This window comes from Luteimonas yindakuii (assembly GCF_004803715.2).
Classification (GTDB): domain Bacteria; phylum Pseudomonadota; class Gammaproteobacteria; order Xanthomonadales; family Xanthomonadaceae; genus Luteimonas; species Luteimonas yindakuii.
Genome location: NZ_CP039383.2, coordinates 683,443 through 910,879 on the forward strand (window position 1 = coordinate 683,443; position 227,437 = coordinate 910,879).

A 227,437-nucleotide genomic window follows, 5' to 3' on the forward strand; every position below is an offset into this window, starting at 1 on the left:
AACGGCGAGGTGGACCGCATGCTCGACCGCTGGGGCGATGCTCTACTTGCCGACCCCTGTTACAACCCGAACCTGACCGTCGCCGGGATACCGTTCGATCTCGCATTTCCGCCGCGCGACCCTGTTCCCGGACGGATGGTGCCGGGAAGGACAGGGCAGTGGTCGACGAAGGAAGCTCGGACAGCCGAACGCCTGTTGCTCAATGACCCGGGAGAGAACCAATGAAAACGAATCTGTTTGCCTGTCGCGCCCTCGCGGTGATCGTGCTGTTGGCCTCGGTCGGCTGTGGTCAGGAGCAGGGAGCAGACGAAGCACGTCCTGCTCCCCCAAGAGCTGACGCTGCTACCGCAGATGCACCGGCCAGCGGTGAGCTGGCTCAGCTGGCTGTGCTCGACAGTGATCTCGCCGATATTCCGGTCGGTGGCCACTGCAGCCTGGATGCGATCAATGGCCATCCCGCGCCTGAGGCCGCGTTGACGGTGGGAGACGAAGTGGTCTTCAGCGGCTGGGTCGGCGATGCGCAGGGGCAGGTGCCCGACTCGGTCCATTTCGTACTGGTCAGCCAGGGCCTGTCCTACGACGCGATGTTGGACGTCGGCGTCGATCGCCTCGACGTGGCGCAGGCGCTGGGCCAGCCTGGCCTCGCGCGGTCCGGGTTCGGTCTGTCCACGGTGCTTGCGATCGAGCCCGGTACCTACACACTGGCGGCGCTGATGGGTTCGCCGGCCGGTTCGAAATGCCTCTTCAATGTTGATCTCGTCGTTGCGGCACGTTGATGCATGGTGCCGGGGCAGCCGCAGCGCGTTGCCCGTGCTGAGGAACGACTGGTCTACGCCAACAGAACAGGCGGGCAGTGATGGTGCCTGAGAGCACACGGGCAGGATGGCGTTCCCGGTTCGAAGCCGACCTGATCGCGCAATGGCCTGCGGCGCTTGCACTGCTGGCAGCGTGCCTGTGCCTGCTGCTTGCGGCATTCATCGCGCGGCCGGTCCCGCTTGTGCTCGAACTCGACGCGGAGATTGCGACTTCGGCCGACGGCCAGCTCTTCCATTCACGCGAAGGTGGCTATAGCGAAGATCGCTCCCAGCGGTTTGCGATCGATGTGGACGCACGCCGTGTCTACCGGATCGAGCTGGACGACCTGCGGCCGACATCGTTGCGGCTGGATCCGGGTAGCGCGCCAGGAAGAATCGTCCTGCATGAGGTGCGGTTCCAACGTGGAGGCCGGGAGGTCCGCCTGGGACCGGCCGAGCTCGCCTCGGCGGTGAAGCCGATCGGCGGCATGCAGATCGGCACTGCCGGCGACGGTCTCCCGGTCGTCGCAGTGAACGCCGATCCGCACTTCGAGTTGGAGGTGCCGGAGGACCTCCGGAATCCTGCCCGTGGCAGCAAGTCTCTCGTGGTCTTCCTGCTTGCGGCCGCGCTAGGCCTGGCGTGGTGGTCCCGCGGTGTCGCGCGCGTGGCGGCAACATGGATTTATTCGCGCCATCGTGTGCTCGTCGGTTTGCTCGTCGGGGTGGCGGGCACTCTGGTGCTGCTGCGGCTGACGGGGATCGGCATGGTTGGAGATCGTCCGCTGCAGTCGCTGATCGCTGGCACTGCGCTGATGTTCGCGGTAGTGGCATTCTCGGTCGTCGGGCAGGTCGCGCTGCGGGCGATGCCGGGTTGGAGTTCTGCGGCGGGCTTCCCCGTCCAAGCCATTGTCGGACAGGCGCTGCTGTTCTGCTATGTGTACGTGCGATCCCTGCCTGGCGCCTTCGGGCTGCCACTGCCGGTCACGCGTTACGAAATCGTCGCGCTCGTCGTCGTCGCTGCCGTCGTTCTGTTCCGCAACAGGTCGTCGGCTCCGGCGCTCACGGCGGAGCGGGAGCTCGGCACCTTCCACCTCGCGATCATCTATCTGTTGTGCGTGGTCGTTGCCGACCGCGAGCTCCCCAGGCTCGTCATGTTGTCGAGCGATCCGGATGTCCACGCGTTTCTCGGCAACCAGGTGGTCCGCTTCGGCGGCGTCCCATGGCAGCAGGGCAACTGGGGCGAGGAGAGCTTCAACTATCCCGCCGGTACGGGCGTGCTGATCGCGCTGTGGGCCTGGATATCACAGCTCGATGTACGCAACGCGGTGAGCGCCCTATCGTTCATCACCTACCCGTTGGGCATGTTGGCATTGGCCTCCTGCGCAAGCCAACGCGAGCATATTGGGTTGCGGATGGCAGCGGCCTTCCTCGCGCTTGCCCTTCTGTTTTCTGCATACATGCTTCCGCTGTACGGCAACTATGTGCACATGGAAGGACTCGGGCGCATCGTGGGGTTCGCATTCCTCGCGGCCCTCGCTGCGATGGTCGTCGGGGTGTGCCGAAGGGGGCACGCAGCGCTTGCGGCGAGCGCAATATGCGCAGCGCTGGTGTTTGCACTGGTCTGCCTGAACCCCGTGAATTTCGCCGGGGCCGGCCTGCTGGTCGGCCTCGGCGTCGTGTGGTTGCTGGCGGGAGGCCGATGGAAGGCGGCGGCGACGCTGGGTGCTTCGTTGTCCGCGATCTTGCTGGTCTTCGTGGATCCGTACTTCTTCGGCATGCTCACTGGCGGAGCGGCGTCGGAGAAGGTCGCCCTGGAAGGCTTCAGTCAGGTAGAGCTAGGCGATGGCGTGCGACAGGGGCTGCATGAGTTGCTCGCACGCCCGTTGTTCCACCTGGGCTCGGCCGTGGAGATCATGCCGGGCGCGCCGCGGCCGGCATCGGTGCTGCTCGTCGGAGTCCCCGTCGTGGCATGGGCGTGCATCCTCGATCGTCGCGATCTGTGGCGCCTTGCCGCTTGCAGCTTTGCGTTCGTTGGCGTCTCCGCCGCTGCGCTCGCGGTTGCGCATCAATTCGCGGCCGACCAGCGGTTCTTCCTGCTTGCACCTTATCTGCAGGTTTCGCTGGCACAGCTCAAAATCATCATCGTCGTCGCGCTATCGGTGGTGATGGTCATGCGGGTGGCGCGCAGCGGCCGGGTCGCGGCTTCGATCGCACTTGCAATGGTCATGATTTTCGCGTCGGCGTCCGTGGTCGGATCGGGCGCGAACTTCTTCCTGACGCCGAAGAAGGACTATTGCGGTGGCGTGGAGTGTCCCGCGGCGGATGATATCGCGGTGCTGCAGATGCTTCGCGAACACCTCGACGGCAGCGGAACGGACCCTCAAGAGCGGCAGGACAGGCTGCTCATTGCCAACAGGATCGTCCGCCTTGGCGGGGAGACATGGTTGTTTCCGTCCGGGGCGGGACGTCTGGCGCCCTACGCCGGCGTGGGGCCCGTCGCGTTCTTCTACTATCAGGGCGATCCCGACTACACCACGCGCAACTACGTAGCCCATGTCTGCGAACGGTTCGATCTTGCATGGCTGCGTGAGCAGCACGTGCGCTATGTGTTGATTCCGGCAACACCCGGAGACTGGTGCATCCATGACCATGAGGGGATCGCGTCACGGTGGGAGACCGTGGTGTCCTCAGGTAATGCCAAGGTGATCGATATCACCCGGAGTACGGAATGATCCGCGAAATCCTCATGATTCTGTTTGTCACCTGCTCGACACTGGGCAGCCAGCTGCTGGTGAAGCGCGCGGTGACCCTGATCGCCCAGCGGGACCCGGTGCCGCAGGGCATCCAGTGGTTGCTTGCCGCGTGCTTCTCGCCGGAGGTCATTGCCGCCGTGGCCATCCAGGGTGTCGGCTTCATCGTCTGGGTCGTGGTCGTGAGCCGGATAAAGCTCGGCTTGGCCTTCGCGGTGTCCGGCTCCTTCTTCTACATCCTCATCGCGCTCTCGAGTTGGCTGCTTTACGACGAACGCCTCGGACCCCTGCAGTGGCTCGGACTGCTGCTGGTCTCGTCCGGAGTGTTGTTGATGTCGCTCTCGGGCAAGCCTGCCTGATCTTCCCTCACGCCGACGGACGAGCGGGCGTGGCTCCCCAATACGAGACCTATCGCTACATGAAGATCCTCTGGTGCCACGAAGTCAGCTATCTGGACAAGCCCGTCTACGAATACCAGGACTTTCCCGAGCGGCTAGCCGGTCGCGGCCATGATGTGGAGGTCATCGATTTCACGGAGGCGAAGGAGACGGCCCCGACAAGTGCGCAGGTCAGCAGGACGGGCGAAGGCGAAGTCACGCTGACGCCGATTCCCCACGGGAACGTGCCCGGCTACAAGTTCATTGAAGGGCGCCGGAACTTCCACCGGATGCTGTCTCAACGCCTGCGTGCAGGTGACGTGGATGCAGTGTTCGTCTATTCCGTCTTCATCAATGGCACCCAGGCCGTGCGCCTTGCGAAGCGGCATGCCATCCCGGTGGTCTACCGGGTACTCGACGCCTACCACCAGCTGCGGCCCGGCATGGTCGCGCGTGGCATCCTGCGCGCCGGCGAGCGATACATCTACCGCAACGCCGACCATGTCCTGGTCACCAACGAGAAGATGGCGGACTACGTGCACACGCTTGCCGGGGCAGAGCGCGCGGCCCCGACAAGCGTGCTGGACCATGGGGTGGACTGCGCGCACTTTTCGCCACGAGCGCCGGATGCGGAGCTGGTCGCGAAGCACGCGATCAGGGATAGCGACGAGGTAGTGGTGTTCCTCGGCACCACATACGCCTTCAGCGGCCTGCTCGAACTGGTGACGCGCATGCCGGCCATCCTGCGCGAGCGGCCCAGTACCCGGTTGTTGATCGTGGGAGGGGGCGAGATGGACGCCGCGCTCGCAGCGGCCGTTCGTGAGCTCGGGCTGGAGGAACGGGTCGTGCTGACCGGCATGGTCTCCTACCAGGACGTACCGCGTTATCTGTCGCTGGGGCGCGTTGCGATCAATCCTTTCGAGATCAACGACATCACGCGCGACATCATTCCGATCAAGATCCTCCAGTACCAGGCTTGCGGCTTGCCGGTGCTGTCGACGCCGTTGCCTGATCTCCTGCGCAAGCATGGCGAACGGTCCGGTGTGAGCTACAGCAGGTCCGATGCCCCGGACGTGTTCGTGCAGCGATTGTTGCAGATGCTGGCGGATCCGGAGGCCACTGCGGCGCAGGGCCGCCGTGGCCGTGCGTTGATGGAAACGACATTCTCGGTGGAAGTCGCTATCGATCGCCTGGAAGAGACCTTCGGCAAGCTCGCCGCGGCACGAGGCCGCGGCTGAGGCCGGGTCAAACAGCCTTGTGCCACACCTTGCGGTTGATGTAGCTGGTATAGCTCAACAGGATCCGCAGCACCTTGTCGGCGACGTTGGTCGCGCTGTAGTCGCCAACCATGCGGGTCATCCGCCCGCCGGCATCGCGTGCGGCCGCCGCTTTCTCGACGACGTCCAATGCATTGCGGACGGTGGCCAGATCGAGGCCGGTCATGATGACCGCGCCTTCCTCGAACCCTTCCGGACGTTCATGGGCGTCGCGGATGTTGAGCGCCGGGAAGTCGAGAATCGACGATTCTTCGGTGATCGTGCCACTGTCGGAAAGCACGGCACGCGCATGCATCTGCAGGTGGACGTAGTCGAGGAAGCCGAATGGCTTGTGGAAGCGCACCCGGGCAGGTGCCGACAGGCCCATGCTTTCGATGCGCTTGCGGGTGCGGGGGTGGGTGGAGACGACCACATCGGCGTCGCGGTCCTGGGCCAGGTACGCAAGGACGTCGAACAGCTGCATCAGCTTGTCATCGGAGTCCACGTTCTCTTCGCGATGGGCACTGACGACGTAGTAGCGGCCACGCTCCAGGCCGAGCCGTGCGAGGACGGTAGACTGTTCGATACCGGGTCGGTAATGCTCGATGACTTCGCGCATCGGGCTTCCAGTGCAGATGACCTGGTCAGGAGGCAGGCCCTCCCGCAGCAAGTACTCCCTGGCGATCTGGCTGTAGGTCATGTTGATGTCGGCCAGGTGGTCGACGATCCGGCGATTGATCTCCTCCGGGACCCGGAAATCGAAGCACCTGTTGCCCGCCTCCATGTGGAAGATGGGGATCTTCCTGCGCTTGGCGGCCAGCGCGGCGAGGCATGAGTTGGTATCGCCAAGCACGAGCACGGCATCCGGTTCGATCTGTGCGAGCGCAGCGTCGGCTTTCGCGATGATCTGGCCAATGGTTTCGGCCACCGTGCTGCCGGCGGCCTCCAGGAAGACGTCGGGGCTGCGGATGCCCAGTTCCTCGAAAAAGATCCCGTTGAGCTCGTAATCGTAATTCTGTCCGGTGTGGATCAGCGAATGCGCGCAGTGTTCGTCGAGCACGCTCATCACCCGCGACAGGCGGATGATCTCAGGCCGCGTGCCAACGATGGTTGCAACCTTAAGCACGCATGTTCTCCAGTGCGCCGAGCTTGCCCACGACATCTTTCACGCCCTGGATATCCAGGCGGTGGGTGTTGTGGGACGTGTAGTCGTCCAGAGCCGAAATCTCAGTTTCGCCCTCCGCGGTGTACTGCGCATAGTTCAGGTCGCGCGCGTCCGCGGGTATCCGGTAGTAGCGACCCAGATCGACCGCACGTGCCATCTCCTCCCGCGAGACCAGCGTTTCAAACAGCTTCTCACCATGCCTGGTCCCGATGATCCGGATCGGCGCATCCCTTTCGAGCATCTCCTTGAGCGCCTGCGCCAGGACCTGGATGGTCGAGGCCGGTGACTTCTGCACGAAGATGTCGCCGGGCTTTGCGTGATGGAAGGCATGCAGCACCAGCTCAACCGACTCGTCCAGCGACATCAGGAAGCGGGTCATTCCGGGGTCGGTGATCGTGATGGGCTGCCCCGACATCAGCTGATTCACGAAGAGCGGGATAACGGAACCTCGGGATGCCATGACATTGCCATAGCGGGTGGCACACAGGATCGGTCCAGTCCCCTGGCAGGCCCGCGACTTCGCCACCATGACCTTTTCGGACAACGCCTTGGACATACCCATCGCATTGATCGGGTATACGGCCTTGTCGGTACTCAGTACAACCACTCGAGATACTGCATTCTCGATCGCAGCATTCAGGACGTTTTCCGTGCCCAGGATGTTTGTCTGCACAGCCTGCATTGGATGAAACTCACACGACGGCACTTGCTTGAGTGCGGCAGCGTGGAATACGAAGTCGACGCCCTTGAGTGCGTCCTTGACGCTCTGGGCATCCCTGACATCGCCGAGATAGAACTTCACGCGGTCACTCGCGATCAACGACCGCATGTCGTCCTGCTTCTTCTCGTCACGACTGAAGATGCGGATCTCACCGATGTCGGATTGCAGGAAGCGCCGCAGTACGGCGTTGCCGAAAGAGCCGGTGCCGCCCGTGATCAGCAGGCTCTTGCCCGAAAAACTGTCGAGATTTGTCATTGGAAGGTCTTTCAGAGAGGGTGGGCAAAAGTGTCCGGACGGTCGCGATCGAATGCCTCATTGGCCCAGAGCATGACGATCATTTCCTCATTGCCGACATTGGTGATGTCGTGCGCCCATCCAGGTATGGTCTTAACCACCAGCGGCTGCTGGTCGCTGGTCGCAAGCTCGTAGGTTTCGCCCGTTGCGATCTGCTTGAACCGGAACAGCGCGGAGCCGCGAACAACGAGGAACTTCTCGTTCTTCGTGTGGTGGTAGTGCCCGCCCCGGGTCACCCCGGGTTTCGCGGTAAAGAAAGAGAACTGGCCTGAATCCGCTGTCCTCAACATCTCCGAGAATGCACCACGCGGGTCCACATGTAGGGTCAGGGGGAAGGCGAAGTCGCTGGGATCCAGGTGGGTGAGGTAGGTCGCGTACAGTGCACGCGTCAGACCGGAACCAGTGCGTGGGATGTCCTTGCTTGAGTGGATATCCGCGAATCCCTCTATCTCGGCTGCAAGCGCGCCGACAGTCGTGGGATACACGGGTGCGACGTCCAGTCGCGGTGAACCACCGGCAAGGACAGTACGCACGTCCTGTATGAGGTGATCGACGAGGTCGTCGATATACAACAAGTGCAGGGGTGCAGAGGCGTCGCGGATGGTGATCGGCTGGTGGCGGGCGACCCGGTCGCAAAACGTTGCCACGGCCGAGTTGTAGTCCGGCCTGCACCACTTTCCGAAGACATTGGGCAGCCGGTAAGCGGCGGTGGTGGCGCCGGTCCTCTGCGAGTACTCCGCCAGCAGCACCTCGGCCTCAAGCTTGCTGCGGCCGTAGGGGTTGTCCTGCGCCGCCTGGATGGAGGATGAGAACAGCACGGGACGTGCCCCGTGTGTCTCCAGCAGGTCGAGGAGGTGCGTGGTGAAGTCGACGTTGCCGGTGGCGAATTCGCGCTCGTTGTCCGGGCGGTTTATTCCCGCCAGATGGACGACGATGTCGCATCTGCGAACCATGCCTTCCAGTTCTTCTCCAGTCGTATTCCGGGTCACTCCGTGCGTGACGAACTCACCCTGCGCTTCGCCTAGGCGGACCGTCAGGTTCTTCGCAATGAATCCACCGGCGCCGGTCACGAGTACGTTGATGGGGGTGGTCATGCGCGATCTCCTGCATCGACGTCGAGCGAGTCCGGATCCGGTGGGAGCCGGCTCCCAATGGGTAGCCGGGGTACCGACTGCATGTCCCACATGAGAAACGCCAGCAGCATCTGCAAACCCAGGATGATCGGAAGGGCAGCCAGCATGACGGTGCCTGCGGTGGCTGGGGCGCCGTCCTGGATCAACCACTTGAAGGCGCCGTACCCAACCCCCCCTGCGACAAGCAAAAGACCGAACAGGAGCTGCATCGACGCTGCCGACATGTCGCGCAGGAAGTAGTTGTAGAACAGCCGCTTGCCGAAGTTGCGCAGATGCCCGAAGAGGAAATCGCCAAGGATCCGCGAGATCCGCAGGTTGCTGACCTCGTCGCGGTAGCGGGCGACCATGGGAATATCGATCACCACCGCACGCAGGGTGTTGAGGCGGAACAGCAGGTCGGACTCGAAAAAGTAGCGTTCGCTGATCCGCCCATACGGCAGGTGGGCCGCGACCCGGGCGTGGATGGCGGTGTATCCGTTTGTCGGGTCGAAAATATCCCAGTAGCCGCTTGACGCTTTCGACATGAAGGACAAGCCGGCATTGCCGAGCAGGCGGATCTTCGGCATCGAACGGACCATCGACAGATCGTAGAAGCGGTTGCCCTTGGTGTAGTCCGCTTGGCCGTCGAGGATCGGACGAATGAATCGCCCGAGCAACTCCGGCGGCATCTGGCCGTCACCGTCGATTTTCACCAGGATCTCAGCGCCCTCCGCCAGGGCTGCGCGATACCCGGTCATCACGGCGCCGCCAACGCCGAGGTTCTTCGGGTTACGCACGACGCGCACTCGCGGATCCTTGCAATGGTTAAGAACGTACTGACCGGAACCATCGGGACAGGCGTCATCGACCACGAAGATCAACTGGCACTCTTTGCCGATACGCGCGATCACGTCGAGAACGTGCCGTGTGACGCGGTAGCTCGGGATCACCACGGCAACACGGGGATCGGCGTGCATGCGATTCGGCGCGGAGTGCATCACCCCAGCGCCGCCTCCAGCTCCGGCAGCACCTGGAACAGGTCACCCACCAGCCCGATATCTGCGATCTCGAAGATCGCCGCGTCCGCATCCTTGTTGATCGCGACGATCGTACCGGCGTCCTTGATGCCGGTCAGGTGCTGGATCGCGCCGCTGATGCCGATGGCAACGTAGAGCTCCGGCGCGATGATCTTGCCGGTCTGGCCGACCTGGAGTTCATTGGGGACGTAGCCGGCATCCACTGCTGCGCGCGAGGCGCCGACAGCGGCGCCGAGCTTGTCGGCGAGGTCGAACACGATCTTGAAATTCTCTTCCGAGCCGACGCCACGGCCGCCAGCCACCACCCGCTTGGCGCTCTGCAGGTCGGGGCGGTCGCTGCGCCCGGCGGCAAGTTCCACAAAACGGGTATGGGTCGGGAGGTCCGCGTCCACGGCTGTCGCTTCCACCGTGGCACTTCCACCGCCGGTGGCTTCCTTCCACGAGGCACTGCGCACGGTGGCGACGACGGGGCGCTCCTTCGGCGCCTCCACCGTCACGATCGCGTTGCCGGCGTAGATCGGGCGCGTGAAGGTGTGGCTGCCTTCCACCGCCATCACATCGGACACCTGGGCGGTGCCGAGCAGCGCGGCCACGACCGGCATCAGGTCCTTGCCGAAGGTGGTCGAGGGGCCGAACACATGGCTGTAGCCGCCGGCGAGCTTCGCGATCTGCGGGCCCTGCACCTGCGCGATCGCGGTGGCGTTGGCCGGGTTGCTGACCGCCAATACCTTGCGCACGCCCGCCATCTGCGCGGCTTCCGCAGCCACGGTCGACGCGTCATCGGCGAGGACGATGATGTCGATGGCCTCGGCTTGCAGGGCAAGGGCGGCCGACACGCACTTGGCGGTGGCGCCATTGAGTTTGCCGTTGAGATGCTCGGCGACGATCAGAACGTTGGACATGCGATGTGCTCCTGGATCCGCCGTTCCCGCGGCCGCGGGAACCCAGTCCTTGACTGCGGGGGCGACGAAAGTCGCTGGATCCCCGCCTTCGCGGGGATGACGAACGTTTACAGCAGGCCTTTCTCGCGAAGGGCGGCGACGAGTTCGGCTGCATCCTTGACCATCACGCCCTTGCTGCGCTTCGCGGGCGCCACGTGCTGCGTGGTCAGGAGGAAATCGCCGGCTTCCACGCCGAGATCGGCGAACTGCAGCGTCTCCAGCGGCTTGCTCTTGGCCTTCATGATGTCGGGCAGCTTGATGAAGCGCGGCTCGTTCAGGCGCAGGTCGGTGGTCACCACCGCCGGCAGGTCGACCTCGATGGTTTCCAGGCCGGCGTCGACCTCGCGGGTCACAGTCGCCTTGCCGCCGTCGACCACCAGCTTGCTCGCGAACGTCGCCTGCGGGCGGCCCCACAGCGTGGCCAGCATCTGACCGGTCTGGTTGGCGTCATCGTCGATGGCCTGCTTGCCGAGGATCACCAGGTCCGGCTGTTCCTTTTCGACCAGCTTGAGCAGGGTGCGAGCGGCGGTCAGCGGCTGGATGGGCTGGTCGCAGACCACGTGGATGGCGCGGTTGGCGCCCATGGCCAGGCCGTTGCGCAGATGCGGCTGGGCGTCGGCGGGGGCGATCGTCGCGACGATGACCTCGGTCGCCTTGCCGGCGTCGCGCAGGCGCAGCGCTTCTTCAAGCGCGATCTCGTCGAACGGATTCGGGGACAGCTTCACGCCGTCGGTGACGACGCCGGAGCCGTCGGGTTTCACCTGGATGCGGACGTTGTAGTCCACCACGCGCTTGTAGGCGACGAGGATCTTCATCGGAGGTCTGGTTCCTTGGGACGGGGGGAAGCCCGGCCGACCGGGCGTTGCAGCCTCGGGATTCTACCGGGGTCGCCGGGCTCCGGCGACCGTCCAGGGTGGCCACGGCGGTGAAACAGCCGACCGGGGCCGGTATCCTGTGCGACCCCGCCGAGACGGCGGACTCCAGCCCCCCACCAGGAGAGTGTTCGTGGCCACATGGCTCGTGACCGGCGGCGCCGGCTTTATCGGCGGCAACTTCGTCCTCGAGGCGGTTCGCCTTGGACATCGCGTGATCAACCTTGACGCGCTGACCTATGCCGGCAACCTGCAGACCCTGGCGTCGATCGAGAACGATCCGAACCACGTGTTCGTGCATGGTGACATCGGTGATCGCGAGCTCGTCGACCGCCTGTTGGTCGAGCACCAGCCTGATGCGGTACTGAACTTCGCCGCCGAGAGCCATGTCGACCGGTCGATCGACGGGCCGGGCGCCTTCGTCCAGACCAACGTGGTCGGCACCCTCGCACTGCTCGAAGCAGCCCGTGATTACTGGAAGGCATTGCCCGACGCGCGTCGTGATGCCTTCCGCTTCCTGCACGTCTCGACCGACGAGGTCTACGGCACGCTCGGGGAAACCGGCAAGTTCACCGAGACCACCCCGTACGCGCCCAACTCGCCGTACTCGGCGTCGAAGGCCGCGTCCGACCACCTGGTGCGCGCGTTCCACCACACCTACGGCCTCCCGGTGCTGACCACCAACTGCTCCAACAACTATGGTCCGTACCATTTCCCCGAGAAGCTCATTCCGCTGGTGATCGCCAAGGCCCTGGCCGGCGAGCCGCTGCCGGTATACGGGGATGGCCAGCAGGTGCGCGACTGGCTGTTCGTGACCGATCACTGCGAGGCGATCCGCACCGTGCTGGAGAAGGGGCGCGTGGGTGAGACCTACAACGTCGGTGGCGACGCGGAGAAGCGCAATCTGGAAGTCGTCGAGACCATCTGCCGGCTGCTCGACGAGCGTCGCCCGCGGCAAGATGGCCAACCGCGCAGCCGCCAGATCACCTTCGTCGCCGACCGCCCGGGCCATGATCGCCGCTATGCGATCGACGCGTCCAAGTTGCAGGGCGAGCTTGGTTGGCGCCCGCGCCACACGTTCGAGGACGGCATCGCCACCACGGTCGACTGGTACCTCGCCAACCAGGACTGGGTGCAGCACATCCTCGACGGCAGCTACCGGCTGGAGCGCATGGGAGCCGAGGCATGACTGCACGCAAGGGCATCATCCTCGCCGGTGGTTCCGGTACGCGTCTGTATCCGATCACCAAGGGCGTCAGCAAGCAGCTGCTGCCGGTGTACGACAAGCCGATGATCTACTACCCGCTCAGCGTGTTGATGCTGGCGGGCATCCGCGAGGTACTGATCATCAACACCCCGCACGAACAGGTGCTATTCCAGCAGTTGCTGGGCGATGGTTCGCAGTGGGGCATGGAGATCCAGTACGCCGTACAGCCGAGTCCCGATGGCCTGGCGCAGGCGTACCTGATTGGCCGTGACTTCGTCGGCGGCAAGCCAAGCTGCCTGGTGCTGGGCGACAACATTTTCCACGGGCATGGGCTCACTGACACCCTCAAGCGTGCGGACGCGCGCACCGATGGCGCGACCGTGTTCGGCTACTGGGTGAACGATCCGGAGCGTTATGGCGTTGCCGAATTCGATGAGGCGGGCAGGGTGGTCGACATCGCCGAAAAGCCCGAGCAGCCGCGATCGCATTACGCGGTGACCGGCCTGTACTTCTACGATGGCAGGGCAGCCGAGTACGCCTCCGAGCTGACGCCGTCGCCGCGTGGCGAGCTGGAGATCACCGATCTCAACCGTCGCTATCTTGACGAAGGCGCCCTGTATCTAGAACAGCTGGGGCGTGGGTATGCCTGGCTCGACACCGGTACCCACCAGTCATTGCACGAGGCTTCCAACTTCATCCAGACGATGCAGGACCGGCAGGGGTTGCAGGTGTGCTGCCCGGAAGAGATCGCGCTGGCGAACGAGTGGATTGATGACGCCCAGCTCGAGGCGCTTGCGAAGCCTCTGGCCAAGAACGGCTACGGCCAATACCTGCTGTCGCTTATCAATCGTGGAGTCGTACGTTGAAGATCATCGAGACCCCGCTTCCCGGTTGCCTGATCATCGAGCCTGCGGTATTTGGCGACGAACGTGGGTGTTTCTACGAAACGTGGAATGCCGAGCGTTACCGGCAGCATGGCCTGCCATCCAGCTTCGTGCAGAGCAACGCTTCATCCTCCGTGCGTGGCGTGCTTCGCGGGCTGCATTACCAGTGGCCACATCCCCAGGGAAAACTGGTGAGCGTGATGTCAGGCGAGGTGTTCGACGTCGCAGTGGATATCCGGAAGGGTTCACCGACGTTCGGGCAGTGGACGTCCGTGCTGCTGAGTGCGGAAAACAAGCGGCAGTTCTGGATTCCGGAAGGATTCGCACACGGCTTCATGGCGACCTCGGAGCACGCGGTGTTCACCTATCTGTGCACCGATCTCTACAACAGCGCCACCGATTCGAATATCGCCTGGGATGATCCGGAGATCGGTATCGAATGGCCGGACATCGCACCGTCGTTGTCCGCGAAAGATGCCAGGGCACCCCGGCTCCGAGACGTCTCGGATACCCAGCTGCCGGTATTTTCCGCATGACGGTCATGGTGTTTGGTGCGAATGGCCAGGTCGGCACGGAGCTGCTTCGCGCATTGTCCGGCGCGGGCCCGGTGCTGGCCACGACACGCCATGGTGAGCTTCCAAGCGGCAGGACGTGCCTCCAGGCCGATTTCGCCGACCCCGAATCGACTATCGCACTATTGGACAACCACCGCCCCCACGCCGTGGTCAACGCCGCCGCCTACACCGCAGTCGATCGCGCCGAGACTGAGCCTGATGCGGCCCATGCCGCCAATGCCGCGACGCCGGGCGCCATCGCCGACTGGTGCGCCACGCACGACGTGCCACTGGTGCATTACTCGACGGACTATGTGTTCGATGGCAGAGGCACGCGGCCGTACCTTCCCGACGACGCCACCGCGCCGCTCGGCGTATACGGCGCCAGCAAGCTCGCCGGAGAAGAGGCGATCCGCGCCGCCGGTGGGCGCCATATGATCTTCCGCACGGCATGGGTGTACGCCGCCCACGGGCAGAACTTCCTGCGCACGATGCTGCATGTGGGTGCGGAGCGTGACGTGTTGCGGGTGGTCGCCGACCAGGTTGGCACGCCGACACCGGCGGCGCTGATCGCCGATATCACCGCCCATGCGCTCAGGCATCCCGATGCCAGCGGCACCTGGCATCTGACCGCGGAGGGCGAGACAAGCTGGCATGGGTTCGCCGAGGCGATCTTCGCCGGTGCGGTTGAGCGTGGCCTATTGCCGCGGGCGCCGCGCGTCGAGGCCATCACCACGGCCGACTATCCGACGCCGGCGAAGCGGCCGGCGTATTCGCGTCTGGATACCTCGACCCTGCAGCGCGATTTCGACGTCGAGCTGCCGCATTGGACGCAAGGGCTGTCCCGTGTGCTCGACCAGCTGGCTGCGCAGCGCCAGGATTGACCGAAGGTCCAAGGCCGTCGCGCGGACGCCCGGCTAGAATGGGCGCCTCGATCCCGCGTGAGTACGCCCGATGATTGAAGCGATTTCCACCGAGCGCCCGGCCCGCGCCGGCAAACTCTGGCCCGACGCGCAGGCCGCGCTGGCCGACATCGTCGCCGACAACCAGACGTTCGCCGTCGGTGGTTTCGGCCTGTGCGGCATCCCCGAGGCGCTGATCACCGCGTTGCGCGATTCAGGGGTCAAGGGCCTGACCGCGATCTCCAACAACGCCGGCGTCGATGGCTTCGGCCTGGGCCTGCTGCTGGAAACCCGCCAGATCCGCAAGATGATTTCGTCTTATGTCGGCGAGAACAAGGAATTCGAGCGCCAGTTCCTGTCCGGCGAGCTCGAGCTCGAGTTCAACCCGCAGGGCACGCTTGCCGAGCGTCTGCGTGCCGGCGGCGCAGGTATCCCGGCGTTCTTCACCGCCACCGGCTACGGGACGGTCGTCGCCGAGGGCAAGGAAACCCGCGAGTTCGACGGAAAACACTACGTGCTGGAGACCGCGCTGACCGCGGACGTCGCGCTGGTCAAGGCATGGAAGGCCGACACCGCCGGCAACCTCGTGTTCCGCAGGACCGCGCGCAACTTCAATCCCGCCTGCGCAATGGCCGGCCGAGTCTGCATTGCAGAGGTGGAAGAGATTGTGGAAGTGGGCGCGATCGATCCGGACCAGGTGCACCTGCCCGGCATTTATGTCGACCGCATCGTCCACAACCCGACGCCCGAGAAGCGCATCGAGCAGCGCACCGTCCGCAGCAAGGAGTCGAACTGATGTCCTGGACCCGTGACCAGATGGCGCAGCGCGCCGCGCGCGAACTGACCGACGGCGCCTACGTCAACCTCGGCATCGGCCTGCCCACGCTGGTCGCCAACCACATTCCCGATGGCGTCGATGTCTGGCTGCAGTCGGAGAACGGCCTGCTCGGCATCGGCCCATTCCCGACCGAGGACGAGGTGGATGCCGACCTCATCAACGCGGGCAAGCAGACCGTCACCGCCCGCCAGGGCGCGAGCTATTTCGGGAGCCACGATTCATTCGCGATGATCCGCGGCGGCCACATCGACCTCGCCATCCTCGGTGCGATGCAGGTCACTGCCGGCGGCGACCTCGCCAACTGGATGGTGCCGGGCAAGATGGTCAAGGGCATGGGCGGCGCGATGGACCTGGTGGCCGGTGTCAAGCGCGTGGTGGTGCTGATGGAGCACGTGGCGAAGGATGGCAGCCACAAGATCCTGCCCGAGTGCACGCTGCCGCTGACCGGCGTGGGTGTGGTGAGCCGCATCATCACCGACCTTGCGGTGTTCGATGTGACCCCTGACGGGCTGGTGCTGGTCGAGGCCGCGGACGGCGTGGGCATCGACGAGCTGCGCACGAAGACCGGCGTGCCGTTCGCCTGACTGACACATCCGTCGGCTACTGTCAGGCCTCCCACCGATGCGTGCGCGACGGATGAGAGTGACGATGTTCGGGACCGGCTACGTCGGCCTCGTGACCGGGGCGTGCCTTGCCGAGATCGGGCATGAGGTGACCTGCGTTGACGTGGACGCCGGGCGGATTACCCGGCTGCAGGCTGGCGAGATCCCGATCTACGAACCCGGCCTGGCGCCACTGGTGCGCAGCAATGCCGCCGCCGGACGCCTGCATTTCACCGTCGATCCGGTGACCGCGCTCGAAGGCGCGGAGATCGTCTTCATCGCGGTCGGGACGCCGCCGAACGCAGAAGGCGGCGCGGACCTGTCGCAGGTTCTCGCCGTCGCGGAGACGATCGGCGCGCATCTTTCCGCTGCCGCGATCGTGGTCAACAAGTCCACCGTGCCGGTGGGCACCGCGCAGCGCGTGCACGACACCATCAACGCGGTGCTCGCGCGACGTGATGTGCAGCTGGACGTGGACGTCGCGTCGAACCCGGAGTTCCTCAAGGAAGGCGCCGCCGTCAAGGACTGCATGCACCCGGACCGGATCGTGCTGGGCGCCAGCCGGCGCACGACCTTCGATCGCCTGCGCAGGCTCTACGCGCCGTTCGTGCGCAACCACGACCGTTTCGTCGAGATGGACGTGCGCTCCGCGGAGCTGACCAAGTACGCCGCGAACGCCTTGCTGGCGACTAAGATCAGTTTCATGAACGAGATGTCGCGCATCGCGGAACAGGTGGGCGCCGACATCGAGCAGGTGCGGCTCGGCATCGGCCCGGATCCGCGCATCGGCTGGCATTTCATCTATGCAGGCGCGGGCTACGGTGGCGTCTGCTTTCCCAAGGACGTGCAGGCGCTGGCACGGGCCGCGCGCGACTCGGGTGCGCCGGCTGCCCTCTTGGAGGCGGTGCACGCGGTCAACGACCGTCAGAAGCGCCACCTCTACACCCTGATCGAGCGCCATTACGGCGGACCACCCACAGGCAAGACCTTTGCGCTGTGGGGCGCAGCGTTCAAGCCGAACACCGACGACGTGCGCGGCGCGCCGAGCCTGACCCTGCTGCAACAGTTGTGGGACGCAGGGGCCACGGTCCGGGTCTACGATCCGAAGGCATTGGACGAACTGCGCCGTACGCTCGGGGATCGCGAAGACCTTGTTCTGTGCGACACGCCGGCCATGGCGCTGGACGGTTGCGATGCCCTGGTCGTGGTCACCGAATGGCGCGAGTTCCGCAGCCCCGACCTGGAGCTCATGCGCGAACGGATCGGTGATCGCGTCGTCTTCGACGGGCGCAACATCTACGACCCGGTCGAGCTCGAAGAACACGGGATCGCGTATTACGGCATCGGCCGCGGGCGTTCGCTGTCGTTCTAGCCGGTCCGGCTGCGACGGGCGAACCGGTACGCCGCGTCGTCTGAATGCGGTGGGAGGCCGACGCACTCGGCCGCAGTGGCGACCCGGAAGCCCGCAGCCTTCGTGACCAGCACGAAGATGCGTTCAATCGCGTGTGCAAGCGTTCCATCCAGCTGGCCGGTCTCGTCCTCGAACTCGTCGACGTGCAGATGGGCATCGAACAGTGGGCGAAGGCTGGCCAGGCGGAACCACGCCATGCTGCCTGCGATGAACTGGTCGGCATCGGTTGCCGGCGCCGAGATCCCGGTCCGTCGGCAGAGATACAGGCAACGGCTCTCGTTGGCACTCCAGTAGTAATGGAGCGGTTGCATATGTCCCTCCGGCCCCACGGCGCCAAGTACGGGGTCCTCGTCAAAGGCTTTCAGTACAGGGCGGAGCCGGTCAGGGGCGGCAAGGCGTTCCAGCAGTTGGCGTCGCCATGCATCGCCGTCGTCCCGATGGGTCGAGCGCTTGGTGTGCAGCTTCAGGACGACCTCGACGCCTTCGTCCAGAAGGCGGCCCGCGACCTGCAGGAACGGCAGGATGTCACGCCCGCGGTTCTCGACCTCGACGATCTCCGCGCGCGTCGCCCGGTGTCGCAACACCGTTTCCACTGCCGGGCGCCGTTCTGGGGAGACGGTGATGACAAGCCGGTGCACGTGCACCGCGTCGCCCAGGATCTCCAGGATCTCCGGCAGGACGTCGGGATACCACGCATGCACCACGATCGCGGTCTGCTCCGACGGCGCGCGACGCAGGGTCAGCGCGGATGGGTTTGCGCTCGCGACCAGCGCCTCCCGGGTCGCTTCGAGCCACGCATGCCCCAGGCGCAGGTCGGGCTCCAGCACCGCACCTTCGGCCCATTCGTTCCACGCGTTGATGAAGACGAGATCAGCGTCGCCGCTCTGTGGCAGTCGATCGCGAATCGTGGCCTGCAGCCACTCGCGATAGCCTCGCGGCGACGCGTGCAGATAGGTCCGCCCGCGACCCGGCCGGCGGGGCTCGTTGTCCCAGCCGCAGTTCACTGCGGGGTGCAGTGGGTAGGGCGGAACGCCGCGTCCAGCCCACTCCCGCGCGAGCTCGCGCCAGTCCACCACTTCGCCCTGGTAGTCCGGATTCAACAGGCACTGGTCGGCTGTCAGTGAGGACGGCGAGGACAGATTGGGTGGGAACTCGACCGCGGCATCGAAGCCGATCGATCGTGGATCGTCTCGTTCGAAGGAGTGCACGCAAGTGAGGTGGATTTCGCCGACTCCGTGTTCCCGACACCATCCGCGCCAGCGTTCTGAAGTTGCTCGAGGGTCAGGCAGCAAACCCGTGCGATAGACCAGCAGCACGGGCTTGCCGTCGACACGGAGGTAGCGCGGATCGCGCAGGTACTCCGCAACGTGCGCAATGAACGCGAGATCGTCCTCCGGACTGTGGGACTGTCCGACGAGGATGTCCTGCTCGCGGCCGTCCCAGCGGCGTGACCAGTTCTCGTTCGCCCAGCACAGGCAGATCTGGAAATCGATCGTGCGGTCATCGAGCCACTGGCGCAGCGGGGTTTCCAGCAACGTCTTGCCACCAAACCAGTAGAAGTAGCTGCAGAAGGCGGAGATGCCGTACGCCCGTGCCAGCTCCGTCTGCGCGCGCAACGTGTCGGGCAGGCGCAGGTCGTAGAAGGCGAGATCGCCAGGCAGGCGCGGCTGCAGATGGCCTTCGAACTGCGGCAGGGCGCGGGTGACGTTGCGCCACTCGGTGAAACCCGCGCCCCACCAGGCATCGTTCTCGGCAATCGGATGGAACTGCGGCAGGTAGAACGCCACCAGGCGCGCAGGGAGTGGATCAGGCAACGGCGCGTCCGTACGTGCCCGGTATCCGATCGCGCGGCTGCCCGCGTGGATCCGCGGACGTTGCGGGGAATCGTCGCCCCGCCATTGCCCCGATGCGGGTGGGGGTATCAGTGCCGGTGCGGAGGACAGTACGCGTTGCCGGACCCGGTCACGCATCGCCTCCGGCATTGGCATCGCACGGAAGACCCAGCGCAACACCGCAAACGCGCCTCGATGGGCGCGCACGCGCATGGTCGAGGCGCCCTTGCTCACAGGTTCTGGTAATTCGGCCCCGAGCCGCCTTCCGGCGTGACCCAGGTGATGATCTCGTACGGGTCCTTGATGTCGCAGGTCTTGCAGTGCACGCAGTTGGCGGCGTTGATCTGCAGGCGCTTGCCGTGTTCGGCCTGGGCGTCCTCGACGATCTCGTAGACGGCGGCCGGGCAGAAGCGGGTGCAGGGGTTGTTGTATTCCTCGACGCAGCGGGTCACGCAGATCGAGGTGTCGTGCACGTGCAGGTGCACGGGCTGGTCCTCGTCGTGCTCGGTGGCGGCGAAGTACACGCCGGCGAGGCGGTCGCGCGGTGCGAGGTCGCGTTGCACGTAGTCGCGCTTCGGCTGCTCGTGGTCCTTGACCCGGCCTTCGTCGAGTTTGTCCAGCGAGCTCCAGTCGGCGTTGACCTTCAGTGTCCACGGCGAATGCCCGCCGGTGACGGTTTCCCAGGCACCGTTGGCGAGTCCGAACCACAGGCCCTTCTTGAAGCCCGGCTTGATGTTGCGCACCTTGCGCAGCTCGGCAACGGCGTCGGAGGCACGCAACTTGGCATCGAAGCCCTCGGGCGCGAGTGCACTGGCGACGAGATGCTCGGCGGCCAGCATGCCGCTGCGGATCGCCTGGTGGGTGCCCTTGATCTTGGGCACGTTGAGCAGGCCGGCGGTGTCGCCGATCAGCAGCGCGCCGGGCATCTCCACCTTCGGGAGAGACTGCCAGCCGCCGGTGACGATCGCCCGCGCACCGGCCGACAGGATGTTCCCGCCGTCCAGCAGCGGCCGGATCATCGGGTGGTGCTTCCATTGCTGGAACGCCTCGTAGGGCGCGTAGTTCGGGTCCTGGTAATCCAACCCGCTGACATAGCCGATCGCGACCTGGTCGTTGTCCAGGTGGTAGAGGAAGCTGCCGCCGTAGGTGCTGGTGTCGGCCGGCCAGCCCAGCGTGTGCACGATCTTCCCGGGCGTGCCGCGCCCGGCGGGCAGCTGCCACAGCTCCTTGATGCCAATCGAATACGCCTGCGGATCGCTGTCGGCGTCGAGGTTGAAGCGGCGCACCAGGCGCTTGGTGAGGTGTCCGCGTGCACCTTCGGCGAGCACCGTCACCTTTGCGCGGATGTCGATGCCCGGCGTGTAGCCCGGCTTGTGCGAACCGTCCTTGGCGATGCCCATGTCGCCGATGCGCACGCCAAGCACGGTGCCGTCCTCGGCATGCAGGGTCTCGGCGGCGGCGAAGCCCGGATAGATCTCGACGCCGAGCGCCTCGGCCTGCGGCGCCAGCCATGCGCACATCGCGCCGAGGCTGACGATGAAATTGCCGTGGTTGCGCATGCCGGGCGGCACGATCGGCGCCTTGCGCCCGCCGTCCTTGGTCAGCAGCCAGAACTCGTCGTCGGTGGCGGGGACGCAGACCGGTGGCGGGTTGTCGCGCCAGCCGGGCAGCAGCGCATCCAGCGGGCCGGGCTCGATCACCGCACCCGACAGGATGTGCGCGCCGATGGTGCTGGACTTCTCGATCACGCAGACCGAGATCTCGGGATTGAGCTGCTTCAGGCGGATCGCGAACGACAGGCCCGCCGGGCCGGCGCCCACGGTGACGACGTCGTATTCCATCACGTCGCGTTCGATGGCGTCGGCTGGCTGGTTCATGCTCGCTCGTACTCCCGGTTCACAGGACGCGATTGTCGCGTTTTCACGGTGAACGCGGCAAATTGATGCCTCACGTCCTCTGTCGTCCCCAGCCGATGCTGCAACCGCTCGACCTTCCGGGTGCCGACGTCGGCTTCGATGCAGAGTGGCTGTCAGCGGCCGAGGCGGACGCCTTGTTCGATTCCCTGCATGGCGGGCTCAGCTGGGAGACCCACCGGATCCGGGTGTTCGGGCGCGAGGTCGACAGCCCGCGGCGCAGCGTGTGGATCGGCGACACGGAGGCGGTCTATCGTTATTCGGGAGCCCGGTTCGTGCCGAGGCCGTGGACGCCGGAACTGCGCGCACTCGCCTCCCGGCTCGAGATGGTCACCGGTGCGCGTTTCAACAGCGTGCTGGCGAACCTCTACCGCGATGGCCGTGATGGCATGGGCTGGCACAGCGACGACGAGTCGGAGCTGGGGCCACGGCCGGTGATCGCCTCGCTGAGCCTGGGTGCACCGCGACGTTTCGTGTTCAAAGCGCGGGCCGGGGACGCCCGGCTCGCACTGACCTTGCCGCACGGCAGCCTGCTGCTGATGGCCGGCGACACCCAGCGGCTGTACCGGCACGCGCTGCCGAAGACCGCGCGGACGGTGGCGCCGCGGATCAACCTGACCTTCCGTCGCGTGCTGCCGCGTGGGTGACGGTGCGGGCGCGGCGTGTTGCGCTTGCCCTTATCCGCCCTGCGGGCACCTTCTCCCGCAGGCGGGAGAAGGGAAGACGGAAAAGGGATAGCGGCAATTGGGAAGGCTGGAACGGGCGACGGCGGGAAAGCCGGGAAGCGGTGAGGCGAGAGAGCACGAAGCGGGTGTCGGTGAAACGTGGATGGAATCCTTCTCCCGCCCGCGGGAGAAGGTGGCGCGCGAAGCGCCGGATGAGGGCGCCTTGCGCGCCGGAACTACAGCCGGTCCAGCCAGCCGTACCGATCAGGCGTCGTACCCTCGAACAGGCCGAAATACAGCTGCTGCAGTTGGCGGGTGACCGGCCCGACCTTGCCGTCACCGACACTGCGCCCGTCGACCGAACGGATCGGGGTGATCTCGGCCGCCGTGCCGCACATGAAGAGCTCGTCGCACAGGTACAGGTACTCACGCGGCAGGTCGCGCTCGACGATCTCGAGCCCGGCATCGCGTGCCAGCGTGATCAGGCTGTGGCGCGTAATGCCGTTGAGCAACGCCGCACTGACCGGCGGCGTATGCAGCACGCCGTCGAACACCAGAAACAGGTTTTCGCCCGCGCCTTCCGACAACAGCCCGGTCGACGCCAGCGCGATGCCCTCGCCGAAGCCCAGCCGGCGCGCCTCGCGCGCGACCAGCTGCCCGGAGAGATAGTTGCCACCGGCCTTGGCGCCGGCGGGAATCGTGTTGGGTGCGAAGCGCTGCCAACTCGACACGCAGGCATCGATGCCGGTCTCCAGAACGCCCTCGCCAAGGTAGGTGCCCCACGGCCAGGCACTGATGGCCACGTCCACGGGTGTTTCCGCAGACAGCCCGAACCCGCCCAGGCCGCGGAACGCCACCGGGCGGATATACGCACTGTCGAGTTTGTTCCGTTGCAGCACCTCGCGGGTCGCCGCGTTGAGCTCGTCGAGCCCGTAGGGGATCTCGATCTCGTGGATCTTCGCCGAGGCGTACAACCGCCGGTTGTGGTCGGAGAGGCGGAAGATCGCCGGACCGTCGGGCGTGCGGTAGGCGCGGAGACCCTCGAACACCGACGAACCATAGTGGAGCGCGTGCGCCATCACGTGGGTGGTGGCCTCGGCCCACGGCTTGATTGTGCCGTTGTGCCAGATCCATTCGGGATATTGCATGGGCGCGACCTGGGCGGATGGAAGGACGATTCTGGCAGAGCGGCACGGCTGGCGTGGGGCGGCAGCGACTACAGGCTTACCCACCAGCAGCCCATGTGGCGGCGCAGGCCAAGCACCGTGCTGCGGGGCGTGATGCGATCGCCGACGGTCTGCTCCAGCCGCAACGCCACCGGCCGACGGCGTGCCGAAGCGGCGGTGGCGAGCGGAGGAAAGGTGGACGCACTGTAGCCGGCGGCCTGCACCGGTGCAGGTGTCTCGGCCTGCACCGGCACGATGCCGACCAGTGGCCGCTGCACGATCGTGTCGAGCCGGTCCATGACGTGGTGTCCACTGCGGCTGCTCATGCCGGCGAAGTGGTAGACACCCGCCAACCGGTTGACGTCGCGGCCGTCGATGGCCGCGCTGACCTCGTGCACCAGGTCCTGCACGTTGCGCGCGCAGCCACGGTAGGCACGCGGCGCGGCCGCCGCTGTGCCGGCGCGCTGCGGCCGGGTCACGGCGCCGATGTCGCTGCAACGGCGGTCGGTGTAGATCGTGGTGCCGTCGGCGCCGGTGCAACGGTTGATCGATTGCGCGTGGCCTGGGCCCGCGGGCAACGCCCCGGCCAGCGCGGCGTGGAGGGCAAGGGCGAGGGCGGCTGGGCGGCGCATCGGTCGCAAGCGTAGCGCGGGGCCGGATGGGGAGCCATGAACCGGGCCGGCCGGATCCGATACCTGTTCCTCCGTTGACTCGGCCCGGACCGCTTCGCGTCAACCGGACAGGCGCTTGATCGGTACGAGCGGCCTCAAGCGGGCGGGGGCAAGGACGGCCGGTCCTCTGCCAGTTCCAACCGCGCCAGCACGGCCTGTGACGGGCGGGCCAGGTTCAGGGCATAGAAATGCAGTCCCGGGGCGCCGCCCTCGATGAGACGGCGGCACAGGCGCGCGACCAGGTCGGCACCGAACTCGCGGATGGCATCGGCGTCATCACCGTAGCCCTGCATGCGGCGGGCGATCCAGCGCGGGATCTCGGCCCCGCAGGCTTCGGAGAAGCGCCGCAGCTGGGAGAAATTTGCGATCGGCATGATGCCCGGCACGATCGGCACGTCCACGCCGAGCCGGTGCGCATCGTCGACGAACTGGAAGTAGGCGTCGGCGTTGTAGAAGTACTGGGTGATGGCGCCATTGGCGCCGGCGTCGACCTTGGCCTTGAAGTGGCGCAGGTCGACGTGCGCGTCGTCGGCCTGCGGGTGCGTCTCCGGGTAGCACGCCACTTCGATATGGAAGTGGTCGCCGGTCTCGGCGCGGATAAAGGCCACCAGGTCGGCGGCATGGCGCAACTCACCGGCATGGCCCATGCCCGAAGGCATATCGCCGCGCAGCGCGACCAGCCGGCGGCAGCCGATCGCGCGGTACAGCTTCAGGAGCTCGCGGATCTCCTCGCGCGTACCGCCCACGCAGGACAGGTGCGGCGCGGCCTCGAAACCATGCTCCTGCCGCAGCCGGCGCACGGTTTCCGGGGTGTAGCTGAGGGTCGAGCCGCCGGCGCCGAAGGTACAGGACACGTATTCGGGGGCGTGCGCCTTGAGCCTGCGCGCGGTGCGGTCGAGCTGCTCGCGCTGTTCGTCGGTCTTGGGCGGATAGAACTCGAAGCTGAGCGGGATCATCGTGCGGCGGGCATGGGGCGTCGCCGGAGTCTATCTCTTTATCGCGATGGAAGTGGCAAGCAGCTCAGCCGGCATTGCCGGTGTCGTGCCGGCTGCCGCCGCGGCAATTCGGCGAATCCGGCACCGCGCCTGCGCGGGCGTCCCATTCGTCCGGCGTCCACGCATGCAGTGCGAGTGCGTGGATCTCCTGCATCAGGCCTCCGAGGACGGCGTACACCTTCTGGTGGCGCTGCACCGCCCGCAGGCCGACGAACGCGTCGCTGACGATGACCGCCTTGTAATGGGTCTGCGTGCCACGACTGTGCATGTGGCTCTCGTCGAACAGCTCGACGTGGCGGGGTTCCAGCGCCTGCAGCGCAGTGCGCAGGCGGTCGATGGTCGGAGTCATGGCGGTGCCGTGGTGCGGGGCATCCGATGATGCCACGTCGGTCGCGGCATCCCGGGCGTAGGGGCTACCCTCGGCGGTTTCAGTGGAGCATCCGCATGTCCATCGTCCTCACGCCGTTCGCGCGGGCCCGGCTGTTCCCGTCCCCCGTGCGCGCCAACACCATCCAGGACTGCAGCCCGGAGGATTTCGAGCGCCGCCTCAACAGCGAGGCCCCGGAGCGCGTGCTGCCCGGCTACGCGCCGTTCTGCCGACTGCACGTGCATCGCAACTGGACCTCGACGCGCACCCTCACCGTGCCGGTGACCGACGACAACCGGCACCTGCTGCGGTCCGCCTACGAGGCGCGCACCCGCGAGGAACTGCCGGTGCTGGTGCGCTGGTTCGAAGGCGTGGACGCACCGGTGGCGCGCCACCTCGTTCCCATCCTCTACAGCCGCGAGCAGCTCGCCAGGGAAGGGTCCCCGATCGACGCCGACTGGGGCGTGGTCGGCTGCCTGTACACGATGGAGCCGGAAGAAATCCCGATGGCGCCGATCACGATGATGCGCAACGCACTCGGGGTCGGCGAGGGCGGCTCCGGCGTGGCGCTGGATCGCGATGCGTACCGGCGTGCGGTGGATTTCTGGGAGCGCAACGCGAACTGGCGTCCCTGAACGCGCGGCCTCCACGCGACCACGACGTGCTCCACGCGCTGCGTTCACGGCGTCGGCGCGAAGGTCGTGGGCCGCGCCGGACACTCCGGCGTTTCCGACCCCCACCGGAGACCTGTCCATGCTGGCCACCACCTACCGGCGTCCGCGCACGATGCGCATCGCCCATGTCGCCGAGCCCGAGATCGAGCATCCCAACGACGCCATCATCCGCGTCACCCGCAGCTGCATCTGCGGCTCCGACATCCACATCTACAACGGCCTGGTGCCCGACACCCGGGTCGGCCAGATCATCGGCCACGAGTTCACCGGCGTAGTGGAAGAGGTCGGCCCATCGGTGCAGAACCTCAAGGTCGGTGACCGCGTGCTGGTGCCGTTCAACATCTTCTGCGGCAGCTGCTACTTCTGCCAGAAGGAGCTCTACGGCAACTGCCACAACGTCAATTCGCAGGCGAGTGCGATGGGTGGTTTCTACGGCTACACCCACACCGCAGGTGGCTACGACGGGGGCCAGGCCGAGTACGTGCGCGTGCCGTTCGCCGATGTCGGCCCGACGGTGATTCCCGATGACATCCATATCGAGGATGCGGTGATGCTGACCGACGCCTTCCCGACCGGCTACCAGGCCGCGGAGATGGGCAGCATCCGCGAGGGCGACACGGTGGTCGTGTTCGGTGCCGGCCCGGTGGGCCTATTCGCGGCCAAGAGCGCGTGGTTCTTCGGCGCCGGCCGCGTCATCGTGGTCGACTGCGAGGACTACCGGCTGGAGTTCGCCAGCAAGTTCGCGCACGCCGAGACGGTCAACTTCAGGGAAGTGGACGACATGGCCACGCACCTGAAGAAGATGACCGACTGGCTGGGCGCCGACGTGTGTATCGATGCGGTTGGTTGCGATGCGAGCGGCAGCGCATTCCACACGTTCACCGGCAAGATCATGATGATGCAGGCCGGCTCGCCGATTGCGCTGCACTGGGCGATCAACAGCGCGCGCAAGGGCGGACGCATCTCGATCGTCGGCGTGTACGGTCCGACCTTCAACATGATTCCCATCGGCAACGCGGTCAACAAGGGGCTGACGCTGCGCATGAACCAGGCCAGCGTGAAGCGCCACCTGCCGCGCTTGATCGAGCACATCCGCGCCGGTCACATCTCGCCGCGCGAGGTCATCAGCCATCGCATCCCGCTGGAAGACGTGGCGGATGCCTATGACATCTTCGTCAACAAGCGCGACAACTGCATCAAGCCGGTGCTGATTCCGCCGCGCGCGCGCGAGGCTGCGTGATGGCCGGCAACGAACGGGAGACGACCATGGATAACGCAAGCAAGTTCGCCCATATCCCCGGCTGGGGTGCAGACCTCGAGCGCGAGAATCGACCGGCCGTGCCGATGGAGCGCACGCCGCCGCGGCTCGACGTGCCGTGGAGCGATCCGCCACCGCAGCAGCCGATGACCGTGGAAGTCCTGAAGTCGGTGGAACGCCCCGAGCACTCACGCACGTTCGGCACGCGGCTGCCGCCGAAGGGCCTGAGCGGCGTGATCCGGCGTGCGGCGTTCAAGCGCAGTGAGAACGACATCGCTCACTGGCTGATGCTGATCGCCGCCGACCGCGTCAACGTGGTCGAAGGCCTTTGCGAGGACGTGCGCGACAACCCCGGCAAGGCGCTGGCGGTGGGCGCGGGCGCCGCGCTGGTGGCGTGGTGGCTGCTGCGCGACGACTGAGGCTGCCCACGCGATGCGGCCCTGCGCCGTCACTCCCGCGAAGGCGGGAGTCCATGGACGTAGACGGGACAGGAAGGGAGCATCGTCCTGCGCTCACCCGGATGACCGAAGCAGGAGCGGCTGGTTCGACCACAACGAAAACGGGCGCCGCAAGGCGCCCGTTCCTGTTTTCACAGCCCGCAATGTCGATCAGTAGCGGTAATGATCCGGCTTGAACGGGCCTTCCACCGGCACGCCGATGTAGTCGGCCTGCTCCTTCGTGAGCCTGGTCAGCTTCACGCCGATCTTTTCCAGGTGCAGGCGCGCCACTTCCTCGTCGAGGTGCTTGGGCAGCAGGTAGACCTTCTTCGCGTACGTGTCCCTGTTGGCCCACAGGTCGATCTGCGCCAGCGTCTGGTTGGCGAACGAGTTCGACATCACGAAGCTAGGGTGGCCGGTGGCGCAACCGAGGTTCACCAGGCGGCCTTCGGCCAGCAGGAAGATGCTGTTGCCATTGGCGAAGGTGTACTTGTCCACCTGCGGCTTGATGTTGGTATGCGCCACGCCGTTCATCGACTGCAGCTTCTCGACCTGGATCTCGTTGTCGAAGTGGCCGATGTTGCAGACGATCGCCTGGTCCTTCATCGCCTGCATGTGGGCGACGGTGATGATGTCCTTGTTGCCGGTGGTGGTGACGTAGATGTCGCCGCGGCCGAGGGTGTCCTCGATCGTGGTGACCTCGTAGCCTTCCATCGCCGCCTGCAAGGCGCAGATCGGGTCGATCTCGGTCACCACGACCCGGGCGCCGTAGGCGCGCAGCGATGCCGCCGAGCCCTTGCCGACATCGCCATAGCCGCAGACGACGGCGACCTTGCCGGCCAGCATCACGTCCATCGCGCGCTTGAGCCCGTCGGCCAGCGATTCGCGACAGCCATAGAGGTTGTCGAACTTCGACTTGGTGACCGAGTCGTTGACGTTGATCGCCGGGATCAGCAGCTTCTGCTCCTGCGCCAGCTGGTACAGGCGGTGCACGCCGGTGGTGGTCTCTTCCGAGACGCCCTTCCAGTCGCGGACCACGGTGGTCCAGAAGCCGCGGCGCTCGCCATGCACGCGCTTGAGCAGGTTCTTGATCACCTGTTCCTCGTGGCTGCCGGCGGGCGCGTTGACCCAGCTTTCGTCGCCCTGTTCGAGCTCGTAGCCCTTGTGGATCAGCAGGGTCACGTCGCCGCCGTCGTCAACGACGAGTTCCGGGCCGAGGAAGCCGCCCTTGCCGTCGGGGAAGGAGAGCGCGTCGAGCGTGCAGTCCCAGTACTCCTCCAGGGTCTCGCCCTTCCAGGCGAACACGGGGGTGCCGGTCGCCGCGATCGCGGCGGCGGCGTGGTCCTGGGTCGAGAAGATGTTGCAGGAGGCCCAGCGCACGTCGGCGCCGATGTCCTTCAGGGTCTCGATCAGCACCGCGGTCTGGATGGTCATGTGCAGCGAGCCGGTGACGCGCACGCCCTTGAGCGGCGCCCCGGCGGCATGCTTGCGGCGGATGGACATCAGGCCCGGCATCTCGTGCTCGGCGATGTCGATCTCCTTGCGGCCCCAGTCGGCCAGGGAGATGTCGGCGACCTTGTAGTCGCCCTCGGTGGAGAACCGGCGCGCGTCCGGCTTGGTCTGTGCGTTCATGTGTGGCTCCGTCGGTAGGCATCGCGGGCGATGCGCAATCGTCGGGCGCGGTTGTCAGGAAGCATGTGGCGAGCCTGGCCGGATGCACCGCATCGGTTGATGCGGCCTCGCGGCACAACCCGCGGATCCGGTCGCAGCGCCCCTCGCCACGGCCCGGGCATTGTAAACGCAGGGCACCGCCGCGGTCGTCGCGCGCCAGGTGCCGTACGGCCTGCGGTCATGGAAAGCATGGGTCGTCAGCTGTTCGGACAATGCAGTCCCCTCAACTTCGCAGCGGCCGCACCTGATGCGCTGCGCGGGTTATCGCCCAGACAGACAGGGGGGCACTTCAGTAAGCGGCACGTATGGGTGCAGCGCGACAGGCTCTTCTGCCGGTTCGCGATGATTTCCGATGGGGCGATGCGGCGTTCCGCAGCGGGACTGTCGGCGCCATGGATGGCGCCGACAAGCCTCCATGGACGGATTCACGGCGTGTCCCGGTGTGGAATGCCGCGTCGCCCACCCGTGGCCGCCGCATTCCACGTCACCCTGCATTTTGACTCCGTAGGTGCCGCCCCGACCGGACCGCGCCACATCCAGCCATGGAAGCTCTGGGTTATTGCAGTCGTTCCTGCGAAGGCGGCGCTCTCGACAGCCGAATACCTGGTCCTTTCGGACCTGAGCGCTTGAACATCAATGTCCATGGATCCCCGCCTTCGCGGGGATGACGAGCAAAGTCGATTTGTTCAAGCCTTCCCTGTGCGCGTCATCACCTACCGTCTTCCGCGGCACAGAAGTTCCGCGACATCGCATGACCAACCTCACAGGCCAGCGCATATGCGTGGCGGCTATCCTCGACGGTCGCCATTCCGGGACCCGACATGACCTCACGCCTGCATCGCTACGCCGGCCCCCTGCTCCTGATCGCGCTGCTCGCGGCGCCGCCGCTGACGCAGGCGCGTGCGCCGGCCACCGACGCTGCGACTGCGGCGGACACCAGTGGCTATCGCCTGCCGCCGCCCGAACTGCAGGTGCTGGTCGATGCGCCGCGCGCGCCGCGGCTGTCGCTGTCGCCGCGTCGCGACCTTGCCGCCTACCTGCGCAGCCCCGCGCTGCCCGGCATCGACGTGGTCGCGCAGCCGGAGCTCAAGCTCGGCGGCCTGCGCATCCATCCGCGCACGTATTCCGCCAGCCGCTTCTCGTTCGTCGACGACCTGTGGCTGCAGGCCATCGGGGGTGGCGAGGAACGCCGCATCGCCGGGCTGCCGCAACCGCTGGCGATGGACGCGATGAGCTGGTCGCCCGACCAGCGCCATATCGCATTCACCCAGGTCGATGCGAACGCAGGACGCGTCGAGCTGTGGGTGGTGGACGTCGCTGCCGCGCGCGCGCGGCGGCTCATCGGGCAGCCGCTCAACACGGTGGTCGGCACCGGGTTCGAGTGGCTGCCCGACAGCCAGGGCCTGCTGGTGCAGCTGCGCCCGCAGGGGCAGGGCGAGCCGCCCGCCGATGCCGGCATCCCCACCGGCCCCAACATCCAGGAAACCGCCGGTGGCGGCGTGGTGCAGAGCCTGCGCACCTTCCAGGACCTGCTGCGCAATCCGCACGACGAGGCGGTGTTCGCGCATTTCCTCACCACCCAGATCGCGCGGGTCGACCTGCGCGGCCGGGTGACGCCGGTCGGCACGCCCGATCTGCACGTCGGCATGGCGATCTCGCCGGATGGCCGGCACATCCTGCGCCAGCGCCTCGAGCGGCCGTTCTCGTACCTGGTGCCGTATGCGCGATTCCCGCGTCGCATCGACGTGGTCGCACTCGACGGACGCGTCGTCCATACCGTGGCCACGCTGCCGCTGGTGGAAGGCCTGCCGACCGGCAACGATGCCGTGCCGACCGGCGTGCGCCGCGTGGCGTGGCGCACCGATGCCCCGGCCACGCTGGTGTGGGCGGAAGCACAGGATGGCGGTGATCCGTCGGTCGAGGCCGCCGTCCGTGATCGCGTGTACATGCATGCGGCGCCGTTCCGCGGGTCGCCGACGGTGCTGGCCGAACTGTCGATGCGCTATGCCGGGACCGCGTGGGGCAATGGCGAACTCGCGCTGCTCAACGAGTACTGGTGGCGGACGCGGCAGATCCGCGAATGGCGGCTTGCGCCGGACGGCGACCGTGCGCCGCAGCTGCTGCGCGAAGGCTCCTACGAGGACCGCTACGCCGACCCGGGCTCGCCGGTGACGGTGCCCGATGCCAACGGGTTCTCGCGCCTGCTGGTGGGTGCCGACGGCAACAGCATCTACCGCATCGGCGAGGGCGCATCGCCGGAGGGCGATCGCCCGTTCCTCGACCGCCAGAGCCTCGCCGATGGCCGCAGCAAGCGCCTGTTCCATTCGCAGGCGCCGTGGTACGAAATGCCGCGCGCGCTGCTCGACGACGACGCCACGCGCATCCTCACCACCCGCGAATCGCCCATCGAACCGGCCAACTTCTTCGTCCGCACCCTCGCTGGCACCGCCGTGGATCCGGTCGCGCTGACCGCGTTCGAACACCCCACGCCGCAGCTGCGGGATGTGACCAAGGAGCAGATCCGCTACCGCCGCAACGACGGCGTCGAACTCACCGGCACCCTGTACCTGCCGCCCGGTTACGATCCGCAGCGTGACGGCCCGCGGCCGCTGCTGATGTGGGCCTATCCGCAGGAGTTCAAATCCGCCGACGCCGCCAGCCAGGTCACCGACTCCCCGTACCGCTTCAACACGGTCAGCTACTGGGGGCCATTGGCCTATCTCGCCATGGGCTATGTGGTCCTCGACGACCCGGCGATGCCGATCGTGGGTGAGGGCGATGCCGAGCCCAACGACACCTACATCGAGCAGCTGGTCGCCAGCGCGCAGGCGGCGGTGGACGAGGTGGTACGCCGCGGTGTCACCGAGCGCGACCGCATCGCCATCGGCGGCCATTCGTACGGCGCCTTCATGACCGCCAACCTGCTGGCGCATTCGGACCTGTTCCGCGCCGGCATCGCGCGCAGTGGCGCCTACAACCGCTCGCTGACGCCGTTCGGCTTCCAGGCCGAGGAGCGCAATTACTGGCAGGCGCAGGACACCTACCAGCAGATGTCGCCGTTCAACCACGCCGGAAAGATCCGCGAGCCGATCCTGCTGATCCATGGCGAAGAGGACAACAACTCCGGCACGTTCCCGCTGCAGAGCGAGCGCATGTACGCGGCGATCAAGGGCCTCGGCGGCACCACGCGGCTGGTGATGCTGCCGCGCGAATCGCACGGCTACCGCGCGCGCGAGTCGATCCTGCACATGCTGCACGAGACCCATCAGTGGCTGGAGACGCACGTGCGCAACGCGCCGCCACGCGGGCAGGAAGCCGCTGCACGTTGAGGCGCCGGGCGCGCAGGCGAGGCCTCGCCGCAACTTGTCTATGCACGCCGGAAAGATGCCGCGACGACTGTCATCGCGGCCCGATCAACCCTTCTCCCGCCTGCGGGAGAAGGTGGCGCGCAGCGCCGGGTGAGGGCAGCAGGCTCGCCCAGGCAGGGCACCGCCCCGGCTCCCTAGGGTCATCCCCAGCTGCCTCGCCGGGACCGGCATCGGACACTTGCAACCATCCATTCCGATCGCCGGAGTTCCAAGATGGTGCACATGATCCATGACGGTGGCCGCGCCTATATCCCGACGCCGCCCCCGCCACCGCCCGCGGAACGCACGCAGCCGGTGCAGCACCGTGCCACCGGCAGCGACACCCTGCAGTCGCTGGCCGAGCAGTACGCGGTGAGCCCGCAGGCGATCCGCGCTGCCAATCCGCAGCTCGGGCTCGGCGGCAATATCGCCCGCGGCGACGTGCTCGAGATCCCCCCGCCGCCGCAGAGCGTGAGCGGCGACATCGACGCCGGCAGTGCCACGCACTCGACCACCGACGTCAAGGTCACCCTCAAGAACGACGATGGCTCCATCACCTGGAAGCCCGACAGCGTGTCGGTGAAGCTCACCGACAAGCAGAAGACCGAGCTGGACAACAGCCGCCCCGAAGGCAGCAACCGGAGGGATACGGCGGGCTTTTCGGTGAGCGTCTCCGAGGAAGCCTCGGTCACCGTGACCGAAAGCCACAGCGACACCCATACCAGCTTCACCGTCGCCACCCAGGCGCAGGTCGGCGTGTCCGGCGAGTTGAGCGCGGGCGGCGGCAAGGGGGGCCTGGACGTCAGCGGTGGCATCACCACCGGTGTCGAAGCGAAGTACAAGGTCTCGCTGCCGGGCGAGGCCACCGTCGAGCAGGCCGCGCAGGTCAATCCATTCGACCCCACGACCATCCCGGTGGGCGGCAGCGTGACCTTGAACGGCAGCGACTACGTCAACACCTCGTTCGATGCGTCGTTCCGCTATATCGGCACGCAGACCAAAGTGAACAGTTCCGAGGGCACCAGCTACGTGATGGAGCGCGTGGATGAGAACACCGTGCGGGTGACTGCCGGCCCCACCGAGACCATCAATGCCTTCAACGGCGTCGGCGTGTCGGTGGGCGACGTCAAGGTCATGGCCGGGCGCGAGGACCAGCTGCACGGCGCCACCCTGCAGACCGCCGAGTTCGACATCACCACCCCGGAAGGGCAGGCCGCGCTGCAGCACTTCAATGCCACCGGCCAGGTCGCGCACGAGACCGCCGGCGTGTCCGACGTGGCCACGATCGAACGCGTCGACTTCTCCTCGCAGACCCAGCTGCGCGCGGAACTGGGCAAGCATGTCGACGTGACCCTGGGCGGGCAGGCGAACACCGGCAGCTCGGTGAAGATCACCTATCCCGACAATTCGTACTCGCTCACCACCGACCTCACCTATGGCGGCAACGTGCCGCTGACGATCGAGCAGCGTTTCGATGCGCAGGGCAACGAGCTGCCGGGCGAACGCAGCTACACATTCGAGGTGAACACCGACCGCCCGGCGTATGGCTGGTTCGACCGCTTCATGGGTGCCAACGAGGCGGCCGAGGAGCAGGCGATGGCGACCCTGTTCAACGTTGCCCTGACCGGTTCGGCGGAGGGCAATGGGCCGGTGGAGGCGGGCGATACGGTCACCCTGACCTTCAGCGAGTCACAGATGCAGGGGCTGATGGACCAGACCCGGTCGACCGTCGACGGCGTCGGCTACGGCGGTGCCCACCCCGACCTGGCGGTGATGCTGGGCAGCGATGGCTACTCGCCGACGCCGACGGACTTCGCGGTCTCGCTGGCGCGCAACCTCAACAACGAACCCTACGGGTTCATCGAGAAACTGTTCCGGATCGCGTCGGGTTCGGATGGCGACAATGCCAACGATGTGCACGGCCGCATCGATGTCGAGGTCGGCACCTCCTGATCCCGCCGACCGAGCGTGGAAACGAAGAGGGCCGCTTGCGCGGCCCTCTTCATGTGCAACGGGTGGATCAGCTCACAGCCCGGCGTCGGACCGCAGCGCGTCGGCGCGATCGGTGCGCTCCCACGAGAACGCGGTCGCGGCCACGGTGTTGCCCTCGGCGTCGACGTAGCTGAACTCCTTCGGCTTGCGGCCGAAGTGGCCGTACGCGGCGGTCGCCTGGTACATCGGGTGGATCAGGTCGAGCATCTTGATGATGCCGTACGGGCGCAGGTCGAAATGCGCGCGGATCAGCTTCTCGATCTGCGCATCGGGGATGCGGCCGGTGCCGAAGGTGGTGACCGAGATCGAGGTCGGCTCGGCGACGCCGATCGCGTAGGAAACCTGCACCTCGCACTTGTCGGCCAGCCCCGCGGCGACCACGTTCTTGGCCACGTAGCGCGCGGCGTAGGCGGCCGAGCGGTCGACCTTCGACGGATCCTTGCCCGAGAACGCGCCGCCGCCATGGCGGGCCATGCCGCCGTAGGTGTCGACGATGATCTTGCGTCCGGTCAGGCCGCAATCACCCACCGGCCCGCCGATCACGAAGATCCCGGTCGGATTGATGTGCACCTTGTTCTTCGGCAGCGTGTCCATCCACTTCTTCGGCAGCACCGGCTTCAGGATGAACTCGCGCACCGCCTCGATCAGGTCCTTCTGCTTGATGCCCGGGTCGTGCTGGGTCGACAGCACCACGGCGTCGAGGCCGGCGACCTGGTTGTTCTCGTCGTAGCGCAAGGTCACCTGGCTCTTCGCGTCCGGACGCAGCCACTTCAGCTTGCCGTTCTTGCGCACCTTGGCCTGCTGCTCCACCAGCCGGTGGCTGTAGTAGATCGGCGCCGGCATGTATTCCGGTGCCTCGTTGCAGGCATAGCCGAACATCAGGCCCTGGTCGCCCGCACCCTGTTCCTCGGGCTTCTTCGCCTTCTTGTCGGTGCCGTCCACGCCGGCGGCGATGTCCGGCGACTGCTTGCCGATCAGGTTGAGGATGCCGCAGGTGTGGCCGTCGAAGCCGACGTCGGAATTGGTGTAGCCGATGCCGTTGATGACCTTGCGGGTCAGTTCCTCGATGTCGACCCACGCGCTGGTGGTCACCTCGCCGGCGACGATCGCCACGCCGGTCTTCACCATGGTCTCGCAGGCCACGCGGGCACGCTTGTCCTGGGTGAGGATCGCATCCAGCACGGCATCGGAGATCTGGTCGGCGACCTTGTCCGGATGGCCTTCGGACACCGATTCGGAGGTGAACAGGTAGCTCGACATCGGCAATATCCTTGTATTCGGATGAAAAGATGGCCGCGGATGATACAGCTCCCGGCGCCCGCACGCATGTTCGCCGGTGCGGCGTTGCGCCTTGGTTAAACTGGATGGCCGCTGCTGGAGATCCGCCATGACCCCCACACCCGAAACCTCGCCGTTCGATGACGACGACCTCGCCCGGCTCGAGGCGCTGCTCTACGACCACGCCGGCGACGGCGATGGCATGCCGCTGGAGGCCGTGGACGGGCTGTTCTCCGCGCTGATCGTGGGACCGGAACCGGTGCTGCCGGACGAGGCGCTGCCGCAGGTGCTCGGCGATGGCGAGGCGGCGCCGGAACTGGTCGAACTGCTGCAGAAGCTGTGGGAGCACATCACCTGGCGCATCCGCCAGCCGCTGCCGGTGGATGACGATGCCGATGCGGCCTACGAGCTGATGCCGTTCGTGGGCCTGCCGGAGCTGGAGGATGGCGAGGACGACGACATCGACGCGATCCCGCGCGACTTCCCGGTGGGTGCGCTGTGGGCTGCCGGCTTCCTGCAGGGCATGTCGCTGCGTGCCGATGCGTGGACGAAATGGATGGACGCCGACGCCGATCTCGCGCTCGACGTCCAGGACCTGATGCGGATGTCGGTGGCGACGCCGGAGCACGCCGCTGAGATGGAACTCGATGCCGCGGACCTGCTCGACTTCGACGATCGCTGGGGCCTGCTGGCCTCGGTGCCCGCGCTGCTGCAGGACCTGGATCTCATGCGCTTCGAAGCACAGCGCCCGCGCGAGCCGATCCGTCGCGACGCGCTGCCCGGCCGCAACGATCCCTGTCCCTGCGGCAGCGGCCAGAAATGGAAGAAGTGCTGCGGCAGCACGGTGCACTGACCGGCAATGGATTCGCTGACCCAGATCCTCCTCGGCGCCTCGGTCGCCGCGGCGGTGGTGCCCGCACGCCACCGGCGCGCCGCGATGGGCGTAGGCGCCGTGCTGGGCACGCTGCCCGACCTCGACTCGCTGCCGCTGTGGCTGCTGACCGACGACCCGGTCGCGCAGATGACGCTGCACCGCGGGTTGTCGCACTCGCTGTTCGTGCTGCCGCTTGTGGCGTGGGCACTGTGGGCGTGGTTCCAGCGCCGCGGCGGGCGCGTGGCCGAGGCGCCGCGGGCGTGGTTCCGGGCGTTCCAGCTGGCGCTGGTGACGCATCCGCTACTGGATGCATTCACCGTCTACGGTACCCAGCTGCTGTGGCCGCTGCCGCTGCCGCCGGTGATGTGGTCGAGCCTTTTCATCATCGACCCGGCCTACACCGCGTGGCTGCTGGTCGGCGTGCTGGTGGCGCTATGGGCGGGCGCAAAGCCGCTCGCGCGCACAGCGCTGGTCGCTGGACTGGCGTTGAGCACGGCCTATATCGGCTGGTCGCTGCTGGCCAAGGCGATGGTGGAGCGCGAGACCACGCGCACGCTGGCGGCGATGGGCCTGGCCGACGCACCGCGCCTGTCGGTGCCGATGCCGCTCAACACCCTGCTGTGGCGGGTGGTGGTGATGACGCCTGATGGATACCTGGAGGGCGAGCGCTCGGTGGTCGCCGACCGCGGACCGATCCGCTTCCGCGCGCACGGGTCCGACGTGCAGGCGCTGGCCGCGGCGCGGGATCTTCCGGTGGTGCAGCGGCTGGACTGGTTCACCCACGGCTTCATGCGCGCGCAGGTGCATGGCGACACCCTGGTGCTCAGCGACCTGCGCATGGGGCTAGAGCCCGGTTACTTCTTCAACTTCGCCGTGGCGCGGCTGTATGACGACGGCAAATGGCGTCCCGTGGCGCCACCGCGCCAGCTGCCGGGCGACGCCGGTCGCGGCGAGCAGCTTGCCGGGCTGTGGCAGCGGATCTGGCACCAGCCGCCAGCGGGCAGTCAGTAGACCGTCGCGCGCGCCTGCATGAAGGCGTAGAAGAACACCGCATCCGGATCGGTCTGCACCTGGGCGATCTCGCGGCGCATGCCATCCACGACCTCGGCGGTGACGCAACCGGCCTCGATCAGCTGGTCGGCCGCCGACAGCAGCAGTTCCTCCCAGAACGCGATCATGGTCTTGCGCAGCGCCGGCTCGCGGTTGTCGAAATGGAAGGTCTTGACCTCGGTGGAGACGTCGCGGAATCCGCCGGCCAGCAGCAGGTTGCCGAGCTTGGCGCCGATGAACGGATCGCCGCCGCTGTCGTACTGGAAATCGTTGAAGGCCATCCAGTAGCGCCACACGTTGGGCGAGTACGGGTCGAGCACGAACGATGCGTTCATCACCTCGGTCACGTAGACCGGCGCGCCGGGCGCCAGCACCCGCCGCACTTCGCTGAGCACGCGTGCCGGTTTCGGGACGTGTTCGAGCACCCAGCACAGGTAGGCGGCATCGAAGCTGCGCGGTTCGAACGGCAGGTCGGTGGCATCGGCCTGCTGGAAGTCGTAGCGGTCCTGGAGCCACGGCAGCTGGCCGAGCCGTGCCCGCGCCGCGTCGAGCTGCGCGGTGCTGAGGTCGACACCGGTCACGTGCAGGTCCGGGAAGCGGCGCAGCAGGATCTCGGTCTGCGCGCCCACGCCGCTGCCGACTTCCAGCAGCCGCTTTGCGCCGGGGTAGTCGATGTTGCGGAAGATCGTCGATTCGGCGAGCCGGGCCTGGCGCACCAGGCGCGCCTGCTCTGTCGGCGAGAAGCCGTGCAGGTAGGGAAAGTCGATGCCGGGAGGGAGGTCGCTCATGGGCGTGGCGCGTGGAGGGCGAAACGCATTCTAGGAAGCCGGGCGTGTGCGTGCCGGCATGCATCCGCAACACTGTGGCGTACTGCCGGCCGCGGCGCGGCCGTACGTCAGGCCGCGCTCGACCACTCCACCGCGACGCCGGCAATCAGCGCATCGAAGTAGTCGCGGGTCAGCGCCAGCTGTGCCTGCGCGGTCTCGGCACGGTTGACCACCGCGCGAAACGCCGCGCGCTGCTCGGCGGAATGCTCGGGGCGGTCCTTCGCATACCAGCCCAGGTGCTTGCGTGCGATGCGTACGCCGCTCTGTTCGCCATAGAACGCATGCAATGCCTCGAGATGGCCGAGCAGCACGTCGCGCACCTCGGCCAGCGTCGGCGGCAGCAGGCGTTCGCCGGTGGCGAGGAAGTGGGCGATCTCGCGGAAGATCCACGGCCGGCCCTGCGCGGCGCGCCCGACCATCACCGCGTCGGCGCCGGTCCGGCGCAGCACCAGGGCGGCCCGGTCCGGTGAATCGATGTCGCCATTGGCGATCACCGGGATCGCCAGCTGCGCCTTGATCGCGGCGATGGTGTCGTACTCGGCATGGCCGGTGTACTGCTGGTCGCGGGTGCGGCCGTGGATGGTGAGCGCGGCGATGCCCGCTTCCTGTGCGATGCGCGCGATCGACGGCGCATTGCGGTGATCGGCATCCCAGCCGGTGCGGATCTTCAGCGTCACCGGCACATCCACCGCGCCCACCACCGCATCGAGGATGCGGCCCACCAGCGCCTCGTCGCGCATCAGTGCCGAGCCCGCCCAGGCGTTGCAGACCTTCTTCGCCGGGCAGCCCATGTTGATGTCGATGATCTGCGCGCCGTGCTCGACATTGTGACGCGCGGCCTCGGCCATCACCGCCGGCTCGGTGCCGGCGATCTGCACCGACACCGGATCCGGTTCGCCGACGTGGTCCATGCGGTGCAATGACTTGCGCGTGTTCCAGAAGCGCGGATCGCTGGTGGTCATCTCCGACACCGCGAGCCCGGCGCCCAGCCGCTTGCACAGCTGGCGGAACGGCTTGTCGGTGACCCCGGCCATCGGGGCCAGGATCACGCGGGGGTCGATGCGGTGGGGGCCGATCTGCATGGCGGCATTGTAGGCGGTGGCGCCAGCGCAGCCGGGCCACGCCATCCGTCAGTCAGGCGTCGGCGCGCAGCAGTGGCATCGACGCCGCCGCACCCGGGCGCTCGGTGGAGGCGGCCGCATAGCGGCTGGCGAAGCGCAGCTGCGCGCTGAAGGCGCGCTGCGGCTGCAGGGCGATGGCCGCGGCGAGTGCGCCGTTGAAGGCATCGCCGGCGCCGGTGGTGTCGACCACGCGTGCGGGGTGGGCCGGGATCCTTGCGAATGGCCCGGCATCGCCGAAACGCGCCGGGTCGGCATGGGAGACGAAGCAGCCGGCGCCGCCGAGGGTTACGACCACCGTGCCCTGCGGCAACAGCGCACGGCACAGCGCGTGCAACGCGCCATCGTCGAGCGCGGCCACCGTCTCGTCGTCGATCACCGCGTGGCCGTGCGCAGCCAGCAGTGCGGCGAACTCGCTTTCGTTGGGCGTCAGCAGGTCGCAGCTGGCCAGCAGCGCGGCGTCGACGACGGCATCGGCCGGCGCGGGATTGAGCATCGCCAGCGCACCACCGCGGCGTGCGTGCGCGAGCGCGGTGGTGACCGCGTCGCGCGGCGATTCCAGCTGCGCCAGCACCACCGCGGCGCCGGCAAGCGCATCGGCATGGGTCTCGACGAAACCGGCATCGAGCGCGGCGTTGGCGCCCGGGCCGATCACGATCGAGTTGCGGCCGGCGTCGTCGGTGTAGATGCCCGCGGTGCCGGTCGGTGCATCGCTTGCGTATGCCTGCAGGTCGATGCCGTCGGCAGCGGCGAGGTCACGGGCAAGCGCACCACCGGCGTCATCGCCCAATGCGCAGACGAAGCGCACGTCCGCACCGGCACGGCGCGCAGCGACCGCCTGGTTGAAGCCCTTGCCGCCGGGGCCGGTGCTGTACACGCCGGCCAGGGTTTCGCCGGGGCGCGGCAAGCGCGTGGCACGCCATACATGGTCGACGTTGAACGACCCGACGACGACGACGCCTGCGCGTGCCACTGCCATGCCGACCTCAGGCAAACGTGGTCAGCACGCCGGCGATGGTGGCGGTCATCATCGTGGCGATGGTGCCGCCCAGCACCGCGCGCAGGCCGAAGCGGGCGAGGTCCTGGCGCCGGTCGGGCGCGAGCCCGCCGATGCCGCCGATCTGGATCGCGATCGAGCTGAAGTTGGCGAACCCGCACAACGCATAGGTGGCGATCAGCCGGCCCTGTTCGCTCAGCGCCACGCCCTCGACGCGGCCGTTGACGATGTCGGCCAGCTGCAGGTAGGCGACGAACTCGTTGATCACGACCTTCTGGCCGATCAGCGAGCCGACCACGCCGGCGTCCGCCCACGGCACGCCGATCACCCAGGCGATCGGCGCCAGCACGAAGCCGAAGATGGTGGCGAGGTCGAGCGGACGGCCCAGCGATTCCTGCAGCCCGGTGATCTCGCCGATCCACGTCAGCGGCGCGTTGATCATCGCGATCAGCGCGATGAAGGCCAGCAGCATCGCGCCGATGTTGAGCGCCAGCCGCAGGCCGTCGCCGGCACCCGCTGCCGCGGCGTCGATGATGTTGCTGGTGGTCTTCTCGACCTCCATCTTCACCGTGCCGCGGGTCAGCGGCTCGCCGGTTTCCGGGATCAGGATCTTGGCGATCACCAGCGTCGCCGGCGCCGCCATGATCGAGGCTGCCAGCAGGTGCTTGGCATAAAAGGCCTGTTCGACCGGGTCGCCGCCGCCGAGCATGCCGACATAGGCCGCCAGCACGCCGCCGGCGATATGCGCCATGCCGCCGATCATCATCGTGATCAGCTCGGATTCGGTCATCCGCGAGATGTACGGGCGCACCGTCAGCGGCGCTTCGGTCTGGCCGATGAACACGCTGGCGCAGACGCTGGTGGTCTCGGCACCGGACACGCGCATCACCTTGGTGATCGCAAGCGCCATCACCCGCACCACCGCCTGCATCACGCCGAGGTGGTACAGCACCGCCATCAGCGAGGCGAAGAAGATGATCGTCGGCAGCACCTGGAACGCGAAGATGAACCCGTAGGTGTCCACGTCCATCAGGTTGCCGAAGATGAAGCTGGAACCGGCGTTGACGAAGCCGAGGATCTTCACGAACCCGTGGCCGAGCCAGTCGAAGACCTCACGCCCGCCCGGCACCAGCAGCACCAGCGCGGCGAAGGCGATCTGCAACGCGACGCCGGTGCCGACCAGCACCCAGTCGACGCGACGCTTGTTGTTGGAGAACAACCAGACGATGCCGAGGAGCACCACCAGTCCGAACAGGCCGAATCCGACCCGTGCCAGTACTTCCATCGAGTGCCCCTGGGCGCCAGCAGACCGCGCAGCGTAGGGGAGGGCGCCGGCGGGGGCAATATCACGGAATCTTCACGCGCCGCTGGATGCCTGTTCAGTCAGCGCTCACGGGCGACCACGCGGTCACCGCCATCCGCCTTGGCCTGTTTGAGGCGACGATCCGCCACGCCCAGCAGGGCGGAAGCGTCGCCCCCGTCCTGTGGCCACGCGGCCAGCCCCGCGCTGAAACGCAGGGTGACGCCGTCGCGCCCGCGGCCGGGCTGGAACGGACGCTCCGCCAGCAGCCGGCGGTGACCATCCAGTCGCTCCCACGCGCTGCCGATCGGGCTGCGCAGCAGCAGCACGAACTCCTGGCCACCGATCCGCGCCGCGTGCTCGCCTTCGTGGAGCAACCCTGACAGTCCCGCGGCGACATGCCGCAGGGCGCGGTCGCCGGCCGGGTGCCCGGCGACTTCGTTGATGCGGCGGAAACCGTCGAGATCCAGCAGGGCCACGCTGAGGCTGCGGCCACTGGCGCGCGCGTCGGCGAAATCCTGTGGCAGGTGCTGCAGCAGCCAGGCACGGTTGGGCAGGCCGGTCAGCGCGTCATGGCCGGCGACGGTGATCAGGCGCTGGATGCGGCGCACGACCACCGCGGTAATGCCGGTGACGATCGCCAGCAGCACCAGCCGTTGGCCCAGCGTGCCCAGCGACACCACGCCGTAGGCATACGACGCGGGCAGTGCGTCGCCCGGTGCGAGTGCCGTGACCAGCCACCACAGCGCCGCGTACTGCGCGATCGCGAGCGCACCGGTGTACAGCGCGAGGCGCACGTCGTTGCGCAATGCGGTGAGCACGATGGCCACCGCGTAGAAGCACCACACCACCATGCTGTTGAGACCGGCCGCCGGGTCGTCGCGCGCGAGCAGCACCAGCACCAGCGTGGTCACGCTGACGTCGTGCGTCGCGGTCGCCAATGGCAGCCAGCGCACGCGACGCCGTGCAAGCGCAAGCCACAGCTGGGCGCTTGCATTGACCACCACCGCCGCCGCCAGGCCGATCGCGACTTCGCGGCCGTCTCCATCGAGCGCGGCAAGCAACGGCAACGACAGCACCAGCAGCGACAGCAATGCGCGCACGCGCGCGACCAGCAGTTCGCCATCGGCGCCGGTGTCGAGCAGCAGCGCGTCCGGGCGCGAGAACAGCCCGGGCACCCCGCCTGCAGGTTTCGATGCGTCGCCCATGGTCTCCCCGCACGCGGCCCCGCCCGGAGCATAGCGCCGGCCCACCGCCACGGCTCGCTACACTGGAGCGCCGTCCCTGGAGCCTCCCGATGCAGTACCGCCGACTCGGCCAGTCCGGCCTGCAGCTGTCCGCGCTGTCGCTCGGCGCGTGGGCCACGTTCGGCAGCCGCATCGGCCGCGGCGAGGCGCGCGAACTGGTCGCCGCCGCCTGGGACCACGGCATCAACTTCTTCGACAACGCCGAGGGCTACGTCCATGGCGATGCCGAGCGGATCATGGGCGATGTCATCGGCGACCTGCGGCTGCCGCGCGATGGCTACTGCGTGTCGAGCAAGGTCTACTTCGGCTCGGCCGCCGAGCCGCGCCCGACCCAGCGCGGGCTCTCGCGCAAGCACGTGCACGACGCCTGCCACGCCGCACTGCGGCGGCTGCGCGTGGACTACCTCGATCTGTTCTTCTGCCACCGGCCCGACCCGGATACGCCGGTCGCGGAAACCGTATGGGCGATGGACACGCTGATCCGCCAGGGCAAGGTGCTGTACTGGGGCACCTCGGAATGGCCGGCCGAGCGGGTGATGGAAGCCGCCGACCTCGCGCGCAAGCACCGGCTGCATCCGCCGACGATGGAGCAGCCGGAATACAGCCTGTTGCACCGCCGGCGCGTGGAGCTGGAATACGCACCGCTCTACGGCGAACTGGGCCTGGGCACCACGGTGTGGTCACCGCTGGGCTCCGGCCTGCTCACCGGCAAGTACAACGACGGCATCGCCGACGACAGCCGCCTCGGGCAACCGGCCTACGCCTGGCTGCGCGAGCTGCTGCTCGAGGATCCCTCCCGGCTGGAGCGCGCGCGTGCCTTTACCGGCCTCGCCGCCGAACTCGGCATGGCGCCGGCGCCGCTGGCGATCGCCTGGTGCCTGCGCAACCCACATGTGTCGACGGTGCTGACCGGCGCCAGCCGCGTGTCGCAGTTGCTGGAGAATCTGCAGGCGCTGGAGCTGCTCGAGCGCGTCGACACCTCGGCGTGGCGGCGGATCGAGGCGGTGACGCGGGAACGCTGACCCGGGTCAGGGCAGCGCCGCCGGTCGGCGTGTCGGGAGCGCCACTTGAGCGTCGTAATGAGAATCATTATTGTCGCGGCCTCCCCTACCGAGGCTGCCGAATGTCGCTCGATCGTTCGCCCGACCCTCTCCACGACCCCTCGGCGCCAGTGCCAGCGGCCTATGCCGCGGCGCCGGAGCAGCTCCTGCTCGACAGCGCCCGCCTGCTGGCCGGCCAGCGCGAGGTCTGCATCCGCCACGGCAACGAGCTCTACCGCCTGCGCCATACCCGCAACGACAAGCTGATCCTGACCAAGTAGCAGTCAACCGGCATCCGGCGGCGGTGCCGGCGGTGCCGGTGGCCTCGGAGCGGCCGGCGGGCGCGGGGGTGCGGGCGGTGCCGGCGGCGCCACCAGGCGCAGCGACCGCTGCCGAGGTACCGCGACGTCGGCGGTGCCGGTCCTGCGGTCGCGCAAGTAGGTGATCGATACGCGCTCGCCTTCGTCGCGGTCGCGCAGGCGCTGCATCACGTCGCGTGGCGTCGCGACCGGCTGGCCGTCGACGCGCTGGATCACATCGCCCGCGCGCAGGCCATCGATGCTGCCGGTCGACAGCACCAGCACGCCACGGTCGGCGCCGAAATAGCGTCCGAGGTCGGCATCCAGCGCGGCGAGGTTGAGCCCGCTCCAGCGCACCGCCGACAACAGCCGTGGCGTGCCGCAGTCGCTGCCCTCGCAGTTGGCGTCGACACCGGCGGCCGCCAGCGCACGTGCGACCTCGTCGCCAATGCCGCTGGTGGCGATGCGCACGCGCTCGCCGACCTCGCGCATGTCCACACCGTCGAGCCCTTCGCGCACGCCTTCGAGCGTGCGCGCGAGTTCGGTGCCGGACAGCACCGCCACGCCGGTACCGGGGCGTGGGGTCACGGTGACGGACGCGCGGCGAGCCGCACGCTCGTAGTCGAGCCGCACCGGCGTGGTGGCGGTGAGGCCACGCAGCAACCCGCGCGCGTTGTCCAGCCGCAGCTCGCCATCGCGGCCGAGGATGGCGGTGCCGCCGATGGCGACGAGGCGGTCGCCGCTGCGCAGTCCGGCATCGTCCGCCGCGCTGCCGGGGGTGACCGCGGCGATACGCACGCCGGCATCGGCATCGGGTGCAAGCACCACGCCCAGGACCGGTCGGGTGTGCCGGCGCACTGCATGCGCTGCGGTGTCGGCGGACAGCGCGGCGACACGGGCCGCCGCGCGCTGGAGGTCGGCACGCGCCTGCTCCAGGGTACGGCTATCGCTGTCCTGGGCACTGGCGGCACCGGTGACCAGCGCAACGGCAAGCGCGAGCGCGGCGATGGCAGGGGGGCGGCGGATCATGGTCGTCTCCGGATAGAGGATGGGTGGAAAAGTCAGTCGATCTGCACCAGTGCGGTGTCGAAGCGCGAACCCTGCGCGGCAAGCCACGAGCGTTCGCCTTCGAACTGCACCAGCGCGAGCAGGGTGTCCACGCGCGAACGCCACAGTCGTTCCCGCGCCTGCGGGTCGAGCGCCGGGTCGCCCAGGCCGGCATCGATCTCGGCCAGGCGCAGTTCGAGCTCGCCGGACATCAGTGCCGCGGTGCCGCTTGCGACCCGGTCGTCGGCCAGCAACGGCAGCAGTGCCTCGAGCCGCGCGGATTCATTCTGCAGGGTCGCCACGTCGCTCGCAGGCGCGGGCGGGGCAGGCGCGTCGGGTGCGAGCCAACGCACCGGCAGCGCGACGGCGAGCAGCAGCGAGGCGGCCAGCGCGGTCCACAGCGGCCAGCGCCGCGGGCGTGGCGTCGCCCGGGGCAGCCGGTGTGCGATAGCGTCCCAGCCGCCAGCAGCTGGCGACGCCAGCGGCAGGCGGGCGAAGGCCTCGGGCCAGGTGGCGGGCGGCGGCATGTGGGGATTGGTCATGGCAACGCTCCGGCGGATGCGGGGGACGGTGTTTCGAGCAGTTCGCGCAGGCGACGGGTGCCGCGCGCGACCTGCGATTTGGAGAAGCTGGGCGTGCGTTCCATCAGCGCGCCGATCTCTTCGTGGGTGAAGCCTTCGGCGTGGTACAGCCAGAGCACGCTGCGGGTGATCACCGGCAGGCCGGCCAACGCGCGCTGCAAGGCGGCAGCGTCGGCGGCGGCGCTCGGCGGTGGCACGTCACCGGCAAGCTCGTGCTCGTCGACATCGAGATGGCCTTCGAAGCGGCGTCCACGACGCAGCCGCATCAGCGCCTCGTTGACCGCGATCTGCCGCAGCCAGCCCCAGAACGGGCAGGCGCCGCGGAACTCGCCGATGCTATCGATCATCTTCAGCATCGTGTCCTGCAGCACGTCGGCCGCAGCCTCGCGGTCGCCGCAGATGCGCAGCGCCAGCGTGAACGTCGGCCGTTCGAACCAGCGGTACAGCTGCTCGAACGCGGCGCGCTCGCCGGCCCGCGCGCGCTGCAGCAACGCGCCGGGCACGTCGATCGCGAAGCCCGACGCCGACGTGGGCGGCGGTGGCGACATCGCGACGGGCGGCGCGCCTGCGGCCTGCAATGGGTGGCTGGACAGTGGCATCGATGGGTTAGATGCAGTGGGCATGGAAAGCGTCGCAACCGCGGACGCCGGGTCACACCCCAGCCCTATACTCCGTCACGGGGAACAATCACACGAGGGATCACTCATGGGCGCGACCGGTTTTCTCACCGCAGTCGTATTGCTGGCCGGCATCATCGTGCTGTTCAAGACGGTGCGCATGGTGCCGCAGGGTTACGAATGGACGGTCGAGCGCTTCGGCAAGTACACCCACACGCTGGATCCGGGCCTGCACTTCCTGATCCCGGTGGTCTACGGCGTCGGCCGCAAGGTCAACATGATGGAGCAGGTGCTCGACGTGCCCAGCCAGGACGTCATCACCCGCGACAACGCGGTGGTGCGCGTGGACGGCGTCGTGTTCTTCCAGGTGCTCGATGCCGCCAAGGCCGCCTACGAGGTCGCCAACCTCGAGATCGCCACCATCGCGCTGGTGCAGACCAACATCCGTACCGTGATCGGCTCGATGGACCTGGACGAATCGCTGTCCAACCGCGAGACCATCAATGCGCAGCTGCTCAACGTGGTCGACCAGGCCACCCATCCGTGGGGCATCAAGGTCACCCGCATCGAGATCCGCGACATCCAGCCGCCGCGCGACCTCATCGATTCGATGGCGCGGCAGATGAAGGCCGAGCGCGAACGCCGCGCGGTGATCCTCGAGGCGGAGGGGCATCGTCAGTCGGAGATCCTGCGTGCCGAGGGCGACAAGCAGGCGGCGATCCTGCAGGCCGAAGGCAGCAAGGAAGCCGCGTACCGCGAAGCCGAGGCGCGCGAGCGCCTGGCCGAAGCCGAGGCCAAGGCCACCCAGATGGTGTCGGATGCGATCGCCAACGGCGACGTGCAGGCGATCAACTACTTCATCGCGCAGAAGTACGTCGAGGCATTCCGTGAACTCGCCACCGCGCCGAACCAGAAGTTCGTGCTGATGCCGATGGAGGCCAGCGGCGTGATCGGCTCGATCGGCGGCATCGCCGAACTGGCCCGCGAGGCGCTCGGCAAGCAGCAGGCCGGTGCCACCGCCCGCGGCGTGCAGACGCCGCGCGGAGGCTGAGGCCATGCGCTGGGAAGTGGTTGCGTGGGCGGCGGTGGCGCTGCTGCTGTTCGCGGCGGAGACGCTCGCGCCCGGTGCCTTCATGCTGTGGATGGGCTTCGCCGCGGCCGCCATGTTCGTCGGCGTGCTGCTGGTGCCGGGGATCGGCCTGCTGTGGCAGGTGGCGGCGTTCGTGGTGCTGAGCTTCGTGTCGATCCAGGTCTACCGCACCTGGTTCCGCGGGAGCGGCCGCACCAGCGACCACCCGACGCTCAACCGTCGCGCCGCCCACCACCTGGGGCGCGTGGTGCCGGTGGAAACCGCGATCGTGGACGGGCGCGGCCGGGTCAAGATCGGCGACGCCTTCTGGGTCGTGGCCGGCCCGGACCTTCCTGTCGGCGCGCCGGTGCGGGTGACCGGCGCGGACGGCATGGTCCTGCTGGTCGAGTCCGCGGGACATGGGCACGCCGGGCAAGGCGGCGGAACGCCCCCGCTGGGGTAGACGAAAGGCCCGGGGCACGGCCCCGGGCGCTCTGGGATAATCGGGCACTTTCGCAACAAGGGCCTCTCCCATGACCAGCAAGACCATCCTCAATGACAGCCATCGCGCGCTCGGCGCGCGCATGGTGGATTTCGGCGGCTGGGACATGCCGCTCAACTACGGTTCGCAGATCGAGGAGCACCACCAGGTGCGCCGCGATGCTGGCATGTTCGATGTCAGCCACATGACCGTGGTCGACCTGCGTGGCGAGCGCGTGCGCGAGTTCCTGCGGCGGTTGCTGGCCAACTCCGTCGACAAGCTGAAGAAGAAGGGCAAGGCGATCTACAGCTGCATGCTCGACGAGCAGGGCGGGGTGGTCGACGACCTCATCGTCTACTACATGGACGACGGCTGGTACCGACTGGTGGTCAACGCCGGCACCCGCGACAAGGACCTCGCCTGGATCGGCCGCCACGCCGCGGCGTTCGACGTCGACGTGGTCGAGCGTGCGGAGCTCGCGATCATCGCCGTGCAGGGCCCGGCTGCCCGCGAGCGCGTGCTGGGGCTGGTCGACGCGGCGGACCGCGACGTTTTGGCCGGCCTCGGTCGCTTCGCCGCGATCAACGTGCGTTCCGCGCACGGCGCCGATCTGTTCGTCGCCCGTACCGGTTACACCGGCGAGGACGGTTTCGAAGTCGTGCTGGAGCAGGGCGGTGCGGTCGCGCTGTGGGACGCACTGCTGGCGGCGGGGGTGAAGCCGGCCGGCCTCGGTGCGCGCGACACGCTGCGCCTCGAGGCGGGCCTTGCGCTGTACGGCCAGGACATGGACGAGTCGGTCACGCCGTACGAGGTGGCCCTGGGCTGGACGGTGTCGCTCGACGAAGGCCGCGACTTCATCGGTCGCGAACGCCTCGAGCGCCAGCAGTCCGACGGCGACGCACGCCAGCTCATCGGTGTGGTCATGGACGAGAAGGGCGTGCTGCGCCACGGCCAGCGCGTGCTCAGTGATGCCGGCGAGGGCGAGATCCTGTCCGGCACGTTTTCGCCCACGCTCGGCAAGGCGATCGCCTTCGCACGCATCCCCGCGGGCGACGCCGGCCAGGTGCGCGTGGACATCCGCGGACGCGAGGTTCCGGTGCGCACGGTGAAGTTCCCGTTCGTGCGCGACGGCCAGGCCCAGCCCGGCGTCCTCGACTGATCCTGCATTCCCTAACCGCCTTGCGCGCGACAGCGATCGGCCTGCGCTTCGCGCACCTCCGCAGCTACACTTGGCCGCACCCTGACAACCCCCAGATTCGGAGCCCAACATGAGCGAGATCCCCGGCGACCTGAAGTTCCTCAAATCCCACGAATGGGCCCGCGTCGAGGGCGATGGCCGGGTCACGGTCGGCATCTCCGACCATGCCCAGGGCCTGCTGGGTGACCTCGTCTATGTCGACCTGCCCAGCGTGGGAGACCGCGTCGAGGCCGGCACCGGTGCCGCCGTGGTCGAGTCGGTCAAGGCCGCGTCCGACGTCTACTCGCCGGTCACCGGCACCGTCGTCGCGGTGAACTCCGATCTCGCCGACAAGCCGGAGACGATCAACGAGGACGCGTTCGGCGAAGGCTGGATCTTCGCGGTGGAAATCGAGGACAGCGAGCAGCTCAACGAACTGCTCGATCCCGACGACTACGCGGCGCTGCTCGACGACGCCGACTGAGTCGTTCGATCCATCCGTTGCACCGAAGCGCCGCCCTCGAGGGCGGCGTTTTCGTTTGCGCCACGATGACATCGGCCATGCACGGAAGGCATGCACTGCATGCGGATCAGCTGCTTCGGCCCGCGCAGTTCCGCGCAAAGGCGTCGCTGCAGCGCGCAAGAAGCAAGGTCTTGCCGGGTTGCACTGCAACCTCGTCATCGACGTCGCCGCGAGCGCGTCGTCGACATCGGCCTGCACGGCGCGCCATGCACGACACGCGCACGCAACGATGCACGTGTCTGAAAAGCACTTGAAAACAGCATCCGTTACCGACGCGACATCCGGTGGATGCAACGCACGCATCCATGCGGACGGATCGTGGCGGTGCCAACGCGGTGCCGGATGTGGAGAGCGTGTGCAGATGCGCGCAACGACTTTCGACGACGGGTGTTGACAGTCGAAAAAAGCGTGATTAGGTTTCGCCGAAACCACGCAACCGCAGGGACGAGTGATCAAGGCCGGGACGACATCGCGCGCGACAACGCAACCTTCCGCCCCGAAATTCCAGAAGGTGGAATCAGCAATCGTCTCCCCTGCAAAAACAGCACCCCGTATCGACCACGCCCGCGCCACTCCGGCACGGGCGTTTTCTTGCGGGCGCGTCGCACGTCGAACCGGTAGCGGGTACCGGTCGGAACGCGACGCAGGTATCCGTCCCGATGCGCGTTGCGCGTCGGCGGTTGGTCGCGGGTCCGATCCCCGCGGCGTTCGCGAACTGGGCACGTAGTACCCGAAGTTCCATTGACGAGGAGAGCCATCCCATGGCCACGAAGAAAGCCACCAAGAAATCGGCAGCCAAGAAGACTGCCAAGAAAGCCGCGGCGACCAAGCGCGTGAGCAAGGTCGCCAAGAAGGCAACCGCCCGCAAGGCGGCGGCGAAGAAGACCACTGCACGCAAGGCCACGGCGAAGAAGACCACCGCCCGCAAGGCTGCAGCCAAGAAGACCACTGCCCGCAAGTCGGCAGCGAAGAAGACCACCGCGCGCAAGGCGGCAGCGAAGAAGTCGACGGCACGCAAGGCCGCGACCGGCCGCAAGTCGACCGCGAAGAAGGCGGCGACCCGCAAGACCGCAAAGAAGGCCGTTGCGAAGCGTCCAGCCGCCAAGAAGGCAACCGCACGCAAGTCGACGGCGAAGAAGGCCGCGACCCGCAAGGTTGCTGCCAAGAAGACTGCCCGCAAGGCGACCGCCAAGAAGGCCGCGCCGCGCAAGGCAGCTGCCAAGAAGATGCCGCGTCGTGCGGCGAAGAAGCCAGCGCCGGTCGCGATCCCGGCGGCGCCGACTCCGCTGATGTAAGCCGCACCCAGAAGGCGGCGTCAGCCCTGACCCCTTCCGCTGCCCAGGCGGAGGGGGTTTTTGTTTGTCTGTGGGGGAGGCGCCGTCGCGTCCGCGGCTTGGCCGGTCAGCGCGAGAGCGCGTGCATGGGTCGGTGCACCGTTCGCGTGGGAGCGCCGCGGCCCGTCAATGCGGCCGGGCGTGTGCGCTGGATGCCGCCGCCCCCGGGGTGGTGCTGTCCTCGACACGTTCGGCGTAGAGCACGTCATCGATATCGACATCCAGCCAGCGGTGGTGCTCGAGGTTGAGCGCGCGGTCGAGGATGGTCGGCATCAGGCCCGACGGCAGGCTGCTCTCGCTGTTCCACAGCACCACCATGCCGAAGTCGCGCTCGGGCAGCATCGCCATCACCCCGCGGTAGCCCTGCACCGCACCACCGTGGAAGACCACGCGATGGCCGGCGTAATCGTAGACGCGCCAGCCGAGGCCGTAGCCGGCCGCGTTGAGGCGTTCGCGCCGCCAGGAACCTGCGCGGCTGCGCATCTCGCCGGGCGTGCCGACGATCGGCGAATGCAGGGTGGCCAGCAGCGGCGCGGGCAGTACGTCCGGACGATGGCCGGTGTGGGCGATCAGCCACTGCGCCATGTCGCTGATGCTGGCATTGACGCCGGCGGCGGGCGCCACGCGGTAGTAGGTCGGCTTGGGCATCAGCGAGGCCCAACCGCGATTGGCACGCACATGCGGCTTCGCCCAGCGTGGGCTGCCCTGGATGCCTTCCAGGCCGTAGCTGGCGTCATTCATTCCCAGTGGCTTGAACAGCCGCCGTGATACCGCCTCGCTGAAGAACTGGCCCGACGTCGCGAACACCACGTCGCCCACCAGGCTGAAGGCCACGTTCTGGTAGCCGTAGCAGTCGCCGGGCGCGCACGCCATGTTGGCCGCGGACAGCCGTTGCACGAGGGTCGTGTAGTCGGTGCCGGCCTCGATGTCGCGATCATAGGTGTGGCGTGGCAGACCGACACGATGGCTCAGCACGTCGGCCACGGTCACCCGCTGGGCGGCACTGGGATCGGCCAGGCGCAGGCCGGGCATGTAGTCGACCACCTTGCTGTCCCAGCGCAGTGCGCCTTCGGACACCAGCACGCCGGCGATGGTGCCGGCGAACGACTTCGACAGCGATGCCAGCCGGAACACGGTGTGCGCATCCACCGGTTCGGCGGCGCGCACATCGGTGATGCCGTAGCCACGCGCGCTGAGCACGCGGCCGTTGTGGACGATGGCCATCGCCAGCCCGGGCACGCGCTGGTCGGCGACCAGTGCCTGCGCCATCGCCTCGAACTCACGCACGTCGAACGAGGATGGCAACGGCTTCGCGGTTGACGGCGGCGGCCGCTGTTCCGGGCGACCGTCGGTCGGGCGCGGGAACACCGGCATCGGCTCGGCCGCGGGCGGCACGACCTGCGCCTGCAGCGGAAGATCCTGTGCGGTTGTGCCAAGGGCCAGTGGCATCAACATGCCGACCAGTCCAAGTTGCCATGCGCGTCCCCACCGACGGCGAAGCACCTTGTCTTTCATCGGGTCTGTCCCCTGCGTATGCTTGCTTGCGGGCCGATCATAACGCCTGATTCCTGTCTTGCATGAATAAGGGGAGCTTTGATGGGTAGCATGCTGATCCTGCTGGTAATTGTCGGCCTGGCAGTGGTTCTCGCGATGTGGGGCGTGGGCATCTACAACGGCCTCGTCACCGCCCGCAACGCATTCAAGAACGCCTTCGCGCAGATCGACGTGCAACTGCAGCGTCGCTTCGACCTGATTCCCAACCTGGTCGAGACCGCCAAGGGTTATCTCTCCCACGAGCGGCAGACGCTGGAAGCGGTGGTTGCGGCGCGTGGCGCGGCGATCAACGGCCTGCAGGCGGCGGCGGCCAACCCGGGCGACCCGGCGGCGATGGCCGAACTGGCGCAGACCCAGGGTGCACTCAACGGCGCGCTCGGGCGGCTGCTGGCGGTGGTCGAGGCCTATCCGGACCTCAAGGCCAGCCAGAACATGATGCAGCTCACCGAAGAGCTGACCAGCACCGAGAACCGGGTCGCCTTCGCGCGCCAGGCCTACAACGACGCGGTCATGGCCTACAACAACAAGCGCGAGGTGTTCCCCTCGAGCGTCGTCGCCGGCATGTTCCGCTTCGAACAGGCCGCGCTGCTGGAGATCGCCGCCGACCGTGCCGAGGTGCGCGAGGCGCCGAAGGTGCAGTTCTGAAGGCCGGGAATGGTGATTGGTGATCCGTGATGGGGAAGGGCGCTAGTACATCCGGACGACCTGGGCGGTCCGTTCGATGCGCAGTGCCCCGGTTCCTGCGTTTCCCGATCACCCATCACGAATCACGAATCACGTCCCTCAAATGAACTTCTTCGAGCGGCAGGCGCAGGCGCGGCGCAACACCACCCGGCTGGTCGTGCTGTTCGCGCTGGCGGTGCTGTGCATCGTGGTGCTGGTGGACGTGGCGGTGCTGCTGTTCTTCGGTGGCAGCGTCGGCACCCTGGTCGGCGCGAGCATCGTCACCGTGATGATCATCGGCCTCGGCTCGCTGTACCGCATGGCCAGCCTGCGTGCGGGCGGTGAACGCGTGGCCACCCAGCTCGGTGGCGTGGCGGTGCCCGAGGACACCGCCGACCCGCAGTTGCGCCGCCTGCGCAACGTGGTCGAGGAAATGGCCATCGCCTCCGGCGTGCCGGTGCCGGCGCTGTTCGTGCTCGAACAGGAGCAGGGCATCAATGCCTTCGCGGCCGGTTATTCGCCGACCGATGCGGCGGTGGCGGTGACCCGCGGCGCGCTCGAGCGGCTCAATCGCGACGAACTGCAGGGCGTGATCGCGCACGAGTTCAGCCACGTGCTCAACGGCGACATGCGGATCAACATCCGCCTGATGGGCGTGCTGTTCGGGATCCTGATGCTCGGCCTGATCGGGCGCAGGATCCTGCTGCATGCCGGTGGCGCGCGCGGCCGCGACGCGACCTTCGTGATGCTGATGGCGGTGATCTGCCTGGTGATCGGCTACGCAGGGGTGTTCTTCGGACGCATGATCAAGGCCGGCGTGAGCCGCTCGCGCGAAGTGCTCGCCGATGCCTCGGCGGTGCAGTTCACCCGGCAGACGCAGGGGCTGGCCGGGGCGCTGAAGAAGATCGGCGGCGTCGGCGAAGGCTCGCGCCTGCAGGAGCGCGCCGATGCGGAAGAGATCAGCCACATGCTGTTCGGCGATGGCATCGGTCTGAGTGGGCTGTTCGCCACCCATCCGCCGTTGCTGCGACGCATCCAGGCGCTGGAGCCCGGATTCACCGGCGAACAGATGACCGGCCTGCAGGCGCGCTGGCTGCGGTCTCCGCCCAACGGGCTGGAAGAGGACGTGCAGCTCGGGCTGGCTGCGCGCGACGACGGCGCGCTGCCGTCGCCCCACGCCAGGCTCGCGGTGACCGCACCGATGGTTGCCGCGCACGTGGCCGAGCCCGAGGACCAGGACTGGGTGCGTGCAGGCGCGATCGTGGCCTCGATCCCCGTCGTGCTGCAGCAGGCGGCGCGCCGGCGTGACGAGGTGATGCCGTTGCTGTTCGCGTTGCTGCTCGACGGTGACGACGGCATCCGCGGGCGGCAGCGTGCGGAGATCGTCGCGCGGATGGGCATGCCCGTGGCCGACCTGGCGATCCACCTGCGCGATGCGATGCACGAGCTGCATCCGATGCAGCGGCTGCCGCTGGCGCAGCTCGCCTTCCCGGTCCTGCGTCTGCGTCCACGCCCGGAACTCGCGGTGTTCCTCGACGTGGTCGAGGCGATGGTCCATGCCGATCGCCGGGTCTCGCTGTTCGAGTACTGCCTGGGGCGGCTGTTGCAGGTACAGGTCACCGAATCGCTCGATCCGGGCCGGCATGCGCGCTTCGGGCGCCAGCGTGCGGGCAATGTCAGGCAGGAATTCGCTGCCCTGCTCGCGGTGGTCGCGCAGGCCGGCCATCCCGATGACGCGGACGCCGCGCGGCGCGCCTACCTCGCCGGCCTGCAGCGCGTGCTGCCGCGCGACCACGTGGCGTACACGCCGCCCGAAGACCCGGTGCAGGCGCTCGATGCGGTATGGGATCCCCTCGACCGGCTCGAGCCGCTGGCCAAGCAGATGCTGGTCGAGGCGATCACCGACGCCATCCTCCACGACGGCCGCATCTCGGTGCCGGAAGCCGAACTGCTGCGCACCGTGTGCGCGGTGCTGCACTGCCCGCTGCCCCCGGTGCTCGACCGGTAGGCGCGGCCCACGGCCGCGCGGGTTCTGTCTCACATCGCGAGCAGCGGGGCTCCCGCGCGACGCGCAGGGCCACGCGTCTCGCGGCCATGGCCGCTCCTACGGCCAGTCCGGCAGTTTCTTCGCGACCGGTGTGTTCTTCAGCGACACATAGGCCGGCAGGCCGTCACGGTAGGGCGGATAGGCTTCGCCACGCACCAGCGGCTGCAGGTAGCGACGCGCGGCGGCGGTGATGCCGTAGCCGTCGCGACGCAGGAATGCCGCCGGCATCTTCTTCTCGCGGTTGGCCACACGTGCGAGCGGCGCCGGCTCGATCGTCCAGCGATACGGGTTGTCGGAGACCCGGCGCACCGCCGGCATCGTCGCGTTGCGGCCCTCGAGTGCGTAGCGCACCGCGGCGCGGCCGACGGCGATCGCCTGCTCGAGATCGGTCTGCGACGCGATGTGCCGTGCCGAGCGTTGCAGGTAATCGGGCGTGGCCCAGTGCACCTTGAGCCCGAGCGCGTCCTTGACCCGTCCGGCCAGATACGGCGCCACGCCACCGAGCTGGGCATGCCCGAACGCATCGGTGCCGCCGCCGGACTCGGCGACGAAGCGGCCATCGGCGGTGCGGATGCCTTCGCTGGCCACCACCACGCACCAGCCGACGCGATCGACCACCGCCTGCACGCGGGCGAGGAAATCCGCCTCGTCGTACGCCCGCTCCGGGAACAGGATCAGGTGCGGCGCGTCATCGGCGCCATCGCCGGCGAGACCGGCTGCCGCCGCCAGCCAGCCCGCGTGGCGACCCATCGCCTCGTAGACGAACACGCGCGTGGACGAGCCCGCCATCGCGGCCACGTCCAGCGCCGCCTCGCGCACCGACACCGCGGTGTATTTCGCCGCCGAGCCGAAGCCGGGCGAACAGTCGGTGACCGCAAGGTCGTTGTCGATGGTCTTCGGCACGCCGATGCAGGTCAGCGGGTAATCCGATGCGGCGGCGAGCTGCGACACCTTGAGCGCGGTGTCGGCGGAATCGTTGCCGCCGTTGTAGAGGAACCAGCGCACGTCGTGGGCGCGGAACACGTCGAGCAGGCGCTCGTATTTCGCCCGGTCCTCTTCCAGCGATTTCAGCTTGTAGCGGCACGAGCCGAACGCACCACCCGGGGTGTGTGCGAGCGCGCGGATGGAGGCAATGCTCTCGCGTGCGGTGTCGACAAGGTCCTCGCGCAGCGCGCCGAGGATGCCCTCGCGTGCGGCGAGCACCCTGATACGGCGTTCGCGCGCCTCGGTGATGACGCCCGATGCGGTGGCATTGATGACGGCGGTGACGCCGCCGGACTGGGCGTAGAGCAGGTTTCCTGTGGCCATCGTGGGGATTCGCGGCAGTGAAAGGAGGAGGGCGGCGGTGCCGGATTTCTCTCGTGGCGGCCGGGGTGGATACGGTACAGTGCGCCCTGTCTATGCGCGGCGGATGGTCCAGACGAGCCTGGCTGCGGCGAATTCCCGTTTGTCTGTAAGGAGTGGAGTCTTCGATGCGACTGGTTCTTTTGGGTGCGCCCGGTTCGGGCAAGGGCACGCAGGCGGCACGGCTGAAGGAATACCTGCAGGTCCCGCACATTTCCACCGGCGACCTGTTGCGCGCCGAGGTCGCGGCACAGTCGCCGCTCGGCCTGCAGGCGCAGGAAGTGATGGCACGCGGCGACCTGGTCTCCGACGACATCCTGCTCGGCATGCTGCGTGACCGCTTCTCGCGTGACGACACCCGCGCCGGTTTCATCCTCGATGGCTATCCCCGCAACCTTGCCCAGGCCGCCGCGCTCGGCGAGCTGCTGGCCGACCTCGGCCAGTCCTTCGATGCCGCGATCCAGCTCGAGGTCGACAACGAACTGCTGGTCGAGCGCCTCGCCGGCCGCGCGCAGGCCGAAGGCCGCGCCGATGACAATCCCGAATCCGTGCGCAAGCGCCTGCAGGTGTACGACCAGCAGACCGCGCCGGTGATCGAGTACTACCGCCAGCAGGACCAGCTGACCGTCATCGACGGTGTCGGCAGCCTCGACGAGGTGCTCAACCGCATCCTCGGCGCGATCCAGGTCGAGAAGCCGGTCGGCTGAGCATCCTGCAGGCGGTGCGCCGCGGCTGGCACTGGTTGCGCGGCACTGCGCCCGTCGGCGCTTTGCCTGGCGGCATCCCGGCCGCGGTCGTTGCATGGCTGATCGCACTCGCGGTCACGGCGGCTGCCGAGGCCGCGTCCGCGCTGCCGCCTGCCTTCACGCGCACCGCCCTGTTGCTTGCCGTGGAGGCCGCGCTGGCCTGGGCCGTGCTGGCGCTGGCCGCACGCACGCCGTTGCGTGCGCAGGTGCTGCAGGCGCTGGGCCTGCTCGCGGCGGTGCGCAACGCCGTACTGGTGCCGGTGTCGCTGGTGCTGGTCGCGGATGCAGGCGGGGCCGCCCCGGGCACGATGCTGGCGCTGGCGGTGCTCGTGGGCCTGGGCACCGTCGCCGCAATGGCGGTACTGGTCCGTCGTTATCTCGACCTTTGGCAGCAGGCGCTGGGCCGCTCGCGGCGGGTTGCCGGCGCGGTGCTGCTGGCGATGGCGCTGGTGCTGCTCGGCGTGGAGGCGATGCCCGGCCGAGGGTGAAGCCCTGCGGCCCCGGTGCCACCCCGCCATCGTCTCGGCTAGAGTGCGCGCTCGTTCCACGGAAGCGCACGACTTGAAGATCCATATCCTCGGTATCGCCGGCACCTTCATGGGCGGCGTCGCCGCGCTGGCCCGCGAGGCCGGTGTCGAGGTCGAAGGCAGCGACCAGGCGGTCTATCCGCCCATGTCCACCCAGCTCGAACGCCTCGGCATCGCCCTCCACCAGGGTTACCAGCCCGGACACATCGGCGATGACGCCGATCTCGTCGTGATCGGCAATGCGCTGTCGCGCGGCAATGCGTCGGTGGAAGCGGTGCTCGATGCCGGTCGCCCCTATGGCTCGGGCGCGCAATGGCTGGCCGAGCACGTGTTGCCGGGGCGCACCACGCTGGCGGTGGCCGGTACCCACGGCAAGACCACCACCTCGACCATCCTCGCCTGGCTGCTGCAGTCGGCCGGGCGCGACTGCGGCTTCCTGATCGGCGGCGTTGCCGAGGACTTCGGCGTGTCCGCGCGCTTGGGCCGGGACCCGCTGTTCGTGGTCGAGGCCGACGAATACGACACCGCGTTCTTCGACAAGCGCAGCAAGTTCGTGCACTACCGGCCACGGGTGGCGATCCTCAACAACCTCGAGTACGACCACGCCGACATCTTCCCCGACCTCGCCTCGATCCAGCGCCAGTTCCACCATCTGGTGCGCACCGTTCCGGGCGGCGGGCGGCTGGTCGTCAATGGCGAGGACGCGCACCTGGCGGAAGTGCTGGCGATGGGCTGCTGGACGCCGGTGGACCGCTTCGGTATCGACGGCGACTTCGAATGGCAGGCCCGACTGATCGATGCCGATGGCCGCGCCTTCGAAGTACTGCATCGCGGCGAGTCGCTGGGCGAGGTGCGCTGGGCGCTGCTCGGCCGCCACAACGTGATGAATGCACTGGCCGCGATCGCCGCCTGCCATGCGGCGGGCGTTGACCCGGCTCCGCTGCTGCCCGCGCTGGCGCGCTTCCGGAGCGTGAAGCGGCGGATGGAGCAGGTCGGCGAGATCGACGGCATTCGCGTCTACGACGACTTCGCCCACCATCCCACCGCGATCGCGACCACGCTCGCCGGCCTGCGTGCCAGCGTCGGCGATGCGCGCATCGTGGTGGCGATGGAGCCGCGCAGCAATTCCATGCGCCTGGGCGCGCATGCCGACGGCCTGGCGCCGTCGCTCGACGCCGCCGATGCCGTGGTGTTCCTGCATCGCCCGGAGCTTGCGTGGGATGCCGGCCGGGTGGTGCAGACGGTACGTGGGCAGGCGTTCGCCGTGCCCGACGTCGACACCCTGATGGCCACGCTGGGCGAACTGGTCGAACCGGGCGACCACGTGGTCTTCATGTCCAACGGCGGCTTCGACGGCGCGCCGCGGCGTTTCGTCGCGCTGCTGCAGGCACGCAGGGCGTCGCCGATCGGGTGACGCCAACCCACGACGGATACGCCGCGCTGCACGAGCAGCGTGAGCGTGCCGGGCATGGTGCCGGCGCTCGCTCCGGCTTTGAGCCGCAGGCGATCCCGCCTAGGATGCAGTCATGACCCCGTCCGACGGCATCGCGCCACTGCCGCTGTTTCCACTGACGAGCGTGCTGCTGCCCGGCGCGGCCACCGCGCTGCGCATCTTCGAGCCACGTTATCTCGATCTGGTCCGCGACTGCGGCAGGAACGGCAGCGGATTCGGCGTCTGCCTGATCCTGGAGGGCAGCGAAACCGGTGCGCCGGCGCTGCCCGCGGCGGTGGGCACGCTGGCTGTGATCGAGGATTTCGACCGCGGTGCCGACGGCTTGCTGGTTCTGCGCGTGCGTGGCGAGCGCCGCTTCCGCGTGCGTCACACCCGCGTGCGCGACAACGGGCTGGTGGTCGCCGACGTGACCTGGCTGGCCGACGACGAGACCGTGCGTCCGCGGCCGGAGCACATGCTGCTGGCGGAACTGCTGCGGCGCATGCTCGAACATGCGGTTGGTGACAGCGTCGTGCGCATCCCCGAACACCGCTTCGAGGATGCCGCCTGGGTCGGCTGGCGGTTGGCCGAGCTGCTGCCGCTGGCGGAGCCCGAGCGCCAGGCGTTGCTGCAGGAAGACGATATCCACGCGCGCCTGCAGCAGTTGCTCGAACACGTGGCCTGAGCGCGCCGCGCCGCGTTCACTGCGTGGTGGGCGTGGCGTCCACTGCACCGCGGGTGCGCACGCGCAGCACCGCCACCCCGGATTGCGGATGCACGGCTTCGGCCGTGTCCAACCCGGCGACGTCGGCGCGCAACGCCAGCCAGGCATCGTGGGCGTCGGTCTGCGGCTGCCACAGCCCGAACAGGCCGAACAGCGGCCGGGTGTAGTCCAGCGTCTGCACCGTGCCTACCCACAGCGGCTCGCCGCCTTCGAGCAGCGCCGGCGCGTGCCACAGGCGCAGGACCTGTTCGCGGCCGGCGTCCACCGGGCGACGCATCAGCAGCACTTCCGCCTCGGTATCGAGGGCGGCGGGCAACACCGGTTGTCGCGCGGCCGGGGTGTCGTCGTCGAGCAGGCCGAGCACGGCCACCCAGTCCGCCTGCGCCTGCGGCACCCAGCCATGCTGCTCGAGGTGCCCGCGCAGTGGTGCGAGCGGGCCGGCCACCTGCACATCGAGTGGCCAGCGCAGGTCGGCGCTGCGTTCATTGCGGCGCGACGGCAGCGCCTTCCAGCCGGTATTCCACCATTCCGCCTCGGTGATGACCTGGCCGGGCGGCGGCGGTACGAAGTCGCCGAGCAACCGGTCGACCGCACGCGGCGCATGCCAGGCCGCGGCCAGCGCGAAGGTGATGTAGAACAGCAGCGCCAGTGGCCGCATCCAGAACGAGCGCGCCACGTGGCGCCGGTAGGCCAGGCCCAGCACCAGCAGCCAGACCACGCCCAGCAGCACCCCGCCCACCACGTCGCTGAGCCAGTGCGCACCGAGGTAGATGCGTGCGAACCCCAGCAACGACACGGTCACGCCGGTCACCAAGTACGGCCAGACACGGTTGCGGCCCGGCAGTTCGCGGGCGATCAGCACGGCGAAGAAGCCGAAGGTGATGGTGGTCATCGTCACCGTCATCGACGGGAAGCCGAACCCGCTGTGCGCGGTGGGCGGGCGCGGCACGTCGATCACCGCTTCCAGCCCCGCGGTCAGCACCAGCCCGAACGCGAGCGCGGCCAGCCAGTGTGCCGCCGCGAGGAAGCGCCGCCGCCAGACCAGCCACAGCAGCGCCAGCCCCGCGGCGGGCACCAGCACCACCGCATCGCCGATGGAGGCGAAGCCGGCCATCAGCCGGTCGGCCAGCGGATTGCGCAGCGCAATCATCGTTTCGTAGACGCTGAGGTCGATCATCAGCGGCTCGCCGCGCATCAGCACCGTGGTCAGCAGCGCGAACCATGCCCAGGCGATCGCCAGCAGGCAGACCGCCAGGATCGCCAGCGATGCGGACTCCGGCCGGCGCGGATCGATCAGTGCGCCGGCGTAGCGGCCGAGGATCGGATGCGCGCGCGACCATGCCAGCGCCCGTGCCAGCAGCTTGTTGGCATGGGTGTCGAACCAGCGGTATGTGTAGACGACCAGCGCCCACGCCAGCGCCAGCACGACCGCGAGCGCGCCCAGCACGATCGCGAGGCGGTCGGCGACCGCGGCCACCGCGTCGTAGGAGGCACCGAAGATCCAGCCCGGGGCGAGGAACAGTGCCGCCCAGGAAATCGCCGCCAGCAGGCTGACCGGCAGGTAGCGGCGCAACGGCATTTTCGCGATGCCCGCGATGGCCGGCACGAACGGGCGGATCGCGCCGACATAACGCGCGATCACGATGCTCTTCAGCGCGTTGCGGCGGAACAGCACCTCGCCGCGGTCCAGCAGCTGCGGATAGCGCTGGAACGGCCATACCTGGCGCAGGCTGCCGCCCCAGCGCCGGCCGATCCAGTAGCTGATGCCATCGCCGGCGAATGCGCCCAATGCAGCGCAGGCCACCGCGTAGGGGCCGGAGATCTCGCCCAGGCCGATCAGTACGCCGATCGCGAACAGCAGCGGCAGTGCCGGCACCACCGCGCCGAGGATGATCACGGAGTCGGCGAATGCGATCAGGAAGATCACGAGGCCCGCGGCCAGCGGATGTTCGCCGATCCAGCCGACGGTGTTCTCGAAGAGTTCGGACAGCATCGCCGCATTATGACAGCGGCGTCGCCGGCACCTGCGACAACGGTCGCCCAGCAGCCAGCGTGCCGTCAGCCCCGGGTGCCCGCGTACACTGCACGGATGACCCGTTCAGACGCCATCGAACTCCGCGCGCTCAAGGCCGACAGCTTCGGTCGCATCTCGTTGATGGGCACGCCGGATGGGCATCGCTTCGTGCGTCGCGACCTTGCCCACGTGCCGCTATGGCTGCGCCTGCCGGCGTGGTGGCTGGCGCGGCGCGAGGCGCGCGCGCTGCAGGCGATCACCGGCATGCCGGATACGCCTGCACTGCTGGACTGGACCGGGCGCCGGCTCGACCGCAGCTTCATGGCCGGCGATGCGATGTACCAGCGCCCGCCGCGCGGTGACGTCGCCTATTTCCACCAGGCGCGCCGGTTGTTGCAGCAGCTGCACCGGCGCGGTGTCGCCCACAACGACCTCGCCAAGGAAGCCAACTGGCTGGTGCTCGAGGACGGCCGCCCGGCGCTGATCGATTTCCAACTCGCCACCCGCGGCGATCCGCGCGCGCGGTGGATGCGCCTGCTGTTCCGCGAGGACCTGCGCCACCTGCTCAAGCACAAGCGCATGTACTGCCGCGAGGCGTTGACGCCGGTGGAGAAGCGACTGCTGAAGCGGCGCTCGTGGCTGCGCAACCTGTGGTTCCGCACCGGCAAGCCGGTCTACCGGGTGGTGACGCGACGCATCCTGCGCTGGGAAGACAACGAGGGGCAGGGGCCGAAGCCCTGAGCCGGCCTCACTCGAGGCCGAGCACCTGCTGGCCGGCGAAGTCCCGCTCGCCATCGAAATCGTAGGCGACCTGCAGGCGGCCAAGCACCGCGCAGGCGTGGCAGCTGCGCATCGCGGTGGCATAGACCAGGCGCACGCCGCCATCAGGCAGCGCCCGGCGCTCCACGAACTCCGCTGGCGCGAACGGGTGCGCATCGGGATGCGCGGCGAGAAAAGCCTCGATCGATGGCACCGACAGCGCGGAGTCGGCAAGGCTGTCGACGTCGGTGGGCCGGCCGTCGCGGTCGACCAGCCAGGTGCCGTGGTTGGTATTGGCGCGGAACGGGTACTCGATGGTCGCGATGCCGACGCCGTCGCGCTCATCCCAGGCCGATACGTAACCCGCCTCGCCGCGACCACGCAGCCGCTCGCTGGCGGCGATCGCGGCGGGTGTCGCATCGCTGGCGCGCATCGCGTCGAGCAGGCAGGTATCGATCGCAGTCGCGTCCTGGCGACACGCATCCACCGGGCCATTCCAGACCGCGTCCGGTCCAATCCCCAGCGGGCCTGTTGCGTCGCCTGCATGCGCGCCCTCGTGATCGGGCAGCGGCAACCGTGCGTTCGCCGCGTCGGTCACCGGCGTTTCCGGTGCAGGGTCGAGGCTCGCCTGCTGGCAGCCCAGCAGTGCCGCGGCGAGGAAACAGGCAAGCACCGTGGATCGCATGGGATGATGTCTCCAGCGGCGCCGCATGGCCGGCAACGCATCGAGTCTAGGCGGGCGCCGGGTCCCCGGCGTGAGGAGGTTGCATGGCGTCACTCGCGGGCAAGACCCTGTTTATTACCGGCGCATCGCGCGGCATCGGCATGGCCATCGCCGAGCGCGCGGCACGCGATGGCGCCAACGTGGCCATCGCAGCCAAATCCGACGTCGCCAACCCGCGCCTGCCGGGCACCATCCATTCCGCGGCCCAGGCGGTGACTGCGGCGGGTGGGCAGGCGCTGGCGTTGAAGTGCGACATCCGCGAGGAAGACCAGGTGCGCGCCGCCGTGGCCGCCACGGTCGATGCCTTCGGCGGCATCGATATCCTCGTCAACAACGCCAGCGCGATCTGGCTGCGCGGCACGCTGGACACGCCGATGAAGCGCTTCGACCTGATGCAGCAGGTCAACGCGCGCGGCAGCTTCCTGTGCGCGCAGGCCTGCCTGCCGCATCTGCTGGAGGCACCGAACCCGCACATCCTCACCCTCGCTCCGCCGCCGTCGCTGGACCCGAAGTGGTGGGGCCCGCACACCGGCTATACGCTGGCGAAGATGGGCATGAGCTTCGTGACCCTGGGCCTGGCGGCGGAGTTCGGGCCGCGTGGCGTGGCGGTCAATGCGTTGTGGCCGCGCACCATCATCGCCACCGATGCACTCAACATGATCCCCGACGTCGACAGCGCTGGGGCGCGCACGCCGGCGATCATGGCCGACGCCGCGCACGCGGTGCTGACGCGCCCGGCGGCCGGATTCAGCGGCCGCTTCCTGATCGACGACGAGGTGCTGCGCGACGCCGGCGTGGTGGATCTGGACGCGTACGCGGTCGACCCGTCGAAGCCGCTGTATCCGGATCTGTTCCTGGATTGAGGCATGACGGGGCTGTCACTGCCTGGGCTGCGCTGTGGCCGGACATTGCCGTGGCGTCGCGGACCGACGCAGCATCCACCTCGAGCACGGTCTGCGAATGACGGAGCGCTACTGATCCAGTGCCTGTGCCAGGTCGTCGATCAGGTCCTGCACATGCTCCAGTCCGACCGACAGCCGCAGCAGGCCGGCGGGGCTCACGCTGTCCGCGCCCTCGATCGAGGCCCGATGCTCGACCAGTGATTCGGTCGAGCCCAGCGACGTCGCATTGGTGAACAGCCGCATCCGCTGCGCGGTGGCCAGCGCGGCGTCGCGCCCGCCATGGACTTCGAACGACAGCATGCCGCCGTATCCGCGCATCTGCCGCGCGGCCACCGCGTGGCCCGGATGGCTCTCGAGCCCGGGATAGTGCACCGCCATCACCCGCGGATGTGCGGCAAGGAAGGCCGCCACTGCCGCCGCATTCGCGCCATGCCGTTCCAGCCGCACCGGCAGCGTGCGCAGGCCGCGCAGCGTCATCCATGCCGCGAACGGCGATGCGCTGCTGCCGAACATGCGGCGCACGTCGTAACACGCAGTGGCCAGGTCATCATCACTGGCGAAGGTGAGCGCGCCACCCATCGCATCACCGTGGCCGTTGAGGTACTTGGTGGTCGAGTGCAGCACGATGTCGGCACCGAGCGCGAGCGGACGCTGCAGTGGCGGCGGCGCGAAGGTGCCGTCCACGAGCAGGCGCGCGCCTGCCCCGCGTGCGAGCGTCGCCAGTGCGGCGAGGTCGCAGACCTTCAGCCGCGGATTGGAGGGCGTTTCCACCCACAGCAGGGCGGTCGTCGTTGCCAGCGCAGCGCGTACCGCATCCAGGTTGGTGGCATCGACGACGGTGTGGCGCAGCCCGTGCGGTGCCAGGAAGCGCGTGATCAGTGCCCGGTAGCCGAAATAGGTGTCGTCGGCGATAACCAGATGGCTGCCCGGTGGCAGCGCCTGCAGCACCGCCGCGCCGGCGGCCATGCCGGTTGCGAAGAACAGCGTGCGCGCGCCGCCATCCAGCCGCGCCAGCACGCTTTCCAGTTGCTGCTGGTTGGGGTTGTCCTGGCGCTGGTAGAGGAAACCCAGCGGCGTCTGCGCATCCGCGGTGTGTTCGAAGGTGGTCGACAGTTGCAGTGCGGCGGTCATCGCGCCATTCGCCGGGTCGGGCGCAACGCCGGCGTGGGCAGCGATGGTGTCGGAGTGCGGCGTCGTCTGGTCGGGGCTGGACATGCGATGTCGGCTTCGAGGGCGGATAATGACGGCGGCCCGAACGACGGGCCGTGCCGGGAAGACACTCTGCCATGAACGAAACCGCTGCTCCCGCGGCCTCCGAACTCACCGCGCTGGCTGGCCGCTACTGGCTGCCCGTCTATCGGCCGCGCGACCTTGTGCTCGAACGCGGCGAGGGCTCGCGCCTGTGGGACAGCGAGGGTCGCGACTATGTCGACCTCGCCGCCGGCATCGCGGTATGCAGTCTTGGCCATTGCGATCCCGACCTGACCGCCGCGCTGGTGGAGCAGGCTGGCCGCCTGTGGCACACCAGCAACGCGTTCTACAGCGAGCCCCCGCTGCGGCTGGCCGAGGAACTGGTGACCGCTTCGCGTTTCGCGCGCCGCGTGTTCCTGTGCAATTCCGGCGCCGAGGCCAACGAGGCGGCGATCAAGCTGGTGCGCAAGTGGGCGGCGAGCGAAGGGCGCAACCCCCAGCAGCGGGTGATCGTGAGCTGCCGCGGCAGCTTCCACGGCCGCACCCTGGCGGCGGTGACCGCCACCGCGCAACCGAAGTACCAGGCAGGCTACGAGCCGCTGCCGCAGGGCTTCCGCTACGTCGACTTCAACGACCTCACCGGCCTGGAAGTGGCGATGGCTGCAGGCGACGTCGCCGCCGTCCTGCTGGAGCCGGTGCAGGGCGAGGGCGGCGTGACCCCGGTGGCGCCGGGTTACCTGCGCGCGGTGCGCGAGTTGTGCGACCGCCACGGCGCGCTGCTGGTGCTCGACGAAATCCAGTGCGGCATGGGCCGCACCGGCACGTTGTTCGCGCACTGGCAGGACGACGTGGTGCCGGACATCGTCACCCTCGCCAAGGCGCTGGGCGGCGGGTTCCCGGTCGGCGCGATGCTGGCCGGGCCGAAGGTGGCCGACGTCATGCAGTTCGGCGCCCACGGCAGCACCTTCGGCGGCAATCCGCTGGCCAGCGCGGTGGCGCGGGTGGCCCTGCGCAAGCTGTCGTCGCCGGAAGTGGCAGCCAACGTCACCCGCCAGTCGCGCGCGTTGCGCGAAGGCCTGAAGGCAATCGACGCCGAGCTCCAGGTGTTTTCCGACATCCGTGGCCGTGGCCTGATGCTGGGCGCGCAGCTGCGCGATCAGTACGCCGGCCGTGCCGGCGAGATCCTCGACGCCTGCGCACGCGAAGGCCTGATGGCGTTGCAGGCGGGGCCGGACGTGCTGCGCTTCGTGCCGGCGCTGACCATCACCGACGCCGACGTGGCCGAAGGGCTGGCGCGCCTGGCGCGCGCGCTGCGCACCTTCACCGCCGCCGCTTCCCCCAACCGCTGAGGGGGGCGATCAACCCCACACCGCATGACCGGTGTGGGGGGCGTCGCCAGTCAGCCAGCGCGCACCAGCGCGAACGCCTCGCGCGCGGCGGCGAGCGTGGCCTCGAGCGTCTGCTGGTCATGCGCGGCCGACACGAACCCGGCCTCGAAGGCCGACGGAGCGAGGAACACGCCGCGATCGAGCATCGCGTGGAAGAAGCGCGCGAACGCCACGGTGTCGCAGGCCACCGCCTGCGCATAGGTGTCGACCTTCGGCGCATCGGTGAAGAACAGCCCGAACATCGCGCCCACCCGGCTGGTCGTGAACGGCACGCCGGCATCACGCGCGGCGGCTTCCAGCCCGTCGCACAGCGCGTTGCCATGGGCCTCGAGCCGGTCGTGGAAGCCCGGTTCCTGGATCACGTCGAGCAGCGCCAGCCCGGCCGCCATCGCCACCGGATTGCCCGACAGCGTGCCCGCCTGGTAGACCGGCCCGGCCGGTGAGATCTGCGACATCAGGTCGCGTCGGCCGCCATAGGCGCCGACCGGCATGCCGGCACCGATGATCTTGCCGAAGGTGGTGAGGTCCGGCGTTACCCCATAGCGCGCCTGCGCACCGCCCAGTGCCACGCGGAAGCCGGTCATCACCTCGTCGAAGATCAGCACGGTGCCGTGGCGCGTGCACAGCTCGCGCAGGTGCTGCAGGAAGCCGTCGCGCGGCAGCAGGCAATTGGCGTTGCCGGCCACCGGCTCGATGATCAGGGCGGCGATGTCATCACCGGCTTCGTCGAACAGGGCCGTGGCCGCGTCGAAATCGTTGTAGGGTAGGGTGAGCGTCAGGTCGGCCAGCGCCTTGGGCACGCCCGGGGAATTCGGCACCCCGAAGGTTAGCGCGCCGCTGCCGGCCTTGACCAGGAACGAGTCGCCATGGCCGTGGTAGTTGCCCTCGAACTTGACGATGCGGCTGCGGCCGGTGGCACCGCGTGCCAGCCGGATCGCCGACAGCGTGGCCTCGGTGCCGGAGTTGACCATGCGCACCATCTCGCACGACGGCACCAGCCGGGTGAGGGTCTCCGCCATCGTCACTTCCGCTGCGCACGGCGCACCGAACGACAGCCCGTTGCCCAGCGCCTGCTTCACCGCCTGGCGCACCGCGGGATGGTTGTGGCCGGCGATCATCGGCCCCCACGAACCCACGTAATCGATGTAGCGGTTGCCGTCCACGTCGTACAGGAAGGCACCGTCGGCGCGCTCGACGAAGAACGGTTCGCCACCGACCGAGCCGAACGCGCGCACCGGCGAGTTCACCCCGCCCGGCAACAACTGGCGGGCGCGTTGGAACAACTCCTGGGAACGGGCGTGCTGCATTGGAAAAACTCCGGTAAGGCGTCACGTGACGCTGGATGTCGATCAGGACGAGGGGTGCGCGCGCTCGAACGCAGCGCGATAGGCGCGGGCCGCGGCGACCGGGTCCGGCGCATCGAAGACCCCGCCGACCACCGCGATGAGATCCGCCCCTGCATCGAGGAGCGCACGCGCATTGTCCGGGGTGATGCCGCCGATCGCCACCCGCGGCACGCCCAGGGCGGCGGCCTGCGCAAGCAGCTCGGGATCGGCGCGACGCGCGCCGGGCTTCGTCGTGCTGGGGTGGAAGGCACCGAATGCCACGTGGTCGGCGCCGGCTTCCACCGCGCGTCGGGCACGCGCGATGTCGTCGTAGCAGGACGCGCCGACCAGCGCCGCCGGGCCGAGCGATGCGCGCGCCTGCGCCAGATCGCCATCGTCCTCGCCGAGGTGCACGCCGTCGGCCCCAATGCGCGCCGCCAGTGCCGCGTCGTCGTTGATCAGCAGCGGCACGTGGTGCGCGCGTGCCAGCGCCAGCAGCGCGATGGCCTGCGCTTCGCGCAGCGCGGTGTCGGCCCGCTTGTTGCGGTACTGCAGCCAACAGGCATGCGGAAGCACCGCCTCCACGCGGGCAAGCAACCGCGTCGTATCGGTATCGTCAGGGGTGATCAGGTACAGGCCGCGCGGACGCGGTGGGACGGTTGCGGGCACGGAACTCGCTCGGGCGCTGTGGGAGAATGCCGGGAGGCCCGACGCGACCATTATCCGATGACCGAGAGCACACCCGCTTCCACCTATCGCACCTGGATGTGCGTGGTCTGCGGATTCATCTACGACGAGGCGCTCGGCCTGCCCGAGGAGGGGATCGCCCCCGGCACGCGCTGGGAGGATGTCGCCGAGGACTGGACCTGCCCGGACTGCGGCGTGACCAAGGACGACTTCGAGATGATGCCGCTCTGAACGCGCCTCGCAGGGCGCGCGCGGAAGCCGGTCAGTGCAGCCGTGAGCGTTCGCCGCTGGCGACGATCAGCAGTTCGCGCACGCGCTCCGCATCGCCTGCACCCGGCCGCGCCTGCAGATAACGCGCGAGATCGTCACGGGCGCCGCGCAGGTGGCGCAGGCGGAAGTAGCACAGCCCGCGGTCGCGCAGGGCATCGGCATCGTCGGGCAGCAGGCACAGCACGCGGTCGACGCAGCGCAGCGCCCGGTCCCAGTCCGCACGCTGGACGTACACCGCGTACAGGTTGCGCAGCATCCGCACGAGGATGGCGCGGTTCGACGCCGGGTGCAGGATCTGATGCAGCACCTGGTCGTCCAGGTCCCGGCCATCCAGGTGCGCGAGCGCACGTTCACGCAGTTCGTCGACATCCAGCGGGCGGCCGCGGTTGAATGGATCCATCACCAGCACGCCGCCATCCACCGGCAGCCGCACCAGGAAATGGCCGGGGAACGACACCCCGTCCAGGCCCAGGCCCAGTCGGCGCGCGACCTCCATCTGCAGCAGGCCCAATGACAACGGGATGCCGAGGCGTCGCTCGCACACCTCGTTGAGATAGCTGTTGCGGGGGTCGTGGTAGGCCTCGTGGTTGCCGGCGTAGCCCTGTTCGTCGAACAGGTACCGGTTGATCGCCATCATCTTCAGTGGCCAGTGCGCGGCGGAGTCCACGCGCGGACGCAGTGCCCTCGTGTGCGCCTCGATCAGCTGTTCGTAGACCGCATGGTCGAGCCGCGGGTACTCGTCCCGGGCGATCAGCAGCGCGCTGGAAAACAGCGGGATCGCGTCGTCATCCAGCGTCGCGAGGCCACTCCAGCTCGGCAGCGAAGTCCGCTCATGCATGCAGGGAGCCTGCGCTCCGTCGTGGAGTGATGCAAGGCGCCATCGACCCGGCATTCAGCGCGGAATGTCGATGCCGGGGCCGATTTCCAGCGCGGTGCCATCCTGCAACCGCAGTCGGGCCGCCTCGCCCGCATTGAGTTCGAGCACGAAGCGCGCCGGTGCTCCGCTCGGATAGGGAGGACAGCGGTTGCCCGCGGAACAGGGCGGCACGTCGCGCTGCTGGGACACCAGTCGCAGCCGGCTGTCGAAGTAGAGGATGTCCAGCGGGATGTGGGTGTTCTTCATCCAGTACGCCTGCGGCGCCTCCTCGTCATGGATGAACAGCATGCCGTGGTCGCGTGGCATCGAATCACGGAACATCAGGCCGCGCGCGCGGCTGGCATCGTCGGCCGCGATCTCCACGGCGTAACGCTCGCCCGCCAGTTCCACCCAGCGGCCGCCGGCGCTTGCGCAGGCCGTTGCCATCAGTACGAGGCAGGAGGCGGCGATGCGGAGCAGGGTGCGAAGACTCATGGCAATGCGGACCTGGCTGGCGGCGGGACCTGAACATCGACGACCGCACACAGGCCGTCAAGCATCACGGGGCTTCCACTTCGCGCGCTGGGTAGGCACAATGCGCGCCCGCTCCGGCAGCCATCGCCGCAGTGTTCAACCAGGTCGTCATGAGGGTTGACGCAGCAGCTGATCGCGCTAGAATACGCGGCCCGATTCGAGCCAAACGCCCGGTCGGAACGAAAGAAAAGTTTCACAAGGTGTTGACAGCAACAGAATCCGCGCTAAGATGGGCGGCTCACCTCGACGGAAACGACGGGGTACGGCAAGAAGGGGTTCGCGGCGCTGAGGCCGGTTCCCGGAGTTCTTTGACAGTGTACGCAGGAGACTTGTGCGGACGTCTGGCGGCTGGATGACCATCCACAACGCAGACGTTCGAAAGAGCACAGAGTCGATTCCAAGCATGCAAATGCGAGTGATTGAATTCGAGCTCCGGACAGCATCTGCACTCAAGCATTAAATGGGGCTTCGGTCCCGTGCAAGACTTAAGTGAAGAGTTTGATCCTGGCTCAGAGTGAACGCTGGCGGCAGGCCTAACACATGCAAGTCGAACGGCAGCACAGTAAGAGCTTGCTCTTACGGGTGGCGAGTGGCGGACGGGTGAGGAATACATCGGAATCTGCCTATTTGTGGGGGATAACCTCGGGAAACCGGGACTAATACCGCATACGACCTCCGGGTGAAAGCAGGGGACCTTCGGGCCTTGCGCAGATAGATGAGCCGATGTCGGATTAGCTAGTTGGCGGGGTAAAGGCCCACCAAGGCGACGATCCGTAGCTGGTCTGAGAGGATGATCAGCCACACTGGAACTGAGACACGGTCCAGACTCCTACGGGAGGCAGCAGTGGGGAATATTGGACAATGGGCGCAAGCCTGATCCAGCCATGCCGCGTGGGTGAAGAAGGCCTTCGGGTTGTAAAGCCCTTTTGTTGGGAAAGAAAAGCATCCGGCCAATACCCGGGTGTTCTGACGGTACCCAAAGAATAAGCACCGGCTAACTTCGTGCCAGCAGCCGCGGTAATACGAAGGGTGCAAGCGTTACTCGGAATTACTGGGCGTAAAGCGTGCGTAGGTGGTTTGTTAAGTCTGATGTGAAAGCCCTGGGCTCAACCTGGGAATTGCATTGGATACTGGCAGGCTAGAGTGCGGTAGAGGATGGCGGAATTCCTGGTGTAGCAGTGAAATGCGTAGAGATCAGGAGGAACATCCGTGGCGAAGGCGGCCATCTGGACCAGCACTGACACTGAGGCACGAAAGCGTGGGGAGCAAACAGGATTAGATACCCTGGTAGTCCACGCCCTAAACGATGCGAACTGGATGTTGGGTGCAATTTGGCACTCAGTATCGAAGCTAACGCGTTAAGTTCGCCGCCTGGGGAGTACGGTCGCAAGACTGAAACTCAAAGGAATTGACGGGGGCCCGCACAAGCGGTGGAGTATGTGGTTTAATTCGATGCAACGCGAAGAACCTTACCTGGCCTTGACATGTCCGGAACCCCTGAGAGATCGGGGGGTGCCTTCGGGAACCGGAACACAGGTGCTGCATGGCTGTCGTCAGCTCGTGTCGTGAGATGTTGGGTTAAGTCCCGCAACGAGCGCAACCCTTGTCCTTAGTTGCCAGCACGTAATGGTGGGAACTCTAAGGAGACCGCCGGTGACAAACCGGAGGAAGGTGGGGATGACGTCAAGTCATCATGGCCCTTACGGCCAGGGCTACACACGTACTACAATGGGAAGGACAGAGGGCTGCAAACCCGCGAGGGCAAGCCAATCCCAGAAACCTTCTCTCAGTCCGGATCGGAGTCTGCAACTCGACTCCGTGAAGTCGGAATCGCTAGTAATCGCAGATCAGCATTGCTGCGGTGAATACGTTCCCGGGCCTTGTACACACCGCCCGTCACACCATGGGAGTTTGTTGCACCAGAAGCAGGTAGCCTAACCTTCGGGAGGGCGCTTGCCACGGTGTGGCAGATGACTGGGGTGAAGTCGTAACAAGGTAGCCGTATCGGAAGGTGCGGCTGGATCACCTCCTTTAGAGACCGGACGGCTTCCACCGTCCAGGCGTCCGCACAAGTCACCTGCATCCAGAAAGTTCCGGCAACGGCCGGAACAGTCCCTTACATGGGGCCATAGCTCAGCTGGGAGAGCACCTGCTTTGCAAGCAGGGGGTCGTCGGTTCGATCCCGACTGGCTCCACCAGGGTTGAGCCCAAGCGATTTGGGTCTGTAGCTCAGGTGGTTAGAGCGCACCCCTGATAAGGGTGAGGTCGGTGGTTCGAGTCCTCCCAGACCCACCAGTCTTTCTGGATGACGGCGTACACGAAAGAATTAGATGGGTTCCGCGTTGAGGCGGAGCCATGATCTTTGAAAATTGGGATGTAGCGAGCGTTTTGGAACGAAATGTCCAGACGTGTCGTAGAGGCTAAGGCGGGGGAGCAAATCCCCTGAAAACTTGATGTCGTTGAAATTCGCGTCTGCGGTTTGTACCCGCGGACACATTCAATCCCGAGGCGACTTGGGGTTATATGGTCAAGCGAATAAGCGCACACGGTGGATGCCTTGGCGGTCAGAGGCGATGAAGGACGTGGCAGCCTGCGAAAAGTGTCGGGGAGCTGGCAACAAGCTTTGATCCGGCAATGTCCGAATGGGGAAACCCACCTCGCAAGAGGTATTGCATGGTGAATACATAGCCATGCAAGGCGAACGCGGTGAACTGAAATATCTAAGTAACCGCAGGAAAAGAAATCAACCGAGATTCCCTGAGTAGTGACGAGCGAACGGGGAACAGCCCAAAAGTCGATGTGGTTCTAGCGGAACAGTCTGGAAAGACTGGCCATAGACGGTGACAGCCCTGTACGTGAAAGGGCCATGTCGATGAAATTGAGTAGGGCGGGGCACGTGAAACCCTGTCTGAACATGGGGGGACCATCCTCCAAGGCTAAATACTCCTGACCGACCGATAGTGAACCAGTACCGTGAGGGAAAGGCGAAAAGAACCCCGGTGAGGGGAGTGAAATAGACCCTGAAACCGTGTGCGTACAAGCAGTCGGAGCTCCGCAAGGAGTGACGGCGTACCTTTTGTATAATGGGTCAGCGACTTATTGTTCGTGGCAAGCTTAACCGTATAGGGGAGGCGAAGGGAAACCGAGTCTGATAAGGGCGCATAGTCGCGGGCAATAGACCCGAAACCGGGTGATCTAGTCATGCCCAGGGTGAAGGTACCGTAACAGGTACTGGAGGCCCGAACCCACTCCCGTTGCAAAGGTAGGGGATGAGGTGTGATTAGGAGTGAAAAGCTAATCGAACCCGGAGATAGCTGGTTCTCCTCGAAAGCTATTTAGGTAGCGCCTCATGTGAATCCTCTCGGGGGTAGAGCACTGTTATGGCTAGGGGGTCATCGCGACTTACCAAACCATGGCAAACTCCGAATACCGAGACGGACTGCATGGGAGACACACGGCGGGTGCTAACGTCCGTCGTGAAAAGGGAAACAACCCAGACCCACAGCTAAGGTCCCCAATTCAGTGCTAAGTGGGAAACGATGTGGAAAGGCACAGACAGCCAGGAGGTTGGCTTAGAAGCAGCCATCCTTTAAAGAAAGCGTAATAGCTCACTGGTCGAGTCGGTCTGCGCGGAAGATTTAACGGGGCTAAAGCACTGAACCGAAGCTTGGGGTGCATAGCAATATGCGCGGTAGAGGAGCGTTCCGTACGCCTGCGAAGGTGGATTGAGAAGTCCGCTGGAGGTATCGGAAGTGCGAATGCTGACATGAGTAACGATAATGCGGGTGAAAAGCCCGCACGCCGAAAGCCTAAGGTTTCCTTGCGCAACGTTAATCGGCGCAGGGTGAGTCGGCCCCTAAGGCGAGGCAGAAATGCGTAGTCGATGGGAAGCTGGTTAATATTCCAGCACCTCGCGTGAGTGCGATGGGGGGACGGAGAAGGGTAGGTGTACCGGGCGTTGGTTGTCCCGGGGAAAGGCGGTAGGTTTGGGGCTTAGGCAAATCCGGGCCCCTTCAAGACCGAGCACCGAGACCAGGTCATTAGACTGAAGTCACTGATCCCACGCTTCCAGGAAAAGCCCCTAAGCTTCAGCTCACGCAGACCGTACCGTAAACCGACACAGGTGGGCAGGATGAGAATTCTAAGGCGCTTGAGAGAACTCGGGTGAAGGAACTAGGCAACATAGCACCGTAACTTCGGGAGAAGGTGCGCCCTTGGTCGTGGCCCATGCGGGCTATAGCGATCGGGGGCCGCAGTGACCAGGCCGCTGCGACTGTTTATCAAAAACACAGGACTCTGCAAACACGAAAGTGGACGTATAGGGTCTGACGCCTGCCCGGTGCCGGAAGGTTAATTGATGGGGTCAGCCGCAAGGCGAAGCTCTTGATCGAAGCCCCGGTAAACGGCGGCCGTAACTATAACGGTCCTAAGGTAGCGAAATTCCTTGTCGGGTAAGTTCCGACCTGCACGAATGGCGTAACGATGGCGGCGCTGTCTCCACCCGAGACTCAGTGAAATTGAAATCGCTGTGAAGATGCAGCGTTCCCGTGGCAAGACGGAAAGACCCCGTGAACCTTTACTATAGCTTTACACTGAACGTTGAGTTCGTCTGTGTAGGATAGGTGGGAGGCTGTGAAACCATGGCGCTAGCTGTGGTGGAGCCATCCTTGAAATACCACCCTGTCGTGCTTGACGTTCTAACCTGGGCCCGTAATCCGGGTCGGGGACCGTGTATGGTGGGTAGTTTGACTGGGGCGGTCTCCTCCCAAAGAGTAACGGAGGAGCTCGAAGGTACGCTCAGCGCGGTCGGACATCGCGCACTGTGTGCAAAGGCATAAGCGTGCTTGACTGCAAGATCGACGGATCAAGCAGGTAGGAAACTAGGACTTAGTGATCCGGTGGTTCTGTATGGAAGGGCCATCGCTCAACGGATAAAAGGTACTCCGGGGATAACAGGCTGATACCGCCCAAGAGTTCATATCGACGGCGGTGTTTGGCACCTCGATGTCGGCTCATCACATCCTGGGGCTGTAGTCGGTCCCAAGGGTATGGCTGTTCGCCATTTAAAGTGGTACGCGAGCTGGGTTCAGAACGTCGTGAGACAGTTCGGTCCCTATCTGCCATGGGCGTTGGAGATTTGAGAGGGGCTGCTCCTAGTACGAGAGGACCGGAGTGGACGAACCTCTGGTGTTCCGGTTGTCACGCCAGTGGCACTGCCGGGTAGCTACGTTCGGAAACGATAACCGCTGAAAGCATCTAAGCGGGAAGCGTGCCTCAAGATGAGATCTCCCGGGAGCTTGACTCCCCTGAAGGAACCATCAAGACCAGGTGGTTGATAGGCTGGGTGTGTAAGCACAGCAATGTGTTGAGCTAACCAGTACTAATGATCCGTGTGGCTTGACCATATAACCTCAAGTGGCTTCGCCGGATTACACCGCGAAGACCGAGGCCTCGACAACACGTCGACGACACGATTTCAAAATGCTCGCTACAATCCCACCCCTCGAGAGCGTGAGCGCTGTCGTACCGCAGCCGCGGTGCGTCCGGCGACCCTCCACCCTCTCCCTGGTGACAATAGCTGTGTGGAACCACCCGATCCCATTCCGAACTCGGAAGTGAAACGCATATGCGCCGATGGTAGTGTGCATTCAGCATGCGAGAGTAGGTCATCGCCAGGGTTTTTTACCCAAAACCCCCGCCGGATCCCGGCGGGGGTTTCTCTTTGCGTGCGGGAAAGTCCGCGCTAGGGCGCCGGGTATCGTGTCTGTAGTGCGGAGCGAGTTGCGCCTCGCCCGGCTAATGTGGGAGCGACAGTTGGCTGGGCGATGCTTCTGCTCTAGCCTGGAAGCGCTCTTGCGCCGGCCAGTGGCTGTGGTATCCGGGCACAGAGGAGCTCGGCAACTAACGCAGACGTGATTCGCAAGAAGGGGCTAGTCGAAGGGCTTCGTAGACGTTGTTGACGCACCTGGGCATCACCCTCGCCCTCAATCGCCGCCGAGTTTCGCGCGGTAACGGTCGCGCACATGCTGGTTGATATAGGTGGCCAGGCCGGAACCGGCCTCGGCGTGTCGACGCATGGCCGTTACATGCTGGGCGCCGGGTTCGACGTCGTCGTAGAGATAGATCGCCCGGTCATCAGCGAAGCGCAGCAGGATTGCTCCGGGGACCAGCGCATAGGCACGCACGCCCGATTGGCCGGAGCGGTCCGAATAGGTCTTGAATGGCGGCAGGTCCATCCGTCGAGCGTGGCCCAGCCGGGGTGTAGCGAGCGTGCCCCGTGTACGGCAGGGATTTTCGCACGCAGGATGGACCGACCGTTGGTCACCCGCCCGGCGACCACGCTGCCAGACCGACGCAGCAGCCGCTTCAATCCAACAGCATGGCAATCCGCCACTGGCCGGCTTCCCCGCACGCCCGATTCCGGCGAAGGCCGCGGGGGCCGAGGCTCGGGCGTGCGTGGGCATGCCACTCGGGCATCCCAACCTGTGTCACGAGGGTTTTGCTCAGGTCCGCGATCTTCGTTGGGCCCGGCAAACGTCACCGGACGTTAGCGTGGATCCGGCCTACACACCGCAGGTGTGCCCCGCGGCTGGCGTGGGCCCCAGGCTGGATCGTGCGCCGTCGCGCTCAAGGCAGGAGACGTTTGCCCGGAGCTGCGTTCAGTGGATGACGTGGGGCTCCGGCGGCGGCTAGAGCACCAGCGGCGGCTCGCCGCCGACGATCACCACGTCGGCCGGCCGGCGTGCGAACAGGCCGACACTGACGATGCCGGGGATCTGGTTGAGACGCTGTTCCAGCGCGACGGGATCGGTGATCTCCAGGCCATGGACGTCGAGCACCCAGTTGCCGTTGTCGGTGACGACGTTCTCGCGCCAGACCGGCTGGCCCGCGGTGAGTTCGACGATCTCCCGCGCCACCATGCTGCGCGCCATCGGGATCACCTCCACCGGCAACGGGAAGCGCCCGAGTACCGGCACGCGCTTGGCGGGATCGATGATGCAGACGAAGCGCTGGCTCGCCTGCGCGATGATCTTCTCGCGCGTCAACGCGGCGCCGCCGCCCTTGATCAGGTGCTTGTGCGGATCGCATTCGTCGGCGCCATCGACGTAGAGCGGCAACGGCCCGGCGGCATTGAGGTCGATCACCGGAATGCCGTGCTGCTTGAGGCGCGCGGTGCTCTGCTCCGAGCTCGACACTGCGCCTTCGATGCGGCCGCGGATCCGCGCCAGCGCATCGATGAAATAGGCGACGGTGGAGCCGGTGCCGACGCCGACGATGCTGCCGTCCTCGACGAATTCGATGGCTTTCTCGCCGGCGAGGCGCTTTGAATCGGACATCGGTCAGGCCTTGTGTTCGAGGCCGAGCAGGATCTTCCACTGCGCGGCGGTGACAGGCAGCACGGACAGCCGGCTGCCTCTACGGATCAGTGCGAATTCCTCGCCCAGCGAGTCGACCTGCGTGCGGATCAGGTCAAGCGGTACCGGCTTGGCCAGGTGGCGCACGTAGCGCACGTCGACGAGGGACCAGCGCGGCTCCTCGCGGGTCGACTTCTCGTCGAAGTACTTGGACTTCCGATCGAACTGGGTCGGGTCCGGGTAGCTCGCGCAGGCCACTTCCGCGAGCCCGTAGATGCCGGGCACCTGCGTACTCGAGTGGTAGAACAGGACCCCGTCGCCAACCTGCATCTGGCGCATGAAGTTGCGCGCCTGGAAGTTGCGCACGCCGGTCCATGGTTCGGTTCCGACGCGTTGCAGATCGTCGATGGAGAAATCCGACGGTTCGGATTTCATCAGCCAATAGCGTTTGGGTGGGCTCATGCGGTCACCGGAATCAGGGTCTCGGTTTCGGTGCAGACGGCGTCGAGCGGCACATCCCACGATCGGGCGTCGAGCCGCTCGGCTTCCTGGAAGGAGTAGGCCACGCCCGCAAGCCACGGCGGACCCGCGCTGTCGCGGCGTTGCGCGAAGGTGCGATCGTACCAGCCGGCTCCCATGCCCAGCCGCTGCCCGCTGCGGTCGAACGCGACCAGCGGCAGTACGGCCAGTGCGATGGCGCCAGCCTCCAGGCAGGCCTCCGGGCCAAGGTCCGGCTCGGGGATGCCGTAGCGGTTCGTCACCAGTGGATCGCCGGCACGCCACGGTGCGAAGCGGAGGCGGCCGTCGTCGTGCAGGACCGGGAGGCAATAGACCAGTCCGGGGGGAAGTCGCAGTTGCCAGACGTGCAGGGCAAGTTCGCCATCCATCGCCCAGTAGCCGGCCACGTAGCCCTGCGTCGGCATGAAAGGCAACGCCTGCAGCCGCTCGGCGACCGCTTCCGCGGCCTGCAGCCGTTGCGCCGGCGGCACTGCGCGGCGGCGCTGACGGAGTTCACGTCGTAGCGCGTCGCGATCCACGATCACAGGATGGGAGGCAAGGTGTGCATCGACGTCATTGTCGCCGAGTGGCGACGCTTCGTCATGCCCGGCCTGGAACGCAGCGGGCGCGGTGGAAGCCAGGGTTCGACACCCGGACTACCACCGCGCCCGCGGCAGAATTCAATACGTCCTCCGCCAATGAAGATGCCTGCGAAACGACCTTGAACCCGGGGTTCAAGTGGGAATGCTGGGGATCCATCGGGCTTTCCGCACGGGGCGGACTTGCACACCCGGATCCGTCACATCCCCGAGGTCGTATTAAGGGACAAGGCGAATGTTTTGCAGGCTGTCGACACAGCAGAGGACGCAGACGGAGTATAGCGCCCTGCGCACGAAGCGCATGCCCGGCAGTCGGTGCGGCCGGCAGGGATTCAGTTGTGTCTGCGCACGGTGAGCGGCGCAGTGATCAGTCGACCGCGTCGAGCCTGCGCTCGATGACTGCCATCGCCTGGCGCAGTTCGCGGTCGCGTGCGTCGTGTTCGCTACGCAGGAGCTGGAGTTCGGCGGCGAGGTTCAACGCGGCGAGCACGGCGATCCTGTCGATCGCCGCCATGCGGTTGCTGCCGCGCAGCTCGCGCATGCGGGTATCGAGCAGGCGCGCGGCCGCAACCAGCGCCTCGCGCTCGCCCGGAGCCACGCCCACCGTGTACTCGCGATCGAGCACGCGCACATTGACCGGCTCGCCGCTGCTCACGTGTGCTGCTCGAGCGACTTCAGCCGGGCGATCATCGCCTCGACCCGGGTGCGTGCCTGTTCGTTGCGCGTCAACAGCTGCGAGCGTTCGCCGGCGAGCTGTTCCTGCTGGCGCAGGCTGCGGTTCTCCTCGGTCAACCGCTGCACGCGGTCGACCAGGCCATCGATGCGGCTGGCAACGGCGCGAAGCTGGGCGGCGACATCGGGGGTGGTCCATGGCGGCACGATAGGCAGCGGCCGGGGGCCGGTCAAGGCAGGCTGCTGGCGTGCGCCCGCGGAGCCTGGCGTGCGCCGTCCCAGTTGCGGATGAAGCCGAGCGCGCTGTGTGCGTCCAGCGGTGGGGAGAGCCAGAAGCCCTGCACCTCGTCGCAGCGCTGCTGGGCCAGGAACCCGAGCTGGGCCTCGGTTTCCACGCCTTCGGCGACCACCCGCAGGCCGAGTGAATGGCCCATGGAGATCACCGTGCTGGTGATGGCCACATCCTCGGGATCACCCGGCAGGCCATCGATGAACGCCTTGTCGATCTTGATGGTGTTGATCGGCAGTCGTTTCAGGTACGCGAGCGACGAATAGCCGGTGCCGAAGTCGTCGATCGCCAACGACACGCCGAGGGTGCGGAAGGCCTGCAGCGTGGTCGCGCTCTGCGCCGCATTGGCCATCAGCACGCTCTCGGTGAGTTCCAGCTCCAGCACCGACGGCTGCAGGCCGGTGTCCTCGAGCACGCGCCGCACCACCTCGGGGAAGTTGCCGCGCAGAAGCTGCAGCATCGACACGTTCACCGACAGGGTGAGGTCGCCGGCGCCGTGCTGCTGCCAGCGCCGCAACGTCAGGCAGGCCTCGCGCAGCACCCACTCACCGATCTCCAGGATCAGCCCGCTCTCCTCGGCCAGCGGGATGAAGTCATCCGGCGCCACTTCGCCGTGTTCGTCGCTGTACCAGCGCAGCAACGCCTCGACGCCGCTGATGCGCGAGCGGGCGAGGCTCAGCCGCGGCTGGAACACCAGCCGCAGCTCCCCCCGATCGAGCACCTTGCGCAGTCCGGCCGACAACCGGGCCCGCTGGCGCGTGCTGGCATCCATCGCGTCGTCGTAGCGCATGAAGGTGCGACGGCCGGCGCTCTTGGCCTGGTACATCGCGGTGTCGGCACGCTTGAGCAGTTCGGTCGGCACCTGCCCGTGGTCGGGATAGATGCTGATGCCGATCGACGGCGAGATCGCGATCTCCTGGCGGCCGTCGAGCAGCAGCGGCGCCTCGAACGCCATGATGATCTCGCGCGCGGTGCGCTCGGCGTCCTGCGGGCCGTCGATCCCCTCGAGGATGACGGTGAACTCGTCACCCGACAGCCGCGCGACCGTGTGCTGCTCGCCCACGGTCTGCTGCAGGCGGCTGGCGGCGGCGCGCAGGATGCGGTCGCCGGCGGCATGGCCGAGCGAATCGTTGATGTCCTTGAAACGGTCGAGGTCGAGGAACAGCACCGCGATGCGGGTACCCTCGCGGCGCGCGCGGACGATGGCGCGCGACAGCCGTTCCGACAGCAGCGAGCGGTTGGGCAGGTTGGTGAGGGTGTCGAAGTTGGCGAGGTAGCGCAGCTCCTGCTCGGTGCGCTTCTGCTGGGTGATGTCGTTGAGCACGGTGACGTAGAGCGTCGAATCCTCGCTATCGTCGGAGACCACGGCACTGGCCTCGATCGCGCAGAGGAATTCCTCGCCGTCCGAGCGGCGCTGCCACATCTCGCCGCTCCAGCGGCCCGAGCGCACCAGCCGCTTGCGGATGTGCTCGTAGAACGCGGCCTCGTGCTGGTGGCTGTCCAGCACGCGGGCGTTGCGGCCGATCACCTCTTCGGCCGTGTATCCCGTCATCCGCGCGAACGCCGGATTGACGGTGACGAAGTTGAAGTCGGCATCGACCACCGATACCGCCTCGCTCATGCTGCGCAGCACCTCGGTGGCGATGCGGCGATCGCGTTCCTCGCCGCGCGCGCGGGTGATGTCCACCAGGGTGCCGGCGACGCGCCGCGGCCGCTGTGCAGCATCGAATTCGACAGTGCGCCCGCGCACGCGGACCCAGCGCAGCCGGCCGTCCTGGGCGTGCACGCGCATGTCGTATTCGAAGCTGCGGGCCTGGCCGGACAGATACGCGGCCATCCGCTCGCGGGCGGTGTCGAGGTAGCCGGGCAGCAGCACCTGTTCGAGGTCGATGTCGCGCTCGTGCAGCCGCAGCGTGCCGTTGCCCCGTTCGGTTTCCAGCAGGGTCACCCGCTGGCTGTCCAGCGCGTAGTCCCAGTAGCGCTCGCCGGTGGCCCACAGCGCCTGTTTCAGGCGTTCCTTGCGCCGCCGCAGCACCTCGATCTCGCGCCGGTGACGGACGCGCTGGCGCCATGCGGCGATCCCCGCGATCAGTGCAAGCGCGACACAGGCAAGTGCGATGGCGACGAGGAGGTGCGGATCGAGTGGATCGGCCACGTGCGGGCAACTCCATGCCGCGGGCGGCGGCAAACGAGTGTAGGCACTGCCGCGGGCGGGCAGCAAGTTGCGCGGGCACCGCACCGCCGGAGGCGTGCCGGTTGCGCGGGCAGGCTCTAGACTGGTGCGCCCTCCGTAAGGACCGCAGCCGTGTCCGAGCACGAACTTCCCGCCGCCGACGAGATCGAACGCTCGATCCGCCGGCTGGGCCTGACCGCCAGCGTTTCCGAGCTGCATGGCATCGTCGCCGGATGGCTCGCCGGTGGCGGCGACGCGAGCGCCGGCTGGCTGGCGCGTGCGCTGGCCGATCCGGAGATCGCTGACGACGAGTCGCTCGACGGCCTGCGCGCGGCAACGTCGGCACAGCTGGAAGACCGCGATTTCGGCTTCGAGCTGCTGCTGCCCGCGCCGTCGGCTTCGCTGTACGACCGCAGCGGCGCGCTGTTCGAGTGGTGCCGCGGCTTTCTCGGTGCGTTCGGGCTCGCCGCGGGCGAGGCCAGTGCCTTGTCCACCGAGGGTCGCGAGGCGCTGGTGGACCTGGCGCGACTGGCGGCGGCGGCACCGCAGGAGTCGGGCGACGACGAAGAGGAAAGCGCGCTGGCCGAGATCGAGGAGTTCGTGCGCGTGGCGGTCCTGCTGCTGCACGGCGACTGTGCGCTGGGGCCGCGCCATCGGCAGCGGCTGAACTGAGCGATGTCCACTGCACGCGCGGTTCCCGATCCGTACGCACGCCGCCGTCGCCAGCTCATGCGCATGGCGGGCGACAACGCGATCCTGGTGCTGCCGTCCGCGCCGATGCGCGTGCGCAGCCGCGATACGCATTTCCCCTACCGGCAGGATTCCGACCTCTGGTACCTCACCGGCTTCGAGGAGCCGGACGCGGTGCTGGTGCTGGTACCGGGTCGCGCGCACGGCGAGGCGCTGCTGTTCTGTCGCGAGCGTGATCCGGAGCGCGAGGCCTGGGATGGCCCGCGGGTGGGGCCGGAGGGCGCGGTGGATGCACTGGGCATGGACGATGCCTACCCGATCGACGACCTCGACGAGATCCTGCCGGGTCTGCTGGAAGGGCGCACCCGCGTCTACTACCACTTCGGCCGCGACACCGACTTCGACCTGAAGCTGATCGGCTGGCTCAACCGCGTCCGTGCGCAGGTGCGGCTGGGTGCGCAGCCCCCGCACGAATTCCTCGAACTGGGCCACCTGCTCGACGAGATGCGGCTGTTCAAGTCGCGCGACGAGCTGCGGCTGATGAAGCGCGCGGCGCGGATCAGCGTCGAGGCGCATGCCGCGGCGATGCGCGCCGTACGGCCTGGCATGCACGAGTACGACCTGCAGGCGGAGCTGGAGTACGTGTTCCGCCGCAACGAGGCGCAGCCGGCGTACGAAAGCATCGTCGGCGCCGGCGCGAATGCCTGCGTGCTGCACTACCGCGCCAACCGGGCGCGCATCGGCGACGACGACCTGGTGCTGATCGATGCCGGCGCCGAATACCGTGGCTACGCGGCCGACATCACCCGCACGTTCCCGGCCAGCGGGAGGTTCACCGCCGCGCAGCGCGCGTTGCACGACGTGGTGCTAGAGGCGCATGCGGAAAGCTGCGCGCGGGCACGCCCGGGCGTCGCCTACGGGGTGATCCACGACACCGCGGTGGAAGTGCTGGTGGAGGGCCTGCTGCGGCTGGGCCTGCTCAAGGGGCGCGCGGCCAAGCTGATCGCCGACGGCACCTACAAGCGCTTCTATCCGCACAAGACCGGCCACTGGCTGGGCCTGGACGTACACGATGTCGGCGACTACCGCATCGACGGCGAGTCCCGGCTGCTCGAACCGGGGATGGTGTTCACCATCGAACCCGGCCTCTACATCCCTCCCGATGCGCCGGGCGTGGCGGCGAAGTGGCGCGGCCTCGGCGTGCGCATCGAGGATGACCTCGCGATCACCCGCGACGGCCACGACGTGCTCACCGCGGGACTTGCACGCAGCGCCGACGAGATCGAGGCCTTCATGGCCGCGCGCGGCTGAGTTGAGCGGGCGGCGCGTCGCAACGCCGCCCGGGCCCCGCGGTCAGCCCGCGCTGGTGCGCGCGAACTCCTCACGGGTGAGGTTCACCGGTGCACCCTCCGCGGTGATGACCAGGTCGTCCTCGATGCGGATCCCGCCATACGGGCGCAATGCGTCCACGCGATCCCAGTCGACCTCGCCCGCGTGCGCGCTTTCGCGCAGCTCGCGCATCAGCAGGTCGGCGAAATAGATGCCGGGCTCGTTGGTGACCACCATCCCCGGTTCGAGGGTGCGGGTCAGGCGCAGGTAGGGATGGCCTTCGGGCTTGGGCAGGGTGCCACCGGCATCGGAGGCGGCGAAGCCGGCGACGTCGTGGACCTGCAGGCCGATCCCGTGGCCGAGGCCGTGCGGGAAGAACTTGCTGCTGACGCCGGATTCCAGCGCGGCCTCCGCCGACATCCGGATCACCCCGGCATCGCGCAGCACGCCCGCTAGCGCCAGGTGCGCGTCGAGATGCAGCTGCCGATAGTCGGTGCCGGCGGTGAATCGCTCGCACAACCGGCGTTCCACGGCGTCGACGGCGTCGATCAGCGCCTGGAATTCGCCGTCGCGGTCGCTCGCCCAGGTGCGGGTGATGTCGCAGGCATAGCCGGCATGGCTGGCACCGGCGTCGATCAGGAAGCTGCGCACCGGCTTCGGCGGCAGCCGGTCGAGTTCGGTGTAGTGCAACACCGCCGCGTGCTCGTTGAGCGCGACGATGTTGTTGTACGGCAGCTCGGTGCTGTCCTGCCCCGCGGCCTGGCAGTACGCCAGGTGGATGCCGAATTCGGAGGCGCCGGCCCGGAACGCGCGTTCCGCCGCGCGGTGCGCGCGCACGCCGCGCACGGTGGCCGCGCGCATCATCTCGATCTCGTAGGCGGTCTTGTACGCACGGTGGTAGTCGAGGTAGTCGAGCACCGGCTGCGGGTTGTTGGGGACGAACGCGCCGAGCGCACTCTGCGGTTCGCCCAGGATCGCGCAACGCGCTGCATCCCGGGGCAGGTGTTGCAGGGCTTCCTCCGGCGTGCGGATGACCACCACGTCGAAATGCTCCGTCCACAGCCCCGAGGGCGCTTCGGGTACCACGTGCCAGTAGTCGAACGGTTGCAGGTAGACGAGCTTCGGACGCTCACCCGGCGTGGCCACCAGCCAGCTGCCCGGATGGCGCACCAGCGGCACCCAGGCCTTGAACTGCGGGTTGGCGGCGTAGGGATAATCGCGGTCGTCGAAGACCTGGTAATGCAGGGTGCCTGCCGGCACGACGAGGCTGTCGAAGCCGCCGCGCTCGAGTGCGACCGCGGTGCGGCGCTGCAGGGTGGCGAGGTGGTCGGCGTAGAGGGGTGCGAGGTCGACGCTCATCGCAGGCGGCTCCCGGTTCTGGAAAACCGCCATTGTCCCGCATCCGCCAATGGCCTGCCGGCCGGCCGGGGCTCAGACGAACTGGCCGCCCGGCGATTCCACCCACGCCCGCAGGCACCGCGCCTGCGCGTCGCTCAGGGCGACGAATCGCAGGCCCGCCCAGACCTGCCCAGGCGCGCTGGCGCGGTCGCTCCACAACAGCTGGGCGCCGAGTTCGAGGTCTTCGCCGAGCGTGCCGGCGGTGCGGCCGGGCAGGGTGAAGCGCAACTGGTACAGCGCGTCGTTCTCGAGCGAACTGTTGGCGATCAGCAGCAGGCCGGTTTCCGACAGGTTGCCGATGCGGCCGACCATCTGCCCGGTCATCGCGTCGCCGACCTGGATCATGTCGGCGGCCTTGCGCCGGCGTGCGCGGCGGAACTCCTGGATCATGCCGGCACTCCTGCGGGCTGTGCGCCCTCGCCACGGCCGGCGAAGCTGCGCAGGGTGTTGACGGCGGCCTGCCAGGCGCGGTCGACCAGCCGCCCGCGGTCCGCGGTGACCATGCGCGCCTGGCCGTTGACCAGCATCCGCGCCAGGCTGTCGAGCGAGATCTCGGCCGCGCGCTGCCCGCGCTGGTTGACGAACAGGGCGTTGTCGGTGATCGGGCTGAACCACGAAAGGCGCCGGCGGCTGATGTCGCCCTGCTGGTTCTGCACGAAATCGATCCACACGCCGAACGGCATCACCCGCAGCTGTTCGTACTGCGCCTGTTCGGCCGGCGTGCGCGGCGGCGGCTTCGGCCGTACCTGCGCCGCCTTGTCCTCGCCGAGGCGAACGCGCGCCTTCAGCTTCATCGCCAGTTCGGTGCGCGACGCGGGGTCGTCCTCGTCGTCGGAGCACCCGGCCAGCCGCTGGGCGATGACCTTGGCCTCCTCGCCGTGGTAGCCGACCTGGCCCAGTGCCTCCTCGACCTGGCCGGCAAGCGCGGCATCGGTGCCGCCGTCGCCACAGGCCGCGACCACGCGCCGGGTCACATCGAGCTGGGTCTGCCATGCCTCGGACTCCTCGCCTTGGCGCAGCAGGGTGAGGGTGAGCACGTCGCTCCAGGCCTGGTTGAGCAGCGAACGCGCGAACCGCGGCAGGCGATGCTCACCGATCTCGCTGGCCAGCACTTCGCCCGCGCGCTGGCGTGCGACTTCGAGCTTCTCCTTGCCACGCGCGGCTTCCACGTGGCGGCGCTCGGTCATTTCAGCGCGGCGCACGTGGACCTGGATGCGCTCCTGCAGCTGTGCCTGCGCCTGCGCGAACACTTCCGGATCCTGGTCGAACCCGGTGACCACCTGCGACACCGCCTGCTGCAACGGCTCGATCAGCTGCGGGTCGAGTTCGTCGCGGTCCATCCAGCGCGCGGCGCTCTCGGCCACGGTGTTGAGCAGTTGCCGCGCCGGATGCTGCGAGCGCAGGAAGAATGCACGGTCGAGCAGGGCCATCCGCAGCAGCGGCACCTGCAACTGGCGCACCAGCCCGGCAGTCGGTGCGTCGCGGCGCAGTTCCGATTCGAGCTGCTGGTAGAGCAGGTCCAGCAATTCGAAGGTGTCGTTGTCCTCCGGTGACAGCGCGGCGGCCTCGCCACTGGTGTGGCGGGTCTGCGCCAGCACCGCGCGCTTGATCTCCAGCAGGTTGGCCTGGCTGGCGGTGGCAGCGGGCTGCTGCTGCAGCGCGCGCAGCTTGCCCACCAGGTCACTGGTGCCCAGTTCGCGGCGCGGGCCGTCATCGCGCCCCGGGCGCAACTTGTCCAGCAGCGCACGGCGGCCGGAGAGCAGCTCCTGCAGGGTCGCGAACGCGGCCGCCTCGTCGCCGTCATCGTCCGGCGGCTGGGGTTCGCCGAACCAGGCGGTATGCGGGCGTGGCGTGCCCTGGGCATGCGGCTGGGTCGGCTGTGCCGACGGCTGCTCCGACGCCCGCTTCGCCGCCGCCGTGCGTTCGCCCGCAGCTACGGGCGAAGCTTCGCGTGGCGGCACCGGTGCCGGGCGCGCGCGCAGCGGGATGAACGTAAGCGCCGGCAGGATTTCCTCGGCCACCATCAGTTCGTTGATGCGGTCGAGCAGCTGCGGATAGCCGCCCATGACCTGGCGGTCGAAGATCCGGTAGAGCAGCAGCCGTGCATCGTGGGTGATCTCGAGTGCCACCGCGGCTTCGCGCAACGCGTCGCAGAACACGTGTGGGCCCAGCGGCAGGCGGATCGCGTCGAACGCGGGCTTGCCGGCGAGCACGCCGAAGCGCTGGCCGAGCAGGTGCAGCGCCAGCGTCGCGCGGCCCTCCTGGCGGCTGCCGACTTCGCGCAGCACGGTGCCCTCGTCCATCACCGCGGTTTCGACCAGGCTGAGATTGCGGAAGCTGACCTCGCCGCGGGCGCTGGTCTCGGCGTTTGCCGGCGCAGAACGCCGGATCGCCGCCAGCGCGCGCTCGATGCCCAGCATGAAGCGCGGCACCAGGTCCGACCGGTTGAGACGGAAGCTGCGCAGCGCCTGCATGTAGCCGGACTCGGCGCCCGGGTTGCGGGCAAGGTCGGCGAGGCGGAACAGCTCGCGCTCGAACTCGTCGAGCATGCGCGTCAGGCCGTGGTCGAGCTCTTCGGAGACCAGGTGCAGGCTGCGATCGAGGACCTTGCGCACGCGTGGCGGCAAGCCTGCCGAAGCGAGGCTGGACGGCGTCGCAGGTTCCCTGTGCGGCGTCATGGTGCGCCCCGGAATGTGAGGTCGGTCACCGTTCTTACCACGCCGGGGCGAGTGCCGCCAGCACGGAGGCGACGCTCAGTCGCCGTCTTCGTCCATGAACAATTGGATGACGTCATTGCCGAAGCGCCCCCCCAGCGCCGTCGGCAGTATGCGCCCGTCGCGCGCTTCCAGCCAACCGCGCTCCATCGCCATGGCCAGCGGGCGGGCGATGGCTTCGCGCGGAAGGCCGGTGCAGGCCTCGAACTGCTCGAGGCGGAACCCTTCCAGCAGCCGCAGCGCATTGAGCATGTATTCGAACGGCCGGCGCGGGGGCGCGATGCGGTCGTCGCCCCCGATGCCGGCGGGGGTGCCGGCACTGGCCAGCCACGCGGTCGGATGGCGCTGCTTCCAGCGGCGCAGGATCGTTTGCTCGTGGCCGAGGGTGATCTTGCCGTGGGCGCCGGCGCCGATCCCGAGATAGTCGCCGAAGCGCCAGTAGTTGAGGTTGTGCACACACTGCCGGCCCCGCTGCGCATAGGCCGACACTTCGTACTGCGCGTAGCCGGCAGCTGCCAGCTGCGCCTGACAGTGCTCCTGCATGTCCCAGGCGAGGTCGTCGTCGGGCAAGCGCTCGGGCGGACGCGCGGCGAACAGCGTGTTCGGCTCGAGGGTGAGCTGGTAATGGGAAATATGGGCGGGCGCGAGCGCCACCGCGCGTTCGACATCGGCCTCGGCCATCGCCAGGTCCTGCCCGGGCAGCGCGTACATCAGGTCGAGGTTGAGATTGTCGATGCCCGCATCCTGCGCAAGCTTCACCGCACGCTCGGCCTCGGCGCTGTCATGGATGCGTCCCAGACGCTGCAGGCAGCCGTCGTCGAAGCTCTGGATGCCGAAGCTGATGCGGTTGACGCCGGCGGCGCGGTAATCCTCGAAGCGCCCATGCTCGGCCGTGCCCGGATTGGCTTCGAGGGTGATTTCCAGCCCCGGTGCGAACCGCAGCCGCGCCGCCGCACCCTGCAGGAAGCGGTCGATGTCGGCGGCGGGGAACAGGCTGGGCGTGCCGCCGCCGAAGAACACCGAATGCACCGGGCGGCCCCAGAGCAGCGGAAGGTCCTGGTCGAGGTCGGCCAGCAGCGCGTCGACATAGGCCGAGAACGGCGGCGGGCCGCCACGCGGCTGGTGCGAATTGAAATCGCAGTACGGGCACTTGCGCACGCACCAGGGCAGGTGCACGTACAGCGCGAGGGGTGGGGTGGTCAGCATTGCCATGGTGTCTGCGCCGGGCGGCACGTGGTCCCGATATGGGGGCGAAAGCCGCGGCCGGAAGCCCGGTTTCAGGCTGGAGGCAAGGGGCCGGCGATCCGTTCGCGCAGGACCGCCAACGCGCGGCCGCGATGGCTGATGCGGTTCTTGACCGCGGGAGACAGTTCCGCCGCGCTCAGGCCGGATTGCGGATCGAGGAACAGCGGGTCGTAGCCGAAGCCGTGCCCGCCGCGCGCGGCCTCGAGGATGTGCCCCGCCCAGATACCTTCGGCAATCAGCGGCTGCGGATCGTCGCCGTGCCGCACCAGCACCAGCACGCAGTAGAACCTCGCGGTGCGCGCGTGCGCGGGGACATCGCGCAGGGCGGCGAGGAGCTTCGCGTTGTTGGCCGCGGCATCGCCGTGCGTGCCCGCGTAACGTGCCGAGTACAGCCCCGGTGCGCCACCAAGCGCATCGACGCACAGCCCGGAGTCGTCGCCGAGCGCCGGCAGCCCGGTGGTGCGCGCGGCGTGGCGCGCCTTGAGCAGCGCGTTCTCGAGGAAGCTTAGCCCGGTTTCCTCGATGTCCTCGACACCGTGGTCGGCCTGCACCGAGAGCTCGAGCCCGCCATGGCCCAGCAATGCCTGCAGCTCGGCGAGCTTGCCGCGGTTGCCGCTGGCAAGCACCAGACGCTGCAGCCCGCTCACTTTTCCAGCGCCGCGCGCTGCAGCGCCAGCAGTTCGCCGATGCCGGCCTCGGCCAGGCCGAGCAGGGCGTCGAGCTCGTCGCGGCGGAAGGCGTGGCCTTCGGCCGTGCCCTGCAGTTCGATGAAGCCGCCGCCGTCGTTCATCACCACGTTCATGTCGGTATCGCAGGCGCTGTCCTCGGCGTAATCGAGGTCGAGCACCGGCACGCCGCGGTAGACGCCGACCGAGACCGCGGCGACGGCGCCGAAGATCGGGTCGCGGGTGATCTCGCGGCGCTTCTGCAGCAGGCGGACCGCGTCCACCAGCGCCACGTAGGCACCGGTGATGGCGGCGGTGCGGGTGCCGCCATCGGCCTGCAGCACGTCGCAGTCGAGGGTGATGGTGCGCTCGCCGAGCGCCGCGCGGTCCACGCAGGCGCGTAGCGTGCGGCCGATCAACCGCTGGATTTCCAGCGTGCGGCCACCCTGCTTGCCGCGCGCGGCCTCGCGGTCGTTGCGGGTGTTGGTGGCGCGCGGCAGCATGCCGTACTCGGCGGTGACCCAGCCCTCGCCCTTGCCGCGCAGGAAGCCCGGCACCCGGTTCTCCACGCTGGCGGTGCACAGCACGCGGGTTTCGCCGAACGAGACCAGTACCGAGCCTTCGGCATGGCGGGTGTAGCCGCGCTCGATGCGTACATCACGCAGCTGTGCGGGGAGACGGCCGCTCGGGCGGGTCACGGTGTCGGTCATGCGGATGCTCGCGGCGGTGCGGGCGCGGCAGTCTAGCAGGGGCGGTCCCGCTGCCTGGCCGCGCGCGGGCCTGTCCTATACTGCACGCCCGCAGCCGACCCCACGCCCGCATGATCCGCAGCATGACCGCCTTTGCCGCCGGCGAGCGCACGACCCCCTGGGGCACGCTGGGTTGCGAGCTGCGCGCGGTCAACCACCGCTACCTCGAAGTCGGCACCCGCCTGCCCGACGAGTTGCGCGCGCTGGAGCCGCTGTTTCGCGAACGTGTAGCGGCGCGCCTGTCGCGCGGCAAGCTGGATCTCGCGCTGCGCCTGCGCCACGGCGAGGCCAGTGGCCAGCTCGAGCTCAACGAGGCGGTGCTCGACCAGCTGGCAACGCTGGCGGCGTCGCTGCAGTCGCGCTTTCCGGGGCTCAACACCGGCCTGGCGGAGTTGCTGCAGGTGCCCGGCGTGCTGCAGGCGCGCGCCGTGGATGCCGATGCGATGCAGGCCGCGGCGCTGGCGCTGCTGGACGACGTGCTGGACGACTTCGTCGCCGCGCGCGAACGCGAGGGCGGCAAATTGCAGGCGGCGATCGCCGAACGCGTGGACGGCATCGAACGCATTGCTGGCGAAGTGCGCGCCATGGTGCCCGCGATCCGCGACGGCCAGCGGGTACGCCTGGAAACACGCCTGGCCGATCTCCCGCAGCCGCTCGACCCGGGCCGGCTCGAGCAGGAGCTGGTGCTGGCGTTGCAGAAGCTCGATGTCGACGAGGAACTCGACCGCCTCGACAGCCACATCGACGAGATCCGTCGCGTACTGTCGCAACGCGAACCGGTCGGCCGACGGCTGGATTTCCTGCTGCAGGAGTTCAACCGCGAAGCGAACACGCTGGGCTCGAAGTCCGTCGACCGCCGCACCTCGCAGGCGGCGGTGGAGCTGAAGGTGCTGATCGACCAGATCCGCGAGCAGGTGCAGAACATTGAGTAGGCACACCCGGCTTCCGGCCCCGGCCGCGCATTGCATCATCCCGCAACGACGGGGCCGCGCCTGATGCGCGGGACGCTGTTCATCGTTGCGGCGCCTTCGGGCGCGGGGAAGTCCAGCCTGGTCAACGCCTGTCTTGCGCGCGACCCGGCGATCCGCCTGTCGATCTCGTTCACTTCGCGGCCACCGCGCCCGGGCGAGCGGCATGCCGAGCACTACCACTTCATCGATGCCGCCGGGTTCGAGGCGATGATCGAGGCCGGCGACTTCTTCGAGTGCGCGCGCGTGCACGGCGACTGGAAGGGCACCGCGCGGCAGTCGGTGGAACCGCAGCTGGCGGCGGGCCAGGACGTGCTGCTCGAGATCGACTGGCAGGGCGCCCGCCAGGTGCGCGAGAAGGTGCCGGAAGCGGTCAGCGTGTTCATCCTGCCGCCATCGCGGGAGGCACTGGAACTGCGGATGCGCAAGCGCGGCCAGGACAGCGACGAGGTGATCGCCCGGCGACTGGCGGCCGCGCGCGAAGAGATGTCGCACTTCCACGAGTTCGACTACGTGGTGGTCAACGAGGAGTTCGATACCGCGGTGGACGAGCTGTGCGCGGTGTTCATCGCCAGCCGGTTGCGCCGCGCCCAGCAGGCGCAGCGCCACCATGGGCTGATCGAAGCGTTGCTGGCGGAAAGCACGCCCGCAAGTGACTGATTCCCAAAGGCCGCGCTTGCGCCGACCCCTGGCCGGAAGGTAGACTTCCCGGTCCTGTCACCCCTATTGAACGAGCGGCCCGCGTGGTCGCCGGGAGCCCCCATGGCGCGCATCACCGTCGAAGACTGCCTGCAGGTGGTCGACAACCGTTTCGAACTGGTCATGATGGCCGCCAAGCGCGCGCGCCAGCTGGCCAACGGCGTCGAGTCGCAGCTGGACAACCGCGAGAACGACGACAAGCCGACGGTGCTCGCCCTGCGCGAAATCGCCGCGCGTCGCATCGACAACGATTACATCGAGGCCGTCGACAAGGCCGAGCGCGAGCGCAAGGAGCGCGAGGCGCTGGAGTGGGCCGCCGCCGAGGTGGTTGCCGACGAGGATCTCGCCAAGGGCGACGACCTCTGATCCTGCTACCCGGACTTGCGCCGGGGAGATGATCGAATCCCGACGGCCCTGCGAAAGCGGGGCCGTTCGCGTTTCTGGATCTGCCACGCGGTGTGGACGAGGGCGCGCGTCGCGCAACCGCGCCGAAAAGCTTCCACAGATGCGGGCTTTTCGCCTAGGCTTCCTCGATGTCCCGGGTTTCCAGCCACGCTGCCCCCGTCGCGGTGCCGCCAGACGATGCCGTGCCGGAGTACATGCGCGTGCTCGAGCGCGCCGTGCCCTATCTCGACGATGCGCAGCGGCAGGTCCTGCGCCGTGCGTGGGCGGTCGGCGCACGGGCCCACGAGGGCCAGTTCCGCAAGTCCGGCGAGCCCTACATCACCCATCCGGTGGCGGTGGCGGTGGTGCTGGCCGAGCAGAACGTCGATCTCGAAACGCTGGTGGCGGCGATCCTGCACGACACCATCGAGGACACGCCGCTCACCCGCGCCGAGCTCGCCGCCGAATTCGGCGAGCAGGTGGCCGAGCTCGTCGACGGCGTCACCAAGCTCGACAAACTGCAGTTCAGCAATCGCCAGGAAGCCGCCGCCGAGAGCTTCCGCAAGATGATGCTGGCGATGGCGCGCGACCTGCGCGTCATCCTGATCAAGCTGGCCGACCGCCTGCACAACATGCGCACGCTGGGCGCGCAATCGACCGACGCACGCGAACGCATCGCCCGCGAGACGCTGGAGGTGTATGCGCCGATCGCGCAGCGGCTGGGCATGAACCTGATCAAGTCCGAGCTGCAGGATCTCGGCTTCAGTGCATTGCATCCGATGCGCCACTCGGTGTTGCGCAAGCGCATCAACGCGCAGCCGCTGGTGCGCCGCGAGGCGCTGTCGACGATCGAGGCGCAGCTTGCCCAGCGGCTGGCCAACGAAGGCCTGCAGTACCGGCTGGTGAGCCGGGTGAAATCGCCCTGGAGCATCTACAACAAGATGCAGAGCGAAGGGAAAACCTTCGACCAGGTGATGGACGTCTTCGGCTTCCGCGTCATCGTGCGCTCGGTGGCCAACTGCTACCACGCGCTCGGCGTCGCGCACTCGGTCTACAAGCCGCTCGACGGGCGCTTCCGTGACTTCATCGCCATTCCCAAGGCCAACGGCTACCAGTCGCTGCATACCGTGCTGTTCGGCCCGTACGGTTCGCCGATCGAGGTGCAGATCCGCACCGAGGAAATGGACCTGATCGCCGAACGTGGCATCGCCGCGCACTGGGCGTACAAGCATGGTGGCGCACCCACCAGCGCGCAGACCCGCGCGCATTCGTGGATCGCCAACCTGCTCGAGTCGCAGCGCGCCACCGGTTCGTCACTGGAATTCCTCGAGAACGTCAAGGTCGACCTGTTCCCGGACGAGGTCTACCTGTTCACCCCGAAGGGCGACATCCTCTCGCTGCCGCGCAATGCCACCGCGCTGGATTTCGCCTACGCGGTGCACACCGATGTCGGCAACCATGCCGTCGCCGCGCGCGTCGACCGCAAGCTCGTACCGCTGCGTACCAAGCTGGTCAGCGGCCAGCAGACCGAGATCATCACCGCACGTTCGGCGCTGCCCAAGCCGCAATGGCTGGAATTCGTGGCCACGAGCAAGGCGCGCACCGCGATCCGCCAGCAGCTCAAGCAACTCGAGCACGAGGATGCCGTGCAGCTCGGGCATCGCATGCTCGACCGCGCGCTGGAGGATCTCGGCAGTTCGCTGGAACGCGTGCCGGCGGCGCGGCTGGAAGCCTACCTCGGCGAGTCGCGTCACCCGCGGCTGGAGGCGCTGCTGGCCGACATCGCGCTGGGCAACCGGATGCCGTCGCAGGTGGCGCATGCACTGGCGCAGTCCGGCGGGCAGGGCGGTCGGGACGGCACCCGGCATTTCGAGAAGATCCTGATCACCGGCAGCGAGCGCGGGGTGATCACCTTCGCCAATTGCTGCATGCCGATCCCCGGCGACGAGATCATGGGCTACCACACCGCGGGCAAGGGCATCGTGGTGCACCGGATCGAATGCCCGAACGTCACCGATTACCGCAAGTCGCCCGAGCGCTGGGTCGACATCGGCTGGGACCGCGAGGTGTCCGGCGACTTCAGCGTGGCCCTGCGCATCGAGGTGGCGAACCGTCCCGGCGTGCTTGCGCAGGTGGCCGCGGCGGTCGCGCAGGTGGATTCCAACATCGATGGCGTCGAATACCTCGAGCGCGACAGCAACGTCGCGGCAATCCGCTTCTCGATCGAGGTGCGCGGCCGCAAGCACCTGGCCGACGTGATCCGCAGGATCCGCAGGCTCAACGTGGTGCACGGGGTGCAGCGGTTGTAGCCGGGTCGCCTGGCGGCCCGCCGCGCGGGTGACGGTTAGAATCCACTGTCACCTTCCGTGGAAAACGCCATGCCCCGCACTCCCGTCAGCACCGACCATGCTCCCGCCGCCATCGGCCCGTATTCGCAGGCCACGCGTGCCGGCGACACGGTGTTCGTGTCCGGGCAGATTCCACTCGATCCGGCCACCGGCAATCTCGTCGATGGCGGCATCGAGGCGCAGGCGCGGCAGGCGTTCGGCAACCTGCGCGCGGTCTGCGAGGCGGCCGGCGGCAGCCTCGACGACGTCGTGCGCGTTGGCCTGTACCTCACCGATCTCGGCGACTTCGCAGCCGTCAATGCGGTGATGGCCGAGGTGTTCACCGCGCCCTATCCGGCGCGCTCGACGATCGAGGTTTCGGCGTTGCCGAAGGGCGCGGCTTTCGAGGTCGACGCCATCCTGGTGCTGCGCCAGGCCGCCTGACCGGGTTTCCAGGTGCCCACAGCACACGAGGCCGACCCCGCGCACACTCCGCTGACTGCGCTGTCCGGGGTGGGCGCACGCACCGCGGAGAAACTCGCCGCACGCGGCATCGTGACCCTGCAGGACCTCTGGCTGCACCTGCCGCGGCAGTACGAGGACCGCACCCGGTTGACCCCCATCGCCGACCTGCGTGCCGGGGTACCGGCGCAGGTCGAAGGCGTGGTCGAAGCGGTCGAGCGCGGTTTCCGCTATCGCCCGCTGTTGCGGGTGGCGCTGGACGACGGGTCGCGCGCCACGCTGGTGTTGCGCTTCTTCCATTTCCGCACCGCCCAGGTCGCGCAGTTCGCGGTCGGCACGCGGGTGCGCGTCTACGGCACGCCCCGACCCGGGCAGAACGGGCTCGAAATCGTCCATCCCAGTTACCGGGTGCTCGAAACGGCGGAGGCCGGAGTCCTCGATGCGGACCTGGAGCCGGTGTATCCGCAGATCGAGGGGGTGGGGTCGGCGGTGTTGCGCAAGCTGGTGCGCCAGGCGCTGGACCGCCTGCCGGCCGACGCCGCACTCGACCTGCTGCCGGTGACGCTGCGCCGCAGCGTGCCGAGCCTGCGCGAGGCGCTGCTCACCGTGCACCGCCCGCCGCCCGATGCCGATCTCGCCGCGCTTTCGGCCGGTATCCATCCCGCACAGCAACGGCTGGCGATCGAAGAACTGCTTGCACACCACCTCAGCCTGCGACGCCAACGCATTGCTTTGCAGTGCCATGGTGCGCCGGTATGCGACGGGCCGGGTGATCTGGTCGAGCGCCTGCGCGCCACGCTGCCGTTCGCACTCACCGGTGCGCAGGAGCGCGTGTTCGCGCAGATCAGTGACGACCTGCGACAGCCCAGGCCAATGTTGCGGCTGGTGCAGGGCGATGTCGGCTCCGGCAAGACGGTGGTTGCAGCCCTCGCCGCGTTGCAGGCGATCGAGGCCGGCGCGCAGGCCGCACTGGCCGCGCCGACCGAGCTTCTGGCCGAGCAGCACTACGTGAGCCTGTGCGGTTGGCTGCAGCCGCTTGGCATCGAGGTCGCATGGCTGGCCGGCAAGGTGACCGGTCGTGCGCGCACCCGCGCGCTGGAGGCCATTGCCGACGGTCGCGCGCAACTCGTCGTCGGCACGCATGCATTGATGCAGGAGGGCGTGGGGTTCCACCGCCTGGGGCTTGCGATCGTCGACGAGCAGCACCGCTTCGGCGTGCACCAGCGCCTCGCGCTGCGCGACAAGGGCGGTGATGGCGGCCTGGTGCCGCACCAGCTGGTGATGACGGCCACGCCGATCCCGCGCACGCTGGCGATGTCGGCCTACGCCGACCTGGACGTGTCGGCGATCGACGAACTGCCGCCGGGTCGCACGCCGGTGCAGACGGTGGTGTTGAGCGGCGAACGCCGGCCGGAGCTGGTCGAACGCATCCGCGCCGCCTGCGCGGCCGGGCGCCAGGCCTACTGGGTATGCACGCTGATCGACGACAGCGACGAGGTGGTCGCGCAGGCCGCGCAGAGCACGTTCGAGGCACTGCGCGACGCGCTGCCGGGGATCGCGGTCGGGCTGGTGCACGGGCGGATGAAACCGGCGGAGAAGCAGGCGGTCATGCGCGCGTTCAAGGACGGTGCACTCGGCCTGCTGGTGGCGACCACCGTGATCGAGGTCGGCGTGGACGTGCCCAACGCATCGCTGATGATCGTCGAGAACGCCGAGCGGCTCGGCCTGGCGCAGCTCCACCAGTTGCGCGGGCGGGTGGGGCGCGGCGCGGAAGCATCGACCTGCGTGCTGCTGTATCAGCCGCCGTTGTCGATGCTTGCGCGACAACGGCTGGCGACGATGCGCGAGACCAGCGATGGCTTCGTCATCGCCGAGCGCGATCTGGAGCTGCGTGGACCGGGCGAGTTGCTCGGCACCCGGCAGACCGGCATCGCCGGCTTCCGCGTCGCGGACCTGGTGCGCGACGCGGCGCTGCTGCCACAGGTGCACGCGATCGCCGAGCATCTGCAGGCCCGTTCACCCGGAGTCGCCGACCGCCTGGTCGAGCGCTGGATCGGTGGCGCTTCGCGCTATGCGTCCGCGTGACGCCCGGCGTGACTGCTTCCGGTGATAATCGGGCGATGGACGACCGTATTCCCCTGCTGATCGATACCGATCCTGGCGTCGACGACGCCCTGGCCCTGCTGATGGCCTTCAACGCGCCCGACCACCACGTGGTCGGGCTCACCGTGACCGCCGGCAACGTCGGCCTGGCACACACCACCGCGAACGCGCTGAAGCTGGTGGAGGTGTGCGGCCTCGACGTGCCGGTGTTCGCCGGTGCCGACGCGCCGCTGCTGCATCCCGCGCGCGACGCCGGTTATGTGCATGGACGCGACGGGTTCGGCGACACCGGCTACGTGCCCGCGACCCGCGCGCTCGAGGGCGAGCATGCGGCACTGGCGATCCTGCGCCTGTCGCATGCCTACGCCGGACGCCTGTTGCTGGTGGCCCTGGGTCCGCTCACCAACATCGCGCTGGCGCTGAAGCTCGATCCGACCCTGCCGCAACGGGTCGGCCGGTTCGTGGTGATGGGTGGGGCCGTCACCGCGCACGGCAACGTGACCCCCACGGCGGAATTCAACATCGCCTTCGATCCGGAAGCCGCGCACCTGGTCTTCGCTGCCTTCCCGCGCTTCGACCTGGTGGACTGGGAAGCCACGGTGGCCCACGGTTTTTCCCACGACGAGGCGGAGCAGTGGCTGGCATGCGGATCCGCCCGTGCGACGTTCTATGAGGAGATCTCCCGGCAGACCCGGTTGTGGTCCGTGGATCGCCGCGGCGACCTCTGGCATGCAGCGGATGCGTTGGCGATGGCCTGTGCGCTGCGGCCGGGCCACGTGCTGGAATGGGCCGAGCGACCTGTCGCCGTGGAACTCGCCGGGCGGCTCACGCGTGGCGTCACCGTGGTCGACTGGCTGCGGCAGGAGAGCGAGGTCGACAACGCCCGCATCGCAATGCGCTACGAGCCGGCCGCTTTCCACGCGATGATGCGCGCCGCGCTGGCTGCCGCCTGAAAGGCGCCGGAAGGATTGCACGGACGCAGCGGGACCCCTATAATGGGCGGCTTCCAGCTATTCCGGTGTGCCGCCATGAAGGCCGACATCCATCCCGATTACCGCGACGTCGTGTTCCAGGACGTGACGTCCGATTTCCGCATCCTGACCCGTTCCACGATGGCCGCCACCTCCAAGGAGACGGTCAAGTGGGAAGACGGCAATGAGTATCCGCTGATCAAGATCGAGGTCTCCTCGGCCTCGCACCCGTTCTACACGGGTCAGAACAAGATCATGGATACCAGCGGCCGCGTCGACAAGTTCCGCAAGCGTTACGCCAAGTAACGCGGCGGCCCGCCACGGCGGGCGACCGTGCAGGGGCACCGTCCGTGTCCCCGTGCCATCCCAGGTTCCCCGACGGCTGCCCCAGGGCGGCCGTCGGCATTTGCGTGCCCGTCGGCGGCGTATTGGACCCTTGGCCGATCGTCCCTACGTACGGGTATGCGATAATCGCCAGTCCCGTGGCGCCGCCGCGGTTCCCCTGCATCACCGTGCCGCGACGCCGCGATCGCCGCGTGTGGCCACGACCCTGAAAGGAGTGTGCTGTGTCGGAATTTGACCAGGTCACGCTGAGCGCCGGCGACAAGTCGGTGACCCTGCCGGTGCTCACCGGCACCCTCGGCAATCCCTGCATCGATATCTCGAAGCTGCCCAAGGAAACCGGCTGCTTCACCTATGACTCGGGCTTCACCGCCACCGCGTCGTGCAAGTCGGCGATCACCTACATCGACGGCGACAACGGCGTGCTCCTGTATCGCGGTTACCCGATCGAGCAGCTCGCCGAGAAGTCGAGCTTCCTCGAAGTCGCGTACCTGCTGATGAACGGCGAGCTGCCGACGGCGGACGAGTTCGCGCGCTTCGAGCACGAAGTCACGCATCACACGATGATGCACGAGTCGCTGAAGAACTTCTTCCACGGCTTCCGCCACGATGCGCATCCGATGGCGATGCTGGCGAGTTCGGTCGCTGCGATGTCGGCGTTCTACCACGACACCCTCGACCTCAACGATCCGGAGCAGCGTCGCCTCGCCGCCATCCGCCTGCTGGCGAAGATGCCGACGCTGGCCGCGGCCGCCTACCGCTATTCGATCGGCTGGCCGGTGCGCTATCCGCGCAACAACCTCGACTACGTCAGCCGCTTCCTGCACATGATGTTCGAAGTGCCGAGCGAGCCGCTGGAGCTGAACCCGGTCGTCGCGAAGGCGCTGGACCTGCTGCTCATCCTGCATGCCGACCACGAGCAGAACGCGTCGACCTCGACCGTGCGCCTGGTGGGCTCGACCGGTGCGAACCCGTATGCGTCGGTTGCCGCCGGCATCACCGCGCTGTGGGGCCCCGCGCACGGCGGTGCCAACGAGGCGGTGCTGAAGATGCTCGAGGAGATCGGTTCTCCCGACAACGTCGACAGTGCCATCGCCCGCGCCAAGGACAAGAACTCCGGCTTCCGCCTGATGGGCTTCGGCCACCGGGTCTACAAGAACTTCGACCCACGCGCGAAGATCATCCGCGAGATGACCCACAAGGTGCTGGAGGAGCTCGACATCGACGATCCGCTGCTCGAGATCGCGATGAAGCTGGAAGAGGCCGCGCTGAAGGACGAGTACTTCGTGCAGCGCAAGCTGTATCCGAACGTCGATTTCTACAGCGGCATCATCTACAAGGCGCTGAAGATCCCCACCGAGATGTTCACCGTGATGTTCGCGATCGGGCGCACCGCCGGCTGGGTTGCGCACTGGCTGGAGCAGCAGGTCGATCCGGAAGCGAAGATCGGCCGTCCGCGGCAGATCTACACCGGTTCCGACTTCCGCGACTATGTGGCGGCGGACCAGCGCTGACCGGGTGACCTCCGGCGCCCGCGCCGGTGCAACGAAGCCGCGGCTGGTCCGCGGCTTCGTGCTTTTCAAGTGGGCGATCTATTCGCTTCTCGCGGCGAACGTGGCGCTGTATGCGACGTCGGGCACGCCGACGGAAGCCATCGATACCGCCGCCTGGGTGCTGTTGCTGCTGCTGTTCGAATGGGAGACCGGTGGCTGGCGCCTGCCGCGCTGGTCGCGTCCGCTGCTGCGGCTGCTGCGCGCGCTGGCCGGCCTTGCGGTGGTCTGGGCCTGCGTGGACTACGCCCTGGACGGTGAGCGCCTCGACTTCCTCAACGCCATCACCTGGCTTGCCGTGGTGCTGGCGCTGGAGCTGGAGCTGCGAATCCCCGCCGCACTCGCCCGCGTCCACCGGATGCGGCGCGTACTGGCGTGGTGTCTGTACACCGCCCTTGCCGGTTTCGCGCTCGCCTGGTGGCTCCAGGCGGGAGCGGGGCTCGACGAGGCCTGGCTGGATGCATGGGACGCGAGCCTGTGGTTGGCCGCGTTCGTGGCCATCGAACTCAACGTGTTCGGGCTGGCGGGCGCGGCACCCGGCCCGGGGCGGGCCCCGACCTCTCAGCGCGCAGGCGCTGATCCGTCGTAGCCGGCGATTTCCTCCTCCGCCAGCAGCTGGGTGAGCTGGGCCAGTGACGCGCGCCGCATCGGCCGTTCGTCGACACCGGACAACGGCGCCTGGCGCAGGGCCAGCGGCGACAGGACGGTCAGGTCGAAGCCCACCCCGTCGACGCTGAAGATCCACAGCGGCACGTCCTCGCTGCATTCGCGGTCCATCCGCAGGCGCCGCGTGCGTGCCTCGGCGGGAATCCCGTGCTCGTCGAGGTAGCGGGTGACCGCATCGGCATCGTCGGCGAACAGCTGCAGTTGCACGGGTGAATTCGCGTCGGCGGTGCCGTCCAGCACCGGGCCGACCAGCCGCGGGTCGAAGGTCGCGAAGAATTCGAGGGCGTGCACTGCCGCCTCGCGCAACGCGCGCAGCGCGACGGCCTGGTCGTCAGCCTGGAACAGGCGCTGGTATTCGCGCAGCGCCGCTTCGATCTCGTGGTTGCGCGGCAACGAAGCGTCGTCATGGACGCCCAGTCGATGCGCGGCCTTCACCTTGGCCTGGTGGTAGTCGCGGATGCCGCTTTCGGCCATCAGCCGCGCCGCTTCATGGGCGAGGCGGTGGCGCCATTCACGGGTGCGCGTCTCGGCACGTTGTCGTGCGCGGTGCATGGACGACTCCCGGTTACGGGGAAGCCCACTCTACGGGATCGACGGGTGAAGAGCCCAGCGGCGCCGGGCTCAGAAGATATCGAACGCCTCTTCGCCCGGCATGGTGTCCTCGTAGCTGTCGTACACGTCGGCTGCCATGCGCTCGAGGTCTTCGTTCTTGATGTACTCCAGCAGGCCGCCGGTGCCACCTGGCAGCAGCCGACCGCTCGCGCTGACCGCCACCTGGGTCATGCCGGCCGGTGGCAGGTTCGGTGCAATCGGCTGGCCCTCGAGCGCCACGCGCATGTAGTCGATCCAGATCGGCAGGGCGGAGCGCCCGCCGTACTCGCGATAGCCCAACGAGCGGTTGTCGTCGCGACCCACCCACACCGTGGTCACCAGGTTGCCGCCGAAGCCGGCGAACCAGGCGTCGCGGTGTTCGTTGGTGGAGCCGGTCTTGCCACCGATGTCCTCGCGTTCGAGCACACGTGCGGCAGCGCCGGTACCGCGGCTCACCACGTCGCGCATCATCGAGACCAGCTGGTAGGCCACGCGCTCGTCGATGGCGCGGGGCGCGACCGGGGCGTCCGGATCGCGCGGCGCGGGTGCTGCGGCGGCCGCGCCCACTTCGTCGTCCGAGGCCGCCACAGCCGGTGCCGGTGTCTGCGTGGGGCCGAGGTTGAAGCCGTCCACGACGTAGGTGTCGGCGCTGGTCGCCGGCAGCCCGTCGGCACCGCAACCGCGACAGGCCAGTGCAGGCTGTTCCTTGAAGATCACGCTGCCGTCGCGATCGCGGACCTCGTCGATGAACCACGGCGTGATGCGCGAACCACCATTGGCGAAGGCTGCGTAGCCGCGGGTGATCTCCATGATCGTCAGGGACGGCGTTCCCAGCGAGATCGACAGGTTCGGCGGCAGCTCGGACTCGTCGAAACCGAAATGGCTGATGTAGCGACGCGCGTAGTCGACGCCGATGGTGTCGAGCAGGCGCACCGAGACCAGGTTGCGCGAGCGCACGAGCGCCTCGCGCAGGCGCATCGGGCCGACGAACTTGCCGTCATCGTTCTGCGGGCGCCATTCCTGGCCGCGACGCATGCGGAACACCACCGGGGCGTCGGCCACCACCGACGCCGGGTTGAAGCCCCGCTCGAAGGCCGCCGCATAGATGAAGGGTTTGAAGCTCGAGCCGGGCTGGCGCCGTGCCTGGGTGGCACGGTTGAACTTCTGCCCGGCGAAGCTGAAACCGCCGACCAGCGCACGCAGGGCGCCGGTCTCGTATTCCATCGACACCAGCGCAGCCTGCGCGCGCGGAACCTGCGCCAGTTGCCAGCTGATCGCCGGCGGCGGTGCCGCTTCGCCCTCGCGCGCGGACTTGGACGCGGTCTCGATGCGTCGTACGCGGATCATGTCGCCGCGCGTGACCAGCGCCGATGGCGCGCGGTTGGTCCAGCGGCTGGACGCGGCGTCCAGGGTCAGCGTGCTGCCGTCGGCGAGCACGGCGTCGACCGTGCCGCCGCCGCTGCGCAGCACAACGGCCGGCAGCAACCCGGCCTGTGCCGGAATCCCGCGCAGATGGCTCGCGGCGGCGGCAGCATCGTCGCCGTCGGCCAGTTCGAACTGCTGTTCGGGCTTGGTGTAACCATGGCGACGGTCGTAGGTCAGCAACCCGTCGCGCAGCGAACGGTCGGCGGCAAGCTGGGCAGCCGGATCGATCGTCGTGGTCACGTGGTAGCCGCGCGTCAGCACGTCGCCGCCATAGCGCGCGATCATTTCCTGGCGGACCATCTCGGCCACGTAGGGCGCGTAGGTCTCGACCGGCCGCTCGTGCGGGCGGGCGTGCATCTCCGCCGCCTGCGCCAGGCGTTCATCGGCCTCGGGAATGAAGCCCAGCTCGCGCATGCGCTGCAGCACGTAGTCGCGACGGATGCGCGCGCGCTCCGGATTGGTGACCGGGTTGCCGCTGGACGGGAACTTGGGGATCGAGGCCAGCGTCGCGACCTCGTCCAGGGTCAGGTCGTCGAGGGTCTTGCCGTAGTAGAACTCGGCCGCGGCGGCGATGCCGTAGGCGCGGTTGCCGAAGAAGCTCTTGTTGAGATACAGCTGGAAGATCTCGTCCTTGCTGAGCTCGCGCTCCATCTTCATCGCCAGCAGCATCTCGGCGAGCTTGCGCGTATAGCTGTATTCCGAACTCAGGAAGAACTGCCGCGCCACCTGCTGGGTGATGGTCGAACCGCCGGGCACGCGCTGGTCGTCGGTGGTGGCCAGCAGCCAGATCGCGCGCGCGACGCCGCGGTAGTCCACGCCGTGGTGCTCGTAGAAACGGTTGTCCTCGATCGCGATGAAGGCCTGCTTGATGCGCTCCGGAACCTCCTCGATCCGCACCGGGTAACGGCGGGTCTCGCCGAACAGCGCCATCAGGCTGCCGTCGCTGGCATAGACATACAGCGGCTCCTGCATCTCCACGTCGCGCAGGGTCTGCACGTCCGGCAACCGCGCGGAGACGACGAAGTACAGGGTGGCTACGGCAAGGACGCCAAGGACGATGGCGGCCGAAGCGGCAATCAGCGTCCAGCGCAGCAGGCGGCGGAATCGGGACATCGACGGGTTCCTGCGAAGAGCGTAGCCTTGAGTCAGGGCGCGGAGTATAGAGGTTTGGCCGGGTTGGCCTGCGCCTGTGCGAGACTGGTGCGGTCACCATGCACGGCAGGGGAGCCGGGCGAGGGGAGGATGCAGAAGCGCGCACTGCGGCACGGTCCCGCGGTCCGCGTGTTGCCAAGGGGTAAAAAGTCCGTTATTTAATGCGCCGGGGCACGTAGCGCAGCCAAGCGCCCGTGGCATAAGGGGAAATCCTGTGGGGCTCATCACAAAAAATCAGTCGCCACTCGTGGGCGTCGATATCAGTTCGACTGCGGTCAAGCTTCTGCAGCTGTCGCGCTCGGGCGAGCGCTACCGCGTCGAGCACTACGCGGTCGAGCCACTGCCGCCCAACGCGGTGGTGGAGAAGAACATCGTCGAAGTCGAGGCGGTGGGTGATGCCATCCGTCGCGCGATGTCGCGCTCGGGTTCGAAGGCCAAGCACGCCGCTGCGGCCGTGGCCGGTTCGGCGGTGATCACCAAGACCATCCCGATGCCCGCCGAGCTCGACGAGGACGAGATGGAATCGGCCGTCGAGCTCGAAGCCATCAACTACATCCCGTATCCGATCGACGAAGTGAACCTCGACTTCGAGGTGCTTGGTCCGGTTCCCGGCAATCCGGAGATGGTGCAGGTGCTGCTGGCGGCCTCGCGTTCCGAGAACGTCGAGATGCGTGCCTCCGCGCTCGAGCTTGGCGGCCTCACCGCCAGGGTGATGGACGTCGAGGCCTTCGCGATCGAGAACGCCTACGCGCTGCTGGCGGGTGGCCTCAACGCGCCGCACGACGGCATCGTCGCCCTGGTCGACGTCGGCGCGACGATGACCACGCTCAACATCCTGCGCGGTGGCCGCAGCCTCTACACCCGTGAACAGGTGTTCGGTGGCAAGCAGCTGACCGACGAGGTGATGCGCCGCTACGGCCTCAGCTACGAGGAGGCGGGCCTGGCCAAGCGCCAGGGTGGCCTGCCCGAGAGCTACGAGATCGAGGTGCTCGAACCGTTCAAGGAAGCGCTGGTCCAGCAGATCAGCCGCCTGCTGCAGTTCTTCTACGCCGGCAGCGAATTCAACCGCGTCGACCATGTCGTGCTGGCCGGTGGCTGCGCGTCGATCCCCGGCGTGCCGGAGATGGTCGAGGAACAGCTGGGCGTGCAGACGGTGGTCGCCAACCCGCTGGCGCAGATGACGCTCGGGCCGCGCGTGCAGGCGCACGCACTGGCCCAGGACGCCCCCGCGCTGATGATCGCCTGTGGCCTGGCCATGAGGAGCTTCGACTGATGGCGCGGATCAACCTGCTGCCCTGGCGCGCCGAACGCCGCAAGCAGCGTCAGAAAGAGTTCGGCGTCATGCTCGGCCTGGCCGCACTGGCCGGTGTCGTGCTCTGGTTCCTGGTCAACATGTATTACAACGCGCAGATCGAGGGGCAGCAGGCGCGCAACGCCTACCTCGACCAGCAGATCGCGCAGGTCGAGCAGAAGATCACCGAGATCGACGAGCTCGACCGCCAGAAGGCGCGCCTGCTGGCACGCAAGGAAGTGATCGAGAAGCTGCAGGCCAGCCGCTCGCAGATGGTGCACCTGTTCGATTCGCTGGTGCGCACGATCCCGGACGGCGTGATGCTGACCTCGCTCAAGCAGGAAGGCGAGCGCCTGACCCTGGAAGGGCGCTCGCAGTCCAACGCGCGGGTCAGTACCTACATGCGCAACCTCGAAAGCTCGGGCTGGATGACCCGCCCGGAGCTGTCGATCATCGAGGCGCGTCCGGCGGAGGGTGGGGTTTCCAACGCCGGCCTGCCGTACGCCTTCACCCTGGTCGTGACCCTGGCCAACCCCAGTGCGCGTGACGCCGAAGCCGATGGCATCGACACCGAAGCCACACCGGCCGATGCCGCCGCCCCGACCGCAGGAGCCGCCCCGTGAGCCAGAAGCGGAAGATGTCGCTCAAGGAACTGGACTTCAACAACACCGGGTCCTGGCCGCGCGAGTACAAGATCGGGTTCTGCATCCTGATGGGCCTGCTGATCTTCGGCCTGCTGTGGTGGCTGGTGATCCGCGACAAGCGCTCCGAGTTGCAGGGCCTGGAAGGGCAGGAAGTCACCAAGCGCGAGGAGTTCGCCCTCAAGCAGGGCCGCGCCGCTAACCTGGAACCGCTGAAACTGCAGCTCGCGCAGATGGAACAGCAGCTGCAGCAGATGCTGCGCCAGCTGCCGAGCCGTACCGAGATGCCCGACCTCATCGTCGACATCTCGCAGACCGCGCTCGCCACCGGCATCCAGAACGACCTGTTCCAGCCGGGCCCGGAGTCGCCGCAGGAGTTCTACGCCGAGAAGCCGATCGCGCTGCGCATGCAGGGCAGCTACCACCAGTTCGGCGCGTTCGTCAGCGGCGTGGCTTCATTGCCGCGGGTGGTGATCATGACGATGCACGACATCTCGCTGAAGCCGCGCGATGGCACCGCCATCCGCCCCGGTGGACAGCTCGAGCTGGCGGGTACGGTCAAGACCTACCGCTACCTCGACGAGGAAGAGACCGCGGCGCAGGAACAGCTGGGCGCCGACGCGGCAGCCAATACCGGGGGGAGCCGCTGATATGGGCAAGCCGTTGAACACCGCCGCACGCACGCTCGCGTTCGCCGCACTCACCGTGTCGCTGGCCGCCTGCGGCCGCGACATCACCAGCTCGCCGGGCGAAGCGCCCAACCTCGAGGAATGGGTGGCCGATGTGCAGGCCCGGCCGGCACCGCCACTCGACCCGCTGCCGGTGATGCAGCAGTTCGAGACCTTCGAATACGCCGCGCAGGGCCTGCGCGATCCCTTCAGCGATGCGTTCACCTCCGATAGCGGGGGCAGCGGACCGCGGCCCGATTCCAACCGCCGCAAGCAGCCGCTGGAGGAATTCCCGCTCGACAGCGTCGACATGGTCGGCACGATCGGTCGAGGCAGTGGGCTGGTCGCATTGCTGATGGCGCCGGACAAGGTGACCCACCGGATCCGTGCAGGGGACTATGTGGGCCAGAACGATGGCCGCGTGACTTCGGTTGCCGAAGATCGCGTGGAGCTGGTGGAACTTGTGCCGGATGGCGCGGGCGGCTGGCTGGAGCGGCCGGCTTCGATTGCGCTCAATGACAATTGAAAGGGGATTCAAGATGATCGTGAGTAAAGCGCAAGCTCCGCGTCCGGCGCGCAGCATCCCGTTCGGCGTGGTGACCGGCCTTGTGGCCGGCCTGCTTGCCGCCACCGCGGGCGTCCACGCCGCACAACCGGTGTCCTATGCGGTGCCGCTGCTGGCCCAGGCCGGACTTCCGGTCGCGGCCGACCCGGCCCGTCAGCTGCCGGGTGCGGTGGGGGTCTCGAAGATCGACTTCCGGCGCGGCGAAGGCGGCTCCGGCAAGCTGATCCTCAGCTTCGACGGCGAGGGTGCCGCGCCCGACATGCGCGCACAGGGCAACAGCATCGTCGTCGATGTCGGCAACAGCACGCTGCCGGCCTCGCTGCAGCGCCCGCTCAACGTCTCCGACTTCGCCACCCCGGTGCAGCGCATCGACGCGGTGCAGAGCGGTACCGGCACCCGCATCGTGCTGAGTGCCCAGGGCGAGTTCGAGCCGATGGCCTACCAGACCGGGCGCGACTTCATCGTCGAGCTGGTGCCGCGTGCGGCCGCGCCGCAGCGTGCGGTCGGTGGCACCGCGCTGGCGACCGGCGGACAGTCTTCCGCGACCAGCGTCATGAGCGAGGACGCACCACGCGCCTACAGCGGGCAGGCGGTGACCTTCAACTTCCAGGACATCCCGGTCCGCACCGTGCTGCAGATGATCGCCGAGGAATCGGGCCTGAACATCGTGGCTTCCGACAGCGTGCAGGGCAACGTGACCCTGCGCCTGATCCAGGTGCCGTGGGACCAGGCGCTCGACATCGTCCTGCAGGCCCGCCAGCTCGACAAGCGCCGCAACGGCAACGTCGTGTGGGTGGCGCCGCAGTCGGAAATCGCCGCGTTCGAACAGGCACGCGAGGATGCGCGGCTGGCGATAGAGGACCGCGCCGAGATGGTCACCGAGTACATCCCGATCAGCTACGGCAATGCCGAGGACATCGCAAAGCTGCTGACCGAGGAGAGCAAGACCGGTTCCGGCGGTGGTTCGGCGGGTGGCGGCAGCGGCACACAGACCAGCCGCGGCTTCCTGTCGTCGCGCGGCAGCCTGAGCTTCGACCGCCGCACCAACACCCTGCTGGCGATCGACATCCCGGCCCGCGTGCAGGAGCTCAAGCGCATCGTCGCCGCGCTCGACAAGCCGGTCGACCAGGTGGTGATCGAGGCCCGCATCGTGATCGCCAACGAATCGTTCGCCCGCGACATCGGCGCACGTTTCGGCATCACCAACAACGGGTTGATCGACGGGCGCGCCATCACGTCGGGTTCGCTGGACAGCAACGTCAACTACCAGAACTCGTTCGCCGAGTTCATGCAGGATCCGGCCAATGCGGACCTGCCGGCCCATCTGCACCCGTCGAGCCTGAACTTCGCCCGTGCAGCACCCGCCGGTGCCGGCGCACTGGCGCTGACCATCCTCGGCAACACCATCAACTGGGACGTCGAGATCTCGGCGCTGCAGCAGGAAGGTCGTGGCGAGGTGATCTCCAACCCGCGCATCGTCACCAGCAACCAGCGCGAGGCGGTGATCAGCCAGGGCCAGGAAATCGGCTACCTGACGGTGACCGGTGGCCAGAGCAACAACGTGCCGACCGTGGAATTCAAGGACGTGCTGCTGGAGCTGCGGGTCACCCCGACCATCACCAACGATGGCCGCGTGTTCCTCGCCATGGACATCAAGAAGGACGAGATCAGCGGCTACACCGACGTCGGTGCGTTCGGTTCGATCCCGAACCTCAACAAGCGCACGATCACCACCGCGGTGCTGGTGGACGATGGCCAGACGGTGTCGATCGGCGGCGTGTACGAGTTCCGCGACCGCAACGACCTGTCGAAGATCCCGTTCCTGGGCGACCTGCCGATCGTCGGCAACCTGTTCAAGAACCGCAGCCGTTCGCGCGAGAAGGCGGAACTGCTGATCTTCGTGACGCCGAAGGTGATCCGCGTGGCACAGCGCAGCTGATGCCGGCTGCCACCGGGTAGTACACGACGGGGCCATTCGGCCCCGTCGTCGTTTAGGTCCCGCTCGGACCGCGGCCGGCGTCCTGGGGCACACTGGATCTCCCGCCGTACGCGCGCTGCCGACACGTCGCCCATGGATTCACCGGCTGTTTCCGACATCCCCCGACTCCACGATGCCTTCCGGGCCCTGCGTGACGACCTGTCCGCGGAGATCGTCGGCCAGGCCGCGCTGATCGAGCGGCTGCTGATCGCGCTGCTGGCCGATGGCCATCTGCTCGTCGAGGGCGCGCCCGGCCTGGCCAAGACCAGCGCCATCCGTGCTCTCGCGGCGCGACTGGAGGCCGGTTTCGCGCGCGTGCAGTTCACGCCCGACCTGCTGCCGGCCGACCTGACCGGCACCGAGGTCTGGCGCGCGCGGGACGGCCGTTTCGAATTCCAGCCCGGACCGATCTTCCATCCGTTGCTGCTGGCCGACGAGATCAACCGCGCGCCGGCCAAGGTGCAGTCGGCCTTGCTCGAGGCGATGGGCGAACGCCAGGTCACGGTGGGGCGCGAGACCTATCCGCTGCCGGCGCTGTTCCTGGTGATGGCGACGCAGAACCCGATCGAGCAGGAAGGCACCTTCGCCCTGCCGGAGGCGCAGCTCGACCGTTTCCTGATGTACGTGCGCATCGGCTATCCCGACGTCGACAGCGAGACCGAGATCCTGCGCCTCGCCCGCGAGCGCGCCCGACGGACGCTACGCCAGCCTGCGGCCGCGCCTGCGCGCATGCCCATCGACGACGTGTTCGCTGCGCGCGCCGCGGTGCTCGACCTGCATCTCGCCCCGCAGCTCGAACGCTACCTGGTCGAGCTGGTGCTGGCCTCGCGCGACGCCGCCCGCTATGACGCCGCGCTTGCGCGCCGCATCGCCTGGGGCGCGAGCCCGCGCGGATCGATCGCACTGGAACGCTGCGCCCGCGCGCGTGCCTGGCTTGCCGGGCGCGACTACGTGACGCCGGAAGACGTGCGCGCGGTGGCGCCGGACGTGCTGCGCCACCGCGTGCTGCCGAGCTACGAGGCGACCGCCGAGGGCTGGGATGGGGACCGGCTGGTCGCCGAGCTGATCGAGCGGGTGCCGCTGCCGTGACCGGTACCGGTCTTGCGCCGATCACGCGACTCGATCCGGGCAGGTTCCCGCGCGGTCTCGATCCGCGCGCGTGCGTGTAGATCCGTGGCACGGGACGTCTCGCCGGTGAAGCAGCACGATATCCCGTCGGGCGACGCGGGCGTGGTGCCCACGCTGGCCGAACTGGTCGCGCTGCGCGCCTCCGCGCAGGGACGGCGTCCGCGTCGCGTCCGCCATGCCTCGGCGGGGCAGTCGCCCTCGCTGTTGCGCGGGCGCGGCATGGAGTACGCCGAGTCGCGCGAGTACACCGCGGGCGACGACGCGCGGCACATCGACTGGCGACTCACCGCACGCACCGGCCGCGCGCACACCAAGCTGTTCCAGGCCGAACGCGAGCGGCTGTCGCTGGTGGTCGCGGACACTGCGCCTGCGCTGTACTTCGGCACCCGCGTGCGCTTCAAGTCGGTGCAGGCCGCGCGTGCGGGCGCGGTTGCCGCATGGCGGGCGATCGGCGAGGGCGACCGGATCGCGGCGCTGCGCGGCAGCCTGCGCGAACCGCCGGTGCCGCCCGCAGGCGGTGCGCGCGGCGCGCTGCGCGTGCTGGATGCACTGGTGCGCTGGTACGCGCGTCCTCCCGACGACGATGCCGGGCTGGCAACCGCGCTCGATCACGCCGCGCGGGTGCTGCGTCCCGGCGCGCGCCTGCTGGTGCTGGCGGACGTGGGCAGCCTCGACGGCATCCCGCGTTCGCGCTGGACCGGGCTGTCGCTGCACGCCGAAGTCACCGTCGTGCTGCTGACCGATCCGCTCGAGACCGCACCGCCGCAGGCACGACTGGCCTTCGAGGCGGAAGGCCGGCGGATCGACCTGGACCTCGCCGCGGCCGCGCAAAGGCAGCGCTGGCATGCGCGTTTCGTGGCCCCGGTGGAGGCGATGCTGGCCGAACTGCCGGGTCGCGGCGTGCAGGTGCGCACGCTGGCCAGCAACATGCCCAGCGATGCATGGCTGCAACCCCGTCTCCCAGCGGTCCTGGAATCCTGATGGCGACGGGCCTGGTGTTGCGTGACATCCATCAGCCGGCCGCGCCGGGCTGGTGGCCGCCCGCGCCGGGCTGGTGGTTGCTGGCGACGGTGGTGCTGGTGCTTGCGGCCGCGTGGCTGTGGTGGCGCCGGCGTGTGCGTCGCCGTCGCCTGCGCCTGCAGGCCCTGTTCGACGACACCGTTGCGACCGCGCCCACGCCCGCGGCGCAGGTCGGGGCGATCTCCGAACTGCTGCGCCGCGCTGCGCGCGACCGCGATCCGCGCACAGCCACGTTGGCCGACGCCGAGTGGATCGGCTTCCTTCGGCACGATGACGCCGGCGCAGCGCTCGCACCGGCCTCGCTCGACCTGTTGCGTGATGGCGGCTACCGCCGCGAGGTCGCCGCCGGCGCGGTCGAACAGCTGCGTGGCGAAGCACGGGCGCTGTTCCTCGCGTGGAGCCTGCGCCGGTGAGCTGGCTGCAGGATCTCGCCTGGCCCTGGTTGCTGCTGGCCTTGCCTCTGCCGTGGCTGGTCCGGTGGCTGCTGCCACCGGTGGCGGTCGGTGCCGCACTGCGGGTGCCGTGGTCGAGCCGGTTCGATATGCAGGATGGATCGGCCGACGGTCGCCCGGCCGGTCGCGGCACTCTGCGGCTGTGGCTTGCCGCCGCGGCCTGGGCCTGCCTGTGCGTGGCCGCGGCGCGTCCGCAGGCGATGGGCGACGCGGTGCAGCCACCGCAGGTCGGGCGCGACCTGATGCTGGCGGTCGACCTGTCCGGCAGCATGGCCGAGGAGGACATGCTGCTCGGCAACCGCGTGGTGGACCGGCTGACCGCGGCCAAGGCGGTCATTGCCGATTTCCTCGACCGTCGCGGCGGTGATCGCGTCGGCCTGCTGGTCTTCGGTCGCCGCGCCTACGCGGTGGCCCCGCTCACCCTGGACCGCGACAGCGTGCGCGAACAGTTGATGACCAGCGTGGTCGGGCTGGCCGGCCGCGAGACCGCCATCGGTGACGCGATCGGCCTGGCGGTCAAGCGCCTGCGCGGCCAGCCCGAAGGCCAGCGGGTGCTGATCCTGCTGACCGACGGCGTCAACACGGCCGGCCTGCTGGAGCCGCTCAAGGCGGCCGAGCTGGCGCGCGATGCACGGGTCCGCGTGCACACGATCGCCTTCGGCGGGAGCGGGATGCAGTCGCCGTTCGGGTTCCGCCTGCCCGGCCCGGTCGAGGAGATCGACGAGGACACCCTGCGCGCGATTGCCGACATGACCGGTGGTCGCATGTTCCGCGCACGCGATACCGAAGAGCTGGCCGGCATCTATGCCGAGATTGACCGCCTCGAGCCGGTGGAGCGCCCGGCCGAAGCGGTGCGGCCGCGCATCGAGCGCTATCACGTGCCGCTGGCCTGGGCCCTGGGCCTGGCCCTGCTGGCATGGGTGCCGCTGCCGCGCCGTCGACGTCCTGGCGGGGAGACGCCGGCATGAGCCTGTTGTTCCTGCGCCCGGAGTGGTTGTGGGGCCTGCTCGGCCTGCCGTTGCTGGTGCTCTGGTGGCAACGTCGGCGCCAGCGTGACGATATCTGGCGGACGACCGTGGATGCCCACCTGTTGCCGCACCTGCTGGGCGCACGGGCCCGACGCGGTGGGCCGGGGCTGGCCGCCATGCTGCTTGGCTGGACGCTGGCGGTCGCCGCGCTGGCGGGGCCGAGCTGGCGCAGTGGCGGGCAGCCGCTGGTGCAGCAGGCCGCGCCGCTGGTCATCGCGCTCGACCTGTCGGGCGCCGCACTCGCCAACGACCTGCCGCCCAGCCGGCTGGCACAGGCGCGGCTGAAGATCGCCACCCTGCTGCGCGAACGCGCGGGTGGCGAGGTGGGGCTGGTGGTGTGGGCGGACGATGCGTTCACCGTCGCGCCGCTCACCGCGGATGCGGCCAACGTGGCGCTGTTTCTCGATGCGCTGGCGCCGGGGGTGATGCCGGTGGATGGCCACCGCCCGGACCGCGCGATCCGCCATGCCGCGCGATTGCTGGAACGGGCCGGTTTCCGCCGTGGCGAGATCCTGCTGCTGACCGGCGAAGGCTCCAACGCGGCGACGCGGGCCGCAGCTGCGGTGGCGGCCGATGGCTATCGCGTGTCCGTGCTGGGCCTCGGCACGGCCGCCGGCAGCGCCTACCGCGAAGCGGATGGCGGGTTCGGACGCACCCGGCTGGATGCGCCGGCGCTGCGTGCGATCGCTGCGGCTGGCGGCGGCGCCTACGCCGCGTTGCAGGCCGGCAACGGCGACCTGCGCGCGCTCGGCGTGCTCGAGCCACGCAGCGCGGCCGGCAACGTCCGCGAGGGCGAGACCCTGCTGCGGCTGGACGACGGCTACTGGCTGCTGCTGCCGCTGATGTTGTTGGCGGCGCTGGCATTCCGCCGCAATGCGCTGGCCCTGGTGCTGGTCCTCGCCTGCGTGCCCGGCTGGATCCCCGCGCAGGCGTGGGCGCAGGGCGCGGTTCAGGATCCGGGTGTGCTGGAGGGCGGCTGGTGGCGCCGCGCCGACCAGGCTGCGCATGCACGCATGCAGGCTGGGGCGGATGCGTACCGCGCGGCGACTACGCGGCGGCGGCCGCGGCCTGGCGCGGGCTGCCCGGTGCCGACGCCGCCTACAACCTCGGCAACGCGCTCGCGCGCGCCGGACGCTACGAACAGGCGATCGCGGCGTACGACGACGCCCTGCGTCGACAGCCCGGCATGGACGACGCCCGCGCCAACCGCGAGGCGGTGCTGCAGGCAATGCAGCGCCAGCCGCCGCCCTCCGGGCCGCAGTCGGATCCGGACGGCGAATCGAGCCAGCAGGGTGAGCCGCAGCCCGGCCGCGAACAGCCGGCAGACGACCAGGACGAGGGCCAGGCCGGCGACGAGGCGGGCGACGCGCCCGCCACCGATGCGCCGCCGGCGGAAGCGCCGCAGGCACCCGATGCACAGGCGCAACAGGCCGCCGACGATGCCCAGCGCGAGCGCATGGACGCGGCGTTGCGGCAGGCCGAACGCGAAGGCGTGGACGGGGAACCGGCGCAGGCCGAGGCAGCGGAAAGCCGCGAGGAACGCGAACAGCGCGAAGCCAACGAAGCGTGGCTGCGACGCGTGCCCGACGACCCCGGTGGCCTGCTGCGCGAGAAATTCCGCCTTGAGCACCTGCGCCGCCAGCAAGGCGGAGGACCCTGATGAAGATGTATCCAACGCGTGCGGGCATCGTTCCGCTGGTCTGCCTGCTGGCGCTGCTCGCCTGCTGGCCGGTCGCCGCCGTGCAGGCGCAGGCGCGCGCGTGGCTCGACCGCGAGCGCATCGCGCTGGACGAGACCGCGACCCTCAACGTCGAGACCACCGAGGCCGGAGTGGCCGCGCCCGACTGGTCGGCGCTCGAGAGCGATTTCCGCCTCAGTGGCCACACCAGCAGCCGCCAGGTGGAAATCGTCAACGGGCGCAGCCAGGCGCGGGTGCTGTTCGCGGTGGCGCTGTCGCCACGACGCACCGGCGCGCTGGTGATCCCGCCGCTGCGCGTGGGCTCTGCCAGCACCGGCCCGCTGACGTTGACCGTCGGCGCCGCCGACGCGACGCCCGCCCGCGCAGGCGACCCGGCCTTCATCGAGTCCGAACTCGATGCCGATCACGCCTACGTGCAACAGGCGATCGGCTACGTGCTGCGCCTGTATTACGCCACGCCGCTGATTTCCGGTGAGCTCGAGCAGCCCGCGCCCGACGGCGCCGCATTGCAGCGCATCGGCAACGACGTGCAGTACAACCGCGACATCGGCGGCCGGCGCTACACCGTCGTCGAGCGCCGCTTCCTGCTGGTGCCCGAGCGCAGCGGCACGCTGGCGATTCCGGGCGCGCGCTTCACCGGGCGCGGCACCGGCAACTTCTTCGACGACCTGTTCCGCGACGGCTCACGGCTGCTGCGCGCCGACGGTGCGCCGCGCTTCCTCGAGGTGCGCCCGGTGCCGGATGGTGCACCGCAGCCGTGGCTGCCGCTGCGTGGCCTGCAGCTGAAGTACCTCTCCACGTCGCAGCAGGCGCGTGCCGGCGAGGCGGTGGAGATCGTGGTCGAGGCGCGCGCCGATGGTGCCAGCGGCAGCCAGTTGCCAGCGCTGGAACTGACCGTCGATGGCGGCGCGCAGGTGTTCTCGGAACCGCCGGAAGTGGAGGAAGGCTTCGACCAGGGCCGACCGGTGGTGCGGGTGACGCGGCAGTTCTCGATCGTGCCCGCGCGCGCCGGCACGCTCACGGTGCGCGGCCCGCGACAGGCGTGGTGGGACGTAGGCGCGGATGCCGCGCGCATCGCCGAGCTGCCGGATCTCATGGTCGACGTGGCGCCGGGGCAGGGTGCGGCGGCCGCTGCGCCCGACGCCGGTGTGCGCAATGTCCCGCCCGGCATCCGCGTGCCGGGGGTGCAGGAGCCGATCGGCTTCTGGCCGCTGGCCACGGTGGTGTTCGCGTTGCTATGGCTGCTGACGCTGGGCTGGGCGTTGCAGCGCCGCCCGCACGCGTCCGGTGGCGCGCACGCGGATGTCCCCGATGCCGTGGCGACAGGTGCCTCGACCGACCCGCGCATGCGCATGCGTGCATTGCGCGATGCGTTGCAGGCCGGCGATCTGCACGCGATCGCGGATGCGTTGTGTGCGCTGGCAACGCCGCCCGCGGAAGGTCTCGATGCACTTGCACGGCGCCTGGCCGATCCGCAACAGCGCGACGCGATCGATCAGTTGCAGCGCGCGCGCTGGGCCGGCGGCGATGCCGCGGCAGCACGTGCCGCGGTGCGCAGTGCCTTTCGCGAAGGACCACGCTGGCACGACGCCGACGCACACGAGGAACAGCCGGTGCTGCCGCCGTTGTATCCGCGCTGAGTCTCGCGCGGCCGCGTGGTCAGGGACCGCCGCGACTGCTTTGTTAAGCTTGCCGGCCCTCGTGACGAGCCGTACCGCATGACGCCAGCGAATCCGGATGCCCGCCGCATGCCGTTGCACACCCGGATGCTGATCGGTTTCATCGTGGGCGCAAGCCTGGGCCTCGCCGCGAACGTGCTGGTCGGCGATGCGGCATGGCTGGCCGGCGTGATCGCCTATGTCACCGATCCGATCGGCCAGTTGTTCCTGCGCCTGCTGTTCATGCTGGTGGTGCCGCTGGTGTTCTCGGCGCTGATCCTCGGCGTGGTCGAGATCGGCGACCCACGCTCGCTCGGCCGCCTCGGCGGCAAGACGCTGGTGTGGGTGCTGGCGAGCACCTTCATCGCGGTCGTGATCGGCATGGTGGTGACCCATCTGCTGCAACCCGGCGCCGGTATTCCGGACGAGCTGCGTGACCGGGTGATGGCCGACATCAGCGAATCCGGCGCCGCGCTGCCCACCGGCGACATGCCGATCGGCTTCATGCAGATGCTGCTCAACATGGTGCCGCGCAACCCGATCGCCGCGGCCGCCAATACCGATCTCATCGGGGTGATGTTCTTCTCGCTGATGTTCGGCGTGGCCGCGACGGTGCTCAACACCGCCGGCACCCGCAGCTTCGTCGGCGCGGTGCAGGGCGTGTACGACATCAGCCTGAAGCTGATCGACTGGGTGATCCGCCTTGCTCCGTATGCGGTGGCGGCCCTGCTGTTCACGCTGACCGCGCGCATGGGCCTCGGCCTCATGGTGCAGCTCGGCTGGTTCGTGCTGACCGCGGTGCTGGCGATGGCGCTGCACTTCTTCGGCACCTATTCGGTCGCGATCATGGCGATTGCACGACGCTCGCCGCTGGATGTGTTCCGCCGCTCGCAGCCGGCGCTACTGACCGCGTTCTCGACCTCGTCGAGTGCGGCGACGCTGCCGACCTCGCTGAAGGTGGCGGAAGAAAACCTCGGCGTGCCGCGGCGCGTGGCGCGCTTCGTCTGCACGCTGGGCTCGACCGTCAACATGAACGGCACCGCGCTCTACGAAGGTGTCACCGTGCTGTTCCTGGCGCAGTTGTTCGGGGTGGAGCTCACCCTGGTGCAGCAGGCGATGATCCTGGTGATGTGCATCATGGGTGGCATCGGCGCGGCCAGCGTGCCCGGCGGCTCGTTGCCGGTGATCGCCGCGATCCTGGTGATGTTCGGCATCCCTGCCGAGGGCATCGGCATCATCCTCGGCGTCGATCGCTTCCTCGACATGTGCCGCACGGCGGTCAACATCGGTGGCGACATGGTCGGCTCGGTGGTGATCGCGCGCAGCGAGCCCGATGATGCGGAGCCGTCCCTCGGGCCGCTGCGGCCGGCGACGGCGGCGGTGGGAAGCGACTGAGTAACACGTCTACGGGCTGATGAGAGCAGGAGCCTGTTCCGGACGGGCGTCACCCCTGGTCCCGGCGTCGCGCCTCCCAGCCGTGGCGTTCCTGCTCTACAGGATGCTGAAGCCCGGAGCCGCTCCACTGGTGCAGGAATCCCCCCGTCCGGGCACGTCCCCGGCGGCCGTGGGACAATAGCCGGCTCCCGCCGCCCGCACCGATGACATGACCCAGCCGACCCGTCGCGATCTCGCCAACGCCATCCGTTTCCTCGCCGCCGATGCCGTGGAGGCCGCCAAGTCCGGGCACCCGGGCATGCCGATGGGCATGGCCGACATCGCCGAGGTGCTGTGGAACGACTACCTCAGCCACAACCCGAACAACCCGAAGTGGTTCAACCGCGACCGCTTCGTGCTCTCGAATGGCCACGGATCGATGCTGCAGTACGCGCTGCTGCACCTGTCCGGTTATGACCTGCCGATCGAGGAGCTGAAGAACTTCCGCCAGCTCGGCCACCGCACCCCCGGGCATCCGGAAAACTTCGTTACCCCGGGCGTCGAGACCACCACCGGCCCGCTCGGCCAGGGCTTCGCCAACGCAGTCGGATTCGCGCTCGCGGAGAAGCTGCTGGCGCAGCGCTTCAACCGCCCCGAGTTCGCCATCGTCGACCACCGCACCTGGGTGTTCCTGGGCGATGGCTGCCTGATGGAAGGCATCTCGCACGAGGCCGCATCGCTGGCCGGCACGCTCAAGCTGGGCAAGCTGGTGGCGTTCTGGGACGACAACGGCATCTCCATCGATGGCGAGGTGCAGGGCTGGTTCACCGATGACACCCCGAAGCGTTTCGAGGCCTACGGCTGGCGCGTGATCCGCGACGTCGATGGCCATGACGCCGACGCGATCAAGGCGGCGATCGAGGACTCGCTGTCGCAGGACGAGCGCCCGACGCTGGTCTGCTGCCGCACGACGATCGGCTTCGGTTCGCCGGCCAAGGCGGGCAAGGAGTCGTCGCATGGCGCGCCGCTGGGTGGCGACGAGCTCGCGGCGACGCGCAAGGCGCTGGGCTGGGAGCACGGCCCGTTCGAGCTGCCGGCCGCGATCCAAGACGGCTGGCGCGCGGGCAATGCCGGTCTGGTGCGCGAGGAGCAGTGGAACCGCCTGTTCGACGCCTATGCGCAGAAATATCCCGACATCGCCACCGAGCTGAGCCGCCGTTCGCACGGCGAGCTGCCGGAGGAGTTCGCCGCCGCCGCCGAGGCGTATATCCGCAAGCTGCAGGCCGAAGGCCCGGAAGTCGCTTCGCGCAAGGCCTCGCAGATGGCGATCGAAGCGTTCGCGCCGCACCTGCCGGAACTGGTCGGTGGTTCGGCCGATCTCGCCAGCTCCAACCTGACGATGTGGAGCGGCAGCAAGGACGCCGCCGGTGACGATCCGTCGGCCAACTACATCTATTACGGCGTGCGCGAATTCGCGATGACCGCGATCAGCAACGGCCTGGCGCTGCATGGCGGCTTCATTCCCTACGACGCCACCTTCCTGGTGTTCTCCGACTACGCGCGCAACGCGGTGCGCATGAGCGCGCTGATGGAAGCGCATGCGATCCATGTCTACACCCATGACTCCATCGGCCTTGGCGAGGATGGCCCGACGCACCAGCCGGTCGAGCACCTGGCAAGCCTGCGCCTGATCCCCAACAACGACGTCTGGCGTCCGTGCGATGCGGTGGAGTCGGCGGTGGCCTGGCGCGCGGCGATCGAGCGCCGCGACGGCCCGTCCTGCCTGGTCTTCAGCCGGCAGAACCTGCCGCACCAGTCGCGCGACGACGCACAGCTCGCAGCCATCGCGCGTGGCGGTTATGTGCTCGCGGAGGCCGGCAACGGCGCGCCGGAGATCGTGCTGATCGCGACCGGCTCGGAAGTGGGCCTGGCCGTGGAGGCGCGCGCGATGCTCGAGGCGGAAGGCATCGCGACCCGCGTGGTGTCGATGCCGTCGAGCGACGTCTTCGACCGCCAGAATGCGGAGTACCGCGAAGCCGTGCTGCCGTCGGCGCTGCGTCGCCGCGTGGCGGTGGAGGCGGGCGTGACGGATGCATGGCGCAAGTACGTCGGCCTCGATGGCGCCGTGGTCGGCCTCGACCGCTTCGGTGCCTCGGCCCCGGCCGGCGTGCTGTTCAAGCACTTCGGCTTCACCGCGCAGGCTGTGGCCGACGCGGCGCGCGCGCTGCGCTGACTGACGCGATCTCTCGGTCGGCGGGACAGCCGCTGGGCAGGGAACGCGATCCACCGCCAATCCCGTTGGCGCAGGCAGGTCCCGCGGCCTGTGCCCTCACCCCGACCCTCTCCCGCAGGCGGGAGAGGGGGGCAAAGAGCGGGGCGCGATCCATCGGCGAGGTGCGATCCCGATTCCCTCTCCCGCTCGCGGGAGAGGGTGCCCGAAGGGCGGGTGAGGGCCGCCGGCAACGGTCCGCGTCAGCGCGGCAGCGTACCCTCGCGCAGATGCGGGTAGGGATTGATCGCATCTCCTTCCCACCAGCGCTTCTCGGCACCGAGGCGGAAGATCGCGAAATGCAGGTGCGGAGCGTCGTCGCTGGCATTGCCGGTGGTGCCGACCGTGCCCAGCACGTCGCCGCGACGCACCTGCAGCCCTTCGGCGAGCCCGGGCGCATAGGCCTGCAGGTGGCCGTAGTAGTAGGCGAAGCGCCCTGACGGCTCGAACTGGTAGACGGTAAGCCCGCCGCGTTCGCTGTCGAACAGTTTCTCGACGTGGCCATCGGCTACCGCCAGCACCGGCGTGCCGGCCGGCGCCATGATGTCGATCGCGTCGTGCTGGCGGCCTTCGCTGCGGGCGTCGGTGAAGGTATCGGCCAGCTGTGACGCGTCGATGCCCTGCACGGGAATGAGCAGGCCGGTGCCGGGTACCTGGTCGGTCGGCGCGTCGGCGGGGGAGCGGACAGGCGGCGCGACGCCGGTGTTGTCGACCCATCCCGGCGACTCCGCTCCCAGGCCCGCCGCGTCGCCATTCGCGACGGGCGTGGCGACAGTCGCGCTGGGTGCGACCCGGACCGGTCGCGCCCACCATGCCCACACGGCGAGTGCAGCGGCCAGCAGCAATGCGATGGCGGCGGTGAGGCGCATGCCGGCCTACTTCCGCATCTCGACGGGGGTACCGGCCTCGACCGCATCGACGAGCGCCAGCACGTCCCAGTTGGTCAGCCGCACGCAGCCGTTGGAAGCAGTCTTGCCGACCCGGGCCGGCTCCGGCGTGCCGTGAATGCCGTAGTGCGGCTTCGACAGGTCGATCCATACCGGGCCGACCGGGTTGTTCGGGCCCGCGGCCACGGTGGCCTTGCTGTGTTCCGGGTCCGCATTCCAGAACAGCTCGGGGTTGTAGTGGAAGGTGGGATCCATCGCCACGGTGTCGACCGTCCATTCGCCGATCGGCAGCGGATCCTTCTCGCTGCCCGAGGTCACCGGGAATTGCGCCATCACCCGGTCGTTGCCATCCAGCAGCACCAGCGTCGCTTCGGATTCGGTCACCACGATCCGCGCCGCGTTCTGCAGCGGCGGCAGGTCGCGCACGTTGGGCACCCGCAGCGACGTACCCGGCTGCGGGTCGACATCCGGGTTGAGCGAGCGCAGCAGCTTCGGGCTGGCATGGAAGCGCTCGCCGAGCGCCTCCCAGGCCGAGGCATAACCGAGCCGGTCGAGCGCGGCCTTTTCCATCATGTCGTCGGGAATCTCGACATAGGGCGCGGCGAGGTCGTCGGCGGTCAGGACGTGCTCGACCAGTGCTGGCGAGGTGTCCGTGCTCAGCACCTCCCAGGTGGCGTCATCAAGCTCGCCGGTGGCTTCGAGCCCGCGTGCGGCCTGGAACCCGCGCAGCGCGCGGGCCTGGTTGGACCCGGCAACGCCGTCGATCTCCCCCGGCGAGAAGCGTGCCCGTGCCAGCAGCACCTGCGCATGCAGCGGTCGGCTGACCTCCTCCTGCGCGCCCGCTGTCTGCGTGGCCGCGCCATCCGGTGGCGTGGTCGATGTCGGTTGTGGCCGTGCCTCCTGGGCGAAGGCGGGAGCGCAACAGGCAAGCGAGAGCAGCAGCACGGGAAACAGGCGCATGGGAGATCCTGGAGAGGCGTTGGGCCGAACGATGGCGACGTCGGCGACAGCCACGCGTGAAGGCGCGCGCCGCGTCCAGCGATGCACCACGCCGCGCTAGCTGTTCGCGTCCTGCCGCCGCCGCTTGATCATCGTGAGCACCTGCCCGACCACCGCGGTGATCAGGATCAGCACGTTGGTCACCACGAACACCGGATTGGAGACCATCGCGCTGTAGATGATGAACAGCGTGGACGCGGCGATCTGGCCGACGAACAGCCACACCGAGACCGACTCCACGCTGTCGGCGATCCATTGCTTGCGGATCTGCCGGATGAGGGTGGCCATCAGCACCGCGGTCGCGGCCCAGCCGATCCAGTCGGCACCGCTCATGCGTAGGACCCGGCGTGTCTGCGGTTGTTGTCGATATCGGGTGCCAAGGTGTCGATCCTCCGCTGCGTCGCTGCGCCCGACCTGTTGCAGGCGCGCATCTGGCCGGAGTTATCCATCGGACGGTGTGCATGTCCGGCGAAGAGCCGTCTTTCGCACGCGGCGCTCAGGCGAGGCGGTGCACCGCGCCGGCGAGGCGACGCACGTCGTCGAGGCTGTGGCTGACGTAGAGCATCGGCAGGCGGATCTCGTCACGCACGCGTTGCAGGTAGGGGATGAGTTCCTCGCGACGCTTCGGGTCCAGCGCCGACAGCGGCTCGTCGAACAGCAGCAGCGCCGGCTGCGACAGCAGCGCACGGCCGATCGCCACCCGTTGCGCCTCGCCACCGGAGAGGTTGGCGGTGCGACGGTCGAGCAGCGCGCCGATGCCAAGGAGTTCCACCACGGGAGCGAACGCGAAGCGCTCTTCGGCCCGCCGCGCGTAATGCAGGTTGGCACGCACGTCCAGATGCGGGAACAGGCGCGCATCCTGGAACACATAGCCCACGCGCCGGCGATGCGGCGGCAGGTCCACGCCCGCGGCGTGGTCGAACAGCACGCGGCCATCGATCTCGATGCGGCCGGCACGCGGCCGCAGCAAGCCGGCGATGGCATTAAGCACGGACGTCTTGCCGGCCCCGGACGGCCCGGTCAGCGCGACCACGCGCGAGCTTTCGTCGATGCGCACCTGGCGGCGGAAACCGCCACGGACCAGCTCGATGTCGATGTGCAGCATGGCGGCTCAGTCCGTCGCTTCGCCGCGTTGGCGCCGGACCAGCCAGTCCGACAGCAGCAGCGCGCCCAGCGACAGCGCCAGTGACACCGCGGCCAGGCGCCAGATGCCCGCTTCGCCACCGGGCACCTGCATCAGCCCGTACACCGCCGAGGCGATGGTCAGGGTCTCGCCCGGGATCGCCGACACGAAGGTGATGGTGGCGCCGAACTCGCCCAGCGCCTTGGCAAACCCGAGCACCGCGCCGGCCACCACGCCCGGCCAGGCCAGTGGCAGCGTCACCGTGCGGAAGACCCGCCACGGCGATGCGCCGAGCGTGGACGCGGCCTGTTCCAGGCGGCGATCCACGTGCTCGATCGACAGCCGGATCGCACGCACCATCAGCGGAAAGCCCATGATCGCGCTGGCCAGCGCGGCGCCGGTCCAGCGGAACGCGAACTCGATACCGAACATGCCCAGCATGCGGCCGATCGCGCCCTGGTGGCCGAAGCCCACCAGCAGCAGGTAGCCCACCACCACCGGCGGCAGCACCAGCGGCAGATGGATCACCGCATCCAGCAGCGCCTTGCCGGGAAAGCGCCGGCGCGCCAGCAACCAGCCGGCGGCGACCGCAAACGGCAGGCTGGCCAGCGCTGCCACCAGGGCGACGCGCAGGCTCAGCGCGACGATTTCCCATTCGGCGGGCGTCAGCATGCGGCGCTCACGGTGCGGTGAATCCACGGGCGCGGAAGATCGCCTGCGCCGCCGGCGTTTGCAGCCAGTCGACGAATGCCGCGGCCTGTGCATGCGTGCTGCGCGCGATCCGTGCGGCCGGGTAGACGATCGGCGGATGGCTGCCTGGGGGGAAGGTCGCGACCACGCGCACGGATGGCTCCGCCAGCGCGTCGCTGGCGTACACCACGCCCAGCGGGGCCTCGCCGCGCGCGACCAGCATCAGTGCCGCGCGCACGTTGTCGGTCTCTGCGACATGCGCGGCGACGCCGTCCCACAGCGACAGCGATTGCAGCGCGGCCTTCGCATAGCGCCCCGCGGGCACGCTGGCGGTCGTGGCAAGCGCAAGCCGGCCGCCGTGCAGGCGGGCGACGAGATCCGTGCCGGGCGCGAGGGCGACGGCGGAGGTGTCGCCGCCGGCGTGGGCGACCAGCACCAGCGTGTTGCCGAACAGCACATGGCGATCGCCGGCAGCGACGTGCCCGCGCTGTTGCAGCCAGTCCATCCACGCGAGGTCGGCGGATACGAACACGTCCGCGGGTGCGCCGCGGTCGATCTGGCGGGCAAGCGCCGGGCTTGCGGCATACGACACCCGCACCAGCTGGCCGGTCTGCGCGTGGAAGCCCTCGGTGGCGACGTCCATCGCATCCTTCAGGCTGGCGGCGGCGAATACGGTGAGTGCCGGGGCGGTGTCGGCATCCTTCCCGCGCGGTACGCAGCCCGCCAACAGTGCAAGCAGCACCAGCATCGCGGCAAGGCGCCGGACCAGCCTCATGGCGCGACGACCACGGTCAGGGTGTGCAGCCCGGACAGGCTGCGTGCGTCGTCGAGGTCGCCGTCCACCAGCAGCAGCGGCGCGTCGGCAAGGCCGGGCACGTCGCCGTTGCAGCGATCGACCACGTCGATGGCCGGGCCGCCGGGTGCGGGGTCGAGTTCGGCCAGCGAGAACAGCACCCGGCGCCCGTCGCGTGCCTGCGCCAGCACGTAGCGCGACAGCTGCGGGCCATGCAGCGGGCCTGCGGGCACCGATCCGGTGGCACGCAACAGCTCGAACAGCGGCACGCCTTCGCAGTGCAAGGTCCGTTCTGCGGCCCTCGCGGTGATCCGCCTGCGCGGGACGCTGGACAACGTCATGGCATCCAGCGGTACCGCCACCGGTGACGGCACCGCCGGGGCCCGCGGCACGGAAGCACGCAGGCGCGGGTCGTGGGCGGTGGTGCAGGAGGGGAACGTGGCAGCCGGGCCTGCCCCGGCGTTGCGCGCCGGCAGATGCCCGGCACAGCCGGCCAGCAGGACGATCGGCAACAGCAGGCTGAGGCGGGCAAAAGCGTGCATGCGGCGCTCGCGGGCGACTGCGCTGCAGTCTACGCAGTCAGCCGTTCACTGCATGCGGCCCGCGTGCCGGGCCGCCGGGCCACGACTCAGTCGGCGTCGCCGGCAGAGAGCGCATCGTTGAGCAGCGCTGCAAGACGGGCCCCGCCCAGCGCGATCTGGCGTTCGGCCACCGGCCGCCAGGTGGCGATATAGGCACCGTCGATCTTCGGCCGCGGCGGATAGACACCCTCGGTCGTGGCAACGCGACACGAGCCCTCCGCCCAGCTCACCGGATCACCGGCTTCGGCGGCCACCGGTGCAGTACCCACCAGCCGCGCAAGTTGGGCACTTTCGCTTTCCCGCATGTCGCGGAACAGGCCGCTGTCCCACAGCGAGTGCAGGTTGGTGCCGCGGCCGTCGCGGGTGCCGTCGGGCTGGCTGATCTGGGTGTCGTTGCCGCCACGGTCGTGCCCGTAGCCGGCGTGCATCGGCTGGTGCACGTCGCCAACGAAATGGACCACGAACTTCAGCGCCTGGCGGCGTGCCTCCAGCGGTTGCGTGGTGTCGGCAAGGATCGCGGCCTGCGCGCGGATCGCCTCGACCACGCAACCCCCGGCACGGCAATCGCGCCCGGCGTCGTAGTCGCAGTCCTGCTCGGCGATGTTGACGTAATGCCAGCTGGCGGAGCGGCGGCCGAGGTCGGGATCGCTGGCGCGCAGCTCGTCGGCCCAGTTGGCCACGCCGGCAAGCGTCGGCTCGGTCTCGCCCTCGAGCAGCGCGTCCACCTGCGCGCGCGCCTGCGGCTGCAGGCCGGCTTCGGCGATATCGGCGACCAGGCGATGGCCGCGTGGCCCCCAGGCATGGGCGGGCGAGGAGGCCAGCACGAGGCCGGCGGCGAGGGTGGCGATGGCGAGAGCAGTCCGGGTCATGCCGGCGATTCTACCGGCATGACCCGCTGCACCCCTGAACTCAGGCCACTCGCGCGACTCAGAAGCGGTGCACGTAGGCCGCGCCGTAGACCCACGGATCGATGCTGGCGGTGCCGAGCTTCGCGCCATCCAGCCGCACGCTGCTGTCGATGTCGATCCAGCGCGCGTCGATGCGCAGCGCGCCGCCATTGCCGAGGCGGATATCCACGCCGGCGTGCGCGGCCAGGCCCCAGGAATCACCGAGCTCGAGATCGGCGCCGGCCAGCGCACCGCGGGTGTCCTCGCTGAAGAAGGTCGTGTAGTTCACGCCCAGCCCGAGCAGCGGCGAGACCTTGCCGCCGTTGTTGAAGTGGTACTGCAGGCTGACCGTCGGCGGCAGGTGCTTCGTGGTAGCCACGGTGCCGAGCCCGGCGATCGCGATGTCGTGCTGGAACGGCAGCGCCGCGAGCACCTCGATGCCCAGTGCGTCTCGGACGAAGTATTCCAGCGCGATGGTCGGGCGCACGTTCGAATCGACCGACACCGGCAGGGTGCCGGCGGCGAGGGTGCCGTTGTCGGACTTCGGGTCGACGTTGTGCGCACCGACGGCGACGGTCCAGTCGCCGGCCGACTGGGCGGCGGCGGGGACGGCGGCAGCGGCAAGTGCAAGCGCAAGCAGGGAGGAGCTGATCAGTCGCATGGGGGACGTTCCGTTCTCTTGTTGGTTGTTCGGGACGCCGCCAGTGTCCGCATCACTCGCGTGTCGCGCCTTGATCGCGATCAAGCGGGGGGCCTTGAGGAACGCCCTGCGCCCGGCTGGTAGAATGGCCGGCCATGCTTTCCACCCATCCAGGCCGCAGCGCGCGGCGTGAGGAGTCTTCGGTAATGGCGATCAAGGTTGGTATCAACGGCTTCGGCCGCATCGGCCGCAACGTGCTGCGTTCGGCGGTCGAGAATTTCGACGGTGACATCGAGATCGTCGCCATCAACGACCTGCTGGAGCCGGATTACCTGGCCTACATGCTGCAGTACGACTCGGTGCACGGCCGCTTCAAGGGCGAGCTCTCGGTCGAGGGCAACACGCTCATCGTCAACGGCAGGAAGATCCGCCTGACCCAGGAGCGCGACCCGGCCAACCTGAAGTGGGACGAGGTGGGCGCCGATGTGGTGATCGAGTCCACCGGCCTGTTCCTCGACAAGGCCAGCGCGCAGAAGCACCTCGATGCCGGCGCGAAGAAGGTGATCCTGTCGGCGCCGTCGAAGGACGACACGCCGATGTTCGTCTATGGCGTCAACCACGAGACCTACGCCGGCGAGGCGATCGTCTCCAACGCCTCGTGCACCACCAACTGCCTGGCGCCGCTGGCGAAGGTCGTGCATGACAAGTGGGGCATCAAGCGCGGCCTGATGACCACCGTGCACGCCGCCACCGCGACGCAGAAGACCGTCGACGGCCCGAGCAGCAAGGACTGGCGCGGCGGCCGCGGCATCCTCGAGAACATCATTCCGTCCAGCACCGGCGCGGCGAAGGCGGTGGGCGTGGTGATCCCGGAGCTCAACAAGAAGCTCACCGGCATGTCGTTCCGCGTGCCGACCAGCGACGTCTCGGTGGTGGACCTCACCGTCGAGCTCGAGAACCCGGCCAGCTACGACGAGATCAAGGCCGAGATGAAGGCGCAGAGCCAGGGCGCGCTCAAGGGCATCCTCGGCTACACCGAGGACAAGGTGGTGGCCACCGATTTCGTCGGCGAGACCTGCACTTCGGTGTTCGATGCCGATGCCGGCATCGCCCTCGACCCGACCTTCGTCAAGCTGGTGGCGTGGTACGACAACGAGTGGGGCTATTCCAACAAGTGCCTGGAGATGGTGCGCGTGGTCGCGGCGAAGTAACCGCTGCCGCATGCGTTGCCCGAAGCCCCGCCACTGGCGGGGCTTCTTGTTTGTGCGACCGGTTGGGTAAGGTGTGCGCTGCGCCGGCCGGCGCACAACGGATGCGCCGATGATGGAACTGCTGGTGCTGGTCGGAATGGCGGTGCTGGCGATGCCGGTGCTGCTGGTGGTGGCGCTGGTGAAGCTGTCGGGCCTGCACCAGCGCGTCGTCGAGCTCGAGGTCGCGGTCGATGGCTTGCGACGGGCGCCGGCGGCCGCGCACGCGACGCCCGCATCGGCGGATCCCATGTCCCTGGTGGCCAGCTCGCCGGTGCGCGAAGCCGATGTGCCGCCGCGGCCGCAATCCGTCGCGCCGCGCGTCGAGGCACCGCCATCGCCGGCATCGCAGCCGTATGCGACGGCCGAACCCGGGACTGCTGGACAGGCACGCACCGCGCCCACCGGCGACCTGCCGCCGCCGCGATCCACCCCCCGGCCGCCGTCGCCGCCGGACATCCTGCAGCGTGCCGCCGCGGCAGTGCGCCGCTGGTTCACCAGCGGCAACGTGCCGGTCAAGGTCGGCATGCTGGTGCTGCTGGCCGGCGTGGGCGCGCTGCTGAAGTACGCCAGCGACCAGGGCTGGCTGGCGGTGCCGGTCGGCCTGCGCCTGGCCGCGGTGGCCGCGGCCGCGGTCGCCGGGCTGGTGTTCGGCTGGCGACGGCGCGAGAGCCACCGCAGCTTCGCGCTCAGCGTGCAGGGCGGGATGATCGGCATCCTGCTGCTGGTGGTGTTCGCGGCGTACCGGCAGTTCGATCTGCTGCCGCCCGCGGTGGCGTTCGCCGCCAGCGTGGTGCTGATCGCGGCGATGGGCGTGCTGGCGGTCGTGCAGAACGCGCGCGCGCTGGCGGTATTCGCGATCCTCGCCGGCTTCCTGGCGCCGATCTGGCTGTCGACCGGTGCCGGCAACCACGTCGCGCTGTTCGCCTATTACGCGCTGCTCAATGGCGCAATCCTCGCCATCGCGTGGTTCCGTGCCTGGCGCGAGCTCAACCTGCTCGGATTCGCCTTCACCTTCGGCATCGGGGCGCTGTGGGGCGCGCTGTCGTACGCGCCTGCGCACTACGCCTCGGCGCAGTTCTTCCTTGCGTTGTTCTTTGTCTTCTACCTGCTGATCCCACTGCTGTACGCGCGTCGACGCGCACCCGCGCGGCGCGACATCGTCGATGGTGCGCTCGTCTTCGGCACCCCGCTGGTGGCGTTTTCGCTGCAGGCGGGGCTGTTGCACGAACAGACCATGACGCTGGCCCTGTGCGCCCTCGGCGTGGCTGCGCTGTACGCGCTGCTGGCGCGGGCCTTGTTGCGACGCGCCGGGCTCGCAGTGCTGGTGCAGGCCTACGCGCTGCTGGCGGTCGGCTTCGCCACGCTGGCCGTGCCGCTGGCGTTGTCGGCGCAGGCCACCGCCTGCGTGTTCGCACTGGAAGGCGCGGCGCTGGTCTGGCTCGGACTGCGCCAGCAGCGTCGCTGGCCGCGGGTGTCGGGGCTTGGCCTGCAGGCGGCTGCGGCGATGGCATTCCTGGCGGGCGGGGCGTTGCCGTTCGCTGCGGTGGTCGTGCCGTTCGCCCATGGTCGCTTCGCCGGCGGCATCCTCATCGCACTGGCCGGGCTGGCCACGGCCTGGTGTTACCGGCGGGCGGGGTCGAGCTTGCCCGCCGGCATCGCCTACGGCTGGGGACTCGCGTGGTGGCTGGGCATCTGGACTTCCGAACTGTTGCGGGTGGCGCCGGCGCCGGTCGAGCCGGACGTGCTGCTGGTGCTGGCCATTGGCACCGGCTGGCTGGCGGCCGAGCTGCATCGTCGTCATCCGGTACGCCTGCTCGCGGCCACATTCTTCGCCGCCCTGCTGGTGGCCGCGCCGTTGGCGTTGTGGCAGGCCGCCGCCCACGCGCAACCGTTTGCGGGCCACGGTGTCTGGGCCTGGGCGCTGTTCGTGGTCGCCGGCCTGCGTGGACTGGTCTGCCTGCGCGCCGGCGACGCGGGGATTGCGCGTGCGGCGCAGTTCGCGTGGTGGCTGTTGTGGCCGCTGGTGCTGTCGCTGCTCGGCAGCTGGCTGGTCGGGCGCTTCGAACTTGGCGACGGCTGGTGGTCGCTGGCGGTGGTGGCGCCGTGGCTGGCGGTGGCTGCGCTGGCGGGGTGGCGCTGGTCGTGGATCGCGCAGCCGCTCGGGCACACGTTCAACCCCGCGCGCGCCGCGCTGCGGCTGACGCTGTGCGTGGTGCTGCTGCTGTGGTGGCTGCCGGCGCTGCGCAGTGCCGGCGATCCCGCGCCGCTACCGTGGTTGGCCGTGCTCAATCCGCTCGACCTTGCCCAGCTCGCCGTACTGGTGCTGCTCGCGCGCTGGCTGTGGTCGGACGACGCACCGGCCGCGTGGACCCGCCATCGCCTGCCGCTGCTGGCGGCACTCGGTTTCCTGCTGCTGACCGCGATCACCCTGCGCGGCGCCCATCACTGGGGTGGCGTGGCCTGGGATGCGCGACTGCCGTCCAGTGGCCTCGCGCAGGCTTCATTGACCGTGGTCTGGAGCGTGCTCGGCGTGCTCGGCTGGGTGTTTGGTTCCCGACGCGCGCAACGCGCGCTGTGGCTGGCCGGCGCGCTGCTGATGGCGGTGGTGCTGGCCAAACTGGTGCTGGTCGACCGCGACCATCTCGGCAACCTGTGGGGCATCGCCTCCTTCATTGCCTACGGCCTGCTGTGCACGGTGGTGGGCTTCTTCGCGCCGGCGCCGCCGCGCACCGTCCACGCCACGGAGCAACCCGCATGATCCGGACCCTCGCGCGGTCGGTCGCCGCGTTCGCGTTGTCGGTTCCGCTTGCCGTCGCCGCAAGTGCAGTGCCGGTGGCCGCCGACTACGGCTGGCAATGGCCGCTGTCGTTGTCGGCGGGCGACGCCGGTGCCTATCGCGTCGAACTGACCCCGGACATCTATGCCGCAGCCTGGTCGCCGACGCTCGCCGACGTGATCGTGGTCAACGGCGATGGTCATCCGGTGCCGTCGACGCTGGTGGATGCGACGGTCGAGGATCGCCCGGTGCTGCGCGAAGTGCCGTGGTTCCCGCTGCCGGATGGGCGGGCCCAGCGCGACATCGCCGCGATCAGCGAGATCGATACCGACGGGCGCCTGCGCCGGGTCGAGCTGCGCGGCGCCGAAGACGCCGCCACCGCGTGGCTGCTCGATGCCAGCCAGCTCGACGGTGTGCTGTTGGCATTGCGGTTGTCATGGGGCGACAGCCAGCCGGCGTTCGACCAGGTGTTCCGCGTCGAGGCATCCGACGACCTGAAGCAGTGGCAGCCGGTGCAGCCGGAAGCGCGGGTGTTCGACCTGCGCCGCGACGACGCGCGGCTGCTGCAGGGACGCATCGCGTTCACCGCGCCGACGCAGGCGCGCTACCTGCGGCTGTTGCCGCTGCGCGCGTCGATGCCGGCGTTGCAACTCACGGCCGTGCAGGCCGAAGTGCGGCTGCCCGAAGCCGCGTCGTCATGGCAGTGGCGCACGTTGGCTCCACGCGCGGTGCGCGTCGATGGCCGCGACGGCTTCGAGTACCGGCTCGATGGCCGTTATCCCGTCACCCGCGTGGACCTCGCCACCGCAGGCAACGCAAGCAGCCGCTGGACGCTGTCGGTGCGCGATCGCGACGACGCGCCGTGGCGGGTGGTGGCGACCGACTGGGTCGTCTATCGGCTTGGCGCGGACGCGGACTCGCGTTCGCCACCGCAGCTGTTGCCCGCGCCGCTGCGTGATCGCGCCTGGCGGCTGGAACCCGAAAGCCCGGTCGCCGCGCCGCCCGACCTGTTGCTTGGCTACCGCCCGGAGGCGCTGGTGTTCGTCGCCGAGGGCACGCAACCGTTTGCCGTGTATGCCGGCAGCGCACGGGCGAAACGCGCCGCCGCGCCGGTGACGCAGATGCTCGAGGGGTTGCGCACCCGCCACGGGGCCGACTGGCGTCCGGCCGCGGCCACACCCGGTTCCGGCACGGCACTGGCCGGCGAAGCCGCGCTGAAGCCTTCGCGTGACTGGACCACCTGGGTGCTATGGACGGTGCTGCTGGCCGGGGTGGCGGTCGTCGCCGGCTTCGCCGTCAGCCTGCTGCGACGCGGGTCCGCGCCGACCGGCTGAGTCGGTCGGCGCCAGAACCGTCGTTGCGGTTTCCGATCGGTTCATCCACGAGCGGACTGCGGACGTGCTGTACCCGCAGCGGACGGCGTGGCGTGGCCGTCCGGTTTGCCCCCCTTCGCACACAGGCCGACAATAGCGCGCCGCCGATGCCGGCCCGGCCTCCATGCCGCCCGTTGGCGCTTCCTTCCTGAGCGAGCCTTGCGTCCCATGTCCATTCTGCGAATGACCGACCTCGACCTGACCGGCAAGCGTGTGCTGGTGAGGCAGGACCTCAACGTCCCGATCGAGGACGGTCGCATCACGTCCGACCAGCGCATCGTCGCATCGCTGCCGACCCTCAAGCACGCGCTGGACCAGGGCGCCGCGGTGATGGTGATGTCCCACCTCGGTCGACCGACCGAAGGCAGCTGGAGCGAGGCCGATTCGCTGGCGCCGGTCGCCGCGCACCTCGGCACGCTGCTCAAGCGCGAAGTGCGGCTGGTGCGCGACTGGGTCGATGGCGTCGACGTGCAGCCGGGCGAACTGGTGATGCTCGAGAACTGCCGCATGAATGTCGGCGAGAAGGCCGACGACGAGGCGCTGGCGCGCAAGTACGCCGCGCTGTGCGACGTGTTCGTGATGGATGCGTTCGGCACCGCGCACCGTGCGCAGGCGTCCACTCATGGCGCGATCCGCTTCGCGCCCGTCGCCGCCGGTGGTCCGCTGCTGATGGCCGAGCTCGACGCACTCGGCCGCGCGCTCGGCGATCCGGCGCGGCCGCTGCTGGCCATCGTCGGCGGCAGCAAGGTGTCGACCAAGCTGGAACTGCTGACCAACCTGGTCGGTGAAGTGGACCAGCTGATCGTCGGTGGCGGCATCGCCAACACCTTCATCGCCGCGCAGGGCTATTCCGTGGGCAAGTCGCTGCACGAGCCCGACCTGCTCGACACCGCGCGGCAGATCCTCGCCGATGCCAAGGCCAAGGGCGCCGAGATCCCGGTGCCGCTGGACGTGGTCGTGGCGCGCGAGTTCAGCGCCAGCGCCGAGGCGGTGGTGAAGCCGGTCGATGCGGTGGCCGCGGACGAGATGATCCTCGACATCGGCCCGAAGACGGCGAAGCACTACGCGCAACTGCTGGGCGAGTCCGGCACCGTGGTGTGGAACGGCCCGGTCGGCGTGTTCGAGTTCGATGCCTTCGCCCGGGGCACCGAGGCGGTGGCACGTGCGGTCGCGCGCTGCCACGCGTTCTCGATCGCCGGCGGCGGCGACACCATCGCCGCGATCGACAAGTTCGGCATCGCCGGCGACATCGGCTACATCTCGACCGGTGGTGGTGCCTTCCTCGAATTCCTCGAAGGCAAGACCCTGCCGGCCGTGGCGGCGCTGCGCAGCCGCGGCTGATCCGCTCCGCGCCCGGGTCGCATGCGCGCCCGGGCGCGGGCGTTGCAGGCAGGCGACGCATCCGCGCCTGTGCCGCACGCGCATGGACACGCTATGTTGGTGTCCACTTCGACGCGCAGCTCTGACCACATGAACCACCGCCGCCGCACCCGCATCCTCGCCACCCTCGGCCCCGCCACCGACGCACCGGGCGTGCTCGACGCCCTCCTGCATGCAGGCGTCGACGTGGTGCGGCTGAACTTCTCGCATGGCGATCCCGCCTCGCAGAAGGCGCGGGCGCAGGCGGTGCGCGAGGCCGCGGCGCGGGTCGGCACGGAAATCGGCATCCTCGCCGACCTGCCGGGCCCGAAGATCCGCATCGAACGGTTCGCAGAGGGTCGCGTGCAACTGCGCGCCGGCGAGCGCTTCGACCTGGTGGCCAGCGACGACGCCGGCCCCGGCACCGTGCACCAGGTCGGGGTGAGTTATCTCGGCCTGCCCGCCGACCTCAACGCCGGCGACGTGCTGCTGCTCGACGATGGCCTGATGCAGCTGCGGGTGGAGTCGATCGAGGCGCCGCGCATCGTGACCACCGTGCTCAACGACGGTGCGCTGTCCGACCGCAAGGGCCTCAACCGCCTCGGCGGCGGACTGTCGCTGGGTGCGTTGACCGAACACGACCGCGCGCTGATCAAGGTGGCCGCGGAGCTCGATGTCGACTTCATCGCGGTGTCGTTCTGCCGCAATGCCGCCGACATGGAGGAAGCGCGCGCACTGGCGCGTGCGGCGGGCAGCGATGCCGCGCTGGTGTCGAAGATCGAACGCGCCGAGGCGATCGAGAACCTCGGCGAGATCATCGATGCCAGCGACGTGGTGATGGTCGCGCGTGGCGATCTCGGCGTGGAGATCGGTGACGCCGAGCTGCCGGGCCTGCAGAAGAAGATCATCCGCGAATCGCTGGCCCGCGACCGCGTGGTGATCACCGCCACGCAGATGCTGCAGTCGATGGTGGAGTCGCCGATCCCGACCCGTGCCGAAGTGCTGGACGTGGCCAACGCGGTGATCGACGGCACCGACGCGGTGATGCTGTCGGCGGAGACCGCGGCGGGCAATTTCCCGCTGCGCGCGGTAGAGGCGATGGCGCGCATCTGCCTGGGCGCCGAACGCCAGTTCAACCAGGACACCAACTTCGAGCAGGCGCAGCGCAACCTCCAGCGCGCCGACCAGGCGATCGCGATGGCGGCCATGTTCCTCACCGAGCACATCGGCGTGCGCGCGATCGTGGCGATGACCGAGTCGGGCGGCACGGCGCGCTTCCTGTCGCGCTTCCGTTCCAACGCGCCGATCTACGCATTCTCGCGCCACCCGGGCGCGCGCCGGCGCATGCGGCTGATGCGCGACGTGTTCGCGTTCGACTACGACAGCCGCGGCCAGACCCCGCGCGATGCGGCGCGCGGCAGCATCCAGCAGCTGGTCGAGGCCGGCATGCTGGCGTGCGGGGACCGCGTGGTGTTCACCAGCGGCGAGCACATGGAAACCCACGGCGCGACGAACACGCTGCGGCTGCTGCGGGTCGGCGACGAGGGCCGCGCCGAGGGGCTGGGCGAGCTGTAAAGCCCGCGCGTGTCGAGCGCGCGGCCTCGCACGAAGGACCTTGCCATGCCCACCCGCGGCCGCTCACATCGGGCGTTCGCAGCTGGCGTCGATCGGTGTCCACCGCAACGCGGGCAGGGGATGGGCAGGGGTACGGGGCTATAATCCGCGGCCCTGCATACGCCCCCGGATGACACCCCATGAGCATCGAACAGCTTGCCGAAACCGCACAGGCCATGGTGGCTGCGGGCAAGGGCATCATCGCCATCGACGAGTCCAACGGCACGATCGGCAAGCGCTTCGAGGCGGTCGGCATCGCCAACAGCGAAGACAACCGTCGCGCCTACCGCGAGATGCTGCTGACCACGCCGAAGCTCGGCGAGCACATCAGCGGCGCCATCCTGTTCGACGAGACACTGCGCCAGTCCACCCGCGACGGCGTGCCGTTCGCCCGGGTGATGCGCAACGCCGGGATCATCCCGGGCATCAAGGTCGACAGGGGCACCCAGCCGCTGGCCGGCTTCCCGGGTGAAGTGGTGACCGAAGGTCTCGACGGACTGCGCGAGCGCCTGCGCGAGTACTACCGGCTCGGTGCGCGCTTCGCCAAGTGGCGCGCGGTGATCCACATCGGCGAGGACATGCCGTCGGGCACCTGCATCGAGGTCAACACCCATGCGCTGGCACGCTATGCCGCGCTGTGCCAGGAGAACGGCCTGGTGCCGATGGTCGAGCCTGAAGTGCTGATGGACGGCGACCACGACATCGAGACCTGCTACGAGGTCTCCGAGGTGGTGCTGCGTTCGCTGTTCGATGCGCTCTACAACCAGGGCGTGATGCTCGAGGGCACCATCCTCAAGGCATCGATGGTGCTGCCGGGCAAGGGCTGCGACGAGCAGGTGGCGGTGGACGAGGTGGCCTCCTCGACGCTGATGTGCCTGAAGTCGGCGGTGCCGGCCATCCTGCCGGGCATCGTCTTCCTGTCCGGCGGGCAGTCCGACGAGGACGCCACCGCGCACCTCGACGCGATGAACCGCATGGGCCCGAACCCGTGGCCGCTGTCGTTCTCGTATGGCCGCGCCATGCAGCAGGCTGCGCTGAAGCTTTGGGCGCAGGATCCGGCGAACAACGTCGCGCGCGCGCAGGAGATCGTCCATGCGCGCGCCCGTGACAACGGCCTCGCCGCACTGGGCGAGTGGACGCCGGCCTGAGTCGACCGTCGGCCGACGACGCGGCCGGCGCTACGGCAGCCCGGCCAGCCAGTCGTCGTCCGATCCCTCGTTGACGCCCTCGAACAGCGGGGTCGAGAAATAGCGTTCGCCGGTGTCGGGCACCATCGCCAGCACCACCGCGCCGTCCTCGGCCTCGCGCGCGACGTCGAGCGCCGCCGCCATCGTTGCGCCGGCCGAGATGCCGGCGAAGATGCCTTCGTCGGTGGCGAGGCGGCGCGCGGTGTCGATGGCGTCGGCATCGGTCACCGACAGCACCCGGTGCGCGGCATCGCGGTTGAGCACTTCCGGCACGAAATCCGGTGTCCAGCCCTGGATCTTGTGCGAGGCCCATTCCTTGCCCTGCAGCATTGCCGCGCCGGCCGGCTCGCAGGCGACCACTTCCACCTCAGGTCGCGCCAGGCGCAGCACCTCGCCGACGCCGGTGAGCGTGCCGCCGGTGCCCCAGCCGGTGACGAAGTGGTCCAGCCGGCGGCCGGCGAAGTCGCGGAGGATCTCGGCCGCGGTGGTGTTGCGGTGGTAGCCCGGGTTGGCGGGATTCTGGAACTGGCGGGCAAGGAACCAGCCGTGCTTCTGCGCCAGTTCCTCCGCCCTGCGCACCATGCCGCTGCCGCGCTCGGCGGCGGGCGTCAGGATCACCCGTGCACCGTAGGCGCGCATCAGCTTGCGGCGTTCGATGGAGAACGTCTCCACCATGATGGCGACGAACTTGTAACCACGCGCGGCGCACACCATTGCCAGCGCCACGCCGGTGTTGCCCGATGTGGCCTCGACGACGGTGTCGCCGGGCTTGAGCAGGCCGCGCGCTTCGGCGTCGAGGATGATGGCGATCGCGAGCCGGTCCTTGACCGAACCGCCGGGGTTGAAGCTCTCCACCTTGGCGTAGAGTTCGACGTGTGCCGGACCGATGCGGTGCAGGCGGACGACGGGTGTGCGTCCGATCGTGTCGAGGATCGATTGATGGATCATTGCGGCTGCTCCGGTGCGGGGGGAGGGAGGCGCGGATGCCGGCAGGGCGTCGGGCCCGCGACGAGGATCGCGCGTAACGCATGAAAGCGCCAACGGTTGACGCTGCGCGGGTGATGGCCGCCTGTGCCTGACGGCACAGGGACCTCACGCCGGCGCCGCCTAGAATGGTCGGGTTTTTCCCCTGCCGGCCCCCCGATCCCATGCAGCCTTTGCGTTTCCTGTCCCTGGCCACCCGCGCCGTGGTCCCCGTCCTGTTCGTCGTGGCACTGACCGCATGCGGAAGCGACGACAAGGCCCCGCCCGCCGGCCCGCAGGCCGCGGTCGTCACCACCGCCGAGATCGCGTTGCGCGACTGGAACGACACCATCCCCGCGCTGGGAACGGTGCAGTCGCGCGAGTCGATCACCGTCACCGCCAAGGTGAGCGAGGTCGTCGACCGGGTGCATTTCGAAAGCGGGCAGGAAGTGGAGCGCAACACGGTGCTGGTCACCCTGAGTGGCAACCAGCAACAGGCCGCGCTCGCCGCCGCCGAGGCCGCCGCGACCGAGGCCGACCGGCTGTTCGAGCGTCAGCGGCAGCTCGCGGACCAGCAGCTGATCTCGACGGCGTCGCTGGATACGCAGTCGTCGCTGCGCGCGACCGCACGTGCCCGCGTCGACGAGATCCGCGCCAACCTCGGCGACCGTCTGATCCGCGCGCCGTTCGCCGGCGTGGTCGGCATCCGCCGGGTGAGCCCCGGCGCACTGGTGCAGCCGGGCACCGAGATCGTCACCCTCGACGACATCTCCAGCGTCTATGTCGACTTCACCGTGCCCGAGGCGCAGCTGGCCAATCTCGCCGTGGGCCAGACCCTGCTGGGCACCAGCATCGCGTACCCGGACCGCACCTTCCAGGGACGCGTGGACACCATCGACGCGCGCATCGACCCCGCCACCCGTGCCGTCACCGTGCGCGGAGATTTCCCGAACCCCGACCGCGTGCTGAAACCCGGCATGCTGGTGCAGGTCGACCTGCAGCGGCCGTCGCGCCAGGCGCTGGTGGTGCCGGAGATCGCGGTGATCCAGGTCGGTCGCGACACCTTCGTCTATCGCGTGCTCGATGGCGACGTCGTCGAGCAGGCGCCGATCCGGGTCGGTTCGCGGGTTTCCGGGCTGGCCGAAGTGGTGGAAGGTCTTTCGCCGGGCGATCGCATCGTCGTCGACGGCACCGGCAAGCTGCGCGCCGGCATGCGGATCCAGGAAGCCGCGCGCGGCGCGGGCCCGCAACCGGGGCTGGACGACGACGGCCGCGCGATCCTGCCGGAAACCACGGTGGCACCGGCGCCGGACGCCGTGCCCGCGGGCTGATCCCGCCCCCCCTAGCGCCAGCCACGAGTTCCCATGCGTCTATCCGATCTCTCCATCAAGCGCCCGGTGTTCGCGGTCGTGATGAGCCTGCTGCTCATCGTGCTCGGCATCATGTCCTTCACGCGCCTCACCCTGCGCGAGATGCCCAACATCGATCCGCCCATCGTCTCGGTGTCGGTGACCTATCCCGGCGCGTCGGCGGCCGTGGTGGAAACCCGCGTCACCCAGATCATCGAGGACGCGCTGGCCGGCATCGAAGGCATCAAGACGCTGGAATCGCGCAGCCGCAACGGCAGTTCCAGCATCACCCTCGAGTTCAACCTCAGCCGCGACATCGAAGCCGCCGCCAACGACGTACGCGACGCCGTCAGCCGGGTGATGGACCGGATGCCGCTGGAAGCCGATCCGCCGGAAGTGGAGAAGGCGGAATCCGATGGCGACGTGATCGTCTGGCTCAACATGCGCTCCGACACCATGGACACGCTGGAGCTGACCGACTACGCCGACCGCTACGTCGTGGATCGGCTGTCGTCGCTGGATGGCGTGGCGCGCGTGGTGCTGGGCGGCAACCAGCGCTATTCGATGCGCATCTGGCTCGATCGCGATGCGATGGCCGCGCGCGGCATCACCGCCGCCGACATCGAGGGTGCGCTGCGCAGCGAGAACGTGGAACTGCCCGCCGGCAGCATCGAATCGCAATCGCGCGACTTCACCCTGCGCGTGGAACGCGGCTACCGCGAGCCCGAGCAGTTCGCGCAGCTGCCGCTGCGCAAGGGCGACGACGGCCACGTGGTGCGCCTGGGCGACGTCGCCCAGGTCGAGCTGGGACCGCGTGAGCGCCGCGCCTACCTGCGCAGCAATTTCGTGCCCAACGTGGGCGTGGGCATCGTGCGCACCTCCACCGCCAACGCGCTCGACGTGGTGCGGCTGGCGCGCGCCGAGGCCGAGCGCATCCAGGAAACGCTGCCGCCCGGTACCGACATCTTCGTCGCCTACGACGGCACCGTGTTCATCGAGGAATCGATCAAGCGCGTGTACTGGACGCTCGGCGAGGCGATGGTGCTGGTGGTGCTGGTGATCTGGCTGTTCCTGGGCAGCATCCGCTCGGCGCTGATCCCCGCGGTCACCGTGCCGGTCTGCCTGGTCGCGGCGTTCATCGGCCTCTACGCATTCGGGTTCTCGATCAACCTGCTGACCCTGCTCGCGCTGGTGCTGTGCATCGGCCTGGTGGTGGACGACGCCATCGTGGTGCTGGAGAACGTGCAGCGACGTGCCGATCTCGGCGAGCCTCCACTCGTCGCGGCCAGCCGCGGCACCAGGCAGGTCGCCTTCGCGGTGATCGCCACCACCGCGGTGCTGGTGGCGGTGTTCCTGCCGGTGGGCTTCATGGAAGGCAACAGCGGCCGGCTGATGCGCGAGCTCGCGGTCGCGCTGGCCGGTGCGGTGGCACTGTCGGCGTTCGTCGCGCTGACGCTGACGCCGATGATGTGCTCGAAGCTGGTGCGGCCGCATGGTGCGAAGCAGAGCGGCTTCAATCAGTGGATCAACCGCCAGCTGACGCGCACGAGCAACGCCTACGGGCGGCAGCTCGCGCGGCTGGTCGCGTTGCCGGGCAAGCGGGTCCTCGCGCTGATGGTGGCGGTGATGCTGGTGTGTCTCGCGCTGATCGTGCTGCTGCTGGCACGGGTGCCGAGCGAACTCGCGCCCGCCGAGGACCGCGGCCGCTTCTTCGTGATGGTGGATGGTCCGGAAGGCGCAGGCTTCGACTACACCGTGGAGCAGCTGCAGCAGGTCGAGCGGATGATGGCCGGCTTCATCGGCGACGACAAACCGATCCAGCGCGTCAATTCACGCGCGCCGCGCGGATGGGGCGGCGGCACCGAAATGCATACCGCGCAGATCGTGGTGTTCATGCAGGACTGGTCCGATCGCGACGCCACTGCCGAGGACGTCATCCGCGAGCTGCGGCCGGAGTTCGACTCGCTGCCGGGCGTGCAGGTGCGCGCCAACGTGCCGGGCGGGTTGATCAGCACCCGCGGCCAGCGCTACCAGCTGGTGCTGGGCGGGCCGAACTACGAGGAGCTGGCGCAGTGGCGCGACCGCATGCTGGCGCGCATCGAGGAGAACCCCGGCATCGTCGACGTCGACAGCGACTACAAGGAAACCCGGCCGCAGATGCGCGTGGACATCGACCGCGTCCGTGCGGCGGACCTTGGCGTCGGCGTGACCGAGATCGGGCGCACGCTGGAAACGATGATGGGCGCGCGCCAGGTGACCACCTTCGTCTCCGACGGCGAGGAATACGACGTGATGCTGCAGGCCAACCGCGACAGCCGCATGCAGCCCTCGGATCTCGAGAACACCTACGTGCGTTCGCGCGACGGCACGCTGGTGCCGCTGTCGAACCTGGTGACGCTGTCCGAGATCGCCGAGCCGGGCTCGTTCAACCGCTTCAACCGCATGCGGGCGATCACCCTGTCGGGCGGACTCGCGCCCGGCTACACGATGGGCGAGGCGCTGGACTGGAGCTACCGGGTGGCCGCCGAGGAACTGCCGCATTACGCGCAGATCAACTGGAAGGGCGAGTCGCGCGAATACCAGGAAGCCGGCGGCGCGGTGGTGCTGACCTTCGCGCTGGCACTGCTGGTGGTGTACCTGGTGCTGGCGGCGCAGTTCGAGAGCTTCCTGCATCCGATCGTGATCATGCTGACGGTGCCGCTGGCGGTGCTCGGCGCGTTGCTGGGGCTGTGGGTGACCGGCGGCACGCTCAACCTGTTCAGCCAGATCGGCATCATCATCCTGGTCGGCCTGGCGGCGAAGAACGGCATCCTCATCGTCGAGTTCGCCAACCAGCTGCGCGACGAGGGCCGCGACGTGGCCCGCGCCATCGTGGAATCGGCGTCGATCCGCCTGCGTCCGATCCTGATGACCGCAGCAGCCACGGTGATGGGCGCGATCCCGCTGGTGGTGGCCGGGGGACCGGGCTCGGCCAGCCGCGGCACCATCGGCGTGGTGATCATTTCCGGCGTGGCCTTCGCGACCCTGCTCACGCTGTACGTGGTGCCGGCGTTCTACACCCTGCTGGCGCCGTACACCCGGTCGCCGGAGGCGCTGGCGCAGGAGCTGCAGCGGCTGGAGCAGCAAACGCCGACCGTCGGCGGCCATGCCTGAGGCCTGGCTGCCGCCCGACGTCGGGCCCGGCATCGCGCTGCGTCCGTGGCGCGGCGACGATCTCGACGCGCTGCTCGAGCACGCCAACGACGAACAGGTCTCGCGCGGCACCAGCGACCGCTTCCCATTTCCCTACACGCGCGAGGATGGCATCGCCTTCCTCGCCGGCGACGTCGTCGACCTCACGGCGCCGGTGTTCGCGATCACTCTGGACGGGCGTGCGGTGGGCGGCATCGGCCTGCGCACGTTCGCGGGTGAACGCGCGGTCGGTGCCGAGTTCGGCTACTGGCTCGGCAGCCGCCACTGGGGCCGCGGCATCATGACGGAAGTGGTTGCTGCGTTCGCGCCGTGGGCGATGGTCGCGCTCGACCTGCAGCGCCTGCAGGCCACCGTGCTCGACTTCAACCACGCCTCGGCGCGGGTGCTGGAGAAGAACGGCTTCATCGAAGAAGGCGTGCTGCGACGCGCCGTGCTCAAGCGCGGCCGCCTGCACGACCTGCGCATGTACGCGCGTCTTCGCGGATAGCCTCGCCGGCCGGCCAGTGCGGACATCATCGGTGAATGGGCGGGCGTACGTACCCGACGCTGCGAAGGCACGCCACCGATGCCCCGACCATGCGGAACGGCCTACGCGCAGGGTGGGGTGAATCCGCTATCGTGCGTCCTTTCGCGCGTGCCATCCGGGTGCCGCGCCGGAACCGACTGGGGAGACAAGGGTGGATTCGATACTCGTCTGGCTGAACGGACTGATCTGGAGCAACGCGCTGATCGCGCTGTGTCTGGGCGCGGGGCTGTGGTTCTCGTTCCGCACCCGCTTCATGCAGGTGCGCGGCTTCATCGAAATGACCCGGCTCACCTTCACCGGACAGAGTTCCGACGCCGGCGTGTCGTCGTTCCAGGCGCTGTCGATGTCGATGGCCGGCCGCATCGGCATCGGCAACATCGCCGGCGTCGCCACCGCGATCGCGTTCGGCGGCCCCGGTTCGGTGTTCTGGATGTGGGTGATGGGTTTCCTCGGCGCGTCCACCTCGTACATCGAGAGTTCGCTGGCGCAGATCTACAAGGAAAAGGACAACGAGGGCCGCTATCGCGGTGGTCCCGCCTACTACATCGAGAAGGGCCTGGGCCAGAAGTGGTACGCGTGGCTGTTCGCGCTGGCGACGCTGTTGGCCGCCGGCCTGCTGATGCCGGGCGTGCAGGCCAATGCGATCGCCGACAGCGTCACCAATGCCTGCCAGGGCAACCTGTGCGGAAGCCTCGACGGCAGCTTCCTGGGCATGGATGCGCGCACCGCGCTCAAGCTCGGCATCGGGCTGGTGGTGGCGCTGCTGCTGGCGGTGATCATCTTCGGCGGCGTGAAGCGCATCGCCATGTTCGCCGAGGTCGTGGTGCCGTTCATGGCGATCGGCTACATCCTTACCGCGGTGGTGGTGATGGTGCTGAACTACGATTTCCTGCCGGAAATGTTCCGGATCATCTTCAGCAGCGCGTTCGGCGTGCACGCCGGTTTCGGCGCGATGCTGGGCCTGGCGGTGGAGTGGGGCGTCAAGCGCGGCATCTATGCCAACGAGGCCGGCCAGGGCACCGGCCCGCACGCCGCCGCGGCGGCCGAGGTCTCGCACCCGGCCAAGCAGGGTTACGTGCAGGCCTGGGCCATCTACTTCGACACCATGCTGGTGTGCACCGCCACCGCGTTCCTGATCCTTGCCACCGGCATGTACAACGTGGTGCTGCCGGAAGGCCAGGTGATCTACGAGGCGCTGCCGGGCGTGCAGGCGGGTTCGGGCTTCGCCCAGGCGGGCATTGAATCGGTCCTGCCGGGCTGGGGTGCGGGCTTCGTGGCGATCGCGCTGTTCTTCTTCGCGTTCACCACGATCATGGCCTATTACTACATGGCCGAGACCAACCTGACCTACCTCAACGGCCATCGCACGCGGCCGTGGGCCACGCTGCTGCTGCGCATCGCGATCCTGTCGATGGTGGTGTTCGGCGCGGTGCGTACCGCCGACATGGCGTGGACGCTGGGCGATATCGGCGTGGGCATGATGGCCTGGCTCAACATCATCGCGATCCTGCTGCTGCAGAAGCCGGCGCTGCTGGCGCTGCGCGACTACGAAGCACAGAAGAAGGCGGGGCTGGACCCGCAGTTCGACCCGTTGAAGCTCGGCATCCGCAATGCCGATTTCTGGGTCAACAGGAAGCGCTGAGCATGACTGGACGCGGCTCCGACGACGATCCCGGTCCCTGGCGGCGCGGCCCGCGCCGCCAGGGCGATGCGCCTGCGGATCCAGCCGCACGCGGGGAGCGCACGCCGCCGCGCGGTGACCGTGCGCCGTGGCCGGGCGGCCGCACGCAGGGTCGGGATGATCGCTCCGCGCCGCGCCGCGATGGCCCGCGCCCCGCATCGGCCGGACGCACGGACACGAGCGCCCCGGAGGCGCCGCCACCGCCACGTGGCGGTCGTGGCGGCGAGCTGCGCCTGCACGGCTTCAACGCGGTGCAGGCGGTGTTCGCACGCCGCCCCGAGGCGATCCGCAAGGTCTATCTCAACCAGTCGCGGATCCCGCACCTGCAGCCGCTGCTGAAATGGTGCGTGGCGCAGCGCGTCGGCTACCGCGTGGTGACCGACGACGAGCTGGGCAAGCTCGCCGCCAGCGCCCACCACGAAGGCGTGGTGGCGGACGTGCTGCGCCCGCCACCGCTGTCGCTGGCCGACTGGCTGCCGACGCTGGAGCCAGGCCCGCAGTGCCTGCTGTGGCTGGACGGTGTGGGCAATCCGCACAACTTCGGCGCCATCCTGCGCTCGGCCGCGCACTTCGGTGTGGCCGCTGTGCTGCTTGCCGAGACCAGTACGTTGTCATTGTCGGGTGCCGCCGCACGCGTTGCCGAGGGTGGCGCCGAGGTGGTCCCCCTGGTGCGGCTTGGGCCGACCGCCGAGTCGATCCCGACGCTGCGCGCGGCGGGCTTCGAGCTGGCTGCAACCGTCGTGCGCGAGGGCAGGCCGCTGTTCGCGGCAGCCGCACCGCAGCGACTGGTCTACGTGCTGGGTGCGGAGGGCGAAGGCATGGATGCGGAACTCGCCGCCGCCTGTGACCTGCGGGTATCGATCCCCGGCACCGGTGCGGTGGACAGCCTCAACGTGGCGTCGGCAACCGCGGTGCTGCTGGCGCACTGGGCGGCGACGCGGGGCAACTGAGCGCACACCGACCCGCCGTGGCGGGTCGGCGCAGGTGGGACGTTACTCGGCGTCGCCGGTCGTCCTGAACTCCGCATCCGCCTCGGCCGCCAGCCACACGAACACGGCGTAGGCGGCGACGTTGTGCTTCACGTCGTCCGCGTCGACCTTGTCGAAGGTGTCGTCGGCGTTGTGGTGCAGGTCGAAGTAGCCGCTGCCATCCTGGCCCAGCCATGCCCACGGCATCCCCGCCTGCGCCAGCGGAATGATGTCGGGGCCGGGGCCGCCCTGGTCGGGCAGGAATTCGATGCCCAGCGGCGCGAGCGCACCGGCGATCTGCCGCGACAGCGCGTGGTCGCCGTCCTTTGCGCTGGTGTTGAATGCATAGATGCGCCCGGAGCCGAAGTCGCTCTCCGCGCCGACCACGTGCTGCGCCATCGTGTCCGCGTGGCGCTGCGCGTACTGGCGCGCACCGAGCAGACCCTGTTCCTCGTTGGCGAACGCGATCACGCGCAGGCTGCGGCGCGGGCGCTGCGGCAACTGTGCGACCAGGTGGCCCGCGGCCATGGTGATGCCCACGCCGGAGGCGTCGTCCACGGCGCCGGTGCCGTGGTCCCATGAATCGAGATGGCTGGCGAGCACCACGATCTCGTCGGGCGCCTCGCGGCCGGTCAGTTCACCGATCACGTTGTACGAGGTGTACTCGCCGTTCCAGCCGCAATCCAGTTCCATGCGCACCCGCACCGGGCCGCGCTCGAGCAGGCGCACCAGCTGCTCGGCATCCGGCAGCGAGGTCGCAGCCGCGGGAATCGGGGTCACGCCTTCCGCGAAGCGGGTGATGCCGGTATTGGCGACGCGGTTGCGGCTGGTGCTCAACGAGCGCATCAGGAAGCCCACCGCGCCCTTGGATGCGGCCACCGACGGCCCGCGACCGCGCACCGGGCCGGCAGCGTCGTAGCCGGAGCCATCGCGGGTACGCTCCATCGCGAAGTCGACGAACACGATCTTCCCGGCGACCGCCTCGGCAGGCGCGGCGTCGAGCGCGGCGAAGTCGGCGAAGCGCACGATCTCCGCCTCCACCGTGCCACCCGGGCTTCCGCCCAGTGCGGTGACCACCAGTGGCTGCGCATGCGCACCGACCACCGCGGCACGCTCGCTGCGGCGTTCCCACTTCGGAAACGTCACCGGTTCGGTCCAGACCCGGTCGAAGCCCAGCGATTCGAACTTCGCCTGCGCCCAGGCCACCGCGCGTGCGTCGGCTTCGCTGCCGGGCAGGCGCGGTCCGATCTCGGTGGTCAGCGATTCGATGATGCGATAGCCGGTCCCGTCGCCAAGTGCGCGTTCGCGCAGCTGCGAGGCCGTGTCGAGTGCCGCGGGTCGCAGTGGATCCTGCGCCTGCGCCGTGGACACGCACGCTAGGGCGAAAAACAGGGCGGCAACGCGCATCGCACACTCCAATCGTCGAAACGGGAAGGAGCGCGAGCTTAGCAGCCCGGCGCCGCGCCACATGCCGCGCGCCACGGAGTCGTGTTCAAACGCGTGTCATGCGTAGCGCGAGAGGAACATCGGGTTTTCTGTGCCAGCGGGCGGCCCCGTATGGGGACGCGTCGATCGCGCCGTGGCAGCAGTCGCTAGCCGACGCGGCCCGGCGGGGTCTTCAGCGCATCGCGGATCTCGCGCAGCAGCAGGACGTCCTCTGCCGGCGGCGGCGCTTCGGCGGGCGACTCGGCCTGCTTGCGCTTGAGCCGGTTGATGAACTTCACCAGCAGGAAGATCGCGAACGCGACGATCACGAACTGGATCAGCGTGTTGAGGAAGATGCCGATGCCGATGGTCACCGCCGGCACCACTTCGCCGGCTGCATCCATGGTCTCGCGACGCAGCATGATTTCCCAGTCGGCGAAGTCCACGCCGCCGATCAGCAGGCCGATCGGCGGCATGATCACGTTGTCGACGAGCGCGGTGACGATCTTGCCGAACGACGCACCGATGATCACGCCCACGGCCAGGTCGATGACGTTGCCGCGGACGGCGAATTCCTTGAACTCGGCAAGTACGCCCATCGTGCAGCCTCCTGGTGGACAGACGGCGCGACTATACGCGCGCAGGGTGGATCCCGCATTCCATGCGCGCGATGTCGCCGAGCGTGGCCACGCAATGGTCGCCCGGCGACAGCGCGGCCACGCCGGCCGGCGTGCCCATGAACACCAGGTCGCCCGCACGCAAGCGGTACAGCATCGACAGCTCGTGGAGGATCTCGTCGACGTTCCAGATCAGCTGCGACAGCGGCGCGCACTGGCGCAGCTCGCCGTTGACCGTCAGCGACAGCTCGAGCGCCGGCAGCGCGGCGGCGGGCAACATGCCGGCCGGCACCAGTTCGCCGACCGGGGCGGAGGCATCGAAGCCCTTGGCGATATCCCAGGGCAGGCCCTTGGCCTTGGCCTCGGCCTGCAGGTCGCGGCGGGTCAGGTCGAGGCCGACGCCGTAGCCGTACACCAGCGCGGCTGCGGCATCGACGGCGAGCGGTCCTGGGGGTGCATCGCGACCGATCGCCACCACCAGCTCGACTTCATGGTGCAGGTCGGAAGTGGCGGAGGGGTAGGGCACGTCACCGTCGGTCACCACCGCGTCCGCAGGCTTCATGAAGAACACCGGCCGACCGCGCGCCTCGCGTGATGCCGGCACGTCCGCACCCATCTCGCGGGCGTGGTCGGCGAAGTTGCGACCGACGCAATAGATGCGACGGACCGGAAACCGGCCACCGCCGAGCACGCGCACACGCGGCGTCGCCGGCGCCTGGATCACGTCGTCCATCGGGAATCCTTCAGCGCAGCAGCGGCTTGTCGACGATGCGGAACTCGGCATCCAGCACCTCGGCGCGTGCGACCGGCCGCGAACGCTGGTGCAGCACGCGCGCCACCAGGCCGATGGCCAGCATGCCCGCACCGATCGCCACGCCGAACACCAGCAGCACCGCCAGCAGTGCCAGGCCCAGCAGGCCGAGGCCGATGCGCAGCAGCGGATGCCGTGGTTTGCGCGGTGCAAGCAGGGTGTCGAACATCGACGAGTGCAGGCGCAGGCGGAGGGTATGCAGGGTGTTCGAGAACATCGGCCGTGTGACAATGTGAAGACGTTGTGTTGGACAGTATCCGACGCCACGGGTTCCTGGAAGTAACCAGTTCGTTAAACGGAGTCGTTGCCGATGTTGATCGCCCTGTCCGCCATTCCCGATGCCGGCTTCATCGAGACCGAGGCGCTGGTCGATGGCGTGGCGGAATCGCTGATCGTGCATCGCGACGGCGACACCGCGCGTGCCTGGCTCAACATCTGCCCGCACGCAGGACGACGGCTGGACTGGGCACCCGGGCAGTTCCTGAAATCGAAGGACGGCCTGCTGGTCTGCGCCGCGCACGGAGCGAGCTTCGAGACCGCGGCCGGTCTGTGCGTGGCCGGGCCGTGCCGTGGCCAGAGCCTGCGTGCGGTCACCGTCGAGGTGCGCGATGGAAACGTGGTGCTGGCCTGAGCCGGGCCACGGCGGTACGACCGGTCAGAACACCAGGTTGACCATCAGCACGATCACCACCGAATAGCCCATCGACAACGGCAGCCCCGCACGCCAGAGGTCGCCTGCGGTGTAGCCCGCCGGACCGGTCATCATCGAGATCACCGGATTGGACTGGGTCATGAAGTTGTTCGACGCCGACAGCGCCACGATCAGCGCGAAGACGGTGGGGTCGGCGCCGGCCGCCAGCGCGAGGTTGATCGCCAGCGGCACCACCACGATCGTCGCGCCGACATGGCTGATCACCAGCGAGAACGCCGTGGTCAGCAGCGCGACCGCGATCTCCAGCACCCACACCGGCAGGCCCGTCGGCAGCTGGTCGATGGTGTTGCCCGCCACCCACGCCGCGGCACCGCTGGAATCCATCGCCCAGCCCAGCGGGATCAGGCAGGCCATCAGGAACACGGTCTTCCAGTTGATCGCGCTGTAGGCCTCGTCCATCTTCAGCACCCCGCAGACCAGCATGCCGGCGACGCCCGTCATCAGCGCGATCGAAGTGGGGATGCGCGACGACAGCGCGATCAGCATCGTCACCGCGAAGATCGCCATCGCGACCTTGAACTTGTGCGGGCGCTGCTCGCCCTTCGGGTAGTCGGTGACGACGACGAAATCGCGCCCCTTGGCATTCTCCGCCAGCGCATGCCAGAAGCTGTGCAGCACCAGCATGTCGCCGGCGCGCAGGGTCAGGTTGCGCACGTCGTCGGTGATGACTTCCTTGTCGCGATTGACCGCGAGCAGGCGCAGGCCGAGCAGGCGGCGCAGCTGCAGCTCGTTGGCGGTCTTGCCGATATAGCTCGAGGTGGGCGGCACCACGGCTTCGGAAATGCCGGCACGCGCGGGGTTGAACAGGTCGCCGAAGCTGCGCAGCCGTGCGCTCATGCGCAGGAACTGGTTCTGGGCGAAATCGGCCACCTGCTGGCGCGGCGCCATCACCCCGATCACGCTGCCGACCCAGATGCGGGTGTCGGCGGCGGGCGCGAGCTTGGGATCGCCGTCGGCCTTCAGCGCCAGCATCACCGGCGCGTTGTGCAGCGCTTCCGCCTCGCCGAACGTCATGCCCACCAGCGGGCTGTCGGCGGTGACGGTGAGTTCGAACACGTCACCCTCGATGCCGTAGGTGCGCGCGAAGTAGCTCTGCGTGCGTCCCGGGGTGACGCTGGTGTCGGGGCCTTCACGCAGCAGCTTTTCTCCGAAGAAGTGGAAATAGCCCAGCCCGAGCGCCAGCAGCGCGAGGCCGATCGGCAGTGGCGCGAACATGTTCAGCGGCACCAGCGTCGCCACGCCGGACGGCAGGTTGGCATTGGCCGCGACCAGCAGGTCGTTGAGCAGGATCAGTGGCGAGTTGCCGACCATCGTCAACGAACCGCCCATCACGATCGCCGCGCCGACCGGCATCAGCATCCGTGACAGCGGCAGGCCGGTGCGCGAGGACAGCCGCGACATCACCGGCAGGTACAGCGCCATCACCGACGGGTTCTGCATGAACGAGGAATTGAGGCCGGCGACGGCGGATGTCAGCAGCAGCAACCGGCGTTCAACGCCATGCGCGCGCCGCAGCAGCCAGCCGGCAAGGCGGTTGAGCGCACCGGTGCGCTCCAGCCCCATGCCAAGGATCATGGTGGCGATGATGCTGATCACCGCGTTCGACGAGAAACCGTTGAAGACGTCTTCCGGCGCGACCTGGCCGGTCAGGCCCAGCAGCACCAGGATCACCAGCGCGACGAGATCGGCACGCACCCGCTGGAACACGAACAGGACCATCGTCAGGCTCACCAGGCCGAGGACGATCTTCATGTCGGTGGTGAGCGCGAGTGCGGTGTCCATGCCCGGTTGGAGTCAGAACCTCAGCAACGGTCGTAGAGCAGGTCCCAGACCCCGTGTCCGAGTCGCTGTCCGCGGGTCTCGAAATGCGTCTGCGGGCGCCACTCCGGTCGCGGTACGTGTCCGCGCGTGCCGGCGCGATTGCGCAGCCCCGCGGTGGCGTCGAGCACGTCCCACATCTGCTCCGCATAGTCCTGCCAATCGGTCGCCAGGTGCAAGCGACCATCCGCCGCGAGCTTGCGCACCAGCAGCGCGGCGAACTCCGGCTGCACCAGGCGACGCTTGTTGTGGCGCTTCTTGTGCCAGGGATCGGGGAAGTAGATGCGGACCTCGTCGAGGCTGCCGTCGGCGATCTCGTGTTCCAGCACTTCCACCGCATCGTGGTGGTACAGCCGCACGTGGTCGCTGCCATCGTCGCCGAGTGCATTGAGCAGCCGACCGACGCCGGGTGCGTGTACTTCGATGCCGATGTAGTCGCGGCCGGGGTCCTGCTGCGCGGCGAAGCGCAACGCCTCGCCGTTGCCGAAGCCGATTTCCAGCACGCGTCGCGCGCTGCGGCCGAACACCGCGTCGAAGTCGCGCGGTTGGCCGCCGCGGTCGGCCGGACCGTAGTCGAGCCCGAAGCGCGGCCACAACGCATCGAATGCGCGCTGCTGCGCCTCGGTGAAGCGGCCCTGGCGCAGCACGAAGCTGCGCACCGCGCGATGGCCGGGGGTCAGGGTGAAGGGCTTTTTCGCCAGCTTCGGATTGCCGTCGGCAGCCTGCCGTGCGGAGGCGTCGTCGCGCGGGTCGGCCATCAACCGATCAGCCCGTCGATCGGCGACGACGCACTCGCGTAGCGCTTGCGCGGGATGCGCCCGGCAAGGAAGGCATCGCGCCCGGCCTGCACCGCGAGCTTCATCGCCCGCGCCATGCGCACCGGGTCCTTCGCACCGGCGATGGCGGTGTTCATCAGGACGCCATCGCAACCGAGTTCCATCGCGATGGCGGCATCCGAGGCGGTGCCGACGCCGGCGTCGACGATGATCGGCACCTTGGCGTTCTCGACGATCTCAAGCAGGTTGTAGCGGTTCTGGATGCCGAGGCCGGAGCCGATCGGCGCCGCCAGCGGCATCACCGCCACGCAGCCGATCTCTTCCAGCCGCTTGGCCAGGATCGGATCGTCGCTGGTGTAGACCATGACGTCGAAGCCGTCGGCCACCAGTTGTTCGGCAGCCTTGAGCGTCTGCACGACATCGGGGAACAGGGTCTTGCGGTCGCCCAGGACTTCGAGCTTGGTGAGGTTGTGGCCGTCGAGCAGCTCGCGCGCCAGCCGGCAGGTGCGCACGGCCTCTTCGGCGCTGTAGCAGCCGGCAGTGTTGGGCAGCAGGGTGTAGCGATCGAGCGGCAGCACGTCGAGCAGGTTGGGCTCGTCGGGGTTCTGGCCGATGTTCGTGCGACGGATCGCCACGGTCACGATCTCGGCCGCGGCGGCCTCGGTGGCGGCGCGGGTCTGGTCGAGGTCGGTGAACTTGCCGGTGCCGGTGAGCAGGCGCGAGCGGTAGGCCTTGCCGGCAATGAGCAGGGCGTCGTCGTGGGGATCGGGGCTGGTCATGCCGGCATTATCGCTGAAGGCGGCCGGCTTGCCGTGCATGCCGATCGCGCGCGGACAGCTGCGCGTCAACCGCCGCCGAGCGCGTGCACGATCTCGACGCGGTCACCTTCAGCCAGCCGGTGCTCGTCGTGGCGTCCACGCGGGACGATCTCGCCGTTCACCTCGACCGCGACCCTGCGCCCGGCCAGGCCGCGCGCCACCAGCAGCTCGGCGATGCTCTGCGCCGCCTCGAGGTCCAGGCGTTCGCCATTGAGAAGAATATGCATGGGGGCATTGTCGCCCTTTCGACGCAGGCCTGCATCCGCATGACGCAGTGCGGCTTGTGTCGCGCCGGGCCCGCGTGGAACATGCGCCACCGTCCGCCGGCGTACGCTGCCGGCAACCCCACCTGTTCCGGAGGATGCATGCGCCTGCTCGCCCGCACCGTTCTTGCCGCCGCGCTGGCCGCGGCCGCCCTGCCAGCCCTTGCGCAGCAGGGCCAGTTCTCGCGCACCGTGTTCTTCGGCGACAGCCTCACCGACGCCGGCTACTACCGGCCGGTACTGATCCAGTCCATCGGCCCGTCCGGCGGGCTGGTCGGGCAGTCGACCACCAACCCGGGCTTCGTCTGGGCGCAGCATCTCGCCGAGCATTACGGCACCAATGGCGCTGCCAACGGCAACGGCCAGACTGGCGACAACTATGCGGTGAGCGGTGCGCGCGTGGCGGTGGATACCGTGGGCGGGCTCGGCCCGACGCCATCGGTGGCCACCCAGGTGCAGCGCCACCTCGGAGGTGGCCGGGCCGACCCCGACGCGCTGTACACCGTGTGGGCGGGCGCCAACGACGTATTCGCGATCGCCGCGGGGGCTCCCGCGGAAGCCACCCTGGCCGGCGCGGTCACCGCGCAGGTCGGCCTCGTCGGCACGCTGCAGGCCGCCGGTGCCCGCTACATCATGGTGCCAACCCTGCCCGACATGGGGCAGACGCCTGCCGCACGGGCGCAGGGCCCGGTGGCGCAGGGCCAGCTGACCGCACTGGCGAGCGCCTACAACACCGCGCTCTACAGCGGCATCAACAGCGCGGGCCTGCGGGTGATCCCGCTCAACACCTTCGGCTTCCTGCAGGAAGTGATCGCCGAGCCCGGGGCATACGGCTTCCGCAATGTGACGACGCCGGCCTGCACCGTCGCCCAGTCGATCACCTGCAACCCGGCCACGCTGGTCGCGGCCGACGCGGCGAGTGCGTACCTGTTTGCAGACGGCGTGCATCCGACCACCGGCGGCCATCGTGCGCTGGCGGATTTCGCCATCTCGGTGCTGGAGGCGCCGGCACAGATCGCGGTGCTGCCGCAGTCGGCCGCGGTGGTCGGGCGCGCACGCGCCGAGCGCGTGGCCTGGCACGTCGACGGCACTCCGGGCGCGGAGGGCAGCGGGGTGTGGTTCGACCTTCGCGGCGACTACCAGCGCTACGGCGATGGTGACCATTACGACGGCTTTGCGCCGGCGCTGACCGTCGGTTTCGACTGGACCCGTGGCAACACCGTGTTCGGCGTATTCGGCGGTTACGGCGTGACCAAGCAGGACTGGGGCCTGCGCCGTGGCGACTTCCGCCATCGCGATGCCACCATCGGCGGCTTCGCCGGCTGGTACGGCGACAACGGTGCCTGGGTCAATGGCCAGCTGAGCTGGTCCAGCCTGGACATCGACACCCATCGCCGCGTGCAGCTGGGCCAGGCGGTGCGCTGGCACGAAGGCTCCGCGGATGGCGAAAACCTGACCGCGGCCGTGCATGCGGGCTGGAACTTCGCGGCCGGCAACCTGCGCCATGGCCCGGTCCTCGGACTGGTGTCGCAGCGCATCGACGTCGACGGCTTCGAGGAGAGCGATCCGTCGCGCTCCACCGCACTCGGCTATCCGGACCAGAGCTTCGATTCGATGGTCGGCAGCGTCGGCTGGCAGGTCGCCTTCAGTGAAGGCACCCTGCGCCCGTACGCCCGCGCCACCTGGGACCGCGAGTTCGAGGACGCGCCGGAAGAGGCGTTCGCACGCGTGCTGTCACTGCCGACCACCAGCGAATTCGCGGTGCCGGCGCTGCGCTACGACGACAGCTACGCCACCGTCACTCTCGGCGCCCGCGCCGGGCTGTACGGCATGGAGGCGAACTTCGGCCTCAGCACCACGCTGTCGCATGCCGACAGCGGCAACTCGACGGTGTTCGTGAGCTTCAACCGGTCGTTCTGACCGAGGGCGATCCTCACCCCTCTCCCGTACGCGGGAGAGGGTGCCCCGGAGGGCGGGTGAGGGCGGAAGGCGGAGAAGATCTCGACGCCTGCGAAAGTGGAGCGGGTGATGGGAATCGAACCCACGCTATCAGCTTGGGAAGCTGAAGTTCTACCATTGAACTACACCCGCGTGCGCTGAAGTCTAGGCGCCGCTGCGGCCTCTGGCAATCCGTTCGCGCACGCGTTGATGGGCACCGCGGACTCCGCCCGGGCGGCCGCCGCCGCCGTGCTCCGACGCCGCGATTGCCCTGCAGCACGTGAGCGCGGATCATTCGCGGTCGACGTTTTCCGCCCTGCGCAGCCAGCGATGCCTCGTTCCGTTCCGACATCGCGTTCCCTGCGCTTCCGTCATGCCCTGGCCGCCTCGCCGGCGTTGTGGTGGGCGCTGCTCTATTTCTTCTGCCTGCTGTGCGGGTACTACGTGCTGCGGCCGGTCCGCGACGCGATGGGTGCGTCTGCCGATCCGTCCGCGGTGTTCCCGCAATGGCTGCTCGTGGCCGGTGAGCGCGCTGGCTTCGCACTGGGTGACTACACGCTGCAACTGCTGTTCACCGGCACCTTCGTCGCGATGCTGCTGCTGCAACCCGTCTACGGCGCACTGGTGGCGCGGTTCCCGCGCCGTGTGTTCCTGCCGGTGGTCTATCTCGGTTTCATTGCCTGCCTTGGCGGCTTCTGGTGGGCCTTCCACGCCGGCGTGCCGGGGCGCGGTGGTGCGTTCTTCATCTTCATCGCGGTGTTCAACCTGTTCGCGGTGACGGTGTTCTGGAGTTTCATGGCCGACGTGTTCGACAACGCGCACGCCAAGCAGGTGTACGGATACATCGGTGCCGGCGGCACGATCGGTGCACTGTCGGGCCCCGCGATCACCCGGCTGCTGGTGGAACAGGTGGGCGTGGCCAACCTGCTGCTGGTGTCGATGGGCCTGCTGTCGGTCTGCCTGCTGTGCATCGTGCAACTGCGGCCGTGGGCGATGGCCCGCGAGCGCGCCCATCGCGAGGCCAGCGGCGAACGCGCGATGGGAGGCTCCGTGTGGGCCGGCCTGCGCCTGGTGGCGCAGGATCCGTTGCTGCGCGCCCTGGCGCTGCTGATGTTCTTCGGCGTCGGCGTCGGGACGCTGCTCTACAACGAACAGGCGGCGATCGTGCGTCGCTTCTATCCCACCGCCGAAGCCGCCACGCGCTATTACTCGACGCTGGACTGGGCGGTGAACGGTCTGACCATCGTGATCCAGCTGCTGCTGACGCGCTGGCTGCTGCGCCGCTACGGTGTTGCGCCGCTGCTGCTGCTGCCGGCACTGGCGATCCTGGCCGGCTTCGCGCTGCTGTCGGCCTCGCCGTTGCCGCTGCTGGTCGCGGTGGTGCAGGTGACCACGCGCGCCAGCGAGTTCTCACTGGCCAAACCCGCGCGCGAAACGCTGTACACCCGGATGGACCGCGAGGCCCGCTACAAGGCCAAGTCGGTGATCGACACGGCGGTCTACCGCACCGGTGACTTCAGCTTCGTCTGGCTGCACAAGTTCCTCGCCGGCTTCGGTTCCAGCGTGGTGTTCGCCACCGGTGTGGTGGTCGCCGCCGGCATGGCCTTCGGCGCGTGGCGGGTGGTCCGCGAGCAGCGCGGGTTGCCGGAGAACTCTCCGGGCGACGTGGCCGCGGCGCAGCCGTCGCGGGCCTGATCCGGCGCGCTATCAGCCCGCCGGCGGCACCAGCCACAGTGGCAGTGCGAACAGCACCGCACCGAGCACGAACACAGCCGTCAGCGCGTGCACGGCGGGGTGTCGCAGGCCGCGCAGGAACACGAACTGCTCGATCGTGCGGCCGACCCAGAACAGCATCATCACCACCAGCAGCGCACGGCCCAGCGGTGTGCTGGCGAGCGCGTCCGGATAGAGCAGGCACAGGGCGGCGACCGCGAAGAACACGAACGTCAGCCGCAGGTTGAGGATCTGCACGATCGCGCGATTGGCACGGTCCAGCTGCGCCAGCTGGCGATTCCAGTCGAACAGGCGCCAGAAGCACAGGTGGAACACGCCAAGCGCGGCACTGTGCACGGCGCACAGCAGCAACATGGCTTGCGTGCTCATGCCGGCGCCCGCGGCGAAATCCACATCTCGATGGTCGCCGTGAACACCGCGACGCCCGCGGGGTCGTGCACCACCACCTCGACGGGGGCGGTGTAGCCGCTGTCCCGCACGGCCATCTCCGGCACCGTCGCGGTCGCACGCATCGTGCCGCTCGCCTTCGCCAGGTAGTCGACCTGCATGCGCTTCGGGATCCAGCGCATGCCCGCCGGCACCGTGGCCTCGGTGGCCAGGCCGCCGGCGAATTCGGCGAGATTGCACAGCGCGATCGCGTGCACCGTGCCGATGTGGTTGCGCACGCGCCGGCGGTGGCGCAGCGAGGCGACGGCGCGCCCGGGCACGAGTTCATCCAGACGTGGCGCGATGCTGCCGAAGTACGGCGCCTTCAGGCAGACCAGGCGGGCGAACAGCCAGCGGCCACCGGGCCAGGCGGCCATGCGGGCGTAAAGATCGGGCAGGCGAGGAGCCATGCAGCCTCCAGAAGAACGCCCGGCACTTGGCCGGGCGTTGTCGGGTCATGCGATGCGGGTCGGGCCTCAGGCCACTGCGCGCGCGGCGTGTGCGCCGGACGGCTGGCGGTCGTAGTGCGTGGCGGCGCGGAGCTCGTGCACGTCGAAATCGTCCACGGTGATCGCGTCCAGCGTGATCGCGCGCAGCTCGGCCAGCTGGTTGCGCTCGTCCGCGGTCAGCACGCCCTCGCGCACGGCCTCGTCGAGCTGGGCGTCGTAATCCAGTGCCTGGATGCCCTTGCCCTTGAGTGCCTTGAGGAACTTGCGCTCGACCGGCTCCGCGGCCACAGCCTTGGCCAGGTAGCTGGCGATGCGGCCGCCGGGATTGTTCTCGCACGGGGTCAGGAACACACCCTGGGCAAGACGCTCGCGGGCCTCGTTGACGTTCATCAGCAGCGAGGCCACCCGGTGGCCCAGGCGATCGCCGGGGGCTTCGGCGCGACGACCGAGCGGGAAGATCAGCACCCACATCAGCCAGCCGATCGGACGGATCGGGAAGTTGCGCAACGCCGCCGACAGTGCGGTCTCGATGCGGTGCACGCTGTCATGGAAGGCCCAGGCCAGCAGCGGCTTGTCGCCTTCCGGCGCGCCTTCGTCGTGGTAACGCTTGAGGATCGCACTGGTCATGTAGACGTGGCTGAGCACGTCGCCGAGACGCCCGGACAGCGACTCCTTGAACTTCAGCTTGCCACCGAGCGTCAGCATCGACACGTCGGCCATCAGCGCGAGGTTGGCGGAATACCGGTCGAGCTTGCGGAAGTAGCGACGCGTGTAGTCGTCACCCGGCGCGGCACCGAACTTCGCACCGGTGATGCCGAACCACAGCGAACGCACCGCGTTGGAAATGCCGTAGCGGATATGGCCCATCAGGTTGCGGTCGAAGTCCTCGAGCCCGCGCCGGTGGTCGGGGTCCTGCGCGGCCTGCATCTCCTTCATCACCCACGGATGGCAGAGGATCGCGCCCTGGCCGAAGATCAGCAGGCTGCGGGTCATGATGTTGGCGCCTTCGACGGTCACGCCGATCGGTGCCGCCTGCCAGGCGCGGCCGGCGAAGTTGCGCGGGCCGAGGATGATGCCCTTGCCGCCAAGCACGTCCATGACATCGCTGATGACTTCGCGGCCCATCGAGGTGCAGTGATACTTGGCGATCGCCGACGGCACCGACGGCACGTCGCCACGATCGACCGCGGCGGCTGTGGCCTGCGCCAGCGCACTGATCGCATAGGCCTTGCCGCCGATACGCGCCAGCGCTTCCTCCACGCCTTCGAAGCGGCCGATCGACAGGCCGAACTGCTTGCGGATGCGCGCGTAGGCACCGGTCACCACCGCGCCGGCCTTGGCGCCGCCGCTGGCAGTCGAGGGCAGGGTGATCGAGCGGCCGATCGCCAGGCACTCGTTGAGCATGTTCCAGCCCTTGCCGGCCATGTCGGCACCGCCGACCAGCTGGCTGAGCGGGATGAAGACATCCGTGCCACGGATCGGGCCGTTCTGGAACGGCGAGTTGAGCGGGAAATGACGGCGGCCGATCTCCACGCCCGGCGTGTCGCGCGGCAGCAGCGCAAGGGTGATGCCGACGTCCTCGACGTCGCCCAGCAGCGCGTCGGGGTCGTACATGCGGAAGGCCAGGCCGATCAACGTCGCCACCGGCGCGAGCGTGATGTAGCGCTTGTCGAAGGTGAGGCGCACGCCCAGCACCTGCGCACCGTTCCACTCGCCCTTGCAGACGATGCCGTAGTCGGGGATCGAGGTCGCATCCGAGCCCGCGAACGGACCGGTCAGCCCGAAGCAGGGCACCTCGCGGCCGTCGGCCAGGCGCGGCAGGTACTGCTCCTTCTGCTCCGGGGTGCCGTAATGCACCAGCAGCTCGCCCGGACCAAGCGAGTTCGGCACGCCGACGGTGGAGCTCACCACGCTGGAGATCGACGACAGCTTCTGGATCACCTTGTGGTGCGCCAGCGCGCTGAATCCAAGGCCGCCGTATTCCTTGGGAATGATCATGCCGAAGAAGCGGTTCTTCTTGATGTAGTCCCACAGCTCCGGCTGCAGGTCGGCATGGATGTGGGTGATTTCCCAGTCGTTGACCATCCGGCACAGCTCTTCCACCGGGCCATCGAGGAACGCCTGTTCCTCGGCAGTGAGCTGCGGCTTCGGATAGTCCAGCAGCTTCTGCCAGTCCGGATCGCCGGTGAAAAGCTCGCCCTCGAAGCCGACCGAGCCGGTCTCCAGCGCGATGCGCTCGGTCTGCGACAACGGTGGCAGCACCTTGCGGAAGAACGTCAGCAGTGGCGCGGTGACCAGCGACTTGCGCAGTGGCGCCACCAGCAGCGGGATCGCAATCAGCGCAAGCACGACGAAGGCGACGATGGTGGCCGTCGCGCTGGCGCCAAGCAGCCAGCAGGCCACCAGCGCGGTGGCCGCCATCGCCACCCAGACCGGCAGGCGCATCCGGTGATAGGCCGCGAACATGCCGGTCAGCAGCAGGGCGAGAAACGGAACGACAACGCTCATGGAAGGCTCCGGGAAGGCATGAAGGGATGGGGCCGGACATCCCGGCAGCACCATACGCTTTAGTATGGTTACGCGGCGCGCGAAGTCAATCCCGCGCCCATGTGCCGTCCCACGATACGCTTTCCGGCGCCTGCGTACGGTAAACTCCGCGCCCATGAAAACTCCCAACGCGGCGAAGTCCGCCGATGCGCCGCGCACGGGCGAGCGCCAGGGGCGCCTGAGCGCCGACGACTGGGCGCAGGCCGCCCTCGACCTGATCGCCGAACAGGGCGTTGCCGCGGTGGCGGTGGAGTCGCTTGCCCGGCGCCTTGGCGTCACCAAGGGCAGCTTCTACTGGCATTTCCCGTCGCGCGATGCGCTGCTGCAGGCCGCGCTGGAGCGTTGGGAAAGCGTCGAGCAGGAAGCGGTGTTCGGCGAGCTCGAAAAGATCTCCGACCCGCGTGACCGCCTGCGCGCGCTGATCGAGATGGTTGCCCACGAGATCAAGCTGCACGTCGTCTACAGCGCCCTGCTGCAGGCGCTCGACCATCCCATCGTCAAGCCGGTGATCGGGCGGGTGTCGGAACGCCGGCTCGAGCACCTTGCGCGTTCGTATCGGGAAGTGGGCTTCGGTGTCGACGATGCACGTCACCGCGCACGCCTGGCCTACACGGCCTACGTGGGTTTCCTGCAGCTGTCGATCCAGCTTCCACAGTCGCGGCTGGATCACGAACAGTTCGATGCGTACATCGCCCACGTCATGGCGACGCTGATTCCGCCGCGCTGAAAATCCTGGGAAAAACGCCTGTTTCGGGCGCTTTTCCCGTCTCCATGATGCAGGTGCAGCAAACCTCCTGCGTCGTGTCCCTTAAAATGTCCTGCTGGACTGACATGGCGCGTGGCGCCAGGAGCATGCAATTGAACGCCGCCCGCCCCCTCCCGACTTCCAATACCGCATCCGCGACTTCGCTTGCGGAACTGCAGGCATGGGTCGATGACGTCGCCCGCCTGACGCAGCCTGACCGCATCCACTGGTGCGACGGCAGCGATGCGGAAAACAAGGCACTGCTCGCGTCCATGGAGTCCGATGGCACGCTGATCGCGCTGAATCCGGAAACCCATCCGAACTGCTGGCTGCATCGCTCCGATCCCGACGACGTTGCGCGTGTCGAGCACCTCACCTTCGTGTGCACCCGCGAGCGCGATGACGCCGGCCCGAACAACCACTGGATGGATCCGGCAGAAGCGCACAGCAGGATGGATGGGCTGTTCGAGGGCTGCATGCGCGGACGCACGATGTACGTGATCCCGTACTGCATGGGCCCGATCGAGTCGCCGCTCGCGCGCTGCGGCGTCGAGATCACCGATTCGCCGTACGTGGTGGCCAACATGCGGATCATGACCCGCATGGGCGCTGCCGCCCTGCGCCGCATCGAACGCGAGGGCAGCGAACGCACGGGGACCTTCGTGCGCGGCCTGCACTCGCTGGGCGAGCTGGACCCGAACCGCCGTTTCATCATGCACTTCCCGGAAGAGCTGACGATCAAGTCGTACGGCTCCGGCTACGGCGGCAACGCGCTGCTCGGCAAGAAGTGCCACGCACTGCGGCTTGCGTCCTGGCAGGCGCGCCAGGAAGGCTGGCTGGCCGAGCACATGCTCATCGTCGGCATCGAGAACCCGCAGGGCGAGACGCACTATGTCGCCGCCGCGTTCCCGAGCGCCTGCGGCAAGACCAACCTGGCGATGCTGATTCCGCCCGCGCGCTACCGCGAGGCCGGCTGGAAGGTGTGGACGGTCGGGGACGACATCTGCTGGATGCGTCCAGGCGCCGATGGCCGGCTGTGGGCGATCAATCCCGAAGCCGGCTTTTTCGGCGTGGCGCCGGGGACGTCGGCGAAATCCAACCCGAATGCGCTGGCCACGATCCAGCACGACACCATCTTTACCAACGTCGGCCTGACCGACGACGGCCAGCCGTGGTGGGAAGGCCTCGACGATCGCGTGCCCGCGTTCGACTGGAAGGGCCGCCCGTACGACCCGGCCAACGGCCCGGCGGCGCATCCGAATGCACGCTTCACCGTGTCCGCCGCGCAGTGCCCGTCGTATTCCGAGCGCGCCGAGGATCCGCAGGGCGTGCCGATCTCCGCGATCGTGTTCGGTGGCCGGCGCGCATCGCTGGTGCCGCTGGTGTTCGAGGCACGGGACTGGACCCATGGCGTGCAGGTCGGCGCCGCGATGGCCTCCGAAACCACCGCCGCGGCCACCGGCCAGGTCGGCGTGGTGCGTCGCGACCCGATGGCGATGAAGCCGTTCTGCGGCTACAACTTCGGCGACTATTTCGCCCACTGGTTGTCGTTCGATACCGCGGACGCGAAGCTGCCGAAGGTCTTCCACGTCAACTGGTTCCGGAAGGGCGACGACGGCAAGTTCGTGTGGCCCGGTTTCGGCGAGAACATGCGCGTGCTGGAATGGATCATCGGCCGCGTCGATGGCAAGGCGGACGCGGTGGAAACCCCGATCGGCCTGCTGCCCGATGCCTCGATGCTCGATCTCGATGGGCTGGACCTGTCGGCGGATGCACTCCGGACGCTGCTGGCGGTGGACGAGGCCGGGTGGGCCGCCGAACATGCCGATGTCCAGGCGCAGTACGCCGCCTACGGCGACCGCCTGCCGGAGCCGCTGCGCGGCTGATCGCGCACCGGGTTTGCGTCAAAGGAAAAGGCCTTCCCGTCAGGGAAGGCCTTTTTCTTGGCCGCGGTTCATGACAGCTGGTTACCAGCAGGATAAGTATCCGGCGAGCTGAAGAAATCCGCAGAACTTCCGTCCCCCGGCGCATCCTCCCGGGCGGGGCGCTGCCTGCCTACCGGTCCTGTGGGCGAGTGCTCCTGCAGGCGCTCCGCATGCATGGTGCGCAAGCGCGCGCCACCAGCTGACGCAGGACGCCCCCAAAAACTACGGCCCCTTGCGGGGCCGTAGCGTGTTGCGGTTACAGCACGTGGATCAGAAGCGCTGCTGGTACTTCATGTACACGAAGCGACCGATGTCGAAGCCGCCGTAGTACGAGAAGTTCGCGCTCGGCTGCGAGTACATCGGCGGGCCGTACTTCTCGAACACGTTGTTCGCACCCACCGCGATCGTCGCGTTCCACGGCGCCTGCCAACGGAACTGCACGTCGTTGAAGGTGGTCGAGCCGCTCTTGTTGCGACGCGACAGCGCGCTCGCCAGCGAGCCGTCGGCATTGATGATGCCGGTCGGCGCGTAGGTGATCTCGTTGCACTCGAGGTGCGGCGTCATCACCGAGCTGTTGAAGTAGGTGCAGCCTTCCTTCATCGAGGAGTAGTAACGGGCCGTCCAGCTGGCACCGAAATCGCCGTACTGCCAGCTCAGGCCCAGGTTGGAGCGCAGACGGAAGCTGGAGGTGTTGCCGACCGAGGACAGCGGCTTGCGCGGGTCGTTGGTGCTCACCAGCGCGTCGTACACGGTGTAGGTGGAGTTGGAGTTGACCGTGAAGTTGCCGTAGTCGCCTGCGTCCCAACGGTAGGTCAGGTCGATGTCGTAGCCTTCGGCCTTGCGGAAACCGGCGTTGCGGCTGCCGAAGCGCATGAAGTCGACGAAGCCCTGGCCCGCATCACGGGTGAACAGCTGCGGCGAGCAGCGGCTGGTGATGCCTTGGATGTAGCAGTCGTTGAGGATGGTGGTCGGCGAATCGGCGACGATGGTGTCAGCGATGCGGATCTTCCACCAGTCGACCGACGCGTTGAAACCCTCAAGGAAGCTCGGGCTCCAGACGAAACCGATGGTCTGCGACTTCGACAGCTCTGGCGTCAGCGTCGGATTACTGCCCGAGGTGAAGGCCACCGAAGTCTGCGAGTTCGGCGAGGCCACCGGAGTGCCACCCTGGCCGATCTGGCGATAGGTGTTGGCCAGCGCGCCCATTGCCGCGACGCAGTTGGCGCGCGTGGTGGCATTGTTGGCCGAGCTACCGAAGTTGGTATCGCAGGGATCGGTATAGAACGCGAACGTCTGCGAACCGCCACCGTACAGGTCGGAGATGGTCGGGGCGCGGAAGCCATCAGCCACCGTGGCACGCAGCATCAGCGACTCGAACGGCTTCCAGCGCAGGCCGAACTTGCTGTTGGTGGTCTCGCCGAAGGTGTCGAAGTCCGAGAAGCGCGTTGCGGCGGTCAGGGTCAGCTCTTCCGCGAACGGCAGGCCGGACAGCAGCGGCGCCTCGAGCTCGATGTAGGCCTCGTCAACGCGGTAGCCGCCGCCGGTGGGGCCGGCCGCCAGGTTGGTCGAGCCGCCGGTCTGCGCGAGCGCGTCAGGCGAGAACATGCCGTCTTCCTTGCGGCTCTCCACGCCGACCGCGAAGCCCAGGTCGCCGCCCGGCAGGGTGACGATCGAGCCGGCCAGGTTGGCCGAGAACACTTGGGTGGTGGTCTCGCCGGTGGAATGCTCTTCCTGGAAGATGAAGCGCTGCAGCGCATCATTGCCGGTCATGCCGCCCGGGGCGACCACGCCGTACTCGACGAAGGGGTTCCACGGCACGCAGCCGGTGTCAACCGCGCCAGGCGCGCCGCAGACGATCTGGCCCTGGGCGTTCCGGAACGACGGACCGACCGCGCGCGAGACGTTGGCGAGGTTGAGGTTGCCGAAGGAGGCCTGGGTCAGCTTGCTCTGGCTGTGCAGGTAGCCGACGTCCCAGTCGAAGATGCGGTCGCCGATCTCGAAGTAGCCTTCAAAGGTACCGCTGAAGCGGTACTGGTTGAAGTCGGAGCTGGTCGTGCGCGGCACTTCCCAGGTCCGGCGCCACCAGGTACCGATGTCCGTACCGATCGGGTTGAAGTAGCTGTCGGCGTCCATCGGCGTACCGAAAGACGCGGCCTGCATCGGATAGCCGGCGATCAGGCGGTCCGTGGTGCGGTTGAAGTACGCCAGGTTGGTGCGGAAGCGGACGGTGTCGGTGATGTCGTAGCTGCCGTCGACGAAGAGCGACTTCGTCTCGAGCGGCGTGTGCACGTCCATCTGCAGGTTGGTGTTGGTCTTGTCGGCGGTGGAGCCCGGCAGACAGTCAACCGGCGTACCGGTGCCGGCCGGGCAGCTGCCGGTGAACGTGTCCTGGTTGCGCCAGTTTGCCGGATTCGACAGGTCGCCGTTCGGATCGATCGGCACCAGACGCACCTGGGTGGCCGCGTTGGCCGGGAAGGTCACGTTCGGGAAGCGGCCTGCAGCCTGGGTGCGGTTGACCGTAAAACCACCGATGTAGCCGGCTGCGGTCCACTGGTCGGTCGGATGGCGGTCGGTACGGCTGAACTGCGAGAACCAGCGGTCCGCACCGGCCACACCGTCTTCCTTGCGCCAGTCACCGGTCACCGTCAGCGAGCCGCGGTCACCCGAGAAGCCGAGGGTGAAGTCGCCGTTGGTGATGGCGCCGTCGCCTTCGCTGTACTGGCCGTAGTAGACGTTGGCTTCCGCGCCTTCGAAGTTGGTGCGGGTGATGATGTTGATGACGCCGGCCATGGCGTCCGAACCGTAGATCGACGAGGCGCCGTCCTTCAGCACTTCGATCCGCTCGATGGCGGCGGCCGGGATGGCCGCGATGTCCTGCAGGCCGCTGGTGCTGATGCCCAGACGCTTGCCGTTGAGCAGGATCAGGGTGCGCGGGGCACCGAGGTTGCGCAGGCTGATGTAGCTGCCGCCGACGTTCTCACCCGACGACAGCGGAGCTGCACGGCTGATCGGCGGGGCACCGACGGCGCTGATGTTCTGCAGGATGTCCGCGACGGACTGGAAGCCCTGGCGCTGGATTTCCTCACGGGTCACGAAGGTCACCGGCTGGGCGGTTTCCACGTCCACCTGGCGGATGCGCGAGCCAGTGACCTGGATGCGGTCCAGCGTGGTCGCCTGCTGGCCTTCCTGGGCGATCGCGACGCCCGTGCCGGCAACGGCGGTGGTGCCCGCAACGAGCGCGAAGGTGATCGCGTCGCGGAGCTTGTTGGTCTTCAACATCATCTCTCTCTCCAAGTATGTCTTGGGAAATTCCCATGGGAACCCGCCAGTGGCGTCAAGGGAGACGCCTAATCCGGCAAGGCCGAGGCCGATACTAGTCCCCCTTGTCGAGAAATTAAAGTGTCGTTAACAAAAGGCGTGGATTGCGTGAGCTGACCATGCTAGAGCGTGTGGCGGCGCGCTTCCCAAGCGTGCGGGAACCGGGTGTAACCCCCGCAGGTATGGCGGAGCAATGACGCGATCGCAGCGAAGCCCGGCCTTCCGCTGGGCTTGTGTCCAAGCGGAAATTGCCGACGACCGGCAAAGCAAGGACATCCACTCGCCCAAGCGGGTGGGGATGTGGCGGGCTGGTCGTGGGTGTTGCAAGGGGGCCGCGTGCGAGCGCACGGCGGCCAGACGAGCGTTTAGAGATCCTGCTCGTAACGGACGTAGGGAACGGTGCCCTCGTCCTCGCCGTTCTCGCCACGCAGGGCGAACGGATTGCGGCCACGCGTGACGATATTGTCCGCGCCCACCGTGAGCTGGCCGCTCCACGGGGTACGCCAGGTCAGGCCGACGCCGAGGCCTTCCCAGCGCGGCTGGCCGGGGCTGTCGATCACCTGGCCGATGATGCTCGCGCCGAACCGGCCGTAACCACCACCCACGCTCAGCGACTTGCTGTCCCAGCGGTCGGCGAGGTCCAGCGGTGCCTGCGCGTAGGGGATGAGGCGGGCCTTGGCCACCGTGCCGGCGATTGACACGTAACCCTGGTCGCTGATGTTCTTCTGCGCGAAGACCGTCAGGTCGTTGGAATCGAAATCACTGGCGCCAGCTCGACCGGAACTCAGCCAGGTGGGAAGATGGCCGCGGGTCTCGCCAACGCTCACGCCAATGCGGTTGCCGTCGCGGCTGAGGGCGGCGGTCGCAGTGCCGCGGCGGGCGCTGTCCGCGTCGCCGTCGAGATCCAGCGAAGCCAGCGCGCAGTTGTTGGCCAGCGTGCCGAGGGCGTGGGTCATCGCACCGCGGTAATCGCACAGCAGGCCCAGCGAATCCCCGGTGTCCAGGCCGAATGCGGCGTCGAGGCGATTGCCGCCGAAGCGCCAGCGTGCACCGGCCTGGGCCCCGCCTTCGTCGGTGGGTTCGAGCACCAGCAGGGCCTCGAGTCGACCGTTGGTGTTGTTCCAGATCGGAAGGACGGCCTGCTGTTCCGATGCCGCCGCGCGGCTCTGCGCGTGCACATCCGCTGCTGCGCCGAGGGCGAGCAGGGCGGAAAGCACGAGCGGGGCGAGGCGCAGCAGCATGGTCAGATCGACTCTTGCAAGAGCCGGTAGTTCCCGGTTTCGGGCTACGACTCTATTTCGTTTATGTTTATTTAACAATCCCCGTGCCGCGACCGGACGCTCATTGCAGGCGCTCCGGTGCGGGCATTGGAGCCGGGGTAGAAGTGAACAACGCGTCAACGGCGGGTGCGTCGAAGTGGTAGCGCTCGCCGCAGAACTCGCAGCGGACCTCGGCGTGGCCGTGGTCGTGGGTGGCCGCCATCGCTTCCTCATGGCCCAGTGACACGAGTACGCCTTCGACGCGCTCGCGCGAGCACGAACAGCCGAATGCCAGCGTGCGCCCACCCATCGGCTGCACGTCCTCTTCGGGGAACAGCCGGCGCAGCAACTGTTCGCAACTCCAGGCCTGCAGCTCGTCCTCGCGCAGCGTGTCGAAGAGGACGCTGGCGCGATTCCAGCCATCGTTGTCTCCACTGTCGCCCGGCAGCTTCTGCAGCATGAGCCCTGCGCAGAGGTCGTCGGTGGTGGTCAGCAGCAGCCGGGTGGGCAACTGCTCCGATTGCCGGAAGTAGTTCTCGAATGCCTCGGCGAGTCCGGCGGCGGCGATCTCGACCAGGCCCTGGTAGCGCGTTGGATCGCGGCCGGGGCCGGGGTTCTCGATCGTGATCGCCATGACGGCATCGTCGCCGGCGAGCCGGCGCAGATCGGGGCCGGCAACCTGCGCGGCCGCGGCATCGAAGTGGGCGAGTCCGCGCAACGTGCCCTGCGCCGTGCATTCGGCGAACAGCGCACGCATCGGACCTTCGCCGCGCAGCTGCACCGACAGCCGGCCATCGACCTTTGCGTGCGCGGTGAACAGCGCACTCGCCGCAACCGCTTCGCCGAGCGTGGCAGCGACTCCGGCGGGATAGCTTTCGCTTGCGGCGATCCGCCGCCAGGTGTCATGCAGATGGACGCGCACGCCGCGTACGCCGGCATGGGGCAACAGGAAACGGTCGAGGCGATCGGTGTCGTCGGGCAGGGTCATGGAGGATCCGTAGGGCGCGATGTGCCGGATAATGCCGCGCTCGGCATCACGGCGGCGGGAAGTCCCCCTGAAATGGGGGCAACGGGAGCGGCATGCAAGCACAGCGCAGTGGAACCCTCGACCAGCACGATCGACCACCACGGCGGAGACGCAGCCGTTGGCACTGGCTGTGGAAACTGCCTGTGCTGCTGGTGGTGGTCAGCGTGCTGCAGGTGCTGGTGCTGCGGGTGATCGACCCGCCGTTCTCCGCATACATGGCCGCGCGGCAGCTCGAAGCCTGGGCCGGGAACGGGCCGGAGCAGATCGACTACGCGTGGCGTGACTGGGACGCGATCGCGCCGGCGTTGCCACTGGCGGTGATCGCGTCGGAAGACCAGAACTTCGCCCGTCACCGCGGCTTCGACTTCGATGCGATCGAGAAGGCGCGGGCGCACAACGCGCGTGGCGGGCGCACGCGTGGCGCCAGCACCATCAGCCAGCAGGTCGCGCGCAACCTGTTCCTGTGGAGCGGACGGAGCTGGGTGCGCAAGGGGCTGGAAGCCTGGTACACGGTGCTGATCGAGCTGCTGTGGCCCAAGCAGCGCATCCTCGAGGTCTACGTCAACGTCGCCGAATTGGGCGATGGCGTGTACGGCGCGCAGGCGGCGGCGCGGCGGTTCTACGGGCGCGATGCCTCGGCGCTGGACTGGACGCAGAGTGCGCGGCTGGCCGCGGTGTTGCCGAGTCCGCGTCGCTACAGCGCAACGCGGCCGGGCCCGTACGTGCAGCGGCGCACCCAGGCCATCCAGCGGCAGATGCGACAGATCGGCGGCGAGGCGCATCTGCGGCAGCTCGACCAGAGCCATCGACGTCGGTACCGATGAGCGCACACCGCCGACCGCAGCGACAAGCCGCTAGGATGCGCGCCATGAGCCATGACCGCCTGACCATCGTCGTTGCCGCCTTCAACGAGGCCGACGCGCTGCCCGTCCTGCACCGGCGGATCCTCGACGTGCTGGATGGACTGCGCGGCGACGGCATCGACGGCGGCGTGCTGTATGTCGACGACGGCAGCCGGGACCCCACCTGGCCGGTGCTGCAGGAACTCGCGGCGGCCGATGCGCGTGTCGCGCTGGTCCGGCTGTCGCGCAACTTCGGCAAGGAGGCCGCGCTGACGGCGGGCCTGGACCTGGTCGAAGAGGGCGCCGCGGTGATCCTCGACGCGGATGGCCAGGATCCGCCGGAACTCATTCCACGCTTCGTCGCGCTATGGCGCGAAGGCCATGACGATGTCTATGGCACCCGTACCGAGCGCGAGGGCGAGACCTGGCTCAAGCGCGCGTCCGCGCACCTGTTCTATCGGGTGATGCTGCGGCTGTCGAAGACGCCGATCCCGGTCGACACGGGTGATTTCCGGCTGCTTTCGCCGCGTGCGCTGGCGGCGTTGCGGCAGTTGCGCGAACGCCACCGCTTCATGAAGGGCCTGTTCGGCTGGGTCGGCTTCAACCGCATCGCCGTGCCCTACCAGCGCGATGCGCGCCTGGCCGGCCACAGCAAGTTCAATTTCTGGCGGCTGTGGAACTTCGCGCTGGAAGGGGTGACCAGCTTCTCCACCGCGCCGCTGCGGCTGGCGACCTATGTCGGGCTGGGCACCGCGTTGATGGCGTTCCTGTACGCGCTGTGGATCGTGGTCAAGGCACTGATCTGGCGTGATCCGGTGGCCGGCTGGCCGACGATGATGGCGGTGATCCTGTTCCTCGGCGGCATGCAGCTGATCGCACTCGGCCTGATCGGCGAATACCTGGGCCGGCTGTACGAGGAGTCCAAGCAGCGGCCGCTGTACCTCGTCGACACCTGGCTGCCTGCGCGCGGCGTATCCTCGAAGCCCGTGTCGACGTTGGAGGTGGAACGCCATGCGTACCGTGCGGCAGGTGCTGGAATCGAAGAACCCTGAGGTCCATGCGATCGGGCTGGATGCGCCGGTCATCGATGCACTGCGACTGATGGCCGAACACGGCATCGGCGCCGTCCTCGTGATCGAGCAGGACCGGCTGGCCGGGATCGTTTCCGAGCGCGATTACGCGCGCAAGGTCGTGCTGTCGGGGCGTTCCTCGCAGCAGACACCGGTGCGCGACATCATGGTCGGTGCGGTGAGCACGATCGGCCCCGACGACACCGTGCCACGCTGCATGCAGATGATGACGGACGGTCGCTTCCGCCACCTGCCGGTGCTGGAGGACGGGCGGGTGATCGGCATCGTGTCGATCGGCGACCTGGTCAAGGCGGTGATCGAGGACCAGCAGGTCGAACTCGACCAGTTGCAGCGCTATATCGCGTCCTGACGGAGCGCACGCGGCGCCGCGCGGGTGCGGCTGGCGCCTACGGGTGCCCCTTTAGTGGGGGCACGAACTGATCCCCGTCCAGCGGACGACTCAGCGGGCGTACTCGCCGCCGCAGTCGCTGTCCTCGCCCGGGCCCAGTTCCAGCGTGGCCAGCAGCGCGGCCGGCGGTGCGATGGAACCGAGCGCCAGGGCGATCGCCCCACGCAGTCCGAGACGGGCAAGGTCGGGGCGGAAGCTGGGGTCGGAGAACGTGCCCCCGATCACCAGCGGCGAGCGCAGGCTGAGGATGCTGCGATCCTTCGGGCGCGGCCGCAACAGCAGGTCGAGGCGCTCGCTTTCGAGGTCGATCGTGCCCTCGCCGACGATCAGCGTGTCGGTGGTGTCGAAGGCGAGCGCGTTCGACGTCATCACGCCATCGGCCACCGCGAACTCCGCGAATGCGCAGCGGATCGGGATCTTGCGGTCGCGGGTCACCAGGAAGGCCAGGGCTTCGGCGATGTCGATGCCGGCCAGTTCCACCAGCAGAGCGCTGATTTCGCCCTTGCCCATGCCAATCGCGAGCTCGCCGTCCGAACTGCCGAGCATCGCCGCGATCGAATTGCCGTTGCCGACCAGCTTCGCGTGGCCACCGATGCGGCCGACCGCGTCGCCGGCGAGCGTGGAATCCGGGAACAGTCCGCCCAGGTTGAGCCCGCGGACGTCGGCATCGAGCGTGGTGCGGATCGGCGACTTGCGTGCATCCATGCGCACGGTGGAGCGGATGTCGCCCCCCGCGACGCCGAAATTCAGCGGTTCCAGCCGCAGTACGCCGTTCTCGAGGAACAGGTGCGCATCCATGTCGTCGAGCGGCAGGTCCGCTTCGATGCGCTGCGCACGCAGGCGCACGTCGGCATCCATCGCGTTGAGCTTGTCCAGCTCGTAGGGCGTATCAGGGATAAGGCCGCTGCTCGACGCTTCGGCTTCCTGCGCCGGGCTCGGGGTTTCGCCGGCGCCGGATTCCGGCGCGCCGCCCAGGAACCCGGCGAGGTCGTCGAGGTCGAGCAGCTTCGACACCAGGTCGGCCTTGAACAGGTTGCGCTCGCCGCCGGTCTCGACCGTCACCGAACCGGCGAGGTCGCTGTCGCCCACCTTGCCGCTGAAATCACGGTAGTGCCAGGTCGTCCCTTCGCGCTGCAACTGGCCGTCGACCGAGTACGGCGGCGTCGGTGGCATGGCCAGCCCGAGCAGGGGATAGAGGTGTTCCAGATTGCGGCCGGCCAGCGCCATCTGGAAGCCGAAGGTCTCGAACTGGAATGCGTCGAGCAGGGAGCCGCGGGCGTGCGCGCGCGTTGCGCCGGCGCGGGCGTGCAGGTCGAAGCGGTATGGGCTGTCGGTGTCCTGCAGGTCGAGCGGCGACTGTGCGGTGCCCTCGAGTTCGAACTCGGCGGCACGCCAGCGCCCTTCGCCGGTGATCGCGACCGGCGGCGCGGCATCGTTCTCGCCAGGTGCCTGGCTGGCGACGCGCACGTCGACCTCGGTTTCACCTTCCGGGTCCAGGAACAGCAGCGTGCCGTCGTCGATCCACAGGCGCCGCAGCTGGATCGGCGTGCCACCGCCGTCGCCGGCGAACGCGCTCCAGTTGCCTTCGCGGTCGGGTCCGATTTCCAGCCGCACCTGCGGGCGTTGCAGGCGGATTTCAGGGATCCGCACCTGGCCACGCAGCAGCGGCAACACCTCGATCGACAGGTCGAGCCTGTCGGCGGCGGCCATGCGGGCCTCGTCCGACCACTCGGCATTGCCGAGGTCGAGCGCATCGGCGCGAATCGTCGTAACCCGGCCGAGGTCGACGTCGAGGTCGCCGCCGATCGTGAAGCTGCGCCCGGTGCGCGCTTCCACCGCGCGCTCCACCGGGCGCTTGAACCAGTTCCAGTCCCACAACAGGATCAGGATCAGTACGCCAACCGCCGCCACGGCAAGGGCGGTACGCCATGGGTGGTCGGCGAAAGTGTCGAACGTGCGACGCCGGCGGGCGGAAGGTGTTGGGGCAGGCGCCTCGGACATGGGATTCACCTTTCGGGTTCCCGCCACCTTCGGTGCGCCGGTATCAAACCATGGTGAACGCGTTGTTCGGCATTCACTCAGCCGGTGGCGCTTTCGGCCTCGACCGCGGCGGTCGAGGCCTGCTCCTCGCAACGCAGCGTGCGCCCGTTGTCCTGCGACAGCTCGACGTAGTCGGCACCGACCACGAAGCGCAGGCCGACGTCCGACCACGTCGGCGGTTGGCTCTTGTCCATGGATCCCAGCTGCACCACCCGGCCATCGCTCATCGCGATGCGGGCGAAGCGGCGGTTCTCGATGAGGTCCACGCGGTTGCCGCCGTCGCACAGGTAGGTCGCATCCACCGGCCCGACCGGGGGCTTCGCGCCCTGCTGTTCGAACGCCTCGCTGACCGGCGTGGCGGGGGTGGGCTGCGAGTCCTGGCCGCATGCGGCAAGCAGCAGGCAGGCGGTGATGACAGACGCGGTTCGCATGGCGGCACTCCTTGAGACGGATGGGGCAAGGGTACGCCGGGCGCCGGTCAGCGTGGTGTCACCACCTGCGCCATCACCGCGATGTAGTGGCAGACGCTGCCGGCGATGCAGAACAGGTGCCAGATCGCGTGCGAATAGGGGATGGATTCGCGATGGTAGAAGATCGTGCCCAGGGTGTAGAACAGCCCGCCCGCGATCAGCCAGCCGAACGTCCATCCGTCCAGCGCCGCCAGCACGGGCTTGATCGCCACGATCACCAGCCAGCCCATGGCCACGTAGATCAGCGTCGACAGCCGCTTGAAGCGCCCGGTGTAGAACAGCTTGAACACCACGCCCGCCAGGGCCAGGGTCCAGATCGTCGCGAAGAGGGTCCAGCCGAGCGGCCCGCGCAGCCCGATCAGCGTGAATGGCGTGTAGGTGCCGGCGATCAGCAGGTAGATCGCGCAGTGGTCGAACACCTTCATCCGCCCCTTGAGCACCGGGTGGTGGATGGCGTGGTAAAGGGTGGAGGCGAGGTAGAGCAGCAGCAGGCTGATCCCGAACACGATCGCGGCGGTGAGCTGCCAGCGGTCGCCATGCAGTGCGGCGAGGGTGATCAGAACGGCACCGGCGGCGAGTGCGGCGGTGGCACCCAGCCCGTGGGTCAGTGCACTGGCGAGTTCTTCGCGCTTCTGGCGATGCGGGAACGTGGACGAGGTCATGTGCGGCCCGGGGGAAGGTCCGGTGCGCATTAGACCATACGCGCGCGTGTCGTCAGGTCGTGCCCCGCGCGCGCGCGGAGCCGGTCAGAAGGTGCCTGAGGCGTGCGCGTGCTCGCGGGTTGCGGCGAAGCGCACGTCGGGCCAGCGTTCCTGCGCCAGCTGCAGGTTGACCCGCGTCGGCGCCAGGTAGACGAGCTCGCCTGCGGCATCGATGCCGAGGTTGGGCGCGTTCTTCTCGCGGAACTCCTCCATCTTCTTCGCGTTGTCGCAGTGCACCCAGCGGGTGGTGACCACGCCGACCGGCTCGAAGATCGCATCGACGCTGTACTCGTCCTTGAGCCGGTAGGCGGCGACGTCGAACTGCAGCACGCCGACCGCGCCCAGGATCAGGTCGTTGGACATCAGCGGGCGGAAGAACTGGGTCGCGCCTTCCTCCGACAGCTGCGCCAGACCCTTCTGCAGCTGCTTGAGCTTGAGCGGGTCGCGCAGCCGCGCGCGCCGGAACAGTTCGGGAGCGAAGTTGGGGATGCCGGTAAAGGCCAGCTGCTCGCCCTCGGTGAAGGTGTCGCCGATCGAGATCGTGCCGTGGTTGTGGATGCCGATGACATCGCCCGGATACGCCTCGGTGGCGATCTCGCGGTCCGACGCCATGAAGGTCAGCGCGTTGGCGAGCTTCACTTCCTTGCCGGTGCGCGGATGGAAGGCCTTCATGCCGGCTTCGAAGCGACCCGAACAGACGCGCATGAACGCCACGCGGTCGCGGTGCTGCGGGTCCATGTTGGCCTGGATCTTGAACACGAAGCCGGTGAGTTTCGGTTCCTGCGGCGCGACCTCGCGGGTGGTCGTCGAGCGCGGCTGCGGCGACGGTGCGTGCTCGACGAAGAAATCCAGCAGCGGCTGCACGCCGAAGTTGTTGACACCCGAACCGAAGAACACCGGCGTCTGCCGGCCGGCGAGGTATTCGTCCTTGTCGAACGGGTGGCTTGCGCCCTGCACGAGTTCCAGTTCCTCGCGCAGGTCGTCGAGCATCTTCGCACCGATCTTCTCGACCAGGCCCGGCGCATCGAGCGACGGGAAGATCGTCGAATCCTGGCGGGTGAAGTTGCGGCCGGGTTCGTACAGATGCACTTCGCCGGTCAGCAGGTGCACCACGCCCTTCAGGCGCTGGCCCATGCCGATCGGCCAGGTCACCGGCGCGCACTGGATGCCGAGCACGGTTTCCACTTCGTCCAGAAGTTCGATCGGGTCCTTGCCCTCGCGGTCGAGCTTGTTGATGAAGGTCATGATCGGCGTGTCGCGCAGCCGGCAGACCTCCATCAGCTTGATCGTGCGCTCCTCCACGCCCTTGGCGACGTCGATGACCATCAGCGCCGAATCCACCGCGGTCAGCACGCGATAGGTGTCCTCGCCGAAGTCGGCGTGACCCGGCGTGTCGAGCAGGTTGACGATCTTGCCCTCGTAGGGGAACTGCATCACCGACGAGGTCACCGAGATCCCGCGTTCCTTTTCCAGCGCCATCCAGTCCGAAGTGGCGTGGCGCGTGGTCTTGCGCGACTTCACCGAGCCGGCCATCTGGATCGCACCGCCGAACAACAGCAGCTTCTCGGTCAACGTGGTCTTGCCCGCGTCGGGGTGCGAAATGATCGCGAACGTGCGGCGGCGGGCGGATTCTGCGGAAACGTCAGGCATGCGGGATTGCACGCGCTGCGTGCGGCAGGGTCAGGGGGCCGGCGATTATACGCGGCGCGGGGCCACCTATAATCCGGGACCCGCGCGGGGCGCGTTTTGCAGTCAGGGCGATGGATCAGTCGCAACGTCGGGTGCATCTGCAGTTGTCGAAGACCGGAGGTCCGCCGTTCAACGGCTCGGTGGGCTACGTCAACGACAGGATCGCGCCGTTGCTGCGCGCGCGCGGCTGGCAGGTGCAGGCGTTCGCGCCGCCGCGTCCACGCCTGCCGGCGGCACAGGAATCCATGGTCCCGCTGGCGCTGGCACGCGCGCTGGCCGACCAGGCCTCCGGGCCGAGGCCCCTGCTGGCCATCCACGACGGTGCGGGCGTATCGATCCGTGGTCCCTCCCGGCAGTGGGCGCAGCATCACCTGGTGCTGTATCACGGGCTGGCCTATGGCACCGGCGCGTGGATCGGCAACGAGGCCATCGACCTCCACTGCGCGAATTCGCCCTACCTCGCGCGCACGTTGCGTGCATTGTTCGCCACACCGGACTGGCGTGCGCGGCGCGTGCTTGACCCGGCGGGATGTGCCCGGGTGGTCGACGTGCCGATGCCCGTGCCCTGCGTGTCCACGCCCGCCGGTGAGCCGGGATTTCCGATCGGGGCCGACGTGCCGGTGGCGGTGCGACGCGCGGTCGATGCGGGCGTCGTCGTCGGGCATGCGCTGCAGCCCGGCAAGCAGGACCTGATGGCGACGGTCGGCATCCTCTATGCACTGAATGACATCGCGCGCCGGCGCGGCGGCGCGCGGGTGATGCTGGCGATCTCCGAGCAGTCGCTGCCGCCCGCCCACCAGGCATCGATCGACGCCATGCTGGCCGGATCGGGCCTGCGCTGTGCCGACCTGTTCCTGCCGGTGCCGCACCTGCACCAGCGCGCGGTGTTCGAGCTGTTCGGCCTCGCCCGGTTCGGCCTTGCCTACAACCTGTTTCCGGAACCGTTCGGCTTCTACGTGCTGGAATCGGTGCATGCCGGTTGCCCGGTCTACACCAACGGCGTCGGCAACAACCGGTTCCTGTTGCCTCCGGCACACGGCATCACCGTGATCGAAGACGCAACGATGGTGGCGGACGCCACGGGACAGGTCTCGCCTGCCGCGTTCGTGCCGGTGGCGGAAGCGATCCTCGACGGGATCGGCAATCCCGGTCCGGTCCGTGAGGCATGCAGGCGAGGGCGCGCGCATATCGACGCCTGCTGGTCGCCGGCCGCGTTCGAGCATGGCTTTCTTGCGGCGGTGGAACGCGCGCTGGTACCGCCGCCGCCGCCGGTGGACTTCGACGCACTGATGGTGGAAGTGGGGCCACTGGTGCGGGGCATCGACGCCACTTCCGGGGTCGTGCGCGGTGACTACGGCAGCCGGGTGCTCGGCCAGCGCGAACTCGCGATCGTGCAGGAGCTGGTGGGCCGCAGCGCCGCCGAGCTCGACGTTGATGACATGCAGCGGCTCGAGACCGAACACCGGCTGTTCCAGGAAGGCGTGCTCGCGCTTGCGGTGGCCGCGGAGACTACGGCTGAAACCGCAGGATCCCCTGCGGGCCGAACATCCGGAACGGGATCGATTCCAGGCTGAGCCCGCGGTTGACCTGCACCACGAAGTGCAGGTGGGGGCCGCTGGAGAGGCCGGTGTTTCCGGAGCGGCCGAGCCGCGTGCCGCGGCGCACGCGCTGGCCGGCGGTCACCAGTACGCCGCCGGCGTCGAGATGCGCATACAGCGCCATCGTGCCGTCGTCGTGCAGCACGCGGACGAAGTTGGCGCGGGTGACCGCTTCGTGGTCGCCGGGCGAGGCCTCGTCGAAGCCGGCCTCGGTGTGCATGACCGTGCCATCGCGTGCGGCGATGACGGGGGTGCCGACCGGGGCGGCGAAGTCGACCGCATGGCGGTTCTGGGCATCGGCGTGGCTGAAACCGCCGCCCCAGCCCTGTTCGATGCGCAGGTTGCGCGTGTCCAGCGGATAGCCGTATTCGATGTCACGCGGCCTCGCGCCGGAATGCCCGGGCACGGCGGTGAGCACCAGCTGGGCGGCGCCACCATGGCCGGCAATGCGGGTCAGCAACACTTCGGTGCGCGCGGGCACCGTGGCGCGCGCGGGCAGCGCAGGTGTCGCCTGGGGCGGGCGCCCGGAGACCTGGAGCAACACCTCCACCGGCCCGTCGAGCGGGTTCTGTGCCCAGGCCAGGTATTCGCCGTCGCCCTGTTCCACCCGCAACCGTGCGATCGCCGCCGGCGCGCTGTGGCCGATCCGGCGCGCACTGCGCGCGTCGGGCGCCGGACGATCGGCGTAATGCGGGTTGCCATTGGCATCGGTCCAGCGCCACACCTCGCCGGCGCGGGCGTCCATGCCGCAGGCCAGCAGGAGGATCGCGGTGAACAGCACGGAGTTCGACGACGGCATGGCGTGCGGCTGCCTAGTGCGCGCAGGCGGGATCGAGGTCGAGCGCACGGATCACTTCCGCCAGGTCGAACGCGGCCAGCGCGCGATCGTCGTGCACGGCGTACAGCACGCCGGCGGGGAAGCGCGGCGTGGCGGCGGCGTGCAGGGCGATACCGTCGGTATTGGCGGTGATCCCGCCGCGGAAACTGCCGCGCGGCGCCAGCGTTGCACGGTCGAACAGGTGGAAGGCGGTCTGCGGCAGGGTCTGGTCCACCGCCAGCCAGTAGCCGGCATCGAGGCCGCAATCCCACAGCGCGACACCCTCCGCCTCACCGGTAAAGGTCCCGGCGGGCAGGCTGCGGCCGGTGTAGCGTCCATTGAAAGCGTATTCGTGCAGGGTCGAGGCCTGGCGGGTGTCCTCGTCGGCGATCAACAGCCGCCCGTGCGCGGGATCGCCGGCGATCGACTCCACCATGTGCAGTACGCCACGGCCGCGGGTGGCACCGAACGCGCCCAGGTGGGTGGCCTGCATCCCCGTGTCGTCGAACCCGATGCGGTAGCGGCGCACGCGCTGGTCGAGTTCCGACGCCGGCGGCAGCTCGCGGTGGTCTACGCCATACATGAAACTGTCGGTGACGAATGCGTCCAGCACGCCCGGCGCGGTTTCATGTACCCAGATGCCGTACGGGCTGCGCAGCTCCTGCTCGCCGAAGCTGCCGAGGTGGGCGAACCCGGGCAGGCGCAGCACCTGCACGCGCGGTGCATCGCGTTCGGTCACGAGCACCAGATCGGCGAACACCGCAATGCCATTCGGGCGTTCGAACTGGCCAGCCCCACGGCCGCGGTGGCCGCTTTCGCCCAGCCGCGCGCCGCTGTCGCCATCGAACACCACCAGCCGGTGCGTCGATTTCGCCGTGGCGATGACCTGCGTGCGGCCTTCGCCATCCACCCAGGCAGCCAGCGAGTCCAGTTCGTCGTCGCGACGGCCCTCGGTGATGAAGGCTTCCGCCACCACCACGTGCCCGGGTTTGACAACCGGTGCGGGATGCGTGGAACCGCGGGCGCCGTGATGTGGACCGGTGCAGGCGCTGGCCAGAGGCAACAGGGCGACTAGAACGAACAGGCGTGGCAACGTCATCGCGGGATTATGGCGCAGCGCGGCATCACGCCGCGTTGTCACCGATGGCGGCCGCGCGTTGCCCCATCGAACTCAGACGGCGTCGCCACCTTCGCCACAGCCGATATGGGTGACCGTGAGCTCGCCGCGGCGCAAGAGCGCATCGACACCGTGCTGCAGGTCCGCAAGCAGCGTCCCGCTGCGCGTGGTCGCGGTCGGATGGAGCATCGCCGCGCCGTTCCGGCCATTGCGCTTGACGTGGTAGAGCGCCTGGTCGGCAAGTTCGACCATGGCCTCCCAGCCCAGCGGTTCGCCACCGGCGTCGCGGAAGGCCGGATAGGCGGACAGCCCGACCGACGCGGTGAGCGCGATCGCGTGACCGTCGCCGATGTCGAACGCGTCATCCGACACCGCGTGGCACAGGCGCCCGCCCAGCTGCAGCGCCTGTTCCGGCCCCATCGGCCGGAACACCAGCAGGAATTCCTCACCGCCCCAGCGCACCACGTAGTCGCCACCGCGGACCAGCGCCTGCAGGCGGCGGGCGGTTTCCACCAGCACGCGATCGCCGGCGGCGTGGCCGTGGCGGTCGTTGACCTGCTTGAAGAAGTCGAGATCGAGCAGCGCGAACACCACCACGCGACCGGCCATCGGGGCCTCGGCGTGGCGGCCGTAATAGTCGAGGTCGGCGGGCACCTGGCGGGCAAGGTAGCGACGGTTGCGCAGGCCGGTCAGCGGATCGGTGAGGCTGGCCTGCTCGAGCTGGCGGTTGGACTCGGCGAGCGCGGCAGTGCGCTCGGCGACCAGCGTGCTCAGCCTGGCCTGGCGGATGCGATAGCGATAGCGCTGGTAGCGATAGCCCGCGTAGACCAGCAGCAGCGCGAGTGCGAGCAGCAGCAGGCGGAAGCCAAGGGTCTCGTGGAAATGCGGCCGGATCACGAATTCCAGCCGCGCCGGCGCCGGGCTCCAGGCGTCGGCATTGTTGCTGCCCGTCACCTCGAACGTGTAGTCGCCCGGCGGCAGGTTGGTGTAGCGGACGTCGCGCTGCATCGGGCCCGCCACCTGCCAGTCCTGGTCGTAGCCGACCAGCCGGTAGTGCGCGCCGTTGCTGCGTGGATCCTGGAAGCTCAACACGTCGAAGGCCAGGGTGAGGTCGCGCTCGTGCGCGGCCAGCGTGGTGATGCCATCGGCGCCGGGAGCGCGCGGCTGGCCACCGGCCTGCAGCTGACGCACATGCACCGCCGGCGTCACCGGGTTGCGGGTGATGGCCGTGGTGTCGAGCGCCAGCACGCCATCGCGCGTGGGCAGCCACACGGTGTCGCCGGAAATGAAGCCGTCGGAGCGACCGGCGCCGTTGCAGCACAGGCCCTGCTGGCCGCCGTTGCGCATGCCGCGTTCGTTCACCAGCATCTGCGCGCCGACCCGGGCGATGCGGCCCTGCCCCCATGCCGCGAGGTCCGCGATCGGCAGGCGGTAGACGCCGTGCATGCTCGAGACCCACAGGAAGCCGGCGTGCTCGATCACGTGGAAGGCGGTGCCGCGTGGCAGGCCGCTGTCGGTGTCCAGCCGGTGCCAGCGGCCCGCGGCCTGGAACAGCAGCACGGATCCCTCGCCGGCCAGCAGCAGGCGCCCGTCCGCGAGTTCGGTGGCGCCATGCAGGCGCACGCCTTGCGGCAGGCCCCGGGCTTCCGGCGCGGGTACGAACCCATGGCCGTCGAACTCGAGCAGGGTGTGCGGGGTCAGCGCGAGGCGGCGGCCACGCGGCGTGATCTGGAATTCGGCCACCGGGCCGACGAGCCCACGGCTGGCGTCGACATGTTCCAGCGTTTCGCCCGTCCAGCGCAGCAGGTCTTCGCGCGTGCTGACCCAGAGGCTGCCATCGCGATCGCGGACGATGCCCATCACCGCGGCGTGGATGCCTTCGGCCCAGGGCGGCGTGGTGGTGCCGCGGCCGGGCTCGTGCATGACCAGGCCGTCGCGCAGGCCCATCCAGACCCGGCCGGGCTCGACGAACAGCGTGCGCACGGCACGCGTGGCGTCGGGGTTGTCGGTCGCGGCAAGCCGGAACCTGCCGTCGGCGTGCAGCCGCGCCATGCCGTTGTTGGTGCCCACCCAGATGCCGTCCCCGGCCGGGTCGGGTTGCAATGCCCACACGGTGGCGTCGGGCAGGCCTTCCGTGGTGCTGTACCGGCGGGTCCAGCCGTCCCAGAGCCGCGTCAGGCCGTTGGACAGGCTGCCCAGCCACAGGTTGCCCTCGCGATCCTCGAAGGCGCCGAACAGGTTGAACAGACCGTTGTCGCGGGTGCCGGGCACCGTTTCCACGCTGCGATCCGGGCGTACCCGCACCAGGCCGAGGTCACCACCGCCCCAGACGTTGCCGTCGCCGTCGCGGTAAAGGAACAGCAGCGGCAACGCATCGGCACCGGCGAGGGTCCGCCAGCCAGCAGCGTCATGCACCCAGATGCCGCGCGCGGTGGCGGCCCAGACCTCGTCGCCCACCTGCAGCAGGCCGTAGACCAGCGGTGCTTCGTTGCCCGGCCAGGCGGTCCGTGTCCAGTGCTGGCCGTCCCAGCGGCGCACGCCGTCAAGGCCGCCGGCCCACAGCACGCCGTCGACCTGCAGCAGCGCGTTGGTGGCGCCGATACCGGGGAGTGGACGCAGCTCGCCGTCCTCCACCCGCGCCACGCCCGCGGCACTTGCCGCCCAGACCACGCCATCGGCGACCAGCAGGCTGACGATGTTGGGCGCCGGCCCTGCACCTGCCCACGGCACCGCGTGGAAGCCGCCATCGCGGCGCACCGCCATGCCGCCGCGGGTGCCCACCCAGAGTGCGTCGCTGGCGTCGAGCGCCAGGGCGGTGGCGATCGGGTGGGGCAGGGCGGGATCGGTGTCCGGCGAGTGCGCGGTGAAGCCCACTCCGTCGAAGCGCGTCACGCCGGCCTGGGTGGCCACCCAGAGGTAGCCGCCGGACGTCTGCGCGATCGACACCGCGCTGATCTGCGGCAGGCCCTCCTGCACCGACCAGGTGTTGCGCACGTAATGGTGGAAGACCTTGTCGGGATCGAGTGCCCGCGCGGGCAGCGGCAACAGCCAGCACAACAGCAACAGGGCCGCCAGTGCGCGCAGTGACATCGGACCTCCCGGTGCGCGTCCCTGGCCGGGCGGCCATGCGCAGTCGCCGTCGTCAGCGGCCGGGGGCCGGGATTCTTGAGCCGGCCTTTGCCGGGCAGCGCGGATGCAGGCGACGCGGACTCATGCCCAGGCATCCACCGCCCGGTGCCCGTGGGATCGCATCAGCACTCGATGACGTTGACCGCGAGGCCGCCGCGCGAGGTTTCCTTGTACTTGTCGTGCATGTCCCGGCCGGTGTCGCGCATGGTCTTGATCACCTTGTCGAGGCTGACCTTGTGCTTGCCGTCGCCGCGCTTGGCCATGCGTACGGCATTGATCGCCTTGACCGCACCCATCGCGTTGCGCTCGATGCAGGGGATCTGCACCAGCCCGCCGATCGGGTCGCAGGTGAGCCCGAGGTTGTGTTCCATGCCGATCTCGGCGGCGTTCTCGATCTGGCTGGAGCTCGCGCCGAGTGCGGCCGCGAGGCCTGCAGCGGCCATCGAGCAGGCCACGCCGACCTCGCCCTGGCAGCCGACCTCGGCACCGGAGATCGAGGCGTTCTCCTTGTAGAGGATGCCGATCGCCGCCGCGGTGAGCAGGAAGTCGAACACGCCCTGCTCGTTGGCGTTGGGGCAGAAGCGGTCGTAGTAGTGCAGGACGGCGGGGATGATGCCGGCGGCGCCGTTGGTGGGCGCCGTCACCACGCGGCCACCGGCGGCGTTTTCCTCGTTCACCGCCAGCGCGTAGAGGTTCACCCAGTCCAGCGTGGTGAGCGGATCGCGCATCGCCGCTTCAGGCTGGCTGGACAGTTCGCGATACAGCGCCGGCGCGCGCCTCGACACGTGCAGCCCGCCAGGCAACACGCCGTCCTGGCGGATGCCGCGCGCGACGCAGTCCTGCATCGCCTGCCACAGCGAGCGGAGGTTGCCCTCGATCTCGTCGCGGCTGCGCCAGCACAGCTCGTTTTCCATCATCAGCTGCGCGATCGACAGCCCGGTCTCGCGGCTGCGCGCCAGCAGTTCGTCGCCGCTGGAGAACGGGTGCGGGACCGCGGTCTCGTCGGCAACGATGCGGTCTTCGGCGGCCTCGTCCTGGTTGACCACGAAGCCTCCGCCCACCGAGTAGTAGTCGCGGGTGGCGATCAGCTGGTCGGCGGCGTCGAACGCGGAGAAGCGCATGCCGTTGGTGTGGAACGGCAGCTTCTGCCGCTTGTTCATCACCAGGTCGCGCTTTTCCTCGAATTCGATGGCGTGCACGCCGTGCAGCTGGATGCGGTGTTCGCCGCGGATGCGCTCCAGCGCCGCCGGGATGACGTCGGGATCGATGCGGTCGGGCCAGTGGCCTTCCAGGCCCATCAGCACCGCCTTGTCGGTGCCGTGGCCGCGGCCGGTCAGCGCCAGCGAGCCGAACACTTCCGCGCGCACGCGCGCCACCTGGGCGAGGCGCCCGGGCTCCACCAGCCACTTCTCGACGAAGCGGGCGGCGGCGCGCATCGGCCCCACGGTGTGCGAGGAACTCGGCCCGATGCCGATCTTGTAGAGGTCGAACGTGCTGACGGCCATGGCGGCTATTCTACGCGGCCGTCGTTGAACCCTGCCGCCGTGCCGCGCAACGCCATGTCCCAGCCACCGCCCGCGCTGCAGCTGTTCCAGCGCGACCACTGTCCGTTGTGTGACCAGGCGCTCGATGTGCTGGCGCAGGCCCGCGTGCCGGACTTCGAGACCGTGTGGATCGACGACGACGCGGCGCTGGAGGCCCGCTACGGCGCGCGCGTGCCGGTCCTGCGTGGCGCGGACGGGCGCGAACTGGATTGGCCGTTCGACCTGCAGGCGTTGCGGAACTTCGCCGGGCTCACGTCGCCGGCGGACTGAACGGCGGTCGCGCCTCAGCGCGCTGGAGCGGGTTCGACCCCCGGCGTGGAAGCTGCAGGCGCGGTCCGCGGCGCCATCTCGTCGGCAAAGCGCGCAGTGCGCGAGGCGAAGGCCTCGGCCTCGATCCGCAATTCCACCGCATCGCCGATCATCGATGGCCAGGCATCGATGCCGAAGTCCGAGCGGCTGAGGGTGCCGGTGGCGGAGAACCCGGCAGTGCGCCGGAATGGCGGCAGCGGCGTCCGCTTGAGGGCGTTCATCCGCACCTGCAGCGCCAGCGGGCGGCTCACGCCGCGCAGGGTCAGCTGGCCATGCACGATCGCCTCGTCGTCGGACACCGGCTCCACGTGGGTGGAGACGAACACGGCCTCGGGGGCGCGGTCGGCGTCGAGCAGGTTGGCCGCGGCCACGGCCCGGTTCCAGGCCGCGTCGCCGAAATCCAGCCGTTGCAGCGGCACCCGCGCCTCCAGGCGCGCCTGACGCCAGTCGGCGGGATCGAACTCGAGCACCCCGGTGCTGCCCGAGACGGTGCCGATCGCCCGGGAATACCCGGCGTGGTCGATCGCCACCATCACCCGCGTGTGCACCGGATCGAGGGCGAATCGCTCGGCCGCCATCGCCGGAACGGCCTGCAGCAGCACCAGCAGGCAGGTGGACAGCGCCAGTCGCGGAAGGATGTGCATCGGCGAAGTCTACGGTTGGCGCCGGCATGCGTGCGCGATGGCCTGTCGGATTCAAGGTCGTCGCGATCAACCGACCCGCCTGTCGCGCTTGCGCATGCACGCCACCGTTGCGAGGATGGCCGGCCGCCGGGGAGGCGGAACTGGGGACATATCCGGACATGCGCACGGCGCTGACCACGGTGCTGTTGTGGCTGGGCGCCTGTGCCCTGGCCATTGCCGCGCTGCCGGAAACGCCACGCTTCCGCCCGCTGGGCGCGCAGGACGGCCTGCCGTCGAGCGAGATCACCGGCATCGCGCGCGACCGTGCCGGCTTCATCTGGATCGCCACCGGCGACGGCCTGGCCCGCTACGACGGCGTGCAGATGCGGGTGTGGCGGCATGACCCGGACCGCGCGGGTTCGCTGGGCGACAACTTCGTCCAGGCCGTGCACGTCGACGCCAGCGACCGCGTCTGGGTCGCCACCGAGAAGGGCGGCCTGGCCCGCTACCTGCGCGACGAGGACCGCTTCGAACCGATCGACGACGAGGGGCTGATCAGCGATCCCAACATCCTGGCCCTCGCCGACCGCGACGGCGAACTGTGGTTCGGGGCGATGGACGGCGCGCTGTACCGCTGGTCGGAAACGGCGGGGCTGCACCGCTTCGCACCCGACGACGACGCGCCCGACGGGCTGAGCTCGGAGCCGATCCTCGATCTCGAGGTCGACCCGCAGGGCCGGCTGTGGGCGGCGACCTTCGGTGGACTGGTGGTCGTCGACCGCGATCGCGTGCGCCGCGTGGCGATGCCGGGTACGGCGCCGCATCCGCGCGTGTATGCCGTGCGCTGGCTGGGCGATGCGCTGTGGACGGGCACCGCGCAGGGCATCCATGTGCTCGATGTCGATGGTGGCTGGCGCGCGCCGGCATGGAGCGCGATGTTCGAGGCACCCAACGCCGCCGTGAGCTTTGCCCGCGACGACGACGGCGCGCTGTGGATCGGTTCGCAACGGCGGCTGTGGCGCGTCCCGGCGGGCGGCGTGCCGCGCCCGGTCGAGACCGGCGCGCCGCTGCAGGACCGCGGCATCATGAAGATCCTGCGCCAGGCCGATGGCGCGGTGTGGGTACCGCTGCCGGGCCTGGGCCTGGGCTACCTGCGGTCGGACTGGCGCCAGGTCGCACAGTTCGACACCCGCGACGGCCTGCTGCCCACGCTCTATACGGCGCTGGCGCCGGCACGTGACGGCGGCATCTGGCTGGGCAGCTCCTCCGGCGTGCAATGGCTGTCGTCGGGCGGCGAGGTGGAAGCCTTCGAGGAGCCGTTGAACAGCCAGCTGCTGGCGCACCGGGTGTTCTCGATCGCCGAAACGGACAGCGGCGTGCTGTGGCTGGGCGTGCGCGCCGGGCTGGTGCGGGTGGGCGCGCAGGGCACCGTCGATTACTGGGGGCCCGACAGCGCGCACGACGCCGCGCCGGGGCGCATCACCGACCACGCGCTGATCGGTCCCGAAGGCACGCTGTGGACCGCCGCACGCCAGGGCGGCATCCAGCAGCGCGATGCGCAGACCGGCCGCGTGCTGCGCGAGATCCCGCCCGACGAACGCGGCGACCACGAAGCCATGGGGTTCGATCCCGAGGGCCGGCTGTGGACGGCCGGCGACTATGGCATGGCGCTGTTCGACCCGGACAGCGGACGCCTCGAGCCGCTGATCGCCACCGGCGCACGCACGGTGGTCGCGTTCGCGTTCGACGGCGCCGACAGCCTGTGGCTGCAGAGCATCGACGGCCTCGACCGCTACCGCCGCATCGACGGGCGCTGGACCTTCGATGATCGCGTCGACGCGCGCCGTGGCATGCCGCCGCTGTCGGCCTCCGCGCTGCGGATCGATGCGCAGCGGCGGGTGTGGGTGTCGACCACGCGCGGGCTGTATCGCTGGGATCCCGACGCGGAACGCATGCGCCATTTCGGCGTCGGGCTGGGCTTCCGCAGCCAGGAATTCGTCTATCGCGCGCTGACCCTCACCGCCGACGGCGTGCTTGCCGGCGCCACCCGCGATGCCGGCGTGGTGCTGATCGACACCACCGCCGACGCCGCGCCGCCGGCCCCGCCCACGCTCGAACTCGACCGCTTCGCGGTGCGCGAGGACGGCGAATGGCGCGAACGCGTGGGGCATGGCGCGGCGGTGCTGGCGCCGGGCCGCAGCGAGCTGCGGATCAGTGCGCGCCTGCTGTCGTTCGACGATCCGCTCGCCAACCGCTACTGGTCGAAACTCGAGGGTGTCGATGGCGACTGGCAGGCGCAGGGTGCCTCCGGCGACCGGGTGCTGGTGGGCCTGCCGCCGGGCCGCTACACGCTGCACCTGCGTGCGGCCGACGCGCACGGGTCCTTGGCCGAGCGCAGCGTCGAGGTGCTGGTGCAGCCGCCGTGGTGGCGCACGCGCACGGCACTGGTGCGTGGGTGCTGCTGGCACTCGCGCTGCTGGCCGCGCTGGCCGCCGGCTACCGCGCACGCCTGCGCCGGCGCCACGCCTGGCAGCTTGCCGAGCGCGAGCGCGCGCTGGCCGAGCAGGCTTCGGTGGCCAAGAGCCGCTTCCTCGCCACCCTCGGCCACGAGGTGCGCACGCCGATGACCGGCGTGCTCGGCATGAGCGAGCTGCTGCTCGATTCCCCGCTCGCGCCGCAGCAGCGCCGCTATGCGCAGTCGATCCGCCAGGCCGGCGAACACCTGATGCGCCTGCTCAACGATGCGCTCGACCTTGCCCGCATCGAAGCGGGTCGCCTCGAACTGGACCCGCGACCGTTCGATCCGCGCGTGCTGCTGCAGGACGTCGCCGGGCTGATGGCGCCGCTGGCGGGCCAGCGCGGCCTGGGGTTCGTCGAAGACGTCGACCCGGCCCTGCCGCGCTGGCTGGTGGGCGACGCCATGCGCGTGCGGCAGATCCTGCTCAACCTGCTCGGCAACGCGATCAAGTTCACCGAGCGTGGCCATGTCAGCCTGGTGGCGGCATGCGCGGAGGACGGGGTGCGCTTCGAGATCCGTGATACCGGGCCCGGCCTCAACGCCGGACAGCGCGAACGCCTGTTCCGCCGTTTCGAACAGGCCGATGGCGCGCGCACCGCCGCGCGCTATGGCGGCAGCGGCCTGGGGCTTGCGATCTGCCAGGAGCTGGCCGCGGAGATGCGCGGCCGCATCACCGTCGACAGCACGCCGGGGGAGGGCACCAGTTTCTCGGTGTGGTTGCCGCTGCCGGCCGCGGCGACCGGCCCCGACGAGATCGCAGAGCTTGCGGACGCGCAGAATGCGCCGACTGCGCCTTCGGGGCTCGATGTGCTGCTGGTGGAGGACGACCCGACCGTGGCCGAGGTGATCGCCGGACTGCTGCGCGGCCAGGGGCACACGGTGGTCCATGCCGGCCATGGCCTGGCCGCGCTCGTCGCATTGCGCGGGACGATGATGGACGTGGCGCTGGTGGATCTCGACCTGCCCGGCATCGACGGGATCGCGGTCGCCGGACAGCTGCGGGCGCAGTCACCCGGCATCGCGCTGGTCGCGATCACCGCGCGCGCGGATGCCGAAGCGGAGCCGATGGCGCGTGCGGCCGGCGTCGACGGCTTCCTCCGCAAGCCGCTCACGGGCAGGATGCTCGCCGATGCGCTGCGCGACGCCTGCGCGCGCCGCCAGGAGGATCCGCTCGAATGAGCCTGCTGTGCGCCCCGGCGCGTTGGTTGCGCCGGTCGGCGATGCTGGTGGTGGCGCTGCTGGCCATGGCCGCGCACGCCAGCCCGCACCCCGAGAACCTGCGCCTGCGCCAGATCGGCGTCGCGGAGGGGTTGCCCTCCAACCGCGTGAACGCCCTGCTGCAGGATCCGTCCGGCTATCTGTGGATCGGCACCAGCGACGGCCTGGCGCGTTTCGACGGCACCGGCATGCAGGTGCTGCGGATGGAGGACGGGCTGCCGACGAACTTCATCTGGTCGCTGGCCTGGCGCGCCGACGGCACCCTGTGGATCGGCACCCGCCACCATGGCCTGGTGGTCCACGACCCGGTGCGCGGCGACATGCGCCGCATCGACCGCCGCACCCTGCCGGGGCTGGGCGGCAACGACATCTGGGCACTGGATACCCACGAGCTGGACGCGGTGTGGATCGGCACCGCCGATGCCGGCCTGCACCGGCTGCGCAACGACGGCAGCATCGAGCGCTGGATGCCGGAACCCGGCAACCCGCGCAGCCTGCCCCATCCGGGGGTGCTGCGGCTCGATCGCGATGCCCAGGGCCGGCTGTGGGTGGCGACTGTCGGCGGGCTCGCGCGCTGGACCGGGGACGGCTTTGAACGCGTGGCCGGGCCGCGCCCGCAGGGCATGCGCTTCGACCGTGACGGCGTGTTGTGGGTGGGTACCAGCGAGGGCGCGCACCTGCTGGCGCCCGACGGCACGCTGCAACCCGTGCCGGTCGCGGCGGCCGATCCCCGCCTGCGTCCGATCCAGCTGCTGGTACAGGACGCACGCGGCGCGCACTGGGTGGACGTCGCGGCCGGGCTCGGCCATGTCGACCACGGCGAATCCCATGAGGTGCCGCTGTACAGCCCGCTGGCGCAGGACCGGGTGCGGCCGCAATGGACGATGGGCCTCGAGGACCGCGAGGGCGGCATCTGGCTGGCCAGCTACAGCCATGGGCTGTGGTACCACCCGGACGGCTGGAGCCTGTTTTCCGCGCGCACCCTGCGACCGGGGCAGCCGGGCGGCATCCACAACTCGCACGTGCGTGGCATCGCCGCGGCGGGAAGCGGACGGATCTGGCTGGTCGGCAGCGGCGGGGCGCTGGAATCGCTCGACGCCGGCAGCGGCGCACTGCACACGCACCTGCACGATGTCACCGGCGGCCCGCTGCTCGATTCGGTGTACGAAGACCAGCACGGCCAGGTCTGGATCGGTTGGCGGCGCGGCCTTGCGCGGTACACGCCGGCCAGCGGCGAACTGCAGCGCTGGACCGATGCCGATGCGCTGTCCGGTGAATCGGCGTCGGTGATGCGCTTCGCGGAGAACGAGCAGGGGCTGTGGCTGCTGTTCGACAACGGCGTGATCCAGTTGCGCGATCGCGATGGCCGCACGCTGCAGCGGCACCAGCCCGGACGCGGCGGGCTGGAGGCGGGCGAGAACGTGTACGACCTCGCCATCGGCCCCGACGGCGCGCCGTGGCTCGCCACTGCACGCGCCGTGCGCCACCTGCGCGGTACGCACTGGCGCCAGGTCGACGGCACCGTCGCCGGTGCATGGACGGCGCTGCGCTCGTATCCGCAGGCCGGCCGCGTGCTCGCGGCGGGGCCCGGCCACGTCGCGGTGTTCGAGTGGCGCGACGGCCGGCTGCATCCACAGGCCGGGCTCGGTACCGGCCAGGGCCTGCCGCAGGTGTCCTTCAGTGGCGTGGTCAGCGATGCCAGCGGGGTGGTGTGGCTGTCGAGTTCGCGGGGCCTGTGGCGGGTGGATCCGGCCGCCGGCACGGTGCGCGCCTACGGTATCGCCGACGGCCTGCCCAGCCAGGACTTCCCCACGCCGCTGTTCCCGGATCCACGCAGCGGGCGCCTGTTCGCGGGTTCGCCGGATGGCCTGGTCGATTTCGATCCGCTGCAGGTGGTGCCGCTTGCCGACGAACCCCGGTTGCTGGTCGAGGAGATCGGCCTGCGCGGGCGCGATCCGATCCAGCGGATGTCCGGCGCACCGTTCGCGATCCGCCACGACGACCGCGAGCTGCAGGTGCGGGTGCGGCTGATGTCGTTCCGCAACCCGGGCGCGCATCGCTATGCGTTCCGTCTCGATGGCGAGGACGCCGACTGGGTGGAAAGCGCGACCGGCGAACGCGCGTTCTCGCAGCTGGCGCCGGGCCGCTACACCCTGTCGATGCGGGCACGCAACGAGGAAGGCGTGTGGTCGCAACCGCAGGCACTGCAGTTCGAGGTCACCCCGCCGTGGTGGCGCACGCTGGCCGCGCAGCTGCTGTTCGCCGCGCTGGCGCTGGCCGCGGTCTGGTGGCTGGCGTCGAGCTATCGCCGCCGCCTGCGACGCCGGCATGCCTGGCAGCTGGCCGAGCACAAGCGCGAGGTGGCCGAACAGGCGTCGCTGGCCAAGACCCATTTCCTCGCCACCCTCGGCCACGAGGTGCGCACGCCGATGACCGGCGTGCTCGGCATGAGCGAACTCCTGCTCGGCACCGCGCTGGATGCGCGCCAGCAGCGCTATGCGGAGTCCATCCGCGATGCCGGCGAGCACCTGCTGCGGCTGGTCAACGACGCGCTCGACCTCGCCCGCATCGAGGCCGGCAAGCTCAAGCTCGACGCGCGCCCGTTCGACCTGCACGCACTGTTGGACGAGACCCTGGCGCTGATGGCCCCGGTCGCGCACCAGCGTGGGCTCGAGTTCCGCGAACGCATCGCCGTGGACCTGCCGGCCTGGGTGTCGGGCGATGTCGTGCGGGTGCGCCAGATCCTGCTCAACCTGCTGGCCAACGCGATCAAGTTCACCGAGCACGGCCACGTCGAGCTGAGCGCGGAGCCGGCAGCCGAGGGGCAGGTGCGCTTCGTCGTCGGCGACAGCGGGCCCGGGCTCAATCGCGAACAGCGCGAGCGCCTGTTCCGCCGTTTCGAGCAGGCCGAAGGCGCGCGCACCGCCGCACGCTATGGCGGCAGCGGCCTCGGCCTCGCGATCTGCCAGGAACTGGCGGCGGAAATGGGTGGGCGCATCGATGTCGACAGCGCGCCTGGCCAGGGCACGCGCTTCGCGGTCGAACTGCCGCTGCCGGTGGTGGATCCGCCGTCGACCGCGGCGTCCACGGACCAGGCGCCACGCGCGCCGGGCACGCTGTTCCTGCTGCTGGTGGAGGATGACCCCACCGTGGCCGAGGTCATCAGCGGCCTGCTGCAGGCGCAGGGCCACCGGGTGATGCACGTGGCGCACGGGCTGGCGGCGCTGGTGTCGCTGGCCACGGCCGAGGTCGATGCCGCGCTGCTCGACCTCGACCTGCCCGGCATCGACGGCCTGGCGCTGGCGCAGCAGATGCGTGCGCAGGGGTTCGGGCGGCCGTTGATCGCGATCACCGCGCGCGCCGATGCCGATGCCGAGCCGCTGGCGATGCAGGCGGGCTTCGACGGCTTCCTGCGCAAGCCGCTGACCGGCGGCATCCTCGCCGATGCCCTGGCGAAGTGGGTGCAACCGCCGGCGCCGGTCGACGACGCGCAGGGCGAACCCCCGGCCGGGGACCGCGACTAGCGCGTGGCGCGCATGCGGGCTTGGCACCGCGTGCACGCTCCACGTGTCGGAATGCGCCCATGAGCGCATTCAGCGGCGACCTCGTCGTCCTCACCCCCGAAGGCCTGTATTGCCCACCCGGGGACTTCCATATCGATCCGTGGCGGCCGGTGCCGCGGGCGGTGATCACCCATGGCCATGGCGACCATGCGCGCGCGGGCATGGGCGAATACCACTGCAGCACGGGCTCGTTGCCGATCCTGCGCTGGCGACTGGGGGAACAGCGTTACCACGTGCATGCGCACGGCGAGCCGTTCGTGCTCGGCGATGCGCGGATCTCGCTGCATCCGGCCGGGCACGTGCTCGGGTCGGTGCAGGTGCGGATCGAGGCGGGTGGCGAGGTGTGGGTCGCCTCGGGCGACTACAAGCGCCAGCCCGATCCCACCTGCGCGCCGTTCGAGGTGGTGCCCTGCGACGTCTTCATCACCGAGGCCACCTTCGGGTTGCCGGTGTATCGCTGGCCGCACACCCCGGACGTGGCGGCGGATATCGTCGAGTGGCGCCGCCGCTGCGAGGCGCGCGGCGAGGCGGCGGTGCTGTTCTGCTATGCACTGGGCAAGGCGCAGCGGGTGCTCGCGGAAATCGGCGCGCATGACGACCGCCCGGTGCTGCTGCACGGTGCGATCGCCACCGGCGTGCAGGTGTATCGCGATGCGGGCATCGTCCTGCCGGAAACCCGCGCGGTCGCCGAGGAGGAGAAGGGCCGCGACTTCGCCGGCGAGCTGGTGCTGGCCCCGCCGTCCGCGGCCGGCAGTCCGTGGATGCGGCGCTTCCGCGGTGCGCAGACGGGCTTCGCGTCGGGCTGGATGCGCATCCGCGGCAACCGCCGGCGTCGCAACGTCGACCGCGGTTTCGTGGTCTCCGACCACGCCGACTGGCCCGACCTCGTGCGCACCGTGCGCGAGACCGGTGCACGGCGGGTGATCGCCACCCATGGCGACACCCACGCCCTCGTGCGTGCGCTGTGCGAGGAAGGCATCGAGGCCGAGTCGTTCCGTACAGGGTACGGCGATGAGGATTGAGCGTCCGGAGACACGGAAGCCGGGCGCATGAAACGCTTCGCCGCGCTCTATACCGAACTCGACCGCAGCACCGCCACGCTCGACAAGCGCGCAGCGCTGGTGGCCTATTTCCGCGACGCGCCGCCACGCGATGCCGCCTGGGCGCTGCACCTGCTCAGCGGCGGCAAGGTGGCGGGGCCGAAGCGGCGCATTGCCGGCACCCGCGAACTGCGCGAGTGGATCGTCGCCGAATCCGGGTTGCCGGACTGGCTGGTCGATGCCAGCTACGACCAGGTCGGTGATCTCGCCGAAACGCTGGCGCTGCTGGTCGATGAACCCGCGGAGCCGGGTGACGACATCGGCCTCGCCGACTGGATCGAACACCGCCTGCTGCCGGTCGCCAACCGCGAGCCGGACACGCGTCGCGCGCTGATCACCGGCGCATGGCGTTCGCTGTGCTTCGACGAGCGGCTGGCCTTCAACAAGCTGCTGACCGGCGCGCTGCGGGTCGGCGTGTCGCAGCGCATGGTGCAGCAGGCGCTCGCCGAGATGAGCGGCATCGACATCGCGCTGATCGCCCAGCGCATGCTCGGCAGCTGGCAGCCGACGCCGGCCTTCATGCGCGACCTGCTGTCGCCGGACGCCTTGCCGGCGGATCGCCAGCAGCCGTATCCGTTCTTCCTCGCCTCGCCGCTGGAAAGCGCGCTGCGTACCGCGCCCGGCGACGATGCCCTGGCGGCAGACGACCGGGCGCCCGAAGCGGCGACGCTGGCCGGCGACCCTGACGCCGTCGCACGCGCGCTCGGCGACATCGACGACTGGCTGCTGGAATGGAAGTGGGACGGCATCCGCCTGCAGCTGATCCACCGCGACGATGACGCCGCGCTGTGGTCGCGTGGCGAGGAACGGCTGGACGGGCGCTTCCCGGAGATCGAAGCCGCCGCGGCCACGCTGCCGCGCCGCTGCGTGATCGATGGCGAACTGCTGGCCTGGGGCGATGCCGACGTGCCGATGCCCTTCACCGCATTGCAGAAGCGCATCCAGCGGTTGAAGCCGGGCGCGAAGACGCTGGCCGATGCGCCGGTGCGGGTGCGCGCCTACGACCTGCTCGAACTCGATGGCGAGGACCTGCGCGAGCATCCGCTGCACGAGCGCCGCGCGTTGCTGGAAGGCCTGCTGGACGCGCACGGCGATCCACGCATCACCGTCTCGCCGCGCGTCGATGTCGGCTCCTGGAGCGAGGCCGCGGAGCTGCGCGAAGGCGCGCGCGAGCGTGGTGTCGAAGGGCTGATGCTCAAACGCCGGGCGTCCACCTACCAGTCCGGGCGTCGTCGCGGCGACTGGTGGAAGTGGAAGATCGACCCGCTCACCGTGGATGCGGTGCTGCTGTACGCGCAGTCCGGCCACGGTCGACGCAGCACGCTGTACACCGATTACACCTTCGGCCTGTGGGATGGCGATGCGCTGGTGCCGGTGGCCAAGGCCTATTCCGGGCTCGACGATCGCGAGATCCTGCAGCTCGACCGCTGGATCCGCGCCAACACGCTCGAGCGCTTCGGCCCGGTGCGCTCGGTCACTGCCCACCATGTGTTCGAGCTGGGCTTCGAGGCGGTCAACCGCAGCAGCCGGCACAAGTCGGGGATCGCGGTGCGCTTCCCGCGCATCCTGCGCTGGCGCCACGACAAGCCCGTCGCCGAGGCCGACCGGCTCGACACACTGAAGGCGCTCGCGAGGTGAGCCGTACACGCGTGGCCGGCCGCCGCGCGGCGCAGGCGCGGCTGTCGGCATGGTTCACCGCGCAGGGCTGGAAGCCATCGCCATTCCAGCGCGAGGTGTGGCGGCGTTACCTCGCCGGCGAATCCGGGCTGCTGCACACGCCGACCGGCAGCGGCAAGACCCTGGCCGCGTTCGGCGGACCACTGCTGGAGGCGTTGGCGGCGGGGCCGCCGATGACCGGCGAGGATGTCACCCGGATCGGCGATGCGGCGGCTGCGGGAGCAGCGACGCCCGACCATGGCGTGGCGGTCGGGAGCGCGCCTGCGCGCGAATCCGCCCTGCCGCCGGCGCGCACCACCCGTAGAGGAAAAGGCAGCCTGCAACCGTCCGGCAGGCAACCGCCAAAACGCACGCCGCAGTTGCAGGTGCTGTGGATCACCCCGCTGCGCGCGCTCGCTACCGACACCCTGCGCGCGTTGCGGGTCGCGACCGAAGCGGTCGGGCTCGACTGGCAACTCGGCCTGCGCACCGGTGATGCGTCCGCGCGCGACAAGCGGCTCGCGCGCGCAGGGCGGCTCGACCTGATGGTCATCACCCCCGAATCGCTGTCGCTGCTGCTGAGCTATCCGGACACCGCACCACTGCTGTCCTCGCTGCGCTGCGTGGTGGTGGACGAATGGCACGAACTGCTTGGCAACAAGCGCGGCGTGCTGCTGCAGCTGGCACTGGCACGGTTGCGCGCGCTGAACCCGGCGCTGCGGACCTGGGGCCTGTCGGCAACGCTCGGCAACCTCGACGAGGCGCGCGCCGTGCTGCTGCCGCACGCGCCGGATGCCGCGCTGGTGGCGGGCGTGCGGCCACGCGGGTTCGAACTCGACACCCTGTTGCCGGCCGCCGGTGAACGCTTTGCCTGGGCCGGGCATCTGGGCCTTGCACAGCTGCCACGGGTGCTGGACACGCTGATGGCCGAGCGCACCAGCCTGCTGTTCGCCAATACCCGCTCGCAGGCCGAGCTCTGGCATCGCGCGCTGGCCTCCGTCTGGCCGGAAGCCCCGGAGACCCTGGCGCTGCACCACGGCTCGCTCGATCCCACGTTGCGCGCCGCCGCCGAGCAGGGCCTGCGCGACGGCAGCATCCGCTGCGTGGTGGCCACCTCCAGCCTCGACCTCGGCGTCGACTTCCCCGCCGTCGACCAGGTGTTGCAGATCGGCAGCCCGAAGGGCATCGCGCGGCTGCTGCAGCGCGCCGGTCGTGCGCGCCATCGTCCGGGCGAGAGCGGCCGCGTGGTCTGCGTGCCGACCCATGCGCTGGAACTGGTGGAGTACGCCGCCGCACGCGAGGCGGTGGCCCGCGGCGCGATCGAGGCCCGGCCACCACCGCGATTGAGCCTGGACGTGCTGGCCCAGCACTGCGTGACGCTGGCGCTGGGTGGCGGCTTCGATGCCGATGCGCTGTACGACGAAGTCCGCACCACCCATGCGTTCGCCGGCCTCAGCCCGACGATGTGGGCGGCGGTCATCGACTTCATCGTGCAGGGCGGCCGCGCGCTGTCGAACTATCCGGACTTCCGCCGCGTGGTACGTGGCGACGATGGCGTGTACCGGGTCGAGGACCGCCGCATCGCGCTGCGCCATCGGCTGTCGATCGGCACCATCGCCAGCGACGGCGCGGTGGTGGTGCGTTTCCTGCGCGGCGGCACGCTGGGTTCGGTGGAAGAGAGCTTCGTCGGTCGCCTGCGCCGTGGCGACCGCTTCCATTTCGCCGGCCGCCTGCTGGAGCTGGTGCGGCTGGAGGACATGACCGCCTACGTGCGCAACGCCGCCGGCGCCGGTGACGGCACGGTGCCGCGCTGGCTCGGCGGCAAGATGCCGTTGTCGAGCGAACTCGGTCGCGAAGTGGAGCGCGCGTTTGCCGGCGGCGTGGTGGCGCCGGAGCTCGATGCGATCGCCGGCCTGCTGCAGTTGCAGGGGCGGTTGTCCGCTTTGCCCGGCCCCGACCGTTTGCTCGTGGAGTGGATACGCGCGCGTGGCGGTCGCTATCTCTTCGTGTATCCGTTTGCCGGACGGCAGGTGCACGAGGGGCTTGCGGCGCTGCTGGCATTGCGATGGGGCAGGATGGCACCGGACAGTTTCGCCTTCTCGGTCAACGACTACGGCTTCGTGCTGTCGGCAGCGCGTGCCGAAAGCGTGGACGAGGCACAGCTGCGCACGCTGTTCGACCCGGTGGCGCTGGAAGACGATCTGCGCGAAAGCCTCAACCTTGGCGAGCTCGCGCGCCGGCAGTTCCGCGAGATCGCCCGCGTGGCCGGGTTGTTGCCGCCGTCGCTGCCCGGGCGCGCGCCGCGTTCGCTGCGCCAGCTGCAGGCGTCGAGCGGCCTGCTGTTCGATGTGCTGCAGCGTTTCGATCCCGGCCACGTGCTGCTGGAACAGGCCGAACGCGAGGTGTTCTCGGCGCAGCTCGAGGTGCGGCGCCTGCGCGAAACCCTCGACGACTGCGCGCAGCGCGACATCGTGCTGCGCACGCCGAAGTCGTTCACCCCGCTGTCGTTTCCGCTCTGGGCCGAAGCGGTGCGCGGGCGCCTGAGTACCGAGGACTGGCGCACCCGCGTGCAGCGCGCGGCCACGCAACTGGAGCGTCGCCATGGCGGATGAGCGCGAGGTCCTGGTCGCCGGCGAACCGGTGCTGCTGCACGCGGAGCGCGCGCTGTTCTGGCCGCGCACGCGCACCCTGGTCATCGCCGACCTGCACCTTGGCAAGGCCGACCATTTCCGCCGTGCCGGCATTGCGCTGCCAGTGGGCGGCACCTCGCACGACCTCGAACGCCTCGATGCGCTGCTCGAGCTGACCGGCGCCGAACGCCTGCTGGTGCTGGGCGACCTGCTGCACGGCGAGATCCCGGAGGCGCCGTGGCTGGCGCGCTGGTATGCATTCCGCAACCGCTGGGCCTCGCTGCTGGTCGACGTCGTGGCCGGCAACCACGACCGCGTGCTGCGGCGGCATCCGGAGCGCGCGGCGTCGATGGGCCTGAACCTGCACGCGCCCTACGTGCACGAGGCGCCGTTCCTGTTCGTGCATGCCGCGGAGGATGCACCGGTCGGCGGCGAGGGCTATGTGCTGGCCGGCCACCTGCACCCGGTGCTGCGCCTGCCGGGTCTGCCGCGGCTGCCGGTGTTCCGCTTCGCCGACGTCGGCATCCTGCCGGCATTCACCACGTTCGCCGGCGGCATGCCGTTCGACCCGGTGCGCGACGAACGCGTCTTCGTCTGTGCGCCCGGGGCGCTGGTGGAGATGCCGGTCGCCTGACCGCGCATGTCGCGCGGCCCGTGCCTACGCCGGCCGTGGCCGCAGGCTCACCATCGCGATACCGCCGAGGATCATGGCCGAGGCCAGCAGCAGGCGCGCGTCCACCACTTCGCCCAGCACCAGCACCCCGGCAATCGCGGCCGCCGGCGGCACCCCGAGCTGCACCCCGGCCGCGCGCGCCGCCCCCAGTGAGGGCAGCACCGCGTACCACAGCGCGTAGCCCAGGCCCGACGTCACCGCGCCGGACAGCACCGCCAGGGCGACGCCGCCGGTATCGGCATGCAGGCTGTCGGCCGTCGCCAACAGCAGCACGGACCCGAAGGACAGGGCACGCATGAAGTTGCCCGCCGTGTCGGCCAGTGGATCGCGGCTGCGCCGGCCACGCAGCGAATAGCAGCCCCAGGCGATGCCTGCGGCGAGCATCAACGCCGCGCCGACCGGTGCCGGCGCGGACAGGCCGGGCAACAGCATCGCCACCAGGCCGGCGAGCGCCAACACGAAGCCGGCCCATTGCAGCCGCGACAGCCGCTCGCCCGCCCACAGTGCCGCGCCGACCATCGTCGCCTGCACCGCGGCGAACAGCAGCAGGGTGCCGGTGGACACCGGCACATGCATGAAGGCGTACGAGAACCCGGCGGCATAGGCGAACAGCGCCAGTGCGGAACCCCAGCTGCCGCCCGTGCGTGCGTGCGCGCCGCCGCGCATGCGCACCAGCAGCCAAAGCACCAGCGCACCCGAGGCGAGCCGGATCGCGGTGAAGCCCGCCGGGTCGATGCGCCCGCCCTGCAGCGCCCAGCGACACAGCAGCGAATTGCCGGCGAATGCCAGCAGCACCAGTGCGGTCGACAGTACGAGGCGCAGCGGCGTCATCGGAGCGGACGCCGCGCGCGGATCAGCGTGCGCTGTGCGTATGCACCGCGTCGACCAGCACCGCGACGTGCTCCGGATCCATGTCCGGCGACATGCCGTGGCCGAGGTTGAACACATGACCGTCGCGCGAACCGCCATTGCCGTCGCGGTAGGCATCCAGCACCGTGGCCACCTCGCGCCGGATCGCGTCCGGGTTGCCGTACAGCACGCACGGGTCGAGATTGCCCTGCAGGGCGACGCGGCCGCCGGTGCGACGCGCGGCCTCGTCGAGCCCGACCATCCAGTCCACGCCGACGCCGTCGGTACCGGTCGCGGCAAGTTCCTCGAGGTACGCCGCGGTGCCCTTGCCGAACAGGATCAGCGGCGTGCGATCGGCACCCTCACCACGTTCCAGCTCGCGCGCGATGCGCTCGAGGTACGGCAGCGAGAATTCGCGGTACATCGCCGGCGACAGCACGCCGCCCCAGGTGTCGAACACCTGCAGCGCCTGCGCGCCGGCGGCACGCTGCGCGGCGAGGTAGGCGATCACCGCATCGGTGTTCACCGACAGCAGCGCGTGCAGCGCCTGCGGGTCGTTCAGCGCCATCGCCTTGATGCGGGCGAAGTTCTTGCTGCCGCCGCCTTCCACCATGTAGCAGGCCAGCGTCCACGGGCTGCCGGAGAAGCCGATCAGCGGCACGCTGCCGTCGAGTTCGCGGCGGATCACCCGTACCGCGTCCATCACGTAGCGCAGCTCGGTTTCCATGTCCGGCACGCCCAGCTTCGCGATCGCCGCGGCGTCGCGCACCGGCTTGCGGAACTTCGGGCCTTCGCCGTCGACGAAGTACAGCTCCAGCCCCATCGCATCGGGAATGGTGAGGATGTCGGAGAACAGGATCGCCGCATCGAGCGGGAACCGCCGCAGCGGCTGCAGGGTCACTTCACAGGCGAGGTCGGGGTTCTTGGCCATCGCCAGGAAGCTGCCGGCCTGCGCGCGGCTGGCGCGGTATTCCGGCAGGTAGCGTCCGGCCTGGCGCATCAGCCAGACGGGGGTGTGGTCGACGGGCTCGCGCCGGAGGGCGCGCAGGAAACGGTCGTTCTTCAGCGGTGTGGACAAGACGTGATCCTTGCAAGGCGCGGCGGCGCGAGGCCGCGGGGACTCAGCGCGGTGGTGGCGCGGTCGCGCCCTGGGCGTAGACCAGCCGGAAGCCGCGCTTGAGCTGCGCATCGCGCGCCTGCTCGAGCGCACCCACCGCGCTGGTCTGGTCGAGGAACTGTTCACGACGCACCTGGCTGCGGCCGCCGATCTGGCCGGACTCGCGCACCAGCGTCCAGCCGCCCAGGAGGTCGGGCTGGAGAGCATCAGCTGGACGAAGCGGGGCGCTTCGCGTCCTTCGGCGGGTTGTTGCAGCAACAGGCGCATAGGGCGCCATTGTACGGGGGCGGCAGGCTCCCGGCCGCTGCCGCCCGCGGCACGCGGGGAACGCAACTGCCGCGTTCAGTTTGCGCGCAGCACCGCCAGCACCGCGCTTTCCGGCACGTCCGACAGCACCTCGGCACGGCCGGCACCGCGCCAGACGATGAAACGCAGCCCGCCGGCCTGCGCCTTCTTGTCCAGGCGCATGTGCGCGAGCAGCTGTTCCGGGTCGAGCGCGGCGGGCAGGTCCACCGGCAGCCCGAAGCGTTCGAGCAGGGCACGCAGGCGGTCGCCATCCGCCGCCGGCGCCAGCCCCAGCGCCTCCGACAGCCGCGCCGCCAGCACCATGCCCACGGCGACGGCCTCGCCGTGGTTGAGCCCGCCATAGCCCTGCGCGGTCTCGATCGCATGGGCGAAGGTGTGGCCGAAATTGAGCAGCGCGCGCTCGCCATGTTCGTGCGGGTCGCGCTCGACGATCGCCGCCTTGTGCGCGCAGCTGCGCACGATCGCCTCGGCCAGGGCCTCGTGGTCCATGGCCAGCAGCGCATCGGCGTGGGCGTCGAGCCAGTCGAGGAAGGCGGCATCGCCGAGCGCGCCGTACTTGACCACCTCGGCCAGTCCGGCCCGCAGTTCGCGCGCCGGCAGCGTCGCCAGTACGGTGGTGTCGGCGATGACCGCGCGGGGCGGGTGGAAGGCGCCGACCAGGTTCTTGCCCTGCGGCAGGTCAACGGCGGTCTTGCCGCCGACCGAGGAATCCACCATCGCCAGCAGCGAGGTCGGCAACTGCACGCAGTCGACGCCGCGCATCCAGCAGGCGGCAGCAAAGCCGGCGAGGTCGCCGACCACGCCACCGCCCAGTGCATACACGCAGGCATCACGGCGTGCACCCAGCGCGGCGAGGGCGTCGATGGCGCCAGAGAACCCGTCCAATGTCTTGGAAGCTTCGCCCGACGGCAGTACGAATTCTCCGATCGCGAGGTCGGGGCGGGCGCGCTTCAGCGCGCTGGCAACGCGTGCGGCGTAGCGCGGCGCCACCTCGCTGTCGCTGACCAGCAGCGCCTGCCGGCCGCGCAACGGGCCTGCGAGCAGCGCGCCGTCGTCGAGCAGACCAGGGCCGATCCGGATGGGGTAGGGCGTGGCGCCGCCGACGTCGACGGTGCGGGAGGAGCGTTGCATGTGGAGATCGTCCGGAGTCGTGGGGGCGGAAGCCGGTAGGGGCTGGAACGGCGCACGCTGCCAGCGCTGGTCGAGCAGGCGTCCCAGCCGCGCGACCGCCACCGGCGGGGCGCAGCCACCGGTGTCGAAGCGCAGGTCGGCGACGTCCCGGTACAGCGGTTCGCGCACGGTAGCCAGCGCGCGCAGCACCTGTTCGCGGTCGCCATTGGCCAACAGCGGGCGGGTACGGTCGCGGCCCAGCCGTTCGAGCTGCTCGGCGAGTTCCACGTGCAGGTGTACGACGAACGCGCGCGCGGCCATCGCGCGGCGGTTGGCCGGATCCAGCACCGCGCCACCGCCGCTGGCCAGCAGCAGGCCCTCGCCCGCCAGCAGGTCCAGCAGCACCTCGCGCTCGCGCACGCGGAAACCGGACTCGCCTTCGCATTCGAAGATGGTGGGAATCGTCGCGCCGGTGCGCTGTTCGACCTCGCGGTCGAGGTCCACGAACGCCAGCCCGAACCGGCCGGCAAGGCGGCGGCCGATCGACGACTTGCCGGCACCCATCGGGCCGACCAGGACGAGGTTGGGAGCGGGGTTCATGAGCAGGCCATGGTAGGGCCTGCTCCCCGCCACGGCACCGGGGATCCAGGCTGCAGCACGATCAGGGCCCGATCCGTGGTGCGCGTCGCGCATCCAGTGGAACCAGCAGATCGACGATCGACGGCAACGTGCGCAACGCCTGGCGGCTGACGCGCTCGTAGTGCTGGACGAAGCGGTCGCATTCGACCCGGTCCATGCCGGCGCGCGTGGCGTCGCGTTCCTGCGCTGTGCGTTCCTGCTCCCAGCGCCAGCCGGGCACGGCCTCGAAGCCCGGCGCCTGCAGCACCAGCAGGCGGTCGATGCACGACCACAGCGCCGGGTAGTCGCGCGCGAGTGCGTCGTTGCAATGGCGGCGCCAGAGGCCATCCGGGTCCTCGTCGCGCTCCAGCGTATTGATCGGCGCGGCAAGTGCATCCGCGGGTTCCGGAGGCGTGGCCAGGAACCATCCCTCGAACACGACCAGGTCGGCCTGCGCCACGTGTTGCCACGCGGATTCCGGCAGCCGGCGGTCGGCCAGCTTGTCGAAACGCGGGATGCGCACCCTGCGGCGCTCGCGCAACGCATCCAGCGTCGCCAGCGCGAGTGGCAGGTCGTGGGTGCCGGGCGGGCCGCGGGTCCGCAGCAGCGGATGCACCTCGCGTGCGAGAGCGTCACGCTGCGGGCGGTCCAGGTAGAAGTCGTCGATCGACACCACCACGACCTGCAATCCGGTGGCACGCCCCGCCTGCGCAAGCTGTGCGGCGAGCGTGGACTTGCCGCAACCCTGCAGGCCGCTGACGCCGTAGATCCGCACGCGTGCGCGGCGTGCATCGGCGAGCACGGCCGCTACCAGCGTTGCGTCGAAGCCGCTGGCGGCGCGGTCCGCGGCAGCCGGATGCGTGGTCTGCGTCATCGGGCCACAATAGCCCGATGGACATCGACCCTCTCCACGCAGAAGCGCTGGCCACCTTCGACGTGCTGTTCGCCGAAGCCGCCCGCGCCGGCGAACCCGATCCCACCGCAATGGTGGTGGCGACCGCCGGCATCGATGCGCGTCCGTCTGCGCGCATGGTGCTGTTGAAGGCGCACGATGCGCGCGGCTTCGTGTTCTACACCCATCTCGACGGCCGCAAGGGTCGCGAACTGCAGGAGAACCGCGCGGCGGCCCTGCTGTTCCATTGGCCGCGCGTGCGCCAGGGCGTGCAGGTGCGCATCGAAGGCGAGGTGGCGCTGGTCGACGACGCCGAGGCGGACGCGTACTTCGCCAGCCGCCCGCGCGGCAGCCAGGTGGGTGCATGGGCGTCGCTGCAGTCCGAGCCGCTGGCATCGCCGGAGGAGTTCGCGCAGCGACTGGCCGACATCGAGGCCGAGTTCGACGGCCGCGACGTGCCGCGGCCACCACGCTGGAGCGGGTTGCGCGTGCGACCGGAGCGCATCGAGTTCTGGTACGGCGCACAGTTCCGCCTGCACGAGCGCTGGCTCTACAGCTGCGATCCCACCGACGCGTGGTCGAAGCGGATGCTGTTTCCTTGAAAGGCCAACCCGCCGGACCGCAGCGCATCGTCTGCCTCACCGAGGAGCCGACCGAGACGCTGTACGCGCTCGGCGCGCAGGACCGCATCGTCGGCATCAGCGGATTCACCGTGCGGCCACCGCAGGCCCGCCGCGAGAAGCCCAAGGTCAGCGCGTTCACCAGTGCCAAGGTGGAGGCGATCCTCGCGCTGAAGCCGGATCTCGCGATCGGCTTTTCGGACATCCAGGCCGACATCGCCGCCGAACTGGTGCGGCGCGGGGTGGAGGTGTGGATCGCCAACCATCGCAGCGTCGAGGGCATCCTGGATTACATCGAGCGCCTCGGTGCGCTGGTCGGACTGCCGGCAGAGGCGCGTGCCTACGCCGACGGACTGCGCCGTGGTCTCGACGCCGTCGAAGCGCAGGCGGCCCTGCTGCCGCGTCGGCCGAAGGTGTATTTCGAGGAGTGGGACGAGCCGATCATCACCGGCATCCGCTGGGTCGGCGAGCTGATCCGCATCGCCGGCGGTGACGACATCTTCCCCGAGCTGTCGGTCGAGCCGCTGGCGAAGGCCCGCATCCTCGCCAACGGCGACCCGGTGGTCGAGCGCGCGCCGGACATCATCCTCGGCTCGTGGTGCGGCAAGAAGTTCCGGCCGGAGCGGGTTGCCACGCGCCCGGGCTGGGAGAGGATCCCTGCAGTGCGCGATGGCGAGCTGCACGAGATCAAGTCGCCGCTGATCCTGCAGCCGGGGCCTGCGGCGCTGACCGACGGGATTGGCGGGATCGCGGCGATCATCGCGCGCTGGTCGCAACGGCAGGCGCGGTCCGGCAACTGAGGGCGGGCTTCCGCCGCGTGGAAGGCCCTGCGATGATGCGCGCCCTCGGACTCCGGAGCGCGCGATGAACCAGGCAACGATGCAGGACCTCGGCCGGCTGCTGCTGCGGCTCGCGGTCGGCGTACTGGTGCTGCTGCACGGCCTGGCGAAGCTGCGCACCGGAGTGCGGGGCATCGAGCGCATGGTGGAAGCGCATGGCCTGCCGGGCGAGCTGGCCTGGCTGGTGCTCGTCGGCGAGATCGTCGCGCCGCTGATGCTGATCATCGGCCTGCATGCGCGCATCGGTGGCGTGCTGGTCGCCATCAACATGCTGGTGGCGATCTTCCTGGTGCACATGGGCGACCTGGGCCGCTTGAACTCGACCGGCGGCTGGGCGATCGAACTGCAGCTGATGTTCCTTGCCGGCGCCGTGGCCGTGGCGCTGCTCGGGCCGGGGCGGTTCTCGGCGAACCAGCGGTAGCCGCTTTCTCTTGCTCTTGGGCTTCTCGGCGGAGCATGTGCTCCTACCCCTCTCCCGCGAGCGGGAGAGGGTGCCCCGAAGGGGCGGGTGAGGGCCGGGTCAGCGGTACACCTCTCGACTGAACTGCAGTTGCGTCACCTCGCCATCGCCGGTACGTGCCTCGACCAGGAAGCGCAGCGTGTCCGGCGGGGTGACGCGGACCACGCCGATATGGTCGGTGAGGTCGCCGACGGCGACTTCGCGCAGCGGCACATCGTGGCGCACGCCGCGCAGGTCGACGGCGGTTGCGGTGACCCGCGCCGGCACCGCGCGCTCGGCATGGTCGTCGCCGCGCCGCACGCCGATCATCAGCAGCAGGCTGTGGGCATCGCGTTCGATGCCGTATTCGCGTGCCGCCGCTTCGCTGGTCGCAAGCGTGGGCACGACGCTGGCACGCACGGTGAGATCACCCGAGCGGGTCACCGCGGGCGGCTCCGGGGCGCCTCGCGCGGCCGGCGGGGTGGGCGGCGCCCCACATGCGGCCAGTGCGAACGTGCAGGCGAGCAGGCTCGCAACCCGGAACGACCGGGACATGGCGACGTCAGTCATTCGCGGCCGACAGTTCCTGGCCACGCCGGCGCGCGGCCGCCACGGCATCCGCCACCAGCGCGCGCAGGCCGCCGGCCTCGAACGCCTCCAGCGCAGCTTGGGTGGTGCCGTTGGGCGAGGTGACCCGGCGGCGCAGTTCCGCCGGTGCTTCGCCGGATTCCGACAGCATGCGCGCGGCGCCGAGCAGGGTCTGCTGCACCAGCAGACGGGCCGCATCTGCCGGCAGGCCCTGGGCGAACGCGGCTGCCTCCATCGCCTCGGCGAACAGGAATACATAGGCCGGGCCGCTGCCGGAAATTGCGGTCACCGCATCCATCAGCGTCTCGTCGTCGATCCACGCCGTGCGGCCGGTGGCCGACAGCAGGGCTTCGGCAAGCGTGCGCCCGGCTGCGTCGACCCTGGCATTGGCATACAGCCCGGTCATGCCGGCACCCAGCAGCGACGGGGTGTTCGGCATCGTCCGCACCACCGCGGCCTCGCCGCCGAGCCAGCGTTCGATCTGCGCCGTGGTGATGCCGGCGGCGACGGAGACCACCAGCGGCACGCGTTCGCGTGCGGTGTCGGCAAGGCCTTCGCAGACGACTCGCAGCACCTGCGGCTTGACCGCCATCACCCACACATCGGCGGCTGCCACCGCCTCCCCGGCATCGGCGAACGTGGCCACGCCGAAATCGGCCTCGAGAGCCGCGCGGACGGCGTCGCCCGGGTCGGCCACGTGGATGCGCTGCGCGGCGAGGCCGCCGCCGATCAGGCCGCCAACCAGGCTGCGGGCCATGTTGCCGCCGCCGATGAAGGCGATGCTGTGGTTGCCGGGCAGGGCGGCGTTCGATGTGCTGGTCATGGGTCTCCTTGCGGTTTCATTCTTTCGGCGGGCGCGGGCCGAACAGGGCGGTGCCGACGCGCACGAGCGTCGCGCCTTCGGCAATCGCCTGTTCGAGGTCGTCGCTCATTCCCATCGACAGGGTGTCGACGGTGGGGTGGTCCGCCGCCAGCGCGTCGAACAGGACTTTCATGCGTGCAAACGCGGGCCGGCGGCGTTCCGGGTCGTCATGGGGCGTGGGGATCGCCATCAGTCCGCGCAGCCGCAGCGCGGGTTCGCGGGCGATCGCCTCGGCCAGGGCCGGGATGCTGTCCGGATTGCAGCCATGCTTGCTGGCCTCGTCGTCGACATTCACCTGCACCAGTACGTCGAGCGGTCGTGCCGGCTCGCGCCACTGCGCCAGCGCGCCGACCAGCTTCGGGCGGTCGATCGTCTGCACCCAGTCGAACCGCGCCGCCGCCTGCCGTGCCTTGTTCGACTGCAGGTGGCCGATCAGATGCCACTCGACCCCGGCATCGCCGAGGGCCTCCATCTTGGCTTCCGCTTCCTGCACATAGTTTTCGCCGAAGCCCGGATGCGCCTCGCCGAGGGCACCGCGCAGCGCGGCGAGCGCGGCCACCTCGGCGGCGTCGCGGGTCTTGCTGACGGCCAGCAGCCGCGGCGGTGGCCGCCCCGCGCGGCGGGCAGCGTTGACGATCCTGTCTGCGACCGAGCGCAGGCGTAGCTCGAGATGGGGGTCTGGGGTCATCAGGGGGCGTGGGTGCGGCGCCGGAATCCGTGCGCGCATCCGCTGGATTTACGGTGCGGTCCGGGGGCTATACTGCGCCGCAGGGGTGGGCGGATGCCAGTCGCAAGGCGCATCGGGCCCGATATCGGCCGCGAGGTCGTGGCGGCAAGGGGCAAGCAGGGGACACCATGGATATCGCCGAACTGTTGGCGTTTTCGGTCAAGAACAAGGCTTCGGACCTGCATCTGTCGGCGGGGTTGCCGCCGATGATCCGGGTCGACGGCGACGTGCGCCGGATCAACATCCCGGCACTCGACCACAAGCAGGTGCACGCGCTCGTCTACGACATCATGTCGGACAAGCAGCGCCGCGATTACGAGGAATTCCTCGAGGTCGACTTCTCGTTCGAGATTCCCGGCCTGGCCCGCTTCCGTGTCAACGCCTTCAACCAGAACCGCGGCGCCGGTGCGGTGTTCCGTACCGTCCCCTCCGAAGTGCTGACGCTGGAGGACCTCGGCTGCCCGCCGGTGTTCCGCCAGCTGATCGACCAGCCGCAGGGCCTGATCCTGGTGACCGGGCCGACCGGCTCCGGCAAGTCGACCACGCTCGCCGCGATGGTCGACCACATCAACAAGAACGAGTACGGGCACATCCTCACCATCGAGGACCCGATCGAGTTCGTGCACACCTCGCAGAAGTGCCTGATCAACCAGCGCGAGGTGCACCGTGACACCCACGGCTTCAACGAGGCGCTGCGCTCGGCGCTGCGCGAGGACCCGGACTACATCCTGGTCGGCGAAATGCGCGACATGGAAACCATCCGCCTCGCGCTGACCGCGGCCGAGACCGGCCACCTGGTGTTCGCCACCCTGCATACCTCGTCGGCGGCCAAGACCATCGACCGCATCATCGACGTGTTCCCCGCCGGCGAGAAGCCGATGGTGCGCTCGATGCTGTCGGAGTCGCTGCGTGCGGTGATCTCGCAGGCGCTGCTGAAGAAGGTCGGCGGCGGCCGCACCGCGGCGTGGGAAATCATGGTCGGCATTCCGGCGATCCGGAACCTGATCCGCGAGGACAAGGTGGCGCAGATGTATTCCGCCATCCAGACCGGCCAGCAGCACGGGATGATGACGCTCGACCAGCACCTGCAGGACCTGGTCAAGCGCGGCCTGATCACCCGTGCGCAGGCGCGCGACTACGCCAAGGACAAGCGGACGTTCGAGTGACGCCGCACGCGCTGATTCGGACATCGGGATTCGCAACCAGGGCGCAGGAGCGGTAGGGGAGCGGCACTACGAGCCCCTTCCGCTGCGCGACGCCCGCAGGAGCCACACATGAGCAGCATCGATTTCACCTCGTTCCTCAAGCTGATGGCCCACCAGAAGGCCTCGGACCTGTTCATCACCGCCGGCATGCCGCCGTCGATCAAGGTGCACGGCAAGATCTCGCCGGTCACCCAGAACCCGCTGACGCCGCAGCAGGCGCGCGACCTGGTGCTGAACGTGATGACGCCGGCGCAGCGCGAGGAGTTCGAGAAGACCCACGAGTGCAACTTCGCCATCGGCGTGTCCGGTGTCGGCCGCTTCCGCGTGTCGTGCTTCTACCAGCGCAACCAGGTGGGCATGGTGCTGCGCCGGATCGAGACCAAGATCCCGACGGTCGAAGAGCTCAACCTGCCGCCGATCATCAAGACGCTGGCGATGACCAAGCGCGGCATCATCATCTTCGTCGGCGCCACCGGCACCGGTAAGTCGACCTCGCTGGCGGCGATGATCGGCTACCGCAACCACAACTCGACCGGCCACATCATCACCATCGAGGATCCGATCGAGTTCGTGCACAAGCACGAGGGCTGCATCATCACCCAGCGCGAGGTCGGCATCGACACCGACAGCTGGGAAAACGCCCTCAAGAACACCCTGCGCCAGGCGCCCGACGTGATCATGATCGGTGAGGTGCGTACCCGCGAGGGCATGGACCACGCGATCGCCTTCGCCGAAACCGGGCATCTTGTGCTGTGCACGCTGCACGCCAACAACGCCAACCAGGCGATGGACCGCATCATCAACTTCTTCCCCGAGGACCGTCGCAGCCAGCTGCTGATGGACCTCTCGCTCAACCTCAAGGGCGTGGTCGCGCAGCAGCTGATCCCGACGCCCGACGGCAAGGCCCGCCGCGTGGCGATGGAAGTCCTGCTCGGCACCCCGCTGGTGCAGGACTACATCCGCGACGGCGAGGTCCACAAGCTCAAGGACGTCATGAAGGAATCGACCAACCTCGGCATGAAGACCTTCGACCAGAGCCTGTTCGAGCTCTACCAGGCCGGCGAGATCTCCTACGAGGACGCGCTGCGTTACGCCGACTCCGCCAACGAGGTGCGCCTGCGCATCAAGCTCGCCCAGGGCGGCGATGCGCGCACGCTCAGCCAGGGCCTGGACGGGGTCGAGATCGCCGAGATCCGCTGACCGCGCCGGCCACGGTCACACCGTGGGTGGATGCCGCGATGCAAGCGGTTCCCCCGCCGGCGCGACCAGCGCCGAAGTCCCCGTGCGCAGCGCCACGCGACGCGCGAGTTCCTGCGCGTCGTAGGGCGCGTGGGTCTTGATGTCGTTGTCGAAATAGCAGTACACGTCGCGCGGGACTTTCATCGCCGCGGGTCCGCCGGCCCGGCGCGCGCCGCGCGGCTCGGTGCCCCGGGTCCAGGCCGCGATGCGTCGTGCCCAGTCGTCGAGCGCGGCGTCGCTGTAGCCGCTGGCGTAGAGTTCCTCGTCGCCGTGCAGGCGCAGGTAGACGAAGTCGGCGGTCAGGTCCTCAAGCAGCGGCCAGCACCCCGCGGTGTCGGCCACCACCAGTGCCACCCTGTGTTCGCGCAGCAGCTCGACGAAGCCCGGGTCGTTGAAGCTCGGATGACGCACCTCCAGTGCGTGGCGCAGCGGTCGTTCCCCATCGATGTCCAGCGCGCTGCGCCCCTGCATGCGTCCGCTTTCGTGCTGCCTGGCCAGCGCCAGCGCCTGGCTGGTGTCATGCGGCAACACGGCGAGGAAATCGCGCAGCCGCTGCTCGTCGTAGCGGAAGTTGGGCGGTAGCTGCCAGAGGATCGGTCCGAGCTTCGGACCCAGCCGCAGCAGGCCCGACGAGAGGAAATTGGCGACCGGGACGCGGGCGTCACGCAGGCGCAGGTGGTGGGTGATGAAGCGGTGCCCCTTGACCGCGAACACGAAGTCGTCCGGCGTCTCGTCGCGCCAGCGCTGGTAGCTGTCGGGGTGCTGCAGCGAATAGAAGCTGCCGTTGATCTCGATGGTCGGAAACGTGCGCGAAGCGAACTCGAGTTCGCGCCGCTGCGCCAGACCCTGCGGGTAGAACACGCCACGCCACGGCGTGTAGCGCCAGCCGGAGATGCCGATGCGGACCTGTCCCTGGGTGGCGATTGCACTCATGCGGCCGAGCATCGGTCGCGCGGCGGCCAGTGGCCGTGAATGCAGCAACCGGCGTGGGACGGACCGTGGGCCGCGGACACGGTTGACCCATTTTTTACCCCGGGGGCGTCACAATGGTCGCCCTGTTCAGATTAGGACTGGAACCAGACATGGCCCATACCCTCCCCGATCTTCCGTACGCCTACGACGCGCTCGAGCCCCATTTCGACCGCCAGACGATGGAAATCCATCACACCAAGCACCACCAGACCTACGTCAACAACCTCAATGACGCGCTCAAGGACACCGGACACGCCGACACGCCGATCGAGCAGCTGATCGCCGATATCGACGCGTTGCCGGAGAAGGCGCGCAAGGCGGTGCGCAACAACGGTGGCGGGCACGCCAACCATTCGCTGTTCTGGACCGTCCTCTCGCCGCAGGGCGGCCAGCCGACCGGTGAAGTCGCCAGGCGCATCGAGAGCGATCTCGGCGGCATGGACAAGTTCAAGGAAGATTTCGCCACCGCGGCGAAGGGTCGCTTCGGCAGTGGCTGGGCGTGGCTGACGGTCGACGGCAGCGGCAAGCTCGCCATCGAGGACAGCGCGAACCAGGACAACCCGCTGATGAAGGGCATCGGGTCGGGCAACACGCCGATCCTCGGCCTCGACGTGTGGGAACACGCCTACTACCTGAAGTACCAGAACCGCCGCCCGGACTACATCTCCGCCTTCTTCAACATCATCAACTGGGAAGAAGTGGAGCGCCGCTACCAGGCTGCCCGCGGCTGATTCTCGCGCAGCACTGGATCGTCACGACGCCGGGCACTGCCCGGCGTTGTTGTTTTCGAAAGTGTCGTCATGTCGTGTAGCTGGCGTTCGCCGTGAAGACTCCGGTTTTCGGGCAGGACCATGGTTGTCCCCTGACGTTTCGTCGCGTCGGGGAGAAGGTCAACGGCGAACGTCGGACCATCGAGGTGGTCCACGACTTCGAGTGATCCGCTGTTTCTCCATGTCGGAATCAAGCGAGCGTACGAGCGTCGTCCGCCCGGGCAGGCACCGGGCAGCCGCTCCTGCTGTTCGTGCTGGAACCGGCGATCGCCGGAGCCCGTCGCGTGCACCGGGGAGTGTGCTCCCAGCCGGCCATGGATGGCCGGCGGCCGGCCGTGGTAGCGGGACGGACTCCGGCCGGGGGAGCACACTCCCCGGTGCGCGCGGCGGGCAGCGCGATTGGAAACGAAGTACCCCAGCGGCATCCGGCTCACCCCCGCGGTGTGCGACGGGCGCGAATCAGGCCCATGCAGCCACCAGCGCACACGGACATTCCGGCCGCAGGTCGCCATGGAGTGACTGCCTATCGATGTCCGGTTCGGAAGAATGCTGCCCCGCGCTTGCGCCTGCCACGCTGCGCGCGCAAAGATCGGCCACCCGTTTTCGAAGGAGCACGCATGGAGATCGCGAACCGCAGGGTCGGCACCGTCCACTTCACCCTGCGCGACGAGCAGGGCGCGGAAATCACCAGTACCCGCGGCCACCAGCCACTGGTCTACCTGCACGGCACCGGCAGCATCGCCGCCGGCCTCGAACAGGCCCTGGAAGGGCGGGCGGCGGGTGACCGTTTCACCGTGACCGTGCCCCCGGAACAGGGTTTCGGCCCGCGCCATGAGGCGCTAGTGCAGAGCGTGGCGCGCGACGTGCTCGATGCGCGCTCGGAACCGGTGGTGGGACAGAAGCTGCAGGCACAGACCGCGCGTGGTCCGCTGGACGTGGTGGTGACGGCGGTGGAGGCCGACGCCATCCATGTCGATGGCAACCACCCGCTTGCCGGGCGCCCGTTCGTGGCCGACGTCGAAGTGGTGGACGTACGACTGGCGACGCCCGAGGAACTGCAGTTCGGGCTGGGCTGACGGCCTGCTGCCGTCTGCACGGCGCGTGTCCGCCGCGGACCCGGCGGACTGCCACCTTGCAGCCGCCTCAGCCTAGAATGCACGCATGCAGACCGACCCCACGCCGCTCGCCAGCCAGCTGCTGATCGCGCTGCCGGCGCTGTCCGATCCGAACTTCGCGCGCGCGGTCACGCTGATCTGCCAGCACGATGGTGACGGCGCCATGGGCGTGATGGTCAACCGCGTGTCCGAATACACCCTCGGCGACGTGTTCGAGCAGATGGACATCACCAGCGCCGACGCGCTGCTGTGTGCGCAACCGGTGCTCGCCGGCGGCCCGGTGCATCCGGAGCGCGGTTTCGTCGTGCATGACGGCAGCCGCAGTTTCGATTCGACCCTGCGCATCGGCGACGACCTGCACGTGACCACCTCGCGCGACGTGCTCGAGGCGATGGCGCGTGGCGAAGGTCCGGAGCGCGCGCTGGTCGCGCTCGGCTGCGCCGGCTGGGGGGCGGGGCAGCTGGAATCCGAACTCACCGAGAACACCTGGCTGACGGTGCCGGCGGACGCCGAACTGCTGTTCGCGCTGCCGCTGGAAGCACGCTGGAACGCCGCGGCCGAGCGCATCGGCGTGGACCTGCAGCGGCTCGCGGACTACTCGGGCCACGCCTGATGCCCACCAACCGTGCCGACGCCATCCGCGCCGACGGCACCGTGTTCGGTTTCGATGTCGGCGCACGGCGGATCGGCATCGCGGTCGGCAGCCGTTTCGGCCATGGCGCGCGCGCGCTGGCAGTGATCGACGTGCACGACGGCCAGCCGGACTGGAACGCGATCGACCGCCTGCGCCAGGAGTGGAAGCCGGACGGGATCATCGTCGGTGATCCGATGACACTCGACGGCGGCGACCAGCCGATCCGCCGCCGCGCGCACCGGTTCGCGCGCGACCTGCGTGCGCGCTATCGCCTGCCGGTGCTGCTGATGGACGAGCGTTCCAGTTCGATCGAGGCCGCGCAGCGGTTCGCCGAACAACGCGCCGAGGGCCGGCGCCGGCGTCGCGATGCCGGTGCGCTGGACGCGGTGGCCGCGGCGATCATCCTCGAACGCTGGCTGGCGGCGCCCGATGACGCGGTGCCGCTGCCGCAGGATTGAACGACGCGCGTCGGCTGCACCGCGGCACCCAATGACGGAACCCATGAACGAACAGCTCGATCCCGATGGCCGCCTGCGCCACCTGTTGACCCTGGACGGCCTGCCACGCCCGGTGATGGAAGCACTGCTCGACCGTGCGCAGGCGATCGTCGACCACGGTGTTGCCGGTACCCCGCTGGCCGGCCAGGCCGTGTGCACGCTGTTCTTCGAACCGTCGACGCGTACCCGCATGAGCTTCCAGCGCGCGGCGCAGCGGCTCGGTGCCGACGTACTCGCGTTCGACGCTTCCACCTCGTCGACGACCAAGGGCGAGACCGCGCTCGACACCCTCAGGAACATCGAGGCGATGGGCGTGCGCGGATTCGTGGTGCGCCACGCCGCCGATGGCGCGGTGGCGTCGCTGGCCGCGGCCGCCGGTGCCGGCACCGCACTGGTCAACGCCGGCGACGGCCGCAGCGCGCATCCCACCCAGGGCCTGCTCGACATGCTGACCCTACGCCAGGCCAAGGGGCGCGACTTCTCTGCCCTGAAGGTGGCGATCGTCGGCGACATCCGCCATTCGCGGGTGGCACGTTCCGACCTGCATGCATTGCGCACGCTGGGCGCGGGCGAAATCCGCGTCTGCGCGCCGGCCTCGCTGCTGCCCACCGACGCGACCCTCGACGGTTGCCAGGTCTTCGACGACTTCGATGCCGCACTCGACGGCGTCGATGCGGTGATGATGCTGCGCCTGCAGCGCGAGCGGATGGAGGAGGGGCTGGTGCCGTCGCTGGAGGGCTACCACCGCGATTACGGCCTGACGATGGCGCGCCTGCGTCGCGCAGCGGCGGAGGCGGTGGTGCTGCACCCCGGGCCGATGAACCGCGGCGTGGAAATCGATGACGAGGTCGCGGATGGCCCGCAGTCGCTGATCCTGCGCCAGGTCGCCAACGGCGTGGCGGTGCGCGCGGCGGTGCTGGAAGCGCTGCTCGGCTGATCTCGCGAGCGTGGCCCGGGCCGGCGGTCGCGCCGGTAGCGTCCCGACGGGCGACGCGCCCATGATCAGCTGACGTGGGCGCAGCAGTCGCGTCCCGATCCGGTCCGGGCGGGGTATCGTGCGCAACCCGTCCCGTGGCACTCGCGATGTCAGCCCCCGAAACCTCGATTCCCGCCCGCGCCGCCGCGTCGCCGGCACACGCACTCAAGCCTCGCCAGCTGGTGATGATGGGCCTGGGCAGCGCGATCGGCGCCGGCCTGTTCCTCGGCTCCGGCGTCGGCATCCAGGTCGCGGGGCCCGCGGTGCTGCTGTCGTACCTGATCGCCGGCGCGCTGGTGATCGTGGTGATGCACGCGCTCGGCGAGATGGCGGCAGCGAAGCCCGCCAGCGGTGCGTTCTCGGTCTACGCCGAGGATGCGATGGGAGCCACCGCAGGCGCCACGGTCGGTTGGCTGTGGTGGCTGCAGGTGGTCGTCGTGGTCGCGGCCGAAGCGGTGGGCGCGGCCGGGCTGCTGGCCACGATCTGGCCCGGCCTGTCGGTGCCCGGGCTGACGCTTGCGTTCATGGCGGTGTTCACCGCGATCAACCTGCTCGGCGTGCGCAACTTCGGCGAGTTCGAGTTCTGGTTCGCGATCCTCAAGGTGATCGCGATCCTCGCCTTCATCGCCATCGGCATCGCGCTGGTGATGGGCTGGCTGCCGGGCGTCGCCTCGCCGGGCCTTACCAACTTCACCGCGCATGGGGGCTTTGCACCCAACGGCCTGATGGGTGTGGGCGCGGCGCTGCTGGTGGTGGTGTTCGCGTTCGGCGGCACCGAGATCGTCGCGATCGCCGCCGCCGAGACCGCGGACCCGGCGCGCAGCCTGGCCCGTGCCATCCGCACCGTGGCCTGGCGCATCCTGGTGTTCTACCTCGGTTCGATCGCGGTGATCGTGGCGGTGGTGCCGTGGACCAGCCCCGCGCTGGCGTCGCCGTTCGCCGCGGTGCTGGAGGCCGCGCGCATCCCGGGTGCGGCCACCGCGATCACCCTGGTCGCGGTGATCGCGTTGCTGTCGGCGCTCAATGCCAACCTGTACGGTGCGTCGCGGATGATCTGGTCCCTGGCACGGCGTGGCGAGGCGCCGGCCGTGCTCGGCCGCAGCGACCGCCGCATGGTGCCGATCGCCGCCGTGCTGGCCAGCGTGGCGTTCGGCTTCGCCACCGCAGCGCTGGAACTGCTGTATCCGCAGCGGGTGCTGCCGATGCTGCTCAACATCGTCGGTGCCACCTGCCTGCTGGTGTGGACGATCGCGCTGGTGTCGCAACTGATCCTGCGCCGGCGTGCCGACCGCGCGGGAACCGAACTGGCCTACCGGATGCGCGCGTTCCCGCTGCCGACGCTGTGCGCGCTGGCGATCCTCGGCCTGATCTTCGTCCTGCTGGTTGCGTCGCCCGAGACGCGCACGCAGTTCCTGTCGATGGCAGCGCTGACCGCGACCATCGCCATCGTCAGCGCCCTCGTGCGCAGGCAGCGCGGCCGCGGCTGATTGCAGGCGCCACGCCACGGCGCTGGCAATGACCTGTCACCCGACCCCGGCGTCAGCGCATGCCGGCGATGCCCCGGCCGAACAACTCCGGCCACGCGATGACAGCCGCCACGTTCAGCACCACCACGATCCAGAACACCGCCTGGTAGGACCGTTTGCGGCTCTTGTGGTGGAGCATGCGCTGGGCGAGCAGGGCGCCCAGCCAGCCACCGGCCAGCTCCAGCGCGTGCAGGTGGACTTCCGGCACGCGCTGGCGCCGTGCCTGTGCGGCGCGCTTGTCGGCGGCATAGACCAGCCAGGTGATCACCGACAGAACCGGCACCGCGGCGACGACGGCAATCGGCACGCGGCCCACCATCAGCGACCACGCCAGCAGTGCGGCGTAGCCCGCGATGGGCATCGCTGCCGCGGCCCGGCCGATCCGCGGCGCGTCCGTTGACACTGCGCGACGCACCGCGCCACGACGGCGTTGCGCGACCCGGTCCACGTCCTGCGCGCACCAGCGGCCATCCGCCTGGCGCGACTGCCGGAAGCGCACGAACTCGCCGACTTCCGGCCGGCGCCCGGACCTTCGATAGTCGCGGATATGGAAGAACAGCCGGCGATCGTCGTCGTGCGGCTGGATGAAGCCGAAGCCGCGCGCATCGTCCCACTCGATGACCTTGCCGAGGGCGGGTGCGGCTGCCATCTCAGCGCAGCAGCACCAGCGTGGCCAAGCCAAGGAAGCTGAAGAAGCCCATGACGTCGGTCACCGCGGTCACCACCACGGTGCCGGCGACGGCCGGGTCGATGCGCATGCGCTTCATCACCAGCGGCACCAGCACGCCCGCCAGCGCGGCCGAACAGAAGTTGATCACCAGCGCCGCGGCGATCACCAGCGACAGGTCCCAGTCGCGGAACCAGACCAGCGCCACCAGACCGACCAGTCCGCCGATCAGCAGGCCGTTGATCAGTGCAACCCGCAACTCCTTCCACATCAGGATGCCGGCGTTGCTGCCGCCCACCTGGCCGAGCGCGATGCCGCGCACCATCAGCGTCAGCACCTGCACCGACGCGTTGCCGCCGATGCCGGCGACGATCGGCATCAGCACCGCGAGCGCAACGATGCGCTCGATGGTGGCCTCGAACTGGCCGATCACCGACGCCGCCAGGAACGCGGTCAGCAGGTTGATGCACAGCCACACCACGCGTCCGCGCACCGCGCGGCGCACCGGCGAAAACAGGTCCTCGTCCTCGTCCAGACCCGCGGCGCCAAGCACCTGGTGCTCGGCCTGCTCGCGGATGATGTCGACCACGTCGTCGATGGTGATGCGGCCGAGCAGCACGTTGCCGTCATCGACCACCGGCGCCGACACCCAGTCGTGGTCGGAGAACTGCCGCGCGACTTCCTGCGCGGATTCGGCGACGTGGATCGAGGTCAGCGAATCGTCGATCAGCTGGTTGAGCGGCGTGCCGGGCTCGCAGGTCACCAGGTCCTGCAGCGCGACCCAGCCGATCAGCTGGTGGCGGCGGTTGACCACGTACAGATGGTCGGTGTGCTCGGGCAGTTCGCCGCGCAGGCGCAGGAAGCGCAGCACCACTTCGACCGTGGTGTCGGCGCGTACTGTCACCACGTCGGGGTTCATCAGGCGCCCGGCGGTGTCCTCCTCGTAGGACAGCGCCTGTTCGAGCCGCTCGCGGTTCTCGCGGTCCATCGAGCGCAGCAGCTGCTCGCTCACCGCCTCGGGCAGGTCGTCGACGAGGTCGGCGAGGTCGTCGATGTCGAGATCCTCGACCGCGGCCACCAGTTCGTCGGGATCCATGTCGGCGATCAGGCTCTCGCGCACCTCGTCGCCGACATGCACCAGCACTTCGCCGTCATCCTCGGCATCCACCAGCCCCCACACGACCATGCGCTTGTCGTGGGGCAGTGACTCGAGCAGGTTGCCGATCTCGGCCGGCGCCAGGGTGTTGACCAGCCGACGTACCGGGCCCAGCCGCCCGCTGTCCAGGGCGTCGGAGAGCAGACGCAGCTGGCGCGCGGTCTTGTCGTGGCGGGCGTTCTCGGCCATAGGGTCGCGTCTCGCGCCGGCACCCGCTGTCCGCGTGCTCCGCAGCCGCCCGCGATGCGCGGGCAACGTGCTGAAACCTTCGCGCCGTGGGCGACGGCCTGGGAGTGACATCGCAGCCCGGGGGCGCGACAGGTCAGGTGTTCATGCGCGGCATTATCGCGCGTGGCCGCTGCGGTGCCCACCCCGTCGTGGGCCCGGCGTGTGCAGCTCGCGACTCAGGTCGTCGCCTGGCGCATCCAGCGCTCGATGCCGGCACGGTCGCGCGCGCGCAGCAGGGCACCGGCGCGTCGGCGCAGCGCGCCGAGGTCGCAGCCACGGATGGCCTGGCGCACTTCCAGCAGCGTCGCCGGGTGCAGGCTGAATTCCTCGAGGCCGAGCGCGAGCAGCAGTGGCACGAATGCGGGGTCACCGGCCATCTCGCCGCAGACCGCCACCGGCAACCCGCGCATGCGGCCGATGCGGATGACATCGCGCAGGACCCGCATCACCGCCGGATGCAGCGGCGACTGCAGCGCCTCGAGCGCGTCGTTGTTGCGATCGGCGGCCAGCATGTACTGCACGAGGTCGTTGGTGCCGATGGAGAGGAAGTCGACCGTATCGGTCAGCGAGGGCAGGGCCAGTGCCGCCGCCGGCACCTCGATCATCGCGCCCAGCGGCACCTCGTCGGCGACATGGTGGCCTTCGGCACGCAGCGCGTCGCGCGTGGACTTCAGCAGCGCGGTCACCTGCAGCATCTCCTCGCGGCTGGCGACCATCGGCACCAGGATGCGCAACGGACCGTAGCCGGACGCGCGCAGCAACGCACGCATCTGGATCGCGAAGATATCGCCGCGGGCAAGTGACAGGCGCACGCCACGGCAACCGAGTGCGGGATTGGGCTCGCGTGGGAGGGTCAGGCCGGCGCGGTCGGCCTTGTCGGCGCCGAGGTCGAGCGTGCGGATCGTCACCGTGCGCCCGGTCATCCCCAGCACGGCATCGCGGTAGGCGCGGAACTGAGCCTCCTCGTCGGGCGCGACGTCGCCCTGCAGGAACAGGTATTCGGTGCGGTACAGGCCGAGTCCCGCCGCGCCGAGCGCGTGCGCTTCGGCAACGTCGGCACGCGATTCGGCATTGGCGTACAGGCGGATGTCGACCCCGTCCACGGTGCGCGTGGGCTCGCGACGCAGCCGGTGCAGCTGCCGGCGCTCGCGTTGCTCGTCGCGACGGCGAGCGCGGTAATCGCGCAGGTCGGAGGCATCGGGCGCAAGCACCACGCGGCCGCCGGCGCCATCGACAGCGAGCACATCCCCGTCGTTGACGTGCTGCAGCACGTCACCCGCGCCGACCACCAGTGGCAGGTGCAGGCTGCGGGCAAGGATCGACGCATGCGACAGCAGGCTGCCGCCAGTGGTCACCACCGCCAGCACCCCTTCCGATTGCAGTTGCACCAGCTCGGCCGGGGCGACCGTATCGGTGACCAGGATCTCGCCCGCTACGCCGCCCACCTGCGCCTGGCCGCGGTGCAGGGCGGCGTGCACGCGACCGATGACCTGGTCGATGTCCTCGCTGCGGCTGCGGAAGTACGCATCGTCCATCGTCGCGAACACCGCGGCGAGGCGGTCGCGTTGCAGGCGCAGGGCATAGTCGGCGCTGTAGCGGCCTTCGCGGATCAGGTCGTCCAGGCCCTGCAGCAGCTCGGGGTCGTCGAGCAGCAGCGCGTGCAGGTCCAGGAACTCGCCGACCTCGTGCGCAAGCGCGCCGTGCAGGCGTTCGCGGGCGGCGCGCAGCCCGGCACGCACGTCGTGGATGGCCGCATGCAGGCGCGCCAGTTCGGACGCGATGTGGTCTTCGGTGATGTGCTGTTCGTTGACCTCGAACAGATGCGGCAGCCGCACCCGCGCATGGCCCAGGGCGCTGCCCCGGGACGCGCCATGCCCGGTGAAGGCGCGCCGCATCAACTGTCCTCGTCGAAGCGGCGTTCGAACAGCGCAGCGACCGCGTTGGCGGCGGCGATTTCGTCCTCGCCATCCACGCGCAGCACCACCGGCGTTCCCGGCCCGGCGGCGAGCAGCATCACCCCCATGATGCTCTTGGCGTTGACTTCGCGGCCCTTGGCCACCAGCGTCGCGTTGCACCGGTAGCCGGACAGCAGCTGCACCAGCCGGGCGGTGGCGCGCGCATGCAGGCCGAGCCGGTTGGTGATCATCAGGTCGCGCTGGATCATGGCCGCACTCCTCCGCTGCGCACCCGGTGCAGGTCAGGCATCGTCATGGATCACCCCGATGCGCGCCCCGGCGGCCGCCACCGTGGGCAGCTCCTGCAGGCCGAGCTCCGGGTAGTTCAGAACCCGCAGCAGCATCGGCAGGTTGAGGCCCGACACCCGCCGCGCCGGCGTGCCCAGGCGGGCGACGCGCGCGGCAAGGTTGCTCGGGCTGGCGCCGTAGAGGTCGGTCAGGATCAGCACGCCGGCGCCACCATCCACGCGCCGCAGCGCGGCGCTGGCCGCGGGCAGCAGGGCTTCGGGGTCGGCATCGAAGGGCACCTCGAACGCCTCCACCTTCAGTGGCAGCGGCCGCAACAGGCGGCCCGCGACCGCGACCAGCGCGGTTCCGATGCCTTCATGGGTGACGAGGAGGACGCCGACTGTCATGGCGACAAACTAGCAGACGCCCGTGGAGCGCAGAAGACGGCCGACGCGTGCGGCACCGACCGGCAGCAGGACCTAGGGCGCGCCCCATCTGGTGCAGGGTCCGGGCGCCATCGAATATGGCTCCACATCACACGCCGTCGGCCCGGGCCAAGGAAACCAGCGCATGTTCGATTCCATCACCAACAGCCTGTCCAGCCTTGCCGGCAACTTCGCCGGCAACCTCGTCAACAACATCCTCGACATGGCCCCCGGGCTGGTGACCAACCTGATGTCGGTTGCCGCCAACACGGTACTGCCGGGCTCCGGCTTGCTGGTGCAGGCGCTGGCCGGGCCGATCGTCGACGCCGGCTTCGACGCCGTCGAGTCGCTGGCCCGCGATGCGCTGCTGCCCGCGCTGAGCGACACGCTCGATGTTGCCGGCCAGCAGGACTTCGGCGATTTCGGCAACTTCGCCACCGGTCTCGCCAACACCTTCATGGACGGCGTGCAGAGCGGCTGGGTGGGCTGATCCCCGTGGGCGACGACGCCTGGCGCAAGCGCCAGTTGTGGGCGGAGTCCGTGATCGGGCTTCGCGACCTCGACGCGATCACCGAAGCCGACCGCGAAACGCTGTTCCGCGAGTACGACGGCATGCAGCAGGCCATCCAGGACGAGCTGCACGCCGCAGCCCCGGAATTCGGACGGCTTGCGCGCGACGAGGGCCGCGACGCCGCCGAAGCGTGGATGCATGCGCGCATGCATGCGCTTGGCGTCGAACGCGGTCGTCGTCTGAAACAGGTGCTGGCCGGGCTCAGCATTGCCGACCAGCTGGAGCTGGACCGCTCCGCCTGATCACCCCGTGCGAGGGCGCATGCCTTGCGCGCCAGCGACGCCTCAGTCCAGTTCGCGGTGGTACGTCGCCACGTCGTCCCAGCCGTTGTCGCGCGCATGCGCCGCCAGCTTCTCGGCGAGATAGACCGAGCGGTGGCGGCCGCCGCTGCAGCCGATGGCGACGGTCACGTAGCTGCGCGTACCCGAGCGCATGCGCGGCAGCCAGTTGTCGAGGAAGCCGGAGACCTGTGAGAGGTAGTCGGCGAAGTCGGGACTGCCGTCGAGGTACTCGGCCACTTCCGAATCGCGTCCCGACAGCGGCCGCAGCCGCGGGTCCCAGTGCGGGTTCGGCAGACCCCGCGCATCGAATACGAAGTCCGCATCCGCCGGTACCCCGCGGCGGTAGGCGAAGGATTCGAACAGCAGCGACAGCGACGAATCGGCCAGGCCGAGTTCGGTGATCACCCGGCGGCGCAGCTGGTGGACGTTGAGGTCGGTGGTGTCGATGTTGACGTCGGCCAGCGAGCGCAGCGGCTTGAGGACCTGGCGTTCGAGCGCGATCGCATCCGCGAGCGCCAGGCCGAAGTGGCTGAGCGGGTGGCGCCTGCGGGTATCCGCATAGCGCTTGATCAGCACGGCGTCGTCGGCATCGAAGAACACCAGCCGCGGATCGAAGCCCAGCTCGCCCACCGCCGACAGCCATTGCGGGATCTGGGCCAGGTCCTGGTGGCGGTTGCGCACGTCGATGCTGACCGCGAGTTTCGGCGGCGTTTCCTGCAGCCCGCCGACGCTGCGCACGAACGCGGGCAACAGGTCGGCGGGCAGGTTGTCGGTGCAGTAGTAGTCGAGGTCCTCCAGCGTCTTCAGTGCCACCGACTTGCCACTGCCCGACAGGCCCGACACCACCACCATCAAAGGCCGTTCGCTCATGGCGTTCCCCTCTCCAGAAAATGCGAATGGCGCGCCAGGAAGGCGGCGGCCGGATCGACCCCCTTGGCGCGCAGGATATGCGTGCGTGCAGCGGCTTCGGTCAGCACCGCGAGGTTGCGGCCCGGCATCACCGGCAGGGTGATCGTCGGGACCTTCAGCTCCAGCACCTCGCGCACGCCGAGGTCGCCGGTCAGGCGCGCCATGCCGTCGGGCTGCGCGCCAGGTTCGTAATGGTCGGGCCGCGCGAGATGCACGATCAGGCGCAGGTACTTGTTCCGCTTGACCGCGGTGTCGCCGAACATCTCGCGGATATTGAGCACGCCCAGTCCGCGCAGCTCCAGCAGGTCCTGCAACAGCTCCGGACAGGTGCCGTCGAGCACGTCGGGTGCGATCTGGGTGAATTCCGGCGCATCGTCGGCGACCAGCCGGTGGCCACGGGTGATCAGTTCCAGCGCCAGCTCGCTCTTGCCGGAGCCGGATTCCCCGGTGATCAGCACGCCGATCGAATAGATCTCCATGAACACCCCGTGCAGGGTGACCCGCGGCGCCAGCATCCGCGCCAGGTGGTACTGCAGGTGGTTGAGCAGCTCGTGGCCGCGGCGGGGCGACATCCACAGCGGCGTCCTGGATTCTTCCGCCGCCTCGAGCAGGTCCTCGGGGCAGGGCTGGCTCTTGCTCACCACCAGCGCGAGCGGCCGGAATTCCATGATCCTGGCGATCGTCTCCCAGCGCAGGCGGGCATCGAGCTCATCCAGCCAGGCCAGTTCCTCCGTGCCGAGGATCTGCACCTTGTTGGGATAGATGATGTTGAGATACCCCGCCAGCGACGGCCGCCGCGCCACCGTTTCCACCGACTGCAGCACGCGTTGCTGGCCGCCCTGGCCGGCGGCCCAGCGCAGCTGCAGACGCTCCTGCTGCTGGTCGAAGAGTTCCTTGGCGGTGATGCTGGCGGTCATGCCTGCAGGGCCTGTCTCGCGGGCCCGCGTGCCATGGCGGGCGGGAAAGGGCCGGCGTGGGCCGCCGCAGGTGCGCAATCGGCCGCGCAACGCGCAATGCCGGTCGACAGATGGCCGGGCGAGAGTAACCGCAGATGAGGTCGGCTGTAATCCCGGGGGCGCCCGGGGATCGGCAAGGGCCCGGTGGCAGTGGCCACGAACGCCCGCGCAACCCCGGGCCGCCCGCCGTACAGGACACCGGATACAGGAACGGCGCGGCGGAAGGCTCCGACGCGCCGTGGGTCACGCCTGCGAGGCCCGGTCGATCGGCGACCGGACGTCGCGCGGGCTCAGCCGAAGCTGGCGGTGCGTGCCGGGTTCTCACCGCGGTGATGATCGACCAGCTTGCTCTTCTGCTTGACCAGGAGCCGGTCGAGCTTGTCCGCGAGAAGGTCGATCGCCGCATACATATCGACCCCGGTCGCATCTGCGTGCAGGGTGCGGCCCGAAATGGACACGGTGCCCTCGGCCTTGTGATGGGGCTTGTCGATGCTGAGCTGGATCCGCAGGTCGCACGGCCGGTCGAAATGCCTGGCGAGTCGTTCCATCTTGCTGTCGACATAGTCGCGCAGGGCGGGGGTGACGTCGATCTGATGGCCGTGGATGTCGGTACGCATCGCGGTGTGCCTCCTGTATGACGGACGGGAACAGCATTACCCGGAACGCCGCCGCTGTTGTTGCCAAGAGGTTAACCAGCGACGACGACGGGCACCTTCTGGGACCACGTCCACGCGCGGAGGTTCACCGCGTCGACGAACGGCGGGTCAGCCCAGCCGCACGCGCTCGTGCGAGGACGGGATGTTCATCGCTTCGCGGTACTTGGCCACGGTGCGGCGGGCCACCGGCACGCCGGCGGTCTTCAGCTCGTCGGCCAGGCGGGCATCCGAAAGTGGCTTGCGGGGATCCTCGGCGTCGACCAGTCGGCGGATCATCTGCTGGATCGCCGTGCTGGAGGCCTGGCCGCCGGTGTCGGTGTCGACGCCGGAGGCGAAGAAACTGCGCAGGGGCAGGGTGCCGCGCGGGGTGTGCACGTACTTGCGGGCGATCGCGCGCGAGACGGTCGATTCGTGCATGCCGATCTCGGCGGCGACCTCGCGCAGGGTGAGTGGCCGCAACGCTTGCGGGCCGAATTCGAGGAAACCCGACTGCTGGCGGGCCAGGCAGCGGGCGACCTTGAGCAGGGTCTCGCCACGCGCCTGCACGTTGCGCAGCAACCAGCGCGCTTCCTGCAGCCGTCCGCGCAGATAGCCGGCGTCGGAATCGCTGGCGTGGCGGATCATCCGCTCGTAGCCGCGATGGATGGTCAGCCGCGAATGCGGGCCGCCGACGAGGCGGACCTTCCAGACCCCGTTGCGGCGTTCGATCGCGCAGTCCGGCGCGACATAGGTGTCGCTGTCGACGCCGCCGATCTGCGCACCCGGGCGTGGATCCAGCGAGCGCAGCAGCTGCAGCGCGATGGCGGCATCGCAGGGCGCGCAGCCGAGGGCACCCGCCAGGCCTTCGGCGCCGAGCCGCGGCAGCGCTTCGATGAACTCGTCGACGATGCGCCGGGCGAGCGCACGGCCGGCCAGGTCGTCCGGCAGCGCGTGCAACTGGACCTCCAGGCATTCGCGGAGGTCGCGGGCGCCCACGCCGACGGGATCCAGCAGCTGGATGCGCCGCAGCACGGCGAGGATCTCGTCGTGTCCCCACGGGCCGTCGTCACGCAGGGCCTCGGCAATGTCGTCGAAGGACGCACGCAGGTAACCGTCGTCGTCGATGGCATCGATCAGCGCCTCGCCGATCAGGCGGTCGCGTGGCGACAGGTGGCTGAGGTTGAGCTGCCAGGTGAGGTGTTCGCGCAGGCTCTCGGTATGCACGATGCGGTCGGCGGGGTCGAAGCCGTCGTCCTCGCCGCCGCTGCCACTGCCACCGCCGTACCAGCCATCGTCGATGCCGCTTTCCCAGACATCCGGCGCGGCCCCGTCCGATGCACGTTCGGCATCTTCGGTGGCCGCCGCGTTCCCATCGCTGGCGCGCACGGCGGTGTCGTCCTCGCCCTGCCACTCGAGCAACGGGTTGCTTTCGACCGCGGCCGCGATCTCCGCCTCCAGCTCCAGCGCGGACAATTGCAGCAGATGCAGGGCCTGCCGCAATTGCGGCGTCAGGACCAGGTGCTGTCCGAGCGATGTCTGCAGACGCGGCTTCATCTTCCCCTACGAGCCAGGTGACTGCGCCCGGCCTACAGGCGGAAAGCATCCCCCAGGTAGACCCGACGCACGTCGGGATCCATCAACAGCGCGTCCGGCGCTCCCTGCGCCAGCACGCTCCCCTCGGCGAGGATATACGCCCGGTCGCAAATGCCCAAGGTTTCGCGCACGTTGTGATCGGTGATGAGCACGCCGATGCCGCGGTTCTTGAGGTGGCGGATGATGCGCTGGATCTCGCCGACCGAGATCGGGTCGACGCCGGCGAAGGGTTCGTCGAGCAGCATCAGGCGCGGCTTTGCCGCCAGCGCGCGGGCGATCTCGACGCGCCGCCGCTCGCCGCCCGACAGGCTGGCGCCGATCTGGTCGGCGACGTGGGTGACCTGCAGTTCCTCGAGCAGCTGCGCGAGTTCCTGTTCGCGACCCTTGCGGTCGAGGTCGTCGCGCAATTCAAGCACCAGGCGGATGTTGTCGGCCACGCTGAGCTTGCGGAACACCGACGGTTCCTGCGGCAGGTAGCCGACGCCCAGCCGCGCGCGGCGGTACATCGGCTCGGCGGTGATGTCGATGCCGTCGAGGACGATGCGTCCCGCATCCGCCGGCACCAGGCCGACGATCATGTAGAAGCAGGTGGTCTTGCCGGCGCCGTTGGGGCCGAGCAGCCCGACCACCTCGCCGGCGTCGAGGGTGAGGCCGAACTCACGGACGACCTCGCGCTGCCTGTAGCGCTTGCGCAGGCCTTCGGCGACCAGCATCAGCCGCCTTCCTGTGCGCTGCGCGGATTGATGCGCATCCGCACCCGGCCGTTGTCGCCGCCGCCGCCGCTCTCCACCTGGCCGGTGGCCATGTTGTAGACGATGCGCTGCCCGGCCATGGTGCCGCGCGGCTGTTCGATGCGCGCATCACCGGTGAGGGTGATGACGTCGGAGGCGAGGTTGTAGTCGACCCGCTGCGCGCGCGCGCTCATCGGCGAGCCGTCGTCCATCTCCTGGCGCATCTGCACCGGCCCGCCGGTCAGCACCGCGCGGTCGATGTCGCCGTTGCGGAGGTGCAGTTCGGCGCGGTCCGAGACGATGTGCAGGGTGCCCTGGGTGATGATCACGCCATTGGACATCACGGTCGGCGAACGGTCATCGAGGGTGCCCTCGGTGCGCCCCGCATCGATGTCCATCGGCTGGTTGCGGTCGGCCTGCTTCGCCTGCGCCGTCGACGGCAACAGCAGCACGGCCAGGACCACTGCGCTAACGGCGCCTGGGTTCATAGCGTTGTTTCACCTGGGAGGAGAATTCGTAGCGCTTGGTGGTCAGGTCCACCTGCATGCCAAGCCCCTGGATTCTAGAGCCGGGCTGCTGGATGGTCACCAACTCGTCGCTGCGGGCGATGTTGGTCTCCGGCAGCAGGGTCATGCGCGTGGTGGTCAGCAACAGGTCGCGCCCGCCCTGGTCGGGGCTGGTCATGCGCACGTCGCCTTCCAGGCGCAGCTCGTCATGGCTGGCCGAAACCCAGCCGGTCTGCGACCGTGCCTGCCAACGGCCACCATCGCGCTCGGGCACGAGGAACAATGGCGTTTCGATGGCGATCGTGCGATCGGCCGGGTTCTGCTCCAGCAGCGGCGCGCGCAGGGTGAACGATTCGCGGCCCTCGTTGTTGAGCGCGATCAGCTCGAAGTCGCGCAGCACGTAGTCCGACCGCAGCGGCCCGGTGGCCGTGCCCGGTGCATCGGCGCGCTGGCGCCAGGCCGACCAGCCGGACACCACGGCGGCGATCACCAGCA

At 68.9% G+C, this 227,437-nt stretch carries 201 protein-coding genes, 3 tRNA genes, 3 rRNA genes, 1 other RNA gene, 3 pseudogenes and 1 riboswitch (2 of these 212 running past the window's edge); of the genes and pseudogenes, 108 read left to right on the forward strand and 103 right to left on the reverse strand.

Features of this window, described 5'->3' with window-relative positions:
- The 5 genes from E5843_RS14215 to E5843_RS03100 all read left to right on the forward strand — a co-directional run.
- Positions 1-225, forward strand: partial view of a glycosyltransferase gene (locus E5843_RS14215; protein ID WP_208542768.1) — the end only. The gene continues 4,113 nt to the left of window position 1, outside the view; the window shows 225 of its 4,338 coding nt (coding positions 4,114-4,338); its start codon lies off the left edge, out of view; the stop codon is at positions 223-225.
- Positions 222-776: a hypothetical protein gene (locus tag E5843_RS03085; RefSeq protein WP_141065661.1), complete on the forward strand. Its 555-nt coding sequence runs from the start codon at positions 222-224 to the stop codon at positions 774-776. Before E5843_RS14215 ends, E5843_RS03085 begins: the two co-directional genes overlap by 4 nt.
- Before the next feature lie 80 nt (positions 777-856).
- Positions 857-3,526 carry a hypothetical protein gene (locus tag E5843_RS03090; protein WP_141065662.1) on the forward strand — a complete coding sequence of 890 codons (2,670 nt, stop codon included), beginning with the start codon at positions 857-859 and terminating at the stop codon, positions 3,524-3,526.
- Complete coding sequence (locus E5843_RS03095) at positions 3,523-3,903, forward strand: hypothetical protein (RefSeq protein ID WP_134674917.1); 381 nt, start codon at positions 3,523-3,525, stop codon at positions 3,901-3,903. The genes E5843_RS03090 and E5843_RS03095 overlap by 4 nt, the downstream gene beginning before the upstream one ends.
- 29 nt (positions 3,904-3,932) lie before the next feature.
- Positions 3,933-5,159 (forward strand): glycosyltransferase, encoded by a 1,227-nt coding sequence (locus E5843_RS03100; RefSeq protein WP_136411796.1) that lies wholly within the window; start codon positions 3,933-3,935, stop codon positions 5,157-5,159.
- A 7-nt stretch (positions 5,160-5,166) separates the two neighbouring features.
- Here E5843_RS03100 and E5843_RS03105 read toward each other — a convergent pair whose 3' ends face one another.
- The 6 genes from E5843_RS03105 to E5843_RS03130 form a co-directional block, all read right to left on the reverse strand.
- Positions 5,167-6,243, reverse strand: coding sequence for a UDP-N-acetyl glucosamine 2-epimerase (locus tag E5843_RS03105; RefSeq protein WP_244240823.1), 1,077 nt, complete (start codon positions 6,241-6,243; stop codon positions 5,167-5,169).
- 52 nt (positions 6,244-6,295) lie between these two features.
- On the reverse strand, positions 6,296-7,318 hold the full coding sequence (locus tag E5843_RS03110) for a polysaccharide biosynthesis protein (RefSeq protein ID WP_136411798.1): 1,023 nt from the start codon (positions 7,316-7,318) through the stop codon (positions 6,296-6,298).
- A gap of 11 nt (positions 7,319-7,329) precedes the next feature.
- Positions 7,330-8,451, reverse strand: a complete 1,122-nt coding sequence (locus E5843_RS03115; protein WP_208542769.1) for a polysaccharide biosynthesis C-terminal domain-containing protein — start codon at positions 8,449-8,451, stop codon at positions 7,330-7,332.
- Entirely contained in the window at positions 8,448-9,446 is a 999-nt protein-coding gene (locus tag E5843_RS03120) for a glycosyltransferase family 2 protein (RefSeq protein WP_244240824.1), read from the reverse strand. The genes E5843_RS03115 and E5843_RS03120 overlap by 4 nt, the downstream gene beginning before the upstream one ends.
- Before the next feature lie 20 nt (positions 9,447-9,466).
- Positions 9,467-10,408, reverse strand: coding sequence for an electron transfer flavoprotein subunit alpha/FixB family protein (locus E5843_RS03125; protein ID WP_136411799.1), 942 nt, complete (start codon positions 10,406-10,408; stop codon positions 9,467-9,469).
- A 107-nt stretch (positions 10,409-10,515) separates the two neighbouring features.
- Positions 10,516-11,262 (reverse strand): electron transfer flavoprotein subunit beta/FixA family protein, encoded by a 747-nt coding sequence (locus E5843_RS03130; RefSeq protein WP_136411800.1) that lies wholly within the window; start codon positions 11,260-11,262, stop codon positions 10,516-10,518.
- Positions 11,263-11,452: 190 nt separating this feature from the next.
- On the opposite strand from E5843_RS03130, the gene rfbB reads away from it, so the two are divergent.
- The 7 genes from rfbB to E5843_RS03165 all read left to right on the forward strand — a co-directional run bounded on the left by rfbB (position 11,453) and on the right by E5843_RS03165 (position 17,678).
- Complete coding sequence (gene rfbB, locus E5843_RS03135) at positions 11,453-12,508, forward strand: dTDP-glucose 4,6-dehydratase (RefSeq protein WP_136411801.1); 1,056 nt, start codon at positions 11,453-11,455, stop codon at positions 12,506-12,508.
- Entirely contained in the window at positions 12,505-13,392 is an 888-nt protein-coding gene (gene rfbA / locus E5843_RS03140; protein ID WP_136411802.1) for a glucose-1-phosphate thymidylyltransferase RfbA, read from the forward strand. The genes rfbB and rfbA overlap by 4 nt, the downstream gene beginning before the upstream one ends.
- The gene (gene rfbC, locus E5843_RS03145) at positions 13,389-13,946 is read left to right on the forward strand and encodes a dTDP-4-dehydrorhamnose 3,5-epimerase (RefSeq protein WP_134674904.1); all 558 of its coding nucleotides are present in this window, start codon (positions 13,389-13,391) and stop codon (positions 13,944-13,946) included. Before rfbA ends, rfbC begins: the two co-directional genes overlap by 4 nt.
- A complete protein-coding gene (gene rfbD / locus E5843_RS03150) occupies positions 13,943-14,848 on the forward strand; it encodes a dTDP-4-dehydrorhamnose reductase (RefSeq protein WP_136411803.1) in 906 nt (301 codons plus the stop codon). Before rfbC ends, rfbD begins: the two co-directional genes overlap by 4 nt.
- 70 nt (positions 14,849-14,918) lie before the next feature.
- Positions 14,919-15,662, forward strand: coding sequence for a CoA transferase subunit A (locus E5843_RS03155; protein ID WP_136411804.1), 744 nt, complete (start codon positions 14,919-14,921; stop codon positions 15,660-15,662).
- Complete coding sequence (locus E5843_RS03160; protein WP_136411805.1) at positions 15,662-16,288, forward strand: CoA transferase subunit B; 627 nt, start codon at positions 15,662-15,664, stop codon at positions 16,286-16,288. Before E5843_RS03155 ends, E5843_RS03160 begins: the two co-directional genes overlap by 1 nt.
- A 52-nt stretch (positions 16,289-16,340) precedes the next feature.
- The gene (locus tag E5843_RS03165; protein WP_141066124.1) at positions 16,341-17,678 is read left to right on the forward strand and encodes a UDP-glucose dehydrogenase family protein; all 1,338 of its coding nucleotides are present in this window, start codon (positions 16,341-16,343) and stop codon (positions 17,676-17,678) included.
- Here E5843_RS03165 and E5843_RS03170 read toward each other — a convergent pair.
- Positions 17,675-19,762, reverse strand: coding sequence for a glycoside hydrolase family 99-like domain-containing protein (locus tag E5843_RS03170; protein ID WP_141066125.1), 2,088 nt, complete (start codon positions 19,760-19,762; stop codon positions 17,675-17,677). The genes E5843_RS03165 and E5843_RS03170 overlap by 4 nt on opposite strands.
- A 17-nt stretch (positions 19,763-19,779) precedes the next feature.
- On the reverse strand, positions 19,780-21,426 hold the full coding sequence (locus E5843_RS03175; protein WP_136411806.1) for an electron transfer flavoprotein-ubiquinone oxidoreductase: 1,647 nt from the start codon (positions 21,424-21,426) through the stop codon (positions 19,780-19,782).
- A 95-nt stretch (positions 21,427-21,521) separates the two neighbouring features.
- On the opposite strand from E5843_RS03175, the gene E5843_RS03180 reads away from it, so the two are divergent.
- Positions 21,522-22,109 carry an alpha-ketoglutarate-dependent dioxygenase AlkB family protein gene (locus tag E5843_RS03180; protein WP_136411807.1) on the forward strand — a complete coding sequence of 196 codons (588 nt, stop codon included), beginning with the start codon at positions 21,522-21,524 and terminating at the stop codon, positions 22,107-22,109.
- Positions 22,110-22,363: 254 nt separating this feature from the next.
- Here E5843_RS03180 and E5843_RS03185 read toward each other — a convergent pair whose 3' ends face one another.
- From E5843_RS03185 to E5843_RS03200, 4 genes are all read right to left on the reverse strand, one after another.
- Positions 22,364-23,275 carry a branched-chain amino acid transaminase gene (locus E5843_RS03185; protein WP_136411808.1) on the reverse strand — a complete coding sequence of 304 codons (912 nt, stop codon included), beginning with the start codon at positions 23,273-23,275 and terminating at the stop codon, positions 22,364-22,366.
- Between the two features lie 68 nt (positions 23,276-23,343).
- Positions 23,344-23,925: a DUF4124 domain-containing protein gene (locus tag E5843_RS03190; RefSeq protein ID WP_141065664.1), complete on the reverse strand. Its 582-nt coding sequence runs from the start codon at positions 23,923-23,925 to the stop codon at positions 23,344-23,346.
- Positions 23,926-24,059: 134 nt separating this feature from the next.
- On the reverse strand, positions 24,060-24,920 hold the full coding sequence (metF, locus tag E5843_RS03195; protein WP_136411809.1) for a methylenetetrahydrofolate reductase [NAD(P)H]: 861 nt from the start codon (positions 24,918-24,920) through the stop codon (positions 24,060-24,062).
- Between the two features lie 64 nt (positions 24,921-24,984).
- Entirely contained in the window at positions 24,985-25,308 is a 324-nt protein-coding gene (locus E5843_RS03200; protein WP_136411810.1) for a BolA family protein, read from the reverse strand.
- A 95-nt stretch (positions 25,309-25,403) separates the two neighbouring features.
- On the opposite strand from E5843_RS03200, the gene E5843_RS03205 reads away from it, so the two are divergent.
- From E5843_RS03205 to E5843_RS03215, 3 genes are all read left to right on the forward strand, one after another.
- Positions 25,404-25,961, forward strand: coding sequence for a DUF3228 family protein (locus E5843_RS03205; RefSeq protein WP_141065665.1), 558 nt, complete (start codon positions 25,404-25,406; stop codon positions 25,959-25,961).
- Positions 25,962-26,079: 118 nt separating this feature from the next.
- Positions 26,080-27,240: a zinc-dependent alcohol dehydrogenase gene (locus E5843_RS03210; RefSeq protein ID WP_134674882.1), complete on the forward strand. Its 1,161-nt coding sequence runs from the start codon at positions 26,080-26,082 to the stop codon at positions 27,238-27,240.
- A 26-nt stretch (positions 27,241-27,266) separates the two neighbouring features.
- On the forward strand, positions 27,267-27,677 hold the full coding sequence (locus tag E5843_RS03215) for a hypothetical protein (RefSeq protein ID WP_134674880.1): 411 nt from the start codon (positions 27,267-27,269) through the stop codon (positions 27,675-27,677).
- Positions 27,678-27,866: 189 nt separating this feature from the next.
- On the opposite strand, the gene ahcY is transcribed toward E5843_RS03215, so the two are convergent.
- A complete protein-coding gene (gene ahcY, locus E5843_RS03220; protein ID WP_136411812.1) occupies positions 27,867-29,327 on the reverse strand; it encodes an adenosylhomocysteinase in 1,461 nt (486 codons plus the stop codon).
- A 36-nt stretch (positions 29,328-29,363) separates the two neighbouring features.
- Positions 29,364-29,478, reverse strand: a riboswitch (S-adenosyl-L-homocysteine riboswitch).
- A 709-nt stretch (positions 29,479-30,187) separates the two neighbouring features.
- Between ahcY and E5843_RS03225 the strand changes: the two genes are divergently transcribed.
- Positions 30,188-32,695 carry a S9 family peptidase gene (locus tag E5843_RS03225; protein ID WP_141065666.1) on the forward strand — a complete coding sequence of 836 codons (2,508 nt, stop codon included), beginning with the start codon at positions 30,188-30,190 and terminating at the stop codon, positions 32,693-32,695.
- 252 nt (positions 32,696-32,947) lie between these two features.
- Complete coding sequence (locus E5843_RS03230) at positions 32,948-34,666, forward strand: LysM peptidoglycan-binding domain-containing protein (RefSeq protein ID WP_141065667.1); 1,719 nt, start codon at positions 32,948-32,950, stop codon at positions 34,664-34,666.
- A gap of 72 nt (positions 34,667-34,738) precedes the next feature.
- On the opposite strand, the gene metK is transcribed toward E5843_RS03230, so the two are convergent.
- The gene (gene metK, locus E5843_RS03235; protein ID WP_134674872.1) at positions 34,739-35,965 is read right to left on the reverse strand and encodes a methionine adenosyltransferase; all 1,227 of its coding nucleotides are present in this window, start codon (positions 35,963-35,965) and stop codon (positions 34,739-34,741) included.
- Between the two features lie 127 nt (positions 35,966-36,092).
- On the opposite strand from metK, the gene E5843_RS03240 reads away from it, so the two are divergent.
- Positions 36,093-36,836 carry a UPF0149 family protein gene (locus tag E5843_RS03240; RefSeq protein WP_134675373.1) on the forward strand — a complete coding sequence of 248 codons (744 nt, stop codon included), beginning with the start codon at positions 36,093-36,095 and terminating at the stop codon, positions 36,834-36,836.
- 6 nt (positions 36,837-36,842) lie between these two features.
- Complete coding sequence (locus E5843_RS03245) at positions 36,843-37,868, forward strand: metal-dependent hydrolase (RefSeq protein ID WP_134674871.1); 1,026 nt, start codon at positions 36,843-36,845, stop codon at positions 37,866-37,868.
- On the opposite strand, the gene E5843_RS03250 is transcribed toward E5843_RS03245, so the two are convergent.
- The 5 genes from E5843_RS03250 to E5843_RS03270 all read right to left on the reverse strand — a co-directional run bounded on the left by E5843_RS03250 (position 37,862) and on the right by E5843_RS03270 (position 43,357).
- Positions 37,862-38,695, reverse strand: a complete 834-nt coding sequence (locus tag E5843_RS03250) for a methyltransferase domain-containing protein (RefSeq protein ID WP_134674869.1) — start codon at positions 38,693-38,695, stop codon at positions 37,862-37,864. The two genes, E5843_RS03245 and E5843_RS03250, sit on opposite strands and share 7 nt — an antisense overlap.
- Before the next feature lie 107 nt (positions 38,696-38,802).
- A complete protein-coding gene (gene dusB / locus E5843_RS03255) occupies positions 38,803-39,816 on the reverse strand; it encodes a tRNA dihydrouridine synthase DusB (protein WP_136411815.1) in 1,014 nt (337 codons plus the stop codon).
- Between the two features lie 52 nt (positions 39,817-39,868).
- Complete coding sequence (locus tag E5843_RS03260) at positions 39,869-40,831, reverse strand: ribokinase (protein ID WP_134674865.1); 963 nt, start codon at positions 40,829-40,831, stop codon at positions 39,869-39,871.
- A 7-nt stretch (positions 40,832-40,838) separates the two neighbouring features.
- Positions 40,839-42,134 carry a NupC/NupG family nucleoside CNT transporter gene (locus E5843_RS03265; RefSeq protein ID WP_134674863.1) on the reverse strand — a complete coding sequence of 432 codons (1,296 nt, stop codon included), beginning with the start codon at positions 42,132-42,134 and terminating at the stop codon, positions 40,839-40,841.
- Positions 42,135-42,232: 98 nt separating this feature from the next.
- The gene (locus E5843_RS03270; RefSeq protein ID WP_136411816.1) at positions 42,233-43,357 is read right to left on the reverse strand and encodes a GGDEF domain-containing protein; all 1,125 of its coding nucleotides are present in this window, start codon (positions 43,355-43,357) and stop codon (positions 42,233-42,235) included.
- Between the two features lie 89 nt (positions 43,358-43,446).
- Here E5843_RS03270 and E5843_RS03275 point away from each other — a divergent pair, with 89 nt between their 5' ends.
- Both E5843_RS03275 and hemP read left to right on the forward strand, forming a co-directional pair.
- Positions 43,447-44,418: an aldo/keto reductase gene (locus tag E5843_RS03275; RefSeq protein ID WP_136411817.1), complete on the forward strand. Its 972-nt coding sequence runs from the start codon at positions 43,447-43,449 to the stop codon at positions 44,416-44,418.
- Positions 44,419-44,519: 101 nt separating this feature from the next.
- On the forward strand, positions 44,520-44,717 hold the full coding sequence (gene hemP, locus E5843_RS03280) for a hemin uptake protein HemP (protein ID WP_136411818.1): 198 nt from the start codon (positions 44,520-44,522) through the stop codon (positions 44,715-44,717).
- Between the two features lie 3 nt (positions 44,718-44,720).
- On the opposite strand, the gene E5843_RS03285 is transcribed toward hemP, so the two are convergent.
- The 3 genes from E5843_RS03285 to E5843_RS03295 are packed head-to-tail and all read right to left on the reverse strand — an operon-like array spanning position 44,721 to position 46,962.
- Positions 44,721-45,764 (reverse strand): PDZ domain-containing protein, encoded by a 1,044-nt coding sequence (locus tag E5843_RS03285; protein WP_141065668.1) that lies wholly within the window; start codon positions 45,762-45,764, stop codon positions 44,721-44,723.
- Positions 45,765-45,796: 32 nt separating this feature from the next.
- On the reverse strand, positions 45,797-46,324 hold the full coding sequence (locus E5843_RS03290; protein WP_136411820.1) for a hypothetical protein: 528 nt from the start codon (positions 46,322-46,324) through the stop codon (positions 45,797-45,799).
- Entirely contained in the window at positions 46,321-46,962 is a 642-nt protein-coding gene (locus E5843_RS03295) for an RNA polymerase sigma factor (RefSeq protein WP_136411821.1), read from the reverse strand. The genes E5843_RS03290 and E5843_RS03295 overlap by 4 nt, the downstream gene beginning before the upstream one ends.
- A gap of 106 nt (positions 46,963-47,068) precedes the next feature.
- On the opposite strand from E5843_RS03295, the gene E5843_RS03300 reads away from it, so the two are divergent.
- The 5 genes from E5843_RS03300 (at position 47,069) to E5843_RS03320 (ending at position 51,525) form a co-directional block, all read left to right on the forward strand.
- Positions 47,069-48,031, forward strand: coding sequence for an SPFH domain-containing protein (locus E5843_RS03300; protein ID WP_134674853.1), 963 nt, complete (start codon positions 47,069-47,071; stop codon positions 48,029-48,031).
- A 4-nt stretch (positions 48,032-48,035) separates the two neighbouring features.
- A complete protein-coding gene (locus E5843_RS03305) occupies positions 48,036-48,512 on the forward strand; it encodes an NfeD family protein (protein ID WP_136411822.1) in 477 nt (158 codons plus the stop codon).
- 70 nt (positions 48,513-48,582) lie between these two features.
- On the forward strand, positions 48,583-49,689 hold the full coding sequence (gcvT, locus tag E5843_RS03310; protein WP_141065669.1) for a glycine cleavage system aminomethyltransferase GcvT: 1,107 nt from the start codon (positions 48,583-48,585) through the stop codon (positions 49,687-49,689).
- 109 nt (positions 49,690-49,798) lie between these two features.
- The gene (gene gcvH, locus E5843_RS03315; protein WP_134674847.1) at positions 49,799-50,191 is read left to right on the forward strand and encodes a glycine cleavage system protein GcvH; all 393 of its coding nucleotides are present in this window, start codon (positions 49,799-49,801) and stop codon (positions 50,189-50,191) included.
- 698 nt (positions 50,192-50,889) lie between these two features.
- The gene (locus tag E5843_RS03320) at positions 50,890-51,525 is read left to right on the forward strand and encodes a histone H1-like repetitive region-containing protein (protein ID WP_208542770.1); all 636 of its coding nucleotides are present in this window, start codon (positions 50,890-50,892) and stop codon (positions 51,523-51,525) included.
- A gap of 165 nt (positions 51,526-51,690) precedes the next feature.
- Here the strand turns inward: E5843_RS03320 and E5843_RS03325 are convergent, their stop codons facing one another.
- A complete protein-coding gene (locus tag E5843_RS03325) occupies positions 51,691-53,079 on the reverse strand; it encodes a serine hydrolase domain-containing protein (RefSeq protein ID WP_134674845.1) in 1,389 nt (462 codons plus the stop codon).
- An 81-nt stretch (positions 53,080-53,160) separates the two neighbouring features.
- Between E5843_RS03325 and E5843_RS03330 the strand changes: the two genes are divergently transcribed.
- Positions 53,161-53,763 (forward strand): LemA family protein, encoded by a 603-nt coding sequence (locus E5843_RS03330; RefSeq protein WP_136411824.1) that lies wholly within the window; start codon positions 53,161-53,163, stop codon positions 53,761-53,763.
- A 142-nt stretch (positions 53,764-53,905) separates the two neighbouring features.
- Positions 53,906-55,789, forward strand: coding sequence for a M48 family metallopeptidase (locus E5843_RS03335; RefSeq protein ID WP_141065670.1), 1,884 nt, complete (start codon positions 53,906-53,908; stop codon positions 55,787-55,789).
- 96 nt (positions 55,790-55,885) lie between these two features.
- On the opposite strand, the gene E5843_RS03340 is transcribed toward E5843_RS03335, so the two are convergent.
- Positions 55,886-57,136 (reverse strand): 6-phosphofructokinase, encoded by a 1,251-nt coding sequence (locus tag E5843_RS03340; RefSeq protein ID WP_141065671.1) that lies wholly within the window; start codon positions 57,134-57,136, stop codon positions 55,886-55,888.
- 164 nt (positions 57,137-57,300) lie between these two features.
- Between E5843_RS03340 and E5843_RS03345 the strand changes: the two genes are divergently transcribed.
- The 4 genes from E5843_RS03345 to E5843_RS03360 all read left to right on the forward strand — a co-directional run bounded on the left by E5843_RS03345 (position 57,301) and on the right by E5843_RS03360 (position 60,562).
- Entirely contained in the window at positions 57,301-57,879 is a 579-nt protein-coding gene (locus E5843_RS03345) for an adenylate kinase (protein WP_136411826.1), read from the forward strand.
- 62 nt (positions 57,880-57,941) lie between these two features.
- Positions 57,942-58,406, forward strand: a complete 465-nt coding sequence (locus tag E5843_RS03350; protein WP_166815870.1) for a hypothetical protein — start codon at positions 57,942-57,944, stop codon at positions 58,404-58,406.
- A gap of 73 nt (positions 58,407-58,479) precedes the next feature.
- Entirely contained in the window at positions 58,480-59,859 is a 1,380-nt protein-coding gene (gene mpl, locus E5843_RS03355; RefSeq protein WP_279631942.1) for a UDP-N-acetylmuramate:L-alanyl-gamma-D-glutamyl-meso-diaminopimelate ligase, read from the forward strand.
- Between the two features lie 112 nt (positions 59,860-59,971).
- Entirely contained in the window at positions 59,972-60,562 is a 591-nt protein-coding gene (locus E5843_RS03360) for an LON peptidase substrate-binding domain-containing protein (protein ID WP_141065673.1), read from the forward strand.
- A 16-nt stretch (positions 60,563-60,578) separates the two neighbouring features.
- On the opposite strand, the gene E5843_RS03365 is transcribed toward E5843_RS03360, so the two are convergent.
- Positions 60,579-62,594: a bifunctional DedA family/phosphatase PAP2 family protein gene (locus tag E5843_RS03365; RefSeq protein ID WP_136411828.1), complete on the reverse strand. Its 2,016-nt coding sequence runs from the start codon at positions 62,592-62,594 to the stop codon at positions 60,579-60,581.
- A 96-nt stretch (positions 62,595-62,690) separates the two neighbouring features.
- On the opposite strand from E5843_RS03365, the gene E5843_RS03370 reads away from it, so the two are divergent.
- Entirely contained in the window at positions 62,691-63,356 is a 666-nt protein-coding gene (locus E5843_RS03370; RefSeq protein ID WP_136411829.1) for a protein kinase family protein, read from the forward strand.
- Positions 63,357-63,363: 7 nt separating this feature from the next.
- Here E5843_RS03370 and E5843_RS03375 read toward each other — a convergent pair whose 3' ends face one another.
- Positions 63,364-64,059, reverse strand: coding sequence for a hypothetical protein (locus E5843_RS03375; RefSeq protein ID WP_136411830.1), 696 nt, complete (start codon positions 64,057-64,059; stop codon positions 63,364-63,366).
- A gap of 83 nt (positions 64,060-64,142) precedes the next feature.
- Here E5843_RS03375 and E5843_RS03380 point away from each other — a divergent pair, with 83 nt between their 5' ends.
- Entirely contained in the window at positions 64,143-64,961 is an 819-nt protein-coding gene (locus E5843_RS03380) for an SDR family oxidoreductase (protein ID WP_136411831.1), read from the forward strand.
- Positions 64,962-65,069: 108 nt separating this feature from the next.
- Here the strand turns inward: E5843_RS03380 and E5843_RS03385 are convergent, their stop codons facing one another.
- Positions 65,070-66,215 carry a trans-sulfuration enzyme family protein gene (locus E5843_RS03385; RefSeq protein ID WP_141065674.1) on the reverse strand — a complete coding sequence of 382 codons (1,146 nt, stop codon included), beginning with the start codon at positions 66,213-66,215 and terminating at the stop codon, positions 65,070-65,072.
- Between the two features lie 71 nt (positions 66,216-66,286).
- On the opposite strand from E5843_RS03385, the gene E5843_RS03390 reads away from it, so the two are divergent.
- The gene (locus tag E5843_RS03390; protein ID WP_136411832.1) at positions 66,287-67,540 is read left to right on the forward strand and encodes an acetylornithine transaminase; all 1,254 of its coding nucleotides are present in this window, start codon (positions 66,287-66,289) and stop codon (positions 67,538-67,540) included.
- Positions 67,541-67,590: 50 nt separating this feature from the next.
- Here the strand turns inward: E5843_RS03390 and hemL are convergent, their stop codons facing one another.
- Positions 67,591-68,886 carry a glutamate-1-semialdehyde 2,1-aminomutase gene (hemL, locus tag E5843_RS03395; RefSeq protein WP_136411833.1) on the reverse strand — a complete coding sequence of 432 codons (1,296 nt, stop codon included), beginning with the start codon at positions 68,884-68,886 and terminating at the stop codon, positions 67,591-67,593.
- A gap of 42 nt (positions 68,887-68,928) precedes the next feature.
- Positions 68,929-69,573 carry a thiamine phosphate synthase gene (gene thiE, locus E5843_RS03400; RefSeq protein ID WP_244240825.1) on the reverse strand — a complete coding sequence of 215 codons (645 nt, stop codon included), beginning with the start codon at positions 69,571-69,573 and terminating at the stop codon, positions 68,929-68,931.
- A 57-nt stretch (positions 69,574-69,630) separates the two neighbouring features.
- On the opposite strand from thiE, the gene E5843_RS03405 reads away from it, so the two are divergent.
- The gene (locus E5843_RS03405) at positions 69,631-69,822 is read left to right on the forward strand and encodes a rubredoxin (RefSeq protein ID WP_136411835.1); all 192 of its coding nucleotides are present in this window, start codon (positions 69,631-69,633) and stop codon (positions 69,820-69,822) included.
- 31 nt (positions 69,823-69,853) lie between these two features.
- Here the strand turns inward: E5843_RS03405 and E5843_RS03410 are convergent, their stop codons facing one another.
- Positions 69,854-70,699 carry a SirB1 family protein gene (locus E5843_RS03410; protein ID WP_141065675.1) on the reverse strand — a complete coding sequence of 282 codons (846 nt, stop codon included), beginning with the start codon at positions 70,697-70,699 and terminating at the stop codon, positions 69,854-69,856.
- A gap of 54 nt (positions 70,700-70,753) precedes the next feature.
- On the reverse strand, positions 70,754-71,212 hold the full coding sequence (locus E5843_RS03415) for a DUF192 domain-containing protein (protein WP_136411837.1): 459 nt from the start codon (positions 71,210-71,212) through the stop codon (positions 70,754-70,756).
- Positions 71,213-71,737: 525 nt separating this feature from the next.
- Between E5843_RS03415 and E5843_RS03420 the strand changes: the two genes are divergently transcribed.
- The 5 genes from E5843_RS03420 (at position 71,738) to rrf (ending at position 76,929) form a co-directional block, all read left to right on the forward strand.
- Positions 71,738-73,284: ribosomal RNA gene (locus E5843_RS03420) — 16S ribosomal RNA — on the forward strand.
- A gap of 89 nt (positions 73,285-73,373) precedes the next feature.
- Positions 73,374-73,449, forward strand: a tRNA-Ala gene (locus E5843_RS03425).
- A gap of 20 nt (positions 73,450-73,469) precedes the next feature.
- Positions 73,470-73,546: transfer RNA gene (locus tag E5843_RS03430), tRNA-Ile, on the forward strand.
- 230 nt (positions 73,547-73,776) lie between these two features.
- Positions 73,777-76,656 (forward strand): 23S ribosomal RNA (locus E5843_RS03435).
- A gap of 159 nt (positions 76,657-76,815) precedes the next feature.
- A 5S ribosomal RNA gene (gene rrf, locus E5843_RS03440) occupies positions 76,816-76,929 on the forward strand.
- The 16S, 23S and 5S rRNA genes sit together here with 2 tRNA genes alongside, the layout of an rRNA operon.
- A gap of 306 nt (positions 76,930-77,235) precedes the next feature.
- Here rrf and E5843_RS03445 read toward each other — a convergent pair.
- The 8 genes from E5843_RS03445 to E5843_RS03480 form a co-directional block, all read right to left on the reverse strand.
- Complete coding sequence (locus E5843_RS03445; protein WP_136411838.1) at positions 77,236-77,487, reverse strand: hypothetical protein; 252 nt, start codon at positions 77,485-77,487, stop codon at positions 77,236-77,238.
- A 453-nt stretch (positions 77,488-77,940) separates the two neighbouring features.
- On the reverse strand, positions 77,941-78,588 hold the full coding sequence (gene rpiA, locus E5843_RS03450) for a ribose-5-phosphate isomerase RpiA (RefSeq protein ID WP_134672697.1): 648 nt from the start codon (positions 78,586-78,588) through the stop codon (positions 77,941-77,943).
- A 3-nt stretch (positions 78,589-78,591) separates the two neighbouring features.
- Entirely contained in the window at positions 78,592-79,068 is a 477-nt protein-coding gene (locus tag E5843_RS03455; RefSeq protein WP_136411839.1) for an EVE domain-containing protein, read from the reverse strand.
- On the reverse strand, positions 79,065-79,649 hold the full coding sequence (locus E5843_RS03460; RefSeq protein ID WP_141065676.1) for a 5-formyltetrahydrofolate cyclo-ligase: 585 nt from the start codon (positions 79,647-79,649) through the stop codon (positions 79,065-79,067). Before E5843_RS03460 ends, E5843_RS03455 begins: the two co-directional genes overlap by 4 nt.
- Positions 79,650-79,789: 140 nt before the next feature.
- Positions 79,790-79,971, reverse strand: a non-coding RNA gene (gene ssrS, locus E5843_RS03465) — 6S RNA.
- A gap of 99 nt (positions 79,972-80,070) precedes the next feature.
- Positions 80,071-80,358 (reverse strand): cell division protein ZapA, encoded by a 288-nt coding sequence (locus tag E5843_RS03470; RefSeq protein WP_134672700.1) that lies wholly within the window; start codon positions 80,356-80,358, stop codon positions 80,071-80,073.
- Positions 80,355-80,591 carry a TIGR02449 family protein gene (locus E5843_RS03475; RefSeq protein ID WP_166816046.1) on the reverse strand — a complete coding sequence of 79 codons (237 nt, stop codon included), beginning with the start codon at positions 80,589-80,591 and terminating at the stop codon, positions 80,355-80,357. The genes E5843_RS03470 and E5843_RS03475 overlap by 4 nt, the downstream gene beginning before the upstream one ends.
- 14 nt (positions 80,592-80,605) lie before the next feature.
- Complete coding sequence (locus tag E5843_RS03480; RefSeq protein ID WP_244240826.1) at positions 80,606-82,819, reverse strand: putative bifunctional diguanylate cyclase/phosphodiesterase; 2,214 nt, start codon at positions 82,817-82,819, stop codon at positions 80,606-80,608.
- 150 nt (positions 82,820-82,969) lie between these two features.
- On the opposite strand from E5843_RS03480, the gene E5843_RS03485 reads away from it, so the two are divergent.
- Both E5843_RS03485 and E5843_RS03490 read left to right on the forward strand, forming a co-directional pair.
- Entirely contained in the window at positions 82,970-83,509 is a 540-nt protein-coding gene (locus tag E5843_RS03485; protein WP_134672703.1) for a UPF0149 family protein, read from the forward strand.
- A 3-nt stretch (positions 83,510-83,512) separates the two neighbouring features.
- Positions 83,513-84,838, forward strand: coding sequence for an aminopeptidase P N-terminal domain-containing protein (locus E5843_RS03490; protein ID WP_136411842.1), 1,326 nt, complete (start codon positions 83,513-83,515; stop codon positions 84,836-84,838).
- 42 nt (positions 84,839-84,880) lie between these two features.
- On the opposite strand, the gene pepQ is transcribed toward E5843_RS03490, so the two are convergent.
- The 6 genes from pepQ to rph form a co-directional block, all read right to left on the reverse strand.
- Positions 84,881-86,215: a Xaa-Pro dipeptidase gene (gene pepQ / locus E5843_RS03495; protein ID WP_136411843.1), complete on the reverse strand. Its 1,335-nt coding sequence runs from the start codon at positions 86,213-86,215 to the stop codon at positions 84,881-84,883.
- Between the two features lie 72 nt (positions 86,216-86,287).
- Positions 86,288-86,644, reverse strand: coding sequence for a PilZ domain-containing protein (locus tag E5843_RS03500; protein WP_134672706.1), 357 nt, complete (start codon positions 86,642-86,644; stop codon positions 86,288-86,290).
- A complete protein-coding gene (locus E5843_RS03505; protein ID WP_166815872.1) occupies positions 86,641-88,869 on the reverse strand; it encodes a DUF1631 family protein in 2,229 nt (742 codons plus the stop codon). The genes E5843_RS03500 and E5843_RS03505 overlap by 4 nt, the downstream gene beginning before the upstream one ends.
- Before the next feature lie 138 nt (positions 88,870-89,007).
- A complete protein-coding gene (gene hemW, locus E5843_RS03510; protein ID WP_141065678.1) occupies positions 89,008-90,180 on the reverse strand; it encodes a radical SAM family heme chaperone HemW in 1,173 nt (390 codons plus the stop codon).
- A gap of 65 nt (positions 90,181-90,245) precedes the next feature.
- Positions 90,246-90,851, reverse strand: a complete 606-nt coding sequence (gene rdgB, locus E5843_RS03515; protein ID WP_136413013.1) for an RdgB/HAM1 family non-canonical purine NTP pyrophosphatase — start codon at positions 90,849-90,851, stop codon at positions 90,246-90,248.
- A gap of 5 nt (positions 90,852-90,856) precedes the next feature.
- Complete coding sequence (gene rph, locus E5843_RS03520; RefSeq protein WP_134672709.1) at positions 90,857-91,588, reverse strand: ribonuclease PH; 732 nt, start codon at positions 91,586-91,588, stop codon at positions 90,857-90,859.
- A gap of 110 nt (positions 91,589-91,698) precedes the next feature.
- Here rph and E5843_RS03525 point away from each other — a divergent pair, with 110 nt between their 5' ends.
- The 10 genes from E5843_RS03525 (at position 91,699) to E5843_RS03570 (ending at position 102,022) form a co-directional block, all read left to right on the forward strand.
- Positions 91,699-92,559, forward strand: a complete 861-nt coding sequence (locus E5843_RS03525; protein WP_136411845.1) for a YicC/YloC family endoribonuclease — start codon at positions 91,699-91,701, stop codon at positions 92,557-92,559.
- A gap of 63 nt (positions 92,560-92,622) precedes the next feature.
- A complete protein-coding gene (gene gmk / locus E5843_RS03530) occupies positions 92,623-93,255 on the forward strand; it encodes a guanylate kinase (RefSeq protein WP_134672711.1) in 633 nt (210 codons plus the stop codon).
- Positions 93,256-93,357: 102 nt separating this feature from the next.
- A complete protein-coding gene (gene rpoZ, locus E5843_RS03535; protein WP_100323664.1) occupies positions 93,358-93,660 on the forward strand; it encodes a DNA-directed RNA polymerase subunit omega in 303 nt (100 codons plus the stop codon).
- A gap of 167 nt (positions 93,661-93,827) precedes the next feature.
- Positions 93,828-95,987, forward strand: a complete 2,160-nt coding sequence (locus tag E5843_RS03540) for a RelA/SpoT family protein (RefSeq protein ID WP_141065679.1) — start codon at positions 93,828-93,830, stop codon at positions 95,985-95,987.
- 69 nt (positions 95,988-96,056) lie between these two features.
- Positions 96,057-96,449: a RidA family protein gene (locus E5843_RS03545; RefSeq protein WP_134672713.1), complete on the forward strand. Its 393-nt coding sequence runs from the start codon at positions 96,057-96,059 to the stop codon at positions 96,447-96,449.
- Positions 96,450-96,461: 12 nt separating this feature from the next.
- Positions 96,462-98,552, forward strand: coding sequence for an ATP-dependent DNA helicase RecG (gene recG / locus E5843_RS03550; RefSeq protein WP_136411847.1), 2,091 nt, complete (start codon positions 96,462-96,464; stop codon positions 98,550-98,552).
- Between the two features lie 35 nt (positions 98,553-98,587).
- Positions 98,588-99,523, forward strand: a complete 936-nt coding sequence (locus E5843_RS03555; protein ID WP_136411848.1) for a nucleoside hydrolase — start codon at positions 98,588-98,590, stop codon at positions 99,521-99,523.
- Positions 99,524-99,598: 75 nt separating this feature from the next.
- A complete protein-coding gene (locus tag E5843_RS03560; protein ID WP_100323662.1) occupies positions 99,599-99,847 on the forward strand; it encodes a type B 50S ribosomal protein L31 in 249 nt (82 codons plus the stop codon).
- A gap of 260 nt (positions 99,848-100,107) precedes the next feature.
- Positions 100,108-101,397 (forward strand): citrate synthase, encoded by a 1,290-nt coding sequence (locus tag E5843_RS03565; RefSeq protein ID WP_136411849.1) that lies wholly within the window; start codon positions 100,108-100,110, stop codon positions 101,395-101,397.
- Between the two features lie 4 nt (positions 101,398-101,401).
- A complete protein-coding gene (locus tag E5843_RS03570; RefSeq protein WP_136411850.1) occupies positions 101,402-102,022 on the forward strand; it encodes a hypothetical protein in 621 nt (206 codons plus the stop codon).
- Here the strand turns inward: E5843_RS03570 and E5843_RS03575 are convergent.
- The gene (locus tag E5843_RS03575) at positions 101,995-102,651 is read right to left on the reverse strand and encodes a hypothetical protein (RefSeq protein ID WP_136411851.1); all 657 of its coding nucleotides are present in this window, start codon (positions 102,649-102,651) and stop codon (positions 101,995-101,997) included. The two genes, E5843_RS03570 and E5843_RS03575, sit on opposite strands and share 28 nt — an antisense overlap.
- Positions 102,652-102,720: 69 nt before the next feature.
- A complete protein-coding gene (locus E5843_RS03580; protein ID WP_141065680.1) occupies positions 102,721-105,228 on the reverse strand; it encodes a penicillin-binding protein 1A in 2,508 nt (835 codons plus the stop codon).
- 253 nt (positions 105,229-105,481) lie between these two features.
- Here E5843_RS03580 and E5843_RS03585 point away from each other — a divergent pair, with 253 nt between their 5' ends.
- From E5843_RS03585 to tkt, 13 genes and pseudogenes are all read left to right on the forward strand, one after another.
- Positions 105,482-106,540 (forward strand): pilus assembly protein PilM, encoded by a 1,059-nt coding sequence (locus E5843_RS03585; RefSeq protein ID WP_134672720.1) that lies wholly within the window; start codon positions 105,482-105,484, stop codon positions 106,538-106,540.
- Positions 106,540-107,181: a PilN domain-containing protein gene (locus E5843_RS03590; protein ID WP_134672721.1), complete on the forward strand. Its 642-nt coding sequence runs from the start codon at positions 106,540-106,542 to the stop codon at positions 107,179-107,181. The genes E5843_RS03585 and E5843_RS03590 overlap by 1 nt, the downstream gene beginning before the upstream one ends.
- Positions 107,182-107,195: 14 nt before the next feature.
- Positions 107,196-107,849, forward strand: coding sequence for a type IV pilus inner membrane component PilO (locus E5843_RS03595; RefSeq protein WP_134674565.1), 654 nt, complete (start codon positions 107,196-107,198; stop codon positions 107,847-107,849).
- Position 107,850: 1 nt separating this feature from the next.
- A complete protein-coding gene (locus tag E5843_RS03600) occupies positions 107,851-108,393 on the forward strand; it encodes a pilus assembly protein PilP (protein WP_134672722.1) in 543 nt (180 codons plus the stop codon).
- 13 nt (positions 108,394-108,406) lie between these two features.
- Positions 108,407-110,371: a type IV pilus secretin PilQ gene (locus E5843_RS03605; protein WP_134672723.1), complete on the forward strand. Its 1,965-nt coding sequence runs from the start codon at positions 108,407-108,409 to the stop codon at positions 110,369-110,371.
- A gap of 132 nt (positions 110,372-110,503) precedes the next feature.
- Positions 110,504-111,499, forward strand: a complete 996-nt coding sequence (locus E5843_RS03610; RefSeq protein WP_136411853.1) for an AAA family ATPase — start codon at positions 110,504-110,506, stop codon at positions 111,497-111,499.
- A 105-nt stretch (positions 111,500-111,604) separates the two neighbouring features.
- The gene (locus E5843_RS03615) at positions 111,605-112,519 is read left to right on the forward strand and encodes a DUF58 domain-containing protein (RefSeq protein ID WP_141065681.1); all 915 of its coding nucleotides are present in this window, start codon (positions 111,605-111,607) and stop codon (positions 112,517-112,519) included.
- Positions 112,519-112,971, forward strand: a complete 453-nt coding sequence (locus E5843_RS03620) for a DUF4381 domain-containing protein (RefSeq protein WP_141065682.1) — start codon at positions 112,519-112,521, stop codon at positions 112,969-112,971. Before E5843_RS03615 ends, E5843_RS03620 begins: the two co-directional genes overlap by 1 nt.
- The gene (locus E5843_RS03625; protein ID WP_244240827.1) at positions 112,968-113,978 is read left to right on the forward strand and encodes a vWA domain-containing protein; all 1,011 of its coding nucleotides are present in this window, start codon (positions 112,968-112,970) and stop codon (positions 113,976-113,978) included. The genes E5843_RS03620 and E5843_RS03625 overlap by 4 nt, the downstream gene beginning before the upstream one ends.
- A pseudogene (locus E5843_RS03630) lies at positions 113,927-115,698 on the forward strand (VWA domain-containing protein). The gene E5843_RS03625 and the pseudogene E5843_RS03630 overlap by 52 nt, the downstream one beginning before the upstream one ends.
- Positions 115,698-117,377 carry a BatD family protein gene (locus E5843_RS03635; RefSeq protein WP_141065683.1) on the forward strand — a complete coding sequence of 560 codons (1,680 nt, stop codon included), beginning with the start codon at positions 115,698-115,700 and terminating at the stop codon, positions 117,375-117,377. The pseudogene E5843_RS03630 and the gene E5843_RS03635 overlap by 1 nt, the downstream one beginning before the upstream one ends.
- 108 nt (positions 117,378-117,485) lie before the next feature.
- Positions 117,486-118,790, forward strand: coding sequence for a dicarboxylate/amino acid:cation symporter (locus tag E5843_RS03640; RefSeq protein ID WP_136413015.1), 1,305 nt, complete (start codon positions 117,486-117,488; stop codon positions 118,788-118,790).
- 208 nt (positions 118,791-118,998) lie between these two features.
- Complete coding sequence (gene tkt, locus E5843_RS03645) at positions 118,999-121,002, forward strand: transketolase (protein ID WP_136411854.1); 2,004 nt, start codon at positions 118,999-119,001, stop codon at positions 121,000-121,002.
- 239 nt (positions 121,003-121,241) lie between these two features.
- Here tkt and E5843_RS03650 read toward each other — a convergent pair whose 3' ends face one another.
- From E5843_RS03650 to E5843_RS03690, 9 genes are all read right to left on the reverse strand, one after another.
- Entirely contained in the window at positions 121,242-121,907 is a 666-nt protein-coding gene (locus E5843_RS03650; RefSeq protein WP_136411855.1) for a M23 family metallopeptidase, read from the reverse strand.
- Between the two features lie 6 nt (positions 121,908-121,913).
- The gene (locus tag E5843_RS03655; protein ID WP_141065684.1) at positions 121,914-122,885 is read right to left on the reverse strand and encodes a L,D-transpeptidase family protein; all 972 of its coding nucleotides are present in this window, start codon (positions 122,883-122,885) and stop codon (positions 121,914-121,916) included.
- Between the two features lie 96 nt (positions 122,886-122,981).
- Complete coding sequence (locus tag E5843_RS03660) at positions 122,982-123,257, reverse strand: hypothetical protein (protein WP_136411856.1); 276 nt, start codon at positions 123,255-123,257, stop codon at positions 122,982-122,984.
- 163 nt (positions 123,258-123,420) lie between these two features.
- Positions 123,421-124,029 (reverse strand): molybdenum ABC transporter ATP-binding protein, encoded by a 609-nt coding sequence (locus E5843_RS03665; RefSeq protein ID WP_136411857.1) that lies wholly within the window; start codon positions 124,027-124,029, stop codon positions 123,421-123,423.
- Positions 124,030-124,035: 6 nt separating this feature from the next.
- Positions 124,036-124,719: a molybdate ABC transporter permease subunit gene (gene modB / locus E5843_RS03670; protein ID WP_136411858.1), complete on the reverse strand. Its 684-nt coding sequence runs from the start codon at positions 124,717-124,719 to the stop codon at positions 124,036-124,038.
- Between the two features lie 7 nt (positions 124,720-124,726).
- Entirely contained in the window at positions 124,727-125,512 is a 786-nt protein-coding gene (modA, locus tag E5843_RS03675) for a molybdate ABC transporter substrate-binding protein (protein WP_136411859.1), read from the reverse strand.
- On the reverse strand, positions 125,509-126,072 hold the full coding sequence (locus E5843_RS03680) for a hypothetical protein (RefSeq protein ID WP_136411860.1): 564 nt from the start codon (positions 126,070-126,072) through the stop codon (positions 125,509-125,511). Before E5843_RS03680 ends, modA begins: the two co-directional genes overlap by 4 nt.
- A gap of 86 nt (positions 126,073-126,158) precedes the next feature.
- Positions 126,159-126,980: a S1/P1 nuclease gene (locus E5843_RS03685; RefSeq protein ID WP_136411861.1), complete on the reverse strand. Its 822-nt coding sequence runs from the start codon at positions 126,978-126,980 to the stop codon at positions 126,159-126,161.
- Between the two features lie 58 nt (positions 126,981-127,038).
- Positions 127,039-127,659, reverse strand: a complete 621-nt coding sequence (locus E5843_RS03690; protein ID WP_136411862.1) for an OmpW/AlkL family protein — start codon at positions 127,657-127,659, stop codon at positions 127,039-127,041.
- A 185-nt stretch (positions 127,660-127,844) separates the two neighbouring features.
- Between E5843_RS03690 and gap the strand changes: the two genes are divergently transcribed.
- From gap to E5843_RS03720, 6 genes are all read left to right on the forward strand, one after another.
- Complete coding sequence (gap, locus tag E5843_RS03695) at positions 127,845-128,849, forward strand: type I glyceraldehyde-3-phosphate dehydrogenase (RefSeq protein WP_134672740.1); 1,005 nt, start codon at positions 127,845-127,847, stop codon at positions 128,847-128,849.
- 109 nt (positions 128,850-128,958) lie between these two features.
- On the forward strand, positions 128,959-131,646 hold the full coding sequence (locus E5843_RS03700; protein ID WP_141065685.1) for a DUF2339 domain-containing protein: 2,688 nt from the start codon (positions 128,959-128,961) through the stop codon (positions 131,644-131,646).
- The gene (locus E5843_RS03705) at positions 131,643-132,998 is read left to right on the forward strand and encodes a DUF3999 domain-containing protein (protein ID WP_141065686.1); all 1,356 of its coding nucleotides are present in this window, start codon (positions 131,643-131,645) and stop codon (positions 132,996-132,998) included. Before E5843_RS03700 ends, E5843_RS03705 begins: the two co-directional genes overlap by 4 nt.
- A 207-nt stretch (positions 132,999-133,205) precedes the next feature.
- Positions 133,206-134,378, forward strand: coding sequence for a phosphoglycerate kinase (locus E5843_RS03710; protein WP_134672743.1), 1,173 nt, complete (start codon positions 133,206-133,208; stop codon positions 134,376-134,378).
- A 129-nt stretch (positions 134,379-134,507) separates the two neighbouring features.
- The gene (gene pyk / locus E5843_RS03715; protein WP_136411864.1) at positions 134,508-135,971 is read left to right on the forward strand and encodes a pyruvate kinase; all 1,464 of its coding nucleotides are present in this window, start codon (positions 134,508-134,510) and stop codon (positions 135,969-135,971) included.
- Between the two features lie 179 nt (positions 135,972-136,150).
- Positions 136,151-137,158 (forward strand): class I fructose-bisphosphate aldolase, encoded by a 1,008-nt coding sequence (locus E5843_RS03720; protein WP_136411865.1) that lies wholly within the window; start codon positions 136,151-136,153, stop codon positions 137,156-137,158.
- Positions 137,159-137,188: 30 nt separating this feature from the next.
- On the opposite strand, the gene cysK is transcribed toward E5843_RS03720, so the two are convergent.
- Positions 137,189-138,145, reverse strand: a complete 957-nt coding sequence (gene cysK, locus E5843_RS03725; protein ID WP_136411866.1) for a cysteine synthase A — start codon at positions 138,143-138,145, stop codon at positions 137,189-137,191.
- Positions 138,146-138,345: 200 nt separating this feature from the next.
- Between cysK and E5843_RS03730 the strand changes: the two genes are divergently transcribed.
- The 5 genes from E5843_RS03730 to E5843_RS03750 all read left to right on the forward strand — a co-directional run bounded on the left by E5843_RS03730 (position 138,346) and on the right by E5843_RS03750 (position 145,858).
- On the forward strand, positions 138,346-139,491 hold the full coding sequence (locus E5843_RS03730; protein ID WP_136411867.1) for an efflux RND transporter periplasmic adaptor subunit: 1,146 nt from the start codon (positions 138,346-138,348) through the stop codon (positions 139,489-139,491).
- A gap of 33 nt (positions 139,492-139,524) precedes the next feature.
- Positions 139,525-142,662, forward strand: a complete 3,138-nt coding sequence (locus E5843_RS03735; protein WP_141065687.1) for an efflux RND transporter permease subunit — start codon at positions 139,525-139,527, stop codon at positions 142,660-142,662.
- Positions 142,655-143,188 (forward strand): GNAT family N-acetyltransferase, encoded by a 534-nt coding sequence (locus E5843_RS03740; protein ID WP_134672749.1) that lies wholly within the window; start codon positions 142,655-142,657, stop codon positions 143,186-143,188. Before E5843_RS03735 ends, E5843_RS03740 begins: the two co-directional genes overlap by 8 nt.
- 190 nt (positions 143,189-143,378) lie before the next feature.
- The gene (locus tag E5843_RS03745) at positions 143,379-144,869 is read left to right on the forward strand and encodes an alanine/glycine:cation symporter family protein (protein ID WP_136411868.1); all 1,491 of its coding nucleotides are present in this window, start codon (positions 143,379-143,381) and stop codon (positions 144,867-144,869) included.
- Positions 144,870-144,871: 2 nt separating this feature from the next.
- Positions 144,872-145,858 carry a TrmH family RNA methyltransferase gene (locus tag E5843_RS03750; protein WP_136411869.1) on the forward strand — a complete coding sequence of 329 codons (987 nt, stop codon included), beginning with the start codon at positions 144,872-144,874 and terminating at the stop codon, positions 145,856-145,858.
- Positions 145,859-145,900: 42 nt separating this feature from the next.
- Here E5843_RS03750 and E5843_RS03755 read toward each other — a convergent pair whose 3' ends face one another.
- From E5843_RS03755 to E5843_RS03770, 4 genes are all read right to left on the reverse strand, one after another.
- Positions 145,901-147,283: a M28 family peptidase gene (locus E5843_RS03755; protein WP_134672752.1), complete on the reverse strand. Its 1,383-nt coding sequence runs from the start codon at positions 147,281-147,283 to the stop codon at positions 145,901-145,903.
- Between the two features lie 185 nt (positions 147,284-147,468).
- A complete protein-coding gene (gene mscL, locus E5843_RS03760) occupies positions 147,469-147,900 on the reverse strand; it encodes a large-conductance mechanosensitive channel protein MscL (RefSeq protein ID WP_134672753.1) in 432 nt (143 codons plus the stop codon).
- 31 nt (positions 147,901-147,931) lie between these two features.
- The gene (locus E5843_RS03765) at positions 147,932-148,651 is read right to left on the reverse strand and encodes a fumarylacetoacetate hydrolase family protein (RefSeq protein WP_134672754.1); all 720 of its coding nucleotides are present in this window, start codon (positions 148,649-148,651) and stop codon (positions 147,932-147,934) included.
- A gap of 10 nt (positions 148,652-148,661) precedes the next feature.
- Positions 148,662-148,946, reverse strand: a complete 285-nt coding sequence (locus tag E5843_RS03770) for a hypothetical protein (RefSeq protein WP_243732990.1) — start codon at positions 148,944-148,946, stop codon at positions 148,662-148,664.
- Between the two features lie 93 nt (positions 148,947-149,039).
- Between E5843_RS03770 and E5843_RS03775 the strand changes: the two genes are divergently transcribed.
- Positions 149,040-149,360, forward strand: coding sequence for a Rieske (2Fe-2S) protein (locus E5843_RS03775; RefSeq protein ID WP_134672755.1), 321 nt, complete (start codon positions 149,040-149,042; stop codon positions 149,358-149,360).
- Between the two features lie 24 nt (positions 149,361-149,384).
- Here E5843_RS03775 and E5843_RS03780 read toward each other — a convergent pair whose 3' ends face one another.
- From E5843_RS03780 to thiS, 4 genes are all read right to left on the reverse strand, one after another.
- Positions 149,385-151,223, reverse strand: a complete 1,839-nt coding sequence (locus tag E5843_RS03780; protein ID WP_134672756.1) for an SLC13 family permease — start codon at positions 151,221-151,223, stop codon at positions 149,385-149,387.
- A 20-nt stretch (positions 151,224-151,243) separates the two neighbouring features.
- Positions 151,244-152,017, reverse strand: a complete 774-nt coding sequence (gene trmB, locus E5843_RS03785) for a tRNA (guanosine(46)-N7)-methyltransferase TrmB (RefSeq protein ID WP_141065688.1) — start codon at positions 152,015-152,017, stop codon at positions 151,244-151,246.
- The gene (locus E5843_RS03790; protein WP_136411871.1) at positions 152,017-152,814 is read right to left on the reverse strand and encodes a thiazole synthase; all 798 of its coding nucleotides are present in this window, start codon (positions 152,812-152,814) and stop codon (positions 152,017-152,019) included. Before E5843_RS03790 ends, trmB begins: the two co-directional genes overlap by 1 nt.
- A 65-nt stretch (positions 152,815-152,879) precedes the next feature.
- A complete protein-coding gene (gene thiS / locus E5843_RS03795; RefSeq protein ID WP_134672759.1) occupies positions 152,880-153,080 on the reverse strand; it encodes a sulfur carrier protein ThiS in 201 nt (66 codons plus the stop codon).
- A 138-nt stretch (positions 153,081-153,218) separates the two neighbouring features.
- Between thiS and E5843_RS03800 the strand changes: the two genes are divergently transcribed.
- Positions 153,219-155,036 carry an autotransporter domain-containing protein gene (locus E5843_RS03800; protein ID WP_136411872.1) on the forward strand — a complete coding sequence of 606 codons (1,818 nt, stop codon included), beginning with the start codon at positions 153,219-153,221 and terminating at the stop codon, positions 155,034-155,036.
- Between the two features lie 97 nt (positions 155,037-155,133).
- On the opposite strand, the gene E5843_RS03805 is transcribed toward E5843_RS03800, so the two are convergent.
- A tRNA-Gly gene (locus E5843_RS03805) sits at positions 155,134-155,207 on the reverse strand.
- 177 nt (positions 155,208-155,384) lie between these two features.
- On the opposite strand from E5843_RS03805, the gene E5843_RS03810 reads away from it, so the two are divergent.
- Positions 155,385-156,749: an NTP/NDP exchange transporter gene (locus E5843_RS03810; protein WP_134672761.1), complete on the forward strand. Its 1,365-nt coding sequence runs from the start codon at positions 155,385-155,387 to the stop codon at positions 156,747-156,749.
- A 12-nt stretch (positions 156,750-156,761) separates the two neighbouring features.
- Here the strand turns inward: E5843_RS03810 and E5843_RS03815 are convergent, their stop codons facing one another.
- The 3 genes from E5843_RS03815 to E5843_RS03825 form a co-directional block, all read right to left on the reverse strand.
- On the reverse strand, positions 156,762-157,157 hold the full coding sequence (locus E5843_RS03815; RefSeq protein ID WP_134672762.1) for a hypothetical protein: 396 nt from the start codon (positions 157,155-157,157) through the stop codon (positions 156,762-156,764).
- Positions 157,154-157,624, reverse strand: coding sequence for a hotdog fold domain-containing protein (locus E5843_RS03820; protein ID WP_134672763.1), 471 nt, complete (start codon positions 157,622-157,624; stop codon positions 157,154-157,156). Before E5843_RS03820 ends, E5843_RS03815 begins: the two co-directional genes overlap by 4 nt.
- 66 nt (positions 157,625-157,690) lie before the next feature.
- Positions 157,691-160,171 carry an acyl-CoA dehydrogenase gene (locus tag E5843_RS03825; protein ID WP_134672764.1) on the reverse strand — a complete coding sequence of 827 codons (2,481 nt, stop codon included), beginning with the start codon at positions 160,169-160,171 and terminating at the stop codon, positions 157,691-157,693.
- A 154-nt stretch (positions 160,172-160,325) separates the two neighbouring features.
- On the opposite strand from E5843_RS03825, the gene E5843_RS03830 reads away from it, so the two are divergent.
- Entirely contained in the window at positions 160,326-160,937 is a 612-nt protein-coding gene (locus E5843_RS03830; RefSeq protein ID WP_134672765.1) for a TetR/AcrR family transcriptional regulator, read from the forward strand.
- Between the two features lie 125 nt (positions 160,938-161,062).
- Entirely contained in the window at positions 161,063-162,841 is a 1,779-nt protein-coding gene (locus tag E5843_RS03835; RefSeq protein ID WP_134672766.1) for a phosphoenolpyruvate carboxykinase (GTP), read from the forward strand.
- A 309-nt stretch (positions 162,842-163,150) separates the two neighbouring features.
- Here the strand turns inward: E5843_RS03835 and E5843_RS03840 are convergent, their stop codons facing one another.
- The 3 genes from E5843_RS03840 to hslO form a co-directional block, all read right to left on the reverse strand.
- Positions 163,151-166,162 (reverse strand): TonB-dependent receptor plug domain-containing protein, encoded by a 3,012-nt coding sequence (locus E5843_RS03840; RefSeq protein ID WP_134672767.1) that lies wholly within the window; start codon positions 166,160-166,162, stop codon positions 163,151-163,153.
- 401 nt (positions 166,163-166,563) lie between these two features.
- Positions 166,564-167,439 carry an XOO1806 family protein gene (locus E5843_RS03845; RefSeq protein ID WP_425480726.1) on the reverse strand — a complete coding sequence of 292 codons (876 nt, stop codon included), beginning with the start codon at positions 167,437-167,439 and terminating at the stop codon, positions 166,564-166,566.
- 100 nt (positions 167,440-167,539) lie between these two features.
- A complete protein-coding gene (hslO, locus tag E5843_RS03850) occupies positions 167,540-168,445 on the reverse strand; it encodes an Hsp33 family molecular chaperone HslO (RefSeq protein WP_136411876.1) in 906 nt (301 codons plus the stop codon).
- 92 nt (positions 168,446-168,537) lie between these two features.
- Between hslO and mtgA the strand changes: the two genes are divergently transcribed.
- The 3 genes from mtgA to E5843_RS03865 are packed head-to-tail and all read left to right on the forward strand — an operon-like array spanning position 168,538 to position 170,766.
- Positions 168,538-169,308 (forward strand): monofunctional biosynthetic peptidoglycan transglycosylase, encoded by a 771-nt coding sequence (gene mtgA, locus E5843_RS03855; RefSeq protein ID WP_141065689.1) that lies wholly within the window; start codon positions 168,538-168,540, stop codon positions 169,306-169,308.
- Between the two features lie 44 nt (positions 169,309-169,352).
- Positions 169,353-170,378: a glycosyltransferase family 2 protein gene (locus E5843_RS03860; protein WP_136411878.1), complete on the forward strand. Its 1,026-nt coding sequence runs from the start codon at positions 169,353-169,355 to the stop codon at positions 170,376-170,378.
- Positions 170,338-170,766, forward strand: coding sequence for a CBS domain-containing protein (locus E5843_RS03865; protein ID WP_136411879.1), 429 nt, complete (start codon positions 170,338-170,340; stop codon positions 170,764-170,766). The genes E5843_RS03860 and E5843_RS03865 overlap by 41 nt, the downstream gene beginning before the upstream one ends.
- A gap of 90 nt (positions 170,767-170,856) precedes the next feature.
- Here the strand turns inward: E5843_RS03865 and E5843_RS03870 are convergent, their stop codons facing one another.
- The 4 genes from E5843_RS03870 to E5843_RS03885 all read right to left on the reverse strand — a co-directional run bounded on the left by E5843_RS03870 (position 170,857) and on the right by E5843_RS03885 (position 175,666).
- The gene (locus tag E5843_RS03870) at positions 170,857-172,806 is read right to left on the reverse strand and encodes an AsmA family protein (RefSeq protein WP_136411880.1); all 1,950 of its coding nucleotides are present in this window, start codon (positions 172,804-172,806) and stop codon (positions 170,857-170,859) included.
- 77 nt (positions 172,807-172,883) lie between these two features.
- On the reverse strand, positions 172,884-173,276 hold the full coding sequence (locus tag E5843_RS03875; RefSeq protein ID WP_134672773.1) for a hypothetical protein: 393 nt from the start codon (positions 173,274-173,276) through the stop codon (positions 172,884-172,886).
- A 47-nt stretch (positions 173,277-173,323) separates the two neighbouring features.
- A complete protein-coding gene (gene trhA, locus E5843_RS03880) occupies positions 173,324-173,977 on the reverse strand; it encodes a PAQR family membrane homeostasis protein TrhA (RefSeq protein ID WP_134672774.1) in 654 nt (217 codons plus the stop codon).
- Positions 173,978-174,061: 84 nt separating this feature from the next.
- Positions 174,062-175,666: a peptide chain release factor 3 gene (locus tag E5843_RS03885; protein WP_134672775.1), complete on the reverse strand. Its 1,605-nt coding sequence runs from the start codon at positions 175,664-175,666 to the stop codon at positions 174,062-174,064.
- A 110-nt stretch (positions 175,667-175,776) separates the two neighbouring features.
- On the opposite strand from E5843_RS03885, the gene E5843_RS03890 reads away from it, so the two are divergent.
- Complete coding sequence (locus E5843_RS03890; RefSeq protein ID WP_136411881.1) at positions 175,777-177,279, forward strand: glycosyltransferase family 4 protein; 1,503 nt, start codon at positions 175,777-175,779, stop codon at positions 177,277-177,279.
- Here E5843_RS03890 and E5843_RS03895 read toward each other — a convergent pair.
- From E5843_RS03895 to E5843_RS03910, 4 genes are all read right to left on the reverse strand, one after another.
- Complete coding sequence (locus E5843_RS03895; protein WP_136411882.1) at positions 177,215-178,102, reverse strand: peptidoglycan DD-metalloendopeptidase family protein; 888 nt, start codon at positions 178,100-178,102, stop codon at positions 177,215-177,217. The two genes, E5843_RS03890 and E5843_RS03895, sit on opposite strands and share 65 nt — an antisense overlap.
- A 13-nt stretch (positions 178,103-178,115) precedes the next feature.
- A complete protein-coding gene (locus E5843_RS03900) occupies positions 178,116-179,219 on the reverse strand; it encodes an NHL repeat-containing protein (RefSeq protein WP_136411883.1) in 1,104 nt (367 codons plus the stop codon).
- Positions 179,220-179,291: 72 nt separating this feature from the next.
- A complete protein-coding gene (locus E5843_RS03905; protein WP_136411884.1) occupies positions 179,292-182,327 on the reverse strand; it encodes a ligand-binding sensor domain-containing diguanylate cyclase in 3,036 nt (1,011 codons plus the stop codon).
- Positions 182,328-182,488: 161 nt separating this feature from the next.
- The gene (locus tag E5843_RS03910; RefSeq protein WP_136411885.1) at positions 182,489-183,871 is read right to left on the reverse strand and encodes an L-serine ammonia-lyase; all 1,383 of its coding nucleotides are present in this window, start codon (positions 183,869-183,871) and stop codon (positions 182,489-182,491) included.
- Between the two features lie 54 nt (positions 183,872-183,925).
- On the opposite strand from E5843_RS03910, the gene E5843_RS03915 reads away from it, so the two are divergent.
- Positions 183,926-184,180, forward strand: a complete 255-nt coding sequence (locus E5843_RS03915) for a glutaredoxin family protein (RefSeq protein ID WP_136411886.1) — start codon at positions 183,926-183,928, stop codon at positions 184,178-184,180.
- Positions 184,181-184,194: 14 nt separating this feature from the next.
- Here E5843_RS03915 and E5843_RS03920 read toward each other — a convergent pair whose 3' ends face one another.
- On the reverse strand, positions 184,195-184,863 hold the full coding sequence (locus E5843_RS03920) for a YceI family protein (protein ID WP_141065690.1): 669 nt from the start codon (positions 184,861-184,863) through the stop codon (positions 184,195-184,197).
- Positions 184,864-185,021: 158 nt separating this feature from the next.
- Between E5843_RS03920 and E5843_RS03925 the strand changes: the two genes are divergently transcribed.
- The 7 genes from E5843_RS03925 to pdeM are packed head-to-tail and all read left to right on the forward strand — an operon-like array spanning position 185,022 to position 198,161.
- Positions 185,022-187,469 carry a two-component regulator propeller domain-containing protein gene (locus tag E5843_RS03925; protein ID WP_166815874.1) on the forward strand — a complete coding sequence of 816 codons (2,448 nt, stop codon included), beginning with the start codon at positions 185,022-185,024 and terminating at the stop codon, positions 187,467-187,469.
- On the forward strand, positions 187,466-188,539 hold the full coding sequence (locus E5843_RS14100) for an ATP-binding response regulator (protein WP_244240861.1): 1,074 nt from the start codon (positions 187,466-187,468) through the stop codon (positions 188,537-188,539). The genes E5843_RS03925 and E5843_RS14100 overlap by 4 nt, the downstream gene beginning before the upstream one ends.
- Positions 188,536-192,102: an ATP-binding protein gene (locus E5843_RS03935; protein WP_141065693.1), complete on the forward strand. Its 3,567-nt coding sequence runs from the start codon at positions 188,536-188,538 to the stop codon at positions 192,100-192,102. The genes E5843_RS14100 and E5843_RS03935 overlap by 4 nt, the downstream gene beginning before the upstream one ends.
- Before the next feature lie 59 nt (positions 192,103-192,161).
- Complete coding sequence (locus E5843_RS03940) at positions 192,162-193,163, forward strand: ligase-associated DNA damage response exonuclease (RefSeq protein ID WP_136411889.1); 1,002 nt, start codon at positions 192,162-192,164, stop codon at positions 193,161-193,163.
- 27 nt (positions 193,164-193,190) lie between these two features.
- Positions 193,191-194,879, forward strand: a complete 1,689-nt coding sequence (locus E5843_RS03945) for an ATP-dependent DNA ligase (protein ID WP_141065694.1) — start codon at positions 193,191-193,193, stop codon at positions 194,877-194,879.
- Entirely contained in the window at positions 194,876-197,509 is a 2,634-nt protein-coding gene (locus tag E5843_RS03950; protein WP_166815876.1) for a ligase-associated DNA damage response DEXH box helicase, read from the forward strand. Before E5843_RS03945 ends, E5843_RS03950 begins: the two co-directional genes overlap by 4 nt.
- Positions 197,499-198,161 (forward strand): ligase-associated DNA damage response endonuclease PdeM, encoded by a 663-nt coding sequence (gene pdeM, locus E5843_RS03955; protein ID WP_136411891.1) that lies wholly within the window; start codon positions 197,499-197,501, stop codon positions 198,159-198,161. The genes E5843_RS03950 and pdeM overlap by 11 nt, the downstream gene beginning before the upstream one ends.
- A 24-nt stretch (positions 198,162-198,185) precedes the next feature.
- On the opposite strand, the gene E5843_RS03960 is transcribed toward pdeM, so the two are convergent.
- The 6 genes and pseudogenes from E5843_RS03960 to E5843_RS03980 all read right to left on the reverse strand — a co-directional run bounded on the left by E5843_RS03960 (position 198,186) and on the right by E5843_RS03980 (position 203,074).
- The gene (locus tag E5843_RS03960) at positions 198,186-199,031 is read right to left on the reverse strand and encodes a DMT family transporter (RefSeq protein WP_136411892.1); all 846 of its coding nucleotides are present in this window, start codon (positions 199,029-199,031) and stop codon (positions 198,186-198,188) included.
- Between the two features lie 22 nt (positions 199,032-199,053).
- A complete protein-coding gene (hemE, locus tag E5843_RS03965) occupies positions 199,054-200,127 on the reverse strand; it encodes a uroporphyrinogen decarboxylase (protein WP_244240828.1) in 1,074 nt (357 codons plus the stop codon).
- Between the two features lie 43 nt (positions 200,128-200,170).
- A pseudogene (locus tag E5843_RS03970) lies at positions 200,171-200,433 on the reverse strand (WGR domain-containing protein).
- Between the two features lie 75 nt (positions 200,434-200,508).
- A complete protein-coding gene (gene aroB / locus E5843_RS03975; protein WP_208542790.1) occupies positions 200,509-201,603 on the reverse strand; it encodes a 3-dehydroquinate synthase in 1,095 nt (364 codons plus the stop codon).
- Between the two features lie 57 nt (positions 201,604-201,660).
- A pseudogene (locus E5843_RS14220) lies at positions 201,661-202,182 on the reverse strand (shikimate kinase); the annotation flags it as partial.
- A gap of 61 nt (positions 202,183-202,243) precedes the next feature.
- Positions 202,244-203,074, reverse strand: a complete 831-nt coding sequence (locus tag E5843_RS03980; RefSeq protein WP_244240829.1) for a kinase — start codon at positions 203,072-203,074, stop codon at positions 202,244-202,246.
- A 23-nt stretch (positions 203,075-203,097) separates the two neighbouring features.
- Between E5843_RS03980 and pdxH the strand changes: the two genes are divergently transcribed.
- From pdxH to E5843_RS03995, 3 genes are all read left to right on the forward strand, one after another.
- Positions 203,098-203,694, forward strand: a complete 597-nt coding sequence (gene pdxH, locus E5843_RS03985) for a pyridoxamine 5'-phosphate oxidase (protein WP_134674570.1) — start codon at positions 203,098-203,100, stop codon at positions 203,692-203,694.
- Entirely contained in the window at positions 203,691-204,512 is an 822-nt protein-coding gene (locus E5843_RS03990) for a cobalamin-binding protein (RefSeq protein WP_136411895.1), read from the forward strand. The genes pdxH and E5843_RS03990 overlap by 4 nt, the downstream gene beginning before the upstream one ends.
- Positions 204,513-204,576: 64 nt before the next feature.
- Positions 204,577-204,972, forward strand: a complete 396-nt coding sequence (locus E5843_RS03995; RefSeq protein ID WP_134672794.1) for a DoxX family protein — start codon at positions 204,577-204,579, stop codon at positions 204,970-204,972.
- Between the two features lie 99 nt (positions 204,973-205,071).
- On the opposite strand, the gene E5843_RS04000 is transcribed toward E5843_RS03995, so the two are convergent.
- From E5843_RS04000 to E5843_RS04010, 3 genes are read right to left on the reverse strand one after another with little or no spacing between them, the layout of a single operon-like run.
- On the reverse strand, positions 205,072-205,545 hold the full coding sequence (locus E5843_RS04000) for a DUF4426 domain-containing protein (protein ID WP_166815880.1): 474 nt from the start codon (positions 205,543-205,545) through the stop codon (positions 205,072-205,074).
- Between the two features lie 7 nt (positions 205,546-205,552).
- The gene (proC, locus tag E5843_RS04005; RefSeq protein ID WP_136411897.1) at positions 205,553-206,401 is read right to left on the reverse strand and encodes a pyrroline-5-carboxylate reductase; all 849 of its coding nucleotides are present in this window, start codon (positions 206,399-206,401) and stop codon (positions 205,553-205,555) included.
- A gap of 16 nt (positions 206,402-206,417) precedes the next feature.
- Positions 206,418-207,128, reverse strand: a complete 711-nt coding sequence (locus tag E5843_RS04010; protein ID WP_136411898.1) for a YggS family pyridoxal phosphate-dependent enzyme — start codon at positions 207,126-207,128, stop codon at positions 206,418-206,420.
- A gap of 167 nt (positions 207,129-207,295) precedes the next feature.
- Between E5843_RS04010 and E5843_RS04015 the strand changes: the two genes are divergently transcribed.
- Complete coding sequence (locus E5843_RS04015) at positions 207,296-208,333, forward strand: type IV pilus twitching motility protein PilT (RefSeq protein WP_136411899.1); 1,038 nt, start codon at positions 207,296-207,298, stop codon at positions 208,331-208,333.
- Between the two features lie 108 nt (positions 208,334-208,441).
- Entirely contained in the window at positions 208,442-209,572 is a 1,131-nt protein-coding gene (locus tag E5843_RS04020; RefSeq protein WP_134672799.1) for a PilT/PilU family type 4a pilus ATPase, read from the forward strand.
- A gap of 15 nt (positions 209,573-209,587) precedes the next feature.
- Here E5843_RS04020 and E5843_RS04025 read toward each other — a convergent pair whose 3' ends face one another.
- Positions 209,588-210,574: a DUF72 domain-containing protein gene (locus E5843_RS04025; protein ID WP_425480739.1), complete on the reverse strand. Its 987-nt coding sequence runs from the start codon at positions 210,572-210,574 to the stop codon at positions 209,588-209,590.
- A gap of 119 nt (positions 210,575-210,693) precedes the next feature.
- Between E5843_RS04025 and E5843_RS04030 the strand changes: the two genes are divergently transcribed.
- The 6 genes from E5843_RS04030 (at position 210,694) to E5843_RS04055 (ending at position 216,062) form a co-directional block, all read left to right on the forward strand.
- Positions 210,694-211,314, forward strand: a complete 621-nt coding sequence (locus tag E5843_RS04030; protein WP_136411901.1) for a superoxide dismutase — start codon at positions 210,694-210,696, stop codon at positions 211,312-211,314.
- A 656-nt stretch (positions 211,315-211,970) separates the two neighbouring features.
- Positions 211,971-212,429: an FKBP-type peptidyl-prolyl cis-trans isomerase gene (locus tag E5843_RS04035; protein ID WP_134672802.1), complete on the forward strand. Its 459-nt coding sequence runs from the start codon at positions 211,971-211,973 to the stop codon at positions 212,427-212,429.
- A gap of 85 nt (positions 212,430-212,514) precedes the next feature.
- Entirely contained in the window at positions 212,515-213,081 is a 567-nt protein-coding gene (locus E5843_RS04040; protein WP_134672803.1) for a YqgE/AlgH family protein, read from the forward strand.
- Positions 213,081-213,560, forward strand: a complete 480-nt coding sequence (gene ruvX, locus E5843_RS04045; protein WP_136411902.1) for a Holliday junction resolvase RuvX — start codon at positions 213,081-213,083, stop codon at positions 213,558-213,560. The genes E5843_RS04040 and ruvX overlap by 1 nt, the downstream gene beginning before the upstream one ends.
- 31 nt (positions 213,561-213,591) lie before the next feature.
- On the forward strand, positions 213,592-214,536 hold the full coding sequence (locus E5843_RS04050; RefSeq protein WP_136411903.1) for an aspartate carbamoyltransferase catalytic subunit: 945 nt from the start codon (positions 213,592-213,594) through the stop codon (positions 214,534-214,536).
- Positions 214,537-214,682: 146 nt separating this feature from the next.
- Entirely contained in the window at positions 214,683-216,062 is a 1,380-nt protein-coding gene (locus E5843_RS04055; RefSeq protein ID WP_136411904.1) for an amino acid permease, read from the forward strand.
- A gap of 52 nt (positions 216,063-216,114) precedes the next feature.
- On the opposite strand, the gene E5843_RS04060 is transcribed toward E5843_RS04055, so the two are convergent.
- The 5 genes from E5843_RS04060 to E5843_RS04080 all read right to left on the reverse strand — a co-directional run bounded on the left by E5843_RS04060 (position 216,115) and on the right by E5843_RS04080 (position 220,742).
- The gene (locus E5843_RS04060; protein ID WP_136411905.1) at positions 216,115-216,750 is read right to left on the reverse strand and encodes a DUF1294 domain-containing protein; all 636 of its coding nucleotides are present in this window, start codon (positions 216,748-216,750) and stop codon (positions 216,115-216,117) included.
- Between the two features lies 1 nt (position 216,751).
- A complete protein-coding gene (gene mgtE, locus E5843_RS04065) occupies positions 216,752-218,113 on the reverse strand; it encodes a magnesium transporter (RefSeq protein WP_134672808.1) in 1,362 nt (453 codons plus the stop codon).
- Between the two features lie 215 nt (positions 218,114-218,328).
- Positions 218,329-220,047, reverse strand: a complete 1,719-nt coding sequence (gene ptsP / locus E5843_RS04070) for a phosphoenolpyruvate--protein phosphotransferase (protein ID WP_136411906.1) — start codon at positions 220,045-220,047, stop codon at positions 218,329-218,331.
- Positions 220,047-220,316: an HPr family phosphocarrier protein gene (locus tag E5843_RS04075; protein ID WP_136411907.1), complete on the reverse strand. Its 270-nt coding sequence runs from the start codon at positions 220,314-220,316 to the stop codon at positions 220,047-220,049. The genes ptsP and E5843_RS04075 overlap by 1 nt, the downstream gene beginning before the upstream one ends.
- Positions 220,317-220,349: 33 nt before the next feature.
- The gene (locus E5843_RS04080; RefSeq protein ID WP_134672811.1) at positions 220,350-220,742 is read right to left on the reverse strand and encodes a PTS sugar transporter subunit IIA; all 393 of its coding nucleotides are present in this window, start codon (positions 220,740-220,742) and stop codon (positions 220,350-220,352) included.
- A gap of 163 nt (positions 220,743-220,905) precedes the next feature.
- Here E5843_RS04080 and E5843_RS04085 point away from each other — a divergent pair, with 163 nt between their 5' ends.
- Entirely contained in the window at positions 220,906-221,250 is a 345-nt protein-coding gene (locus E5843_RS04085; protein WP_136411908.1) for a hypothetical protein, read from the forward strand.
- A gap of 5 nt (positions 221,251-221,255) precedes the next feature.
- A complete protein-coding gene (locus E5843_RS04090; RefSeq protein WP_134672813.1) occupies positions 221,256-221,573 on the forward strand; it encodes a hypothetical protein in 318 nt (105 codons plus the stop codon).
- 42 nt (positions 221,574-221,615) lie between these two features.
- Here the strand turns inward: E5843_RS04090 and rapZ are convergent, their stop codons facing one another.
- The 7 genes from rapZ to lptC form a co-directional block, all read right to left on the reverse strand.
- Positions 221,616-222,482: an RNase adapter RapZ gene (gene rapZ / locus E5843_RS04095; protein WP_136411909.1), complete on the reverse strand. Its 867-nt coding sequence runs from the start codon at positions 222,480-222,482 to the stop codon at positions 221,616-221,618.
- Positions 222,479-223,438: an HPr(Ser) kinase/phosphatase gene (gene hprK, locus E5843_RS04100; protein WP_134672815.1), complete on the reverse strand. Its 960-nt coding sequence runs from the start codon at positions 223,436-223,438 to the stop codon at positions 222,479-222,481. Before hprK ends, rapZ begins: the two co-directional genes overlap by 4 nt.
- A 329-nt stretch (positions 223,439-223,767) precedes the next feature.
- A complete protein-coding gene (hpf, locus tag E5843_RS04105; protein ID WP_134672816.1) occupies positions 223,768-224,094 on the reverse strand; it encodes a ribosome hibernation-promoting factor, HPF/YfiA family in 327 nt (108 codons plus the stop codon).
- Between the two features lie 147 nt (positions 224,095-224,241).
- Entirely contained in the window at positions 224,242-225,666 is a 1,425-nt protein-coding gene (locus E5843_RS04110; protein WP_134672817.1) for an RNA polymerase factor sigma-54, read from the reverse strand.
- Positions 225,667-225,698: 32 nt separating this feature from the next.
- Positions 225,699-226,418: an LPS export ABC transporter ATP-binding protein gene (lptB, locus tag E5843_RS04115; protein WP_141065695.1), complete on the reverse strand. Its 720-nt coding sequence runs from the start codon at positions 226,416-226,418 to the stop codon at positions 225,699-225,701.
- A complete protein-coding gene (gene lptA, locus E5843_RS04120) occupies positions 226,418-226,900 on the reverse strand; it encodes a lipopolysaccharide transport periplasmic protein LptA (RefSeq protein ID WP_166815882.1) in 483 nt (160 codons plus the stop codon). Before lptA ends, lptB begins: the two co-directional genes overlap by 1 nt.
- Before the next feature lie 4 nt (positions 226,901-226,904).
- A protein-coding gene (gene lptC / locus E5843_RS04125; protein ID WP_141065696.1) for an LPS export ABC transporter periplasmic protein LptC crosses the window boundary here: on the reverse strand, positions 226,905-227,437 show its 3' portion. The gene runs 28 nt beyond the window's last position; 533 of the gene's 561 nt are visible here — the last part of the coding sequence; its start codon lies beyond the right edge, outside the window; the stop codon is at positions 226,905-226,907.

Bases quoted from the DNA above. Each gene is read 5' to 3' on its own strand.
- E5843_RS03825 (WP_134672764.1), bottom strand. From the start codon at position 160,171: ATGAGCGTTGTCGTTCCGTTTCTCGCCCTGCTGCTGACCGGCATGTTC.
- E5843_RS03845 (WP_425480726.1), bottom strand. From the start codon at position 167,439: ATGCTGCTGCGCCTCGCCCCGCTCGTGCTTTCCGCCCTGCTCGCCCTC.
- E5843_RS04000 (WP_166815880.1), bottom strand. From the start codon at position 205,545: ATGTCCCGGTCGTTCCGGGTTGCGAGCCTGCTCGCCTGCACGTTCGCA.
- E5843_RS03270 (WP_136411816.1), bottom strand. From the start codon at position 43,357: ATGGGCGACGCATCGAAACCTGCAGGCGGGGTGCCCGGGCTGTTCTCG.
- E5843_RS03920 (WP_141065690.1), bottom strand. From the start codon at position 184,863: ATGCACATCCTTCCGCGACTGGCGCTGTCCACCTGCCTGCTGGTGCTG.
- E5843_RS03415 (WP_136411837.1), bottom strand. From the start codon at position 71,212: ATGAGTCTTCGCACCCTGCTCCGCATCGCCGCCTCCTGCCTCGTACTG.
- E5843_RS03345 (WP_136411826.1), top strand. From the start codon at position 57,301: ATGCGACTGGTTCTTTTGGGTGCGCCCGGTTCGGGCAAGGGCACGCAG.
- E5843_RS03130 (WP_136411800.1), bottom strand. From the start codon at position 11,262: ATGAAGATCCTCGTCGCCTACAAGCGCGTGGTGGACTACAACGTCCGC.
- E5843_RS03540 (WP_141065679.1), top strand. From the start codon at position 93,828: ATGTCCCGGGTTTCCAGCCACGCTGCCCCCGTCGCGGTGCCGCCAGAC.
- E5843_RS03205 (WP_141065665.1), top strand. From the start codon at position 25,404: ATGTCCATCGTCCTCACGCCGTTCGCGCGGGCCCGGCTGTTCCCGTCC.
- aroB (WP_208542790.1), bottom strand. From the start codon at position 201,603: ATGCAACGCTCCTCCCGCACCGTCGACGTCGGCGGCGCCACGCCCTAC.
- rph (WP_134672709.1), bottom strand. From the start codon at position 91,588: ATGACCGACACCGTGACCCGCCCGAGCGGCCGTCTCCCCGCACAGCTG.
- E5843_RS03175 (WP_136411806.1), bottom strand. From the start codon at position 21,426: ATGAACCAGCCAGCCGACGCCATCGAACGCGACGTGATGGAATACGAC.
- E5843_RS03445 (WP_136411838.1), bottom strand. From the start codon at position 77,487: ATGGACCTGCCGCCATTCAAGACCTATTCGGACCGCTCCGGCCAATCG.
- E5843_RS04060 (WP_136411905.1), bottom strand. From the start codon at position 216,750: ATGGCAGCCGCACCCGCCCTCGGCAAGGTCATCGAGTGGGACGATGCG.
- E5843_RS03190 (WP_141065664.1), bottom strand. From the start codon at position 23,925: ATGCGCCGCCCAGCCGCCCTCGCCCTTGCCCTCCACGCCGCGCTGGCC.
- E5843_RS03275 (WP_136411817.1), top strand. From the start codon at position 43,447: ATGCAGTACCGCCGACTCGGCCAGTCCGGCCTGCAGCTGTCCGCGCTG.
- ptsP (WP_136411906.1), bottom strand. From the start codon at position 220,047: ATGCGGCGCGCCTTCACCGGGCATGGCGCGTCCCGGGGCAGCGCCCTG.
- pdeM (WP_136411891.1), top strand. From the start codon at position 197,499: ATGGCGGATGAGCGCGAGGTCCTGGTCGCCGGCGAACCGGTGCTGCTG.
- E5843_RS03155 (WP_136411804.1), top strand. From the start codon at position 14,919: ATGATTGAAGCGATTTCCACCGAGCGCCCGGCCCGCGCCGGCAAACTC.
- E5843_RS03770 (WP_243732990.1), bottom strand. From the start codon at position 148,946: ATGTTCTCGAACACCCTGCATACCCTCCGCCTGCGCCTGCACTCGTCG.
- E5843_RS03575 (WP_136411851.1), bottom strand. From the start codon at position 102,651: ATGCACCGCGCACGACAACGTGCCGAGACGCGCACCCGTGAATGGCGC.
- E5843_RS03660 (WP_136411856.1), bottom strand. From the start codon at position 123,257: ATGAGCGGTGCCGACTGGATCGGCTGGGCCGCGACCGCGGTGCTGATG.
- E5843_RS03380 (WP_136411831.1), top strand. From the start codon at position 64,143: ATGGCGTCACTCGCGGGCAAGACCCTGTTTATTACCGGCGCATCGCGC.
- E5843_RS03980 (WP_244240829.1), bottom strand. From the start codon at position 203,074: ATGACGCAGACCACGCATCCGGCTGCCGCGGACCGCGCCGCCAGCGGC.
- mscL (WP_134672753.1), bottom strand. From the start codon at position 147,900: ATGGGCGTACTTGCCGAGTTCAAGGAATTCGCCGTCCGCGGCAACGTC.
- E5843_RS03780 (WP_134672756.1), bottom strand. From the start codon at position 151,223: ATGGACACCGCACTCGCGCTCACCACCGACATGAAGATCGTCCTCGGC.
- E5843_RS04075 (WP_136411907.1), bottom strand. From the start codon at position 220,316: ATGATCCAGCGCGACCTGATGATCACCAACCGGCTCGGCCTGCATGCG.
- E5843_RS03090 (WP_141065662.1), top strand. From the start codon at position 857: ATGGTGCCTGAGAGCACACGGGCAGGATGGCGTTCCCGGTTCGAAGCC.
- E5843_RS03820 (WP_134672763.1), bottom strand. From the start codon at position 157,624: ATGGCTCCTCGCCTGCCCGATCTTTACGCCCGCATGGCCGCCTGGCCC.
- E5843_RS03360 (WP_141065673.1), top strand. From the start codon at position 59,972: ATGACCCCGTCCGACGGCATCGCGCCACTGCCGCTGTTTCCACTGACG.
- E5843_RS03405 (WP_136411835.1), top strand. From the start codon at position 69,631: ATGACCGAGAGCACACCCGCTTCCACCTATCGCACCTGGATGTGCGTG.
- hemP (WP_136411818.1), top strand. From the start codon at position 44,520: ATGTCGCTCGATCGTTCGCCCGACCCTCTCCACGACCCCTCGGCGCCA.
- E5843_RS03620 (WP_141065682.1), top strand. From the start codon at position 112,519: ATGGCGACGGGCCTGGTGTTGCGTGACATCCATCAGCCGGCCGCGCCG.
- rpoZ (WP_100323664.1), top strand. From the start codon at position 93,358: ATGGCGCGCATCACCGTCGAAGACTGCCTGCAGGTGGTCGACAACCGT.
- rfbA (WP_136411802.1), top strand. From the start codon at position 12,505: ATGACTGCACGCAAGGGCATCATCCTCGCCGGTGGTTCCGGTACGCGT.
- hemW (WP_141065678.1), bottom strand. From the start codon at position 90,180: ATGGCAATGCTGACCACCCCACCCCTCGCGCTGTACGTGCACCTGCCC.
- E5843_RS03840 (WP_134672767.1), bottom strand. From the start codon at position 166,162: ATGATGTTGAAGACCAACAAGCTCCGCGACGCGATCACCTTCGCGCTC.
- E5843_RS03180 (WP_136411807.1), top strand. From the start codon at position 21,522: ATGCTGCAACCGCTCGACCTTCCGGGTGCCGACGTCGGCTTCGATGCA.
- E5843_RS03545 (WP_134672713.1), top strand. From the start codon at position 96,057: ATGCCCCGCACTCCCGTCAGCACCGACCATGCTCCCGCCGCCATCGGC.
- E5843_RS04020 (WP_134672799.1), top strand. From the start codon at position 208,442: ATGAGCAGCATCGATTTCACCTCGTTCCTCAAGCTGATGGCCCACCAG.
- E5843_RS03245 (WP_134674871.1), top strand. From the start codon at position 36,843: ATGGATTCGCTGACCCAGATCCTCCTCGGCGCCTCGGTCGCCGCGGCG.
- mgtE (WP_134672808.1), bottom strand. From the start codon at position 218,113: ATGGCCGAGAACGCCCGCCACGACAAGACCGCGCGCCAGCTGCGTCTG.
- E5843_RS03340 (WP_141065671.1), bottom strand. From the start codon at position 57,136: ATGGCCACAGGAAACCTGCTCTACGCCCAGTCCGGCGGCGTCACCGCC.
- E5843_RS03125 (WP_136411799.1), bottom strand. From the start codon at position 10,408: ATGTCCAACGTTCTGATCGTCGCCGAGCATCTCAACGGCAAACTCAAT.
- E5843_RS03940 (WP_136411889.1), top strand. From the start codon at position 192,162: ATGAGCGCATTCAGCGGCGACCTCGTCGTCCTCACCCCCGAAGGCCTG.
- E5843_RS03260 (WP_134674865.1), bottom strand. From the start codon at position 40,831: ATGGCAGTGGCACGCGCAGGCGTCGTCGTCGTCGGGTCGTTCAACGTC.
- E5843_RS03700 (WP_141065685.1), top strand. From the start codon at position 128,959: ATGATGGAACTGCTGGTGCTGGTCGGAATGGCGGTGCTGGCGATGCCG.
- E5843_RS03250 (WP_134674869.1), bottom strand. From the start codon at position 38,695: ATGAGCGACCTCCCTCCCGGCATCGACTTTCCCTACCTGCACGGCTTC.
- gcvT (WP_141065669.1), top strand. From the start codon at position 48,583: ATGACCAGCAAGACCATCCTCAATGACAGCCATCGCGCGCTCGGCGCG.
- E5843_RS03910 (WP_136411885.1), bottom strand. From the start codon at position 183,871: ATGGCCGTCAGCACGTTCGACCTCTACAAGATCGGCATCGGGCCGAGT.
- mtgA (WP_141065689.1), top strand. From the start codon at position 168,538: ATGCAAGCACAGCGCAGTGGAACCCTCGACCAGCACGATCGACCACCA.
- E5843_RS03685 (WP_136411861.1), bottom strand. From the start codon at position 126,980: ATGACCCGGACTGCTCTCGCCATCGCCACCCTCGCCGCCGGCCTCGTG.
- E5843_RS03335 (WP_141065670.1), top strand. From the start codon at position 53,906: ATGAACTTCTTCGAGCGGCAGGCGCAGGCGCGGCGCAACACCACCCGG.
- E5843_RS03265 (WP_134674863.1), bottom strand. From the start codon at position 42,134: ATGGAAGTACTGGCACGGGTCGGATTCGGCCTGTTCGGACTGGTGGTG.
- E5843_RS03775 (WP_134672755.1), top strand. From the start codon at position 149,040: ATGTTGATCGCCCTGTCCGCCATTCCCGATGCCGGCTTCATCGAGACC.
- gap (WP_134672740.1), top strand. From the start codon at position 127,845: ATGGCGATCAAGGTTGGTATCAACGGCTTCGGCCGCATCGGCCGCAAC.
- E5843_RS03830 (WP_134672765.1), top strand. From the start codon at position 160,326: ATGAAAACTCCCAACGCGGCGAAGTCCGCCGATGCGCCGCGCACGGGC.
- E5843_RS14100 (WP_244240861.1), top strand. From the start codon at position 187,466: ATGACCGGCGTGCTCGGCATGAGCGAGCTGCTGCTCGATTCCCCGCTC.
- E5843_RS03650 (WP_136411855.1), bottom strand. From the start codon at position 121,907: ATGCGCCTCACCGCCGCCATCGCATTGCTGCTGGCCGCTGCACTCGCC.
- E5843_RS04085 (WP_136411908.1), top strand. From the start codon at position 220,906: ATGTTCGATTCCATCACCAACAGCCTGTCCAGCCTTGCCGGCAACTTC.
- hpf (WP_134672816.1), bottom strand. From the start codon at position 224,094: ATGCGTACCGACATCCACGGCCATCAGATCGACGTCACCCCCGCCCTG.
- E5843_RS03790 (WP_136411871.1), bottom strand. From the start codon at position 152,814: ATGACCAGCCCCGATCCCCACGACGACGCCCTGCTCATTGCCGGCAAG.
- E5843_RS03915 (WP_136411886.1), top strand. From the start codon at position 183,926: ATGTCCCAGCCACCGCCCGCGCTGCAGCTGTTCCAGCGCGACCACTGT.
- E5843_RS03370 (WP_136411829.1), top strand. From the start codon at position 62,691: ATGACCCGTTCAGACGCCATCGAACTCCGCGCGCTCAAGGCCGACAGC.
- E5843_RS03905 (WP_136411884.1), bottom strand. From the start codon at position 182,327: ATGTCACTGCGCGCACTGGCGGCCCTGTTGCTGTTGTGCTGGCTGTTG.
- tkt (WP_136411854.1), top strand. From the start codon at position 118,999: ATGACCCAGCCGACCCGTCGCGATCTCGCCAACGCCATCCGTTTCCTC.
- E5843_RS03895 (WP_136411882.1), bottom strand. From the start codon at position 178,102: ATGCCGTCGTCGAACTCCGTGCTGTTCACCGCGATCCTCCTGCTGGCC.
- pyk (WP_136411864.1), top strand. From the start codon at position 134,508: ATGAACCACCGCCGCCGCACCCGCATCCTCGCCACCCTCGGCCCCGCC.
- E5843_RS03375 (WP_136411830.1), bottom strand. From the start codon at position 64,059: ATGCGATCCACGGTGCTTGCCTGTTTCCTCGCCGCGGCACTGCTGGGC.
- E5843_RS03295 (WP_136411821.1), bottom strand. From the start codon at position 46,962: ATGCCACTGTCCAGCCACCCATTGCAGGCCGCAGGCGCGCCGCCCGTC.
- E5843_RS03230 (WP_141065667.1), top strand. From the start codon at position 32,948: ATGGTGCACATGATCCATGACGGTGGCCGCGCCTATATCCCGACGCCG.
- E5843_RS03390 (WP_136411832.1), top strand. From the start codon at position 66,287: ATGAACGAAACCGCTGCTCCCGCGGCCTCCGAACTCACCGCGCTGGCT.
- E5843_RS03935 (WP_141065693.1), top strand. From the start codon at position 188,536: ATGAGCCTGCTGTGCGCCCCGGCGCGTTGGTTGCGCCGGTCGGCGATG.
- E5843_RS03815 (WP_134672762.1), bottom strand. From the start codon at position 157,157: ATGAGCACGCAAGCCATGTTGCTGCTGTGCGCCGTGCACAGTGCCGCG.
- E5843_RS03305 (WP_136411822.1), top strand. From the start codon at position 48,036: ATGCGCTGGGAAGTGGTTGCGTGGGCGGCGGTGGCGCTGCTGCTGTTC.
- E5843_RS03095 (WP_134674917.1), top strand. From the start codon at position 3,523: ATGATCCGCGAAATCCTCATGATTCTGTTTGTCACCTGCTCGACACTG.
- E5843_RS03995 (WP_134672794.1), top strand. From the start codon at position 204,577: ATGAACCAGGCAACGATGCAGGACCTCGGCCGGCTGCTGCTGCGGCTC.
- E5843_RS03605 (WP_134672723.1), top strand. From the start codon at position 108,407: ATGATCGTGAGTAAAGCGCAAGCTCCGCGTCCGGCGCGCAGCATCCCG.
- E5843_RS03165 (WP_141066124.1), top strand. From the start codon at position 16,341: ATGAGAGTGACGATGTTCGGGACCGGCTACGTCGGCCTCGTGACCGGG.
- E5843_RS03365 (WP_136411828.1), bottom strand. From the start codon at position 62,594: ATGCTGTCCGAACTCTTCGAGAACACCGTCGGCTGGATCGGCGAACAT.
- E5843_RS03240 (WP_134675373.1), top strand. From the start codon at position 36,093: ATGACCCCCACACCCGAAACCTCGCCGTTCGATGACGACGACCTCGCC.
- E5843_RS03410 (WP_141065675.1), bottom strand. From the start codon at position 70,699: ATGCATGAGCGGACTTCGCTGCCGAGCTGGAGTGGCCTCGCGACGCTG.
- E5843_RS03665 (WP_136411857.1), bottom strand. From the start codon at position 124,029: ATGCTGCACATCGACATCGAGCTGGTCCGTGGCGGTTTCCGCCGCCAG.
- trmB (WP_141065688.1), bottom strand. From the start codon at position 152,017: ATGGCCGACCCGCGCGACGACGCCTCCGCACGGCAGGCTGCCGACGGC.
- E5843_RS03860 (WP_136411878.1), top strand. From the start codon at position 169,353: ATGAGCCATGACCGCCTGACCATCGTCGTTGCCGCCTTCAACGAGGCC.
- E5843_RS03225 (WP_141065666.1), top strand. From the start codon at position 30,188: ATGACCTCACGCCTGCATCGCTACGCCGGCCCCCTGCTCCTGATCGCG.
- E5843_RS03740 (WP_134672749.1), top strand. From the start codon at position 142,655: ATGCCTGAGGCCTGGCTGCCGCCCGACGTCGGGCCCGGCATCGCGCTG.
- hslO (WP_136411876.1), bottom strand. From the start codon at position 168,445: ATGACCCTGCCCGACGACACCGATCGCCTCGACCGTTTCCTGTTGCCC.
- E5843_RS03590 (WP_134672721.1), top strand. From the start codon at position 106,540: ATGGCGCGGATCAACCTGCTGCCCTGGCGCGCCGAACGCCGCAAGCAG.
- E5843_RS03835 (WP_134672766.1), top strand. From the start codon at position 161,063: ATGCAATTGAACGCCGCCCGCCCCCTCCCGACTTCCAATACCGCATCC.
- E5843_RS03875 (WP_134672773.1), bottom strand. From the start codon at position 173,276: ATGCGAACCGCGTCTGTCATCACCGCCTGCCTGCTGCTTGCCGCATGC.
- ruvX (WP_136411902.1), top strand. From the start codon at position 213,081: ATGCCCACCAACCGTGCCGACGCCATCCGCGCCGACGGCACCGTGTTC.
- E5843_RS04030 (WP_136411901.1), top strand. From the start codon at position 210,694: ATGGCCCATACCCTCCCCGATCTTCCGTACGCCTACGACGCGCTCGAG.
- rfbD (WP_136411803.1), top strand. From the start codon at position 13,943: ATGACGGTCATGGTGTTTGGTGCGAATGGCCAGGTCGGCACGGAGCTG.
- E5843_RS03960 (WP_136411892.1), bottom strand. From the start codon at position 199,031: ATGACGCCGCTGCGCCTCGTACTGTCGACCGCACTGGTGCTGCTGGCA.
- E5843_RS03705 (WP_141065686.1), top strand. From the start codon at position 131,643: ATGATCCGGACCCTCGCGCGGTCGGTCGCCGCGTTCGCGTTGTCGGTT.
- E5843_RS03110 (WP_136411798.1), bottom strand. From the start codon at position 7,318: ATGACAAATCTCGACAGTTTTTCGGGCAAGAGCCTGCTGATCACGGGC.
- E5843_RS03900 (WP_136411883.1), bottom strand. From the start codon at position 179,219: ATGACGTTGCCACGCCTGTTCGTTCTAGTCGCCCTGTTGCCTCTGGCC.
- E5843_RS03810 (WP_134672761.1), top strand. From the start codon at position 155,385: ATGCCTCGTTCCGTTCCGACATCGCGTTCCCTGCGCTTCCGTCATGCC.
- E5843_RS03115 (WP_208542769.1), bottom strand. From the start codon at position 8,451: ATGACCACCCCCATCAACGTACTCGTGACCGGCGCCGGTGGATTCATT.
- E5843_RS03200 (WP_136411810.1), bottom strand. From the start codon at position 25,308: ATGACTCCGACCATCGACCGCCTGCGCACTGCGCTGCAGGCGCTGGAA.
- gcvH (WP_134674847.1), top strand. From the start codon at position 49,799: ATGAGCGAGATCCCCGGCGACCTGAAGTTCCTCAAATCCCACGAATGG.
- E5843_RS03085 (WP_141065661.1), top strand. From the start codon at position 222: ATGAAAACGAATCTGTTTGCCTGTCGCGCCCTCGCGGTGATCGTGCTG.
- E5843_RS03500 (WP_134672706.1), bottom strand. From the start codon at position 86,644: ATGATCCAGGAGTTCCGCCGCGCACGCCGGCGCAAGGCCGCCGACATG.
- pepQ (WP_136411843.1), bottom strand. From the start codon at position 86,215: ATGAGCGTCGACCTCGCACCCCTCTACGCCGACCACCTCGCCACCCTG.
- E5843_RS03320 (WP_208542770.1), top strand. From the start codon at position 50,890: ATGCGCGTTGCGCGTCGGCGGTTGGTCGCGGGTCCGATCCCCGCGGCG.
- E5843_RS03655 (WP_141065684.1), bottom strand. From the start codon at position 122,885: ATGCGCCTGTTTCCCGTGCTGCTGCTCTCGCTTGCCTGTTGCGCTCCC.
- E5843_RS03635 (WP_141065683.1), top strand. From the start codon at position 115,698: ATGAAGATGTATCCAACGCGTGCGGGCATCGTTCCGCTGGTCTGCCTG.
- E5843_RS03730 (WP_136411867.1), top strand. From the start codon at position 138,346: ATGCAGCCTTTGCGTTTCCTGTCCCTGGCCACCCGCGCCGTGGTCCCC.
- E5843_RS03580 (WP_141065680.1), bottom strand. From the start codon at position 105,228: ATGTCCCGATTCCGCCGCCTGCTGCGCTGGACGCTGATTGCCGCTTCG.
- hprK (WP_134672815.1), bottom strand. From the start codon at position 223,438: ATGACCGCCAGCATCACCGCCAAGGAACTCTTCGACCAGCAGCAGGAG.
- proC (WP_136411897.1), bottom strand. From the start codon at position 206,401: ATGACCAGCACATCGAACGCCGCCCTGCCCGGCAACCACAGCATCGCC.
- E5843_RS03710 (WP_134672743.1), top strand. From the start codon at position 133,206: ATGTCCATTCTGCGAATGACCGACCTCGACCTGACCGGCAAGCGTGTG.
- E5843_RS03285 (WP_141065668.1), bottom strand. From the start codon at position 45,764: ATGATCCGCCGCCCCCCTGCCATCGCCGCGCTCGCGCTTGCCGTTGCG.
- E5843_RS03290 (WP_136411820.1), bottom strand. From the start codon at position 46,324: ATGACCAATCCCCACATGCCGCCGCCCGCCACCTGGCCCGAGGCCTTC.
- E5843_RS03210 (WP_134674882.1), top strand. From the start codon at position 26,080: ATGCTGGCCACCACCTACCGGCGTCCGCGCACGATGCGCATCGCCCAT.
- E5843_RS03300 (WP_134674853.1), top strand. From the start codon at position 47,069: ATGGGCGCGACCGGTTTTCTCACCGCAGTCGTATTGCTGGCCGGCATC.
- E5843_RS03735 (WP_141065687.1), top strand. From the start codon at position 139,525: ATGCGTCTATCCGATCTCTCCATCAAGCGCCCGGTGTTCGCGGTCGTG.
- E5843_RS03490 (WP_136411842.1), top strand. From the start codon at position 83,513: ATGTCCACTGCACGCGCGGTTCCCGATCCGTACGCACGCCGCCGTCGC.
- E5843_RS03330 (WP_136411824.1), top strand. From the start codon at position 53,161: ATGGGTAGCATGCTGATCCTGCTGGTAATTGTCGGCCTGGCAGTGGTT.
- E5843_RS04050 (WP_136411903.1), top strand. From the start codon at position 213,592: ATGACGGAACCCATGAACGAACAGCTCGATCCCGATGGCCGCCTGCGC.
- E5843_RS03640 (WP_136413015.1), top strand. From the start codon at position 117,486: ATGCCGTTGCACACCCGGATGCTGATCGGTTTCATCGTGGGCGCAAGC.
- E5843_RS03680 (WP_136411860.1), bottom strand. From the start codon at position 126,072: ATGCACGCTTTTGCCCGCCTCAGCCTGCTGTTGCCGATCGTCCTGCTG.
- E5843_RS04080 (WP_134672811.1), bottom strand. From the start codon at position 220,742: ATGACAGTCGGCGTCCTCCTCGTCACCCATGAAGGCATCGGAACCGCG.
- E5843_RS03455 (WP_136411839.1), bottom strand. From the start codon at position 79,068: ATGAGCCCACCCAAACGCTATTGGCTGATGAAATCCGAACCGTCGGAT.
- E5843_RS03385 (WP_141065674.1), bottom strand. From the start codon at position 66,215: ATGTCCAGCCCCGACCAGACGACGCCGCACTCCGACACCATCGCTGCC.
- ahcY (WP_136411812.1), bottom strand. From the start codon at position 29,327: ATGAACGCACAGACCAAGCCGGACGCGCGCCGGTTCTCCACCGAGGGC.
- E5843_RS03890 (WP_136411881.1), top strand. From the start codon at position 175,777: ATGGATCAGTCGCAACGTCGGGTGCATCTGCAGTTGTCGAAGACCGGA.
- hemL (WP_136411833.1), bottom strand. From the start codon at position 68,886: ATGCAGCACGCCCGTTCCCAGGAGTTGTTCCAACGCGCCCGCCAGTTG.
- modB (WP_136411858.1), bottom strand. From the start codon at position 124,719: ATGCTGACGCCCGCCGAATGGGAAATCGTCGCGCTGAGCCTGCGCGTC.
- E5843_RS04055 (WP_136411904.1), top strand. From the start codon at position 214,683: ATGTCAGCCCCCGAAACCTCGATTCCCGCCCGCGCCGCCGCGTCGCCG.
- E5843_RS03750 (WP_136411869.1), top strand. From the start codon at position 144,872: ATGACTGGACGCGGCTCCGACGACGATCCCGGTCCCTGGCGGCGCGGC.
- E5843_RS03555 (WP_136411848.1), top strand. From the start codon at position 98,588: ATGGACGACCGTATTCCCCTGCTGATCGATACCGATCCTGGCGTCGAC.
- rpiA (WP_134672697.1), bottom strand. From the start codon at position 78,588: ATGTCCGATTCAAAGCGCCTCGCCGGCGAGAAAGCCATCGAATTCGTC.
- E5843_RS03160 (WP_136411805.1), top strand. From the start codon at position 15,662: ATGTCCTGGACCCGTGACCAGATGGCGCAGCGCGCCGCGCGCGAACTG.
- E5843_RS03865 (WP_136411879.1), top strand. From the start codon at position 170,338: ATGCGTACCGTGCGGCAGGTGCTGGAATCGAAGAACCCTGAGGTCCAT.
- E5843_RS03720 (WP_136411865.1), top strand. From the start codon at position 136,151: ATGAGCATCGAACAGCTTGCCGAAACCGCACAGGCCATGGTGGCTGCG.
- E5843_RS03755 (WP_134672752.1), bottom strand. From the start codon at position 147,283: ATGCGCGTTGCCGCCCTGTTTTTCGCCCTAGCGTGCGTGTCCACGGCG.
- gmk (WP_134672711.1), top strand. From the start codon at position 92,623: ATGCGCGGGACGCTGTTCATCGTTGCGGCGCCTTCGGGCGCGGGGAAG.
- E5843_RS04035 (WP_134672802.1), top strand. From the start codon at position 211,971: ATGGAGATCGCGAACCGCAGGGTCGGCACCGTCCACTTCACCCTGCGC.
- E5843_RS03595 (WP_134674565.1), top strand. From the start codon at position 107,196: ATGTCGCTCAAGGAACTGGACTTCAACAACACCGGGTCCTGGCCGCGC.
- E5843_RS03690 (WP_136411862.1), bottom strand. From the start codon at position 127,659: ATGCGACTGATCAGCTCCTCCCTGCTTGCGCTTGCACTTGCCGCTGCC.
- rapZ (WP_136411909.1), bottom strand. From the start codon at position 222,482: ATGAGCGAACGGCCTTTGATGGTGGTGGTGTCGGGCCTGTCGGGCAGT.
- E5843_RS04015 (WP_136411899.1), top strand. From the start codon at position 207,296: ATGGATATCGCCGAACTGTTGGCGTTTTCGGTCAAGAACAAGGCTTCG.
- lptB (WP_141065695.1), bottom strand. From the start codon at position 226,418: ATGCTGGTCGCCGAAGGCCTGCGCAAGCGCTACAGGCAGCGCGAGGTC.
- E5843_RS03105 (WP_244240823.1), bottom strand. From the start codon at position 6,243: ATGAGCGTGCTCGACGAACACTGCGCGCATTCGCTGATCCACACCGGA.
- modA (WP_136411859.1), bottom strand. From the start codon at position 125,512: ATGAGGCTGGTCCGGCGCCTTGCCGCGATGCTGGTGCTGCTTGCACTG.
- E5843_RS03925 (WP_166815874.1), top strand. From the start codon at position 185,022: ATGCGCACGGCGCTGACCACGGTGCTGTTGTGGCTGGGCGCCTGTGCC.
- E5843_RS03560 (WP_100323662.1), top strand. From the start codon at position 99,599: ATGAAGGCCGACATCCATCCCGATTACCGCGACGTCGTGTTCCAGGAC.
- E5843_RS03765 (WP_134672754.1), bottom strand. From the start codon at position 148,651: ATGGACGACGTGATCCAGGCGCCGGCGACGCCGCGTGTGCGCGTGCTC.
- E5843_RS04110 (WP_134672817.1), bottom strand. From the start codon at position 225,666: ATGAAGCCGCGTCTGCAGACATCGCTCGGACAGCACCTGGTCCTGACG.
- E5843_RS03185 (WP_136411808.1), bottom strand. From the start codon at position 23,275: ATGCAATATCCCGAATGGATCTGGCACAACGGCACAATCAAGCCGTGG.
- metF (WP_136411809.1), bottom strand. From the start codon at position 24,920: ATGATCCCGCTCAGCTTCGAGTTCTATCCGCCCAAGACCGACGAACAG.
- E5843_RS03170 (WP_141066125.1), bottom strand. From the start codon at position 19,762: ATGCGCGTGCGCGCCCATCGAGGCGCGTTTGCGGTGTTGCGCTGGGTC.
- E5843_RS03120 (WP_244240824.1), bottom strand. From the start codon at position 9,446: ATGCACGCCGATCCCCGTGTTGCCGTGGTGATCCCGAGCTACCGCGTC.
- E5843_RS03870 (WP_136411880.1), bottom strand. From the start codon at position 172,806: ATGTCCGAGGCGCCTGCCCCAACACCTTCCGCCCGCCGGCGTCGCACG.
- trhA (WP_134672774.1), bottom strand. From the start codon at position 173,977: ATGACCTCGTCCACGTTCCCGCATCGCCAGAAGCGCGAAGAACTCGCC.
- E5843_RS03885 (WP_134672775.1), bottom strand. From the start codon at position 175,666: ATGCCTGACGTTTCCGCAGAATCCGCCCGCCGCCGCACGTTCGCGATC.
- thiS (WP_134672759.1), bottom strand. From the start codon at position 153,080: ATGCATATTCTTCTCAATGGCGAACGCCTGGACCTCGAGGCGGCGCAG.
- E5843_RS04040 (WP_134672803.1), top strand. From the start codon at position 212,515: ATGCAGACCGACCCCACGCCGCTCGCCAGCCAGCTGCTGATCGCGCTG.
- E5843_RS03525 (WP_136411845.1), top strand. From the start codon at position 91,699: ATGATCCGCAGCATGACCGCCTTTGCCGCCGGCGAGCGCACGACCCCC.
- E5843_RS03600 (WP_134672722.1), top strand. From the start codon at position 107,851: ATGGGCAAGCCGTTGAACACCGCCGCACGCACGCTCGCGTTCGCCGCA.
- E5843_RS03800 (WP_136411872.1), top strand. From the start codon at position 153,219: ATGCGCCTGCTCGCCCGCACCGTTCTTGCCGCCGCGCTGGCCGCGGCC.
- E5843_RS03610 (WP_136411853.1), top strand. From the start codon at position 110,504: ATGGATTCACCGGCTGTTTCCGACATCCCCCGACTCCACGATGCCTTC.
- E5843_RS03945 (WP_141065694.1), top strand. From the start codon at position 193,191: ATGAAACGCTTCGCCGCGCTCTATACCGAACTCGACCGCAGCACCGCC.
- E5843_RS03215 (WP_134674880.1), top strand. From the start codon at position 27,267: ATGGATAACGCAAGCAAGTTCGCCCATATCCCCGGCTGGGGTGCAGAC.
- E5843_RS04010 (WP_136411898.1), bottom strand. From the start codon at position 207,128: ATGACCCCAGACCCCCATCTCGAGCTACGCCTGCGCTCGGTCGCAGAC.
- dusB (WP_136411815.1), bottom strand. From the start codon at position 39,816: ATGCAGATCGGCCCCCACCGCATCGACCCCCGCGTGATCCTGGCCCCG.
- cysK (WP_136411866.1), bottom strand. From the start codon at position 138,145: ATGATCCATCAATCGATCCTCGACACGATCGGACGCACACCCGTCGTC.
- E5843_RS03325 (WP_134674845.1), bottom strand. From the start codon at position 53,079: ATGAAAGACAAGGTGCTTCGCCGTCGGTGGGGACGCGCATGGCAACTT.
- metK (WP_134674872.1), bottom strand. From the start codon at position 35,965: ATGTCGAGCTACCTGTTCACCTCCGAATCGGTGTCCGAAGGCCATCCG.